160 protein-coding genes, 3 tRNA genes and 2 pseudogenes (1 of these 165 running past the window's edge) are annotated in these 174,924 nt (G+C 53.7%); 68 read left to right on the top strand and 97 right to left on the bottom strand.

Annotation, left to right across the window (positions count from 1 at the left end; genetic code table 11):
• Positions 1-188: pseudogene (locus CTZ24_RS09615) on the bottom strand (IS110 family RNA-guided transposase); the annotation flags it as partial.
• A gap of 290 nt (positions 189-478) precedes the next feature.
• Positions 479-1,108 carry an aspartate/glutamate racemase family protein gene (locus CTZ24_RS09610; protein WP_208725410.1) on the bottom strand — a complete coding sequence of 210 codons (630 nt, stop codon included), beginning with the start codon at positions 1,106-1,108 and terminating at the stop codon, positions 479-481.
• A gap of 129 nt (positions 1,109-1,237) precedes the next feature.
• Between CTZ24_RS09610 and CTZ24_RS09605 the strand changes: the two genes are divergently transcribed.
• A complete protein-coding gene (locus CTZ24_RS09605; RefSeq protein ID WP_208725409.1) occupies positions 1,238-1,870 on the top strand; it encodes a LysE family translocator in 633 nt (210 codons plus the stop codon).
• Positions 1,864-2,235, top strand: coding sequence for an AAA family ATPase (locus tag CTZ24_RS09600; protein WP_244634036.1), 372 nt, complete (start codon positions 1,864-1,866; stop codon positions 2,233-2,235). The genes CTZ24_RS09605 and CTZ24_RS09600 overlap by 7 nt, the downstream gene beginning before the upstream one ends.
• A gap of 128 nt (positions 2,236-2,363) precedes the next feature.
• Here the strand turns inward: CTZ24_RS09600 and CTZ24_RS09595 are convergent, their stop codons facing one another.
• Positions 2,364-4,724: a membrane-bound PQQ-dependent dehydrogenase, glucose/quinate/shikimate family gene (locus CTZ24_RS09595; protein ID WP_208725408.1), complete on the bottom strand. Its 2,361-nt coding sequence runs from the start codon at positions 4,722-4,724 to the stop codon at positions 2,364-2,366.
• A gap of 652 nt (positions 4,725-5,376) precedes the next feature.
• Between CTZ24_RS09595 and CTZ24_RS09590 the strand changes: the two genes are divergently transcribed.
• A complete protein-coding gene (locus tag CTZ24_RS09590) occupies positions 5,377-6,345 on the top strand; it encodes a GT-D fold domain-containing glycosyltransferase (RefSeq protein ID WP_208725407.1) in 969 nt (322 codons plus the stop codon).
• Between the two features lie 217 nt (positions 6,346-6,562).
• On the opposite strand, the gene CTZ24_RS09585 is transcribed toward CTZ24_RS09590, so the two are convergent.
• From CTZ24_RS09585 to CTZ24_RS09575, 3 genes are all read right to left on the bottom strand, one after another.
• Positions 6,563-7,198, bottom strand: a complete 636-nt coding sequence (locus tag CTZ24_RS09585; protein ID WP_208725406.1) for a DapH/DapD/GlmU-related protein — start codon at positions 7,196-7,198, stop codon at positions 6,563-6,565.
• Between the two features lie 121 nt (positions 7,199-7,319).
• Entirely contained in the window at positions 7,320-8,573 is a 1,254-nt protein-coding gene (locus CTZ24_RS09580; RefSeq protein ID WP_021183333.1) for an enolase C-terminal domain-like protein, read from the bottom strand.
• Between the two features lie 96 nt (positions 8,574-8,669).
• Positions 8,670-9,374, bottom strand: coding sequence for a FadR/GntR family transcriptional regulator (locus tag CTZ24_RS09575; RefSeq protein WP_021183334.1), 705 nt, complete (start codon positions 9,372-9,374; stop codon positions 8,670-8,672).
• A gap of 285 nt (positions 9,375-9,659) precedes the next feature.
• Here CTZ24_RS09575 and CTZ24_RS09570 point away from each other — a divergent pair, with 285 nt between their 5' ends.
• Genes CTZ24_RS09570 through idnD form a run of 3 tightly spaced genes read left to right on the top strand, consistent with a single transcriptional unit; the run spans position 9,660 to position 12,887 of the window.
• Positions 9,660-10,427: an SDR family oxidoreductase gene (locus CTZ24_RS09570; protein ID WP_208725405.1), complete on the top strand. Its 768-nt coding sequence runs from the start codon at positions 9,660-9,662 to the stop codon at positions 10,425-10,427.
• A gap of 49 nt (positions 10,428-10,476) precedes the next feature.
• Positions 10,477-11,847, top strand: a complete 1,371-nt coding sequence (locus CTZ24_RS09565) for an MFS transporter (protein WP_208725404.1) — start codon at positions 10,477-10,479, stop codon at positions 11,845-11,847.
• Positions 11,847-12,887: an L-idonate 5-dehydrogenase gene (gene idnD, locus CTZ24_RS09560; RefSeq protein WP_208725403.1), complete on the top strand. Its 1,041-nt coding sequence runs from the start codon at positions 11,847-11,849 to the stop codon at positions 12,885-12,887. Before CTZ24_RS09565 ends, idnD begins: the two co-directional genes overlap by 1 nt.
• An 81-nt stretch (positions 12,888-12,968) precedes the next feature.
• Here the strand turns inward: idnD and CTZ24_RS09555 are convergent, their stop codons facing one another.
• Entirely contained in the window at positions 12,969-14,384 is a 1,416-nt protein-coding gene (locus CTZ24_RS09555; RefSeq protein WP_208725402.1) for an MFS transporter, read from the bottom strand.
• A gap of 874 nt (positions 14,385-15,258) precedes the next feature.
• On the bottom strand, positions 15,259-16,374 hold the full coding sequence (locus tag CTZ24_RS09550; protein WP_036625282.1) for an ABC transporter substrate-binding protein: 1,116 nt from the start codon (positions 16,372-16,374) through the stop codon (positions 15,259-15,261).
• A gap of 313 nt (positions 16,375-16,687) precedes the next feature.
• Here CTZ24_RS09550 and CTZ24_RS09545 point away from each other — a divergent pair, with 313 nt between their 5' ends.
• From CTZ24_RS09545 to CTZ24_RS09520, 6 genes are read left to right on the top strand one after another with little or no spacing between them, the layout of a single operon-like run.
• Positions 16,688-17,842 (top strand): mandelate racemase family protein, encoded by a 1,155-nt coding sequence (locus tag CTZ24_RS09545; RefSeq protein ID WP_021183354.1) that lies wholly within the window; start codon positions 16,688-16,690, stop codon positions 17,840-17,842.
• 58 nt (positions 17,843-17,900) lie between these two features.
• The gene (locus CTZ24_RS09540; protein ID WP_036625285.1) at positions 17,901-19,532 is read left to right on the top strand and encodes an ABC transporter substrate-binding protein; all 1,632 of its coding nucleotides are present in this window, start codon (positions 17,901-17,903) and stop codon (positions 19,530-19,532) included.
• On the top strand, positions 19,529-20,554 hold the full coding sequence (locus CTZ24_RS09535; RefSeq protein ID WP_208725401.1) for an ABC transporter permease: 1,026 nt from the start codon (positions 19,529-19,531) through the stop codon (positions 20,552-20,554). The genes CTZ24_RS09540 and CTZ24_RS09535 overlap by 4 nt, the downstream gene beginning before the upstream one ends.
• Positions 20,551-21,456 carry an ABC transporter permease gene (locus CTZ24_RS09530; protein ID WP_208725400.1) on the top strand — a complete coding sequence of 302 codons (906 nt, stop codon included), beginning with the start codon at positions 20,551-20,553 and terminating at the stop codon, positions 21,454-21,456. The genes CTZ24_RS09535 and CTZ24_RS09530 overlap by 4 nt, the downstream gene beginning before the upstream one ends.
• Positions 21,428-22,294 carry an ABC transporter ATP-binding protein gene (locus CTZ24_RS09525; RefSeq protein ID WP_208725399.1) on the top strand — a complete coding sequence of 289 codons (867 nt, stop codon included), beginning with the start codon at positions 21,428-21,430 and terminating at the stop codon, positions 22,292-22,294. The genes CTZ24_RS09530 and CTZ24_RS09525 overlap by 29 nt, the downstream gene beginning before the upstream one ends.
• Positions 22,295-22,312: 18 nt before the next feature.
• Positions 22,313-23,068, top strand: a complete 756-nt coding sequence (locus CTZ24_RS09520) for an ABC transporter ATP-binding protein (protein WP_208725534.1) — start codon at positions 22,313-22,315, stop codon at positions 23,066-23,068.
• Positions 23,069-23,329: 261 nt separating this feature from the next.
• On the opposite strand, the gene CTZ24_RS09515 is transcribed toward CTZ24_RS09520, so the two are convergent.
• Positions 23,330-23,971, bottom strand: coding sequence for an RpiB/LacA/LacB family sugar-phosphate isomerase (locus CTZ24_RS09515; RefSeq protein WP_208725398.1), 642 nt, complete (start codon positions 23,969-23,971; stop codon positions 23,330-23,332).
• Between the two features lie 117 nt (positions 23,972-24,088).
• Here CTZ24_RS09515 and CTZ24_RS09510 point away from each other — a divergent pair, with 117 nt between their 5' ends.
• Positions 24,089-24,412 carry a cupin domain-containing protein gene (locus CTZ24_RS09510; RefSeq protein WP_208725397.1) on the top strand — a complete coding sequence of 108 codons (324 nt, stop codon included), beginning with the start codon at positions 24,089-24,091 and terminating at the stop codon, positions 24,410-24,412.
• An 82-nt stretch (positions 24,413-24,494) separates the two neighbouring features.
• Here CTZ24_RS09510 and CTZ24_RS09505 read toward each other — a convergent pair whose 3' ends face one another.
• Positions 24,495-25,289: an SDR family NAD(P)-dependent oxidoreductase gene (locus tag CTZ24_RS09505; protein ID WP_036625300.1), complete on the bottom strand. Its 795-nt coding sequence runs from the start codon at positions 25,287-25,289 to the stop codon at positions 24,495-24,497.
• 159 nt (positions 25,290-25,448) lie between these two features.
• On the opposite strand from CTZ24_RS09505, the gene CTZ24_RS09500 reads away from it, so the two are divergent.
• A complete protein-coding gene (locus CTZ24_RS09500) occupies positions 25,449-26,312 on the top strand; it encodes an NAD(P)-dependent oxidoreductase (RefSeq protein WP_208725396.1) in 864 nt (287 codons plus the stop codon).
• Here the strand turns inward: CTZ24_RS09500 and CTZ24_RS09495 are convergent.
• The 7 genes from CTZ24_RS09495 to CTZ24_RS09465 all read right to left on the bottom strand — a co-directional run bounded on the left by CTZ24_RS09495 (position 26,279) and on the right by CTZ24_RS09465 (position 31,127).
• Complete coding sequence (locus CTZ24_RS09495; RefSeq protein ID WP_208725395.1) at positions 26,279-26,857, bottom strand: P-loop nucleotide/nucleoside kinase family protein; 579 nt, start codon at positions 26,855-26,857, stop codon at positions 26,279-26,281. The two genes, CTZ24_RS09500 and CTZ24_RS09495, sit on opposite strands and share 34 nt — an antisense overlap.
• Positions 26,854-27,291 (bottom strand): PTS sugar transporter subunit IIA, encoded by a 438-nt coding sequence (locus CTZ24_RS09490; RefSeq protein ID WP_021183365.1) that lies wholly within the window; start codon positions 27,289-27,291, stop codon positions 26,854-26,856. Before CTZ24_RS09490 ends, CTZ24_RS09495 begins: the two co-directional genes overlap by 4 nt.
• Before the next feature lie 9 nt (positions 27,292-27,300).
• The gene (locus CTZ24_RS09485) at positions 27,301-27,570 is read right to left on the bottom strand and encodes a hypothetical protein (RefSeq protein WP_021183366.1); all 270 of its coding nucleotides are present in this window, start codon (positions 27,568-27,570) and stop codon (positions 27,301-27,303) included.
• 62 nt (positions 27,571-27,632) lie between these two features.
• On the bottom strand, positions 27,633-28,475 hold the full coding sequence (locus CTZ24_RS09480; protein WP_208725394.1) for a class II fructose-bisphosphate aldolase: 843 nt from the start codon (positions 28,473-28,475) through the stop codon (positions 27,633-27,635).
• A complete protein-coding gene (locus CTZ24_RS09475) occupies positions 28,462-29,829 on the bottom strand; it encodes a PTS sugar transporter subunit IIC (RefSeq protein WP_208725393.1) in 1,368 nt (455 codons plus the stop codon). The genes CTZ24_RS09480 and CTZ24_RS09475 overlap by 14 nt, the downstream gene beginning before the upstream one ends.
• Positions 29,822-30,136: a PTS sugar transporter subunit IIB gene (locus CTZ24_RS09470; RefSeq protein WP_013508968.1), complete on the bottom strand. Its 315-nt coding sequence runs from the start codon at positions 30,134-30,136 to the stop codon at positions 29,822-29,824. Before CTZ24_RS09470 ends, CTZ24_RS09475 begins: the two co-directional genes overlap by 8 nt.
• A 10-nt stretch (positions 30,137-30,146) precedes the next feature.
• Entirely contained in the window at positions 30,147-31,127 is a 981-nt protein-coding gene (locus CTZ24_RS09465) for a 6-phosphofructokinase (RefSeq protein ID WP_021183369.1), read from the bottom strand.
• A 435-nt stretch (positions 31,128-31,562) separates the two neighbouring features.
• On the opposite strand from CTZ24_RS09465, the gene dld reads away from it, so the two are divergent.
• Both dld and CTZ24_RS09455 read left to right on the top strand, forming a co-directional pair.
• Positions 31,563-33,260 carry a D-lactate dehydrogenase gene (gene dld, locus CTZ24_RS09460; RefSeq protein WP_021183370.1) on the top strand — a complete coding sequence of 566 codons (1,698 nt, stop codon included), beginning with the start codon at positions 31,563-31,565 and terminating at the stop codon, positions 33,258-33,260.
• 191 nt (positions 33,261-33,451) lie between these two features.
• Complete coding sequence (locus CTZ24_RS09455) at positions 33,452-34,291, top strand: hypothetical protein (protein ID WP_208725392.1); 840 nt, start codon at positions 33,452-33,454, stop codon at positions 34,289-34,291.
• Positions 34,292-34,331: 40 nt separating this feature from the next.
• On the opposite strand, the gene CTZ24_RS09450 is transcribed toward CTZ24_RS09455, so the two are convergent.
• The 8 genes from CTZ24_RS09450 to CTZ24_RS09415 all read right to left on the bottom strand — a co-directional run bounded on the left by CTZ24_RS09450 (position 34,332) and on the right by CTZ24_RS09415 (position 41,751).
• The gene (locus CTZ24_RS09450; protein ID WP_021183372.1) at positions 34,332-34,916 is read right to left on the bottom strand and encodes a YceI family protein; all 585 of its coding nucleotides are present in this window, start codon (positions 34,914-34,916) and stop codon (positions 34,332-34,334) included.
• A gap of 122 nt (positions 34,917-35,038) precedes the next feature.
• On the bottom strand, positions 35,039-37,357 hold the full coding sequence (pqqF, locus tag CTZ24_RS09445; protein WP_208725391.1) for a pyrroloquinoline quinone biosynthesis protein PqqF: 2,319 nt from the start codon (positions 37,355-37,357) through the stop codon (positions 35,039-35,041).
• Positions 37,357-38,499, bottom strand: a complete 1,143-nt coding sequence (pqqE, locus tag CTZ24_RS09440) for a pyrroloquinoline quinone biosynthesis protein PqqE (RefSeq protein WP_021183375.1) — start codon at positions 38,497-38,499, stop codon at positions 37,357-37,359. The genes pqqF and pqqE overlap by 1 nt, the downstream gene beginning before the upstream one ends.
• Positions 38,486-38,764: a pyrroloquinoline quinone biosynthesis peptide chaperone PqqD gene (gene pqqD / locus CTZ24_RS09435; protein WP_021183376.1), complete on the bottom strand. Its 279-nt coding sequence runs from the start codon at positions 38,762-38,764 to the stop codon at positions 38,486-38,488. The genes pqqE and pqqD overlap by 14 nt, the downstream gene beginning before the upstream one ends.
• Positions 38,765-38,768: 4 nt before the next feature.
• Entirely contained in the window at positions 38,769-39,524 is a 756-nt protein-coding gene (gene pqqC, locus CTZ24_RS09430) for a pyrroloquinoline-quinone synthase PqqC (protein WP_021183377.1), read from the bottom strand.
• Positions 39,521-40,447: a pyrroloquinoline quinone biosynthesis protein PqqB gene (gene pqqB, locus CTZ24_RS09425; RefSeq protein WP_208725390.1), complete on the bottom strand. Its 927-nt coding sequence runs from the start codon at positions 40,445-40,447 to the stop codon at positions 39,521-39,523. The genes pqqC and pqqB overlap by 4 nt, the downstream gene beginning before the upstream one ends.
• A gap of 55 nt (positions 40,448-40,502) precedes the next feature.
• Positions 40,503-40,574 (bottom strand): pyrroloquinoline quinone precursor peptide PqqA, encoded by a 72-nt coding sequence (gene pqqA / locus CTZ24_RS09420; RefSeq protein ID WP_010617686.1) that lies wholly within the window; start codon positions 40,572-40,574, stop codon positions 40,503-40,505.
• Between the two features lie 151 nt (positions 40,575-40,725).
• The gene (locus CTZ24_RS09415) at positions 40,726-41,751 is read right to left on the bottom strand and encodes a dipeptidase (protein ID WP_208725389.1); all 1,026 of its coding nucleotides are present in this window, start codon (positions 41,749-41,751) and stop codon (positions 40,726-40,728) included.
• 323 nt (positions 41,752-42,074) lie between these two features.
• Between CTZ24_RS09415 and leuA the strand changes: the two genes are divergently transcribed.
• Positions 42,075-43,760: a 2-isopropylmalate synthase gene (gene leuA, locus CTZ24_RS09410; protein ID WP_208725388.1), complete on the top strand. Its 1,686-nt coding sequence runs from the start codon at positions 42,075-42,077 to the stop codon at positions 43,758-43,760.
• Here leuA and CTZ24_RS09405 read toward each other — a convergent pair.
• The 3 genes from CTZ24_RS09405 to CTZ24_RS09395 form a co-directional block, all read right to left on the bottom strand.
• Positions 43,711-44,493, bottom strand: a complete 783-nt coding sequence (locus CTZ24_RS09405) for an AraC family transcriptional regulator (RefSeq protein ID WP_021186482.1) — start codon at positions 44,491-44,493, stop codon at positions 43,711-43,713. The genes leuA and CTZ24_RS09405 overlap by 50 nt on opposite strands.
• A gap of 4 nt (positions 44,494-44,497) precedes the next feature.
• Entirely contained in the window at positions 44,498-45,361 is an 864-nt protein-coding gene (locus CTZ24_RS09400; RefSeq protein WP_021186483.1) for an NAD(P)-dependent oxidoreductase, read from the bottom strand.
• Positions 45,362-45,451: 90 nt separating this feature from the next.
• A complete protein-coding gene (locus CTZ24_RS09395; RefSeq protein WP_208725387.1) occupies positions 45,452-46,348 on the bottom strand; it encodes a LysR family transcriptional regulator in 897 nt (298 codons plus the stop codon).
• A gap of 122 nt (positions 46,349-46,470) precedes the next feature.
• Here CTZ24_RS09395 and CTZ24_RS09390 point away from each other — a divergent pair, with 122 nt between their 5' ends.
• Both CTZ24_RS09390 and pqqU read left to right on the top strand, forming a co-directional pair.
• Positions 46,471-47,322 (top strand): Vmh family MBL fold metallo-hydrolase, encoded by an 852-nt coding sequence (locus tag CTZ24_RS09390; RefSeq protein ID WP_208725386.1) that lies wholly within the window; start codon positions 46,471-46,473, stop codon positions 47,320-47,322.
• A gap of 1,264 nt (positions 47,323-48,586) precedes the next feature.
• Positions 48,587-50,713: a TonB-dependent receptor PqqU gene (gene pqqU / locus CTZ24_RS09385; protein ID WP_208725385.1), complete on the top strand. Its 2,127-nt coding sequence runs from the start codon at positions 48,587-48,589 to the stop codon at positions 50,711-50,713.
• A 462-nt stretch (positions 50,714-51,175) separates the two neighbouring features.
• On the opposite strand, the gene CTZ24_RS09380 is transcribed toward pqqU, so the two are convergent.
• The 3 genes from CTZ24_RS09380 to CTZ24_RS09370 all read right to left on the bottom strand — a co-directional run bounded on the left by CTZ24_RS09380 (position 51,176) and on the right by CTZ24_RS09370 (position 52,797).
• Positions 51,176-51,727 carry an isochorismatase family protein gene (locus CTZ24_RS09380; RefSeq protein ID WP_021185156.1) on the bottom strand — a complete coding sequence of 184 codons (552 nt, stop codon included), beginning with the start codon at positions 51,725-51,727 and terminating at the stop codon, positions 51,176-51,178.
• Between the two features lie 17 nt (positions 51,728-51,744).
• The gene (locus CTZ24_RS09375; RefSeq protein WP_021185157.1) at positions 51,745-52,167 is read right to left on the bottom strand and encodes a MarR family winged helix-turn-helix transcriptional regulator; all 423 of its coding nucleotides are present in this window, start codon (positions 52,165-52,167) and stop codon (positions 51,745-51,747) included.
• An 84-nt stretch (positions 52,168-52,251) separates the two neighbouring features.
• Entirely contained in the window at positions 52,252-52,797 is a 546-nt protein-coding gene (locus CTZ24_RS09370) for a helix-turn-helix domain-containing protein (protein ID WP_021185158.1), read from the bottom strand.
• A gap of 96 nt (positions 52,798-52,893) precedes the next feature.
• Here CTZ24_RS09370 and CTZ24_RS09365 point away from each other — a divergent pair, with 96 nt between their 5' ends.
• The 4 genes from CTZ24_RS09365 to CTZ24_RS09350 all read left to right on the top strand — a co-directional run bounded on the left by CTZ24_RS09365 (position 52,894) and on the right by CTZ24_RS09350 (position 60,865).
• Entirely contained in the window at positions 52,894-54,072 is a 1,179-nt protein-coding gene (locus CTZ24_RS09365; protein ID WP_208725384.1) for a benzoate/H(+) symporter BenE family transporter, read from the top strand.
• A 141-nt stretch (positions 54,073-54,213) separates the two neighbouring features.
• Positions 54,214-55,530, top strand: coding sequence for an SrfA family protein (locus CTZ24_RS09360; protein ID WP_208725383.1), 1,317 nt, complete (start codon positions 54,214-54,216; stop codon positions 55,528-55,530).
• A gap of 2 nt (positions 55,531-55,532) precedes the next feature.
• A complete protein-coding gene (locus CTZ24_RS09355; protein ID WP_208725382.1) occupies positions 55,533-58,505 on the top strand; it encodes a virulence factor SrfB in 2,973 nt (990 codons plus the stop codon).
• Positions 58,502-60,865, top strand: a complete 2,364-nt coding sequence (locus CTZ24_RS09350; protein ID WP_208725381.1) for a virulence factor SrfC family protein — start codon at positions 58,502-58,504, stop codon at positions 60,863-60,865. Before CTZ24_RS09355 ends, CTZ24_RS09350 begins: the two co-directional genes overlap by 4 nt.
• Here CTZ24_RS09350 and CTZ24_RS09345 read toward each other — a convergent pair.
• The 3 genes from CTZ24_RS09345 to CTZ24_RS09335 all read right to left on the bottom strand — a co-directional run bounded on the left by CTZ24_RS09345 (position 60,862) and on the right by CTZ24_RS09335 (position 61,987).
• On the bottom strand, positions 60,862-61,125 hold the full coding sequence (locus tag CTZ24_RS09345) for a barstar family protein (protein WP_036626964.1): 264 nt from the start codon (positions 61,123-61,125) through the stop codon (positions 60,862-60,864). The genes CTZ24_RS09350 and CTZ24_RS09345 overlap by 4 nt on opposite strands.
• Positions 61,126-61,127: 2 nt before the next feature.
• Complete coding sequence (locus CTZ24_RS09340) at positions 61,128-61,553, bottom strand: ribonuclease domain-containing protein (protein WP_208725380.1); 426 nt, start codon at positions 61,551-61,553, stop codon at positions 61,128-61,130.
• Between the two features lie 86 nt (positions 61,554-61,639).
• Entirely contained in the window at positions 61,640-61,987 is a 348-nt protein-coding gene (locus CTZ24_RS09335; protein ID WP_013508941.1) for a helix-turn-helix domain-containing protein, read from the bottom strand.
• Between the two features lie 297 nt (positions 61,988-62,284).
• Between CTZ24_RS09335 and CTZ24_RS09330 the strand changes: the two genes are divergently transcribed.
• Together CTZ24_RS09330 and oqxB are read left to right on the top strand one after the other, a co-directional pair.
• A complete protein-coding gene (locus CTZ24_RS09330; protein ID WP_208725379.1) occupies positions 62,285-63,439 on the top strand; it encodes an efflux RND transporter periplasmic adaptor subunit in 1,155 nt (384 codons plus the stop codon).
• Positions 63,440-63,457: 18 nt separating this feature from the next.
• Entirely contained in the window at positions 63,458-66,610 is a 3,153-nt protein-coding gene (gene oqxB, locus CTZ24_RS09325) for a multidrug efflux RND transporter permease subunit OqxB (protein WP_208725378.1), read from the top strand.
• 79 nt (positions 66,611-66,689) lie between these two features.
• Here oqxB and CTZ24_RS09320 read toward each other — a convergent pair whose 3' ends face one another.
• The 3 genes from CTZ24_RS09320 to CTZ24_RS09310 form a co-directional block, all read right to left on the bottom strand.
• Positions 66,690-67,478 (bottom strand): hypothetical protein, encoded by a 789-nt coding sequence (locus CTZ24_RS09320; RefSeq protein WP_244634035.1) that lies wholly within the window; start codon positions 67,476-67,478, stop codon positions 66,690-66,692.
• A 78-nt stretch (positions 67,479-67,556) separates the two neighbouring features.
• The gene (locus CTZ24_RS09315; protein WP_021185167.1) at positions 67,557-68,042 is read right to left on the bottom strand and encodes an RrF2 family transcriptional regulator; all 486 of its coding nucleotides are present in this window, start codon (positions 68,040-68,042) and stop codon (positions 67,557-67,559) included.
• Positions 68,043-68,202: 160 nt separating this feature from the next.
• On the bottom strand, positions 68,203-69,402 hold the full coding sequence (locus CTZ24_RS09310; protein ID WP_208725377.1) for an MFS transporter: 1,200 nt from the start codon (positions 69,400-69,402) through the stop codon (positions 68,203-68,205).
• A 213-nt stretch (positions 69,403-69,615) separates the two neighbouring features.
• Here CTZ24_RS09310 and tus point away from each other — a divergent pair, with 213 nt between their 5' ends.
• Positions 69,616-70,545, top strand: coding sequence for a DNA replication terminus site-binding protein (tus, locus tag CTZ24_RS09305; protein WP_208725376.1), 930 nt, complete (start codon positions 69,616-69,618; stop codon positions 70,543-70,545).
• Between the two features lie 57 nt (positions 70,546-70,602).
• Here tus and fumC read toward each other — a convergent pair whose 3' ends face one another.
• Positions 70,603-72,000: a class II fumarate hydratase gene (fumC, locus tag CTZ24_RS09300; RefSeq protein ID WP_208725375.1), complete on the bottom strand. Its 1,398-nt coding sequence runs from the start codon at positions 71,998-72,000 to the stop codon at positions 70,603-70,605.
• Between the two features lie 198 nt (positions 72,001-72,198).
• On the opposite strand from fumC, the gene manA reads away from it, so the two are divergent.
• Both manA and CTZ24_RS09290 read left to right on the top strand, forming a co-directional pair.
• Entirely contained in the window at positions 72,199-73,374 is a 1,176-nt protein-coding gene (gene manA / locus CTZ24_RS09295; protein ID WP_208725532.1) for a mannose-6-phosphate isomerase, read from the top strand.
• Between the two features lie 128 nt (positions 73,375-73,502).
• The gene (locus CTZ24_RS09290) at positions 73,503-75,002 is read left to right on the top strand and encodes a YdgA family protein (protein ID WP_021185173.1); all 1,500 of its coding nucleotides are present in this window, start codon (positions 73,503-73,505) and stop codon (positions 75,000-75,002) included.
• Positions 75,003-75,047: 45 nt separating this feature from the next.
• Here CTZ24_RS09290 and CTZ24_RS26695 read toward each other — a convergent pair whose 3' ends face one another.
• From CTZ24_RS26695 to CTZ24_RS09280, 3 genes and pseudogenes are all read right to left on the bottom strand, one after another.
• Positions 75,048-75,197, bottom strand: a complete 150-nt coding sequence (locus tag CTZ24_RS26695; protein WP_244634034.1) for a hypothetical protein — start codon at positions 75,195-75,197, stop codon at positions 75,048-75,050.
• Positions 75,179-75,319: a hypothetical protein gene (locus CTZ24_RS26690; protein ID WP_244634033.1), complete on the bottom strand. Its 141-nt coding sequence runs from the start codon at positions 75,317-75,319 to the stop codon at positions 75,179-75,181. Before CTZ24_RS26690 ends, CTZ24_RS26695 begins: the two co-directional genes overlap by 19 nt.
• Before the next feature lie 50 nt (positions 75,320-75,369).
• A pseudogene (locus CTZ24_RS09280) lies at positions 75,370-75,827 on the bottom strand (transposase); the annotation flags it as partial.
• 580 nt (positions 75,828-76,407) lie between these two features.
• On the opposite strand from CTZ24_RS09280, the gene CTZ24_RS09275 reads away from it, so the two are divergent.
• From CTZ24_RS09275 to add, 3 genes are all read left to right on the top strand, one after another.
• Positions 76,408-76,788: a hypothetical protein gene (locus CTZ24_RS09275; protein WP_208725374.1), complete on the top strand. Its 381-nt coding sequence runs from the start codon at positions 76,408-76,410 to the stop codon at positions 76,786-76,788.
• A gap of 51 nt (positions 76,789-76,839) precedes the next feature.
• A complete protein-coding gene (locus CTZ24_RS09270) occupies positions 76,840-78,345 on the top strand; it encodes a hypothetical protein (protein WP_208725373.1) in 1,506 nt (501 codons plus the stop codon).
• Between the two features lie 189 nt (positions 78,346-78,534).
• Positions 78,535-79,533, top strand: a complete 999-nt coding sequence (add, locus tag CTZ24_RS09265) for an adenosine deaminase (protein WP_208725372.1) — start codon at positions 78,535-78,537, stop codon at positions 79,531-79,533.
• Between the two features lie 54 nt (positions 79,534-79,587).
• Here the strand turns inward: add and CTZ24_RS09260 are convergent, their stop codons facing one another.
• From CTZ24_RS09260 to CTZ24_RS09240, 5 genes are all read right to left on the bottom strand, one after another.
• Entirely contained in the window at positions 79,588-80,628 is a 1,041-nt protein-coding gene (locus CTZ24_RS09260) for an oxidoreductase (RefSeq protein WP_021185178.1), read from the bottom strand.
• 77 nt (positions 80,629-80,705) lie between these two features.
• Positions 80,706-81,623, bottom strand: a complete 918-nt coding sequence (araC, locus tag CTZ24_RS09255) for an arabinose operon transcriptional regulator AraC (RefSeq protein WP_013508925.1) — start codon at positions 81,621-81,623, stop codon at positions 80,706-80,708.
• 100 nt (positions 81,624-81,723) lie between these two features.
• Positions 81,724-82,710, bottom strand: coding sequence for an L-arabinose ABC transporter permease AraH (gene araH, locus CTZ24_RS09250; protein ID WP_021185179.1), 987 nt, complete (start codon positions 82,708-82,710; stop codon positions 81,724-81,726).
• A 17-nt stretch (positions 82,711-82,727) separates the two neighbouring features.
• The gene (gene araG, locus CTZ24_RS09245; protein WP_021185180.1) at positions 82,728-84,248 is read right to left on the bottom strand and encodes an L-arabinose ABC transporter ATP-binding protein AraG; all 1,521 of its coding nucleotides are present in this window, start codon (positions 84,246-84,248) and stop codon (positions 82,728-82,730) included.
• A gap of 113 nt (positions 84,249-84,361) precedes the next feature.
• Positions 84,362-85,345 carry an arabinose ABC transporter substrate-binding protein gene (locus tag CTZ24_RS09240; protein ID WP_013508922.1) on the bottom strand — a complete coding sequence of 328 codons (984 nt, stop codon included), beginning with the start codon at positions 85,343-85,345 and terminating at the stop codon, positions 84,362-84,364.
• A gap of 367 nt (positions 85,346-85,712) precedes the next feature.
• Here CTZ24_RS09240 and CTZ24_RS09235 point away from each other — a divergent pair, with 367 nt between their 5' ends.
• Together CTZ24_RS09235 and araA are read left to right on the top strand one after the other, a co-directional pair.
• Entirely contained in the window at positions 85,713-87,398 is a 1,686-nt protein-coding gene (locus CTZ24_RS09235; RefSeq protein ID WP_036626906.1) for a ribulokinase, read from the top strand.
• 12 nt (positions 87,399-87,410) lie between these two features.
• Entirely contained in the window at positions 87,411-88,913 is a 1,503-nt protein-coding gene (araA, locus tag CTZ24_RS09230; protein ID WP_036626909.1) for an L-arabinose isomerase, read from the top strand.
• Positions 88,914-89,001: 88 nt separating this feature from the next.
• Here the strand turns inward: araA and CTZ24_RS09225 are convergent, their stop codons facing one another.
• The 5 genes from CTZ24_RS09225 to ytfQ form a co-directional block, all read right to left on the bottom strand.
• A complete protein-coding gene (locus CTZ24_RS09225) occupies positions 89,002-89,931 on the bottom strand; it encodes an Rpn family recombination-promoting nuclease/putative transposase (RefSeq protein WP_208725371.1) in 930 nt (309 codons plus the stop codon).
• A gap of 219 nt (positions 89,932-90,150) precedes the next feature.
• Positions 90,151-91,137 (bottom strand): galactofuranose ABC transporter, permease protein YjfF, encoded by a 987-nt coding sequence (gene yjfF / locus CTZ24_RS09220; RefSeq protein ID WP_021185183.1) that lies wholly within the window; start codon positions 91,135-91,137, stop codon positions 90,151-90,153.
• Positions 91,134-92,150, bottom strand: coding sequence for a galactofuranose ABC transporter, ATP-binding protein YtfT (ytfT, locus tag CTZ24_RS09215; protein WP_021185184.1), 1,017 nt, complete (start codon positions 92,148-92,150; stop codon positions 91,134-91,136). Before ytfT ends, yjfF begins: the two co-directional genes overlap by 4 nt.
• The gene (locus tag CTZ24_RS09210) at positions 92,143-93,663 is read right to left on the bottom strand and encodes a sugar ABC transporter ATP-binding protein (protein WP_021185185.1); all 1,521 of its coding nucleotides are present in this window, start codon (positions 93,661-93,663) and stop codon (positions 92,143-92,145) included. Before CTZ24_RS09210 ends, ytfT begins: the two co-directional genes overlap by 8 nt.
• A 55-nt stretch (positions 93,664-93,718) precedes the next feature.
• Entirely contained in the window at positions 93,719-94,675 is a 957-nt protein-coding gene (gene ytfQ / locus CTZ24_RS09205) for a galactofuranose ABC transporter, galactofuranose-binding protein YtfQ (RefSeq protein ID WP_208725370.1), read from the bottom strand.
• 673 nt (positions 94,676-95,348) lie between these two features.
• On the opposite strand from ytfQ, the gene ydgT reads away from it, so the two are divergent.
• The 10 genes from ydgT (at position 95,349) to CTZ24_RS09155 (ending at position 103,612) form a co-directional block, all read left to right on the top strand.
• A complete protein-coding gene (gene ydgT / locus CTZ24_RS09200) occupies positions 95,349-95,564 on the top strand; it encodes a transcription modulator YdgT (RefSeq protein WP_021185188.1) in 216 nt (71 codons plus the stop codon).
• A 110-nt stretch (positions 95,565-95,674) separates the two neighbouring features.
• Positions 95,675-96,118, top strand: coding sequence for a DUF2569 domain-containing protein (locus tag CTZ24_RS09195; RefSeq protein WP_021185189.1), 444 nt, complete (start codon positions 95,675-95,677; stop codon positions 96,116-96,118).
• Between the two features lie 123 nt (positions 96,119-96,241).
• Positions 96,242-96,823 carry an electron transport complex subunit RsxA gene (rsxA, locus tag CTZ24_RS09190; protein ID WP_021185190.1) on the top strand — a complete coding sequence of 194 codons (582 nt, stop codon included), beginning with the start codon at positions 96,242-96,244 and terminating at the stop codon, positions 96,821-96,823.
• Complete coding sequence (gene rsxB, locus CTZ24_RS09185; RefSeq protein ID WP_013508911.1) at positions 96,823-97,401, top strand: electron transport complex subunit RsxB; 579 nt, start codon at positions 96,823-96,825, stop codon at positions 97,399-97,401. The genes rsxA and rsxB overlap by 1 nt, the downstream gene beginning before the upstream one ends.
• Positions 97,394-99,628, top strand: a complete 2,235-nt coding sequence (gene rsxC / locus CTZ24_RS09180) for an electron transport complex subunit RsxC (RefSeq protein ID WP_208725369.1) — start codon at positions 97,394-97,396, stop codon at positions 99,626-99,628. Before rsxB ends, rsxC begins: the two co-directional genes overlap by 8 nt.
• Positions 99,629-100,687: an electron transport complex subunit RsxD gene (gene rsxD / locus CTZ24_RS09175; RefSeq protein WP_021185193.1), complete on the top strand. Its 1,059-nt coding sequence runs from the start codon at positions 99,629-99,631 to the stop codon at positions 100,685-100,687.
• 3 nt (positions 100,688-100,690) lie between these two features.
• On the top strand, positions 100,691-101,320 hold the full coding sequence (gene rsxG / locus CTZ24_RS09170) for an electron transport complex subunit RsxG (protein WP_021185194.1): 630 nt from the start codon (positions 100,691-100,693) through the stop codon (positions 101,318-101,320).
• Entirely contained in the window at positions 101,317-102,018 is a 702-nt protein-coding gene (locus CTZ24_RS09165; RefSeq protein ID WP_208725368.1) for an electron transport complex subunit E, read from the top strand. The genes rsxG and CTZ24_RS09165 overlap by 4 nt, the downstream gene beginning before the upstream one ends.
• A complete protein-coding gene (nth, locus tag CTZ24_RS09160; RefSeq protein ID WP_021185196.1) occupies positions 102,015-102,647 on the top strand; it encodes an endonuclease III in 633 nt (210 codons plus the stop codon). The genes CTZ24_RS09165 and nth overlap by 4 nt, the downstream gene beginning before the upstream one ends.
• A gap of 11 nt (positions 102,648-102,658) precedes the next feature.
• Entirely contained in the window at positions 102,659-103,612 is a 954-nt protein-coding gene (locus tag CTZ24_RS09155; RefSeq protein WP_208725367.1) for a zinc-dependent alcohol dehydrogenase family protein, read from the top strand.
• Positions 103,613-103,659: 47 nt separating this feature from the next.
• Here CTZ24_RS09155 and CTZ24_RS09150 read toward each other — a convergent pair whose 3' ends face one another.
• The 4 genes from CTZ24_RS09150 to betI all read right to left on the bottom strand — a co-directional run bounded on the left by CTZ24_RS09150 (position 103,660) and on the right by betI (position 108,253).
• Positions 103,660-104,349, bottom strand: coding sequence for a CTP synthase C-terminal region-related (seleno)protein (locus CTZ24_RS09150; RefSeq protein ID WP_021185198.1), 690 nt, complete (start codon positions 104,347-104,349; stop codon positions 103,660-103,662).
• A gap of 133 nt (positions 104,350-104,482) precedes the next feature.
• Complete coding sequence (gene betA, locus CTZ24_RS09145) at positions 104,483-106,126, bottom strand: choline dehydrogenase (protein ID WP_208725366.1); 1,644 nt, start codon at positions 106,124-106,126, stop codon at positions 104,483-104,485.
• Between the two features lie 45 nt (positions 106,127-106,171).
• Positions 106,172-107,638: a betaine-aldehyde dehydrogenase gene (betB, locus tag CTZ24_RS09140; protein WP_208725365.1), complete on the bottom strand. Its 1,467-nt coding sequence runs from the start codon at positions 107,636-107,638 to the stop codon at positions 106,172-106,174.
• A 9-nt stretch (positions 107,639-107,647) separates the two neighbouring features.
• Positions 107,648-108,253 carry a transcriptional regulator BetI gene (gene betI / locus CTZ24_RS09135; RefSeq protein ID WP_208725364.1) on the bottom strand — a complete coding sequence of 202 codons (606 nt, stop codon included), beginning with the start codon at positions 108,251-108,253 and terminating at the stop codon, positions 107,648-107,650.
• A 672-nt stretch (positions 108,254-108,925) separates the two neighbouring features.
• On the opposite strand from betI, the gene dtpA reads away from it, so the two are divergent.
• Entirely contained in the window at positions 108,926-110,431 is a 1,506-nt protein-coding gene (dtpA, locus tag CTZ24_RS09130; protein WP_021185202.1) for a dipeptide/tripeptide permease DtpA, read from the top strand.
• Between the two features lie 58 nt (positions 110,432-110,489).
• Here the strand turns inward: dtpA and CTZ24_RS09125 are convergent, their stop codons facing one another.
• Entirely contained in the window at positions 110,490-111,338 is an 849-nt protein-coding gene (locus CTZ24_RS09125) for a pyridoxamine 5'-phosphate oxidase family protein (protein ID WP_208725363.1), read from the bottom strand.
• The gene (locus CTZ24_RS09120) at positions 111,322-111,948 is read right to left on the bottom strand and encodes a glutathione S-transferase family protein (RefSeq protein ID WP_208725362.1); all 627 of its coding nucleotides are present in this window, start codon (positions 111,946-111,948) and stop codon (positions 111,322-111,324) included. The genes CTZ24_RS09125 and CTZ24_RS09120 overlap by 17 nt, the downstream gene beginning before the upstream one ends.
• 91 nt (positions 111,949-112,039) lie before the next feature.
• Between CTZ24_RS09120 and CTZ24_RS09115 the strand changes: the two genes are divergently transcribed.
• Entirely contained in the window at positions 112,040-112,948 is a 909-nt protein-coding gene (locus CTZ24_RS09115; protein ID WP_208725531.1) for a LysR family transcriptional regulator, read from the top strand.
• Positions 112,949-113,019: 71 nt separating this feature from the next.
• On the top strand, positions 113,020-113,625 hold the full coding sequence (gene gstA, locus CTZ24_RS09110; protein WP_208725530.1) for a glutathione transferase GstA: 606 nt from the start codon (positions 113,020-113,022) through the stop codon (positions 113,623-113,625).
• Between the two features lie 37 nt (positions 113,626-113,662).
• Here the strand turns inward: gstA and pdxY are convergent, their stop codons facing one another.
• The 5 genes from pdxY to anmK all read right to left on the bottom strand — a co-directional run bounded on the left by pdxY (position 113,663) and on the right by anmK (position 118,131).
• A complete protein-coding gene (gene pdxY / locus CTZ24_RS09105) occupies positions 113,663-114,526 on the bottom strand; it encodes a pyridoxal kinase PdxY (RefSeq protein WP_200864673.1) in 864 nt (287 codons plus the stop codon).
• A gap of 53 nt (positions 114,527-114,579) precedes the next feature.
• Positions 114,580-115,854, bottom strand: coding sequence for a tyrosine--tRNA ligase (gene tyrS, locus CTZ24_RS09100; protein ID WP_208725361.1), 1,275 nt, complete (start codon positions 115,852-115,854; stop codon positions 114,580-114,582).
• A gap of 139 nt (positions 115,855-115,993) precedes the next feature.
• Positions 115,994-116,650 carry a pyridoxamine 5'-phosphate oxidase gene (pdxH, locus tag CTZ24_RS09095; protein ID WP_208725360.1) on the bottom strand — a complete coding sequence of 219 codons (657 nt, stop codon included), beginning with the start codon at positions 116,648-116,650 and terminating at the stop codon, positions 115,994-115,996.
• A gap of 23 nt (positions 116,651-116,673) precedes the next feature.
• A complete protein-coding gene (locus tag CTZ24_RS09090; protein WP_021185210.1) occupies positions 116,674-117,000 on the bottom strand; it encodes an MliC family protein in 327 nt (108 codons plus the stop codon).
• Positions 117,001-117,009: 9 nt separating this feature from the next.
• Positions 117,010-118,131: an anhydro-N-acetylmuramic acid kinase gene (anmK, locus tag CTZ24_RS09085; protein WP_208725359.1), complete on the bottom strand. Its 1,122-nt coding sequence runs from the start codon at positions 118,129-118,131 to the stop codon at positions 117,010-117,012.
• A 284-nt stretch (positions 118,132-118,415) separates the two neighbouring features.
• Here anmK and slyB point away from each other — a divergent pair, with 284 nt between their 5' ends.
• Positions 118,416-118,883: an outer membrane lipoprotein SlyB gene (gene slyB / locus CTZ24_RS09080; RefSeq protein ID WP_013508888.1), complete on the top strand. Its 468-nt coding sequence runs from the start codon at positions 118,416-118,418 to the stop codon at positions 118,881-118,883.
• Between the two features lie 84 nt (positions 118,884-118,967).
• Here slyB and CTZ24_RS09075 read toward each other — a convergent pair whose 3' ends face one another.
• The 18 genes from CTZ24_RS09075 to CTZ24_RS08990 all read right to left on the bottom strand — a co-directional run bounded on the left by CTZ24_RS09075 (position 118,968) and on the right by CTZ24_RS08990 (position 138,734).
• Positions 118,968-119,588, bottom strand: a complete 621-nt coding sequence (locus tag CTZ24_RS09075; protein WP_208725358.1) for a helix-turn-helix transcriptional regulator — start codon at positions 119,586-119,588, stop codon at positions 118,968-118,970.
• Between the two features lie 156 nt (positions 119,589-119,744).
• Positions 119,745-120,740 carry a YcdU family protein gene (locus CTZ24_RS09070; protein WP_208725357.1) on the bottom strand — a complete coding sequence of 332 codons (996 nt, stop codon included), beginning with the start codon at positions 120,738-120,740 and terminating at the stop codon, positions 119,745-119,747.
• On the bottom strand, positions 120,737-121,669 hold the full coding sequence (locus CTZ24_RS09065) for an ACP S-malonyltransferase (RefSeq protein ID WP_208725356.1): 933 nt from the start codon (positions 121,667-121,669) through the stop codon (positions 120,737-120,739). Before CTZ24_RS09065 ends, CTZ24_RS09070 begins: the two co-directional genes overlap by 4 nt.
• Before the next feature lie 9 nt (positions 121,670-121,678).
• Positions 121,679-123,046 carry a hypothetical protein gene (locus CTZ24_RS09060; protein WP_208725355.1) on the bottom strand — a complete coding sequence of 456 codons (1,368 nt, stop codon included), beginning with the start codon at positions 123,044-123,046 and terminating at the stop codon, positions 121,679-121,681.
• Positions 123,046-123,810 (bottom strand): outer membrane lipoprotein-sorting protein, encoded by a 765-nt coding sequence (locus CTZ24_RS09055; protein ID WP_208725354.1) that lies wholly within the window; start codon positions 123,808-123,810, stop codon positions 123,046-123,048. Before CTZ24_RS09055 ends, CTZ24_RS09060 begins: the two co-directional genes overlap by 1 nt.
• A gap of 4 nt (positions 123,811-123,814) precedes the next feature.
• Positions 123,815-125,134, bottom strand: a complete 1,320-nt coding sequence (locus CTZ24_RS09050) for an ABC transporter permease (protein ID WP_208725353.1) — start codon at positions 125,132-125,134, stop codon at positions 123,815-123,817.
• Positions 125,135-125,788, bottom strand: a complete 654-nt coding sequence (locus CTZ24_RS09045; RefSeq protein ID WP_208725352.1) for a hypothetical protein — start codon at positions 125,786-125,788, stop codon at positions 125,135-125,137.
• Positions 125,772-126,479: an ABC transporter ATP-binding protein gene (locus CTZ24_RS09040; protein WP_208725529.1), complete on the bottom strand. Its 708-nt coding sequence runs from the start codon at positions 126,477-126,479 to the stop codon at positions 125,772-125,774. Before CTZ24_RS09040 ends, CTZ24_RS09045 begins: the two co-directional genes overlap by 17 nt.
• A 22-nt stretch (positions 126,480-126,501) precedes the next feature.
• Positions 126,502-127,482, bottom strand: a complete 981-nt coding sequence (locus CTZ24_RS09035; RefSeq protein ID WP_208725351.1) for an ATP-binding protein — start codon at positions 127,480-127,482, stop codon at positions 126,502-126,504.
• An 18-nt stretch (positions 127,483-127,500) separates the two neighbouring features.
• On the bottom strand, positions 127,501-128,718 hold the full coding sequence (locus CTZ24_RS09030; protein ID WP_036626922.1) for a beta-ketoacyl synthase N-terminal-like domain-containing protein: 1,218 nt from the start codon (positions 128,716-128,718) through the stop codon (positions 127,501-127,503).
• A 4-nt stretch (positions 128,719-128,722) separates the two neighbouring features.
• Positions 128,723-131,242, bottom strand: coding sequence for a beta-ketoacyl-[acyl-carrier-protein] synthase family protein (locus CTZ24_RS09025; protein WP_208725528.1), 2,520 nt, complete (start codon positions 131,240-131,242; stop codon positions 128,723-128,725).
• A gap of 10 nt (positions 131,243-131,252) precedes the next feature.
• Positions 131,253-132,428 carry an aminomethyl transferase family protein gene (locus CTZ24_RS09020; protein ID WP_208725350.1) on the bottom strand — a complete coding sequence of 392 codons (1,176 nt, stop codon included), beginning with the start codon at positions 132,426-132,428 and terminating at the stop codon, positions 131,253-131,255.
• A gap of 30 nt (positions 132,429-132,458) precedes the next feature.
• Positions 132,459-132,743 (bottom strand): phosphopantetheine-binding protein, encoded by a 285-nt coding sequence (locus CTZ24_RS09015; protein ID WP_208725349.1) that lies wholly within the window; start codon positions 132,741-132,743, stop codon positions 132,459-132,461.
• A 19-nt stretch (positions 132,744-132,762) separates the two neighbouring features.
• Positions 132,763-133,311, bottom strand: a complete 549-nt coding sequence (locus CTZ24_RS09010; protein ID WP_208725348.1) for a 3-hydroxyacyl-ACP dehydratase FabZ family protein — start codon at positions 133,309-133,311, stop codon at positions 132,763-132,765.
• Between the two features lie 3 nt (positions 133,312-133,314).
• Positions 133,315-134,070, bottom strand: coding sequence for an SDR family oxidoreductase (locus tag CTZ24_RS09005; RefSeq protein WP_208725347.1), 756 nt, complete (start codon positions 134,068-134,070; stop codon positions 133,315-133,317).
• 21 nt (positions 134,071-134,091) lie between these two features.
• Positions 134,092-134,460 carry a holo-ACP synthase gene (gene acpS / locus CTZ24_RS09000; RefSeq protein WP_208725346.1) on the bottom strand — a complete coding sequence of 123 codons (369 nt, stop codon included), beginning with the start codon at positions 134,458-134,460 and terminating at the stop codon, positions 134,092-134,094.
• Positions 134,461-134,476: 16 nt separating this feature from the next.
• Positions 134,477-136,135: a ShlB/FhaC/HecB family hemolysin secretion/activation protein gene (locus tag CTZ24_RS08995; protein ID WP_208725345.1), complete on the bottom strand. Its 1,659-nt coding sequence runs from the start codon at positions 136,133-136,135 to the stop codon at positions 134,477-134,479.
• A 55-nt stretch (positions 136,136-136,190) separates the two neighbouring features.
• Complete coding sequence (locus tag CTZ24_RS08990) at positions 136,191-138,734, bottom strand: two-partner secretion domain-containing protein (protein ID WP_208725344.1); 2,544 nt, start codon at positions 138,732-138,734, stop codon at positions 136,191-136,193.
• Positions 138,735-139,709: 975 nt separating this feature from the next.
• Between CTZ24_RS08990 and CTZ24_RS08985 the strand changes: the two genes are divergently transcribed.
• Positions 139,710-140,342, top strand: a complete 633-nt coding sequence (locus tag CTZ24_RS08985) for a response regulator transcription factor (protein WP_208725343.1) — start codon at positions 139,710-139,712, stop codon at positions 140,340-140,342.
• Positions 140,343-140,387: 45 nt separating this feature from the next.
• Here the strand turns inward: CTZ24_RS08985 and slyA are convergent, their stop codons facing one another.
• Entirely contained in the window at positions 140,388-140,825 is a 438-nt protein-coding gene (gene slyA / locus CTZ24_RS08980) for a transcriptional regulator SlyA (RefSeq protein ID WP_021185231.1), read from the bottom strand.
• Positions 140,826-140,977: 152 nt separating this feature from the next.
• On the opposite strand from slyA, the gene CTZ24_RS08975 reads away from it, so the two are divergent.
• From CTZ24_RS08975 to CTZ24_RS08965, 3 genes are read left to right on the top strand one after another with little or no spacing between them, the layout of a single operon-like run.
• Positions 140,978-141,214, top strand: coding sequence for a DUF1656 domain-containing protein (locus tag CTZ24_RS08975; RefSeq protein ID WP_021185232.1), 237 nt, complete (start codon positions 140,978-140,980; stop codon positions 141,212-141,214).
• A gap of 6 nt (positions 141,215-141,220) precedes the next feature.
• Positions 141,221-142,078, top strand: coding sequence for an efflux RND transporter periplasmic adaptor subunit (locus CTZ24_RS08970; protein WP_208725342.1), 858 nt, complete (start codon positions 141,221-141,223; stop codon positions 142,076-142,078).
• Between the two features lie 8 nt (positions 142,079-142,086).
• A complete protein-coding gene (locus CTZ24_RS08965; protein ID WP_208725341.1) occupies positions 142,087-144,087 on the top strand; it encodes an FUSC family protein in 2,001 nt (666 codons plus the stop codon).
• Here the strand turns inward: CTZ24_RS08965 and CTZ24_RS08960 are convergent, their stop codons facing one another.
• The 4 genes from CTZ24_RS08960 to CTZ24_RS08945 form a co-directional block, all read right to left on the bottom strand.
• Entirely contained in the window at positions 144,088-144,555 is a 468-nt protein-coding gene (locus CTZ24_RS08960; RefSeq protein ID WP_036626931.1) for a hypothetical protein, read from the bottom strand.
• 128 nt (positions 144,556-144,683) lie between these two features.
• On the bottom strand, positions 144,684-145,202 hold the full coding sequence (sodC, locus tag CTZ24_RS08955; protein WP_208725340.1) for a superoxide dismutase family protein: 519 nt from the start codon (positions 145,200-145,202) through the stop codon (positions 144,684-144,686).
• A gap of 80 nt (positions 145,203-145,282) precedes the next feature.
• Positions 145,283-146,179, bottom strand: a complete 897-nt coding sequence (locus tag CTZ24_RS08950; protein WP_208725339.1) for an aldo/keto reductase — start codon at positions 146,177-146,179, stop codon at positions 145,283-145,285.
• Between the two features lie 72 nt (positions 146,180-146,251).
• Positions 146,252-146,521, bottom strand: coding sequence for a DUF1289 domain-containing protein (locus CTZ24_RS08945; RefSeq protein WP_021185238.1), 270 nt, complete (start codon positions 146,519-146,521; stop codon positions 146,252-146,254).
• A 201-nt stretch (positions 146,522-146,722) separates the two neighbouring features.
• Between CTZ24_RS08945 and eptA the strand changes: the two genes are divergently transcribed.
• The 5 genes from eptA (at position 146,723) to rnt (ending at position 151,425) form a co-directional block, all read left to right on the top strand.
• Positions 146,723-148,360, top strand: a complete 1,638-nt coding sequence (gene eptA, locus CTZ24_RS08940; protein ID WP_208725338.1) for a phosphoethanolamine transferase EptA — start codon at positions 146,723-146,725, stop codon at positions 148,358-148,360.
• Positions 148,361-148,399: 39 nt separating this feature from the next.
• Positions 148,400-148,996 (top strand): TetR/AcrR family transcriptional regulator, encoded by a 597-nt coding sequence (locus CTZ24_RS08935; RefSeq protein ID WP_208725337.1) that lies wholly within the window; start codon positions 148,400-148,402, stop codon positions 148,994-148,996.
• Between the two features lie 48 nt (positions 148,997-149,044).
• Positions 149,045-150,142, top strand: a complete 1,098-nt coding sequence (locus CTZ24_RS08930) for an alkene reductase (protein ID WP_021185241.1) — start codon at positions 149,045-149,047, stop codon at positions 150,140-150,142.
• Positions 150,143-150,237: 95 nt separating this feature from the next.
• The gene (gene gloA / locus CTZ24_RS08925) at positions 150,238-150,645 is read left to right on the top strand and encodes a lactoylglutathione lyase (protein WP_021185242.1); all 408 of its coding nucleotides are present in this window, start codon (positions 150,238-150,240) and stop codon (positions 150,643-150,645) included.
• Between the two features lie 111 nt (positions 150,646-150,756).
• Positions 150,757-151,425 (top strand): ribonuclease T, encoded by a 669-nt coding sequence (gene rnt / locus CTZ24_RS08920; protein WP_021185243.1) that lies wholly within the window; start codon positions 150,757-150,759, stop codon positions 151,423-151,425.
• 35 nt (positions 151,426-151,460) lie between these two features.
• Here rnt and CTZ24_RS08915 read toward each other — a convergent pair whose 3' ends face one another.
• Positions 151,461-151,793: a Grx4 family monothiol glutaredoxin gene (locus CTZ24_RS08915; RefSeq protein WP_021185244.1), complete on the bottom strand. Its 333-nt coding sequence runs from the start codon at positions 151,791-151,793 to the stop codon at positions 151,461-151,463.
• 363 nt (positions 151,794-152,156) lie between these two features.
• On the opposite strand from CTZ24_RS08915, the gene CTZ24_RS08910 reads away from it, so the two are divergent.
• Positions 152,157-152,942 (top strand): C40 family peptidase, encoded by a 786-nt coding sequence (locus CTZ24_RS08910; RefSeq protein ID WP_021185245.1) that lies wholly within the window; start codon positions 152,157-152,159, stop codon positions 152,940-152,942.
• Between the two features lie 62 nt (positions 152,943-153,004).
• Here the strand turns inward: CTZ24_RS08910 and cydH are convergent, their stop codons facing one another.
• Positions 153,005-153,094 carry a cytochrome bd-I oxidase subunit CydH gene (gene cydH, locus CTZ24_RS08905; protein ID WP_150105780.1) on the bottom strand — a complete coding sequence of 30 codons (90 nt, stop codon included), beginning with the start codon at positions 153,092-153,094 and terminating at the stop codon, positions 153,005-153,007.
• Between the two features lie 285 nt (positions 153,095-153,379).
• Here cydH and purR point away from each other — a divergent pair, with 285 nt between their 5' ends.
• Positions 153,380-154,405, top strand: coding sequence for an HTH-type transcriptional repressor PurR (gene purR / locus CTZ24_RS08900; protein WP_021185246.1), 1,026 nt, complete (start codon positions 153,380-153,382; stop codon positions 154,403-154,405).
• On the opposite strand, the gene punR is transcribed toward purR, so the two are convergent.
• Positions 154,402-155,313 carry a DNA-binding transcriptional activator PunR gene (gene punR / locus CTZ24_RS08895; protein ID WP_208725336.1) on the bottom strand — a complete coding sequence of 304 codons (912 nt, stop codon included), beginning with the start codon at positions 155,311-155,313 and terminating at the stop codon, positions 154,402-154,404. The two genes, purR and punR, sit on opposite strands and share 4 nt — an antisense overlap.
• 108 nt (positions 155,314-155,421) lie before the next feature.
• Between punR and punC the strand changes: the two genes are divergently transcribed.
• The gene (gene punC / locus CTZ24_RS08890) at positions 155,422-156,624 is read left to right on the top strand and encodes a purine nucleoside transporter PunC (RefSeq protein WP_208725335.1); all 1,203 of its coding nucleotides are present in this window, start codon (positions 155,422-155,424) and stop codon (positions 156,622-156,624) included.
• A gap of 308 nt (positions 156,625-156,932) precedes the next feature.
• Positions 156,933-158,081 carry a cyclopropane fatty acyl phospholipid synthase gene (gene cfa, locus CTZ24_RS08885; protein WP_021185249.1) on the top strand — a complete coding sequence of 383 codons (1,149 nt, stop codon included), beginning with the start codon at positions 156,933-156,935 and terminating at the stop codon, positions 158,079-158,081.
• 76 nt (positions 158,082-158,157) lie between these two features.
• On the opposite strand, the gene CTZ24_RS08880 is transcribed toward cfa, so the two are convergent.
• Entirely contained in the window at positions 158,158-158,808 is a 651-nt protein-coding gene (locus tag CTZ24_RS08880) for a riboflavin synthase (RefSeq protein ID WP_021185250.1), read from the bottom strand.
• Between the two features lie 202 nt (positions 158,809-159,010).
• On the opposite strand from CTZ24_RS08880, the gene CTZ24_RS08875 reads away from it, so the two are divergent.
• From CTZ24_RS08875 to CTZ24_RS08850, 6 genes are all read left to right on the top strand, one after another.
• Positions 159,011-160,384, top strand: coding sequence for an MATE family efflux transporter (locus CTZ24_RS08875; RefSeq protein ID WP_208725334.1), 1,374 nt, complete (start codon positions 159,011-159,013; stop codon positions 160,382-160,384).
• Between the two features lie 153 nt (positions 160,385-160,537).
• Positions 160,538-160,614 (top strand) — tRNA-Val (locus tag CTZ24_RS08870).
• Positions 160,615-160,617: 3 nt separating this feature from the next.
• Positions 160,618-160,694 (top strand) — tRNA-Val (locus CTZ24_RS08865).
• Between the two features lie 31 nt (positions 160,695-160,725).
• Positions 160,726-160,802: transfer RNA gene (locus tag CTZ24_RS08860), tRNA-Val, on the top strand.
• 342 nt (positions 160,803-161,144) lie between these two features.
• Complete coding sequence (pykF, locus tag CTZ24_RS08855) at positions 161,145-162,557, top strand: pyruvate kinase PykF (RefSeq protein ID WP_208725333.1); 1,413 nt, start codon at positions 161,145-161,147, stop codon at positions 162,555-162,557.
• A gap of 304 nt (positions 162,558-162,861) precedes the next feature.
• Positions 162,862-163,098, top strand: a complete 237-nt coding sequence (locus tag CTZ24_RS08850; protein WP_007374746.1) for a major outer membrane lipoprotein — start codon at positions 162,862-162,864, stop codon at positions 163,096-163,098.
• 60 nt (positions 163,099-163,158) lie between these two features.
• On the opposite strand, the gene CTZ24_RS08845 is transcribed toward CTZ24_RS08850, so the two are convergent.
• The 7 genes from CTZ24_RS08845 to sufA form a co-directional block, all read right to left on the bottom strand.
• On the bottom strand, positions 163,159-164,193 hold the full coding sequence (locus CTZ24_RS08845; protein ID WP_208725332.1) for a L,D-transpeptidase family protein: 1,035 nt from the start codon (positions 164,191-164,193) through the stop codon (positions 163,159-163,161).
• 65 nt (positions 164,194-164,258) lie between these two features.
• Positions 164,259-164,675, bottom strand: a complete 417-nt coding sequence (gene sufE / locus CTZ24_RS08840) for a cysteine desulfuration protein SufE (RefSeq protein WP_021185254.1) — start codon at positions 164,673-164,675, stop codon at positions 164,259-164,261.
• 19 nt (positions 164,676-164,694) lie between these two features.
• Positions 164,695-165,918 carry a cysteine desulfurase SufS gene (sufS, locus tag CTZ24_RS08835; RefSeq protein ID WP_021185255.1) on the bottom strand — a complete coding sequence of 408 codons (1,224 nt, stop codon included), beginning with the start codon at positions 165,916-165,918 and terminating at the stop codon, positions 164,695-164,697.
• Positions 165,915-167,192: a Fe-S cluster assembly protein SufD gene (gene sufD / locus CTZ24_RS08830; RefSeq protein ID WP_208725331.1), complete on the bottom strand. Its 1,278-nt coding sequence runs from the start codon at positions 167,190-167,192 to the stop codon at positions 165,915-165,917. The genes sufS and sufD overlap by 4 nt, the downstream gene beginning before the upstream one ends.
• Complete coding sequence (gene sufC, locus CTZ24_RS08825) at positions 167,167-167,913, bottom strand: Fe-S cluster assembly ATPase SufC (RefSeq protein WP_021185257.1); 747 nt, start codon at positions 167,911-167,913, stop codon at positions 167,167-167,169. The genes sufD and sufC overlap by 26 nt, the downstream gene beginning before the upstream one ends.
• A gap of 35 nt (positions 167,914-167,948) precedes the next feature.
• Positions 167,949-169,442 (bottom strand): Fe-S cluster assembly protein SufB, encoded by a 1,494-nt coding sequence (gene sufB / locus CTZ24_RS08820; RefSeq protein WP_013508841.1) that lies wholly within the window; start codon positions 169,440-169,442, stop codon positions 167,949-167,951.
• 7 nt (positions 169,443-169,449) lie between these two features.
• Positions 169,450-169,824: a Fe-S cluster assembly scaffold SufA gene (gene sufA, locus CTZ24_RS08815; protein ID WP_021185259.1), complete on the bottom strand. Its 375-nt coding sequence runs from the start codon at positions 169,822-169,824 to the stop codon at positions 169,450-169,452.
• Between the two features lie 389 nt (positions 169,825-170,213).
• Between sufA and CTZ24_RS08810 the strand changes: the two genes are divergently transcribed.
• Positions 170,214-170,618 carry a hypothetical protein gene (locus CTZ24_RS08810; protein WP_013508839.1) on the top strand — a complete coding sequence of 135 codons (405 nt, stop codon included), beginning with the start codon at positions 170,214-170,216 and terminating at the stop codon, positions 170,616-170,618.
• 41 nt (positions 170,619-170,659) lie between these two features.
• On the opposite strand, the gene ydiJ is transcribed toward CTZ24_RS08810, so the two are convergent.
• Positions 170,660-173,713, bottom strand: coding sequence for a D-2-hydroxyglutarate dehydrogenase YdiJ (gene ydiJ / locus CTZ24_RS08805; RefSeq protein ID WP_208725330.1), 3,054 nt, complete (start codon positions 173,711-173,713; stop codon positions 170,660-170,662).
• A 207-nt stretch (positions 173,714-173,920) separates the two neighbouring features.
• Here ydiJ and ydiK point away from each other — a divergent pair, with 207 nt between their 5' ends.
• Positions 173,921-174,924, top strand: partial view of an AI-2E family transporter YdiK gene (gene ydiK / locus CTZ24_RS08800; RefSeq protein ID WP_021185261.1) — the 5' portion only. It continues 109 nt past the right edge of the window; the window shows 1,004 of its 1,113 coding nt (coding positions 1-1,004); it begins with the start codon at positions 173,921-173,923; its stop codon lies beyond the right edge, outside the window.

Raw genomic sequence — 174,924 nt, 5'->3', positions numbered from 1 at the left:
TAAATGCCGGTCGCTTCGAGCACCACCATCACCTGTTCAGGATGGCATTTTTGCCTGATTAACCAGTCATTTATCTCCCGGCCGGCGTCGGGATGATTTTTGAGGGTTTTGGTTTTCTTTTTCCCGTTGCCGGGCAACAGGCAGAGGTCGAGTTTGTTTTTACTGACATCAATACCGAGATAAATCATAAGACAGCTCCCTTTCACATGAACCATCACGCCATCTTGCCTTGTACATACGAAGTCAGAGCTTCTGGTTACCGTTCAGAGTAGATGCTGGCGTGAAAGGAGAAACGGAGGGCTTTAAGCTACGGCACAAGATCGGGTCTTAAGCGGCGCGACAAGCTGCCTCCGTTTCGTGTAACGGGTAGCTAACCAGTTACAACTTCAAGATACAAGCGGCGCGATTNATCGCGCGCCTTTGATTTTGACGTTGCGGTTAAAATGCGCGATAAATCGCGCCGCTACAGGGATATTTATTACGCGAAACGCTGCAACGCCAGCAACGGGCTGGTCAACGGGCGTTGTTCCTCCGTGAAGTCCTGCGCCGCCACCGCCATCGAAACCTGGGCCAGCGCCACATGGTCAGCGCCTTGCTGACGGGCCTGATTGACGGCGTCTTTAATCAGTCGACGATAGCCCTGTTGATCCCCTGCTTTGAAGGTCGCCCAGGCATCGGGGATCAGGCGCACTTCCGGTGGCAATCCTGCCAGCGTTGATGGACAGAACAGCGCGGTGGTTGCCGCCAGCGTGGATTCTGCGGCACAGAGCACCAGCGATTTACCGCCGCGACGATGGACTTCATCAGCCAGCATGCGATCGGTACGATAAACCTGACAGTCATTTGCTGCATTGTGAAAACCATCCGCGACCGGCCCCAACGTCGAACAGGTGATCAGAATGGCATCAAACCACGGCGTCAGGCTGTGCAGCAGCGCCGTGATCTGCGCCTGTTGCTGGCTGGTCATGCCGCCACTCAATTCAGCTTCCGCCAACAGATGTGGCATCACCAGATGGCTTATGGTGGTCGGTGCGATACCCAGGCTGGCGGCAGCCTGATCAAAGATGGTGATATTACTGGCGGCGGTGTGTAAGCAGGCAATGGTCATAGGAAATCCTTTTGGCGTAATCAGCGATGTCGCTCACTATCCTGCTTAGCTGCGTTGCATTAGTCACGAAATTTCATCAGAATTATTTCACATTGCCATCAGTAGGTTATCGCTGACACGCGTAGCATCATGGACCTGAACCTTATTGCCTTTATTATCGCCATCCTGCCGGTCGCTTTGTCACCGGGGGCCAGTTTCACCCTGGCGATCAACAACACCCTGTCGGCAGGCAGTCGTGGTCTGGCGGCAATCATTGTTGGTACTGCGTTAGGCATTTATACCCACGCGCTGCTGATTGGTTCCGGTATCAGCGCCCTGCTACTGCATTCTCCCCGCGTTTTTACCCTGCTGAGTTTCGCCGGTAGCCTTTATCTGTTCTGGCTGGGGGTGCAATTGATCAAACGAGGCCGCAATGTCGCCTCACCCTACCTATCCGCACGCCCGCGCCAGACGACGATGAAAGAAGCCTGGCTGGCAAATGTGCTGAATCCCAAAGCGGTGATGCTCTACCTCACCGTGGTGTCACAGTTTGCCGGTAAACAAAGCGCATTCGCGCATTTTTTGCTGCTGGCGACCGTGCATATCCTGATTATGAGCCTGTGGCTGGTGCTGGTGTGCTTCGCCCTGCTGACCTCGGCCAAACTGATCAACATTCAGAAAATGGGTTTCTTTATTAACGTCATCGGCGGCGCGGTGCTGGTGATTTTCGCCATGCACAACTTTGCCCAGTTGCTGCTAAAACTGATGGGGCTGTCATGGTAATGCCCGCACTTTCTCTGGCCGAACTCGGCCCGCGCATCTGTATTCTTGGCCCGTCGAACAGCGGCAAATCCACGCTGGCACACGCCATTGCGCAAAAAACCTCGTTACCGTTAGTCCATCTCGACCAGCTTTATCATCTGCCCAATACCCACTGGCAGGCACGTAGTGAAGCCGAGTTTCTGCAACTGCATCAGGCGGCAGTCGCTGAACCCAACTGGGAGATGTTTCGCTACCTGTTGTTATATACGCGCAGTAAGCAACCGCGTAATCGTGAGATGTTCGCTTCGTGGCAGCAGCCAAAACTGTTGCTCTCTTCCGCGGCTGAATTGCAGGCTTGTTATCAGGCGTGGGGGTTAACACGCTAACCCCTGACCGTAGCGGCGCGATTTATCGCGCGTCTTTGTTTTTGATATTGCGGTCAAAATGCGCGATAAATCGCGCCGCTACGGGTAAAAATGCCCCGTCCGTGTTGCGACAAGGCATATTCTTCGGCTTACTTCAGGCGGAATGCCACCACGCTGTCACCTTGTTTGGTGCCAAGTGAACCGTGACCGCCCGCCGCAATCACCACATACTGCTTACCATCTTTACCCATAAAGGTGGAGGGTGTGGCTTGTGCGCCAGCACTCAGCTCGGTCTGCCACAGCAGTTCGCCGGTGGTGCTGTCGTAGGCACGGAAGAAGTTATCTGCCGTAGCGCCGTGGAACACCAGATCGCCCGCCGTCACCAGCGGACCACCATGTGCCACCATCCCCATCGGGAAACCAAGCGGGAAACGCCCCGGCAGGAAGCTGGTGTTAAGGTTTTTGGTGGTACCGACGCGACGCAACCATTCGGTTTTGCCGGTCTTCAGATCCACACCCACCATCCGGCCCCACGGTGGCGCGATGCACGGAATGCCGAGATCGGAAGCCAACTGCTGGATATGGATAGCGTAATCACCGTGGAAGTTTTCATTCCAGTATGGCTGACCATCTTTGGTGAACATGCGTTCGGTGGCCGTCTGCGGGGTACGCTTAATCAGGGTATATTTGTAAGCCAGACGCACCGGTGCCGCAATCAGTAGCTGACGCTGTGGATCGACCGCCACCGAACCCCAGTTGAACACCCCAATATTGCCAGGGAAGATCAGCGAGCCTTTCTCCGTCGCCGGAGTCCACGGATTGCCATCGTAACGCAGGGTACGAAAGTCGATACGGCATGACATCTGGTCAAACGGCGTAATGCCCCACATCGATTTTTCCGTCAACGGCTGCGGAATAAAGTTCAGGCTGGAGACCGGTTGTGTGGCGGCAAATTTCTCACCTGCTACACCACCCTCGGTGGAGACCTTCACCTGATTCACCGGATAGACCGGCTGGCCGGTGAGGCGGTTCAGCACAAACAGGTTGCCGGTTTTGGTCGGCAGAATGACGACCGGCTGACGATTCCCCTGATAATCGATATCCACCAGCGACGGCTGTGACGGATTATCGCGGTCCCACAGGTCGTGGTTAGAACTCTGATAACGCCATTTGAAGGCACCGGTGTGCAGATCCAGCGCCACCAGCGCATCGCGGAACTTCTCCGTGTTGCTGTTCGCATCACGTTCGATACCCACTTCATCCGGCGAGGCGTTGCCAAACGGCACATAGACCAGGCCATTTTTCAGATCGGCGCTCAGCGTGCCCCAGGCAACCGGAGTATCCTGCGGATAGGTTTTATCCGCCGCGACCGGCTGGGTGTTATCCGGGTTAGCCGGGTCGAAGTTCCACACCAGACGGCCAGTCAGCACATCAAAGGCACGGATCACACCCGACGGGTTGCCGCTGTTGAAGCCGTTGTCCATCACCGAACCGCCAACAATCACCAGATTGCCTGCCACCAGCGGCGCGGCGGTTTGCATCAGCGCATGTGGACGGACTTCGCCCATGTTGCTGTGCAGATCCACCACACCGTTGTTGCCAAAGTCAGCGCAGAGTTTGCCGGTGTCCGCATCCAGCGCAATCAGCTGCGCATCGGTGGTGGCATTGAAAATGCGCTTACGGCAGATAGCCGGATTGGCAGCTGTGCTCTCCGTCGCCACTGGCGTCTGCTGGTAATAACTGACGCCACGGCAGGTCTGGTGCTGCTGCAAATACGAGCGATCTTTGGCTGGCGTATATTTCCACTTCACCGCACCGGTTTCCGGGTCGAGCGCATGGACTTCATTGTGCGGCGTACAGAAATAAAGCATGCCGTTGGCTTTCAGCGGCGTTGCTTCAAAGGTGTATTCACTGGCGTCATCACCCTGACGCAGATCGCCAGTGTGATAAGTCCAGGCCACTTCAAGGTTTTTGACGTTATCTTTGGTGATCTGATTCAGTCCCGAGAAACGCAGACCATCCGTTGTGCCACCGTAGGCGGTCCAGTCGTCTTTCGCGCCCTGCTCGCCAGCCTGCGCGCGTTCATTACTGATGGTGCCTGCCTGCGGCAGGGGATCGTAGAAGCACAGCCCGATCACCAGCACAATCATTACGCTCACCGTACCACCCAGCAGCGGATGAAAACGGCGTTGCCCCTGATACAGCGGTTTCACCACCCACGGCATTGCCAGCCACAGGCCGATAACCCCAAAGACATCACCACGGGGAATCCATTGCCACTTATCAAAGCCCACTTCCCAGATAATCCACACCAGCGTAATCCACATCAGCACCGCATACAGCACCAGGGCACTACGTTGTTGTTTAAACAATAAAATGGCGGTAATCAGTAACCCAACCGCCATCAGTGCATAGAATGCACTTCCTCCCAGCATCAACAACTTACCGCCCATGTAGAGCAGCGCGATGCCCAGTATCGCCAGTACGATACTGGTGAGTTTGTTAACCATGCTTATCCCTCAAGCTTTGCAAAAGCACTTAAATTTTCTTAAAAGAAACCTACAGATGTTCAACATAATTTTAACTAACGTTAAGGAAATGCTAAACCACATGTCCAAACGTATCATAAGCAATGTTTATCAATTTAGCGCAGCTGATTTGAGACTGCCGTAGAGCACATCAATCCGTGATTGAAATCACGTTTCATTATTGGTGGGGAGAATTAATCATTAGTGAGGATAAATAGCATCTTTTGTTCATGCGATGAGCAGTAAATCACCATAACAGGTTAACCGTATGATTAATCGCCTAACCAAATTCGTAGCGGCGCGATTTATCGCGCAGTTTTCAGGATTATTTAAACACGCGCGATAAATCGCGCCGCTACGGGACCGTACATAACTGTGCATTAAATGAATTACTTTAATTGGTTAGTTTTTGTCTGGTGCGATTATTCCCATAACGACTTCCCTCGCTCATATCTATCTCGCCAATTTTATTCAGTTTTTAATTAATTCGGCATTTTCACATTATTTAATAATGATAAGTCATTGCACAGGGTGGTTATTTTGAGAGTTTTCTCAGCCTAAAAATATCAGGGGGGTGTGATATAAGTCACGCGACCGTTCTGGAGTAAGTCTGCTTATAACAAGAAGGTTAACGATGATCAGTGCCAATTCACTTTATCGCAAATTACGTTTCCCCTTTAAGCTCACCCATGCTGCGTTAAAATATCCCCGAGCCAGTGCCCGCGTCAGACAATATAAAGTGTTGTCACCGGAGCAGACCATTGACTTGCTACTGAACAACGATCACCTCTCAATCAGCCGCTACGGTGACGGTGAACTGGAGATGACGTTGTTTAAAAACATTGGTTTTCAGGCATTTGATGAGCGGCTTTCAATCCGTTTAAAAGAGATTTTGCGCCGGGGTGTGAATCATAATCCCAGTTGTTTATTGTGTTTGCCGGACGCCTTTCGCAGCACGCGACATATGCGTTTTGGCTCTGCCTTGTTCTGGTTTTTCCATAAAGCGTTTTGTTTTTTACGCTATGAGCCATTATTAAGTAAGAAATATTGTTACGGTAATACTTCGGTGACGCGGCCTTATCACGATTATAAAGACAAGACATCATCTGCGGTGATCTTTGCCAAGTTCCAGCAATTATTCAAAGACAAAAAGATTTTAATTGTGGAAGGCAGTGGCACACGTTTGGGAATGGGAAATGATTTGTTAGCTGGCGCGGGCGAAATCAAGCGTATAACCACCCTTAACCGTAACGCCTTTTCGGTTTACAACGAGTTATATAGTGCCGTACTGGCTCATGGTCGCTATTTTGACATGGTCCTGATTTCACTTGGCCCCACCGCCACGGTGCTGGCGTACGATCTCAGCCAGCAGGGTATTCGTTGCATCGACAGTGGACATATTGATATCGAATACGAGTGGATGCGCAGCGCCGCACGCGACAAAGTGCAAGTGGCCGGCAAGAACGTTAATGAAGTCGGCGTATTGTTAAGTGATGAGGTGATCGATCCCGATGAACACTATCGCAGCCAGATTCTGCAACATGTCGGAATGACACCGGAAGCGGTGCCAACCGCTTCACCGCTACGTCAGCCGATAGTGTAAAACGCCCCTCAGCCTGGACGTTGCGACGGATATCGCCGGGACAACGTCTCTTTATCTCAAGCAATCTCAAAAAATGGTTTTTTTGAGATTGCTTGAGATAACCGGAAAGAAACCACACGACGCCTGATGCACATGCCGTAGCGGCGCGATTTATCGCGCATCGCTATAACCGCGCGATAAATCGCGCCGCTACGACACACTGTGGATATCAGATACGCTACCGATGCTGATGACGCTGGCAAAACGCGGCGATATCACCGGACTGAAAATCACCGAGATGTGCCATCAGTTTCTCCAGCGGCCAGTGCCACCAGGCAATCGCCTGCAACTGTGCGGCGATCGCCGGGGTAAAGCGCATACGGATCGGTCTGGCCGGGACGCCACCGACAATGGTGTAAGCCGCGACATCTTTGCTCACCACCGCCCCGGCCGCCAGCACCGCGCCATCCCCTACCGTCACACCTGGCAGTACGATCACCCCATGACCGATCCACACGTCGTGCCCAATGATCACCCGGTCAGCACGCCGTTCGGCAAAAAACGTGCTGTCACGCTGCGCGTGGCTGTCGTAGTACTCCGGACAATAGGTAAATCGATGCTGCGAAGCACGATCCATTGGATGATTCGGCGCACCAATGCGCACCTGATTAGCGATAGCGGTAAAGCGACCTATCTGGCTGTCTGCGATGCAGCAGTGCTCACCGACATAAGAAAAGTCGCCTAATTCGCTGTATTCGAGATAGCTGTGGGCGAGGATTTCACACTGCTGACCAATGTGAGTCTCGCGCATACGCACGCTGGGATCGATGACGGTGTGTTGCAGTTTAGCCGGTTGCACAGCAGCGAGTGCCATAGCGAAAACTCCGTGGTGGTCAGATGTCTGGATAACTTAGCTGCGCCAGGGCAGCGACGAGACATCAACCTAACCGGGCAAGATGACAGCCAGATGGCAAAAGTACCATCCGGCGTAACCTTTATGGCCGGGCGGCAGTGCCGTCCGGTAAACGTGCATTGGTCCACTCCGGCAGACCACCGGAAACCGGGTATTTCGCCGCCAATTTCTCGTCAATATCCACCCCTAATCCCGGACGTTCACTCAGATAGGCGTATCCACGGTCAATTTCCGGGCAACCGGGGAACACCGCCTGAAGCGCTTCATTGACCGGCGTATATTCCTGAATCCCCAGGTTGGTAATGCTCATATCGATATGCAGGTTGGCCGCCACGCCAACCGGTGAGATATCACCCGGACCATGCCAGGCGGTACGTACGCCGTACAACTCCGCCAGCGTGGCCAGTTTCTTCGCTGGGGTGATGCCACCAATGGTGCTGACATGGCAGCGGATATAATCGATCAATTGCTGCTGGATCAGCGGTTTCCATTCGTTGATCTGGGTAAAGAGTTCCCCCATCGCTATCGGGGTGCTGCTCTGCGCACGCAGTTTGTTTAACCAGTCGATGTTCTCTGGCGCAACAGGGTCTTCAAGGAAAAATAGTTGATACGGCTCCAGTGATTTTGCCATCTGAATCGCGGCGATTGGCGTGATGCGCTCGTGCACGTCGTGGATAAATTCCACCCCAAATCCCAGCTTGTTACGCAGGTGATCGAACAAGCGCGGCACGGCTCGCGCATAGGCGTCAGGGTCAAAATAGATGCCGTGGGTCTGGCTGCGCGGCGATACTTTAGGCTGGATATTTTTCGCCCGCGCCAGCTTTCCGGCAATCAGGCGCAAATCATCGGTGCCAGCGCCGCCATACATCCCCACCTGACAACGGACATACTGGTAGCCTTCCTCCATCCGTGCCCGGATATTGTCCTCGACTTCGACTTCATCCGCCCCATCGCAGTGCCGGTAAAGCGCAATGCCATCCCGGCATTTGCCGCCTAACAGTTGATACACCGGCAAATTGGCGAGTTTGCCTTTGATATCCCACAACGCCATGTCCATACCGGAGAGCGCATTGTTCATTACCGGGCCATTGCGCCAGTAGCCGCTGACAGCGGCCGATTGCCACAGGTCTTCGATACGCGCCGGATCTTTGCCGATTAAAAAGGGTTTGATGTAATTTTCAATCGCGGCCGCTACCGCATAAATACGCTGGGTAAAGGTGGCGCAGCCCAGGCCGTACAGTCCCGGTTCACTGGTTTCGATCTTTACCACCACCAGATCAATCCCCCCTGGGGCGGTAAGAATGGTTTTGACGTCGGTAATTTTCAGTTCACTCATGAAATCCTCGCTTATCCTGTATGATGTCCTACATGTTATGCGTCAAAAAAAGCCCCTGATCTGATACCCGACGTAGCGGCGCATAGGGGCTTTTCGTTAACAATTGTGGCGCACGTCCTCGATGGCATGGACGTTGTGGGTCATGGCGCTGTTCAGCGTCTCGGTTGCCAGGGCCGCATCGCGGTTTTTCAGCGCCATAAACACCTTGATATGCGCTTCCACGCTTTCAAGGGTGATGCCCAACACCCGGTTCAACTCCTCAAGGTAATGCACGTAGATCCCTTTCAGGGATTCCATAACGTGAATAAACACCTTGTTGTGCGAGGCTTTGACGATTGCCAGATGAAAATCATAATCCGCCAGCGAATACTTTTTGTAGTCGTCACGACTCACCAGCATGCGGTTCAGCGCCTTTTCCAGCGCCTGAACATCTTCATCCGTGGCGTTCTGCACCGCCAGCTCCATGCAACGGAATTCGACCGTCTGGCGAAACACCCGCATATCATCGAACTCTTCCTGCGACAGATGCAGGATTGGCGCGTTGTCACTGAAGGCGTCGTAGCGGGCCAGGTCGCGGGTGACATAGGTCCCCTTCCCCTGGTGTGTCACCACCACGCCCAGATCACGCAGCTTCTGCACCGCACTGCGCACACTGACGCGACTCACCTGGAAGGTGGCGGTTAACTCCGCCTCCGAAGGCAGCTTGCAACCTGATTCCCAGACGCCGTTCTGAATGTTTTGTTTCATCTGTTCGTAGATAACATCGACGACATTATGCTTTTGGACGCTTTCCAGGCTCACCGGTTATTCTCACTTGTCCTACATGTATGAGGTTTTAACGCTTCACACTCCGCCTGACAAGGGAAAAATGATCACCCTGTCCGACAATGCCATCAGAATAGAATGATTATTCTATTAAATTCATTGATTTAAGACAGAAACCTTCAATGTACCCCGCGCAGAACGCTGCGCAAAACTGTGAGCTGACCGGCAATTACTGCGCCTGGTAATTGCTGTCAATATCGGCTTCACGTACAACGTCCCCATGCAACTTGTTAGTCATGTTACATCAAGGGATAAATTGCTATGCAAAACTTATTTAACCTTAGCGGCAAAACCGCGCTGATTACCGGTTCAACGCGGGGACTTGGTCTGGCTTATGCGCAGGGACTGGCTCAGGCTGGCGCTCGCGTGATCCTGAACGGCACCCGTGAAGAACATATGCAGCAGGCACTGGCAAGCCTCAAAGCCCAGGGCTGCGATGCACACGGGTTCCTGTTCAATGTGGCGGATGAAGCCGAAATCGAAGCGGTGTTCGCCCGACTGGACGCCGAGCAGATCGCGGTAGATATCGTGATCAATAACGCAGGGATCCAGTTTCGCAAACCGATGCTGGAACTGGCGCTGGCTGACTGGCAGCGCGTGCTGGACGTCAATCTGACCAGCGCCTTTCTGGTGGCACGCGCGGCGGCCCGTCGTATGGTGGCACGCAACAGCGGCGGCAAAATCATCAATATCGGCTCGCTGACCAGTGAGGCTGCCCGCGCCACGGTGGCCCCCTACACCGCCGCCAAAGGCGGCATCAAACTGCTGACCAAATCGATGGCGGCCGAATGGGCGCCGTTTAATATCCAGACCAATGGCATCGGGCCGGGCTACATCCTGACCGATATGAACGCAGCGTTAGTCGATAACGCAGAGTTCAATCAATGGGTGTGCAACAGCAACCCCTCCGGCCGCTGGGGTAAACCTGAAGAACTGATTGGCACCGCAGTTTATCTGGCTTCTGACGCCTCAAATTACGTCAACGGCCAGATGATCTATGTCGATGGCGGCTGGCTGGCCACCTTATAAATCCCTCGTCACTTCACCGATAAAAAACCATTCACGGTAAAGGCTGAATATGAAACCGACTCGTACCCGACTTTCTGTTCTGGCGATGCTGTTTGTTGTCACGGCAATTAACTATATGGACCGGGCCAACCTGTCCGTTGCTGGCTCTCACATCCAGGGAGAGTTCTTCCTCTCGGCAACCCAACTGGGGCTGCTGTTTTCGATGTTTACCTGGTTCTACGCCATGAGCCAGATCCCGGTCGGCTATCTGCTTGACCGAATTGGTTCACGCTGGCTGTACGGCAGCGCCATTGTACTGTGGAGCTTCTTTACCCTGTTGATGGGGCTGGCATCGCATCACTTTTTCACTACCGCCACCGCCTCATTTATGATGCTGCTGGTGTGTCGTGCGCTGATCGGCGTGGCGGAAGCGCCCTCCTTCCCCTCCAACACCAAGATCATCGCCACCTGGTTCCCCGACCATGAACGCGCTCGCGCCACGGCCACCTACTCCAGTGCGCAATATATTGGCCTGGCTCTGCTGACACCGGCGCTTTCATTTATTGTCAGCCAGTGGGGATGGGAGATGTCGTTTTACATCTCCGGCTTGATTGGCATTGTGTTCGGCGTCTACTGGTTGATTGCCTATCGCGACCCGCAGCACAGTTCCCGCGTCAACAGCGCGGAACTGGCGGTGATTCGCCAGGGGGGTGGCTACGGCTCCAGCAACCAGCAGAATCAAAACCCCGGTGTCAACTGGCCGTCCGTGCGTTACATCCTGCGCCAGCGTATTACCTGGGGGCTGTTTATTGCGCAGTTCGCGGCCTCCTCAACCCTCTACTTTTTCCTGACGTGGTTTATCGTCTACCTCGAGAAGGGATTGCATCTGTCGATTGATAAAGCCGGAATTGGTGCGATGTTCCCCTATCTGATGGCGATGGCGGGCGTACTGTGCGGCGGCACCCTGAGCGATATGCTGCTGAAACGCGGCCATAGCCGCACCTTCGCCCGTAAGCTGCCGGTCATGACGGGGATGTTGCTGACCTGCTCGATTGCGCTGGTGAATTTTTTCCAGGACAGCCCGGTGATTGCCATCGCCATCTTATCCATCGCCTTCTTTGCCAACGCCTTCTCCAACCTCGGCTGGGTGGTGTGCAGTGACGTGATCCCGCGCCATCTGATCGGCACCATTGGTGGCTTCCTGAATATTTTCGGCAATCTGTCCGGCATCGTCAGCCCGATCATTATCGGGGTGATTTTGCAGCGTACACAGAATTTCCAGTACGCGATGTGGTACATCGCCGCCGTCGCGCTGTGCGGATTCCTCGCTTATTTGTTACTGGTCGGAAAAATTGAGGTGCTGACGCCACCCAGCGAGGAACAGCCGGGAAATGCCAACTCACGTTTTGATACGCCCACTGATTTACAGAGAGAAGCATAATGCAAAAGAAAACCGTTAACGCCGTGGTGGTGAGCGCCGCCCATGATGTGCGCTGTGAATCCCGCGAGATTGAGTGGCAAGAACATCAGGTGCTGGTGCGCGTTGAGCGTGGAGGCATTTGCGGCTCCGATATTCATTATTACCAGCATGGCCGCGCAGGGATGTCGGTATTGAAAGCGCCGATGGTGTTGGGCCATGAGTTTGTCGGCATCGTCGATCAAGCTCCGGCGCAGAGTGGTTTACAGCCAGGGCAACGGGTGGCAATCAATCCGTCGCAACCGTGCCAGCAATGCGCGTTTTGTCTGGAGGGCAAACAAAATCTCTGCCGTTCCATGCGCTTTATGGGAAGCGCCCAGTTTTATCCCCACGTTAACGGCGGCTTTGCCGAGTACGTTGCCGTTAACCCGGTGCAGTGCGTGCCTTTTGCCGCCACATCTGATCCGAAGATCATCGCCTTTGCCGAGCCGCTGGCGGTGTGTATCCATGCGGTGCGTCAGGCAGGCGATTTAACCGGGAAACGCGTGCTGGTGACCGGAGCCGGGCCGATTGGTTGTCTGGTGATTGCCGCCGCGCTGGCCTCGGGTGCCACCGAAGTGATGGCGACTGATATCAGCGAACGTTGCCGTGATCTGGCGCAGCAAATGGGTGCCAGTCTGACGGCTGACCCACGCGACGGAGATGTCACGCAAGGCTGGACGGAAAATGGCGGTGCGTTTGATGTCTGCTTTGAAGCCTCCGGCGCATCCGCTGCCGTGGCCTCTGCCGTCAGTTTTACCCGCCCCGGCGGCATTATCGTGCAGTTGGGGATGGGGGCGCCCGAAGTGAACTATCCCGTTGGCCCACTGCTGGTCAAAGAAGTGCAACTGCGCGGCTCTTTCCGCTTTACCGGTGAGTTCACTACCGCGGTGCGCTGGCTGGAATCCGGCAAGATCAACCCCCTGCCGCTGCTTTCGGCTGAGATAGCGATGACCGAGGCAGTCAGTGCGCTGGAACTGGCCGCCGATAAAGAGCGTGCAGCCAAAGTGCAACTGGTGTTCTAACCTGACGTAGCGGCGCGATTTATCGCGCAGGTTTTTCCAAAATCGTGCACAGAACTGCGCGATAAATCGCGCCGCTACGGATCAACCGTTTCTTTGTTTCAGCAGTTGCTGTCCGGCGTTCTTCTCCAGTCGCCAGACATTGACCAGTGAACAGGCTACCAGCAGCGATATGCCGATAAAGGCCACATTCACATCCATCTGACCCGGAACGTTGCTGTCGCGCCATCCCATTGATATCCGCATCAGCAGCGCCGAAATCGCGATACCCGCACTCATGCTGAACTGGAAAAAGATACTGAAAATCACCGAGGCATCCGCCATCTTCTCCTGCGGCACGTCGGCAAAGCCGAGGCTGTTGTAGCAACTGAATTGCAGCGAACGCGTCAACCCACCAATAAACAGGATGGTGGCGATAGCAAAATAACTCAGGGATGGACTGAGTAGCACACAGCTCAGCACCGCCAGCAGACTGATCAAGCCATTCCACAGCAAAATGCGGCGAAAACCGAAGCGGTTCATCAGCCAGGTGGTGGCCGGTTTCATCGCCAGATTACCGGCAAAAACCCATAACACCATCGAACCGGCCTGCACCGCGCTCCAGCCGAAACTGAGCTGAAACAGCAGCGGCAACAGGAAGGGAATGGCGTTAATCGACGCCCTGAAATACGACCCGGCAATTGCCGTACTGCGGAAAGTGGGAATGGCAAGCGTCCCAAAGGGCAACAGCGGAGCCGGATGACGCAGGCTATGGCGATAGCTCAGTACCGCGCTGGCGATCCCCACCACCAGCAACAACAATCCGCTGGTCAGTTCGCTGTGTCCCAGCAGTTCCAGCCCGCTGACCAGCGTCACACAGGCCAGGGCGGTATAGACAAACCCCAGACCATCGAATGGCCGCAGCGCGTGGTTGCGGCTTTGCGGCACCAGCCACCAGGTGGCAACCAGCGCCAGGATACCTAACGGAATATTCAACCAGAAGATCCACGACCAGTGTCCGTAAGTCACGATCAAACCGCCCAGCGGCGGCCCCAGCACCGGCGCAATCAGTCCCGGCCAGGTGATTACCGCGATGGTTTTCACCATCTGCTTTTTCGCCGTCACCCCCAGCACCACCATGCGTCCAACCGGCACCATTAGCGCGCCGCCGATGCCCTGCAATACCCGGCTAAAGGTGAACAGTGGCAGGTTGTCGCTGACGCCACACAACACCGATGCGAGGGTAAACAACAGAATCGCGGCGGCGAACAGGTTGCGCGCGCCAAAGCGTCCGGCCAGCCAACCGCTGATTGGGATAAAGATCGCCACCGCTAATAAATAGGCACTGATACCGACATTCAGCGCCACTGGCCCGACGACAAACTCACGCGCCATTTGTGGGATGGCGGTGACGATCACCGTGGCATCAAGGTTTTCCATAAAGAAAGTCAGCGCCACCAGCAGCGCCAACCAGAGCGTGCTGCCAGCCGGGGCGGTGGGTTGTGACGAAGGATGAGGCATTCCTTTGGCGTCCTGTTCAGGTGAGAGAAAACGGGCAGAATTCCACACCTTAACATGTTGCGGCGCGATTTTTCGCGCAGGTTTGAGCCGCGGCACGAAAAGAATGCGCGATAAATCGCGCCGCTACGAACAAAAGATGAATCAAGCCGTGACGAACGAAAAAAGGCGGAGTGGTCAGCTCCGCCTTGATTCACGTTCCGGTCAGTGGGCCTGACCGGTCAGTTGCAAAAGGGCAACGATGATCTGGTAGCAGCGCGATTTATCGCGCGCCCTTCCGCTGGTGCACGAAAACCCGCGCGATAAATCGCGCCGCGACGAGCGAAAGATGAATCAAGCCGTGACCGACGAAAAAAGGCGGAGTGGTCAGCTCCGCCTTGATTCAAGTTCCGGTCAGTGGGCCTGACCGGTCAGTTGCAAAAGGGCAACGATGATCTGCAAGATAACCCGGACCAGGTCCAACAGTAATCTAATCAGTTCCATCACTTTCCTTCTCCCGTGACAGGAGCGCGCCTTGCGACATTCGGGACTTTGACTCCACCCGCCGAACGCCTTAGCACATCTGTGATGAGTGCTGAGCGGCGCTCATTGTGAAAGCCACAGGCCAGCACCACCTGGTACCTGCCGGGATTTTGACAATCCGCGCCCCTGGGAGTCATCAGTAAGCAATGAGATCACGCCCGGCACTCAACACCTGTATAACCATACAGTAATTTCCCTGAACTTGAAATCTTTCTCTGCACAATTTATGATTCGTTTTGTGATGAGTGCTGAGCACCCCGTTCACCACCCGGTTACCAGCCGTTACGTGAACAAAAATAAAGGATTTGGCGTTGCTGCCAAATCCTTTTTTATTGCCCGTCATTTGAGTCCTGTATCAGGACTTGTCAGCCGGTAATGTCACCCAATAACCCGGCTGATACGGCAACGGCAGGAATTTTTCGTGGAATTCACGGAAGGTCGCATCCGGGTCGAGATCGGCAAACAACTCGGGATGCAACCACTTCGCCAGCGCCTGAATAGCGACAAACTGATAAGGGCTGTCGTAGAACTGATGCCAGATCGCATGGGCATTGCCGTTATGTGCCACCGGCAAGGTTTTAAACGCATCGCGCATCATCAATGTGCGCAGACGCGCTTCCGCTTCTTTCGTGTCAGCCCCCGGCCCCACACCCACCCATTTACCCACGGTGTTGTAGTTCTTCCAGTTGGCGCCGGTCACCACCACCACATCCGGCTGGCTGGCGATAATCTGTTCAGGATTCAGGGTGCCAAAGGTGCCAGGAATCAGGTCTTTCGCGATATTGCTGCCGCCCGCCAGTTCCACCATCTGACCGAAGTTCTCGTTGCCAAATGACATACAGCATTCGTCGGTATAACCACCGGCACGGTCAATCATCACTTTCGGGCGTTTGCCGTCAAAGTTCTTCAGGCGATCGGTTACTTTGGCAATCGCTGCACGACGGAACGCGATAATTTCTTCCGCGCGCTGCGGTTTGTTGACCAGTTCACCCATGATACGGATGCTCTGCTCGGCGTGCTCCATCGGTTTCTCACGGAAATCGATAAACACCACCGGAATGCCTACCGCCTGCAACTTCTCGATCAGTTTGCCTTCGTCGGTCGCCGCTTTGGATTCGAGGTTCATCAACACCAAATCAGGTTTCAGCGTCAGCGCCTGTTCTACGTTGAAGGTGCCATCTTTTGCCCCGCCGAAAGTCGGTAACGTCTTGATTTGCGGATAACGTTTCTCATACGCCATGTAGCCATCGTAATCCGCCTTGTGGAAATCATCGCGCCAGCCTACCACGCGCTGAAAAGGGGTCGCCGTATCGAAGGCCGCCAGCAGGTACATCTGTCGCCCCTCCCCCAGAATGATACGTTTTGACTCCTGCGCCACCTCAACCTGGCGTCCGGCCACATCGGTAATAACTTTGGCAGACGAGCTTAAGGAAAACGTCAGTAACCCCAGCGCTAACATCCAATTCTTCATGTGATCTATCCATACAAATGATAATGATTATTATTAATGCATTTCGCGGCGTCACTATTACCTGGCGGAAAGAAAATGAAAAGCCTTCACGACACATTTTTTTACATCCCGCCGGCTGTGTCGCCGCTCACAAAACGTGCGTCTTTCGTGAAAACCCTCACAACACCCCATGCAATTGCCCAATTTATCGCCGCGATTTACCGCATTTTGGCTAATGCGCAAACAAAAGGTGAACGCTAGATTAAAAAATGAAACAACGTTTTAATTTTTCATTAACACCCAGGTATGGGTATGTATTCCCGGAGGAGTTGCCGTGAAGATCAGCGCCATTGATGTCACCCTGTTCAGTTACCCCACCCGCCGTGTATCGGATAGCGCCGGGCATTCGCATCCCGGTCCGGAAAGCGATGCACAACTGGCCATGCTCACCCTGACCAGCGAAGACGGCCACTGCGGCTATGCCTTCGCGCCGGCGGAAGTGATTCGCCCGCATGTGGTCAACGCCTTCTTCCGCAAAGTGTTGCTGGGGCAAAACGCTTTTGATCGTGAACGGTTATGGCAGGATTTGGTGCACTGGCAACGCGGCAGCGCCCATCAGTTAACGGAGCGCGCGCTGTCGGCGGTGGAACAGGCGTTGTGGGACTTGATTGGCCGAAAATTACAACTGCCGGTGCATAAACTGCTCGGCGGCTACCGCGACACCATCCCCGCCTATGGCAGCACCATGTGTGGCGATCAACTGGAAGGCGGCTTATCGACCCCCGATGAGTACGCACAGTTTGCCGAGCAACTGGTGGCGCGCGGTTATCGCGCGATTAAGCTGCATACCTGGATGCCGCCGGTGTCGTTTGCGCCCAGCCCGATCATGGACATCAAAGCCTGTGCGGCGGTGCGGGAAGCGGTTGGACCGGATATCGCCCTGATGCTGGACGGCTACCACTGGTACAGCCGCAGCGATGCCCTCACCATTGGTAAGGCGCTGGAAAAACTCAACTTCACCTGGTTTGAAGAACCGATGGAAGAAGAGAGCATGGCCTCTTATGCCTGGCTGGCAGATAACCTGAGCATTGATGTGCTTGGCCCGGAAAGCCTCGGCGGCAAACATCACAGCCGCGCTGACTGGGTGCGCGCCGGAGCCTGCGACATTCTGCGTGCCGGGGCCAACGGCGTAGGTGGGATCTCCGCCACCCTGAAAGTCGCCAGTCTGGCCGAAGCCTTTGGCATGGATTGTGAAGTCCACGGCAACGGTGCCGCCAGCCTGGCGGTGGTGGGCGCCATCCGCAACTGCCGCTGGTACGAACGAGGCTTACTGCATCCGTTCCTCGATTACGAGCAACCGCCTGCGTATCTCAACAGCCTGGTTGACCCGATGGATGACCAGGGTTTTGTGCATCTGCCAACCCGCCCCGGACTGGGCGAGGATATCAACTTTAGCTGGATTGAAACCCATACCCTGAATCGCTGGTAACCCCGACACAAGCAGTACGGCAAACAACAATAAACCTCTGACCTGCTGGACTTTGCTTATGAATCTTTTGCTTCGTTGCACAGCGTGCTGTATGGCGCTGCTGCTGATGGCGGCCAGCCCCGGTTTGCGGGCCGCCACGCCGGATGATCAGCTGATCGTCGGCATGAATATGAACAACCTGTTAACCCTCGATCCCGCCGCCATGACCGGTAATGAAGTGGTGGGCATCGTGGTGAATCTGTATGACGGGCTGGTGGAGCTGGACCCGCGCCAGCTCACCCATGTCCGTCCGGCGCTGGCGGAACGCTGGGAGATTAGCCCGGACAACCGCCAGCTCACCTTTCACTTACGTGACAATGTCACCTTTCATTCTGGTAATCCGCTCTCCAGTGAGGATGTGGTGTGGTCGATGCGCCGGGTGTTGCACCTGAATCTGGCCCAGGCGTCGGTGTGGAAATCCTATGGTTTCAGCAAAGACAATGTCGACCAGATGATAACCGCACCGGACGCTCGCACCGTCGTCCTGCGTCTGCCAAAAGCCAACGACCCGCTGCTGGTACTGTATTCCCTGGCTGCGCTCGGCAGCATGGTGGTATTGGACAGCAAAACCGTGCAGGCGCATGCCAGCAACGGGGACTGGGGCAACCGCTGGCTGACCACCCATGAAGCCGGTTCCGGCCCGTTTCGCCTCGATGTCTGGCAGGCGAAAGACGTGCTGCGTATGAATCGCGATCCTGACTACTGGCGGGGCGCACCGAAGCTGTCGCGCGTGGTGTTCCGCCATTTACAGGAGTCGCAGACGCTGCGCCTGATGATGGAAAAAGGCGATATCGATATTGCCAGCAATATGGCGATCCCTGATGTCAAAGCGCTGCGCCACGACCCGGATCTCACCGTCGATGCGGTGCCCAAAGGCACAATTTACTATCTGGCGATGAGCATGAAGGATAAGCATTTCGCCAGTGCCAAAGTGCGCGAGGCGGTACGCTATCTGGTGGATTATCAGGGCATCAACAAAAGCCTGATGGCGGGTTATGGCGAACTACATCAACGTCCGATTCAGGCCGGGATGCCCGCCACCCTTCCCGACCCTGGCTACAAACTGGATATCCCCCGAGCCAAAGCGTTGCTGGCGGAAGCCGGTTATCCCAATGGGTTTGACACCACCCTGCGCGTGCTGGCAGACCAACCGTTTCTGAATATCGCCATCGCCATTCAGTCCACGCTGATGCAGGGTGGCATTCGCGCCAAAATCGTCACCGGTACCGGTAACCAGATCTATGGCGCGATGCGTGAGCGCCAATTCAATCTGTTGGTCGGACGTGGCGGCAGCGGCGTGGAACCGCATCCCCACTCCAGCCTGCGTTCGCTGGTCTACAACCCGAACAACGCCGATAGCGCCAGACTGACCAATTTCCAGGGATGGCGTACCGGTTTCTACGATGCGCAACTCAACCAGATGATCGACCAGGCGCTGCTGGAACGCGACAGCGTCCGTCAACAGCAGGATTACTTCGCCATTCAACGTCGCTACGACCAGTTGATACCGGCGTTGATGCCCATCTCGCAAATGGTCGATTCCGTGGTGGTGAATAACCGGGTACAGGATTATATCCCGCATCCTTCGGCCACCACCTTTTTGCGCGACGTATGGAAAACCCCGGATAGCCTGGCAGGAGGTACGCCATGAAACTGACGCGAAGCCACTGGCGGCGCATTCGCAGCCGTGGGTGGCAGGTGCTGATCACCCTGATGGGCCTGCTGCTGTTGACCTTCTTTATCGGCCGCGTGATGCCGCTCGATCCGGTGTTGGCGATTGTCGGACCGGATGCCGATCACGCCACTTATCAGCAGGTTTATCATCAACTCGGCTTTGATAAACCCTTGTGGGTGCAGTTTGCCATCTACCTCAATGGCCTGCTGCACGGCAATCTTGGCATGGCGCTACTGACCGGCCAGCCGGTGATCAACGATATCCTGCGCGTCTTCCCGGCCACGGTGGAACTGGCGACGCTGGCGATTGTGATCGGCACCGGGCTGGGTGTACCGCTCGGCGTCTGGGCGGCGGCACGACGCAATGGCGTGGTGGATTATGTGGTGCGCATCATCAGCCTGGCGGGTTACTCGACACCGATTTTTTGGGTCGGGATGGTGGGCCTGCTGCTGTTCTACGCCCATCTTGGCTGGGTCGGTGGTGCCGGACGGGTGGACTTCAGCCTGGACGGTCTGGTGCCGCGCCGCACCGGGTTGCTGTTGGTCGATGCGTTGCTGGCCGGAAATGGCAGCGTGTTCGCCAGCGCGCTCAATCATCTGATCCTGCCCGCTTCTCTGCTCGGCTTTCACTCGCTGGCGTATATCAGCCGCATGACGCGCAGTTTTATGCTGGCGCAACTGACGCAGGAGTTCATTCTGACGGCGCGCGTGAAGGGGCTGACCGAGTGGCAGGTGATCTGGCAACACGCCTTTCGCAATATTCTGGTCCAGCTGTTGACGGTGGTGGCGCTGGCCTACGGTTCGTTGCTGGAAGGCGCGGTGCTGATCGAAACGGTGTTTTCCTGGCCGGGATTTGGTTCCTATCTCACCGGCAGCCTGATGCTGGGCGATATGAATGCGGTGATGGGCTGCGTGCTGGTGGTCGGCCTGATTTTTGTCCTGCTTAACCTGATTTCTGACCTGCTTTATCAGGTATTCGACCCGAGGACTAAAGTATGACGATTTCGCTGGATACCTCTTACACCAGCGCGGCGCAGGAGCGTCTGGCACGCTTCCGCCGTTTTGCGTCCCGTAGCGGCCAGTTTATCTGGCGTATGGCCTGCAATCCGCTGACCGCCATTGGCGGCGCGATCATTATGTTGTTGCTGGTAACGGCGTTGTTTGCGCCGTGGATCGCGCCATACCATCCGCTGATTCAGGATCTCAATAACGCCCTGAGTCCCCCCAGCGCGCAGCACTGGTTTGGCACCGACGAATTCGGTCGCGACATTTTCAGCCGCCTGGTATGGGGGGCGCGCATCACGCTGTATATCGTGCTGCTGGTGTCGGTCACGGTCGGCCCACTTGGCCTGCTGCTGGGCGTAACCGCCGGGTATTTTGGCGGCAAGGTGGATAGCGTGCTGATGCGCGTCACCGATATCTTTATCTCCTTCCCCAGTCTGGTGCTGGCACTGGCCTTTGTCGCCGCGCTTGGTCCTGGTCTGGAACATGTGGTGATCGCCATTACCCTTACCGCCTGGCCGCCGATCGCCCGTCTGGCGCGTGCCGAAGCGTTGTCGCTGCGGCAGGCGGATTTTATCTCTGCGGTGCGTTTACAGGGTGCTTCACCGCTGCGCGTGCTGTGGAAACATATTGTCCCGCTGTGCCTGCCGTCAGTGATTATCCGTATCACCATGAATATGGCGGGCATCATTCTTACCGCTGCCGGGCTGGGCTTTCTCGGCCTCGGCGCACAGCCGCCGGACCCGGAATGGGGTGCGATGATCGCCAGCGGTCGCAGCTATATGCTGGAGTGCTGGTGGGTGGTGACGGTGCCAGGTCTGGCGATTCTGGTGAACAGTCTGGCGTTTAATTTCTTAGGAGATGGCTTACGTGACATCCTCGATCCCCGTAGCGAGTAACGCCCCGCCGTTACTCGACGTAGCAGATTTACAGGTCAGTTTCGCGCAGGGACGCCAGCTTACCCCGGCGGTGCGTGGCGTCTCTTTCCAGCTTGGGCAGGAGAAACTGGCGATTGTCGGCGAATCCGGTTCAGGTAAATCCACCGTTGGCCGCGCCCTGTTGCAGTTACATCCGCGAAGCGCACAGATCAGCGCACAACGTATGCAATTTGGTGAGGTGGATCTGCTGCGTGCCACCCCGGCGGAGATGCGTGCTATCCGGGGGAAACGTATCTCAATGATTATGCAGGACCCGAAATACTCCCTCAATCCGGTAGTGCGAATCGGTGAACAGATCGCCGAAGCCTGGCGCAGCCATCACCCCGGCCAGCGCAATGAAGCCCGCCAGCGTGCGCTGGCGATGCTGGATGTGGTGCGCATCCGCGATCCTGAACGGGTGTATCAACTCTATCCACACGAAATCTCCGGTGGACAAGGGCAACGCGTGATGATCGCCATGATGCTGATCACCGACCCGGAGCTGGTGATCGCTGATGAACCCACCTCAGCGCTGGATATTTCCGTGCGCTTGCAGGTGCTGGGCCTGCTGGATGATCTGGTGAAGCAACGCGGGCTGGGGCTGATTTTTATCAGTCACGACATCAATCTGGTGCGCCATTTTTGCGACCGGGTGTTGGTGATGTATGCCGGGCGGGTGGTGGAGTCGCTAGCCGCCACCGACCTCGATCGGGCGCAGCATCCCTACACCCAGGGGTTACTGGCGGCGCTGCCCGATATCGACCAACGTCGTCCACGGCTGCCGGTGCTACAACGTCAGGCCAGCTGGCTGCAACCTTAAGGAGAACGCATGAAACCGATGATCGGGGTACAGAATCTTAACCTGAGTTTTGGCGAGGATGAACAGCGTCATCAGGTGCTGTTTGACGTTAACCTGGCAGTGCGGGAAGGTGAAATCTTCGGCCTGGTGGGCGAATCCGGTTCCGGCAAAACCACGGTGCTCAAATGCCTCGCCGGATTGTTTAACCACTGGCAAGGGGAGTTGACGATTGACGATCAACCGCTGGCGCACCGCATCACGCGCCCGCTGTGCCGCAAAGTACAAATGGTGTTTCAGGACCCTTACGGTTCGCTGCATCCACGCCATACCCTTGGCGATATTCTTGAGGAGCCGCTGCATATTCATGGCATCAGTCAGCGGCAACAGCGCGTGACGACCATGCTGGAAAAGGTCGGATTAAACCGCGCCTGGCAAACGCGTTACCCCCACCAGCTTTCCGGTGGTCAACGTCAGCGTGTGGCGATAGCCCGCGCCCTGATTCTGGAACCGCGCGTGTTGCTGCTGGATGAACCGACTTCCGCGTTGGATGTCTCGGTGCAGGCGGAGATTCTTAATTTGCTGAGTGACTTGCAGCAACAGGAAAATCTGACATACCTGATGGTCACCCACGATCTCGGCGTGGTGGCGCATCTGTGTCACCGCGTTGCGGTGATGCAGCACGGCAAAGTGCTTGAAACGCTGGATGTGGAGTCGCTGGTGGCAGGACAGGCGGCGGTGCCATATACGCAGATGCTGGTAGAGGCGAGTCGACATCCGGAGATAGCTGCGGTTTGATGCCCGGCGGTCTTCTGCCCTCACCCCGGCCCTCTCCCGCAAGCGGGAGAGGGAGATGTGCCATATGCTCGATCGGCCCCCTCTCACGCAAGCGGGAGAGGGAGATGTGCCATATGCTCGATCGGTCCCCTCTCACGCAAGCGGGAGAGGGAGATGTGCCATATGCTCGATCGGTCCCCTCTCACGCAAGCGGGAGAGAGAGATGTGCCATGTGCTCGATCGGTCCCCTCTCCCGCTTGCGGGAGAGGGTTAGGGTGAGGGTTAACGCGCCACCACCTCACGCACAAAACGCACAATCTCGTCATTCTGCCCATGCTCGAACAGGCAATGCTGAAAACGCGGGCCGCTCAGCGCGGTTTTCACCAGTTCAGGATCGATCGCACGCAAGGTATCGAGATAATGTTCTTTGACCACCGCCGCTTTCACCTGGTTAAGGATTCCGGCGTTGCGCACCTGTGGTTCTTTGCGTTCCGGCGGATAACCCAGCCCTTTCTCCCCGGTGAAGGCTTTCTCGAAGATAAAGCGCAGGTTGAGTTCTGCCCCCCAACCAAAACCTTTGGCAAAAGGCAGCGACAAGGCATTGCCGTTATTGATCTGGGCAAACAGATAAGCGTCAGCCGGGTCGATGCAGTAGCCACACACCACGCCGGGATGGATATTCAGCGACATCAATGCGCCCTGTCCGGTGCCGCATCCGGCGACCACGAAATCCACCGCTTTGCTGTTGAGCAGCACGCTGGCCATGATGCCAAGGTGAATATAAGTCAGATGATGATCCTGCTCGTCGCTCATGCCGACGTTAAACACCTGATGACCCAGCGGTTGTGCCACCGTCTCCAGTTGGGTTAATACGGTGGCGTTTTTTGCCGCCTGGCTGTTTTCCATCATTAACGCGATTTTCATGATCCATCCTTCATATTAAATTGAAACACCGTTTCATTTTAATCAAAGAACAGTAAAATGCAGCAGAGAAATGCCCTTTTGCTTGTGAGTTATGTCACACAACTGCGAGGAATGACGATGTTTATCTACCGCAATGCCACACAGGTTGAGGATTTGGGGAATGGCGTGACCCGCCGGGTGCTGGCGCACGGTGGCCGCATGATGGCGGTTGAGGTCAGCTTTGAAAAAGAGGCGATAGGTCCACTGCATCACCACCCGCATGAACAACTGACCTATGTGCTTTCCGGGCGCTTTGCGTTCACCATCAACGGTGTGACCAAAGAAGTGGGCGCCGGTGACACCTTGTATAAAGCACCAAATGTGGTGCACGGCTGTGTCTGCCTGGAAGCGGGCACGCTGCTGGATACTTTTACCCCGCAGCGTGAGGATTTTCTTGGGTAAGTATGCGCGATAAATCGCGTACAGATTTGCGCGATAAATCGCGCCGCTACGGACCGCACATAATCGCGCTTTTTCTGCCTGGTTAAACAATATCATCCACCACGCCGCCATCGACGCGCAGCGCAGCACCGGAGGTGGCCGACGCCTGAGTGGAGCAGACGTACACCACCATATTCGCCACTTCATCGACGGTAGCGGCCCGCTGGATCACCGAACTCGGGCGCTGGCTCATAACAAACTCTTTCCCCAGCGTCTCCAGCGATTTACCGGTGCGTTTCACTTCGTCGGCCATCATGGTGGCAAAACCATCCGAAATTGTTGGGCCGGGTAACACGCTATTCACCGTGACGCCGGAACCGGCTACCACTTTCGCCAGACCGCGTGCCAGAGAAAGCTGCGCGGTTTTACTCACGCCGTAATGCACCATATCGACCGGGATATTGCGCGCAGACTCGGAAGAGATAAACACCACGCGGCCCCAACCTTTCTTCACCATATCCGGCAGTAAGGCGCGTGATAGCCGCACGCCGGACATCACGTTAGTCTGCCAGTAGGCTTCCCAGGTCTCATCGTCGGTGGCAAAGAAATCTTTCGGACCAAAGATCCCGGCGTTATTCACCAGAATGTCGATGGCAGGCAATCCCTTCAGCAGCGTCTCAACGCCCTGTGCGCTGCTGAGATCGGCGATATGAGTATGGATTTTCGCCCCCACCACCGCAGCATTGAGTTTGTCTCGCGCCCGACTGACCGACGCCTCACTGCGCCCGTTCAACACTACTTCGGCCCCGCTCTCGGCCAGCCCCTGCGCAATGGCGAAACCAATGCCGCCGGTGGACGCGGTGATTAACGCTGTTTTGCCGTGTAGATCGATTTTCATCACATTCTCCATATTGGTTACGATACCTGCACACGATCGAAAAGCCTGGTAGATACTGCACGCACCGCATTAACGAAACATGCTTTGTAACCAAAGAGTTTGCCAATTGCGGACAAAACGCAGCCACACTCAATGCTTTCACTCCCGTGGGACCACATCATGAAAACCCTTGCCTTTGCCGCACCGGGTGCGATGGGCGCGGCAGTTGCGGCGGTGCTGAGCCAGCACGGCGCGCGCGTCATCAGCCCGTTAAGCCAACGCTCTGCCGACTCACAACAACGCGCGCACGCCGCGCACATTATCGATGCCCCTGAAGCTGCGCTGTGTGACGCCGACATTATTTTTTCTATTGTGCCGCCCGAATTCGCCCTGAGTTGGGCGCAGCAGATGGCTCCGCATTTACAGGCGGCGGCGCGCAAACCGCTGTACGTCGATTGCAACGCCATCAGCCCGGAAACGCTGCAACAGGTGGCAGCGGTGATTGAAGCCACCGGCACACCTTTTGTCGATGGCGCGATTATCGGGCTGCCGCCGGGCGAGCAGAATCCTGACGGGCCACGCTTTTGGTTTTCCGGCCCCCACGCCAGCCAGTTAGCGGAGTTGAGCGACCTGGGCCTGCGCGTGCGCATTATGTCGGCGGAAAACGGCGCGGCATCCGCGCTAAAAATGTCCTACGCCGGGATCAATAAAGGCATCACCTTGTTGGTGTCAGCGATGCTGATTAACGCCAGTCGGGTTGGCGCGGCGGAGGCGTTGCATGAGGAGATGACGGAGAGCCAGCCGCAGATCCTGAAAAGAATGAAAAAAGCCGCCCCGGATATGCTGCCAAAAGCCTGGCGCTGGGCGGCGGAGATGGATGAAATCGCGACGCTGAATCAGGGCGAGCTGGCAACCGATCGCCTGTATCAGGCGCTGGGCGAGGTGTGCCGCCAGCTGGCAGCCGACCGCAGAGGCGATCAACGACTCAGCGACCTGCTGGCGGCCTTCTTTCAACCCGATGCCGAAAGCGCCCGCGCTGACTGACGCTGAAGTTGCCGCTGCAACCACGCTTGTGCAGCGGCCACGTCCGGCGCGCGGGCATCCAGTTGCAACACCGGACCGAGCGCCATCGGCTGCGCCCGCTCCGCCAGTTGCCGCAGTTCGGGCAGATACTCAGCCCCCGGATGCCCCGGCATACGCTGTTCCAGCCGTGCCTGATAGCGCGCCACCACTTCATCCGGGGTGATCGCCATCCATAGTTCCAGCACCCGCGTCACGCCTGCGTGTTGCAATCCCTCCTCCAGTACCGCTTTGGGTTGAAAACCAAACCAGGCATCAATCAGGTAAACGCAACTGGCCGGTGCCTGGCCGACGATCTTCCATATCGCCTGATAGGCGGCACAGCCGAGCTGACGATTGCGCAGGCGATCCACCGGCGCAAAGCTGGCCATAAACGGCTCTTTCAGGCTATCCAGCGTCAAAACCGGCAGGCCAAATTGCTGCGCCAGCGCGCGCGCCAGTGTGCTTTTACCCGAGGCGGGAATGCCGTTGACCAGCACCACGCATTTTTCTTCAGTGGGGGTTGTCATAGGATGTCCATTACCTCCGCCACACTGCTGGCTTTGCGCAGTCGCACCAGCGTCTCCTCATCCTCCAGCATCGTGACAATCGCGCGGATGCCCTCCTCGATATGCGCATTGCTGTCACGCGCGCCAAACATGATGACGATATCCGCCTTGTCGCTGCCGTCGAACGACACCGGTTCCTCCAGCACAATCAGGCTGAAGCAATCCTTCAGTACTCCGGTTTCCGGTCGGGCATGAGGGATGGCAATCCCCTCTTCAAACACGTAATACGCACCGTGCGTCAGGGTGTTGGCAATCACCGCTTCGGGATAGGAGGCGTTGACATAGCCGCCCTGCACCAGTGGCCGGGCGGCAAGGCTGATCACTTCCCGCCAGTCACGGCTGGTAATCCCCACCTGAATCGCATTCGCTTCCTGCAACAGTTGTTTGATGCTCATACCGCCTCCTTAAATCGATTTGCGGATGGTATTACGCAGCTCATCGATTTTGACGAACAGCGGATCAATCTCCTGACGAAAACGGCGGCTTTTGGCAAATAAACTTAATGCGCGATTATATTCCAGCATTAATTGTTTTTGCGTGTCCCCCGCCCGTGGATTATTTGCCAGCTGCTGCTCCAGCGCGTTTATTTTCTCGCTGATACTTTCAGCCTGACGATCTATTTCCTGCTGATCCTGCCCGTTATTTTCCGGGACCTTTTTCCTGAATCCGAACATAGCGTCTCCTGCCCCGAATGGCGCCAGGGCACCTCAGGTTAATACGTCATGAAAGATGCGGTTTAGCGGAATAACTGAATTTTTTCGACTAACACATCGGTAACGGCATCATTCGCCGGTACCAGGAAATTGCGCACGCTGTCGTTTACTTTGCCCTTTTCGAACGTCTGTTTACAGCGCGCCACCCATTGCACGTTCATTTCTGTGCCGACGTTCACTTTTTCGATACCGCTGCGCACTGCCAGACGCATATCTTCATCGCTGACGCCAGTGCCGCCGTGCAGTACCAATGGCGTGTGCGTTGCTTGGGTAATATCCGCCAGCCGCTGATGCTGGATATGTGCTTTGCCGGTGTATAACCCATGTACCGTACCAATCGAGATCGCCAGCATATCGACACCGGTTTCATCCACGAAACGTTTCGCATCGTCCACGGTGGTGAAGGAAGTTTCGTTCATTTCCACCGACTTACCATCTTCTGAACCGCCGATCGCCCCCAGTTCCGCTTCAACCGAAACATGCAGCGGGCGTGCCATATCAATGACTTTCCGCGTGTTGGAGATGTTCTCTTCTATCGGCAGATGTGAACCGTCATACATCACCGAACTGAAACCGGCATCCAACGCCGTTTGAATGGCATCCAGGTCGGAGCAATGGTCCAGATGCAAACAGGTCGGTACATTGCGGCTTTCCGCCAGCGAACGAATCGCATCGACCAACAATTTATGACCGAGATATTTCGCCGTACCGGTAGAGATCTGAATCATTAAAGGACTATTGGTTTTTTCCGCCGCTTTAAAATAAGCCGGTAACATCTCCAGACAGTGTAAATTAAAGGAACCGAGCGCTTTAAATTCACGTTGTTTGGCCACCTGTAACAGATCGGTAAAGTTATAAAGTTTCATGAATATTTTCCTCGTGAGGCTTAGGGGATTTTCCGTTAACAAACCAGGCGATCAGGGTAATGAAGACAATAAACAGGGCGACGAACAGCCAGTTATTCTGGAAGGCATGGCCGAGTACCAGGCCAGTGCTGATAACGTCTGAATCACTGAAGGTCACGCCGGTGAAACCGTAGCTTTCCAGCATCGGTACCAAAATGGCCGGCAGCAGCGTAATGAACAGACCGTGGACAAAGCCGCCGATCATCGCGCCGCGACGACCACCAAGCGCGTTACCAAACACCCCAGCGGTGCCTCCGGCAAAGAAGTTGGTCAGCAGGCCCGGTAAAATCATCGCCAGACCGAACATCGGGAACACCAGCATGCCAACGACCGACCCAAGGGTGGTGGCGAGGAAGCCCACGATCACCGCATTCGGTGCATAGGGGAACATCACCGGGCAGTCGAGTGCCGGTTTAGCATCCGGTACGATGCGCATCGCGATACCCCGGAAGGCAGGTACCAACTCATTCAGCAGCAGACGCACGCCGCTATACAGCACAAACACCCCGCACACGAACTGAATCGATTGCATAAAGGCGTACATCAGGTAGTTCATACCGCTGCTGTACTGAGCGATAAACGCCGGGCCTGCCGCCAGCGCCGGGATCAGGTACATCGGCACCATCACCACCGCCATCGACAGATAGGTGTCTTGCAGGAATTTGAAGTTATCCGGCAGCTTCAGGTCTTCAGTGGAGCGCGAGCCTTTGCCGACCACCTTCGCCACTGCCGCCGTCACCAGGTAGCCAATGGTGCAGAAGTGGCCGAGCGCAACATCATCCGAGTCGGTGATGCGACGAACTACCGGTTGTGCCAGTGCCGGCATCACCACCGCCATCACACCACCAAAAATGCCGCCGGTAAGGATCAGAGGTAAGCCTGTCAGCCCCGCTTTGTAGCCGATCACCGCACCGATAGTCGCCATCCACAGCAGCGCCTGTCCGGTGAGGAAGATGTATTTGAACGGTGTCAGACGGGCAATGATGATGTTGACAATAAAGATCACCAACAGTGTCAACGCCACCTCTGAACCCAGCTCGCGGTTCGCTAACCCGGCGATGGCAGCAACATCGGTGATATAACCCTGCATGCCAAAGCCGTGGGTAAAGATGGTATTCAGGAAGGTCAGCGTACCGACAATGATGTTGATACCCGCCATCATAATTAAGAAACCGAGCAGGGTTTTAAAGGTGCCTTCCACCACCTTGCCTGCGGATTTTTTTTGCAGCAGCAGACCCACCAGGGCAATAAAGGCGATCAGAATCGATGCCTGCCCTAACAGATCTTTGACCAGGAAGTTAATAACACTATTCATGGCTGGCAACCTTCATGTTGTGTTCTTTCATAAACGCCACGATCTTTTGCTCAATTTCCGCCTTATCGGTCAGCTTGTTGAGAATAATCACGCGTTTCATTTGTTCCGGACTGGCATCGGCATTTAATACGTCGGCAAATGCCTTCTGCGTTAAAATCATGTCGGATTTAAACGCATTGGCTTCAGAAATGGTGGTGTGATCGATATCTGCATCAATTTCTAACTTTTTTAATACCGCTTTGGCGCTCATTTCGATGGCGAAACTGGACCCCAGACCACATCCGCACACACATAATATTTTCAGCATGGCTATCTCCTCACAGAATATGCAGTTGTTTAGCGAGTTTGTAATGATGCCCTTCGGTGTCAACCAGGCGTTTTTTCATGCTTATTAAATCAATGGGTATCGGTTTATTGCTGCCATTAATAATGACGGCTTTATTGCGCATTCCCGACTGAATACAACGCGCCACTTCGCTGGCCATAATGGTGCCCTGATAAATTTCTTCACAGGTGGGTTCGCCATTACGCAGGCCGTAACCGATGATGGTTTTACGGATACGCACACCAATCAAAGGTTCAAGTTGTTTAATTAAGGTATCGATCGCCCCCTGGAACCCCGGCGAATATTCGCGGGTATAGGCTTCAGAGCACAGAATAATCACGCTGTTTTGCTGCGCCAGACGTGCCGTGACCCGTTCCGCCAGCTCATGCGGCGGAATCTGGCACTCGGGGATCAAGGCAAAATCCGCATTGGATTTAATCGCTGATTGCAGGGTTAATTCGCCACAATAACCACCCAGCAACTCCACCATAAATACGCGCCCCGGCAATCCACGCCCGGTGTTACGTAATTTCGCCACTTCCTTCAGCACCTGTTCACAGGCGGTGGAAAAGCCAATAGTATAATCGCTGCCGAATACATCGTTATCGATGGTCATACCAACGCCAAAGCAATTGACACCAAATTCACTCAGGATATGGAGGAATTGCAGCGACCCATCGCCTCCGGCCATAATTAATACGTCAATGCGTAGCGATTTAAGTTGTTTCGCTATGGCTTCATATTCCGGTCGAATTAATTTTCTCGTTGGCCGTCCTGATTGCATCACCGGGATCGCCGCGATGGCATAATCCACAAGATCACGCTGCGATATTTCTTGATGTTTATTTTCCAGCAACCCTGGAATGCCGCCGTTAAATAACACCATATCCGCCTGGGTTAAGCGAGAAATCTGAAAGATAAAGTTATTTATGCCGGTAACATCACCACCGCTGATCACCATGCCAATTCTCATTATCCTGCTCCTTACGCTGCGCTTCTGACAGCCATTCTTCCGGTGAAGAGGATTTGTATTTGCAATGGAGATCACATTATTGCTACGAATTTATCCGTCGAGGTCATTGACAAAGATATTTACAGACCTAATTTTGTGATGTTAATCACATGGTAAATTTTTCCAAAGAGATGGAATTATTATAAAATTCATCACGTTATATATTTTTCACACCTCTGCCTGTCTGGCCCGATTTAACAATTTATTTGTCTTTTTGCTTTGCCTCTATTTTGTGATAACCCGCGCATTTTTATTGGTACGCCGCGGTTTTTCCGCGCGAGATAAAGGGATAATGCTTCAGTGCGTTATTTTAACTTTAGTGCCGATGAATGATTGACATAGCGCCGTATCCGCCTGTCCAATAACCCGGCAGACACATGACACAGAAGAGAAAACATGACATCCCCGCAGGAAATGTTGCGTCAACTGAGTGACGTGGTAGGTGAAAAACAGCTGTTAACCCATTCTGATGATAAGGCCTGGTACACCAAAGGATTTCGCGTTGGGCGCGGTGAGGCACTGGCCGTGGTGCTCCCCCAGACATTATTACAACTGTGGCAAACCCTTCAGGTATGCGTGGCGCACGACGCCATTATTCTGATGCAGGCATCAAACACCGGCGTAACCGGCGGCTCGACGCCGGACGGCAACGATTACGATCGTGAGGTGGTGATTGTCAGCACCCGCCAGTTACAGGGCGTGCAGGTCATTGATGAGGCGCGTCAGGTGATTGCCTTCCCCGGCACCACCCTGACGGAGCTGGAACAAACATTGCAACCGCTGGGGCGTGAGCCGCACTCGGTCATTGGTTCGTCCTGTATTGGTGCGTCGGTGGTCGGCGGCATCTGCAACAACTCCGGTGGCTCGCTGATTCGCCGTGGTCCGGCGTTTACCGAAAAATCGTTATTTGCCCGCATTCATGATGATGGTCGACTGGAGATGGTCAACCATCTCGGCATTGCGCTGGGTGACACGCCGGAAGCGATGCTGGAAAATCTCACCCGTCAGCAGTACCAAACCGGTGACCAACCCGACTGGCAGGGAAAGATCTGGGCGGATGACTACGCTGACCGTCTGCGCGACGTCAGCGCCGACAGCCCCGCGCGCTTTAATGGCGATCTGCGTTATCTGCATGACAGTTCGGGTAGCGCAGGTAAAGTGGTGGTGTTTGCGGTGCGTCTTCCTACCTTCGAAGCCAGTGCTGGCAGCGACACCTTCTATATCGGCACCAACGATGAGTTGGTGCTGGTGGAACTGCGCCGCTATCTGCTGACGCGGATGAGTGAATTGCCGGTGCAGGCGGAGTATATCCACCGTAACGCCTTTGACCTCACCGTGCGTTACGCCAAACATATGTATCTGGCAATTCGCAAACTCGGCCCGCAGGCGATACCGCGCCTGATGGCCGGCAAAGCCAGGTGGGATGTGCGCGTCAGCCACCTGAAATTTTTGCCACGCAATTTTGTTGATCGGGTGCTGCAATTCTTTAATCAGATCACTCCGCGCTTTGTCGCGCCACGCATCATGGATTATCGCAGCGCGTATGAACATCATCTGATGATTAAGGTGGAGTCAGCGCAAACCGCTGAATTGCAGGGGTTACTGGCAGATTTTTTTGCCAACCACAGCGGTGATTTCTTCCACTGCGATGCACGCGAAGCAGCAGATGCCTTCCTGGTGCGCTTTGGCGTGGGCGGCTGCACCATCTCCTACTGTGATGCGCTGGGCTACAACCCGAATGAGCGTCTGGTGGCGTTCGACGTGGCGTTGCGTCGTAATGATGATGCCTGGCGTTTAACGCTGCCAGATCACCTGGCAGCGCAGGTGCAGGTCGATTCCTGCTGCGGGCATTTCTTCTGCTACGTTAATCATCAGGATTATGTGCTGAAGGCGGGCGTGGATGCGAAGGCGTTTAAAGAGGCGGTGAAAGTCGTACTGGAGCAGCGTGGGGCGAAGTATCCGGCAGAACATAACGTCGGACATCTGTATCACGCATCCTGCGATCATGTGGCGCACTGGAAACAACTCGATCCGACCAACAGTTGCAATCCGGGGATTGGCAAAACCAGTAAGAAGAAATTCTGGGCGGAGTAACTCATGCCCGTGGCGGCGCAATATCCTGCGCCGCCACGCAAAAAGATTATGATTTAATTCTGATTAATTTCAGTAAGAAAACATCAAATCGGCACAGCAACCTGAAATTATTATAAATATAAATACATAGTGATGGAAATGCACCATAGTGGACAGTCAAGTATTGGTTATTGATTCCACCTGGGGGCTAAATGAACTTAATTACAGCAAATTTCACGTCAAGCACGCCTTACACGGAAAGCCATGATTACACTAAGGAAGAAACGGAAAAAATATATCCTCTTCTCTACCAGAATATATCTGATATTGCTAACTCGCCCAACAGCGCTGTCTCCGTTGCTCATTCCGTTGATGCCACAAATCCTCCTCTGATAGCAAATAACATACTTCCCCATTGGTCTTTTACGCCCGGACGTATGTGGTTCCCGAATAACTGGCTATTGCAGAGTTCCGACGCTTCGGTGATTCAACGTACTCAAGAAAAATTAATTTTCCAGCATAATAACGGCATACGAACACAACTGGATACAACAGACGAATTAAAGATTGACATGGGTAATAAGGATTATTTCTTTTATCATCCGGAGAGAAATTCAACCCTGAATGGTGTTCAGATACAACATAACGAAATGTGTGTAATCTGCACAACCAAAGGGGCTTCAGCTATCTATTCTCCCGACAGAGTCGCCGTGTTACGGGATTTCTTTTTTAGCTATGACATGTTTCTGCTGCTGCATGGGGATCTTAGTCAGAAAACGGTGACAGAAATAGCCAACAGACTGATTCCCGGTCAGATCGATGCCAGCAACCCGCTCTATACCATGATTATGGATTTGCGTGGCATCTGGCATGAGATCGACAAGAATGCTCCGGTCTATCAAGCACCTAAATCTATCAATGAGAAATCACATCCTGGTGAACTGCTTAAAATGGAAGGGGATAATAAAATCTTTATCCGGGGTCGCGACCAACAATGGCATCAACTCAAAGTTGAGCTACCTGAGCTTGCGCCGTTTGGATTTATGGCTTAATCCATAATGGCGCGATAAATCGCGCCATTATGGACCTTAATTACTTCGCGTACGCTTCGGTCGAAATGGTGAGCGTCACATCGTCGCTCACCGCCGGAACATATTTATCCAGCTTGAAGTCAGAACGCTTGATGGTGCCGGTGGCATCAAAACCAATCGCCTGCTTCTTCACCATCGGATGCTCACCCTGCTGGTTCAGAGTGGCGTGCAGAGTAATCGGTTTGGTGATGCCTTTCAGGGTCAGATTCCCTTCTACATCAAACTTATTATCGCCCTTCGCGACCACTTTGGTGCTGTGGAACACCGCTGACGGATATTTCGCGGTGTCGAAATACTCTTTGCCGAGAAACTCTTTGGTTAGCGCCGGGACATGGCTATCGATCTGGGTGATCGGCAGCGTGACGTCAACGCGTGACTGCTCCGGGTGGTCCTTATCAAACACCAGCGTACCTTTGCTGTTCGGGATGTCGGCGGTGGGATGGGAGAAACCGAAGTGGGTCCAGGTGACAATCACCGAGGTGTGTTCCGGGTTGAGATCGTAGTGCATGGCAGCCGCCTGTGACAGCGGAGCGTACAGGGTAGCGGCGGCCAGCAACGGCAGTGCGAAGCGAGTAACGTTTTTCACGGGTGTTCCTTTTTGCTCAGAATATGCCTTGAGTGTCGGGCATTATGCCGCGCAGGAACAGTGAAGAGTTTTGGCTGAATTTTTCAAAAAAATTCAGCAATATCAATACGAAACAGTTACTTTTAGGGACAATTCAGCGTCTGACTTAACGCCACCAGAACTCGCCAGTGACGACGACCGCGCAGCAAACGCTGATGGAGTTGTTGCAACTGTGTCAGGCAAAGAGCATCAATGGCGTCGGACGATAATTCCGCCAGTCCCTGTTGCTGCCGCAATGCCCTTAACGCCGCCGTCGCGTTATCCACGCTGGAAAGCGGGTTGCGCAATGTTGGCTGCAAGGCCGCGAGATCGACCTCAGCAACATCGAGGGCACGCAGGAAGCGTTTGCAATGACCGAGAAGCGTAGGCCAGGGGATATCAGGTGATTGCAACGCCAGCAGGATGCCATCCACATCCGCCACCCGCTGGTAGCGCGCCGACACCACATAACCAATTTGCTGTTCGACCCGCAGGCGCTGGAAAAAGCGTGGTTCATAAATCAGCGCCAGCATGCGCAACGCGGCCAGCGAGGCATCATCGGCGGCGATCAATGGCATAAACAGCAGCAGCGCCTGGTCACGACCTGAGCACGGAATGGCGGTCACGCCTGCGGTTAATGATGGCTCAGCCGCCGCTGCGGCCAACGGCAGGTCACTCAGCACCCGCGCGATGTCCTCAGCCAACGCCATGTCGCTACCACTCCAGGCCGCCTGCCAGCCTGGTGCCGCTGATGTTGTCAGCAATTGGTGCGGCAACGCTGCTAACAGCTGACGAATCACGATGCCATCAGCAGCATTCACCGGTTGAGGTTCAACCCCAATATGCAGCGCCTGCACCGTTTGTTGCACCGCAGCCAACGCCGCGTCCCGCTCTTTCGGCAGATGCAGGGTCAGTTGCCAGCTCCCCTGCACCTGCTGCCAACTCCCACGCCCGCCGCTATGGCGTAACGCAGCGAGAATGGGACGCAGCAATTGCTGGCGCGCCCCGGCAAGCTCATCACTTAACGGCTGGTAAAATGCCGGACGCAACAGCAAGGTCTGCTGTGGCTGAACCGGCGTTACCCGCAGCATGGGGAAACTCTGGTCAGGCAACGCCCGCAGACTCGGCGGCTGTGCCAGTGGATAAAACCAACATGGCAGTCCCGAGGCCGACACCTTCGCCGGTGCTGACCAGTCGGCAAGCGCGAGGTCGAATCCCTGGGTGTGGCGGGTTATCGCGTCAACCTGGACCTGGGTCAGCAATCGGCGTGGCTGGCATTGTTGCAGGAGCCGGAGCCAGTCACCAAAGTCGGCAGCAGTGCCCGGCGCAAAGCCAGTAGCACGGCCACGCAGTTGCTCCAGCGGTGTCAGTTGCCGGAAGTCTTCCTGCGCCAGCCGCTGATAATGGTGACGTTGTGGGGTTCCGGTGTGCATCAGGTCGCTGAGGTGCTGCCGGAACTGCGCTTCGATGCACAGAGCCTGGCGCGTGCTAAGGGTGCGCGCCGTAAATTTCAGCGCCAGCCAGCTGTGTTGGCTATCACGCCATAACCATTGCAGGCTGATATTTTCACACAACCCGGCAGCCCGCAGTTGTGCCAGCAAACTGCCGGGGGCCTCATCGAGCCAGAACTGACGGCACAAGGTGACGTTGTCACGTAATGTATCGGCGCTGTCCGGCAAGATAAAAGTCAGCCAGAAGGCTTCTTCGCCCGCCAGTTGGATCTGCCGGTGCGAGATGCCGCCTGAAGGGGATGGCAACGCGATGACCGGTGCGGTGCCCGGCCTGAGTTGCTGACCATAGCGTTGCGCCAGTTGTTCCAGCTCCACCAGGGGTTGTGGGCCTTGCAGCCACAACGTCATGCTCTCCGCCACATAATGCTGCTGATGAAACGCGCGTAACGCCTGCTGCAAGTCTGTGACGTTGTCACCGAAAACCACCTGACTGCCGACACGAAAACGCCGTAACCGCGCAGGGGCATCAGGCATATCCAGCAACGCCGCCTCGCTCAATGTGGCCGCGTGGCGTTGCAGCAAACGATACTCCGCGTCAATGACGGCACTTTCCTGGCGGATGGCCTCCTCAGTCAGACGCGGAGCCGCGAGCATATCCAGCAGACGCGCGACGCCTGCCTCCAACGCCCTGGCCGGAACCTGAAAGAAAAATGCGCTGTCGCTGAGTTGGGTAGTCGCGTTGACCTGGCCGCCCTGTTGCTGCACCCACGGCATCAGGCGCTGGTCATCAGCGATGCCTGTGCTACCGCAAAACACCAGATGTTCCAGCAAATGCGCCAGCCCTGGCCAGCGATCCGGCTCATGCAGGCTGCCCGCTGTCACCTGCACCAACGCGGCAGCATCGTGCGCATCAGGTTGCTGGTGGAGGTGACAGCGCAGGCCGTTCGCCAGTGTCAGGCTGCGCGTGGTCATCAGAGAATGCGCTGCTTGTAGATCAGCTGCGAGTTGGCGCGATTACGGAATTGCAGTTGTGCGATTTTGATATCGCTACAGCTGGCTTCACGCCGGGCTTCGAGGATTTTATCGTGGTGTGGCGATTTGCTGCATACCGGGTCGGTGTTGTCAGCATTGCCGGTCAGCATATAGGCCTGGCAACGACAGCCGCCGAAGTCCTTCTCTTTTTCGTCACAGGAACGGCACGGCTCCGGCATCCAGTCATAACCCCGGTAACGGTTAAAACCGAATGAGTTATACCAGATGTCGTCCAGACTCTGCTCCAGCACCGACGGGAACTCAACCGGTAACTGGCGGGCGCTGTGGCACGGCAATGCCGTACCTTCCGGCGTGACGCTGAGGAAGATCGATCCCCAGCCGCCCATGCAGGGCTTCGGACGTTCTTCGTAATAATCCGGCGTGACGAACAACAGGTTGGTCAGGTTGCCGCTGGCTTCCATGCGCTGGCGATACTCGGCCACCACGGCTTCGGCACGGGCGATTTGCTCGCGCGTCGGTAACAATCCCTGACGATTGATATGCGCCCAGCCGTAAAACTGGCAGGTTGCCAGTTCGACATCATCGGCTTCCAGCTCGATACACAGGTCGATAATTTTGTCGATCTGGTCGATGTTATGGCGATGCAACACGAAGTTCAGCACCATCGGATAACCGTGTGCTTTCACCGCTTTCGCCATCTCCAGTTTCTGCTGGAAGGCTTTCTTCGATCCGGCCAGCGCAGCGTTCAGCGTTTCGTCACTCGCCTGAAAGCTGATCTGAATATGGTCCAGTCCGGCATCGGCAAACGCATCCAGTTTGTTTTGCGTCAGGCCAATGCCTGAAGTGATCAGGTTAGTGTAGAAACCGAGATCGCGCGCCGCCTTGATCAGTTCCGGTAAATCTTTACGCGTCAGCGGTTCACCGCCGGAAAAACCGAGCTGCACGCTACCCATCGCGCGTGCCTGACGGAACACCTCAATCCACTGTTCGGTGGTCAGCTCTTTTTCCTGCTGGGCAAAATCGAGCGGGTTCGAGCAGTACGGACACTGCAACGGGCAGCGGTAAGTCAGCTCGGCCAGCAGCCACAGCGGCGGCGTCACGCCGTTTTTATTCGGGTTCACGACACTGGATCCATTTCTGTTCAATAGCAGACTGCAAAAATGCTTTTACGTCTTCATCCACACCACCCGCATCCGGGAAGCGCGCATTCAGCGTCGCGATAATCGCGGCGACATCTTGTTTGCCGGTCACCAGTTCGAGGATGGCGGTCGCGGTTTCATTCAGCTTCGCCATGCCTTCCGGGTAGAGCACAACGTGGCTCTCCTGCGCCGGTTCCCATTGCAGGCGATAGCCACGGCGGAACGCGGGGATCAGGTTATCTTTCATCTGTTTATACCAGTCGGGTGGTGTGCCAGGCCGCCTTATCGGTGACCGTGTGATAAGGGGGACGTTCTAACGCGTAAGCCATGGTCATGGCATCGAGCATGGTCCACAGGATGTCGAGCTTGAATTGCAGGATTTCCAGCATACGGTTCTGCTGTTCCGCCGTGGTGAAGATCTCCAGCGCCAGCGCCAGCCCGTGCTCAACATCGCGGTTCGCCTGGCTCAGACGGCTGCGGAAGTAGAAATAACCTTCCTCTTTGATCCACGGATAGTGCTGCGGCCAGCTATCGAGACGCGACTGATGGATCTGCGGCGCGAACAATTCGGTCAGCGAGCTACAGGCCGCCTCCTGCCAGTTGGCGCGACGGGCAAAGTTCACGTAGGCGTCGACCGCAAAGCGCACGCCCGGCAGCACATGCTGCTCAGACAGCAGTTCTTCACGCGTCAGCCCTACCGCTTCACCCAGTTGCAACCAGGCTTCGATACCGCCCTCGTGTCCGTTGCTACCATCGTGATCGAGAATACGCTGTACCCATTTGCGGCGTGTTGCCGGATCCGGGCAGTTCGCCATGATCGCCGCATCTTTCAACGGGATGTTGGTCTGGTAGTAGAAACGGTTGGCAACCCAGCCCTTGATCTGCTCCGGTGTCGCCGCGCCATTGTGCATGGCGATGTGGTACGGGTGATGGATATGGTAGTAGGCACCTTTGGCGCGCAGTGCCTGTTCAAAGGCGGCTGGCGTCAGGGCTTCAGTAATGATCACGATGAAGACTCCTGCAAATGGATCGCCATCCCATCCCAGCTCACTTCAATGCCCTGCTGTGTCAGGTACTGACGCTGTGGCGATTGCTCGTTGAGGATCGGATTGGTGTTATTAATATGAATCAAAATTTTGCGTTTCGCCGGTAAGGACGCCAGCAACGCCATCAGACCTTGTTCTTCAGCCAGCGCTAAATGGCCCATCGCTTTGCCGGTATTTTTACCAACGCCGGTGGTCAGCAGCTCATCATCCTGCCAGACGGTACCGTCTATCAGCAGGCAATCGGCCTTTTGCAGCCACGGCATGATCACCGCATCCGGCTCACCCAAGCCTGGTGCATACAGCAAGGTTTGGCCATTGGCGCGGTTGGTAATAAACAGCGCCACGTTATGTCCGGGCAGTGGACGATCGCGGAACGGCGAGTACGGCGGCGCGTTGCTGAGAATCGGGATGGCGGTGAACTCAAGATTGCGACAAACATCGACACTGAAAGGCTCCAGCGGCGTCAACGCATGATGCTGCAAACCGCCATTCCAGTGTTGCAACATGGTGAAAATCGGGAAGCCGCTGGTCAGGTCAGCATGGACTTCCGGGGTGCACCAGACCTGATGCGGGCAGCCTTCGCGCAGGCTTAATAAGCCGGTGGTGTGGTCGATCTGGCTGTCGGTAAGAATGATGCTGCCAATCGCGGTACCGCGCAGCACGCCCTTTTTATTGAGTTCTGGCGTGTGGGCAATTTGCTGGCTGATATCAGGTGAGGCATTACACAGCACCCAATCTTCACCGTTATCGCTGACAATAATCGAGGATTGCGTCCGTGCCTGTGCCTGGATGGTGCCGTTACGCAAGCCGCTACAATTGGCGCAGTTACAGTTCCACTGCGGAAAACCACCGCCCGCCGCTGAACCGAGAACTTTAATAAACATGAGAAATGACCGGAGAAAGAAAACAAAATGCCCGCGCGATTGGCGGGCAGAAGTCTTAGCGGTTGGAGATGTACAGAGTCACTTCCAGGCCCAGACGCAGGTCAACAAATTCAGGTTTTTTCCACATAATATTCTTCCTCTAAAGTCTCTTTACGCAGAGCATTCTCTGCATGGAATGTTTGCACCGAGAAACGTGATCCCGATCGCAATACACATCGCGGGCTGATGTTGCGCCAATGTGACGAACAGATCAACCCTGTTTCGGTAAGGGAATTGTGTTATTCCCGCCAAATCTGTTTCAGCACCCGCTGCCAGTTACCCCAGGCAAGCTGCTCCAGTAACGGCTGATCATAGCCAATCTCGCGCAATAGCGTGAAGATCCTGGGTAGCCCGGACACATCTTTTAAGGCGTCCGGCGTGCTGATGCCGTCAAAATCGGAACCAAAGCCCACATGATCACTCCCCATTATCTCCATTAAGTGATCAATATGTTTACCAATTTCGATCAGCGGCGTATCACTGTCGCGTTTACCATCGGGGCGTAAGAAGGCGTTACCAAAATTCACACCCACGATACCGCCGCTGTCGCGGATAGCCCGTAATTGCGCATCGGTGAGGTTACGTGGCTGTGGGCAAAGGGCATGCGCGTTGGAATGGGTGGCGACCAGCGGCGCGGTGGATAAGCGCGCGGTATCCCAGAACGCCTTTTCGTTCATGTGTGAAACATCAATCAGCATACGATGCCGATTGGCGGCGACAATCAGCGCCTCCCCGGCGGAGGTTAAACCGGGGCCGCTGTCCGGGGAACCGGGAAAATTACCGGTGACGCCCGCGCCGAAACGATTGGGCAGATTCCAGAACGGTCCGATACTGCGTACCCCCGCCTGATAAAACGCTGTCAACGCGTCCCCCTCACCATCAAAACCATCCGCGCCCTCGATATGCGCCACCATCGCCAGCACACCCTCAGCCCGACAGGCCGCGATATCCGCCGTGTTCAGGCACAGGCGGGCGCGCCCCTGTGATTCGGCCACCAGAGTTTTCAGGATGGCGAGTTGCTGCCACAGAATCTCCAGTGGCGCCACGCGCTCCTGCGCACGCTGCGGGGCAACCTGCTCGATATAACGCTGCGGTGGCACAAATAACGCAAACAGGCCACCCGCAAAACCGCCCTGCTGCATCCGCGGGTAATCAAGGTGACCGTTTGCAATGCCGGAGAAAAACACCTCAGCGGGATTATCACGATGATGCAGCCACAGGTTCAGCAGCAGATCGTTATGACCATCAAATGTGGGAAGTGACATAAGCGAGGAAAAAGAAGAAAACATGCGGCTATGCTACGCGCACGCCTGCTGCTGAGCAATGCAACGCGAGAAGGACTTTTCTGCCGCAGCCGCCGGGAAGCCGATGATGGCGCATAATGTTGCGCGATAAATCGCGCCACTACCGTTGGGTAACGGGTTGTCGGATGGGATTTGTCGCGCGTTGATACGCCAGGTACACGGTTGGTAGCGGCGTGATTTATCACGCAGGATTTGTCAGTTTTGCGCGGGTGGTTGTCAGCAATGGGCGAGCCTGCACCACCGGGTTTCGGCAACACTGACCGCAGAACATAAGGAGAATCCCAATGCTTACCCAACCCGCTGAAAAATATCGCCCTTACCCGGTTATCAACTTACCCGAACGTCAGTGGCCATCACGCCAGCTGACTCAGGCACCGCGCTGGCTGTCGACCGATCTGCGTGACGGTAATCAGGCGTTAGCCACGCCGATGGACAGCGCGCGCAAGCTGGAATTCTGGCAACTGCTGCTGCGCTGCGGCTTTAAAGAGATCGAAGTGGCGTTTCCGGCCGCCTCGCAAACCGACTTCGACTTTGTGCGCCTGCTGATTGAACAACGTCATATCCCTGACGATGTGGCCATTCAGGTGTTGACCCAGGCGCGTGCCGATTTGATTGATCGCACCTTTGAAGCGCTGCGTGGGGCGCCCCGCGCCATCATCCATCTGTACAACGCTACCGCCCCGCTGTTCCGTGAACGCGTGTTTCGCCAGAGCAAGGCCGAGATTATCGAGCTGGCCTGCGCGGCGGCTCGACAGATCCGCGCACGCTGCGCCAGCCAGGGCGATACTGCCTGGACCTTCCAGTACTCACCGGAAACGTTCTGCTTTACCGAACCGGAATTTGCGCTGGAGATTTGTGAAGCGGTGGCGGCAATCTGGCAACCCAATGCGCAAAGGCCGATGATCATTAACCTGCCTGCCACCGTGGAGGTGAACACCCCCAACGTGTATGCCGACCAGATTGAATATTTCTGCCGTCACTTTAGCCAGCGTTCACAGGTGAGCATCAGCGTCCATCCGCATAACGATCGCGGCACCGGTATCGCCTGTGCCGAGCTGGCGCTGCTGGCCGGAGCCGATCGTGTGGAGGGATGCCTGTTTGGCAATGGTGAGCGTACCGGTAACGTCGATTTGGTCACGCTGGCGCTGAACCTCTATACCCAGGGCGTCGCCCCGCAGCTCGATTTCAGTGATATTCAGCAGGTGCTGGAAGTGGTGACGCGCTGCAATCAGTTGCCGGTGCATCCACGTCATCCTTATGCCGGGGAGCTGGTGTTTACCGCGTTTTCCGGTTCGCATCAGGATGCGATTCGCAAAGGTTTTGCCGAGCGTGCACAGCGCGAGGAAATTTTCTGGCAGATGCCCTACCTGCCGCTCGATCCCGCCGATATCGGTTGCAGCTATGAGGCGGTGATTCGGGTGAACAGCCAATCTGGCAAAGGCGGTGCCGCCTGGCTGCTGGAACAGAATCACGGTCTGCAACTGCCGCGCGGTCTGCAACAGGATTTCAGCCGTATCGTGCAGCAACAGACCGATGCGCACGGTCAGGAGATGACCCATCACGCCCTGTGGCAATTGTTTTGTGAACACTACGGCTTGACCCACCCGGCGCGTCGCTTGCTGGAAGCAGAGAGCCACAGCGATGAATCCGGTGAAACGCGACTGAAAGCCCGTGTGCAGCAAGGCGCGCAGCAGATCAGTGTGGAGGGTAAAGGCAACGGTTTGCTGTCAGCGGCGGTGGCGGCACTGCGCCAGCGTTATGGCCTGACGCTGAGCATTGAGGATTATCACGAACATACGCTCGGCAAACGCAGCGACAGTCGTTCGGTCACCTATCTCAGCTGCCTCAACACGCGTGGCGAACGCGCCTGGGGGGTAGGTATCGATAATGACGTGGCGCGCGCCTCATTGCAGGCGTTGCTCAATGCCGCCCACGCTTTTCTGCCGCAGGAAAGTAGTTCGCTGGCGTAACACCCAGCAAACGGCGAAACATCGCGCTGAAGGCGCTCGGACTGTCGTAACCCAGATCGAGTGCCACCGCCAGCACCGAATCGCCCTGCGCCAGTCGTGTCAGGGCGACGCCAAGACGGGCGCGCCGCACCCAGTCGCTGAACTGTAAACCCGTTTCGCGACTGAAGTGGCGCGCCAGAGTGCGCTCCGCGACGCACAATTCCGCCGCCGCCCGCGCCAGCGTCCAGTTTTCACCGGGTTGCTGCTGGATCTGCTGGCACAGCGTTAACAAGCGTGCGCTCTCCGGCCACGGCAGGCCGAACGGCAGCACATCCATCACCCGAATTTCATCCAGAATTAACTCGTAGATGCGCTCGGCACGGCTGCCTGCTTGATAACTTTCGGGCAGATCGATGGCGCTGACAATCAGTTCACGCAGCAATGGCGAGATCTGCACCACCTGACAACTGGCGGGCAGGTCAGCACGCGCCAGCGGATCAACAAACACCGTGCGCGCCGCCACCTGACCGGTAATCTGCAACGCATGGCGCGTACCCGCAGGCAACCAGACGCCCCGGCTGGGCGGCACGATCCAACTGCCGTGCTGCGTCTCCACCTTCACCACGCCGCTCAGGGTATGAATCAATTGCGCGCAGTCGTGGTGATGCCACGGCTCCACCGCGCCGTGCGCATAATCATGGGCGTACGGCACCAGCGGACGGCTGGCAAAACTGAAGTTCAGCACCGCAGTCATCGGGTTAGCGCTTCAGGAACTGATAAACCGCCGCCAGATCCTGCTCGCCGTAACCCGCATCCACCGCTTGCTGCCAGACCTCGACGATATTTTCCAGCGCCGGCAATTTGGCTTCACCCGCCGCATCCAGCGCCAGACGGGCATCTTTCAGCGCCCAGATCAGGTGCATCTGCGGGGTGAAGTCCTGGCTGGCAATCATGCCGAGTTTCATTTTGGCGTAAGGCGCCGCCAGCGGGCCACCGTCCAGCACTTTCCACAGATCGTCGGTGGTGAAACCAAACTGCTCCGCCAGACGGGTACTCTCCGCCAGGCTCTGCATCAGACCAATCAACCAGCTGTTCACCACCAGCTTCATACGCGAACTGGCACCGGCCTCACCCAGCCATTGGGTGCCCTTGCCAATCGCCGCAAATACCTGTTCCGCTGCGGCGGCTTTGCTCTGGTCGCCGCTCGCCATCACCAGAATCTGCGCGTTTTCTGCCGGGGCCTTGGTGCCCGACACCGGGGCATCGATAAACACCACATCCGGGCGAGAGGCCGCCAGTTCCGCGATTAACGCATCTGTCGCTTCGACACCGATGGTGCCCATCTGGCACAGGGTAGCGCCCTGCTTCAATGCGCCCTGCGCGTCTTGTACCACCTGGCGAGTCGTCTCACCGTCAGACAGCATGGCGATCACCACATCTGCGCCGTCCACCGCCTGGATGGCACTGTCACCCAGCATCAGCCCGGCTGACAATAAATCTTCGCCACGGGCGCGGGTACGGTTCCAACCGCGTACCACAAAGCCTTTTTTCAGCAGGTTGGCAGCAAAAGCATGCCCCATTGCGCCCAGTCCTAACACCGCTACCACAGGTTGCTGACTCATCTTCTTTCCCTTCTCTGATTTGGCATAAACACGCTAGCCTGACAGGAATTGTGGTCCACAGCCAGGCCAGAGGTGCGATGAAAACATTTTTTAACTTGCCGCTGGCACATCCTCAGCCAGGCGCTGCTGCACCGCCGCCAGAAACAGGCGCAAGGCCGCAGGCTGGCGATCGCGTGACATATACAGACCATAGATACCCAGCGTTTTGGGCGTAAAGTCTGGCATCAAACGTTGTAACTGCCCGCTGTTGATCGCCGCGCGTGCCTCCATCTCCGGCACCATCGCCACACCACAACCGGCGCTGGCCGCATCGCACAACACCGAAGAGATGCCGGCACTGAAATTACCGCTGATGGTGGTGGTGATCACCTCACCGTTGCGGTCATTAAATTGCCAGCGTTGCCCGGCAAAACGGCTGTAGTGCAGGCAATTATGCTGTGTCAGGTCCTGCGGGGTTTGCGGGGTGCCGTACTGCTGCAAATACGCCGGTGATGCGCACACCACCGACACACATTCGCCGAGGCGACGCGCAATTGCGCCTGGTTCAGGATCGTTAGTGATGCGCACCGCCAGATCGATGCGCTCCCCGACCAGACTCACGGGCTGATTGTTAATCTCCAGTTCAATGCGCAGCGCCGGGTAGCGGGCCAAAAACGCCGGGATCATCGGCCCCAGAATATGGGTGGCAGTGGAGTGCGCACAGGCCACACGCAGGATGCCCTGCACGTCGCGTTGTGTGCCTTGATCGGCAATGTCCTCAGCGAGTCGCGCCAGTGCACGGCTTTTTTCGAGGATTTTTTCTCCGGCCGGGGTAATGGTCAGACGGCGCGAAGAACGATGCAGTAAACGCGCTCCGGCCCACTTCTCCATCTCATCCAGGTAGCGACTTACCATCGGCCGCGAAATATCCAGCGCCCGCGCCGCCGCACTCAGGCTCCCCAGTTCGCAGATACGATTAAATACCGTTGCCGCCGTCACTCTGTCCATATCCGCCCCATCTGATCGTTTTATGAAACTGACCATCTCTGATTGCGGGAATTCTAACAGACCCAGATTTCCCTACAATGAGGCTTTTAGTGACGGCAGGCTGCCGCTTAAAGGAATATGTGATGAAAATGAAGAAATTACCGTTATGTTTGCTGCTGACCGCAGGCCCGGTATTGGCCGCACCACTGCACCTTGAGGTCTACAACCCGCAGGAACAGGGGTTGTTCCCGGTGTCTTCAACCCTGGTGTCTGGCCCACATGAAGCAATATTGTTTGATGCGCAGTTCAGCCCGAAAGATGGCGAAAAACTGGTGGAGATGATTAAAGCCAGCGGCAAAAAGTTGACGCAGATTGTTATTACCTCGGGCGATCCTGACTTCTATTTTGGTCTGGAACCGATTGTTAAAGCCTTCCCACAGGTAAAAGTCGTGGCCTCGCCGCTGGTGGTGGAACATATCGACGCCACCAAACAGGCCAAGCTGCAATATTGGGGACCGAAAATGCCGGGTGGTGCCCCCACGCAATTAATTGTGCCACAGACAACTTATCAGACCGGTTTCAGCGTCGATGGCGAACGTATTGAATTACGTCACGCCGGGGATAAATCCGCTTATGTCTGGATTCCGGCAAACCGGGCGATTCTCGGCGGTACTGCGGTGGCGGCTGGCATTCACGTCTGGACGGCAGATACCCAAACCCCCGCCAGTCGCGAGCAGTGGCGGAGCGTACTGCGTGAAATACAGCAGTTAAAACCGAAAGTGGTGATTCCGGGTCATTATATTGGCCCCCGCCCGCGTGGCGACGAGGCGGTGACCTTCACGCTGAATTATCTGCAAAAATTTGAAGCCGCGCTGGCAGAGAAGAAAGGTTCGGTGGCAGTGATTGAGACGATGAAAGCCGCTTACCCCAATTTGCCGGACGAAAGCTCGCTGGCGTTGAGCGCGAAGGTGAATAGCGGCGAGATGAAGTGGTGATGAGGTTGGCTGCCTGCTCTGAGACATTGTCAGAAAGGCGGCCAACTTTGGCAGAACGCGCCGTATTTATGTCAGAAAAAACGCTGAAAAAAAGTATCAATCGGCTATTCTTGTTGCTGGAGTAAAAATGACCACTTGCTGTATACGTTAAGCAAGGTGAGAAATAACAGGAACTGAGAATCAATTAGCTAATGGAGGGCATTATGATAATTATTTCCGGTACAGGTATACTCAGTCAAAAAATTAAAAAAACCACTCACCTACTAAATTCTCACTGACAATAAACAACACAACCGACAAAACAATTTCCTCTAATTCCTGAATAATGGAAAACCATCTCAACGCTTCACATATTAATCCGGGTGATTCTTCAAAGAAGAAAGTGAGCTTCGATAAAAGTATAAATAAAATCTGGTACTACGATAAAACCATGCCTGTGGAGCACATGCATACGCAAACTGGATATCTTGCTTCCACCATCTCGTCGAGAGCTAACTCTGTTGCCAGAGAAACCTTGAAGACAGCCAATAAATCACCTTCTGCTGAATCTCAGTCATCGCTACGGAAATCATCCTTTTAAAGAAATCACGCACACTGATTTTCGTATCCCTATCGCGACACGTTCGTAATCTGAGATAAAATAGCCGCTCGGTTTAAAGCGGCTATTTATAAATGCCGGGCGAACCCCTTTCTTTTATTTCAACAGTACCCGCGTCGTGAGGTTAACCCAGTCTTAAAATGACCTCAGGATTGTCTTAGTTCCCATTGCAGAAAAAATACCGGGATATAATTATGATGCGGGGAGCCTCCCGTGCTTAATCAGGTTAAATAAATGGACGCTGACGTTGCTTTCTACGAAATATCTGACCCTGCGACCCTTTATCACGGCATCCTGACAGAAATACCCGGTAATGATGGATACCGTTCAATAATAATTAAAGATTTACGGATACGAATCGCTGAAGATAAGAAGAGAAAATTCAATTCCTTGCGTATACACGAGGCGGTTTTTCTCAACATAGCGGGAGAGCAGTTTAAATTTTATAAATCGATGTCCAACCAGATAGAACACGTCCTGACAACCTATCCATAGTACTCCCGCCCCCGCAGATGTGTTCACCGTCCCTGCTATTCCCCTGACGGTAACAGCCTTTTATTGGGCAAATAGCTTAAAATGTAATGCCAGCCTGGGTAAAAACTATTAACATATGTCTCATTATGTTCCAACCGGTTCATTTCCTTTCATTTATTACGGTCTTTCATAATGAAAATAGCTTTACTGCGCCAGGCGCTGTGGCTGGCGCTGCCTGCGGCGTTTCCGTTGCCACTGCTGGCCGCTGATGATGCCAGCAACACCTTGGTGGTCAGTGCCACTCCCGACAGTTCCGGTTTATCTGAACTCGATACGCCTGCGGCGGTCAGCGTCGTCTCCGGCGACGATATGCGTCACGCGGCCCCGCGCGTTAACCTGTCAGAAAATCTGATGGGCGTGCCGGGCATGCAAATTCAGAACCGTCAAAACTATGCTCAGGACCTGCAAATTTCGGTGCGCGGTTTTGGTTCGCGTTCCACCTATGGCCTGCGTGGCATCCGCATGTATGTCGACGGCATTCCCGCCACCATGCCAGACGGCCAGGGTCAGACCTCCAACGTTGATATCGGCTCGATTGACCATGTTGAAGTGCTGCGCGGTCCCTTCTCGGCGCTGTACGGTAACTCGTCCGGTGGGGTGATCAACGTAGACACCCAAACCGGGCAGCAGCCCACCACGCTGGAAGCCAGCACCTGGTACGGCAGCTATGGCAGTTGGCGCAACAGCGTCAAAGCCAGTGGCGCGACGGGCGATGGCACCCATGCCGGTGACGTCAACTACACCATTTCAGCCTCACGCTTTACCACCCACGGCTATCGCGATCACAGCTCAGCAGAAAAGAACCTCGGCAACGCCAAGCTCGGCGTACGCATTGATGATGTCAGCACCCTGACGCTGCTGTTCAACAGCGTGCATGTCGATGCACAGGATCCCGGCGGTTTAACCCAGGCGCAATGGGAGCAGAACCCGCGTCAGGTGGTCAGCAACGTCAGCCTGTACAATGCGCGTAAAACCGTCGATCAGACCCAGGGCGGCCTGCATTATCAGCGCCAGATGAGTGAAAACGACGACCTGAGCGTGATGATGTATGCCGGGGTACGCGAAACCACGCAGTATCAGTCGATTCCGGCAAGCTCGCAGACCAGCCCAGCCCATCCGGGCGGCGTAATCTCCCTGACCCGCCATTATCAGGGCATCGATACCCGCTGGACGCATCGCGATACGCTGTTCACCATCCCGGTAACGCTGACCGGCGGTCTTGATTATGAAACCATGACTGAACGCCGCAAAGGCTACGAGAACTTCACCACCAGTAACGGCGTCACCGATTACGGCGTGATGGGGGATATGCGTCGTAATGAACGCAATCTGATGTGGAACCTTGATCCTTACGTGCAAACCGCGTGGCAGCTAACCGATAAATGGTCGTTGGATGCCGGTGTGCGTTTCAGCACCGTCAATTTCGACTCCAACGATTTCTACATCACCTCCGGCAACGGCGACGACAGCGGCAACGCGCGTTACCACCGCTGGCTGCCTGCCGCGTCGTTGAAATACGCCATTGATGATAGCTGGAATGCTTATGTCTCTGCGGGGCGTGGTTTCGAAACCCCGACCATCAATGAGTTGTCCTACCGTTCTGACGGCCAGTCCGGCCTTAACCTCGGTCTGAAACCGGCCACCAGCGACACGATCGAACTGGGTAGCAAAAAACGCATTGGTTACGGCCTGCTCACTGCTGCCATTTTCCAGACCGATACGGATAACGAAATCGTTGCGGATAGCAGCAACAACGGGCGCACCAGCTACAAAAATGCCGGACAAACCCGTCGTCGTGGTCTTGAGCTGGGCCTTGATCAGCAATTTGGCGAAGACTGGCGTGTGAAGGCTGCCTGGACGCTGCTCGATGCACGCTACCGCAGCAACGCCTGTGGCACCGAGAGCTGTGACGGCAACCGCATTCCGGGGATCGCGCGCAGCATGGCGTATGCCGGTCTGTCTTATGCGCCGGATCTGGGCTGGTATGCCGGAGCCGATGTGCGTTATATGAGCGACATCGCCGCCGATGATGAAAACGATGTGAAAGCCCCGGCATACACCGTGGTGGGCCTGAACAGTGGTTATAAGTGGCTGATTAAAGAGAGCTGGACGCTGGATCTGTTTGGTCGCGTCGATAACCTGTTCGACCGCAACTACATCGGTTCGGTGATCGTTAACGAGAGTAATGGCCGCTATTACGAACCGGCGCCGGGTCGTAACTACAGCGTCGGCCTGACCGTGAGCTACGCGTTCCAGTAATTAAAAAAACAAAGCCCTGTCAGACATGATGTTTGGCAGGGCTTTTTTTATGCTTAGATATAGCCTCAATGCGGAGGATATGTGTATCTCCGCCCTCACGTTGATAGAAATTGAAAAAGGTATCCTTAAATTTGCGCGTAAAGATCCGACGCAGGCCCACCGTTTGCAGCGCTGGTATCAAGAACGGGTGCTGATTGAATTTGCCTGGAGGACGTTGGATATTGACAGCGCTGTCTGCCGCCTGTGCGCCCGGCGACGGATGCGTTAATTGCCGCTACGGCGATTCATCATGACATGGTTCTGGTAACGCGTAATGTGCGAGATTTTACCGGGAGGGGTTGATGCTGTTGAATCCGTGGGATTAGCGCGATAAATCGCGCCGCTACAAGCGTGTGTGGTAAATTGCGCCGCTACGAGCGGGGGTGGTAAATCGTAGCGGCGCGATTCATCGCGCAATGTTTATTAACCCAACAGCGCCAACACATCCTCGGTTGAACCGGTTTCGCCCAGGCGCGGGAAAATACGCTCCACGCTGTTCTGATGGGTATCCGCATTCAGGCAGGTCATGGCGTCTGTCGCCAGCGTGACGTTGTAACCGAGTTCATACGCCTGACGCGCGGTAGACTCCACACCGATGCTGGTCGCGATACCGCACACCACCACCTGAGTGACACCGCGTTGTTGCAGCTGCTCATGCAGACCGGTGTTGTGGAAGGCACCCCAGGTTTTCTTGGTCACGCTAATGTCGCCCGGTTGTGGCGTCATTTCCGGCACCAGTACCGCCCAGTCAGCCGGCAGTTCACCGCTATGACGCGCCTGCTCGTTACGGCCTGGCGCACCACCCGCCACATTCACCAGCACCACCGGCAGATCGTGCGCACGGAAGGCATCAGTAAGACGCTGACAACGCTCAATCACCACTTTCGGGTCGTGCACCACAGGCAGCGCCACGATCCCGTGTTGCAGGTCAATCACAATCAGGGCGGTTTTTGCATCTAAAGTTGTTACAGCCATCTCGGGTCCTCTCAGGATTATTGGTCGGCAAGTCGTTGCAGTAAGGGAATGGCCGCCAGCAGCGTCTGCTGTTCCTGCGGGTTGAGCGTCGCCATGCTGCGTACCAGCCAGTCATCACGCTGGGCACGATTGGCCGCCACCAGCGCGCGGCAGGCTTTCGTAGGATGGTAGCGCGTTTTGCGACCATCGTGCGGGTCAGCTTCGCCCAGCACCATCCCGGCCGTGACCAGGCTGGCAACGGTTGCGCCCATCGACTGGGTTCGCACCCCTTCTGCCGCCGCCAGTTCGGTTATCGTCATGGCACCATCACGCACCAGATAACCGAGTACTGCAACTTGCGACCAGGTGAGGTCACCCGGCGGGGCCGATTCGCGCAAACGGCGTCCCAGTTTGCCGTTGACGCTACGCAGCAACGCGGCGGCGCTGTTCAGATCGCTCATAGCGACGTCTCCCTTACAATGAAAAGCGAGTATATAAATACGAAGGCAAACTGTGTAGTTTACCTTCGTATCAATTTGTAAGCCTTACGCCCGATGCGGATAGTGGATCAGGCTATGAAAACGCAGCGGCGTGCTAAGAGGATTACGGTAGCTGTGCGGTTTATCACCGGCAAACTGGCTGGCTTGTCCGGGTTGCAGACGACGCCAGGTGCCCTCAACGCCCAGTAACAACTCGCCCTCCAGCACCACCACCTGCTCAATCACCCCTGTTTCGTGCGGTGAAGAATCACTTTGCGCGCCGGGGGCCAGCGTCACTTCCAGCAGGTCAAATCGCAGCTGCGCGTCATAGGGCAGCAGCGATTTTGCCAGCATTTGCGCATTGCTCTGGCTAAAGGTGGCAGCGGCGCCGGGTGGCTGCTCGCTCCCCTGAATAAAGAACGAAAACGGCACGTTGAAGCCAGTGGCAATTTTCCACAGGGTCGCCACGGTCGGGCTGGACTCGCCGCGTTCGATTTGGCCAAGCATCGCCTTGCTGACGCCGGTGCGTTCCGCCGCCAGCGTCAGACTCCAGCCATTGGCCTGGCGCAACTGTTTCAACGCCAGGCTCAGATGTTGATGCAGATTTTCCATAGGATCTCCAGACAAGCTCGCGCGCAGTGTATCACTTGTGCGCTATAGCGTCCCATGCCACAATGTGCGCTATAACGCACAACCGGAACACCTGCTATGATCACCACCGCCCCGCGCAGCACCTTTTCACTCCCCATACTGATTTCAGGGTTTATTGCCGTGCTGGTGGGTTACAGCAGTTCAGCTGCGATTATTTTTCAGGCGGCGCAGGCTGCCGGTGCCTCTCCGGCACAAATTGGCGGCTGGCTCTCAATGCTGGGTATTGGCATGGGCGTTGCCTCGCTCGGGTTATCGCTGTGGACCAGAATGCCTATTCTGGCCGCCTGGTCGACACCCGGCGCAGCGCTGCTGGCGACCAGTCTGCACGGCCTGACCCTTAATGAAGTGATTGGCGTGTTTGTCTTTACCAACGCCTTGATTGTGCTGAGTGGCGTCACTGGCCTGTTTGCGCGCCTGATGAACCATATTCCGCAGTCGCTGGCCGCCGCGATGCTGGCGGGGATCCTGCTGCGCTTCGGCCTGAATACCTTTACCGGTTTACAGGGTAATTTTGCGCTGTGCGGCAGCATGTGCCTGGTGTGGTTGCTGAGTCGTCGCTGGTTACCGCGTTATGCGATTATCCTCGCGTTGGTCACCGGGGTGCTGGTGGCGCTTGGGCAACACAGCATTCATTTCCCGCCGCAGTCACTGAGCCTCAGCGTGCCGCAGTGGATTACCCCCCACTTCTCGCTGACCGCCCTGATTGGCGTCGGCCTGCCCTATTTTCTGGTGACGATGGCGTCGCAAAATGCCCCCGGCATCGCCACCTTGCAGGCGCACGGTTATCAGCCGCCGATTTCGGCACTGACCAGTTGGACCGGGCTGCTGGCACTGGTGCTGTCGCCCTTTGGTGGCTTTTCCGTCTGTATTGCCGCCATCACCGCCGCCATCTGTATGGGTGAAGAGGTCGATCCCGATCCCAAACAACGCTGGATGGCCTCAGCGCTGGCCGGTTTCTTCTATCTGCTCACCGGGCTAACCGGCGCGCTGATTGCGGTGCTGTTCAGCGCGCTGCCGCAGGTGTTGATTGCCACGCTGGCCGGTCTGGCGCTGCTGGCGACGCTGTCCGGTAGCCTGCATCGCGCGCTGGCGGAACCGCAACTGCGTGATAGCGCGGTGGTGGCGTTTCTGATTACCGCCAGCGGCGTGTCGCTGCTGGGTATCGGCGCTGCCTTCTGGGGACTGGTCGGCGGGATGCTGACGCATCTGGTGCTGATGCCGCGCGCACGCGGTTAAATTTTCTACAACTCATCCTCCAGCCGGGGAAAACCGCCCTGTTTTCCCCCTTATTTCCGCCGTTTGATTTGCCCTTATTTGGCTTAAGATCACCAAAATCGATTTTTTCTGCCTCAGACATTCACCGATAAGGGCCAACGAGTGGCAAAAACTTTTCTGCGCAGCGGCAATCTTGACGCGGTTCTGGCACTGGGTGAGAACGGCCAGCCCGTCTGGGCTTCTGCTCTGCAAATTCGCGAAACCTTGCGGCTACGCCGCCAAACCACGCTGGCGAACTGTCTCGCCATCCCACAACCCAATGAACGCGGTGATCGCCTCGACTGGTACGCCCCCTTTAGCGGCAAAGTCCGTTCATGGCTGGCGGCCAGCGATCACGAACGTCGTCAGGCGCTGGAACAACTCACCCTCAATCAACAGGATTTGCAGGCGCTGAGCCTGCGCGCGCGTGAGGCAGAAAACCCGGCGATGCGGTTGTTTGGTGCGCTGCTGAGTAAAACCCTGCAATTCCCCGATCAGCAATACGTCTATCTGGTGGATGGCAAACCGGTGATTACCTTCTGGGGCTTTGTCGATCCGCAGGCCCGCTCGCGTGATGACGCACTGGCCTGTCTGCGTGACAGCCTTGACGAGCAACTGCCGTCGCTGTTGCCGGAACCGCCGCCGGTGGTGGACACACCGATTGTGCTGGCCGAACCGGAAGTCGAACCGGAGGAGCCGATCATTGAGCCTGAGCCGGAAGAGAGCGAACCCGAACCGGTAATCGCCGCCGTCCAGCCCCCTGCCGCCAGCAAATCCCTGCGCCCGTGGTTGCTGCTGCTCCCGGTAGCGCTGGCTGCCGCCGCAGGAACCGCCTGGTGGTTGCACAGCACCCCGCAAGCCGCGGCCCCCGTGGCGGCCGCTGCGCCCGCTCCGGTTGTCAGCCAGCCGATCGCGCCACCGCCGGTGTTTGCGCAGGCGGAAAAACTGGCTACCACCCTGCCGCAGGCCAGCGCCACCGTGACCGCGCCGCCGCCCGCAGCGCCCGTCGCGCCTGCGGTGGTTGAGGTTGCTGCGCCGGTGCCTACCGCGCCAGCCAAAGCCGATGATCTGGTGATCACCGCCGAAGACGTGCGCGTCGGTTCGGTACGTTTCCTGGATGGTCGCTGGCGCGTCACCCTGCGTCAGACCAACCTGCCAACCGGTAAACCGCCGAGTCTGCGTTATCAGATTAAAAACGGCAAAGGCACAGCGCTGATTACCCAGGGCGATGGCATTCGCTGCAAGGCCGATGTCACCGCCGCCATGACCAGCGCCGGCACCATGGTGGTTCGCAGCCGCTACACCGCCAGCTGTAGCGATAAATCACGCTACCGCATGCCGGAACTGGTGTGTAAACAAGGCGATGGTATCGCCAGCTGTGACGCGCAATATGGCGCGGATCAGGTTTTCCCGTTGACGATTAAGCGTGAGAGTAAGTAACCATGTTAGCGCCCCTCATCGATGACAAACAAAGAATCACGCTGATTGAAGATAGCGGTGTGCAATTTCTCGACTTCGGCCTGCGTCTGCCTTCATTACAGGCGCGCCGTCAGTTTGTACGCCAGACGGCAAACGGCCCGCTGCTGCGCCTTAACATTGACGGCAACAGCGGCAAGTTTCTGCTCTACCCCGAAGATGGCAGCGCACCGGAAGTGGTGCGCCCGGAATCGGATATCGCGCTGGCCGACTCCCTGACGTTGCTGGCGAATCAATGGTTACCGCTGCCGGTGTTGCGTTGCACCAGTGGTCGTCGCTTTATTGGTGGACCGGAAAACTGGGCGCGTCTGCGTCTGGCTCCCCTGTCCCAACCCGATGCGGCGGGCAATACCCACCGTATCACCCTCGCCTTCGATACCCGCCTGGTGGCGGAGAACGACGGTGGCGAGCAGCTTGGCCTGAGCCAGGCCGATGCGCAAAACGGCGTCAGCTTTGCCCTCGCCTGGCATAATTATGAACTGGGTGAATTTCTTGACCTGACCTGGGTTGATGGCTGGCTGCGTGAAACCTTCAGCCAGCAGGTTACCGCACTGGAATCACGCCGCGAGCAAGAGTTGGTGCAGGCGCTGCGCGAGTTTGAGTACCAGGCGCATTACCTCAATGTGCTGGAGTTGCTGGGCGAACAGCTTGATCTGGCGGAGATCGCCATTCAGGCCGCGTCGCTGCAATCTCCGGCGGTGAATGTCGATATCATTCTCGATGTTGGCAACTCACACACCTGCGGCATCCTGGTGGAAGATCACGCCGAGGAGAGCAACGGCCTGCGCCAGACTTATGAGCTGCAACTGCGTGACCTGTCTGAACCGCATCAGGTGTATAACGAATTGTTCGACAGCCGCCTGGAGTTTGCCGAACCCCGCTTCGGCAAGGCCAATTTCTCGCTGGAGAGTGGTCGCGAAAATGCCTTTATGTGGCCGTCGCTGACGCGTGTGGGCCGCGAGGCCAGCCGTCTGGCGCTGTTGCGTGCTGGTACCGAAGGCAGCACCGGCCTTTCCAGCCCGCGTCGTTATCTGTGGGATGAAGCCCGTTATCAGCCCGGCTGGCGTTTCAATGCCAACGGCAGCGGTGATGAAACCCAGGCGACCGCCTTGCCCTTTACCCTGCTGCTGAATGATGAAGGCCAGCCGCTGCACGCGCTGGCTGAGGATGAGCGCCTGCCGGTGTTCTCCGCCAGCTACAGCCGCAGTTCGCTAATGACCTTTATGCTGTGCGAACTGCTGGCACAGGCGATGATGCAGATGAACAGCGTCGCTCAACGTCAGCGCATGCCGCAAAGCCAGGCCCCGCGTCAACTGCGTCATGTGATCCTTACGCTGCCCTCGGCCATGCCAAAACCGGAACGGGAAATTTTCCGTCGTCGTATGCAGGAAGCCATCGCGCTGGTGTGGAAAGCGGAAGGCTGGCATCCGGCCGAAGACGCGTTTTCCGCCGCGACTCTGGCGAAAAGCCTGCGCCCGGTGCCGGATGTGCAGATGGAGTGGGACGAAGCCACCTGCGGCCAGATGGTGTGGTTGTTCAACGAAACGCAGGTCAACTTTGCCGGTCGCGCAGAGGATTTCTTCACCAGCATGGCCCGCCCGGATCGCCCGCGTGACGCTGATGAACTGCCGGGTAAGAGCCTGCGCATCGCCTCCATCGATATTGGCGGCGGCACCACCGACCTCGCGATTACCCAATATCGCCTCGACGACGGCCAGGGTAATAACGTCAAAATCACCCCACGCCTGTTGTTCCGCGAAGGCTTCAAGGTGGCCGGGGACGACATTCTGCTGGATGTGATTCAGCTATGGGTCCTGCCTGCGTTGCAGCAAAGCTTGCAGAAAGCCGGTCTGACCTTGCCGGAACCGCTGATGAATAAATTGTTCGGCCATGACAGCCGCATGGACGGACAAGCCACTCTGCGCCAGCAGGTGACGTTGCAGCTGTTTATCCCGCTGGCGCAGGCGGTGCTGGAACGTTATGAAAACTGGGACCCGCTCGACAGCTACAGCGAGATCAACGCGCTGTTTGGCGAACTGGTACCACAAAAGCCCAGCAATGCCGTGCTGGCATTTATCAACGGTGAAATCCAGCGCACCCTCGGCGGCGACAGCCGTTTCGATCTGCTGGAGGTGCCGCTGGTGGTCAGCCTCGCGCAATTGCATGGCGAGTTCCTGCAACACCGTATGGCGATCATCCCGGCGTTGCGCGCCATGTGCGAAGTGGTGTCGCTCTATCAATGCGACGTGCTGCTGCTGACCGGTCGCCCGTCACGCTTCCCTGGCATCCAGGCGCTGGTGCGTCATCTGCAACCGTTACCGGGCAGCCGCATTCTTTCGCTGGAGGGGTATCACACCAGCGACTGGTATCCGTTCAACAAACAGGGACGCATTGATAACCCGAAATCCACCGCAGCCGTCGGTGCCATGCTGTGTCTGCTGGCGCTCGATCTGCGTCTCAGCAGCTTCTGGTTCCGCGCCGGTGATTTTGAACCTTACTCCACCATTCGCTACCTCGGCGTGCTGGATGAAACGCAGGCGCTGAGCGATGACAACCTGTGCTACAGCGAGATCGATCTCGACAGCCACAGCTTTGCGCTGGACCGCAAAAGCAGCTTCCGCATTCGCGGCAACGTCTGCCTTGGCTTCCGCCAACTGGAGAACGATCGCTGGCCCGCATCGCCCCTTTACAGCCTGAGCATTATCGATCCACAACTGGCGCGTAAAGTCGCCGGGGAAAGCGTGCTGCGCATCAAGCTGGCGGTGCAACCTGGCCCGGATAACGCCGGACCGGAACGTCTGGTGCTGAGCGATGCGCGTCTCGACGACGGCAGCCGCGTGCCTCTGGAACAACTGAGCCTGAAACTGAATACGCTTTCCGCCACGGGCAATGCGAATGCGCAATACTGGATCGACAGCGGGAGCGTCTGCAAAAAATGAGAACCGCAAAAAAACAACCACTGGCCACGCTGGCCAAACGTCTCAGTCTGCTCCAGGAAACCCTTGATGGTGCTCTGAATTGGGTTGAAAACCAGCAGGCTCACTCCACGCGTCTGAGCATGGAAGGCGACACCCTGAGTCTGCAACTGCGCCGTGCCAGAGTGGAGAGCCACGCGCTGGCGCGCCAGCTCGCGCGCCCCGTGACGCTGGCGTTGTTTGGTCAGTCACAGGCGGGCAAAGCCTGGTTATTGAGCGAGATGGTGGGGGATGCCCAGGGACAGTTGATGACCACCCCTGGCGACAAAACCTTTAACTATTTCCAGCATATCAATCCCGGCAACCTCGATTTCGCCATCGCCACACGTTTTAGTCACCAGCGCGAAACGGCCTCCAACGCCTGGCCGCTGGAGATGACATTGCTGAGCGAGGTTGAGCTGATCCGTCTGATGTTGGCCTGCGCCACCCCGGAATTACAGCCGGACACCACGGCTCTCGACAGCGCGCTACAACGTTTACAGCGGCATCGCCAAAGTGACATCCAGCCAGGTCTGGAAAGCGATGCGTTGGTCACTTTATGGGCGTGGAGTCGCCGCCATCACCGTCACGCCGAGGTGCTGGATCGTCATTTCTGGCCGCAGGCCATCAGCCTCGCCCCGTGGCTGAATGTCGACGACCGCGTACAGTTGTTCGCCTTGCTGTGGCCGGGCCAAAACTCATTAAGCGAAAGCCTGCGCAGCCTGATGCATTTGCGCCATCAGTTACGTCATGCCCCACGGGTCATGGCCCCACTCAGCCTGTTGGTGGATGACACGTCACTGCCCGCCGAGAAGTTGATTGGCAGCGATGCCGACTTGCAGGAGATGATTGAGGTGTGCCCGGTGGTCGCGAACCGGGTGGGTAAAGCGCAGCAGGTGCCCCTGGGTCTGCTGGCGTTGCTGACACTGGAAATCACCATTCCGCTTAGCTCGACGCCACGCCAGGCGTTATATGATGAGGCCGATATGCTGGAGCTGCCCGCGCCGGGTACCCCAGCCGATCGCGGCCAGCAGGAGGAGCGCCACCGTCTGCAAACGCGAGATGCGCTGCGCGCCACCTTACTGGAACAGAAACGCGCCTTGCTGCCGGGTTGGTACGCTGCGCGTCAGGATATCGACCTGCTGTTGATCTGTACCGCCGCCAGCCAGCGTCAGGACGCCGATCTCGCCAGCCAGGCGCTGCGCGAGTGGCATCTGCATCAACCGGTACCGGCCAGCGGAGAGAAGCCGCGGCTGATCTGGGCCATCACCCCTTATGATGCACGTCATCAGCAGATCAACGTCGATGAAGCGGTACAACGCCAGATTGGTCAGCCGGGTCAGAGCTGGGGGTCGATGCTGGCGCTGGATCGCGCCGGAGTGGATCGGATGGGCAGTTGGTTGCAGGATGAAATGCAGCCGGATGCGCGCCGTGATCGTCTGGCGTCGCAACTGAGTACGCTGCAACAAACCCTGGTGGATCGTCTGCAACCCTGGACCGAAGCCAGCGCTACGCCAGAGCAAGCGGCGCGTAAGCAAAGCATTGCCGACACCTTACTGAAATGCCTGCAACATCGCACCGGCCTGCACGGCGAATTGCTGGAGCGTTTACAACCGTCGCGTGAGGCGGTGCGTCAATTGTGGCTGAGCCAGAGCAACAGCGGCACGCAGCATAAAGTCGCCAGCGCAGCCGCAGAGCAAAGCTATTTCGGCATCGGTTTTGAATTTGATCTGTTTAAAGATGAACCGGTGGCAGCGGCAGAACCGCGCAATCACGGCGGTCAGCGCGATCAGCAATTTCCGCACCTGGTCTTCGCCCTGTGGCTGGATCATCTGCGTCAGTTGCCGGAGAGCCGGAGTCTGCTGGCGCTGCTCAACGTCGATAAACCGACGCTGGAGTTGTTGGTGGAGGAGTTAATTACCGCCAGCTTCCGTCACAACATGCTGAACACCTTGCAGGCGGCGCTGAACGAACCGGAGGCGCAGGCCAGCGCGCATGAGGCGCGCACCGATCGTCAGGTGTCCCGCGCGATGACGGTGTTGGGGGACTTTGTTGCCTGGCTGGGCTTTTTGCAGCGCCCGGAGAGCGAACGTCCGGCCAGCCGCGTCAATCGTGGCCAGACGATCTTCGCCCGTCCACCCGCCCCGAGCGTCAATTTCTCGTCCGGCCAACGTCTGACGCGTCTCTCTGCCGCCCCGGCTAACCACACGGCCTACTATATCTACGACTGGCTGGTGGGGCTGAACAGCGTGATTGTGGAGAACAACGGCTATACCGGCGGCGGCGATTTACCTGCCGCCGCCCGCCAGACACTGGCGATGATGCTACTGGCGTTGCACGCTTAATCACGCACCAGGCGCAGTTCACCCTCGAGCTGCGCCACCGCCTCTTCCAGCAGCGCCAGCACGGGCGCGAATTCCACGTTGCTCTCATCAACATGGCGCAAATGCAGGGTTGCTGGCAGCGCCATACCGCCTGTCAGCCAATCCCACAACGCATCAAGATTGTTACCAAAGGCGAACGGGCAGTGGCTCTGCCGCACCAGCGCAGCATAAAACGCCTCGCGGTCGGGCAGTTGCCGGAAATCAAAGGTCAGGTTCAGCATCATCAGGGCACCGGCTTAAAGCTGCGATAGTGATCGGTAGTGAGAAAAATCAGGCCATCTGAAGAGTAAAGCAGACGATCGGCATCGCGGTGGCCGCAATCGTAATTGACGTCGGCTTCATACCATTGGCGTCCCGCCTGTTGTGGCAGCCGCTGCTCACGGTTAGCAAAACGGTCGCCGCCAATCGCCCTGCCGGGCAACACGTCGCACATGTTGCCTTTGCCGGGGTTCCAGCCCTGGCGCCGTGCTTCACCTTTAGTGAGGTAGAGATCCGGTAATTTATGATGTTGTTGCAGCCAGCGCGCGACGGTTTCGGCATCGGTCAATTGCGCAATATTGGTTTTGGGTGCAGCGGAGAAATGCGGTTTTAGTCCGGCCCATGAGGCGACCAGCGCGATAATTAATCCAATCCAGAGTTTCTTTGACATAGTGACTTCCTGAGTTTCAGGAGGCCGATAATAGCAGCTTTTCAGGCGGGAAAAACGCGGGCCAGCGATGCTGGCCCTGGCGGAGTTTACTGCATAACGCTCGGCTGGTGCCCGGCATGACGACGCCATGCACCCGGTGCCACACCATACTGACGTTTGAAGCTGCGGTTGAATGACTGCTGCGAGTCAAAGCCCAGCGAAATCGCCACGTTCAGAATCGGCTCGTTAGTGGTGGTCAGCCGGTCTGCCGATTTTTTCAGTTTCTTGGCACGAATGTACTCACCCAGCGGATAACCGGTGTGCTCTTTGAACATGCGTTGCAGGTGCCATTTCGAGTAACCGGCACGCCCTGCTACGGTGTCCAGATCCAGGCGTGCTTCAATGTTGTTATCAATCCAGTCGATCAGATCGTGAATAAATGCGTCGCTCATCATCCCATTTTCTCCCGTCGCCGTGGCGATCAGTATCAGTATCTGTTGCAGTTACACTTTAAGGGTGACTGACTATGCCATTTAGTGCAAGTTTTATTATTGCATTAAATGCCGCACTTCGCGTAGGGGTATTACCCTGCATGATCCGTTGCGATCAAAACCGCACTTAAAGTGTATCAGATATTCTTGCAGAAGCAGTTTGCACAAGCCTACACTCATCCCGTTTTAATGCAACCGTCAAAGTTGCAAAATTTTTTGTACATGACCTTTCAATTTTTTGACTAACGCGGAATAACTACAATGCATCTGCAGACATATGGGGTTCGTCTGGGCGTAAGCCTGTCAGGAATGGTGCTGCTGGGAAGCCTGCTGGCCGGCTGTGATAGCGGTGAGGCGAAAAACGCCCCACCGCCACCGCCTGAAGTGAGTGTGGCGCAGGTGGTACAGCAGAAAGTCAGCCAGTGGGACAGTTTTAATGGTCGTATCGAAGCGGTGCAAAGCGTGCAGCTGCGACCGCGCGTATCCGGCTATATCGATCAGGTGAATTATCGCGAAGGCGATGAAGTGAAAAAAGGCCAGGTGCTGTTCACCATTGATGATCGCACCTATCGCGCGGCGCTGGAGCAGGCGCAGGCCGAACTGGCGCAGGCCCGCAGTCAGGCGGCGCTGGCACGCAGTGAGTCGGCTCGTACCGAAAAACTGATTGGCACGCTGGCGGTATCGCGTGAAGAGGCAGAACAGCGCCGTTCAGCGGCCAGCCAGGCACAGGCTACCGTGCTGTCGGCCCAGGCGGCGGTGGATATGGCGCAGCTTAATCTCGATTTCACCCGCGTTACCGCGCCGATTGATGGTCGCGCCAGCCGCGCCATGATCACTATCGGTAACCTGGTAACCGCCGGTGACAGCGCCAGCGTCCTCACCACGCTGGTGTCGCAGGATCGCGTCTACGTCTATTTCGACGTCGATGAAGCTACCTATCTGCGTTATCAGGCGATGGCCCGTGAGGGACAAAACCGGGGTGCGCTGCCAGTGGAAATCGGCCTGACCGGCGAGCAAGGCTATCCGCATCCGGGCAAAGTCGATTTTCTCGATAACCAGTTGACCGCCAGCACCGGCACCATCCGCATGCGCGCCACGCTGGATAACCAGCAGCGTCAGTTCACGCCAGGTCTGTTTGCCCGCGTACGTCTGCCCGGTAGCGCCGATTTCACCGCGTTGCTGATTGACGATAAAGCGGTGCTGACCGATCAGGACCGTAAGTATGTCTACGTGGTCGATGCCAGCGGTAAGGCCCAGCGTCGTGACATCCAGCCAGGCGAGTTGGCAAATGGCCTGCGCGTGGTGCAGAACGGACTGAAACCCGGAGACAAGGTCATCGTTAACGGTTTGCAGAAAGTGTTTATGCCCGGCATGCCGGTCACTGCGCAAACGGTCGCGATGCGCGCCGCCCAATAATTATCGAGACTGCCTGTTATGGATTTCTCCCGCTTTTTTATCGACCGGCCAATTTTCGCGGCTGTGCTGTCGATTTTGATATTTGTTACCGGGCTGATCGCCATTCCGTTGCTGCCGATCAGTGAATATCCCGATGTGGTGCCCCCCAGCGTGCAGGTGCGCGCAGAATACCCCGGCGCCAACCCCAAAGTGATTGCCGACTCGGTGGCGACGCCACTGGAAGAGGCGATCAACGGGGTGGAAAACATGATGTATATGAAATCAGTGGCCGGTTCCGATGGTGTGCTGGTGACCACCGTCACCTTCCGTCCGGGTACTGACCCTGACCAGGCGCAGGTTCAGGTGCAGAACCGTGTGGCACAGGCGGAAGCGCGCCTGCCAGAGGCCGTGCGTCAACTGGGCCTGACCACACAGAAGCAGTCGCCGACCCTGACGCTGGTGGTGCACCTGTTTTCGCCGCAGGGTAAGTACGACTCGCTCTATCTGCGTAACTACGCCACCCTGAAGGTCAAAGACGAACTGGCCCGCCTGCCGGGCGTGGGACAGATTCAGATCTTCGGGGCCGGTGAGTATGCGATGCGCGTCTGGCTTGATCCTAATAAAGTGGCGGCGCGTGGCCTGACCGCCTCGGATGTGGTGACGGCGATGCAGGAGCAAAACGTGCAGGTTTCTGCCGGGCAGCTCGGCGCAGAACCGTTGAAGAAAGAGAGCGATTTCCTGCTGTCGATCAACACCCAGGGACGACTGGAGAGCGAGCAGCAGTTCGGCAATATCATCCTGAAAACCGCCGATGATGGTTCGTTGGTACGTCTGCGTGATGTCGCTCGAATTGAGATGGGTTCTGGCAGCTATGCGCTGCGTTCACAGCTTAATAATAAAGATGCGGTCGGTATCGGTATCTTCCAGGCTCCGGGGGCTAACGCCATCGATCTCTCCAACGCGGTGCGCGCCAAAATGGCTGAACTGGCGACCCGCTTCCCGGACGATGTGCAGTGGGCCGCGCCCTATGACCCGACGGTGTTCGTGCGGGATTCGATCAAGGCCGTGGTACAGACGCTGATGGAAGCGATTGTGCTGGTGGTACTGGTGGTGATTCTGTTCCTGCAAACCTGGCGTGCGTCGATCATTCCGTTGCTGGCGGTGCCGGTTTCAGTGGTGGGGACCTTCAGCGTCTTGTATTTGCTCGGCTTCTCACTTAACACCCTGAGCCTGTTTGGTCTGGTGCTCGCCATCGGTATCGTGGTGGATGACGCCATTGTGGTGGTAGAGAACGTCGAACGTAATATCGAGCAAGGATTATCGCCCACCGCGGCAGCGCATCAGGCGATGCGTGAAGTCTCCGGCCCGATTATCGCTATCGCGCTGGTGTTGTGTGCGGTGTTTGTGCCGATGGCGTTCCTGTCCGGCGTTACCGGTCAGTTCTATAAACAGTTCGCGGTTACCATCGCCATTTCGACGGTGATTTCGGCGATTAACTCGCTGACGCTTTCTCCGGCTCTGGCGGCGAAACTGCTGAAGGATCATCATGCGCCGAAAGATATGCCGTCGCGCCTGATTGACCGGTTGCTGGGCTGGTTGTTCCGTCCGTTCAACCGCTTTTTCCAGCGCAGCGCTGACGGTTATCAATCGATGGTCAGTAAAACCCTGCGGCGGCGCGGTGCGGTGTTTGGCGTCTATGTGCTGCTGCTGGCAGGCGCGGGCTGGATGTTCCACAGCGTACCGGGTGGCTTTATCCCAACCCAGGATAAGCTGTACCTGATTGGTGGCGTGAAGATGCCGGAAGGCTCGTCACTGGCGCGTACCGATGAAGTGATCCGTAAGATGAGCGAGATCGGTATGAATACCGAAGGCGTGGATTATGCGGTCGCCTTCCCCGGCCTGAACGCCTTGCAGTTTACCAATACCCCCAATACCGGGACGGTGTTCTTTGGCCTCAAGCCGTTTGACCAGCGTAAACGCAGTGCGGCGGAAATCAACGCTGAGCTGAATGCCAAAATCAGTAAAATTCAGGCGGGCTTTGGTTTCTCCATCATGCCACCGCCGATTTTGGGCCTCGGCCAGGGTTCAGGTTATTCCCTTTACGTGCAGGATCGTGCTGGCCTGGGTTATGGCGAGCTGCAAACGGCGATCAACACCCTCTCCGGTGCGGTGATGCAGACGCCTGGCATGATGTTCCCGATCTCCTCCTATCAAGCCAACGTTCCGCAGTTGGATGTGCAGGTTGATCGTGATAAAGCCAAAGCACAGGGCGTGTCGCTGACCGATTTGTTCAGCACCCTTCAGGTGTATCTCGGCTCCTCCTATGTCAATGACTTCAATAAGTTTGGTCGTACCTGGCGTGTGATGGCGCAAGCAGATGGCGATTTCCGCGACAGCGTGCAGGATATTGCTAACCTGCGCACCCGTAACGATCGCGGCGAGATGGTGCCAATCGGCAGCATGGTGAATATCACCACCACCTACGGCCCTGATCCGGTGATCCGTTATAACGGCTACCCGGCGGCGGATTTGATTGGTGACGCTGACCCTCGCGTGATGTCATCGGCGCAGGCCATGACCAAAGTGGAAGCACTCGCCAATCAGGTGTTGCCGAATGGAATGAACATTGAGTGGACCGATCTCAGTTATCAGCAATCCACCCAGGGTAATGCTGCGTTTATTGTGTTCCCGGTGTCGGTATTGCTGGCCTTCCTGGTACTGGCGGCATTGTACGAAAGCTGGACGTTACCGCTGGCGGTGATCCTGATTGTGCCGGTCACCATGCTGTCGGCGTTGGTTGGCGTGTGGCTGACCGGCGGTGATAACAACGTGTTTGTGCAGGTGGGGCTGGTGGTTCTGATGGGGCTGGCGTGTAAAAACGCGATTCTTATTGTCGAGTTTGCCCGCGAACTGGAGATGCAGGGTAAAGGGATTGTCGAGGCCGCGCTGGAAGCTTGTCGTCTGCGTCTGCGCCCCATCGTCATGACCTCCATCGCCTTTATCGCCGGGACCATCCCGTTGATTCTCGGAGAAGGTGCCGGTGCCGAAGTGCGTGGCGTTACCGGGATTACCGTGTTCTCCGGCATGCTGGGCGTGACTTTGTTCGGCCTGTTCCTGACGCCGGTGTTTTATGTGACGCTACGTAAACTGGTGACACGGAAACAGCCGGAAGGTGAAGTGCAGACGGTGTGATGTTAGGATTGATGTAAAAATCCGTTCACCAAATTCTAATGCCAGTCAGTAAAGCCTGACTGGCTTTTATCCAATCATTCTATTTCATGGAAAGTTGTTTCGGGTCACGCCAAACAGGATAGAGGTCAGGAAACCCTCTAATATGAAGTGGAAAATCAGCATCACGATATCCCCATCTCCTGATTAGCGTTCTGGTACTGAATCTTGTACATTCCGCGTAACATGGCAATTTATCTTTATCTATTATATCATGCAGCGTCCTGAATAAACTCTCCACCACTTCACCTCCACGGGCTGAACGTTGCACAGCTTGTAATGATATAAAATAATGGGGTGGGTTCAGGGGATGCAAACGGTCGAGTCCATTTATAAGTTCAGAAGCCGCCTTGTAACTTGAACCACATACTTTACGCAATTCCTCATCGGCTTGAGCATGAGTTTCTACGATCTCCGCAATGAATTCTGGCCGAATATAAACTAAAACGTCCGTATCATTTTCAGAAAGCAATGTACCTTTACGATAAATTTCTATATTTACGTAAATACGAAAATAGTCCCGCAGAATATTGACACGATCATCTCGACCAGAAAATAAAACTTTATATATCGGGTCATGACAGAATTCTTTTGCGAGGAGGTCACAAACCTTATCCAAGTCAGAATCTTTAGCATGCCTGCATTTCATTTCGAAATCCTTTTGAATTAATAAAATAGTTACCCTTTTATACCTTGATCTAAAGCGTCGAGAAGTGCAGGCAGGCAGGCAGGCAGGCAGGCAGGCAGGGATAGTAAGGCAGAAAATGAGAGGTGACTCAAACAAATGCACCACCGGCTTTCGTAGCGGCGCGATTTGTCGCGCGATTTTCACTATGGCATCAAGGTCAAAGGCGCGCGATAAATCGCGCCGCTACGGAGTTGGGAGCGCAGCAACGCGCTCCAGGAAATGTCAGCGGGATTTCTTGCAGAAGTCTTCGATTTCGAAGTCTGGCAGGGGTTCGCAGTTGCTGGTGTCACGTTTTTTCAGTTCAGCCAGCGCATCCGCCACGGTGCGTTTTTCCAGCACCTTCAGGGAGGCTTGTTCGGCTTCATCAGCAATCGATTTGAAGTACCAGCACAGGTTGGCGCTCACCAGACAACGCGGCGCGACATCCGGACGCGAGGCCCAAAGTTTTTTGTCTTCAATCACCGAGGTATAGATATCGCGCAAGGTGATCTCGCTGGCGGGACGGCCCAGATGTATCGAACCGGTACGGCCAAGCGTCGAGACAATGATGCCATCGCGTGTGAGCGGAACCATAAGTTTCCGAATGAAACTGGGGTTCGCCTCCAGGCCATAAGCCAGAATGGCACTGGTCGAGCGTTTACCCAATTGCTCCGCCATCGCTACGCTCAAAACCATCTGCAAAGCTGTCGGGAAGCGGTAATCAAGCATTTCTTTAATCCTGAGTTGCGGTCTATCTTGTTGTTTTCATGCCGCGGCAGTGAGTAATCATTGAGCAATAAATATAACAAACACTGTTGCTTTTTAGAAGCGAGCGACTGTGATCAAGGCACGTATTCATCATTTCCTCAGACACAAGCGCACAGGCTGCTTAGTTTATCACTCCCCTTTCTGACTGCGGGTTGGGCTGCGGCAATTTTTGCTTCAGCACCATCACCAACAGCACGTTAATCAATGCCAACAGGCAAAGCATCCACAGCGTGGCGTTCGCCCCCAACTGTTGAAAAACATAACCGCCCAGTAGTGGTGTCAATGCCTGACCAATCAGCGCCGGACGTGCCATGCGCCCCACCACTACCGCATAGGCTTCTGGTTTGACCATCACCAGCGGTAAAGTTCCCCGGACAATGGCACGCAAACCATTTCCGGCACCGTACAGCACCATACTCAGCAACGCAAACTGCGGAAAACAGGCCAGCAACAGCAAACCCACGGCAACCAGACCCACCGAGAAAAACGTGGTCCAGATAGGATGACCTCGTTTAAACGCGATATCGACGATACGCGAACCTACCTGACAGGGACCAAGAATGGCGCTGATCGCCAGTGCCGCCGTCAGAGAATGGCCGCTGGCCTGCAACAGCGTGATCAACTGCACCGAGATGGCGGTCATAATCACCGAAGCCAGCGTGAAGATGCTGCATAGCAACCAGAACAGACCGGGAGCCAAATCGCCAGTCGTGGCAGCCCTGACGGGCGTTGTCTCTTTCTTCTTTGCCGTCGGCGGCGGCAAAGCATAGAAATACGCGGGGAGCACCGCTACGCATAACAGCAGCGCAATGGCAAAACAGGCGCCACGCCACTCCAGCCAGTGAATGAGCAACGCCGTACCCGGCCACACCAGCGTGGTGCAAAAACCGGAAATCAGTGTGATGCCGGTGATCGCCCCGCGCGCTTGCCCGCCATACAGGGTTCCGAGCGTGGCAAACAAGGCATCGTACAACCCCATAGCCATGCCAATACCGATAATGACCCAGGCAAACAGGAATAACAGCAAACTGTGACTCAACCCCATCACCACCAGCCCAATCGCCATTACTGCGCCGCTTCCGGCCAGCAATGCGCGCCCACGCGCGCGCGCGATAAGCCTGCCGCTCAGCGGGGCCAGTAATCCTGAAACCAGAATGCCGAGCGATAACGCACCGTAAACCCACTGCTGCGACCAGCCAGTTTCTGCGACGATGGGATTGGCCATTACCGCCATCAGGTAAAATGAACCACCCCAGGAGAGGATCTGAACCAGCCCGAGAGTGATAATGGCGGGAACGCCGGGCTTTGCGTAATGCTCCACATGAATATTCCGATAGCAGGCGAAGCATTTGTTATAACACGTTCATCGATCACGAAAAATGCTTATGCCCGCTGGTTATCGCAATCCTTACAACGAGGCTGGCAAACCTGCTGTAAAAAAAACAAACTAAAAGTATGTTGTAATTATAAACCGTGCTTGCCATCACGCCGATCCCCTGCCACATTTGGTATGTTGTAACTATGGAGACATCCTATGGCTCGTTACGATTTGATCGCCGATCTGCATGCCTGCGTAAACGCGCTGGAGCAGCATCTGGGCGCATTGCGTCAACAAGTGGAGCAGCAACCTTTATTGATCGCGCGGGTTTTTGGTTTGCCGGATATCGAAAAAGGCCATGAACACGACGAGATATCTCGCATCAAAGTCACCCAGCATCTGGGGAGCGCCGCCCGTGAGATGGCCCTCACCCATTATTGTCGGCTGTTTATGCAGCACCAGTCAGAAAAACTCAGCACCAAAGCCGCGGTACGACTGCCCGGCGCAATCTGCATTGAAGCGGATGAGCACGCCAGCGACATCATTACCCGGCAGGTGGCGGAAATTAATACGCTGAAACAGCGGCTGGAGCAGTTGATCACCGTTGAGTCCGGCCTGCCCAGCGAAGCGCGCTTTGAGTTTGTTCACCAACATTTACGCGGGTTGATCACCCTGAATGCCTACCGCAATGTCACCCTGCTGGATTCCCCGGATAGCCTGCGTTTCGGTTGGGCGAATAAGAACATCATTAAAAACGTTAAACGCGATGAAATCATTGAGTTGCTGGAGCGCAGCCTGAAAGCCAATCGCGCTCAGGCCCCGTGGACCCGTGAGCAGTGGGCCGAGAAAGTGCAGCAGGAACTGGAAACGGTTCGCGATTTGCCGATCACGGCCCGCCTGAAAATCAAACGTCCGGTCAAAGTTCAACCGGTGGCCCGTGTCTGGCGTGCCGATGAAAAGAAGCAAACCCAACTGGCCTGCCCTTCTCCACTGCTGGTGCTATGCCGCGACCGCAGCCAGGTGCCGGTGCTGGGTGAGTTACTGGATTATGATGCTGACAATGTGGCGCATCGTTATAAGCCACAGGCTGAGCCCTTGCATCTGATTATTCCGCGCCTGCATCTGTGGTGCGATCGACTGGCCTGATGATGGCCGCAGCGGCAAGACTTATCGCGCGATAAATCGCGCCGCTACGGATTTTGCTTACGCCTTCATGCTGCCAACCATCTCTTCCGGGCGTACCCAGGCATCGAATTGTTCTTCGGTCAGATAGCCCAGCTTCAGCGCCGAACCTTTCAGGGTAAGCCCTTCTTTATGGGCTTTTTTGGCGATTTCCGCCGCTTTGTCATAGCCGATATGGGTATTGAGCGCAGTGACCAACATCAGCGACTCGTTCAGCAGTTGTTCGATACGGTCGCGGTTCGGTTCGATGCCGACGGCACAATGGTGGTTGAAACTGTCCATGCCATCAGCCAACAGACGAATCGATTGCAGGAAGTTATGGATCACCATCGGACGGAACACGTTCAGCTCGAAGTTACCGGATGCGCCCCCCACGTTGACCGCCACATCATTACCCAGCACCTGGCAGCTCAGCATCGTCAGCGCTTCGCACTGCGTCGGGTTCACTTTGCCCGGCATGATCGAACTACCCGGCTCATTTTCCGGGATGGAGAGCTCGCCAATGCCGCAACGTGGACCGGATGCCAGCCAGCGCACATCGTTGGCGATTTTCATCAATGACGCCGCCAGACCTTTCAGCGCGCCGTGCGCATGCACCAGCGCATCAACCGTTGCCAGCGCTTCGAATTTATTCGGTGCCGTTACAAACGGCTGATTGGTCAATTCCGCCAGCGCTTTAGCTACCCGTACCGCATACTCCGGGTGGGTGTTCAGACCGGTGCCTACCGCTGTGCCGCCCAACGCCAGTTCGGCCAGATGCGGGATGCTGTGTTCGATATGTTTGAGGTTATGTTCGAGCATCGCCACCCAGCCGGAGATCTCCTGGCCCAGGGTGAGCGGTGTCGCATCCTGCAAGTGGGTACGGCCAATTTTGACGATGTCTTTAAACGCTTCAGCTTTGTCGTTCAGCGTTTTTTTCAGCACCTGCAATTGCGGAACCAATTGTTCGCGTACGGCGATCACCGCCGCAACGTGCATCGCGGTAGGGAACACATCGTTGGAGCTTTGGCTTTTATTCACGTCATCATTCGGATGGACCAGACGCGCCATGCCGCGCTCACCACCCAGAATCTCGCTGGCACGGTTTGCCAGCACTTCATTCATGTTCATGTTGGTCTGCGTGCCGGAACCGGTCTGCCAGATTGCCAGCGGGAACTCATCGCTGTGCTTATCGGCCAGCACTTCGTCAGCCGCTTTCATAATCGCATCAGCACGTTCGGCCGGTAACAGACCAAGATCGCGGTTCACCTGGGCCGCCGCACGTTTAGTCAGCGCCAACGCATGCACCAACGCAACCGGCATTTTTTCTGTCGAGATACGGAAATGTTCCAGTGAACGCTGCGTTTGCGCGCCCCACAACTTATCTGCCGGTACTTCAATCGGTCCCATTGAGTCTTTTTCAATGCGATGGGCTGCCATGACTACGTCTCCTTAACTCAGATATTGAGGTTTAGGCTCAGCGTCACGTCATGCGCGATCGACTGAGCGGGCAAGATTGTCACTTTTCAGAATTTTACATTATGAGAGTCATTCGCATTTATTGCACTTATTGATGTATTTTCAATGGCTGTTTATGCCTTAAAATGCTTATAGCCTTATCGTTATCGGGGATGAATGATGCAAAAATTGAACAATTCGCTGCAAAATTACGCATGGGGCAGCACAACCGCACTGACCGAACTGTATGGCATCGCTAACCCGCAAGGATTACCGATGGCTGAACTCTGGATGGGAGCACATCCCAAAAGCCCTTCCACCGTCGAGATCAATGGAGAGACGCGGTCACTGCGTGATGTGATTGAGGGTGATAAAACCGCCATGCTGGGTGACGCTGTCGCGCAACGTTTTGGTGAGCTGCCGTTTCTGTTTAAAGTGCTGTGTGCCGATCAGGCGCTATCGATCCAGGTCCATCCAAGCAAAAGCGCCGCTGAAGTAGGCTTCGCGCGCGAGAATGCGGCCGGGATCCCTCTGAGCGCTGCCGAGCGCAACTACAAGGATGCTAACCACAAGCCGGAGCTGGTATACGCGCTGACCCCTTTTCAGGCGATGAATGGCTTTCGTGAGCTGCATGAAATTGTTTCGCTGTTCGAGCCGGTTGCGGGCGCACATCCGCAGATCGCCCACTTCCTTGAGCATGCCGATGAAGCCAATCTGGTCACCCTGTTTACCACCCTGCTGTCGCTGACCGAAGAGGCGAAATCACGGGCGCTCGGCGTGTTAAAAGCAGCGTTGAACGCCCACGAAGGCGAACCCTGGCAGACAATGAAAAGCATTGCGACAGATTATCCCGACGACAACGGCCTGTTCTCACCGTTGCTGTTGAACGTCATTACCCTGCAACCGGGTGAAGCGATGTTTTTGTTTGCGGAAACCCCGCATGCCTATCTGAAGGGGGTGGCGCTGGAGGTGATGGCCAACTCGGATAATGTGCTGCGCGCCGGTCTGACGCCGAAGTTTATTGATATCCCGGAACTGCTGGCGAACCTGAAATTCCACGCCAAACCCGCCGCGACTTTGCTGACACAACCACAGCAACAGGGCGACACGCTGAACTTCCCGATTCCAGTGGACGATTTTGCCTTCGCCATTCACACCCTGCATGACCAACCACAAGCGTTGGCACAACAAAGCGCCGCGTTGTTGTTCTGCATTGAAGGCCAGGCGGTGATCGAGAAATCAGGTCAGCAGCTGGTGCTGCAACCGGGTGAGTCCTGCTTTATTGCCGCCAGCGAGTCACCGGTGACGGCCGCAGGTCATGGTCGCCTGGCACGCGTCTTCAATACCCTCCCATAAGCGGCTGACGACCGTCCGGTTAACTGCTATCATTTTCAAACTATTAATTTAAAACGCCTGCGGGCGTTTTTCTTCACCCGCCGCACACACCAGGTGCCTGCGGACGCAAGGATAAGGACGACTCAGCGATGAAAAAGACCAAGGTTGCCGTAGGTGTGATTGTAGCCCTCGGGGTAATCTGGACCGGCGCCGCCTGGTTCACCGGCAAGCAACTGGAAAGCCATATTGATCAGATGGTGCAAAACGCCAATACGCAAATCAATGCGTATGCGCCCAACAGCCGCCTGACGCTCAGCTATCAGGATTACCAGCGCGGCCTGTTTAGCAGCAAGGCCAAACTGGTGCTGCAAGCCAGCTCGCAAACCGAAGACAACCCGCTGCTGAAGCCGGGTCAGAGCATTGTGCTGGACACCGTCATCGATCACGGCCCCTTCCCTTTTTCTCAGCTGAAGCACGGCGTGCTGATCCCCAGCATGGCCTCGGTACATAGCGAGCTGGAAAACACCGAAGCGGTGAAGAAATTGTTTGAGTTGACCAACGGCAAATCGCTGGTCAACGCCGATACCCGCATTGGCTACAGCGGCGCGACCGATACCGCGCTGACCCTGCTGCCAGCCGACTATCAGGATGTGAACAACGGTGTGCGCCTGGCGACCAACGGCGGCACCCTGAACGTCAGCGCCGATCAGCAAGGCAACAACGTGGGTGTACAGGGAGATTTCTCCAGCATTGCGTTTGCCAGCAAGAATGAAGTCAACCAGCCGGTGCTGTTTACGCTCAACGGTCTGAAGGTGAGCGGTGATACCCATCTCAGTCCGGAAGGGGTGCGCGTCGGCGATCAACAGATCACCCTGGACAAGCTGACCGCCAGCGTCAACGGCCAGGAAGGTCTGACGCTGGAAAAAATGAACGGCACCTCATCATTCGATAACAAAGACGGCAAAATTGGCGGCCAGATTGATTACCAGGTCGGTAATATCAGCCTGCAAAAACAGCCGTTTGGTGAGGCGAAAGTCACGATGAAACTGGCGCAGTTTGATGCCCAGGCAGTCAAAGCCTTCTCCGATACCTACAACACGCAAATTCAAAACCTGCTGAACCAGCCGGGCCTGATGGATGATCCCATCCGCTATCAGGAGGGTGTGCATACCATTCTGATGAACAACCTGCCAACCCTGTTGAAAGGTTCACCAACGCTCAGCATTGCGCCGCTCAGTTGGAAAAACGACAAAGGCGAAAGTACCTTTAACCTGAATGTCGGTTTCAACGATCCGGCGAGTGTGACCGGTGAAGCGCAAACTCTGGGAGCCGCAGTCGATCGCGTGCTGAAAACCCTTGATGGCAAGCTGGTGATCAATATGCCGATGGCGACCGAAGTGATGCGTCATGTCGGTCTGGCGGAAGGTTATCAAAGCGATGATGCGCAAAAGATGGCCGATCAGCAGGTAAAAGGTCTGGCGGCGATGGGACAGATGTTCCGCCTGACGCAGCAGCAGGATGACAACATCACCACCAGCCTGCAATACGCCAACGGTCAGGTGACCATGAATGGTGACAAGCTGTCGCTGGAGCAGTTCCTGTCGCGTTATATGCTGGGTAGCCAAACCAGCGAAGGTATGCCGGAGTAAGTGTTTAACACCTTGTAGCGGCGCGATAAATCGCGCCAATACGAATTATGCCTGTCCGGGAAGTAGCTGTGGCGGAACAATCAACGTCTGCACCTCGGCTGACGGCTGTGCCAGACGCTGCAACAAACGCTGGCCGGCGCGGCGTCCCACTTCCCGCGCACCACTGCTGACAAAGGTCAGCGCCGGATCGTACAACTCGCGCTGTGGATCATCATTAAACCAACCAACGCCAGTTGCTGGCTGTAGTAGCTGCCCACCGCCCCCTCCGTCAGCGTGCGCCCGCTATGCAGCGCACCAAAATAGCAGCCCAGCGTCACCGTGGCGTTGTGTGCCAGAATCGCCGTGATACCGGGATGCTGGCGCGCTTTCTGGCGGCCTCCACTGCTGCATTCAGCTCAGCCAGATATTCACTGACGCCATCCGGACGCTGCTCATTAATGGCTTTGCGCGGGTTCGCATCGGCTTTCAGGTGCGTGCTGTCGTTGAAGCGCCGGATGCGGTTCTGGCTGAGGGTGAAGGCGTCCGGGACTTTCTCCGTCAGCCCCATTTTCAGGAACCAGCGGTAAGCAACGTTCATCTGGATTTCCCTGACCACGGCGCTCACAAGGGACGCCGAAGAGATAGCCCAACAGCATTATCTTAAAGGCGAACGGGGTCGATGGCCGGTCGGCCATTGTCGGCGCAGTAGAGGTGTGCCACGGCGTCGCGGATAAATTCAAAGTCAATGGCGGCGTCGATTTTACGCACCAGATGGTCTTCGGGTACCAGTTCTTCAAGGGTGACCATTTCAAATTGATACTGCTGAGGGGTGGGTTCTCTGAGCATGGCAGTCAGTCCGTTAATTGCACTGACCTTATTAGATCAAAGTCCCGGCTTTACGACCAAGACTTTGTCAGCAGTCTGAAAGGTTTATCTTTATGATAAACCTTTTTTTATTATCGTGATTTATGCAAAAGAAATCATAAAGTTACATAATTGTTGCCAACCTAAATATTCCCACCTCATCCTTTGTTTTGAAAATACAAAATTTAACAATCCATTATTATTACACTCAGAGAATTGTGATATTTTCTTGAAATGAAAAGGATAGTTAGTTATCAATTTCATAATGTACCAAGCTTAATAAAGCCACCATTACCTTGCATTAACAAAATACGCGAAAAATACTACACCAAAGTCTTATCGAAACTATGCCTAAGCCCATGAAATCATCTTCTTATGATGATTACTTCATGTATTCTTTTCGGAAACCCTGAGTTTTCAATTAATATTTTATCTTTTGTCTACAGAAGTTAGAATCATAACTCCTATTTCTTACCTTAATAACAGCCACATTCACACGCATGAAATATGCCGCTCCGTGAATTGAGATAACAATAAATCCTCTCTGCAATGAAAGTTGAAGATGGAGAAAAGTGTGATTAGAGCAATAGAGCAAGGGCTACATGATTGGCTAAAATATCTGGACCTTTATGATGAGGTGAACAAAGATGAGTTACCGATCATTAGCGTAGATGAAAAATTCGATATTTATTGCTACCCTGTCGATGACAACAGCATCATCATGATGGCAATTGCAACACTTGAACATTTCCATTATGACCATCATGAAATTTTAGAAAGAAACCAGCCTAAGCCAGGTGAATATAATCCTGTGTTCACCTGTAATGGTGACATATTACAGCTTTGGGTTCGTATCACAGAAAATGACTGCACCCTCCCCATAATTTTGAACTATTTCAGCACATTAATTAGCCATATGGAAAACACATTGAGTGCCGAGTAGGGAATTTATCAATCCATAGAATGGTTACTCCTCATAACCAGGGAAATCCAAATGAAAATAGAAAATCACAACATTCACATCAACAATTTCGACCAAAATGAAAACCGTGTAAAAACCAGAGAGTTCAATGGAAGAAAGTTAATAATAAAGTCCTATGCAAAATCAGAGAATAAACATCAGCCGCAGAGTGAACACTTATTGAACACTGAAAGATTAAAGCTGGAGCTACATAGTTTCTTTGATAAATACAAATTCCTTAAACGCAACACCTCTTCTCAAACGGGTAATATAATAAAATTATCAAAAAACGATAAGGCACCTGACATACTTCAAAATTCAAACCATAGATTTCAATTTGAGAAAAACAAAGTTACTGACATCACATTCATACACTCCATAAAACAACATAAACTTGACATTAAAAAAATCAGTGATGAGATCACTCTAAATCTACCTGACAGGACGCAGATGCATAGTATCAATGTTAAAAAATATCTGGATAATAGATTATCCAGCCTCGTCGTTAATACGGCAAGATCTTACGGTTGTGAGTTCTTTTGTGGCGGTAATTATTCAGCACTCAGCCATCATTATCAGGGTCGCGGTTTTGATAGCATAAAAGAAATCTCGAGTAATACTTCAACCAAATCCTATTACGTCACTAATACCACAACCGGGAAAAATGTCCTTGTGCTATCTAATATGAACAGTGAAGCCAGAATAAAACATCAACTACTACAACTTCACTACGCCGACATTGATATAAGCAAAATAAATATATCAGGAAGTATAAAAATGCAAAAAGAGAATGCCATGATGCAATTATCCTCTGTTCTAAATACATTACCTGATGCAGATAAGAAAGTTTTATTCATTGGGGCTCGCTGGCAAATAATGGAGTTTTTAGGAAGGGAAATTTATCAGATCGATGAAAATCAACCTGAAGGAGTTGGTTATGATAAAATGAACACCACTCAGCATAAAGTTTCTGGTTTTATCTTCGACACTGCCATCGTCGAAAACCAAGAAAACAACGAGAGATATATTTTTTCCGGACTCAGAATGCCTAATGGTGATTTATCATACGATGCCACAAAAGCATTTATTGAAGCAGGATTTACGTATATTGTGATGTGTGGCGCTGGTGGCCGCTTATCAGGAAAGGCAAAGATAGGGGATTACACCCCCATAAACATCAGCATATACGAAAATGAAGCAATCAACTTAAAAATGGAAGATATGAAAATTCCTGACGGCACTTTTATAGAGGAGTTGTTATCAACCAATATCACTGTTAACTCACCACTTGAAGAAACACAAAAGTGGTTAGAGAATAATAAACATCATAGTAGCGTCGATGTCGAAACCGGCCATATTTTCCGTGCGGTATCTGAGGCGATAGATAACCAAAAAAGTGTCACTATTACTCCAGGATTGTTCATCTCTGATGTGGTTGGAGAACATCCTCTCGAAGGAAAAATAAGCACTGATGATGCATACAAAAACCTGAAAGGTTTTGTTGCTTCAATTTGGCATTCGGCCATTAAAACTAGTTGAAAAGAACCCCCTCTAAACACAACATCGGCACGATGCCCTTTATCATTTAATCAGCGCAAAAAGCCCGTCAGCCACCCGCAAATGCTGCTTTATCCAGCATCCACTGCACCATTTGCGCAAATCGCTGGCGTTGTTGCGCAAGATATTTTTATAATGCTCTGCACTTTACGATAACTTAGCGAGTGCGACATGATTGATGCAAAAATCCCTCTGACCGACATCCACCGCCACCTCGATGGCAACATCCGTGCCCAAACCATCCTCGATTTAGGTCGCCAGTTTAATCTTGCCCTGCCCGCTACCACCCTTGAGATGCTGCGCCCGCATGTGCAGGTCACCGCTAACGAACCGGACCTGGTGAGCTTTCTGCAAAAACTCGACTGGGGCGTTAAGGTGTTGGGCGATCTCGATGCCTGCCGTCGCATTGCGCTGGAAAACGTCGAGGATGCGGCGCGTGCCGGTATCCATTACGCGGAACTGCGCTTCTCGCCGGGTTATATGGCGATGACCCACCAGTTGCCGATTGCCGGTGTGGTGGAAGCGGTCATTGATGGCGTGCGGGCGGGTGTTCAGCAGTACGGTGTCGATGTTCGTTTAATCGGCATTATGAGCCGCACCTTTGGTGAGGAAGCCTGTCTGCGCGAACTGGAGGGTTTGCTGGCACATCGCGATGGCATTACTGCCGTCGATCTGGCCGGTGACGAACTCGGTTTCCCGGGTAGCGAATTCCTCAGCCACTTCAATCGCGCTCGCGATGCCGGCTTCCGTATTACGGTGCATGCCGGTGAAGCCGCTGGCCCGGAAAGCATCTGGCAGGCCATTCGCGAGTTGGGAGCTGAGCGTATCGGCCACGGTGTAAAAGCGATCGAAGATCGTGCGTTGATGGATTTCCTTGCCGAGCAGAAAATTGGTATCGAATCCTGCCTGACGTCAAATATTCAGACCAGTACCGTCGCCTCATTTGCCAGCCATCCACTGAAGGCGTTCCTCAACCACGGTATTCTCGCCACCATCAACACCGACGACCCGGCCGTGCAGGGCATTGAGCTGGCGCATGAGTATCAGGTAGCGGCACCACAGGCAGGACTGACTGCGGCTGAGATGCGTCAGGCGCAGGAAAATGGCGTGACCATTGCGTTTCTCAGTGACGCCGAAAAAGCCGCGTTGCGCGCACGCGTGGCAGGATAACGTTGACATGCCGTAACGGCGCGATAAATCGCGCCGTTACGATCATTACGAAAATTACTTCAATGACAATGTCTGGCGTTTTTCCGCCGATTGCAGACCCAGCTCGATTAACTCCATCACCTGGATAGCTTCCTCTGCCGTTACCGGATTCGCGCCGGTACCGGCAATGGCGTCACGCACTGCCGCATAATAGGCCGGATAGTTACCTGGCAGCGTCAGCAGTGCTTTTTCCACCATCACATCGCCTTCAGCCAGCGTTAGCACGCCATCACGCATATCGTAGCCCCACTCCTCTTTGGGCGGGCGTTCACCCGCCTTCAGGCGATCTTCCTGCGGGTCGAGGCCATATTTAACGTAGCTACCACGGGTGCCGTGCACAATAAAACGCGCTGACTCCGCCGCCACCAGCATGCTGGCATGCAGCACCACGCGGCGTTGTGGATAGGTCAGCGTGGCGTGGAAATAGTCGGTGGTTTGCGCGCCAGTGCGCAACTCCGCCATATCCACATTGATTGCCACTGGCGTACCAAACAGCTGCAACGCCTGGTCAAGTACATGCGGTCCGAGATCGAACCAGATGCCGCTGCCCGGCCCTTTCATCTCGCGCCAGCGCTGGCGGACTTCCGGGCGGAAGCGATCAAAGTGCGATTCCAGATAACGGATCTCGCCCAGCGTGCCATCCGCCAGCAGCGATTTCAGCGTCAGGAAGTCACTGTCCCAGCGGCGATTATGGAACACCGACAGCAGCAACCCTTTGGCCTTCGCCAGCGCATCCAGTTCGCGCGCCTGTGACAGGGTGACCGTAAAAGGTTTATCGACCACCACATGTTTACCGGCGTTCAGCGCCGCTTTCGCCAGAGGGAAGTGGGTATCGTTTGGGGTAGGAATTACAATCAGATGCAATGTCGGATCGTCCAGCAGCGTCTGGGGATCGCTCACCACCTGCACCGATGGCCAGTCAGCGTGCACTTTGGCTGCATCGCTGCTGGAGATCGCCGCCAGTTCAACATCCGGGGTCCCGGCGATCAACGGTGCATGGAAGGTTTTGCTGGCAAATCCGTAGCCTATCAGGCCGACACGAAGTTTATCGCTCATTCTCATTCCTCTTGTTCGTTACCTGACTGATTTAAGACGAATCAGCGCGTACGGACAAGCGGGAATCAGCCGAAAACTCAGGATATCGCACTCCGTGCCGGTTGCCAGCTCTCCTGAGCCACCAGCGCATCGTGTGCATCCTGGCTGCGACGACGAAAATCACTCGGACTGACCCCGACGCGTTTGCGGAACACACGCGAGAAATAGAGTTGGTCATCATAGCCGACTTCACGCCCCACCGAGGCGATCGGTTCCTGGGTGGTCTGCAACAATAATTTCGCACGGATCACGCGCTGATCCTCACGCCAGCGCAGCAGATTGATCCCCATCTGCTCGCGGAACAAATGGGCAAGACGGGAGGGTGACAGACAGACATGACGCGCCACTTCCTCAATCTTCACTTCACTGGCGAGATGGTTGGTCACGTACTGGCAGGCTTCAATCACACGCGGATCGCGGATTTGCTGATGGCTGCGCGGATCTTCCTCCACCGCACGCAGCAGCAGACGTTCCAGCAGGTTCATTGCCAGCTCCTCGGCGAAACGTCGTCCGGAGTTATGGGTTTGTTCGATACTGGCGAACAGGCGATCAAACTCCGCACGCTGCGCTTCCGGCAGACGCAAGCGCCCCACCCCCTGGGTTTCATCCTGCCATTGCAGCCAGTCGGTCCAGTAGGCACGCGGGCGGAAATAGACCCAGCGATGGAACCAGCATGGGCTGTCCGGCGCACGGCCATAGTAATGCGGGGTTTTCGGTTGAAACAGCAGCATATCACCCGGCAGACAGTCGAATGACTGCTCACCATCAAATACCCGACCTTCCCCCTTGATGGTCAGGTTGAGGATATAGCCTTTCATACCGAGTGGCCGGTCGATAAAAAAATCGAGCGGGCCATCGGCGGTAATCGGTGTCAGTCCGGCCACCAGCCAGGCATTAAAAGGGTAACCCGGCAATAATGGGTTTTGTTGTGCCACAGGGGGTTCACGGTGGTACATAATGCCCTCACTTTTCGCGTGATTGATTACCGTAGCGGCACGATTTATCGTGCGGTTGCCGAGGCGCGCGATAAATCGCGCCGCTACTGAATGGCTGCACTCAGGCGGCTTTATTTTTCTGTTTGTAGCGGTCAAAAATCACCGCTGCTAACAATATCAAACCGCGCACCACATACTGTGAGAAGGGCGAAATATTCAAGAGATTCATCGCATTCTCAACCGTACCAAGGATCAGTACCCCGGCAACCACGTAGGAAATCTTGCCAATGCCACCTTTCAGCGACACCCCACCCAACACGCAGGCAGAGATGACAATCAACTCGTATCCCAGCGAGGTCATCGGCTGGCCGCTGGTCATACGTGAAGCCAGAATGATCCCCGCCGCCGCTGACACCAGCCCGGAGAGGATAAAGATGATGATGCGGGTACGCACCACCGGCACACCGGCAAGACGCGCTGCTTCCTCGTTACCGCCAATCGCCAACGTGTTGCGGCCAAAGGTGGTTTTATTCAGCAGGAAACCGAAGATGATCATGGTAGCGATAGTCAGCCAGATGGGTGCTGGCAAACCGAACCAGTTGGCGTAGCCGAGGGTAAAGAAACGTTCATCTTCAATCCCTACCGCTTTACCGTCTGAGAAGATATAGGCCAGACCGCGCACAATCTGCATCGTCGCCAGCGTGGTGATCAACGCATTGATTTTTAGCCGCGCAATCACGAAACCGTTAACAAACCCGGTTGCCATGCCCAGCAACAACCCTGCCGCCACACCAATCCATAAACTTTCGGTCAGGTTAATCACCACCGCGGTCACTACGCCAGCACAAGCGATAACCGAAGCCACAGACAGGTCAAAATCCCCGGAGGCGAGGCAGAACAGCATGCCGCACGCCACCATACCGGACATCGACATTGCCAGCCCCAGCCCTTTCATATTGATAAAAGAGCCGAAGTTGGGGACAAAAATAGTACAGGCAATAAACAGTAGCGCGAACACCACCAGCATGCCGAAGTTATCCCAGATACGCCCCAGTTGCAGGCCGCTGCGCTGCGCGGGTGGCGTATTAGAAGTGGTTGATGAAGCCATAATTGCTCTCCTTTACATCAGGCCACGGCGGCCGCTTGAGTCGTTTTCGGCATCGCCAGGCCCAGCGTCAGCTGCTCCGTGGCACGGTCGTGTGGCAGTTCACCGGCAATTTCACCTTCGCGCATCACCACGATACGGTCGGCAAGGCCCATCACTTCAGGCAAATCGCTGGAAGCAAACAACACGGCAATACCTTTGTTTGCCAGTTGATAAATCAGGTTATAAATCTCGTGCTTGGCCCCGACATCAATACCGCGTGTCGGCTCATCCAGCAGGATCACGTTCATTTCCTCCGACAGCCAGCGGCCCAGAATCGCCTTCTGCTGGTTGCCGCCGGACAGGTTCATAATCAGCTGTTGCGCATGCGGGGTTTTGATATTGAGCGAGCGGATATGGCTGTCAGCGTTCTTCGCTTCCCAACCGGGTTTGATCAGACAACCGGCGGTGAGATTATGGCGGCGCGCGCTGATGTTGATGTTGTCACGCACCGAGTGCACCGGGATGATACCTTCGGCTTTGCGGTCTTCCGGGCAAAGCATAATTCCGGCACGGATCGCATCAATCGGTTGACGGATATTGAGTTTTTTACCGTCCAGCGACACGCTGCCGCCGCGCAGACGGGTTGCCCCAAACAATCCCTTCATCAGTTCACTGCGTCCGGCCCCGACCAGACCGAACAACCCGACGATTTCACCGGCCCGGACCTCTAGCGAAATGGGCATACGCACACCTTGCGCCTCCACCTGGTCCAACTGCAAACGCACGGGGCCCAAATCACGCGGTGCGTAACCATAGATATCCCCCAGATTGCGGCCCACCATCGCCTGAACCAGGTCTTCATGGTGGGTGTTGTTCATATCGGTGAAGGTGCGTACGTAGCGGCCATCTTTAAACACCGTGATGGCATCGCTCAGGGCAAAAATCTCCTCCATGCGATGCGATACGTACAGCACCACCCGGCCCTGCTCACGCAACTGACGGATGACGCGGAACAGATGCTCAATCTCGCGTGCCGACAGCGAGCTGGTAGGTTCATCAAACGCGATAATGCGCGCATTGCGCGCCAGCGCTTTGGCAATTTCCACCATCTGCCACTGTCCGAGCGACAGGTACTTCAACGGCATGTCCGGATCGATATCCATGCCGAGATTTTGCAGTTGTAAGCCCGCTTCATAACGCAGCAGCTTACGGTTCACCAGACCATGACGATGCGGGATCTGACCGAGGTAAATATTCTCTGCCACGCTCATTTCCGGTACCAGATGCAGTTCCTGGTAGATAATCGCCACGCCCGCGTCCAGCGCTTCGGTGGTGTGATTGAACCGCACCGGCTGGCCTTTGATGTGGATTTCGCCGGCAGTCGGCTGGTAGCTGCCGCTAAGAATTTTCAACAGCGTGGATTTACCCGCGCCGTTTTCGCCCATCAGCGCATGCACTTCACCGGCATGGCAGCTGAACGAGATGTCCTGTAACGCTTTAACGCCAGGGAAAGTTTTGCTGATGCCATGAAACGACAGAAAAGCAGGATCAGTGTTCATGGAGACTCCTCTATGCCTTCATACTTCGTGCGCAACTGCATAAGCAGCGCGCTTATCCCAGGTAACTCAGGCCATCAAGCGCCTGGGGATAAGCGCACTTGTGGTTTGGCGACTTACATCAGCCCTTTTTTCGCCAGCTCAGTTTTGAAGTTATCGCGGGTGATCAGCACCACATCGGTCACTTCAGTAAACTTCGCCGGTTCTTTCCCTTTGGTTACCCAGTCATACAGCATCTGGCTGCTTTTATAGCCGTGTACGTCCGGGCTGGGCAGCAGCGAACCATAGAAACCGGTTGGCTCCCCTTTCGACAGTTCACTGACAGCATCCACCCCGTTGATACCAATACCGATCACGTCGGGTGCTTTAAAGCCCTGACCTTCAGTGGCGCGCACACCGCCTAACACGGTGTTGTCATTCATGCCGATGATCAGCCAGTGTTTCACTTTCGGGTGCTGCACCAGCAGGGAGTTACCGGCGTCAAATGCGCCCGGGATATCATTGGATTTGGTCGGCACCTGGTAGATCTGCGCAGCCGGGAAACCTGCTGCTTTCAGCGCGTCCATCGAGCCAGAGGTACGGCGGCGGGCGGTATCCAACTCGTTAGCGGTGATCGCCATTACGCCGGTTTCTTTCACATCCCAGCCGCGTTTCTGCATCTCTTTATACAGTTCCTGGCCCTGACGCTCGCCGATTTTGGTCGCGGCCATCATCACCAGTGGCACGGTGTCCATCGGTTTGCCTTTGGCGTTGACGAACTGATCGTCAACCGCAATCACCTTCAGGTCGTAACTGCGGGCTTTCGCCATGATGGCCGACCCCAGTTTCGGATCCGGGGTACAGATGACGAAACCTTTCGCGCCACTGGCGGCCAGGCTATCAATGGCATTCAGGGTTTTTTCGCCATCCGGTACCGCAATTTTGATCACCTCAAAGCCGAGATCTTTGCCGGCTTTATCGGCGAAGCGCCACTCTGTCTGGAACCAGGGTTCCTCCGGTTGTTTAACAAGAAAACCGAGCTTCATCGTCTCGGCGATAGCGGAATGTGACATAACCGCGGCAAGACCAACTGCCGCCAGCGCTTTAGTGAATTTATGCATGATGCTCTCCGGCACAATGATGTTTTTAGCGTGCAATAAACGAATCGGTGTAAGCGCTACCACTCTGATTTCTCTTGCGGGTACAGCGAAAAATCAGCGCGTTAGAGCAAGGTTTGTACAAAGGCTGTGCAAACGCTGGGCTAGTTGTAGCGGGAAAAGCAGCAGAAAATGTAGAGCGGTATCACATCCCGGAACGACGACAAAATCATCCATATATTCAGCAAAATTAACCGGTCATTAACTTTTGCAGTGGATCACGAAATGGCTGCTGATGGCAGAAAAGTGCATATTCTCAGCCGGGGATGACTAACCGCTCCAGCCCACCCATTCCAGGATAACCACAGATAACTGACACAGGAGAATTTCAATGGGCGCTGGCGCTATCACCATCGGGCTGGATTTTGGCAGCGATTCTGTCCGAGCCCTGGCCGTGGACTGCCACAGTGGCAAAGAACTGGAAAAAGCGGTAGTCAACTATCCGCGCTGGGCCAAAGGATTGTTTTGCGATGCGCATGCCAACCGCTTTCGCCATCATCCTCAGGATTATATTGATGCGCTGGAGCAGGCGCTGGTCACGGTGGTGCAGGCTCTCAGCCCTGAACAGCGCGCAGCCGTCGTCGGCATTGGCGTGGACAGCACCGGTTCGACCCCGGCACCGATCGATCGTGAGGGCAAGGTACTGGCGTTACGTCCAGAGTTTGCCGACAACCCCAATGCGATGTTTGTGTTGTGGAAAGATCACACCGCTATAGAAGAAGCCGAAGAGATTAATCAGCTGTGCCACAGCGGTCGTTTCACCGATTACACCCGTTATATCGGCGGCATTTATTCGTCGGAGTGGTTCTGGGCCAAAATTTTGCATGTATCGCGTGAAGATGCTGCGGTACGTGATGCCGCCGTCTCCTGGGTCGAGCTGTGCGACTGGGTTCCGGCGTTGCTGAGTGGCACTACCGCGCCGCAGCAACTGCGCCGTGGTCGCTGCGCCGCCGGACATAAATCCCTCTGGCACCCGGACTGGCAAGGCCTGCCGCCCGCTGATTTCCTCAATGCGCTTGATCCCCTGTTAACCGAACAGCTCGACTATCCCTTATTTACCGACACCTGGACGGCAGATATCCCGGTCGGCACGTTAAGCGCCGAATGGTCGCAACGTCTTGGTCTGTCCCGGCAGGTGGTGCTGTCCGGCGGTGCTTTTGACTGTCATATGGGGGCGGTCGGTGCCGGTGCGCAACCTTATACCCTGGTGAAGGTGATTGGCACCTCGACCTGCGACATTCTGATTGCCGACAGTGAAAAAGTGGGTGATCGCGCGATTAAAGGCATCTGCGGCCAGGTGGATGGCAGCGTGGTGCCGGGTGCCATCGGCTGTGAAGCGGGACAATCCGCTTTCGGCGATATCTATGCCTGGTTCAGCCGCCTGCTTGGCTGGCCGCTGCAACAAGCGGCGCAACAACATCCTGAGTTGCGTCCCCAACTGGAAAGCCTGCAAAAAGATCTGATCCGTCAATTGACGGAAGCCTGGGCTGCCGATCCGCAACTCGACCATCTGCCGGTCGTGCTGGACTGGTTTAACGGACGCCGCACCCCGGATGCCAACCAGCGTCTGAAAGGGGTGATTACCGACCTCAATCTTGGCACCGATGCCCCGGCATTGTTCGGCGGGCTGATCGCCGCCACCGCCTTCGGCGCACGCGCCATTATGGAGTGCTTCGAGCAACAGCAAATCCCGGTGGAGAACGTGCTGACCCTCGGCGGCATCGCGCGCAAATCGCCAGCCATTATGCAAGCCTGTTGCGATGTGATGAACCGACCGCTGGATATTGTCGCCTCCGATGAATGTTGCGCCCTCGGGGCCGCCATTTTTGCCGCCGTTGCTGCGCAAGTCTATGCCGATGTTCCGGCTGCTCAGCAGGTGATGGCCAGCCCGATTGACGTCACGCTGCAACCAGACAGCCAGCGCGTGGCGCGCTATCAGCAACTTTATCAACGCTATCAACATTGGTGCCAGGCCGCTGAACCGCAGTATGCCGCACGCACCGTTTCCGCTAAGTGAAGGAGTGGTTTTATGGAACAGCACAACACACAACAGGTGTGGTTTGTCATTGGTACGCAACACCTCTACGGGGCGGAAACGTTACGCCAGGTGGAACAACACGCGCGTCAGGTGATGGATGGCCTTAACCAGGCGGGCACCCTGCCGCTGCAACTGGTGTTGAAGCCGTTGGTGAAGTCGCCGGATGAAGCGCTGGCGCTGTGCCGCGAGGCGAATCACGCCAATGAATGTATCGGCATCATTACCTGGCTGCACACCTTCTCACCCGCCAAAATGTGGATTGGCGGCCTGAGCATCCTGAATAAGCCGTTGCTGCAATTCCATACCCAGTTTAATGCCGAGATCCCGTGGGACAGCATGGATATGGATTTTATGAACCTGAACCAGACCGCACACGGCGGTCGCGAGTTTGGTTTTATCGGCGCGCGTATGGGCCTCCAGCACAGCGTGGTCACCGGCCACTGGCAGGATAAAGAGAGCCAGCAACGCATTGGTCGCTGGATCCGTGCCGCTCAGGCGCGTCAGGCCAGTCAGCAGCTTAAAGTTGCCCGCTTCGGCGACAATATGCGTGAAGTGGCCGTCACCGAGGGTGACAAAGTGGCCGCGCAAATTCAATTTGGCTATGCGGTGAATGGCTGGGGCGTGGGCGATTTGGTCGAGGTGGTGAACAGCGTCAGTGATGGCGACGTCAATGCGTTGATCGATGAATACGAAAGTCACTATCGCTTCAGCGAAGTTGCGGCAGTAAACGGTGAAAAACGTCAGAACGTTCTGGATGCAGCACGTATCGAACTGGGGTTGAAACGCTTCCTTGATGCCGAAGGTTGCAAAGCCTTTACCACCAATTTCCAGACGCTGCACGGTATGAAGCAGCTTCCCGGCCTGGCGGTACAACGTCTGATGGGCCAGGGCTACGGGTTTGCCGGTGAAGGTGACTGGAAAACGGCGGCGTTACTGCACATTCTGAAGGTGCAGGCGGGTAATCGTGCCGGCGGGACCTCATTTATGGAGGATTACACCTACCACTTCTCACCCGGCAATGACCTGGTGCTGGGCTCGCATATGCTGGAAGTGTGTCCGTCGATCGCCAAAGAAGAGAAACCGTTGATTGATGTGCAATTCCTCGGTATTGGCGGCAAAGCCGATCCAGCACGCCTGATTTTCTCTACTCCGGCTGGACGCGCGGTGAATGCCAGCGTGATCGATTTGGGTGACCGCTTCCGTCTGCTGGTGAACGTCGTGGATGCCATTGAGCAACCAAAACCGTTGCCAAAACTGCCGGTCGCGCGTGCCTTGTGGCGCGCACAGCCGTCACTGGCAACCGCCTCTGAGGCCTGGATTCTGGCCGGTGGCGCGCATCACACGGTGTTCAGCCAGGCGCTGGACCTCGACGACCTCTATCTCTACGGCGAACTGAACGGTATTGAGGTGCTGGTCATTGATGAGGAAACGCGTTTACCGGCGTTCAAAGATGCGCTGCGCTGGAATGAGGCGTATTACCGCTTAATGCGTTGATCGTTATCAGGTTAGCCATCGGGTCGCGATTTATCGCGACCCTTTTATTTGCAGTTATGACCAAACGGTCACGCCGCAAAAAAAACCTTCAGGAACACAGGTCTTGCAACTCACCAGCGCTTAAACCGGTTACCTTGCTGATGGTTTTAAAGTCTAATTTTTCGGCAAGCATGTTTCGCGCCATCTCCAGCCGACCTTCCTGAAGTCCTTCCACTCGTCCTTCCTGCCGTCCTTCCTGTCGTCCTTCCTGTCGTCCTTCCAGACGTGACTCCAGCCGCCACTGTTGTTCAATAGTCATAATCTGTTCCTTTAGTTGCGGTTTGCCCTGCATCAGTATCTCAATCACCTTTTCCCGATCATCCGTATCGCCATGCCGAAGCAGGTAGAAGATAACGTCGATTGACAGGTCATCATTGTAATCCACCGCCAGCAGGGTTGCCATTAAGTCGATATTTTCCAGCAGGTCGTGCATGCGTACGATCTTATGGGCCATTTCCAGCCTGGCCACACCGCGGTGTGTCATGATTTGCTCATCCGGGAGCACCGTGACATCAACCAGCGGAAACGGTTGGCAAAATATCTGCGTCGCCAGCTCCCGGTCACGAAAGGAGGATAGCCAGTCCATCGTATAAGGATAGGGACTGGTTTTACCGTGATAGAACAGTATCGGCACCACGATCGGCAGCTCAGTATGCCCCTCATCAATATGACGCTGCATAGCCGCGATGGTATAGCGCATCATCCTGAGGGTCATAAACTTGTCGGGAGAGCTTTGGTGCTCAATCAAGGCATAAATATATCCCTCTCCCCCCTCCATCTTCATTGACATGAGTACGTCTGAATAGAGTGCACTCAGATCCCGTTCTATAAACGTGGTTGGAATCAATTGCAATGTGCCGAGGTCACAGCGCTGAAGTATGCGTGGCGGCAAGTGAATTTCCAGGAACTGTCTGGCAATGCTTTGATGGCTGAGAAATCGTTTGAATAGCGCATCGTGTGGGGTGGGAGTTGCGGTCATTAAGGTCGTCCCTGCCAGGATGAACAACGTGGCCGGACGTTAGCATGGGAGCTATCTCACTGAAAGATAAGGATGATAAATGTCAGAGGGATATAAGGAATTCAGAATGGATTCAGGAATAAATCATATTGTACACATCGGTAGCGGCGCGATTTATCGCGTTTTTTTAACCACGAGGGTCAAAAGCGCGCGATAAATCGCGCCGCTACACCAACGCCATCAGGACGTTAGCCGTTTAACCGGCGCATTCTGCTGGCGATCCCACATCACCGTCAGCAAACGTTGCAGCGCGATAAACGCGAACAACAAAATGCCGATGGCGATTTTGGTCCACCAGGAGCTCAGGGTGCCGTCGAAATTAATCCACGTCTGAATCAGCCCCTGAATTAATACGCCAAACAGCGTACCGAGCACCGTTCCTACGCCACCGGAGAGCAGCGTGCCGCCAATCACCACCGAGGCAATGGCATCCAGCTCTACACCCAGTCCGGCCAACGCATAACCCGCTGAGGTATAGATGGAAAACACAATCCCTGCCAGCGTTGCCAGCGTGGTCGACAACATATAAATCTTAATGGTGGTGGCGCGCGTGGAGATCCCCATCAACTGCGCCGACGTGAGGTTGCCGCCAATGGCATACACCTGATTACCAAAACGCGTGCGGTGCGCCAGCAAAATGCCACCGACCACTACCACCAGCATAATCACCGCCAGCAAGCTTAACCGCCCACCGCCGGGAATTTTCCACGCCATACTCGACAGCGTGGCATACAACGGATGGTCAATCGGGATCGAGTTTTCCGATACCAGGTAGCTACACCCACGCAGGAAAAACATCCCGGCGAGGGTAATAATAAACGCCGGGATTTTTAACCCATCAATTAACCAGCCCATCATGGCGCCAAAGGCTGCCCCTAACGCCAGAATCAGCGCAAAGGCCAGCAACGGGTCCACATGGTAATCCCCAATCAAGCGGGCAAGGAACACGCCGGTAAAAGCAATCACCGCTCCGACCGATAAATCAATCCCTCCCGACAGGATCACAAACGTCATTCCCACGGCGATAATGCCAAGAAAGGCGTTATCGGTGAGGATATTACAAATTACCCTGGTGGAGGCAAAGCCGGGGAACTGGCTGAGGCAGAACAGATATCCGGCGACAAACACCAGCAAAGTAATCATCAAAGGCAGATGACGTTTAATCATGATGGACGCCTCCGTTTCAGCATGGCAAGAAAGCGCGGTGACTGAATCAGCAACACGCACATCACTACTATCGCCTTCACCACCTGGTTCAGTTCGGGTGGGAAACCAGACAGCAGAATCCCGGTATTCATCGACTGAATAATCAGCGCACCAATCAGCGACAGCACCAGATTAAAACGCCCGCCCATCAGTGATGCACCGCCAATTACCACCGCCAGGATCGCATCCAGCTCCAGCCACAATCCGGCGTTATTGGCATCCGCTCCGCGGATATCGGCGGCAACAATTAACCCGGCTACTGCGGCACATACGCCACTGATGGCGTAGGTTGACATCACGACCAGCCAGCCGGTAACGCCTGCATTGCGCGCCGCACGCAGGTTAATCCCGACCGCTTCAATAAACAGCCCCAGCGCCGTCTTGCGTGTTACCAGCCACACCGCCAGCGCCACCACTAACGTAATCCACACCGGCACCGGCAACAGCCACAACGAGCCGCTACCAAACCACGACAGGTTATCGTTATCAAAAGTCACGATTTGCCCCTGGGTGATGAGCTGCGCCACGCCGCGTCCGGCTACCATCAAAATCAAGGTGGCGACGAACGGTTGAATTCGCAGCAACGCCACCAGCACGCCGTTCCACAAACCACATGCCAGCCCGGTGCCCAGTGTCGCGAGAATGATAAACGGCAGACTATGCCCGGCCACGGTGAGCGTCGCCGCCGTAGCCCCGGCAATCGCCATCACCGCCCCTACTGACAAATCAATTCCCCCGGTGGCAATCACCAGCGTCATCCCCACCGCCAGCAGCGCTACCGGTGCGGCACGGTTGAGAATATCGATCGGGCTACCAAACAGGCGGCCATCCTGTAAATGCACGGCAAAGAAGTTATTTGCTACCAGGCTGTCCACCAGCAGCACCAGCACCAGCGCGGCAATTTGCGGCATACCGGGCGGCAGTTTCAGCTTACGCCGATTGGTTTTTTCAGACGTCATATCGGATTCAAGCATGTTGTTCTCCTCCGTGGGCGATAGCGTTGACAATCGACGCTACCGACAGCTGCTCAAGGGGGATCTCCGCCACCTGCTTCAAATCGCGCATAATCAACACGCGATCGGCGTACCCCACCAGTTCTTCGAGTTCAGAGGAGATAACCAGCAGCGCCAGTCCGTCGGCGCACAGGGATTCAATCAGACGAATAATCTCCGCGTGAGCACCGACATCGATACCCCGCGTGGGTTCGTCAAGAATGAGAAATTGCGGTTTGGTCACCAGCCAACGCGACAGCAGTACTTTCTGCTGATTGCCGCCCGACAATAACTCAACCGGTTGATCGGCATGCGGTGTACGAATGCCAAGACTTTTAATAAAACGCTCAGCAATCGCCTGTTGTTCGCGTTTTTTGATCGGACGCAGCCAGCCACGCTGCGCCTGCAACGCGAGGATAATGTTTTCCCGCACCGACGCCTTACCGATAATGCCATCGGTTTTACGGTCCTCCGGGCAAAACCCCATCCCCAGCTTCGAGGCTTTAGCCGGCGTACGAATCTGTTGCACCTTACCCTTAATGGTGGCGGTGCCGCGATCGGCTCGGCGGATGCCAAACAACACTTCGGCGGTTTCAGTGCGTCCCGAGCCCAACAGCCCGGCCAGACCCACCACTTCACCCGGACGCACCTGCAAACTGAACGGCTCGATGGTGCCCTTCTTACCGTAATCTTCAAACGCCACCACCGGCTGATTGCTGCGCAGGGTACTGCCCTGACGTTGTAGCGCCGTCTCCAGCAACTCACGCCCCAGCATCAGCTTGATTAGCTCGATACGCGGCAGCGATGCGGTGTCGCGAGTGGCGATAAACTGACCATTGCGCAGCACCGTAATGCGGTCAGTGATGCGATACACCTGATCGAGGAAGTGAGTGACAAAAATCAGGCTCATCCCTTTGGCTTTTAACTGCGCCATCAGGGTAAACAACATCTCGACCTCACTGGCGTCGAGGCTGGCGGTGGGTTCATCGAGGATCAACACCTGTGCCGACAGATCCACCGCGCGACAAATGGCGATAATCTGCTGCATCGCCACCGAATAATGGCCGAGCTGACGCGTCACATCGAGGGCAAAGCCGTATTTGCGCATCAGCGCATCGGCATCGCGCACCATACGTTTGCGATCGATGATGCCAAAACGTCGCGGCTCGCGACCGATATATAAATTATCCGCCACCGACATATTGGGCAGCAGGTTTACTTCCTGGTAAACGGTGCCGATACCCATTAATTGGGCATCGCCGGTGTTATGCGGTGTAATCGCTTTGCCATTCAGGGTGATCACCCCGGCATCACGGCTGTACACGCCGGTCAGCACTTTTATCAGCGTGGATTTACCTGCCCCGTTCTCTCCCAGCAGCGCCATGATTTCGCCTTTGCGGATACTGAACGACACGTTATCCAACGCTTTCACGCCGGGGAAACCTTTGCTGACGCCGCTGATGGTCAGCAGTGCCTCTTCTTGTGGTGTAGTCATACGGACCTGCCTCGCCTTACGTCATGAAAAACCGCCCCGGAGGGCGGTGCGGGGATCAGTAACCCATGTTCTTTTTCTTATCGAGTTCCGTCTGTGCATCCGCTGGCAGGAAGAGTTTCGACTGGGTGCGGATGATTTTTGGCGGCTGCGTGCCATCTTTTTTCAGTTTTTCCAACGCATCAAACGCCGGACCGGCCATATTCGGTGTCAGCTCGACGTTGGCATTGGCTTCGCCTGCCAGCATCGCTTTGTAGATATCCGGTACACCGTCAATCGAGCCAGTCAGGATATCTTTGCCCGGTTTCAGGCCCGCTTCTTTAATGGCCTGAATCGCACCAATCACCATGTCGTCATTGTGCGCGAAAACCATGCAGATGTTCTTGCCATTGTTCTCCGCTTTGATAAAGCTCTCCATCACCTCTTTACCCTTACTGCGGGTAAAGTCGCCGGATTGAGAACGGATAATTTTGATGTTGGGGTGTCCGGCAATGGCTTCGGCAAACCCTTTCTTACGGTCAATCGCCACGCTGGCACCCACGGTGCCCTGCAATTCCACGACGTTACACTGCTTGCCCGCGAGGGTTTTCACCAACCAGTCACCAATCAACTTGCCTTCCAGCACGTTATCCGCTGTCACCACCGACTCATACAGTGACTTGTCATTCACGACGATCGCGCGGTCGAGCAGGAACACCGGGATCTTGGCGTCTTTAGCTTCTTCCAGCACCGGTTCCCAGCCAGTCTGCACCACCGGGGCGATAAAGATGGCATCCACGCCCTGGGCGATGAATGAACGCACTGCCTTGATCTGGTTCTCCTGTTTCTGCTGACCATCCGCAATTTTCAGCGTGATGCCCCGCTTCTGCGCTTCGGTTTTTGCCACGTTAGTTTCCGCAGAACGCCAGCCGGATTCCGAGCCAACCTGCGAGAATCCAACTGTCATATCAGCCGCCAGGACCGGTGCGCTGATCGCCGCGCTCACCATGGCGGACAAGAGTAAACGTTTCCACATAATTTCATTCCTCTGAAGGGAGTGTGCTGTAGGGGGTACAAACGCGGTTTAAGCCTGGCGCAAAAGCCGCTCCCTGAGAGCGACATGCCTCACAAAACAGAATGAATTAAAGGGGTTACGATAAGTTTGCTGACAAAACGCCCATCACAGTTATGGACAAAACACCTGATATTTCTCGCCTCTGTCGTTAAATAAATGTAATAAAGAGAATCGCTTATGTCGCATAACGCTGGAAACGATTACAGGCACCGCGTAAAGAATGGTTATGAGGCTTTCATGAAAGGAATTGATCGATTTGTGACTGGACGCACACATTGCAATGTAAGGTTTCATAGCCTGTACAAAAAATTTCAGGCCAGTTGGGAATAAACCGGGAACTTTGATCGCCGCGTGAGGGAAAATAGCGCTATAAAACCGGGAAAATAACGCTGGCTCATTTGATGAGCTGGGGTGTGAATTTTTCTCACCACTGCCTGAATAACCGGCAGAGATTTGGCTTAGTTTCATCATGCTGATGCATAATAAAAGGAATAAAGGGTGAAAAAGTGTCTTTTGATGAGCGAATTAGCTCACTTTGTCTGATTTTTGAATTTTTTTACGGTTGACATATGGACTCTCGCTGCGTGCTCCCTATACTTGGCGCTTCCCTGTTCTTTATTTATTAATGGCAATCATGACTGCGCTCGATTACCTGCTGAAATTCCGTAAAGTGAATAATCTTGAGAGTCTGGAAAAACTCTACGACCATCTCAATTATTCACTGACAGATGATAATGAGATCATCAATATGTATCGCGCTGCCGATCATCGTCGTGCTGAACTCGCTTCTGGTGGTCGTTTATTCGATCTCGGTTGTGTGCCGAAATCAGTCTGGCGTTACGTGGTTTAACTCACCCCGGCTTCCTGCTTCTCGATAATATTGCGTTGTCCAGGTCGGGCGTGCCCCGTTTGGACATGATACGCTCTGCCACACCTTATCCTGGTAACTGGACTTATTCGATGACCGAACAGGTAAATCCCCCGCGCATTGCTGGCTGGCTGCTGCTGCCGCTCGCCTGGCTGATTATGACCATGCTCACCAGCGCCCTGGTGGTCGCCATGTATCTCAGCCCGCTGTTTAATCCTGAACTGCGCACCACGTTGTTTTCGCACGGAGGGCTGCTGCTGACGCAATGGTCGATTTCATTGCTGACCGCAGGCCTGGTCTGGGTATATAGCATTTGGGTATGCTGGATTTTCTGTAAACGATCACGCCGTCTGCCACGCCATTACATTCTCTGGCTGCTGATGACAGTGTTGCTGGCGATGAAAACCTTTGCTTTTACCCCGGTTTCTGACAGCAAAGCAATCCAGACGTTACTGCTGTCATTGCTGGCAGCGGCGGTTTTTGTTCCCTATTTCAAACGCTCCCAACGCGTAAAACAGACGTTTATCCAGCCGTAATGGCGCAAGAATCGTCAGGAATTTAATTCTGAGTGCTCTCAACCGGGCTGCAAACGCGGCTCGGGTTGAGATACAGCTCTCAATTCCGGATAATAGACGCCTTTCGGCTTCCCAGGTTTCATAATGACCGATTATTTACTGCTCTTTATTGGCACCGTGCTGGTGAACAACTTCGTTCTGGTAAAGTTCCTCGGACTTTGCCCGTTCATGGGTGTGTCAAAAAAACTGGAAACGGCCATTGGCATGGGACTTGCCACTACCTTCGTGATTACGCTGGCGTCTATTTGCGCCTGGCTGGTCAACCATTTGATCCTGGTGCCGCTGGACTTAGTCTATCTGCGTACCATGGCCTATATCCTGGTGATTGCCGTCGTGGTGCAGTTCACCGAAATGGTGGTGCGTAAAACCAGCCCGTCGCTCTATCGCCTGCTCGGCATCTTTCTGCCGCTGATCACCACCAACTGTGCGGTGCTGGGCGTGCCGCTGCTGAGCGTCAACCTTAACCATACCTTTCTGCAAGCTGCATTGTATGGCTTTAGTGCCTCGCTCGGTTTCTCACTGGTGATGGTGCTGTTTGCCGGGATCCGCGAACGCCTGGTGCTGGCTAATGTCCCGACCCCATTTAAAGGCAATTCAATCGCCCTGATCACCGCTGGCCTGATGGCGCTGGCGTTTATGGGCTTTAGTGGTCTGGTGAAATTCTGATGACCGCGATTTGGATTGCTATTGCCGTATTAAGCGCCCTGAGCCTGGTTTTTGGTGGCCTGCTCGGCTACGCTGCGCGCCGTTTTGAAGTTGAAGAAGACCCGATTGTTGAACAGATTGATGCCATTCTGCCGCAAAGCCAATGCGGTCAGTGCGGCTATCCGGGTTGCCGTCCCTATGCCGATGCCGTCGGCAACAATGGTGAGGCGATCAACAAATGCGCCCCCGGTGGCGAGCAGACCATGCTGAAACTGGCGGCGTTGCTGAACGTCGAGCCGCAACCGCTGGATGGCGGTGAAGAGGTGTTGGCACCGGTACGCACCGTGGCGTGGATCGACGAAGCCAACTGCATCGGTTGTACCAAATGTATCCAGGCCTGCCCGGTCGACGCGATTGTCGGCGCCACCCGCGCTATGCACACCGTGCTGAGCGATGTCTGCACCGGTTGCGATCTGTGCGTTGCGCCTTGTCCGACCGATTGCATCGAGATGCGTCCGGTTGCCACCACCACGGCCAACTGGAAGTGGGATCTTGAAACTATTCCTGTACGGGTGATCCCGGTAGAAAGCCATGCTTAATTTGCTCAACACCCTGTTCCGCAAAGAGAAACTGTGGGATTTTCAGGGCGGCATTCATCCGCCGGAAATGAAAACACAGTCGAACGGTACACCGCTCAGCCAACTCCCGCTGCCGGAACGTTTTATCATCCCGCTGAAGCAACATATTGGTCATGAAGGCGAGATTTGTGTCGCACCTGGTGAACATGTGCTGCGCGGCCAGCCGCTGACATTCGGTAATGGCCGAATGCTGCCGGTGCACGCTCCCACATCCGGCACCATTGAAGCGATTGCGCCGCATATGACCGCCCACCCGTCCGGGTTGTCTGAGCTGTGCATTTTCCTTGTCGCCGACGGTGAGGACCGCTGGACGGCGCTCGATCCGCAACCTGATTACCGTGCCCTGACGCGTGAAGACGTGGTTAAACGCATCCATGATGCCGGGATCGCAGGGCTGGGTGGCGCGGGCTTCCCCACAGCCACCAAATTGCGCGGTGGCCTGCGCGGCGTCAAAACCCTGATTATCAATGCCGCCGAATGTGAACCTTATATCACCGCCGATGACCGCCTGATGCAGGATTGCGCCGCAGAAGTGCTGGAAGGCTGCCGTATTCTTGCCTGGGTGTTACAGGCGGAACGCGTGTTGATCGGCGTCGAAGATAACAAACCGGAAGCGATTGCCGCGCTGAAACAGGCGCTGGCTGGCGAACGCGATCTGCAACTGCGGGTGATCCCCACGAAATACCCCTCCGGTGGGGCCAAGCAGCTGACCAAAATTCTGACCGGTCTGGAAGTGCCACATGGCGGGCGTTCTACCGATATCGGCGTGCTGATGCAAAACGTCGGCACTGCCTGGGCGGTGAAGCGTGCCATTGTCGATGGCGAACCAATCACCGAGCGCGTGGTGACGCTGACCGGCGAAGCCATTAGTCAGCCGCGTAACGTCTGGGGCCGTCTCGGTACCCCGGTGAGTCATCTGCTGCACCATGCCGGTTTTACCCCGGCATCACGCCAGATGGTGATAATGGGCGGCCCACTGATGGGCTTCACCCTGCCTTCGCTGGACGTGCCGGTGGTAAAAATTACCAACTGTATTCTGGCTCCCTCCGCCAGCGAGATGGGAAGCAACCCGGAAGAGCAATCCTGTATCCGTTGCAGCGCCTGTGCTGATGCCTGTCCGGCCAATCTGTTGCCGCAACAACTCTACTGGTACAGCCAGGGCGCCGACCACGATAAAGCGCGCGCCCATCATATTGATGACTGCATCGAATGCGGTGCCTGCGCTTATGTCTGCCCGAGCAACATCCCGTTGGTGCAATACTATCGCCAGGAGAAAGCCGAACTGCGTGCTATCGACCTGGAAGCAAAACGTACTGCCGAAGCCAAAGCACGCTTTGAGGCACGTCAGGCGCGGCTGGAGCGAGAAAAACTGGCGCGCGAAGCACGTCATGAACAGGCGAAACAGCGCGTGGCCCGTAGCGACCAGGGTGAACTGGATGCCGCGGTAGCTCGGGTGAAAGCGCGTCAGGCCAAAACCCCGGAACAGGAAGCGGCTGAAAGTGAAGCCCGCCATGCTCAGGCGCTGGCACGTCAGGCAGAAACCCAGGCTGAAACCCAGGCACTGAGCCGTCAGGCCGGTGACCCGCGCAAAGCGGCGGTCGAAGCCGCCATTGCCCGTGCCAAAGCGAAGAAAGCGGCAACGGTCGAACCGGTCGAAAGCGCACCGGCTGAAACGGTTGATCCGCGCAAAGCGGCAGTCGAAGCCGCCATTGCCCGCGCTAAAGCGAAGAAAGCGGCTGCCGCCGAACCGGCCGAAAGCGCACCGGCTGAAACAGTTGATCCGCGCAAAGCGGCAGTCGAAGCCGCCATTGCCCGCGCTAAAGCGAAGAAAGCGGCTGCTGCCGAACCGGTCGAAAGCGCACCGGCTGAAACAGTTGACCCGCGTAAAGCCGCTGTCGAAGCCGCCATTGCCCGCGCTAAAGCGAAGAAAGCGGCTGCCGCCCAACCGGCCGAAAGCGCACCGGTTGAAACGGTTGATCCGCGCAAAGCGGCAGTCGAAGCCGCCATTGCCCGTGCCAAAGCGAAAAAAGCGGCTGCCGCGCAACCGGCCGCTGCCGATATAAATGAACCGGAGGCCGCTGCGTCTCCTGACTCCGCCGACCCGCGTAAAGCAGCGATTGCCGCCGCGGTCGCCCGTGCCAAAGCGCGCAAAGCCGCGCAGCAGCAGCCTTCGACGTCTGAGGATTAAATGGCTTTTCGTATCGCAAGTTCCCCTTATACCCACAACCGCCGCAGCACCGGCAATATTATGCTGCTGGTGGTACTGGCGGCGCTGCCGGGCATGGCAGCGCAATGGTATTTTTTTGGTATTGGCTTTCTGATTCAGGTGATACTCGCGATTGCCACCGCATGGGCAACGGAAGGCGTGATTCTGCGTCTGCGCAAAACCCCGGTGGTCCCCACGCTGGCCGATAACTCCGCCCTGCTGACTGCACTGCTACTGGGCATCAGCCTGCCGCCGCTGGCCCCCTGGTGGCTGGTGGTGATTGGCACGGTGTTTGCCATTGTGATCGCCAAACAACTGTATGGTGGTCTGGGACAGAACCCCTTTAACCCTGCGATGGTCGGTTATGTGGTGCTGCTGATCTCCTTCCCGGTGCAGATGACCAGTTGGATGCCGCCGGACGCGTTGCAGTCGATCAAACCCGGCCTGCTTGATTCCCTCAGCATGATCTTTACCCATCACACGCTGGCGGGCGAAACCATGCAGCAGCTGCAACTTGGCGTGGATGGCGTGAGCCAGGCGACCCCGCTTGATACGTTTAAAACCGGGCTGCGCGCCGGTCACAGCGCGGAGCAACTGCTGGCCGCGCCGATTTATCATGGCGTGCTGGCCGGTCTTGGCTGGCAGTGGGTGAACGTCGGTTATCTGCTGGGCGGCATGCTGTTGCTGGCGAAAAACGCCATCCGCTGGCATATCCCGGTGAGCTTTCTGCTGTCGCTGGCATTCTGTGCCACCCTCGGCTGGCTGTTTTCACCGGAGTCGCTCAACTCGCCGCTGATACACCTGTTTTCTGGCGCAACCATGCTGGGCGCATTTTTTATCGCCACCGATCCGGTGACCGCTTCTACCACCAATCGCGGTCGCCTGATTTATGGCGCGTTGATTGGCCTGCTGGTGTGGTTGATTCGCAGTTATGGCGGCTACCCGGATGGCGTGGCCTTTGCCGTATTGCTGGCTAACATCTGTGTGCCGTTGATTGATTACTACACCCAGCCGCGCGTGTACGGCCATCGCAAGGATTAACCGATGTTCGAGACTATTCGTAAAAATGCGCTGACGCTGGCAATTTTCGCGGTGATCACCACCGGCGTGACGGCAATCGTTAACTTTGTTACCAAGCCAACGGTTGATCATCAGACCGCGCTGCAACAGAAAAACCTGCTGGATCAGGTGGTGCCGACCGATTTGTACGACAACCACATTCAACAGGAATGTTATCTGGTCACCGATCCGGCCCTCGGCAACGGTAAACCGCACCATCTTTATCTGGCGCGCAAAGGCGATACACCGGTGGCGGTGGCGCTTGAGACTACCGCACCAGACGGCTATTCTGGAGCGATTGAAATGCTGGTGGGCGCGGATTTCCACGGTAAAGTGCTGGGCGTGCGTGTCATCGAACATCATGAAACCCCCGGCCTTGGTGATAAAATCGAGCTGCGCGTCTCTGACTGGATCAACAGTTTCAACGGCAAAGTGGTGCACGGTGCCGATGACAAAAATTTTGCAGTGAAGAAAGATGGCGGTGAATTTGACCAGTTTACCGGTGCGACCATCACCCCACGCGCGGTGGTCAATGCCACCAAACGCGCCGCGTTACTGATTGAAACCCTGCCAGCGAAACTGTCATCGCTGCCCGAATGTGGAGAGGCAAAATGAGTGAAGCGAAAAACTTACTGATCGGCGGCCTGTGGAAAAACAACTCCGCGCTGGTGCAGTTGCTCGGACTCTGCCCGCTACTGGCGGTGACCTCCACCGCCACCAACGCCCTCGGCCTTGGTCTGGCGACCACCCTGGTACTGACCATCACCAACAGCGCAATTTCCGCCTCTCGCCGTTGGGTGCCAGCGGATATTCGTATCCCGATTTATGTGATGATCATTGCCTCAGTGGTGAGCTGCGTGCAGATGCTGATCAATGCCTATGCCCACGGTTTATATCAGTCACTCGGCATTTTTATCCCGTTGATTGTGACCAACTGCATCGTGGTAGGTCGTGCAGAAGCCGTCGCGTCAAAAAGCAGTATCCCGCTTTCCGCGCTGGATGGCTTTGCCATCGGCATGGGAGCGACCTGCGCGATGGTCACCCTCGGTTCGATTCGTGAAATTATCGGTAGCGGCACCCTGTTTAACGGCGCAGACCAGTTACTCGGCCCGTGGGCGAAAGTGCTGCGTATTGAAGTGGTGCATTTTGATTCTCCGATGCTGCTGGCGATGCTGCCGCCGGGAGCGTTTATTGGCCTTGGTATGCTGCTGGCGGCAAAATACCTTATTGACCAGAAGATGAAACAACGTGCGGCCAATCGTGCCGAGACGCCCGCCGCAGAGCCGCAGGGCCAGACAGGGAAAGCGGTGTGAATCAGGATAAACGCGTACAAATTCTCACGCGTCTGCGCGATGAGAATCCCCACCCTACCACCGAGCTGAACTTTAGCTCGCCGTTTGAATTATTGATTGCGGTACTGCTCTCGGCGCAGGCCACCGATGTCAGCGTCAATAAAGCCACGGCAAAGCTTTATCCGGTGGCCAACACCCCGGCCAGCATCCTGGCGCTCGGGGTCGAGGGTGTGAAGGAGTACATCAAAACCATCGGCCTGTTTAACAGCAAAGCGGAAAACGTCATCAAAACCTGCCGAATCCTGCTGGAGCAGCATGGCGGCGAGGTGCCGGAAGATCGTGCCGCGCTGGAAGCCCTGCCCGGTGTAGGCCGCAAAACCGCTAATGTGGTGCTGAACACCGCTTTTGGCTGGCCGACCATTGCCGTCGATACCCATATCTTTCGCGTCAGCAATCGCACCCGTTTTGCCCCCGGTAAAAATGTCGAAGAAGTGGAAGAGAAGCTGCTGAAGGTGGTACCGAAAGCCTTTAAGGTTGATTGCCACCACTGGCTGATTCTGCACGGTCGCTATACTTGCGTGGCGCGCAAACCTCGCTGCGGCTCCTGCTTAATTGAAGACCTGTGCGAGTTTGACGCCAAAACCGAATAACGAGGGATGCCATGACCACTGCTGAGAATGCAGCATTAATTTTCCGGCAGTTTGGCAACCCTTCTGACGTTCTGACCTTCGAACGCACTCCGCTTGCACCGCTGGCCCCTGCGCAACTGCGCGTGCAGATGCGGTTCGCGCCGGTCAATGCCTCTGATTTGATTCCGATTACCGGTGCCTATCGTCACCGTGTCACCCCGCCACGGGTCGCGGGTTACGAAGGCGTGGGTACGGTGGTTGCCGCTCCGGCTGATTTCAGCCACTTACTGGGTCAACGGGTACTGCCTTTGCGCGGCACGGGAACCTGGCAACGCTATGTCGATTGTGATGCCGCTCTCGCCATTCCGGTGCCGGACGATATCGACAGCACGCTGGCGGCCCGCGCGTATATCAATCCGCTGGCGGCACTGTTGATGTTGAAAAACTGGTCACCCGGCAATAAACACCTGCTGCTCACCGCTGGCGGCTCGGACTGTGCGCTGCTGCTGGCGCAATGGGCGTTGCGGTGGGGGGCGCAGAGCGTAACCGCTATCTATCGTGCGCCCCGACATGCGGAACGGTTAGAGCGTCTTGCTATCGGTGCGTTGCAGCAGGATCAACATGCAGACATCCGCCAGCGCGCCGCCGGGGCCGATTTGGTGTTTGATGCCACTGGTGGCGCGGTGAGCCAGCTCATCTGGCAAGCGCTACCCACTGATGCGCAATTTATCGCCTATGGCGTGCTGACCGGTCAGCCAGTGCGCGTTAACGCCGCGCGCCCCGCCCTGCACTGGTTTCATGTCCGTCATTATCTGGATGCGCTGACGCCTGCGGCATGGCAGCAGCTGTTTGCTGAACTCTGGCCGCTGTTGCGGAGCAGCGACTGCGGCGAAGTTGCCGTGTACCCGTTTGATCAGTGGCGCGAGGCAATTCACTTTTATCACCAGTCCGGCCGCAGCCAGAAACCGTTGCTGCAACTTTCATAACCGGCAACAGCGCGCGATAAATCGCGCCGCTACGATGGACGCAAGATTTATCGCGTGGCGGCCTGCAACCACGCCACCACCAGCGGTGATAAACGGTTTTGCAGCGCAGCACGCTCCGACTGGAACAGCGTCGCAATAAAGAACGGATGATCGGTCAGTTCTATACCACGCACATCCCCTGCCAGATCCCACGAGGTGATGTGCAGGTTGCGCGTCTCCAGTGCCTCGCTGAAATCAGGATTGACCCCAAAGTTGCAGTGATAACCCTCATCACTTTGCAGTGCGTCATACGCTATCGCGATACGTGAGCCGGGTTTAAAGGTCACTTCGCCCCGCTGTTCCACCAGCGAACAGCTCAGCGGTGCAATTACCCAGCGCCCCTCTTTATCCGTTTCTGCATGGGCGGCATCGTCCCAGCCCAGCACGTTGCGCGCATACTCAATCACCGCGTATTGAAAACCACCGCAGGAACCGAGAAACGGTTTGCCGTGTTCACGCGCCCATTGAATGGTGGCGAACACCCCGGCATCGTTTTGATAGGGGCTGCCTGGCACGACCCAGATGGCATCATAGTCGGCAAAAGCGGGGATATGGATTTCGGGGGTAGCAATCCAGTCGGCGGTAACGTTGAGGCTAAGATGTTGAGCGGCAAGCTGAACTGCGGGAGGAATGGCCTGGTGCGCGACGGCACTGGCACGGTAATCGCCTACAAGGGCGACACGAACTGACTGCGTCATGGGAACGTCCTTTCGGGGAAAAAAGGAGGTTACAGCAAAGAGGTTTGGCTGTCATGTAGCGGCGCGATTTTTCGCGCGATTCCGTGCACATTGCCAGAAAGAACCGCGCAATAAATCGTGTCGCTACGGGATGTTAACCCTGTACGTAATAATCCGCTGTAGAAGCGGTCAGCGGCGCTCGGCCACGGATCGCATCGGCAATCTTCTCGGCGATCATCACTGTCGGCGCATTCAGATTGCCGGTGGTAATTTGCGGCATAATCGAGGCATCCACAACGCGCAGTTGCTGCACACCGTGCACTCGCCCGACGCTGTCCACCACATCCATCTCGCCATAGCCCATAGCACAGCTGCCACAGGGATGATAGGCCGTCTCGGCGTGTGAACGGATAAAGGCGTCAATTTGCTCGTCACTCTGCACCGCCGGGCCGGGCTGAATTTCGGCTCCGCAATAGTCGGCCAGCGCCGGTTGCCGCATGATTTCGCGCGTCAGGCGCACAGCGGCGCGAAACTCCTGCCAGTCACGTTCCTGTGACATGTAATTGAAAAAGATCGAGGGGGCAGCATAAGGATCTTGCGATGTCAGTTTCACCCGCCCACGGCTCAGGGACCGCATCGGACCGACATGCGCCTGAAAACCGTGCTCCTTCACCGGGCTGCTGCCGTTGTAATTAATCGCCACCGGCAGGAAATGGTATTGCAGATCCGGCCAGTCTGGCTGGTCATCACTACAGATAAACCCGCCCGCCTCAAACTGGTTGCTGGCCCCCACGCCCGTCCCTTTCAGCAGCCATTCCGCACCAATCGCCGGTTGGTTCCACCACTGCAATGCCGGATAGAGACTCACCGGCTGCTTGCAGCGATATTGCATGTAAATCTCCAGATGATCCTGCAAATTGCGGCCAACGCCGGGCAACGCGTGCACCACCTCGATCTCCAGTTCACGCAGCCACTCCTCGGGGCCAACCCCGGAACGTTGCAGAATTTGTGGCGAACCGATGGCCCCGGCACATAACAATACCTCACGTCGTGCCTGCGCCTGCTGCGGCTCACCTTTGACCAGCCAGCGCACACCGGTAGCGGTTTTGCCGTCAAAGATAATCCGGTCGGTCTGTGCATGGGTGATGATGCTGAGATTTGGGCGCGCCTTCGCCACATCGAGGTAGCCGCGTGCGGTACTGGAACGGCGGCCCTGTGGCGTCACAGTACGATCCATCGGCCCAAACCCCTCCTGACGATAACCGTTGAGGTCATCGGTTTCTGCGTGTCCGGCCTGTCTGGCGGCATCAACAAAAGCGCGATACAGCGGGTTGTTGCCGGTTTTCGCCGTGGTCACGCTGAGATAGCCTTCTGCGCCATGATAATCGTTGGCACCGGCATCACGTTTTTCTGCCTTGCGAAAATAGGGCAGGCAGTTGCGATAGGCCCAGTTCGCCAGCCCGGTTTTCTTCGCCCAGTTATCGTAATCCAGCGCGTTGCCACGGATATAACACATGCCGTTGATCAACGATGAACCGCCCAGCCCCTTACCCCGCCCGCACTCCATACGGCGCTGATTCATCTGCGGTTCCGGGTCGGTTTCATACGCCCAGTTATAACGCTTACCCTGCAATGGATAAGCCAAAGCGGCTGGCATTTGGGTACGGAAGTCCCAGCGGTGATCGCGACCGCCCGCTTCCAGTAACAGTACCGATACGTCAGCATCCTCAGTTAAACGGGTGGCCAGCACATTGCCTGCGGAGCCTGCACCAATAATGATGTAATCAAATTTCTGCATTCAACCTCCTGTTCGCCCCGGCGGTACGCCGCCGGGGATGAAAACTCAAAATGCGCTCGGGTAGTCGCCCAGCTCAATCAACACAGATTTGGTGCGCGTATAGTTTTGCAACGTTACGATGCCGTTTTCACGCCCCAGCCCGGATTGCTTATATCCTCCCACCGGCATCGGTGCGGGTGATTCGCCCCAACTGTTGACCCAACAGATCCCTGCTTCGAGTTGATGGGTAACACGGTGGGCGCGATTAAGGTCGCGGGTGAAAATCCCGGCGGCCAGCCCCAGCTCGGTATCGTTAGCCCGGCGAATCACCTCTTCTTCGCTGTCGAACCTGAGGATGCTCATCACCGGGCCAAAAATCTCCTCACGCACAATGCGCATCTCATCGTGGCAATCGCTGAACACCGTTGGTTCGATATAACAACCCCGCGCCAACGGGCCGTCGATGATGCGATGACCACCCGCCAGCAGACGTGCACCCTGCTCCTTGCCGAGTTTCAGGTAGCTTTCGACTTTGCGGCAGTGCTGTTCGCTGACCAGCGGGCCGAAGTTCACCGAGGCATCCAGTGGATCGCCCATACGGATGCCCTGCATTTTCTCCAGCAGACGCTGCTCGAACCGGACCTGAATACTGTGATGGACAAACACCCGGGTGCCATTGGTACATACCTGGCCGCTGCTGTAGAAATTCGCCATTAGCGCGCCATCGACGGCACGTTCCAGGTCGGCATCGGCAAACACAATCAGCGGCGATTTGCCCCCCAGTTCCATGGTGACTTCTTTCAGATTGGCGAGCGCGGCATCCGCCATCACCCGTTTACCGGTATTCACTTCGCCGGTGAAGGAGACTTTGTCGATGCGCGGATGTTGACTCAGCGCCTGACCCACCTCACCCGCGCCCTGCACCACGTTAAATACCCCATCCGGCAATCCGGCTTCGCTGTAGATTTTTGCCAGCGCCAGGGCGCTCAGCGGCGTCACTTCGCTGGGTTTAAACACCATGGCATTGCCCGCTGCGAGGGCCGGGGCGCTTTTCCACAACGCGATTTGGATTGGGTAGTTCCATGCACCAATCCCGGCACAGACGCCCAGTGGTTCGCGCCGGGTGTACACCAGGGCGGTGTCACGCAGTGGGATCTGCTCGCCCTGCAATGCCGGAGCCAGACCGGCGTAATACTCCAGCACATCCGCTCCGGTGACGATATCAACCGCGGCAGTTTCGCTGATTGGCTTACCGGTATCCGCCGTTTCCAGTTCCGCCAGCGCCTGATTACGTTCGCGCAATAAAGCCACGGCTTTCAGCAACACGCGGCTGCGCTCCACTGGGGTATAGCTTCGCCAGATGCGCTGTCCTTCACAGGCAGAGGAAACTGCACGATCGACATCTTCCTGACTGGCGGCGGTGATCTCCGCCAGCACCTGGCCGTTAGCCGGGTTGACGCTGGTAAACAGCGGTCCGTAGCCCGGACACTCCTGACCATTGATATATAAGCCGCGGCGCGTGATCTCAGCCATATGTTCTCCTCAGGATGGGGTAGGCCCGGCGGTGGCCAGCCACAGGGCAAGATTCTGATAACAGAGTTGGCGCGCCTGCGCCAATCCCTGTGCCATTGGCTGCGGTGCTAATGTCATCCGTAGCCACAGTCCGTCAATTAACGCTGCCAGACTGCTGCCGGCCGCGCGGGCCTGCTCACGCGGCAAAACGCGGGCATATTGCGCGGTGATGTTCGACCACAGGCGTTTGTCATTAATACGCTGCAAACGTTGCAGGTTGTCGTGATGCAGGCTGCTGGTCCAGAACACCAGCCAGGTAGTGAGCACCGGCCCTTCGACCTGCGACGGGTCGAAATTGCCATCAATAATGGCGCGGATCTGCGCTTCCGGCGTGTCATCTGCCAGCCGTCTCTGCCGCTCCACCGCCAGATAAAGATCGGCGAGGATTTGCCGCATACAGGCGTCCAGCAGACCGTTTTTGTCGCCAAAGTAATGGCTGACGATGCCGGTCGACACCCCGGCTTGTTTGGCTATCAGCGCGATGCTGGCCTCAGCCAGCCCCACACGGTCAATCACCGTCAGGGTCGCCTGAATCAACTGCGCCTGCCGAATGGCTTTCATTCCTGTTTTTGGCATGGTGTTCATCGGTTGTGTATATGGAATGTGAAAAAGTGTAGTTATTTTATATTGAATGTTCAATCAATAAAAAACTCCTTCTCATCCTTTCCCGCTGCTATTAGCGGAATTTGCTTTTACTCCCTTAAAGCTGTTGCTTATGCCTGATACCGGCTTGAATGGCGTTTTTTATCTGCCTGAAAAGGGCTACGCAAACGTTTTCTTTTTTTACATGAGAAAATAAATCGTATTTTTGTGCGCAGGATCAACTAATTAGCGCGCTGGAATCTTTGCACTGGTTTTTTTGTTTAATTATCAACCTATCGTGCTTAACAATACGCCATTAACAGGTTTATTTATTGTTTATGTTTCATACAGCAGACATATCTCCTGAAATTAAGAATAATCGCAGTTTATATCATGAAAATGATCTTAACGATCTGCAAACCAACCGATTATCCTGATATAATGTCATCACTCGGGATTTAACACTGATTAACAACTTTTTATTATTGCTTTAACCCTACCCTTCACAGGTATTTCAGCGTGTAAAAAGTACTTGCCCTGCTGGCCTGATTCAGCCAAATTAGGCGCCGTTTTTCCTATCTAATAACAATGTTGCGCAGGATTTACCCAACCTGACGCAGACTTAATTCCTGTCAAAAAACAGGCTATGTATAAACTGAGGTACTCGTGTCAACTGCAAACAAACACACTGATGAGGCAGTCAGCCTCAACGCGTTCAAGCAACCGAAAGCGTTCTACCTGATCTTCTCGATCGAACTGTGGGAACGTTTTGGTTACTACGGCCTGCAAGCCATTATGGCGGTTTACCTGGTGAAACAGCTGGGGATGTCGGAAGCAGATTCCATCACCCTGTTCACCTCGTTTAGTGCGCTGGTTTACGGTTTGGTCGCCATTGGCGGCTGGCTGGGTGATAAAGTGCTGGGCACCAAACGTGTCATCGTCCTCGGGGTGATGGTTCTGGCGCTGGGTTATGCTTTTGTCGCCTTCTCCGGTCATGACACCACCATGGTGTATGTCGGTATGGCCACCATTGCGGTGGGTAGCGGCCTGTTTAAAGCCAACCCGTCTTCCCTGCTCTCCACCTGCTACGAGAAAGACGACCCGCGTATCGACGGCGCATTCACCATGTTCTACATGTCGATCAACATCGGTTCGCTGTTCTCCATGATGCTGACACCGTGGCTGGCGGCGAAGTATGGCTGGGGCGCGGCATTCTCGCTGTCGGTTGTTGGTCTGGTGATCACCCTGCTGAACTTCCTGTTCTGTCAGCGTCTGGTGAAGGGTTACGGTTCCAAACCTGATTTCGCTCCGCTGCAGATCAACAAATTGCTGATGACGCTGGTTGGCGTGGTGGCATTGATCGCCCTGGCGACCTGGCTGCTGCATCATCAGAGCATCGCGCGCATGGCGCTGGGTGTGATTGCGATTGGTATCGTGATGGTGTTTGCCAAAGAAGCCTTTGCTTTGCAGGGCGCGGCACGCCGTAAAATGATCGTCGCCTTCCTGCTGATGGTTGAAGCCATCGTGTTCTTCGTGCTGTACATGCAGATGCCGACCTCGCTGAACTTCTTCGCCATCCGTAACGTTGAGCATGCCATTCTCGGCATCACCTTCGAACCGGAGCAGTTCCAGGCGCTTAACCCGTTCTGGATCATGCTTGCCAGCCCGATTCTGGCAGCGGTGTACAACAAGATGGGCGACAAACTGCCAATGCCGCACAAGTTTGCCATCGGTATGGTGCTGTGTTCTGGTGCCTTCCTGGTGCTGCCATTTGGTGCCAAATTCGCGAACGAAGCGGGCATCGTGTCAGTCAACTGGCTGATTCTCAGCTATGCATTGCAGAGCGTGGGCGAGCTGATGATTTCTGGCCTTGGCCTGGCGATGGTGGCTCAGCTGGTTCCACAGCGTCTGATGGGCTTTATCATGGGTTCTTGGTTCCTGACCACCGCAGGTGCTGCGATGATCGCCGGTAAAGTGGCTAACCTGATGGCCGTGCCGAGTGATGTCACCGATCCGCACACGTCGCTGGCGGTGTACAGCCATGTGTTCCAGCAGATTGGTATCGCGACCGGGGTGATTGCTATCCTGATGCTGATCACCGCCCCGCTGCTGAACCGCATGACACAGGACGATACCCAGACTGAATTGCAGCGCGCCAACGCCAATTCCTGATTCTGCGGTTCAGTCCGGAAAAACGATCAAGCCGTCATCCCCTGGGATGGCGGTTTTTTTATGCGGCGGTGTCTGCTTGCCAGCAGGCACCCACGCCTAACCGCATCACCTGCTGCGGCGTAAACCACAAACGCCGGATAACCTTCCCTTCTGCGTTGCTCGCGGCCCAATCGATGGTCATCTCACCCTGCAAGTGCAGCGCGGTACCCAATTGCCAGTCCGGGATCAACAGCGCACAGCGCGCATCCAGCAACAAATTGCCCAGGGTATTCATATAACGGTTACCGGGAAAATCATCGAACGACAGTAACCCAGAGTCATGCCAGCGCAGAAAACCGGCAGGACCACCGCGATGTGAAATATCCATACTGCCGGACGGAGAACCGCTGGCGATAAAAAACGTTTGGCTGTGACTGAGATGCTGCCGGTCTTCAACACTTAAGGATGTGGCTTGTGCAATCTCGACCTGTTGCTCCGCCGGAAAATGCCACGGATATTGATGGATATATTGCGGACAGTTGCCAAAGCTCTCGTGAATTCGCATCACCAGATGTTCTGGCCCGATCGCCGCAACTTCCCCACTGGCGCGGTTGCGGCGCCGTGTGGCGAAATCAATGCCGAGGATGGCCAGCGCATCGCCTTCCGCCAACGGTTGTAATAGCGCTGCACGCTGGAGCGCGTGGGTGCTGATCGCCAGGTAGTGCTCATCCAGCGGCTGGATGAAACCGGGTTCAGCCATCAATAAATGCGCCAGCGGCCAGCCCTGGCTATCGCGTTGCGCCAGTAGCAGATAGGGCAATTGCGCAAAAAACATCTGGTGCTGCAACGGCATCTGATCGTAAATTGCGGCCCGTACCTGGCTAAAACCTGCCAGTTGCTGGGCGCGTTGTTCACCGGGATGAAACATTTTCGCTTTCCTCGGGAAGGGGTAATGGCGGTAGCGCCTCAAAGCCGGATAGCGCCTCGACCTGGGCCAGCCACTGACGAATGGCGGGCCACGGCTGTAATGAAATGCCGCCCTGGGGGGCACAAGCCACGTACGCGTAACAAGCCAGGTCGGCGATGGTCGGCAGCTCACCTGCCAGCCAGCGTTGCGTGCTTAAATGCGCTTCCATCTGTGGCAGAAAACGCGCCGCCACGCTGCACGCCGAGGCGTAGTCTTCCGGGGTGTGAAATTGTTTGATTAAACGCGCTGATCCAACGCCATAACGAATCTCTCCCGCTGCTTTCCCCAGCCACAACTGCACCTGGGCGGCAGCCACCGGCTCATCCGGCAGCCAGTGGCTGTCCGGTGCGTAGCGGCGCACCAGATACACCAGAATGGCGTTACTGTCGTAAATCACGACCTCGTCATCCACCAGCACCGGAATTTGCTGCCACGGATTCAACTGGCGAAATTCAGCTTGCTGGCGCAAAGCCGCCGCCGCTTCAATACATTGATAATCCAGTTGCAGCATATTCAGTAATAGTCGGACACGGTGCGCATGGCCAGATAACGGTGTGCTGTACAGTTTCATGATGATCTCCTTTTTTGCTTAGCTTACTCTTGTGGTTTACGTAATGAAGATCGGGTTACGACAAGAGACTGTTACAAAATCAGGAATAATGATGGACAGATTCGATGAGCTACAGGTGTTTGTCACCGTCATTCAACAAGGTAGCCTGGCGGCAGCCGCCCGTCGTTTGCAGCGTTCGCCGCCGGTCATCACCCGTACTCTGGCGGCGCTGGAGCAGCGCTTCGGCACCACCTTAATTGAACGCACCACGCGCCAACTGGCTCCTACCGAAGCCGGTTGGCAACTGTTTGAGCAGGCACGCCAGTTGCTGACCGATTATCAGGCCGCAATGGAGAGCGCCCACCATAGCGGATTGCAGGGGCTGCTGCGCGTCACTGCCCCGGTTCAGTTTGGCCGCCGCCATGTGATGCCGTTGGTGAACGCCTTCCTGGCGCTTCATCCGGAAATTCAGCTGGAGTTGGTACTCAGCGACAGCTATCAGGACTTGATCGATAACGGGCTGGATATCGCGCTACGCATCGGTGAACTTCAGGATTCCTCGATGGTGGCACGTCGGGTCGGCGAGGTACGCAGTATGCTGATTGCCAGCCCGGATTATCTACAACGCGCAGGTATTCCGCAGCATCCCTCCACACTGAGCGAACATGCGCTGATTGCCGGGATACGGCAGACACGAGAATGGCGATTTGCGCGTGATGTGCGGGTGCGTATTACCCCTCGACTGCGCGTGAATGAAGTGGAGAGTCAGCTGCTGGCATTGCGCAGCCACCAGGGGATTGGGCGTCTACTCTCCTATCAGGTGCTGGACGATCTGCACGCGGGAACATTGATCCGTTTATTACCGGAGTGGGAACCTGCCGCCTTGCCGGTACAGTTGGTGACGCAACGAGTAAGGAACATGACGCCGAAAGTCCGTCAGTTCTGGGATTTTGCACTGACGCGTTTGCCCGCACTCGCCTGCTTTCATGAAGAAAATTACGCTATCAGCCACGATTCCTGATCGGTATCACTGGCAAATCTTTTTCGCCGAATTATGCTGGTTTGATCACAACAAACCGAGGAGAGGCCATGATGAAACTCTATTGTAAGCCCGGTGCCTGCTCGCTATCGCCACACATCGTGATGCGCGAATGCGGGCTGGACTTCACACAGGTTAATGTCGACCTGCAACTGAAACGTACCGAGCGAGGAGAGGATTACTGGCAGATAAACCCGAAAGGACAGGTACCGGCTTTACAGTTTGATGATGGCACGTTACTGACGGAGGGTACGGCGATTGTGCAGTATCTGGCCGATCAAAAACCCGATCGCCACCTGCTGGCGCCGACCGGGAGTCTCACCCGTTATCACACACTGGAGTGGCTCAGTTTTATCGGTACTGAATTGCACAAAGGCTTCAGCCCCTTGTTCCGAAAGGACACCCCCGCAGAATACAAAGAGCTGGTGCGTGAACAGCTAATCAAAAAATTCGCCATCGCAAATCAGGCGTTACAGGATAAACAGTGGCTGATGGGGCTGCGTTTTACCGTGGCGGATGCCTACCTGTTTGTGGTGACGCGCTGGGCGCATGCGTTACAACTGGATTTGAGTGGGTTTACGGCGCTGAATAGCTGGTTTGATCGGGTGGCAGAACGCCCGGCGGTACAGGCGGCGCTGAAAGCGGAAGGTCTGGTCTGATGCGTCGCGGCGCGATTTATCGCGCCGCGACGGGCTGTTACAGTTTTTCCGCCGCGAAATGCTGCGTCGGTTGCGCAATGGCATCCTGTGCCGCCACCAGTTGCAGTTCGTACTCGCCCATTTCATGGGTTTTCAGCATAACTTCATACACCGCTGCCGTGACGTGCTCCAGCGCATCACGCAGCGACTTGCCGTGCAGCAGATCGACCAGCAGCAGCCCGCTGGTGAGATCACCGACGCCGACCGGCTGACGTACGCCAAAATCGACCAGTGGGCGGTCGATATGCCAGCATTCATCGGCAGTGACCAGCAACATCTCAAAACGGTCGCTGCGACGTCCGGCACGCGCCAGATGTTTCACCAGCACCACTTTTGGTCCCTGAGCAATCAGCTCACGAGCCGCAACCACCGCCTGTTCAACATTGGCAATGCTGTGCCCGCTCAGCATCTCCAGCTCCAGCAGGTTCGGTGCAATAATATCGCTGGCCGGGAGCGCCATTTTGCAATGAAACTCCGCCACACCCGGCGCAACAATGCAGCCTTTTTCCGGGTGCCCCATGACCGGATCACAGAAGTACCAGGCATTCGGGTTAGCGGCTTTTACCTGGCGCACAATCTCCAGAATCTGCTCACCCTGCTCGGCGGAACCCAGATAGCCACTCAGCACCGCATCACAAGTCTTCAATCGATCGATAGCGGCGATGCCCTGCACAATATCGGTCAGATGGGTGGCTGGCATCACGGTGCCGGTCCAGTGGCCATACTGCGTGTGGTTGGAGAACTGCACGGTATTCAGCGGCCAGACGTTGGCACCCATACGACGCATGGGAAACTCTGCCGCGCTGTTGCCAGCGTGGCCGTAAACAACATGAGACTGGATTGCGAGAATATTTTTCATTATTGCCCTGTACTGCCTTGCCATAAAAAAAGGGCCGGAAACCGGCCCTGAATTGCTTACTGCCAGTTAATCAGGCAGTAGTGTTTTTTGCCGCGACGCAGCAGCGTGAAGCGCCCAAACAGTTTGTCGCTGTCGCTGAAACGGTATTCGGCGTCAGATTGTTTTTCACCGTTCAGAGAAACCGCGTTCGAACCGATCATGGTACGTGCCTGGCCGCGTGAAGGCACCAGCTCCGCTTTGACCAGCGCCTGTTGCAGGTCATCTTCGGCGGTCAGGTTGATGGTCGGCATACCGTCCTGTGCCAGCTGCTCGAAATCCGCTTCGGTCATATCGCTCAGGCTGCCAGAGAACAGGCTCTCGGTAATGCGTTTGGCCGCAGTCAGGCCCGCATCGCCATGCACCAGTCGTGTTACCTGCTCTGCCAACACGTACTGCGCGCGAGGTGCGGTACCGCTGTTTTTGTCGGCTTCTTCCAGCGCATTGATCTCTTCAATGCTCATGAAGGTGAAGAATTTCAGGAAGCGATACACATCCGCATCTGCGGTGTTGATCCAGAACTGGTAGAACTTATACGGACTGGTTTTCTTCGCATCGAGCCACACCGCGCCACCTTCGGTTTTACCGAACTTGGTACCGTCAGACTTGGTGATCAACGGCACGGTCAGACCCCAGGTCTGCTGCTGGTGCAGGCGACGGGTTAAATCGATACCGGAGGTGATGTTGCCCCACTGGTCGGAACCGCCAATTTGCAGCACCACGCCATAACGCTTGTTCAACTCGGCAAAGTCATAACCCTGCAACAGGTTGTAGGAGAATTCGGTGTAGGAGATACCCTGATCTTCACGGTTAAGACGCTGTTTGACCGCTTCTTTGTTGATCATCTGGTTCACAGAGAAGTGTTTACCGATATCACGCAGGAAGGTCAGCACATTCATGCCACCAAACCAGTCATAGTTATTGGCGGCGATGGCGCTGTTGTCGCCACAATCGAAACTGAGGAATGGCGCGACCTGATGGCGGATTTTCTCCACCCACTCGCCCACGGTTTCAGTGGTATTCAGTTTACGTTCTGCTGCTTTAAAGCTGGGATCGCCAATCAGACCGGTGGCACCACCCACCAGCGCGACCGGTTTATGTCCGGCATCCTGAAAACGTTTCAGGCAGAGCAGCGGCACCAGATGGCCCAAGTGCAAGCTATCAGCGGTGGGATCAAAGCCGCAATAGAGTGCAATTGGCCCTTGCGCCAGTCGCTCTGCTAACGCTTCCTCGTCCGTTACCTGGGCAATCAAGCCCCTCTCTTGCAATTGTTGTATCAGGTTACTGCTGGTCATCACTGACTCCAAATTGATCAGACTGCACCTATGCTGGTACACAGCTTTCCGCTGATTTGCGGAAGTGAAAAAAATGAGGGCTATAGCATAAAGCGCTGACGCCAACTGCGCCAGCGTTGAAAGGGGTTAAAACGCAGTTTTACGGGGCGAGACGGTCGATTGACCAGCCATTGTCCTGACGTTGATAGAGGAAGCGATCGTGCAGCCGATGTTCTCCCCCTTGCCAGAACTCCATCGTGTGGAATTTAACCCGGAATCCGCCCCAGAAACTCGGCAGGGGCACTTCACCTTGCTGGAACTTCTGCTTCAATTCGAGGAACTTGCCTTCCAGCACGCCACGAGCGGAAATGCGGCTCGACTGCTTCGAAACCCAGGCACCAATCTGGCTGTCACGCGGACGGCTATGGAAATACTTCAACACCTCCAGTGCCGACAGTTTCTCAACTTCGCCCAGCACCATCACCTGACGTTCAAGATAGTGCCACGGGAAGTGCAGCGAGATGCGCGGATTGTCCGCCAGCTGCAACGCCTTACGACTACCGAGATTGGTGTAAAACACCATTCCTTTGTCATCGTAATGCTTGAGCAACACGATGCGCTGATAGGGTTGGCCGCTGCTGTCTACCGTCGCCACCGTCATGGCGGTGGGATCGGGCAGTTGCGCGGCACACGCCTGTTGTAGCCAATGTTCAAACAGCGCCAGAGGATCCTCTGGCAGATCTTTACGCCGCAAACCACCACGGGTGTATTCACGACGCAGGTGGGCAATATTTTGCAAACTGTCACTGTCGCTCATGCTGTTTACTCTTTCTTTAACGATTACTGGGCGGAACCATCCGCATTCTGCAATTCGCAGTCATTAATCACAATTTTATCGTTACGCTCGATAAAAGCGCCATTCCCTTTCGACCAGAAGACGTAAGTGCCGTCACTGTAGCGCGTACCGGAAGCGGCAACGGTTTGGGTCAAGGTCAGCGCTTTGCCATCAAGAATAAAACTGACCTGCTGACGCGGGTTATCCAGGGTTACGGTTAGCGGCAACGTACCGCAACGGTAATGTAACTTTTGCGGTGCTTCGGCGGGTTTATGCATTAAACCACAACCGCTCAGCAGCAGTACGCCGCCCACTAAAATCGCCTTTTTCATCCTGACTCCTTAACGTGTCTGCCGGGAATTGGCCGGATAGATGGCACCCAGCACGCTCATTTCGCGCGCGCCAGTCACCGCCGGTAAATTGCCCGGTAAGCCGGACAAGGTGCGGAACGCCAGCCAGGCAAAGGCCAGCGCTTCCATATCATCGCCGCTGATACCGGCCTGGTCAGTGGTGTTGACCTCCGTACCGGGCAGCATTGCCGCCAGACGGGCCATCAACAGCGGGTTACGGCTGCCGCCACCGCATACTAACAGGCGATCGCAGCCATCATTCAGTTGTACCTGCTGCGTAATGGTCAGCGCGGTGAGTTCGGTCAGTGTCGCCTGTACATCCTGCGCAGCCAGTGCCGGGAAGCGTTGTAATTGTTGCTCGACCCATCCGAGGTTGAAATATTCGCGTCCGGTGCTTTTTGGCGGCGGTAAGGCGAACCAGGGATCGGCCAGCATCTGATCAAGTAGCGCCGGGACCACCTGCCCACTGCGCGCCCAGGCGGCATCTTTGTCGTAGGGCTGGCCTTTGTGACGCCAAATCCACGCATCAATCAACATATTACCCGGCCCGGTATCAAAGCCGCGCACCGCATGGCCTGGCAGTAACAACGAGAGGTTGGCAATCCCGCCGATGTTCAACACCATGCGCCGCTCAACGCTGTCCATTAATAAAGCCTGGTGAAACGCCGGTACTAACGGAGCACCCTGCCCGCCCAACGCCATATCGCGGCGGCGAAAATCCCCGACCACGGTCACGCCGGTGGCAGCAACAATTTGGTTATTATCACCAATCTGTAAGGTGTTAGGCGCATCACTTAACGGCTCATGCCACACCGTTTGTCCGTGGCAACCTATTGCCATGATATCGCTGGCCTCCAGCGACTGCTGGCGCATCAGGGTTAATACCGCTTCTGCGAACAGCTTACCCAGACGGTTATCGAGCTGCCCCAATTGCGACAAGGTCAGAGATTGTCCCTGACAGATCGCCAGCACCTGCTGCCGCAAATCTTGTGGTATCGGATGACAGTAGCTCGCCTGCTGCGCCACCATATGTTCATCGATCGCCGCCAGCACCACATCGACACCGTCAAGACTGGTACCGGACATCACCCCGATATAGCGTCCTGATTTCATAACTTTTCCTTACTCGCCTACGAGCAAATGATTCATCTTTGAGTAGCCTGGCAAATTACGCAGGCTAATTCTATGATTAAATTCCGCTTTTTAAGCACATTGCGTAGCGCATTCCAGGTTAAAATATTTCGTGTTCAATTGAATTTTTGTTGAGATGCAATGGTCTATGCTTCGCCTCCAACCGCGTATTATCCGGACGAAGAGTCAATTGCCAGTTTTGTGTCTTATACTCTGTGCAGAACAGGATGAGAACACGGCACATTTTTGCATGAAGGAGCTTTCTGATGATTAAGCGTTTTCTGGTCGTCTCCCTTGCCGGCTTAACGCTGGCAGGTTGTGTGAGTAACGACACCCTTTCTGGTGATGTCTACAGTGCCAGTGAAGCGAAACAAGTACAGAGCGTTTCTTACGGTACGCTGGTTTCCGTTCGCCCGGTCAAGATTCAGGGCGGTGACGAAAACAATGTTATTGGTGCCATCGGTGGTGCCGTATTAGGTGGCTTCCTCGGTAACACCATCGGCGGCGGAAGCGGCCGTAGCCTGGCAACCGCAGGCGGTGCCGTGCTCGGCGGTGTAGCTGGCCAGGGCGTGCAGAGCACCCTGAATAAGAGTGACGGTGTCGAACTGGAAATCCGTAAAGATGACGGCAACACCATCATGGTGGTGCAGAAACAGGCCGCCACCCGTTTCTCTGTCGGCCAGCGTGTTGTGATGGCATCTAACGGCAGCCAGGTTACCGTGTCACCGCGCTAAACCCGCGCGTAGTCGATCAAGACACCCTGCCAGAATCCGGAAATGGACTTCATTTCCGGATTTTTTATGCCCGTAAGGTTGACACTAGTGCTGCTGCGGCAGCATATGAAAGATAATGTCACTACCCATTTTTTTCTTTAACGTCGATTTATGGATATAAACACTTTTCACGCTACAACCCAGTAAGGTGGCTATTTCGTTCACAGTACTGCCGTTGTATATCATCTTTAACACATGCATTTCTCGTTCAGTTGCTGCCGGAGCTTTAATCCGCTTAGTCCTGCTGCCACAGAGCCTGTTTTTCAAATCGGCCATAAAACAATCCAACCCCGCATCGGTAGGAATAACAGCTTTGATACTGGCTGATTTCCGCCACCAATAATGCGCAATCGCCATCATTCTTCTGTCAGGGATCAGAACAATTTCCATGCCACACGCAGAGAAAACCGTTAGCCACTCATCATTAATGAATAAACCGAGATGTCTCAGTGAGAAATCAACAATCAGAGTGTCCTCACTCAGCTCACAGCCATTACTTTTAAAAACTAACTCATGTAATGCCAGTTTTAAATAATCATTACCTTCAGGCCAAAGTACTAACTTTTTATCCGTACAAAACTCTACTTTAAATGTTTCGTCGTGATGCACACGACAACCAAGCCGACATCCCATGCAGCTCAGCGCGTCAACGATCCTATGTTCCAAAAAGGCTCACCTCATCCTTGTGTTACCGCCGCTCCTGTTCACCGGGGTAAATTACGCAGAGTGGTGACTGTTGAGAAATAAGATTCCTCTCAGAATATTTTTATTTACCTTTTTAAAGATTTCGCCGATAGAATTACCTACTTCTGCTGATCAAGATCAAAGATTACGTTTGTTAAACGCTTCATAGCGAAAGTACATATCACAAGCCATCATAAACTCATGATGGTATTGCCACCAGGTATGCAAAAAGCAATAACCCATACAAGGTAGAAAACAGAACAAAAAGTACCACTCAAAACGGATTTGCCACTGCAACAGGCTAAGTGCTGTGCTTACCGCAACAATCCATACCGCCAGAATGAACAACACTATAAGAATTCTGATGATTAATGGCCGCGAGGATAAACGACTGAACGGAACCGATTTTGAAAAGAAGAAGTCGATTTCTTTTAAGAAGATACGCCCCAAAAATACATATCTTTTGGATATACGAGCGAATGCTAAATTTATCGCCAGGACAATAGTACAAAGAATCAGCATAGCCACCATCAGTCTTATGGACAAGAAACCCTCCCGCAAGGAAAAGCCTTCCTGCTGTGCTAAAGGGCTAACTGAGATGACATTCAGTAACGTGACAGTGAAGAGACAGACACTAACATACTGATAAAGGTGTCGGTATTTCACACCTGGTGTAGCAGAAGTCAGCACCTGACGAATATACACTGGTCTGAGCCATCTGAATACCAGGTAAACAATGCAAGATGAAGTAATATAAAAACAAAGAACCGAATACATCGTTGCAGGCAATGACAGCCAGCCAGTTGCAATAATCCAGAACATCCATAGCATAAGCGTACTGATGATTACGGGACGGGAGACAACATTCAGCAACTTACCACAAGGCTTCTCAGAGAAAACATTTACATCGACACGACCAATAACACAGCTATACGCCCAAAAAGCCTTGAGGTCATAAATGAAATTAAACAGCACGATAGCCAATAATGCGCTGACCGGCCAAACATTGTGCTGCGTTAATTGATAATCATTATTCTTCCAGTAAAAACCCACAACGACCAGAATCACAGCGAAGAAAAATGGAATAACTCTCTTATCCTGAAAAGAGATAAATTTCTGATAATCTGGAATCATAAGGCACCAGTAATGGTTCGACAATGTTGCGTCATTTTCGATGTAAAACCGGGAAAATCCTTCAGCATATGGCCGAGGTAGGCCTTGTTACTGACCTCAATCAGCACCGGTGTTAATGGATGGCTTAATAAGCGCGCCATCGAATCGGTCCACTTTACGGTATGGGTTAAATGCAGCGCCAGATTGTGTTTAATCTTCTCCGGTTCGTATTCCGCACAACCCGTCACATTCATCAACATGTCGAAATCTGGGCGTTTAATCTCCACCGCCGCTAAAAAATTGCGCATTTGCTTTACCCCTTGCGCCATTAAACGGGTATGCCAGGCTCCACTCACGCCGGGTTTGAAAGCATCAAAGCCATGCCGGGCCAATAGCGGGACAAATGCCGTGAGCGCAGCGGATGTCCCGCCAATAACCTGTTGATGGGGACTGTTGTCGCAACTGACATCCAACTCAATATCCGAACGCGCAATCAGTTCAGTCATTGTGTGATAATCGATACCCTTCACGACATACATCGTCCCACTATTTTCTTTGCTTAATTCGTGCATCAACTGTGATCGGAAATGGATTATTTTAAACAAGTCCTCCAGGGAAACAGCCTTCGCGGCATATAACGCACTGTATTCGCCGACACTATGACCGCAGCAACCCACTGTTGTCTCGACATTGAGTTTATCAAGCAACAGAGTATACAGCGTTACATTTATCGCCGTGACCGCCACTTGCTGGCAAGGTGTTTGCACCAATTTATTCATTGGACCTTTTAAGCAAAGACGACGAATATCCATCTGCGAAATATCGCTCGCACAATCCCAAATCTGCCGTGCTTGCTGATTGATATGCCATAAATCAGCCCCCATCCCGATAACCGGATTGCCCTGCCCCGAAAACATAAGCGCGACAGCAGGCGCGTGTTTATCATCCATAATAAGACCTTAAAATGTATAATTAAAACCGATATACGTTGCGAGTGTCTCGCCAAACAGACCGAATTCGCTATTGTTTTTTCCAGCCATTATATAAACCCCGGTGTAAACCTCCATCTGGTTATTTAATGACTTAAGCTGTCTGATATAAGTTATTCCTGTCATCGAACTCTTATCCATCAGGTTAATGGCCGACCAGGGCTGTAGACGATCTTGCTCATTAAGAAGAATAGTGGCATAGCTGTTGATATAATGTTTCCCCAGGAGGTTACCGTTACTGCTGGCGTTATAGATCTCGGAAGCCATTAAATATTTATAGGCGTCAAATGCCCTCTCCAGTGAAGGATAGGGCGTTTTCTGACTAAGAAAATTGATCACATCGGTCTGTTTTTTCCATTGCCGTGCCGAATAGCCTTCGCTCTGAAAATAATAGCCAATGCCAAAGTGGTCAAAACGCTCCGTGGTATATTGGACTCCCAGCGCCAGCTCCCAACCTTGCTTTTCTCTGGTGTGATAAAGTACATCTGGAAAAACATAATTTTGTAACTGCTCAGCCTTTGCCTCATCCAGATGTCGCCATCGCTGTTTGCTGTGCAAAGCCAGTTCGCTATTGAAGGTGAGTTGTTGAGATAAATTATAACTGTTTGCCAATGCAATCATGTTTGCATCACCGAACATCAGGCTGGCCGACGATGTATGATCAGCAAAACGGTAATCGGTATAGGTCAACAAATAACGATCGCGGCTGTTTGAACGTTGGGTTGCTGACCAGTTAGCAGAAGACTCATACGTTTTACCCGCCTGCGCCAATTTTGGCGCGATGGTAAGTGACAGCGAATTATTTTCGTTCGTCTCAGACAGCTCAAATCCCCAGGATGATTCCGCCCAGACCTGATTCAATGCCGGATGGTATATTCGTGTCGATTTAAATCCACCACCGTAATTACTTAACAGATTCGCTGGAGATTTAAGGTAAAATAAGCCGCTTTTGTTACTTATTTTTCCCGCCTCCAGCCTGACGGTATCAGACAGGTTATAGGTCAGGCTTAATCGGTCAAACAGTAATCTCGCCCGTTGATCATCTTGCTCAAAGACCCCGCCATCCCTGACTGGATAATAAGTCAGCCCATACAGTGCGACATTCAGCCTTATTTGCTCATCCACGAATAAACAGCGATTGCTGTATTTCACCACCAGGTCGGTATAACCATTATCAGTGCGCCAGGGATCGTTCCCGCCAATCTGCCAGCTCGCGGGTCTTTTGCGCACCGCAGACATCTGACCGAATAACGCCATATCAGCGTCAGACAGACAGGCTGACACCCTTTCTCCAGGCAGCATCGCGAGAGGGAGCACCAACCAGCGCAGAGAAGACATCAAAGATCCCCTCGCTGAATAGACTCACGGGTGAACTCTGACGCTGGCAACGATTCGTACCTGAGATCGCTGTATTCCATAACCGAATAACCGTTGCCATGACGGGTATCAGTAACGACAATTTGTGCCGGCCGTACCTTGCCCAGCAACGGTTTATAGTCGCGGTACTCCACCTCTTTCATCAGTTTGTCATCAAGCGAGTAATAAGAGGCTTTATACGGACGATAGCTCCCCTTTTCGACCAGGTATTTCACTTTCGGCCAGGTCACTTGTGATGACTTACGTTGCAGATCCAATTGGTAGCAAATATGAACACCGCAAGGCTGTTCATCCAGCAGCCTTGCGTTATAAGCATCTTCAAAGTTAGTGACAATGACATCGCCATTTGCGATCTGCCCTAACAACCTTTGCTGTCGGGAGATCGGAACAGGACGACGCAATTCCGGCGTGTAGAACCATAGATCATACCAGTCCGACAGCATCACTTTGCCTTTATCGCGCGCTGGAAAGATAAAACGCACCAGCGACCGCGCTTCAGCCTGACGATTACCCTCAGGTTTCAGAAAGCGCATGGATATATCCAGAATCTGCTTATTTCTGGGTTCTGAGCTCCCTGAAGGGTATTCCAGTACCGTCACCGTGTAACGAAAGGGGTTATCCGGTGAACGGATAGCATCCGACAGCCGGATAATATCCTGTGCAGACTCTCCCCATGTGGCAGTCGATATAAAAAACAGCAGCGATAAAGCGGTACAACCTTTCATACAATCATCCTTGAGCTGATTTAAATGCATCAGCAATATTGAGTCGTGATGCTCTCAACGCCGGTAATAACGTTGCCAGTGATGCCGTCAATATTGGCAGCACCAACGTAATCCAGATCAACTCGACATTGTCGGTTTTAATAAAGGCGTTGTAGCCTTGCGTCTGACCCGGTGACGGAGGCATGGCAATCCCTTGTAGATTAATCATGCCCGCCAACGTAAACCCGATAAGCAGACTAAATATTGCCCCGATTCCACCCATAAAGGTTCCTTCCAGTAAGAACAAACGGGTGATATGAAATGGCCTGAGTCCCATCGCCCTTAAGGTGGTAATTTCCCGTGTTCTTTCGAGAATGTTCATAGTCATCGTATTGCTGATCATAAATATAACGATCAGGCCAACAATGACCTTGATAAAGAAATAAATAGCCGACAATAACCCTTCTACCTGCTGATAAAATAACGACAGCGATTTCCAGTCTTTAACAATCAACGGTAAATGATGATCATTAATGTATTTTTCCAGCTGACGACTGAACTCGACAAGGTGACGTTCATCTTTCAGGAGAATAACAATTTTGCTAACGCCATCCGTATCCATTAATCGTTGTGCTGTGGTTAGCGGTATTTTTAATGCGACATCATCATAATCTTTAATGCCCGAGGAGAATACGCCACGTACCTTAAGTGATAATGCCCCTTGCCCACCGTGGCTATTCACCGTCAACATATCCACCCAATCTGCGTAACCCGCATTAAGAGAGGTTGCCAGACCACTGCCCAGCGTAATCTCGTCATTTTTAATGCGTGAAAGATCGCTGCCGGAGATCAATGTATCAAAAGAACCCAGTTTTACGGCAGGGAGAGGTTCCAGGCCAAATGCAGAAAAGTAACTGGATGCCTGGTGTTCATATTGCGAGACGACACCGGAAAACTCCAGTTGACCGGCAATAGTCGCAATATACTTTGACAACTCATCATTCTGCATAATTCCAGCCTTCAACCCTTGATAATTTTCAATGATACTTTTGCTTTTGTTCGAAGAGGAAAAATATGTTCGATCGTAGAGCTGAACATGACCAATATTTGTACGCACCGTTTGCTGTTGTAAAATCCAGAAGGCGTAATCAATAAAACCACCATAAAGAAATATTGCTACGCCACCCAACGTGATAGCAAACAGCGTCGAGAATGACCGCCTTTTATGTCTTAAAAGATTTAAGAACGCGAATTTTGCATCTTGCAGGGTGAAAATAAGACTATATATGACAAAACTGAACACCATTAAAATAACCGTACTGGTCAAGATTATAGCCAAATTCATTTATTCACCTTTCACCAAAGGCATTAAAATCTGAGCCAGTTCATGAGCATCCCACTCCGGTGTGCTGTCAGTGCCCAGTGCCAATAACTTTCGCTCACTCAGGGTGCCATTCTGCATAGCGGTCAACAGCGCATTGGCGCGTGTATGATCGCGGCAACTGGATAATGCCCGATAACGCATAACATTAATTTGCGCCTGAATTGCGGCATCGAAGGCTTTCGCTTGCCGCAGTAGTATCTCTGTATCCTGTAATGTGACTACACAGCGCCCAAGTTTCGCTGGCAGATACGCATCAACTCGCGCTCTTAAATACCGCAGACGAAAGTTTGTTTCATGTGTGTCTACCGCTTCGTCGAGATAAAAAAAACCCAATTTGGCGTATTCAGAAGCATTAACATAATCGTTGACTGCTTCAAAATGATTTGCCAACCGCAGCAGGGCATAAGAGTGAAAAATCAGTGCGACCGCTTCGTGATGCTGCTGATAGTCATCGAACAAAGCACGGCTGACTTTTAATAATGCATCAGGCTGGTCGGGAAGGCCCTGTTGTATCACCTTCTCCACCGTGCGCACAGGCGCAGCTATTGCCCCTCCCGGTTGAGCCACTAATAAGCCGGCAAAAATTAGCGACATAACTTTAGCGAATAGAATCACTGACTAACTCCCCATCCTCGATTTCTATAACGCGTCTGGCCCGGTCTTTAAGTTGCGTTGAATGCGTTGAGATAATAAATGTGGTGCCCGTGTCCTGGTTAATCCTTAATAACAGATCAAGAATTGCATCGCCGGTTGCCATATCAAGATTTCCGGTTGGTTCATCGGCTACCACCACATCCGGCTGGTTTGCTAATGCTCTGGCAATGGCCACGCGTTGCTGCTGACCGCCAGAAAGTTGCCCCGGTTTACGATCGCCTAACGCGCGGATGCCTACGCTATCGAGATAATGCCATGCCAGTTCTTGCGCGGTTTTCCTGGGGAAATGGCCATTAAGAATTAATGGGTAATAGACATTATCAAATGCACTTAACACCGGAATCAGATTAAAAAATTGAAAGATGAATCCTAAATGCCTGCTTCTGACCGCAGAGAGTTGGTTTTCATGCAGTTCATTGAGCGATTTATTGAGAAATAGCGTTATTCCGGCATCAGGCTGGTCAATCCCCGACAGAACATTTAATAGCGAGCTCTTGCCGCTACCGGAAGGCCCACAAAGCGCCAGGAACTCCCCTTTTTTGATTTCAAGATTAACATTTTTTAGTGCATCAACTTTGTTTTCAGCAAATCCGTAGCTTTTACACACATCAATCAATTGTATTGCCGGCAAGGCTCTTATGTTATTTTTCATCATCATTCCCTGATGCTGTCGATTAGTAACGGGTGTCAAACCAGTTATAACCACCGAAATTATCGGGAACCAGGGTGCGCATTTTTCCGTGCTCCCTTGCCTGCTGCTCAAGATATATCCAGCTTAATGCGGGCGACAGGCAGCCGCTGCCGCCATAGGTATCGATAAGATTAATGACATCAAAAACCGAGCTGTTGCCATTTTTTAATAATTCCTGCTCCGCCGCCCCTTTCCTTAACCCAGAAAAAGAAAACAGGTTAATATCCTGATGATTTTCAACCAATTGCCTGATCAGTTTTCTGTTGTCATCAGGAATTGAGTACCCACCACAATTAACGCTCAATTCTGCTTCCCGACGACTAAAAATAAAGCATCCCACGCGCTCAACCGACAAATTCATTACACCGCTTTCCCGTCTGTTTTTTCCCTTTTCTGGGCAGCGAATATCTTCTTCAGAAAACACCAGCACCGGTACTGCCCGATAAGCCGCGCAGATCACCACATAATCAAACACCTGCCAGTTAAGATAATCCTCTGCAACCTGCATTGCTTGTACCAGAGACTGTTTTTCCCCTCTGATTTTGCAAGTGAAGTCCGTCACCGAAAACTTTTTCACTAAGTTCTTTGGTAATGTATCGATCGTTGCTGTATGTAATGCACTGGAAATATCCTCAAAGGGGGCCGATTCTCCCCAGCTATCGACATATATAAACGCCGTGCGTGACTTGAGTAATAACATGCGCTCCCGTGCCGTTAATTTCTGCAATGCTGCTTCAGAAACCTGCTCCATAGCATCGATATAAGCTTTGTAAGGCGGCGTTCTGATCATTTCTCTAATATAGGCATCTTTATGCGTACCAAAGCGTCTGAACCCCCATGCGTGTGAACCGGTTGATTTCAGCGCCTGTTTATACAGATGAGATTCCCATACGTTTAACCAGCAAGGATAGTAAATATATATACCGTCCTGTGGTTCCAGCATAGAGAAAGAAGATAAATACATACGACATCCCGTCTCTTATTACGCGTCCATATCACACATTGACATCACCAGCGCGATAATTGAACCATCGACACCCAGTCCCGTTTTCAGCAGATGATGTTTATTATGTTTTACCGTACCTTTATTCAGCCAAACATGTTGCACCATATTTTCGCGTATGACTGACTTACCAGTTGGTGAAATCAACTCGCCGCTGCATAAGCTATAGTGACCGATAATTAAATCGATAATGCCCGAACCGGTTGGGTTATAACCTATCTGTCCTTTATAGGCGAGGACAGGAAGCGCATGTTCCGCCAATAAAGTAGCGAGGGCCTGCGCTTCGGCTTTATCCGTCCCCTCCGAACCATTGCCGTGCGGCAGAATCGCGCATAACTGTTCGTAACGAATTCCGGCCTGTTCCATCACCTTATTCATGACTTTCATCAGGTTAACGCTGAGTTGCCCGGCGTCATTCCCTCTGCCTGAAGTGATTTGCGCGTAATCAGACGTCAAGCGAACACCTCCGGTCAGCCCACGCGCATGCCGGTGCCTGACGCTTTCCAGAACGATGCCGCTTTGCCCTTCCGCAAATAACACACTTTTGCTGGCTTCCCCAAAAGGTTGCGCTTCCTCACTTTCCAGCATCGACTGACCGGCAAGAAAAGCGATGTCCTGAGTCGTAATCTGCGAACTATTCACTACCACTACCAGGTCAATATCGCCACTCGCAATCGCCTGAATCGCCAGGTGCACCGCCGCCAGTGACGAGTTGCTGGTACACTGCAAATTGGGCGGGCTGAATTTAAGACGATATTTCTTTGCGATCTCATGCGCCAGTTTGTCCTGACAAATCTCAGCCACATGTAAATGTGTGATGGATTTATTGAGCGTCACGTCTTCAATATCGTTGTGATCATAAAAGGTTTTATAATCGATCACATCAACCCGCGGTCCCAGTCCAGTCAGATAGACTCTGACGTTATCCCCTGACAGACAATGCGTATCGAGCATGGCGTGTTCCAGTGCTTGCTCAATTAATTGACATAACTGCTCAGTCAGACTGAGAGGATTCGATGCCAGCCGGGCAACTGACTTATTTTCTTTTATTCCACATCTCATAGCAGCCTGCTGAGTCGCGAACCAATTTGTCTTAGCCGCACATTTTCCCTGCCTGAGCTTCTCAATTAATTCTTTGCTGTTCTCCGCAAATGCCAGCCTTGCACTATAGCCAGAGATAATGGTGGAATTATCCAAAATATTATCCCTTAATGATAAACGCTGTGAAGTTGCCACCTTCATTAGCACCTACCAGCAGCACCAAACCAATCTTTTGCTGCAACGGGGTACGAACAAAGTTAATACGCTCATCACAGAACGTTTCTGTATAGGGAATTGCCGGGACCGCTTGCTTTTTAATACAGTCGACAATCACCGCCAGATTCAATAATGCTGCACAAGACTCAACAAAACCAAAGAAAGCATTGTAGTTAACCACTGGCACCTGCGGTTTATCATGGCGGAAAATGCGTTCAATCGCGTTGAGTTCCACCTTAACGCTCTCCGCTGCGCCATTTGAGGTACCGCAAACCAGGTCAATCTCTCCCGCTGACACCCCGGCATCAGAAAATGCCTGTTGAATAGCCAGAGTCATTGCATCGGCCTTTTCATCTATCTGCTGCGGGTCAAAATAGCTGTTGCCGTTAGATTTCCCGTAGCCAATGATTTCTGCCTGAACGCCGACATGACGTGCCAAAGCCGCATCGAGATCTTCTAATAGCAGCATGCATGCCCCTTCTCCGGGGACAAAACCTTGCGGATTATCGCCGTAGATCTGGTATTCACAGGCTTCTGACTTCATCTGAATTTTCTCAGTCACCGCATCCATATAGAGCGACATAGAAGGGAAATATTCGTCAGCCCCACCGACCAGCACCTGTGCCTGCAACTGCTGACGGACCATCTCGTAGCCATACGCCAGGGCACCCAGCGCGGCGTTTTGTCCATTGGCCAACGTGGTGGTATAGCCCTTGATACCTTCGGAGATGCCACAGAAGGTGGTGATCGCATTCATCAACGATCCAGGGAACTCAGACGTGCGCACTTTACGAGGGTCCGGCTTCAGGCTCTGCAAATACTTGTAGGTTGTCTCCTGTGGACCACGCGACATTCCCATCACCAATCCCAACGCCTCACCGTCGCGTTTGATCTTGCGTTGTGCCTGATTCAACGCCTCAGTCAGAGCGATGAGCGCGAAAGTACCGGCGCGCGTCGCTTTGCGGGCATCGAAGCGGCGAAGATGCTTACGCGGTTCCAGGTTTTGTACCTGAAAGGTTTTAAAATTGGGTTCGTTATGCGGTGCGGTAAACTGGCCGGTTTCGTGAAGAACATCCAATAACTCTCTGGCTTCGGCCAGCGTATCGTCATAAAAAGCCACCGGGCTTAACTTGACGGCTTTTTCCTGCGTCCAGCAATGCTCAAGAATTTCGTTGATGCTATGGCCGATGGCTGAAACTGCACCGATGCCTGTAATAGCAACGCGTTTCGCCTGATATGAGGTCACCGGCGTCGTCCCCGCCCGAGTACTGACAATCATGCAGCAGTTATTACCACCGAAGGCATAATTGTTTTTCATGAAAATCGTCACGTCTTTTTCTCTGAATTCGTTCGGCACATAATCCAGATCACAGTTGGCTCGCGGTGCAGTGAAATTCAGGGTCGGTAACAGATTTCCTTGTGGCAACGTCACCAGACATGCGATCAATTCAACAATTCCGGCAGCCCCGATATTATGGCCAAGGAAAGATTTGGTCGAACTGACCGGTAGTTGCTCAATGCGCGGAAACACCTTCTTCATCGCCAGCGTTTCGATGCGATCGTTGGCTTCGGTCCCGGTACCGTGCAGGTTCACATAATCGATCTCATCGGCGGTGATACCGGCGTTCTGCAACGCTTTGTTCATCACCTGAACTGCTCCGCTGGCGCGCGGGTCCGGGCCGGTTTCGTGGTAAGCGTCGCAAGAGGTGGCATAAGAGAGAATTTCACCGTAGATAGTGGCCCCTCGGGCCAGCGCGTGCTCATACTCCTCAAGGACAATGGCTCCCGCGCCCTCTCCGATCGACATACCCGAACGGCCTGAAAAAGGCGAACACGACTCAGGATGCATGACGTTCAGAGCATAAAATCCGGCAAACGTTGGCAGATAAATCGGCTCAGTACCCACTGCCAACATGGTTTTATTTTTGCCATTTTGAATAAGATCAAAGGCGATACCAATGGCATTAGGGCTAGCCGTGCAAGCGGTGGCAACCAGTTCCGTGCCCCCTTTCAGGCCAAGCAGCGTTGCCACGCTGGCGCAGCATGAAGAGAAACCACCGGAGTAAATGGCTTTCTTCAGCGAGAAATCATGCATGCGCTGTTCAAACAGCGGTAAAAACGCCTCGGTTCCGGCGGAGGAGACACCAATCACTAATCCGGTGTTGTCCAGGTGGGTTTGATCATTAACCAGCCCGGCTTGCGTTAATGCATCTTTGCTGACCTTCCACGCCCACAATGAAGCGTTATCCTGTGTTTCCAGGATATCGCCCGGGATCGCGGAATAATCGATGGCATGAAGAATTTCCGCCGCGCGGGCGTTTTCAAACCATTGCGCAAAACGCAGACTGTCAGTAACGCCACATTGCTTATTCAGCAATGCCTGCCTGAAATCAGCAATATTATCGGCCAGGGATGACAATATGCCCATCCCGGTGATGACCACTCTTTTTCTGTTTGTCTTCATCATGAATTCACTAAACTTTTATGCCTGACAGTGCGCTCTTGGGCTTGGTTGTGTCGATAAAACTGTGTTCGGTTGGATTAACCAACATACTGAAGTTATATAAGAAAGGGAGATTATGCGTAGCGGCATTAATATCACCATGCGCCGTGCGAATAGCAAAGCCGGCAATATCTGACCAGGCATAATCGCTATCAATCAAAGCCAGTGCAATATAAGATTTTCTTGCTGGTGAATAACCCCCTTTTATAATTACACCAACTACTACACCATCGGCCAGCACCTTATCGTCAGCCGTGATATCACCACCCTCAACGAGCGGCACCATACCCACTAATTTCCGTTCTGCCCCCCTACGGGAAAATTCTTCAACAGCCGATTTACCAATGAAATTTTCTTTATCGTATTGAATCGCCCACTGCATCTGTAATTCCAGTGGGTTGCAGCTATAGTTTTGATAAATGGATGCATCCCAACAAGGATTTTCAATCCGCACCAGCTCTTGATAGTCCAGACCAGCAGCCTTCAGTTGGTACTTGTCACCTTTATCAAGCAATTGTTGCCAGACTCCAACCAGTTGCTGTTGCTCACCGACCAGCAGATAACCATACTCACCGTGTCTGCCACAGCGAAAAGTGATTAAGCCATCATCAGTGCTCATATATTCGTGGTACGGCAAACCAATAATATCAAAGCCATAGATTTCAGCGAGCAGTTCCCAGGCGTAGGGTCCTTCCAACAAAACAGCGCCCCACTCTTGAGTGTCCATCGCAGTGATTTCTGGCACGTCCTGAATATCCAGATCGACTCTGTATTCTAAAATTACATTGAGCCGTTCAATGATATCGTTAACAGAAAGTGACTCAGAGAGAATATAGTACCCTTCATCAGTACAAAGAATGTAAGCGTCGCCCCAAACAGTGCCATCTTCATTCAACAGCAAGGAATAAATACCCTGTTCATCGCGTATGACGGAGACATCTGCCGAGGCCAGATGGTTGACCAGTGACCATGCATCATCACCCATGACACGCACAATCGACATATGTGAATAATCTACCAGTAAGGCGTTTTCTCGTACTGCTTTATAAGCCTCCACCTGGGAGGTGTAAGACAATGGCACTGATTTACCATTGTAAACGCCCATTACTGCGTTCTTCGCCAAATGCATTTTATAAAGAGCGCTCATAAAATAACCCGTATTAATTAAGTAAGAAAATTAGTGATGCTGGTTCTGCTGCAATACAAATGAAGCCAGACTGTTAATGCTACGCATATAAGACGGGTCTTCACCTTCACCTGGTCGAATGCCAAAGTTCTTATCCAATAACACCAAAATTTCGGTAGCGTCGACTGAGTCCAGTTTTAGTCCGTTGCCGAATAAAGGGGTGTCATCATCAATTTGCGCCACATTTTTCTGTATATGCAGACGTTGAATGATCTCGGTCTTAATGGTGAGTAAAACGGCTTTACGCTCTTCAATATTTTCTTGCATCGTATTCATCTGTGTTCACCGTAATGAGTTATTTTACTTCCCGATAGTTAATAATTACGCCCTTGCTTATCAGTTTCTTGCCAACATGAGCAGAAACCGCATAGTGTCTGAAGCCATTGCTGTCTGAAAATGAAAGTTTACTGCTGACCTCAATCGTATCCCCAGGCCGGGCAATATCTTTAAATTTCAAATTTTGTGCAGCGAGCACACCACGCACCTGACAACGCCGTGTCCGGATGATTGAACGCAAATTTTCGTCTGTAATTTTTGCATGAATATCCCGTAACGTTCTCATTTCTTGCTGATATCTCTCTTGCCAGATATCGCAAATGTCGGTCAAAAAAGAGAAGTACTCACTGGCCTGGCCGAATATCTCTGCAATAAGTACCCCTGGCATAATAGGGTCTTCCGGGAAGTGCCCTGCGATATAAGGTTCATTAAAGGTCACATGTTTTATTATTTTTATGTAACCACTTTCACCATGCTTGTAATCATCGATCCTGTCGACCATGATAAGTGGCTGACGCCAGCCACCCATCTCGAGAAATATCTGTGAAGGAATAGTATATTTCGACATAAGTCACCGCATCACCAGGCCACCATCGATAACGATGGTCTGGCCAACAATATAACTGGATGCTGAGGAGCTTAAGTAGATAATGGTATTTGCCACCTCCTCACACTTCCCCAGCCGCCTCAGGGGGACGGAGGCCGTGACATCACGCACCACAGTACGTGATACTTTTTTCACCATTTTAGATTCAATCATACCTGGCGCTACTGCGTTGACTCTGACCCCTCTGGGTGCCAGCTCCGCAGCCAACGTACGGGTAAAGCCAAGCAGTGCAGCTTTTGATGCACTGTAATTGCTCTGTCCGACGCTCGGAATAAGTCCAGCAATAGAAGCAACATTGATTATTGTCGCAGTCTCAGCAGCTCTTAATAACAAAAGCGCTTCTTTCGTCAGAACAAAAGTATTGATTAAATTGGTATCAATCACCGTATTAAAATCATCATTATCCATTGCTGCGAAAAGTACGTCTCGCACAATACCGGCGTTATTCACCAGCACATCCAGCTTGCTGATTTGTGCGCTCAGATACAGGCATAACTGCTTCACTGCTTCCTGATTCGCAAGGTCACACTGGAGAATATGCAGGCGTTCTCCCTGTGGATGCGTATCTTTGAGCTGCTGTAGATCTGCTGCGTTGGATTTATACAACGCATAGACATGGCATTGCTGCTGCAAAAAACCGGCGCAAATGCTCAAACCGATATCACCGCTGGCACCGGTTATTAAGACGTTCTTGTTGATAAGATCATGATATTTATACATAGCTGGAATTCGGTTTATAAATTAAGTCAAAATTGTCACGGCAATCGCGTACAAGCGACAATGCGAAATACTCAAGGTTATGTTTGTAAATCCTTTTTCAGGAATAACTTCCTTTAATCGGCCATGCAGCTTGAAGTAAGGCGCGCCATTTTCATCGTGACTAATTTCGGCATCATGAAAACAAACTCCATTGCGAAAACCTAACCCCGTCGCTTTGACAATGGATTCTTTTGCGGCCCAAAACCCTGATGCTCTTTCATAATCAGGATACTCAACGCCGATTTGTGCAATTTCCTCATCAGTAAAAACACGTTTCAGAAAAGCCATTTCTGTACGTAAAATAGCATTCTTAATCCGTTCAACTTCAACGATATCCGTACCAACAGACATGATCATTCCTTGATAATTAAAATTGATAAGAAATATTAAGATTAAAATTTACTTTGTCGGCATTGACAGACTGTGGATAGAGTAAAGGTTTAGATAATGACACATCATAACCCAACGCTTTAATACTGCCTTTCAAGCCGACTGTCGCACCCAATAACTGTTGATAATCAATCCCGTCACGTTGGTTGTTTCCTTTGAAAATAGCACCAAAGTCCGTACCCAGATACCATTCCAGGTTTGAGAATCCCGTAATAAAGTTGAGCGTATTTTGGCTATAGATACCCTTATCGCTGTAAAGCCCGGCACTATTTTCGAATCCGCGCACATTCCAACGGTCGCCAATGCTAAACTGGTCCTGCAAAGTTAATGCATCTGGAGAATACTGTGCACCTAACCGAAGTTCATAATAGGCGTCAGTCCATAACACATTAACTAACCGCGTATAATTAATATCCAGGTTTAGAACATTGCTTTGTTTACTGACATCACCGGATTGCATATCAGGCGTTTCCTCGGCGCCCAACCACGGGAAAAACCGCTGATAAGACAAGGTGGTGTCAAGTATCGCACCTGGCATATTTCTCTTAAAATTAATCCCTAAACGCAGGTTAGTCATATTGCGCTTTTGCAACGCCAACTCAACATCTTCTAACTTATAAGCCACGTTCCTGCGCAATAGTTCAGCGCTCAGCGCCACCTTCTTATCCCGATCACGGTAAACGGTTCGTGCGGCCTTTAAACTCAGGCTCTCGCTATCGCCAATATAATTGAATCCATATGGACCAATATTAATCAGTTGCCGGGAATGGCTGTTGCTGTAAAAGATTTCATAATCCCAATAACCATAAGGTATTGAGTAATATGAACTGATGCTGTTATATCGCCCCGATTTACGATCCGCATTTGTGGTGCCTGACAACCAGAACACATCATTCATCTTGCTGAGGTTGTAAAGATAACCTGCACCACCGAGCAAATATTTTCCTGTTGCCTTATCACCCCAGTTATTTATCCAGGTTCGTGCGTTCCAGTTTGTCAAGCGCCCGGTGCTCATCACCACATTACTGTAACCTGCCTTACTACCAGGTTCGATATTGATTTCGATGTTTAACCCAGGAACTTTTTGCAGAACTTCCACACCCTGTTCGATGTCCCTGACATTAAGGATCTGCCCCGATGTAAAGGGTAATATCCATTTTCTGATATCGTTATCTTTTATCAGGATGTTTTCAATCCTTCCGGGCACAACATCGACGACTAACTTCCTGGTTGCCAGATCCTGGCTGGGAATCTGTATACGTGTAGTCACATAGCCCGCGTTAATATAATAATCCTGCAATGTATTTGCCAGCGTCTCAATCCCTGCTGTTCCCAGGCAACGCCCTGCAATCTGCGATTTTATTTTTTTAATGTTGGCGTCATTGAGAAAATCATTATTTATAATTAAAGCATCCAGTTCTACACAGTTTTCCTCCGCAGGAAAATCTATACTATTGATGACAGAACCTTCCACTTTTGAATAAACGTCTTTCTTTACCAGCTTGTTCTCCTGACGGGTGCTATTTTCAAGATCTTGCTGCGCTTTAACCAGGCGATTTAAATCCACTTCTGCTGCCACCTGCTCGCTCACGCCCAAAATAAGAGACGTCAGTAATGGTCTGAGGGTATTTTTCATAACATTTTTTTCGGGATAAAAGCAGCATTCCTGCTGCTTTTATCCGGCTTAATGATTACAGCCCTACGACTTTCCCGCTGTTAATAAGAGTGTCCGTTTCCAGTTCCAGTCCCTGACGACCACCCATGACTGCTGAATTGCCTTCATTATAAACGCGTTTACCTGTAATGCTGGCATGGCCTTCAGTAAACATATTACCGGAGTTATAAACCGTTTCGGTAGCACTAACCGTTAGTTTTAACCCAGCCACCATGTCTTTAAAGTTGTATACGGCGGATTTAGCGTAAACCTGGGTTTCGTTATCTGAATAAATGGTATTCCTGTTGTACAACACACCCGCAGTGTTAACGCTGACTTTCTGCTTACCGGTGATCCAACCGTAATTGGTAAAATTATTGGCTACATTCAACGTCAGTGCGCCATCCGCAGCAATGATACCGGTTGCATCATTATCGATGATGCTACCGCTGCTGGCTAAAGACAGACTACGGGTATCGATAGATAAATCGCCTGTTGAATGGATGGTCGAGTAATTGCTGCTCAGACTTCCAGCTTTAATGCTTGATGCACCCGCGCCAATCAGCATACTGCGGTCATTATACAGCGCACCGGTTATCGCCAGTGTCAGAGGGGCATGCTGCGCAATAATACGGCTGTTGTTATTGTTTAAAGTATTGGCAGTGATTTCTACACCACCATTACCGATCATCCCACCTTTCTGGTTTGGCATGCCAAAATAGAGCCCCCAGACGTCACCAAAATTGTTGCCGTTCTGATTGGCAACAGTGCCACCCGCGTTTATGGTCAGTTTCTTTTGCGCCACGATAAGTGAAGTATCATTGTTCACATCATGAACCGCATCCAGACTGATATTCTGTCCCAACAGCAAGCCGCCACTGTTATTCACATGCCGTGCCCGGATATTCACATCACCATATTCAGATGAAATGATACCAATGTGGTTAGTAACATCGCCGGTCAAATCAATATCAACCCCTGTCTGACCAACAATGCTGGATTGTGCATTGCTAAGAGAAGCCGCCTTAATTGACACACTTTTCTTAGTCGCAATCTTACCATTAACATTGTTAACATTAGACTTTGTCAGGAAACCAATATCCCCTGCTGAAGCAATCTGACCATTACTGTTATTAAGGGCAGCAACCGAAATCTGAATGCCCCCCTCACCCGCAATAATCCCCAGTGAATCTGAGCTTGCGGCATCCGCAGATTTGGTGCCACTGTTAGTGAGTGTGCCCTTTGAGGCATCAATTTTGACATGGCCGTTCGCACCACGAATCAAACCCGACGTGTTATTTACCGAGCCACTGGTAGAAATATCCACATCGCTGTATGACTCAATCATACCGTTATTATTACTAAGATTGGATGATTCGGAACCGACGTAAAAGCCTTTAATTTGGCCATTATTGTTATTTAATGCACCGGTTTGCAATACGACAACACCCGCTTCGATCCCAACGCTATTACCTTTACCATAGTTGGTCAGGGTCGCATTATTGGTGTTCATTGCCAGGGTTCCAGCCGCCGCGACCTTACCATTAACATTGTTAAACTCACCGCTACTGATATATATATCAGCACCAGACATAATATTGCCCGCCCGGCTGTTGTTAATCCCGTTTTTATTGGTATCTATCGATATCGTTTTATCACTGACGATTTTACCGGTAACATTTTCAAGCGCACCTTTGGTTTTTACCGCGATGGCTCCTGTTGATTTAATCTGAGCTGAGTTGTTGATCAGACGGCCATTCGTATCAATCTGAATGCCGCCACTCCCCGCAGCCAGCACACCTGCGTTACGCACACCGATACCATTTTCGGTGCTGATTAAGTTAATCTTATTGGCGTACATACCACCAAGTTTAGCGACATCAATACCATAACTATTTCTTCCACCGCTGGCATTCACTGTGCCCGTCACCTTATTTGACGTATCGACGTAGTTATTACCCGCAATCAATGTGAGTTCCTGGCCTGATGCATTAATATCACCATTAACTACGATGGAACGCGCCAGTATCGCCGTTGGCGAATCACTGGTTAAACCGTTTGTCGTAATAAGACCACCATTGACAGAGTATCCGTGTAATTCACCGTTATTAAGGTCTGCTTTGCCGGTTGTCATGGTGACTTTATCGGTATTGATAAAACCGCAGCTATCACAACTGATACCATTTGGGTTAGCAATGATCAAATGGGCTTTATCTCCGGCAACTTCCATCTGGCCATTCAGATTACTTTTATTCTTTGATGTGACTTCATTCAGAATGACTTTTGCTGTTCCTGAGGCTAAGTTGCTGTTCCCGGCAATCTGACCTGCCAGAGAAGTGTTCGCACCATTCTGGCTATTGTTGAAAATCAAACCTTCTTTGCCAACATTCAACTTGTCATAAATGTTATGCGATATGCCATTGCCGTTAGCCCCATTGATATTGACTACCGGCACCCCATTAGCCATGTTGATGTTACCATTGGGCATGCTGAGGTCGGCAGCATTCACCATAACTGGCAGGGCCAGCAAAATCGCTGAGGCCAATGGGCTGAACTTCATTAAGCCTGTCTGAATCTTCATTTTTACCTACTGTATAAGTGAGTGTGACTATTAACGTCAAAGAGGTGTATGCGTGTGGATTGCTCATATTATTGAGCAAGCAAAAACATGCCTCTGAAATTAATTATCAGATTACATCCTGGTGTTGTAAGAGTATTACTAAATTCTCACTGACATTCAGCCAATGGGTTTATCCTATTCTCTAGTAAGATTTATATGCTTTATGGTTTTATTACTTACAAAGTTACTCGGTCTTGGCGTTACTTTTCATCTTTTAAAAAAGAATGTCAAGCGAAGGGTAACTGAAAATTTCAAGATGTAAAATAAGTATATGACACAACGGGAACTTATTTAAAATTATAAATTATTCGTTGCAATCTCAGATATTGCGAGATAATTGAGATAATTACCACTTCCTTTAAGAAAACCTTTACCCATTTAGCTCTGATTTAAATCGTTACACAACATATTAATGAAAAATGCTTCTTCACGAACAACAACATCACTGGCATTGATAAGATAAAAACAGTCCACTATCTTAGTATCTACTTTGTATAATCTTAAAACTCTTTATCGTCTGAAAATTAAGTTCTGGAATGGAAAGAGAAAAGAACCTCCCTGGCTGGCCAGGACCGCTGAGGTGATGATAGTTACCGTTATCAATTAGCATAAAGGAAACATATAAGTAACACTGCCTTTTGCCACATTCGACCACTCTTGGTACATTTAGCTTTTCGTGCTAATTTTACGTGTTTTATTCGCAAGAATCATCATGGCAAACACTTAAACCCAGGATATATTCTTATTTTCCTGACTGCCCCATAACTTTAGACAAGTCATTATCCTGTGGAAAACAATACGTATCCTTTCCCTCATCTTTATTACATCATCCATCACCATTAGGATTTTATCCAGTGAAAGAAATTTTCGATATCATACTTCTGTCTTGCTGTATTTTTTCATGATTTGTATCATGCCCCCTGGTTAGACTTCACAATGGAAATGAAACAGGGATTGTTGATTCCAATGCAAAATGAACAGAATAAAAACTTCAAGGATGATGGTGAGGTGATAACGATCTCCGACCAGTTGTTGGAAATGCAGAATTCACCTGGCATTAAATACAGCATTTGGCCTGACAGAAATTATTATCTACGCGTTGGGATTCAGGCTGCGCTGCTCGATAAACAACATAATCATCTGAATTTCAATTTCATCTTTGTTGATTTTTCACACTACAACATCAAACTGTTTTCTGATCCACACTGGATCTCCCACTTAGTCAAAAGCGGAAGTGGGTTGATATTGTTATCTGATTACAGGATGGATAATCTCGCGTCCTGGTGGTGGAAGAACAACCAACGCATTGCCACCGTGATCTACTCCAGTGATTGCAAACAGTCCATCACAAAAAAAATTAAAGATGTTCTCATTGGCCGGTGGGGTAACGGTGTCAAACCTGGCAGTCTGACAACCCTGGAGGTCGAAGTCTTGAATCTGCTGTCGCGGGAATACACCCTGAAGGATATCGCCGACTCGTTGGGAATCGACAGGAAAAAGCTTTATAACATCCGATTTTCTTTGCAGAGAAAATTGAACGGTGAAATCAACAAACTTTTTCTGTTTTAAGGCTGCCTGACTTCAAAATGACACCGCCCCAAAAGGGGCGGGTTTTTATTTCTCGCGATTTTGTAACTCGAGAATATTCTTCTCCAGCCGGGCAATCAGCGTCACCATCTGGTTTACCTCTTCCAGGCTGATACCGCTAAGAATGTCATCACGGGTCGCATCAATCACATTCTCGACCTGCTCGATGATAGGCTCAGCCTGCCGGGTTAGCTTGATGCGTTTTGCACGGCGGTCATTTGCACAGGTTGAACGGGTGATTAATCCCTTTTCTTCCAGTTGATCGAGCGTGCGTACCAGAGAGGGTTGCTCAATACCAATAGCTTTCGCCAGCTGAATCTGCGACTGCTCTGGCGGGAGTTGATGAATATTATGCAACGTCACCCAATGTGTTTGCGTCAACTCAAGCGGCTTCAGACGCTGATCGATCAAGGCACGCCAGATGCGCACCAGTCGAGACAGATCTGTTCCGAGTGTCGTATCCATTTCATCTCCTTATAATTAGCTTGCTAGCTATCAAGCCAGATTTTACACTATTCTGCGAGTTTACAGGACAAAAAACAAATCCCAGGCCAGCTGACACACGCACTCATCTACGCTTCATTGAGAGAATCTGGGTTTACTAAGGATGATGACAAGTGTCTGTTTTCCCCTTGACCGCTAACGCGCCACTCACTGATCTGGTCTTTGGTGCATCTCTGTTCTTCCCACCGCTGTTCAAAGCGGTACTGCTGGGTTTCTTTTTCTGGCTACTGATCCATCCGTTGCTGCGTGGCTGGATGTATTCCGGTGATATCTGGCATCCCACATTAATGGATCTTTCCTTGTTTGTGCTGTGCGTCAGCGCCGCACTCTGGTTACTGAGCCTCGGATAAATCGCCATGAAATTCAATCCCTTTAAATATTTTTCCACACTGGTGGTGTTTGCCCTGGCTTTATTGGCGGGCTGGTGGATGTGGAATTACTACATGCAATCGCCCTGGACGCGTGATGGCAAGGTCCGTGCCGAACTGGTTGATATCACCCCCCAGGTTTCTGGCCGCATTGTTGCGTTGGCGGTGCGAGATAATCAGTTTGTACACAAAGGCGATACGTTGTTGACGCTCGACCCGGTACCCTGGCAGATCGGCCTGGATAATGCTGAGGCACAGCTGGCAAAAGCACAGTCGGATGAGCAGAAAGCCCAGCATGAATTGAACCGGCGCAGCAATCTGCCCCGTAATGTGATTTCAGCGGAGGATCTTGATGCAGCGCATCTGACCGCTAATGCTGCCGCAGCGAGTACCAAAGCAGCCCAGGCGACACTTGATCAGGCACGCTGGAATCTGGAACAGACCAAAATCAGCGCCCCCACGGATGGTTGGATTAGTAATCTGGCGCTGCGCCCAGGTAATTACGCCACAGCGGGCACACCGTTGTTCTCACTGGTGGACAGTCATTCATGGTATGTGATGGGGTATTTCGAAGAAACCAAACTGCGTCACATCCAGCCCGGTGCCAGCGCGAATATTGTGCTGTACAGCAACGGTCAACGCCTGCAAGGCAGAGTGGAAAGCATCGGGCGAGCGATTTATGACCAGAGTGTCGACAGTGACAGCGGCCTGGTGCCGGATATCAAACCCAATGTCCCCTGGGTGCGACTGGCGCAACGGGTTCCGGTGCGTATTCATTTGGATACCATTCCACAGGATATTCCACTGGTGGCGGGCACCACCTGTACCATTTCGATTGTGCGCTGAGGCCACGGATGAATTTACAGTGGTTGGCGTGGCGCAATCTGCCGTGGATCAAAGCCACCCAGAGTGAATGGCGCTATGCCTTGCGCAATGCAATCGCCATGTGCCTGGCGCTAACGATGGCCTACGCCTTGCAACTGGATCAGCCTTACTGGGCCATGACTTCCGCCGCCGTGGTCAGTTTTCCTACCGTCGGGGGGGCCATCAGCAAAAGTCTGGGACGTATCGTCGGCAGTTTACTGGGTGCCACTGCCGCGTTACTGATTGCCGGGCACACGCTGAATGAACCCTGGCTGTTTGCCTTTTTTATGGCAGGCTGGCTGGCGTTATGTACCTGGATTGCCAACCACTATCAAAACAATGTGGCCTATGCTTTTTCGCTTGCCGGTTATACCGCAGCGATTATTGCCTTCAGCAGCGTCAATATCACCGATATCAGTGAGTTATGGACTATTACCCAGGCACGCGTTTGTGAAGTAATTTCCGGTATTTTATGTGCCGGATTAATGATGATGGTTCTGCCCAGTACTTCAGATGGGCATACGCTGATGAAGTCGCTGCGCCAGATGCATGCCAGATTGCTCGAACACGCCGTGCTGCTGTTGCAGCAAGGCAGCACCGACAATGTTCGTAGTGCGCATGAGACGGTGATCAGTCAGATCCTGACCATGAATCTGCTACGTATTCAGGCGTTCTGGAGCCACTACCGCTTTCGGCGGCAAAATAACGTCCTGAACTATGTGTTACATCAACAGTTGCGCCTGACCAGCGTGCTCTCCAGCCTGCGACGCATGTTACTGAACTGGCCAGAGGCACCGCAGTCGCTGTTTGATGCCATGCAAAAACTGTTGCACGAACTGGCACAGCCGGAATGCGATAAATATCAGTTGGCGTTGATTCTGCGCGGCATTATCCCAGCCGCAGCGGGCGATTACCGCCAACGCGCCTTTGTGCAGCGCCTGCGCTACTTTTGCTGGGTGTACCTTAATGTCCAGCGCTGGATCAGGTTGATCGAACGAGCAGATGCGGATACCCGATTTCAGCCCCCACGCGTTCCGTCACTGGCACGCGAAAGCGATAGCGCCGAAGCAGGATGGAGCGCACTTCGCACCTTCAGCGTGATTATGTTGGGATGTGCGTTCTGGATTGCTACGCAATGGGATTCCGGTGCAGCGGCTTTGACACTGACCGCAATCGCCTGTGTGCTTTACTCTTCCGCCCCCTCGCCAACGGGCAGCATCTCGCTGCTGCTGAAAACCCTGCTGTGGCTGTCGGTGTTTAGCTTTATGTTGCAGTTTGGCCTGATGGTCCAAATCAGCGCACTGTGGCAATTTTTGCTGGTGCTGTTCCCTTTGCTGACTACCCTTCAACTGTTCAAGTTGCAGCAGAAAACCCGCGCGGGTATGTGGGGGCAATTTATCGTGTTTATGGGATCCTTTATTGCGGTCAGCAACCCGCCAGACTGGGATTATCAGAGTTTCCTCAACGATAATCTGGCCAAGGTCTGCGGCGTGATGCTGGCATGGCTGGCCTTTCAGGTACTGCGTCCCAGTTCCGATGCCCGGCGTAGCCGTCGCCATATCCGCGCCCTGCGTCATGCCTTTCTTGATCAACTGCGACGTCATCCCCAACTGAGCGAAAGCCGTTTCGAGTCACAGATTTATCATCATATCAGCCAGTTAAGTAATAGCCGTGATGAGCAGGCACGCGCGTGGCTGCTACGCTGGGGCGTGGTGCTGCTCAATTGTTCGCATATTGTCTGGCAGTTGCGTGAGTGGCAGCCTGGCTCTCAGACGCTGGCAGCGATGCGCGACAGCAGTCTGGAAGATTTACAACGCATCATGAGTATACGGGGTGTGCATCATATGCCCTTGCAGGCAACGCTGGATGAACTGGAGGCGATGATTGCGCAGCTTCCGGTTGAACAGGATAGCGAGGCCAACACGCTGGCTGGCATTCTGTGGCGTTTGCGTTGCTCGCTGGCACAATTGAAACAAGCGCTGCCGGGGTGATTACTGGCAATATTGCTGCTGCTGGCGATTGAAATCAGCCTGCAATTGTTGCAGGGTTTTTCGCCCTTCGAAACGGGTTTTATCCTGCTCCGACATGGGTTCAACCACCAGCGCTTTCTCCTCGGGCGAATAGATAAAGCGCCGCGTCAGTTCCGTGCCGGTAAAACTTTTGCCCTCAATCGCGCCGCATACCATCGTCAGATTGTGGTGGAAAGTCTCAGCGTGGATGAAATCCGTCTCGGTCGCACTACGCAACACCTCCTGGCAGCCTTTTTCTTCCAGCTTTTCCAGCGTTCGTTGTGTCAGCCATTCGCGCCCACGGGCAATATTCTCACAACTGGCACGTAATGGGTTGCGGTCAATCACACGTTGCAATTGTCGACTGGCATCGAGCCGCAATTGCGTATCATTAGGCTGGTCACAGCCGACCAGCAACGCACATAACAACATGATCCCACTGGTTTTCATTCCTGCCCCTGCGCTTTTTTCCCTGTTATGTATCATAGGCGGGAAAAAACCACGGGAACAATACAAAAATCAATGAAGAAACGTCTGGTTACGCAAATCAGGGCGGCAGGGAAATTGCCGCCACCGTGTTAAATCACACCGCAGGCAAAACGCGCGCCACCGCCACCCAGCGGCAGGGGATGATCGGCGTGATTATCGCCTCCAACATGCACCATCAATGCCTTCCCTTTGATTTCATTCAGGGATTTGATGCGCGGAGCCAATACCGGATAGTCAGCGTTGCCATTATCGGTGACGAATAATGCCGGCAGATCGCCGAGATGACCGTTGGCATAGGGTCCGAGGTGTTTCCCGGTGTTGCCCGGGTCAAAATGCCCACCTGCTGCACCCGCCGCTACCGTTTTACCTCCCGACTCTCCCGGTTCACAACTGCCTTTTGCGTGGATGTGGAAACCATGCACACCCGGCGCCAGGCCCGTCAGTTCGGGGGTAAACTCCAGCCCCCAGGGCGTTTCACTGAGGGTGACTTTCCCTATAGCCGCACCAATACCGTGCTCGGTAACCGTATGCAGCGTCACCTGTTCCGACGCTGCTTGCGCAACGCCGCTCGTTAACAGCGCCAGAACAGCAATCAGGATTCTATTCATAACATCTCCTTATGGTTAGCTTCCCTGTAAGCCTGGACGCTTTTTGTTCTGGCTGCCGGATTTTGACGCTTTTTTACGCTTCAGGGCACATCGTAACCCAACGCCGCCTTGCGAATGCGGAACCACTGCTGGCGATCGAGCGTAAGTTGACAGGCGGCGACCGCATCACTGACACGGGCCGTTTTGCCGGAACCAATAATGGGCAAGGGGTGACTTGGCAGTTTCATGACCCAGGCATAAACCACCTGTTCAATATTGCTGGCACCGATTTCCTGCTGTATCTGATGAAGCTCATCCCGCAGCGGCTGGTAATGCGGATCGTTAAAGAGACGACCGCCGCCAAGACACGACCAGGCCATCGGTCGCATGCGTAACTGCTGGCATTGATCCAGGGTTCCATCCAGCAAGGTCGACTGCTCCAGAGGCGAAATTTCCAGTTGGTTCGTCGCCAGAGTAAAAGGGAGCCGCGACTGCAACAGCGTAAACTGTGTCGGTGTGAAATTGGAGACGCCAAAGTGACGTACCTTGCCGCTCTGATGTAAAGCAAGAAAGGCTTCAGCCACTTCATCCGCATCCATCAAAGGGTCAGGACGGTGAATCAACAACAGATCAAGGTGATCAGTACCGAAGTGCCGCAGCGAGTTTTCCGCACTTTGCAAAATATGCCGCGCTTCGGTGATGTAATGACCAATCTGATGTTCCGCTTTGGCACGCGTAGCGATGCCACACTTGGTGACGATTTGCAGTTTTTCGCGCAAACCTGGCGCCAGTTTCAGTGCTTCACCAAACGTGGCTTCACAACGGTAATCACCATAAATATCAGCGTGGTCAACGGTGGTGATCCCCAGCGACAAATGGTGCTCAATAAATTGTACGCATTGCTGGGCCGTCATACCCCACTCCATTAAACGCCAGTAACCCATGATCAGCGGTGAAAACGTCGGTCCCTGCGGGGCAATCTGTTGCGGTTGTAGCATCAAGGTTCTCCCTTAAAACACAATTCCGAATGATGAATCGGCAGTATAACGGAAAGTAACCTGGTGAGATGCTCAGAACAGTGAGGGTTGTTGCGGTTCGTCAGGTTGTTCACTCTTCTGGCTACGTTGTAAGCGCAACCAACGCTGGCGGCACAAACGCAGCACATCACGTTTCTGCGCATCGCTGTATTGCATCCAGTTAAACCGCTCTTCACGACTGCGCAGGCAACCACGACAATAGCCGCGTTCATCGCTCTGGCAAATGCCGCGGCAGGGACTGGGGACGGGAAAAAACTCAAGTTGCTCGGCCACTTCAACTCCGACGTCATGGGTTTGCAGCATATTGATAACAGCTTAGTGGCATTGTGCAAAGAGTAAACGCCCCTGGTCTACATTCCACGCAATTAATTATCCTTACCCAGATTGGGTAACTCCTGTTTACCAAACAGGTCGTACCGCCGGTAACTGCATTGAGCTTTCGTTAAGGTTTTCCTCATATTTTGTCTCTACTCTGGCGACATTCCGTTTTCTGATAGAGTTTCCATGAAATTCCCGAATAAGTTACAGTGTCACTCGACCTGGTTTAATTTTGGTGCTGCTCTCTTCTTTGCCATCGTCTTAAATGGCCTGTTTGTCTTCCGCGCCTGGCAAATTATCACCTACGATCGACTGCATGATTATCTGTTTGCCGCCAGTATCCCTGTGGTACTGATTTCGGCGTTCTACTTTATTTTTAGCCTGATCGCCTGGCCATTTATCCGTAAACCCCTGTTGATCGTACTGGTACTGACCAGTGCCGCTGCCAACTACTTTATGCATAGCTTTGGCACGGTCATTGACACCAACATGATCGAAAACGTGTTTGAGTCGAATGCACAAGAAGCCGGTGCATTAATCAGCCGAACCTGGGTGGTCTGGATGCTGTTGATGGGCATTCTGCCAGTCGCCGTTATCAGCAGCATTCGTATTCAGAATGGGCAACGTTGGTGGTGGAGTTTGTTGCAACGTTTGGCGGGTGCACTTGGCGCACTGCTGATCATTTTGCTGATGGCCGTGCTGTTTTATAAAGACTATGCCTCGTTGATCCGCAACAACAAAGGCCTGGTTAAAATGATCACTCCGGCGAATATCGTTAGCGGCACCGGCCACTACGTCGATCAACGTTGGTTACAGGGTAGCCAGCAACTGGTCAAAATTGGCCAGGATGCACACAAAGGCCCGTTAATCGCGGCCGAACAGAAAAAAACCCTGGTCGTGCTGGTGGTGGGTGAAACCGGCCGTGCGGAAGACTTTTCCCTCGGCGGTTATCAACGCGACACCAACCCGCAGTTAAAACAACAGCAAGTTATTTATTATCCGCACGCTACTTCTTGTGGCACTGAAACCGCCGTTTCCGTACCTTGCATGTTTTCCAACATGCCGCGCGAACAATACGACGCCAATCTGGCACACCATCAGGAAGGCCTACTCGATGTGCTGGCGCATGCCGGGGTGAGCGTGCTGTGGCGCGAAAACGACGGCGGATGTAAAGGTGCCTGCGACCGTGTGCCCCATACCGACATGACAATGTGGAATCTGACACAATATTGTCACGACGGTTTTTGTCTCGACGATGTGTTGCTGCATAACCTCGATAACTATACCGCCAGTTTGCAGAACGACGGGATTATCGTGCTCCATCAAATGGGTAGCCACGGTCCGGCTTATTATCAGCGCTATCCCAGCCAATTCCGCCGCTTTACGCCAACCTGCGACAGCAATCAGATTCAGGATTGCGATCATCAGGCCCTGGTCAATACCTATGATAATTCGCTGCTCTACACCGACGACATGCTGAGTCGTACTATCGACAAACTGAAAGCGTTAAGTGACCGTTTCAACGTGGCGATGGTTTATCTCTCCGATCATGGTGAATCGCTGGGTGAACACGGCATGTATCTGCACGGTGCACCCTATATGTTTGCTCCTTCACAGCAAACACATATCCCATTGTTGATGTGGATGTCACCCGGTTACGCCGCCGCGTATCACGTTAATCAGGGGTGTTTACGTCAACAGGCAGCGGAGACTCCGGTATCACAGGATAACCTGTTCCATACCCTGCTGGGCATGTTCAACATCCAGACCGGCGAATATCAACCCAGGCTGGACATGATCAGATCGTGCCAGACGTTGAGTTAAAGATTGCATTAGACTGACTGGTCTACTACTCTGCGACACATGAACAAGACTCAACAACGCAACGAAACCCGAGAACACCTGCTCGCGACCGGCGAGCAGGTTTGTCTGCAACGTGGTTTCACCGGCATGGGCCTCAGCGAGATGCTGACGCTGGCGGAAGTACCGAAAGGCTCGTTTTATCATTACTTCCGCTCAAAGGAAGCCTTTGGCGTTGCCCTGCTGGAGCGTTATTTTGTCCACCATTTGCAAATGATTGAGCGCCAACTGAATCAACCAGGCACAACAGCACGAGAGCGCTTCCTGCAACACTTCCGTAGCGCTGAACACGGATTTATCGAGCAGGGCCATATTATGGGTTGCCTGGGCGTGAAACTCTCTGCCGAAGTGTGCGATCTCTCTGAGCCGATGCGCGATGCACTGCAACAGGGCGCGAATGCTGTAATTGGCGCTTACGCTCGCTGCCTGCAAGAAGTGGCTACAGAGCAGGCGCTGCCTTATGGTCAGAGCCCGCAACAGTTGGCCCAGCGTTGTTATTTGCTCTGGCTGGGTGCCAGCCTGCAAAGCAAAATATCACGAGAACCTGGCCCCATCAGCCTGGCGCTCGAAACCATTGAGCAGTGGCTGAGTAGCCACTGATTTTAAAAACCGCAATTTCTAGACGACCGGTCTAATACAGGAGTCAACATGGCGAGTAAACAGCTGTTCTCCCCACTGAAAGTGGGTGCGATTACCGTACCTAACCGCGTTTTCATGGCCCCGCTGACGCGTCTGCGTAGCATTGAGCCAGGCGACATTCCGACTCCGCTCATGGCTGAGTATTATCAGCAACGCGCCAGCGCGGGTCTGATTATCACCGAAGCAACGCAAATTTCTTTCCAGGCGAAAGGTTATGCAGGTGCGCCGGGGCTGCATACGCAGCAGCAAATCGCCGCGTGGAAAGCAATTAACGAAGCCATTCATGGCGCAGGGGGTCACAGTGCTGTCCAGCTGTGGCACACCGGCCGCATCTCTCATCATAGTGTGCAGCCAAACGGTCTGGCACCCGTCGCTCCTTCCGCCCTGGCCGCCGGTACGCGTACGTCGTTACGCCACGCTGATGGCAGCGTCTATCGTGAAGATACCTCGCTGCCGCGCGAACTGAGCGTGGCAGAAATTAAGCAGATTGTGGCAGATTTTGGTCAGGCAGCAGCCAATGCGCGCGAAGCCGATTTTGATCTGCTGGAATTGCACTCTGCGCACGGTTATTTGATGCACCAGTTCCTCGCCCCTGGTTCGAACCAACGTACTGATGAATACGGCGGTTCGATTGCGAAGCGTGGTCGGTTCGCGCTGGAAGTGGTGGATGCGGCTATTGCCAACTGGTCAGCCGACCGTATTGGTATCCGCATTTCGCCGATTGGTGCCTTCCAGAACCTGGAAAACGGTCCGGATGAAGAAGCCGCTGCGCTGTGGTACATCTCGGAACTGGGTAAACGCAAGCTGGCGTATCTGCATCTGTCAGAACCGGACTGGGCTGGCGGTCAGCCCTACAGCGATGCTTTCCGCGAGAAAGTTCGCGCCCTGTTCCCAGGGGTGATCATTGGTGCCGGTGCCTATAGCGTTGAGAAAGCAGATGACCTGATTCAGCGTGGTCTGATCGATGCCGTCGCGTTTGGCCGTGATTTTATCGCCAACCCGGACCTGGTTGCGCGCCTGCAACACGATGCGCCGCTTAACCCACAACGCCCGGAGAGTTTCTACGGCGGTGGTGCGGAAGGCTATACCGACTACCCTACTCTGTAAAATCTCCCCGCTGCCGCCCCAATGTGCGGCAGCGCTGTTTTTTCGTAGCGTTAACTCGCTATACTTAGCTTTTGTGCTTTTTAAAAGAGGATGTTATGCGTTTACTTCACACCATGTTACGCGTTGGCGATCTGGAACGTTCAATCGAGTTTTATACCCAAGTGCTGGGTATGCGTCTGCTGCGCAAGAGCGAGAACACGGAATACAAATACACGCTGGCATTTGTCGGTTACACCGAAGAGAGCGAAGGTGCGGTGATTGAACTGACCTACAACTGGGGCGTGGATAGCTATGACCTTGGTAACGCCTACGGTCATATTGCGCTGGGCGTTGATGATGTTGCTGCCACCTGTGACCAAATCCGTCATGCCGGTGGCAAAGTGACGCGTGAAGCCGGTCCGGTTAAAGGCGGCACCACGGTTATTGCGTTTGTTGAAGATCCCGATGGTTATAAAATCGAGCTGATCGAAAACAAACATGCCGGACACGGCATCGGCAACTAACCTGTTGCAAGGTCAGCCTGTACTTTTACCGGCTGACCCACCTCTCCTGCTGCACCCTCCCGCAATTTTTGCCATAATGCGCGCTGCCCCATTTATTGCTATGAGATCCTGATGTCTGAATCGAACGCCTTAAACGCTCTCCATCAACGCTTTCGCGGCTTTTATCCCGTGGTGATCGACGTCGAAACTGCCGGTTTTAATGCCAAAACCGATGCCCTGTTAGAAATTGCCGCCACTACTCTGAAGATGGATGATGACGGCTGGCTGCATTGTGATGAGACGCTTCATTTCAACGTTGAACCTTTTGAAGGCGCGATTCTTAACCCGGAAGCACTGGCATTTACCGGGATTGATCCCAGCAACCCGTTGCGTGGCGCAGTGAGCGAGTATGATGCGCTGCATGCCATTTTTAAGATGGTGCGCAAAGGGATGAAAGACAGCCATTGTAATCGTGCGATTATCGTGGCGCACAATGCCACCTTTGATCACAACTTCCTGATGGCGGCTGCGGAACGCGTGAGTCTGAAGCGTAATCCATTCCATCCGTTTGCCACTTTCGACACTGCGGCATTAAGTGGATTGGTATTGGGTCAGACGGTGCTGGCAAAAGCCTGTAAAGCGGCAGGGATGGATTTTGATAGCACCCAGGCGCATTCCGCCCTGTACGATACCGAACAAACCGCCATCCTGTTTTGCGAGTTAGTGAACCGTTGGAAACGTCTGGGGGGCTGGCCACTGGCGTTCAGTGACGAACTGTCGGAAGAAGACTCCGCCGAGTGACCAAAAGAAAGGCCGACGACTGTCGGCCTTAACGCTTATTCTGCTTCTTTATACTTCTCAGCAGTTTCTTTAATCAGCGGCTGAAGTTCACCACGCTGGAACATCTCGACGATGATGTCGCAACCACCGACCAGCTCGCCATCAACCCACAACTGTGGGAAGGTCGGCCAGTTGGCATATTTTGGCAACTCGGCACGAATATCCGGGTTTTGCAGGATATCAACATACGCGAAGCGCTCACCACAGGCAGACAGAGCCTGTACCGCTTGTGCAGAGAAACCGCAGCTTGGCAGTTTCGGCGAACCTTTCATGTACAGCAGGATCGGGTTTTCTGCGATCTGGCGCTGGATTTTCTCAACAGTACTCATTTTTGCCTTCCTTAATTCCTCACTTCGTGTTTGTTTATTGTAGCGATTTCACCCCCGCACTAAAACGGGATTTTGCGGTTCAGGCACATCAATCGCCATGTTTGTTAAGTTCCGGTGCCATAAATAACATTTTCATATCATGATTAAGCATGAACCGATTAATAATTAGCAATATATCTGCTGGGTTAACCAGCTGAAATCGCTCATTTTTGCCCCATATCAACTCTGCTAACACATTAATAGAAAAATGCCTTACCTTTTAGAAAAAAACTGGATTAGAATCATCTCGGTGCTGATCGTTGATCAGATTTTTCTAACATAGCTGCGGGCTGTTTCTTCAGACTGCTTAACCTGTACCGGACTATGCGTTTACTCATTACGCTTTTTATGCTGGCTTTCGCCCAACTGTTTTTTAATGTGGCTTCTGCGTCACCGCATGCGCCCATCAATGCCAGTTTGCATAACGCTGAGAAAAAAAGTGCGCGCGAAGATGAGCGTCGCAAGCGACGTCCGGTAAAAACCAGCACCAAAAAATCCCGTCTTGCTACCAGTGTTCAGAAGCTAAAGCTGAAAAAACAGCCGAAAATGGAAACGGCGCTGCATAAAACCCGCAGCAAGAAAGCCCTGCTGAAATCACCGTCAAAAAAATATGGTCACCAACGTCTGGCAAAGAGAAGCGCGAAGCAGGACGATGACCGCGATTTGACCACCATCAAGATGAGCAATTCTCACCGTCAGCGCTATCAGAAAGCACGCGAAACCGCGATGAACAAGCTGATGGGGCAGATTGGTAAACCATACCAATGGGGTGGCACTTCACCGCATACCGGTTTCGATTGCAGCGGTCTGGTGTGGTACGCCTACAAAGACCTGGTCAAATATAAATTCCCGCGCACCGCCAACGAAATGTATCACCTGCGGGATGCGGCACCGATTAAGCGCGATATGCTGGAGAAAGGGGATTTGGTGTTCTTCCGCATCAATAATCGCGGCACTGCCGATCATGTCGGTGTTTATCTTGGTAATGGCAAATTTATCCAGTCGCCTCGTACCGGTAAAGATATTCAAATCAGTGCATTGGGTGAGGATTACTGGCTGAAACACTACGTCGGGGCACGCCGTATGATGACCCCCAAAACTATCCGCTAAAAAACGCCCGATACCCGATAAAACAACAAGCCGGACCCTGATTTTCAGGTCCGGCTTTTTTATTAATGAAGGATCGCGGTGAAGCTGAACACGATAATCATTAGTAGCGCGCCCACAGTGGTAAACAGCGCCAGTTTCAGGTCTGTACTCATCACAACTCCTTAGTCACAATAAATGAAGGGTTATCGTAATTTTCTCACAGCCTCCGGCAAAAATCTCGTCTTATCCGCGCCAGCTTGCTAGAATCGCCGCCTTTCGTTGCGCAACAGATTTTGCGCACGCTGTGTTTGCGGCAAGTTAAAGCGTTATTGACCAGGTGTTAATGTCTTTTTCTTCGCCATTCGCCCCGAAAATCGGGGCGCAAAACCATTAGCAGACGCAAACGTTTAACAATATACTTATCAGTTAGTTGCGATAAGCCCGGGAGTACCATTTTCATGGCAACAATTAAAGATGTGGCGAAACGCGCCGGTGTCTCCACCACCACGGTTTCGCATGTCATCAACAAAACGCGTTTTGTCGCGGAAGAGACGCGTAACGCCGTATGGGAAGCGATCAAAGAGCTGCATTACTCGCCCAGCGCCGTGGCGCGCAGCCTGAAAGTCAACCACACCAAAACGCTGGGGCTGCTGGCCACCTCCAGTGAAGCCCCCTATTTTGCCGAGATTATCGAGGCGGTGGAAAATCACTGTTTCGATCGCGGCTACACGCTGATCCTGGGCAATGCGCATAACGACCTGCAAAAACAGCGCGCATATCTGTCGATGATGGCGCAGAAGCGTGTCGATGGCCTGTTGGTGATGTGTTCAGAATACCCTGACGACCTGCTGACCATGCTGGAAGAGAACCGTAATATCCCGATGGTGGTGATGGACTGGGGCGCATCGCGTGGCGATTTTACCGATACGGTGCAGGACAATGCGTTTCAGGGCGGCTATCTCGCCGGGCGTTACCTGATTGAACGCGGTCATCGTGACATTGGTGCCATCCCCGGACAAATGGAGCGCAACACCGGCGGTGGCCGCCATGCCGGTTTCATGCAGGCGCTAAATGAGGCAGGCATCACCGTGCGGCCCGAGTGGATTGTGCAGGGCGATTTTGAACCGGAATCCGGTTATCAGGCGATGCAGCAGATCCTCAATCAGAAGCAACGCCCGACTGCTGTGTTCTGCGGTGGCGATATCATGGCGATGGGCGCGATCTGTGCTGCGGATGAAATGGGTCTGCGGGTCCCGCAGGATATCTCAGTGATCGGCTATGACAACGTGCGCAACGCACGTTATTTCACGCCGGCGCTGACCACCGTTCATCAACCCAAAGCTCAGTTAGGTGAAAAAGCGTTGGAAATGCTGCTGGATCGTATCACCAGCAAACGTGAAGAACCGCAAACCATTGAAGTTCAGCCAACGCTAATTGAACGCCGTTCAGTCGCTGACGGCCCGTTCCGCGACTACCGCCGCTAGGTTTCCGTTTCGCTCAACCATTCATAGTTGAGCGTTTCGGCATCGCCGAGATAACTCAGCAACCAACCCAGAGCTGGCGAGTTCCGTTGTTCCGACCAACTGACGCAGCATGGGCTATCCGGGAACGGCGTGGGTAACGGTAACTCGGTTAATGCTCCGCTATCCAGTAATGGCCGGGCTAAATGGCCCGGCACCATCCCCACGCAAAGTCCCGCCAGCAGGCAGTCGACGCCGGTTTCCCATTCCGGCACCACCAGCCGGCGTTGATTATCCAACGTCCAGGTCATGCGCCGCGGCAACGCCCGCGAAGTGTCTTCCAGCACCAGAGAAGGCCAGGCCCGCAACGTCTCGTCATCCAACAAGGTACTTTTTGCCAACGGATGATCGGGGCTGACCACGCAGCGCCAGTTCAACGCGCCCATATCCTGAAAGGCAAAACGCCCACCGACCGGGATCGCCTGAGTGGCCCCAATCGCTACATCGACCCGCCCATCGGCCAGTGCATCCCAGACACCATTAAACACTTCATAACTGATAATCAGCTCCATGTCGGGAAAGTGGCGGTAGAAATCCTTCACCAGTTGTCGGGTGCGATGAGGTTTAACGATGCAATCCACCGCGATACTCAGCTGACCACGCCAGCCATTTGCCAACTGCTGGCACTGCCGCCGCGTCGCCAGCATTTTTTTGATAACACTACGCCCTTCCCGGACAAAATGCTCCCCGGCTGCCGTCAGCACCACTTCCCGATGCTGACGTTCGAACAACGGCACCGCCAGCCAGGTTTCGAGCTGCCGTACCGTGTAGCTGATGGCAGAAGGCACCCGATGTAACTCTTGTGCTGCCGCACTAAAACTACCGCTGCGGGCCACCGCATCTACCACTTCAAGCGCATATTCAGACCACATATTTTTGCCTGCAAATTTTTTGATAGCACCGCGCAAATATTAGCGTTTCACAAAACCTGGTGCACGCTTTTACACTCCTCCGCGTTTTCCTGTCTAAAGAGAATTACCATGTTGTCATCAAAAGGATTTCTGCCTTATCTTGCTTTACTCAGCATGCTGGGCTTTCTTGCTACGGATATGTACCTGCCGGCATTCGGTGCCATGCAGCAGGATTTTGCTACCGCCCCCGGTACCATCAGCGCCAGTCTGAGTCTGTTCCTTGGTGGTTTTGCCTGTGCGCAGGTCTTCTGGGGACCGCTGTCAGATCGCTTCGGACGTAAACCGGTTCTGCTGGCGGGATTAGCGATTTTTGCCCTGGGTTGTCTGGGCATGCTGTGGGTGAGCGACGTCCGTTTGATGCTGGCGCTGCGCTTTGTGCAGGCGCTGGGTGTTTGCGCTGCCGCTGTTAGCTGGCAGGCGCTGGTGGTGGATCGTTATCCGCAAAACCAGGCCAACAAAGTTTTTGCAACCATTATGCCGCTGGTCGCCTTGTCTCCGGCGCTCGCCCCGTTACTCGGTGCCTGGCTGATGGGCCATTTTCACTGGCGTAGTATCTTTCTGCTGCTGACACTGATAACCCTGGTGTTGCTTATTGGCACCCTGCGTCTGGCGAATCCCGTACGAGCCGACACCATGCGAGCGCCGCAGCCTGGCTGGCTGACGCTGCTGGTATCGCGTACTTATAGCGGCAACGTATTGATCTACTCTGCCTGTTCCGCCAGCTTTTTTGCCTGGTTGACCGGCTCGCCCTTTATCCTCGCCGATGCCGGTTTATCACCGGCAGATATTGGCCTGAGTTATGTGCCGCAAACTATCGCCTTCCTGATCGGTGGATTTGGCTGCCGCGCGCTGCTGAATCGTTTTCAGGGGAAACAACTGCTGCCGTGGTTACTGGTGATCTACAGCCTGAGCATTCTTAGCCTGTTTGCGGTTACGCAGCTTTCCGCCCCCGCGCTGTGGGCATTGCTGTTGCCGTTCTGTGGTATGGCGCTGGCAAATGGGGCTATCTATCCGATTGTGGTCGCCAGTGCCCTGCTGCCCTTCCCCCAGGCAACAGGCAAAGCTGCTTCATTGCAAAATTTGCTACAACTCGGATTATGTTTTGTCGCCAGCCTGGTCGTTTCCGCTGGATTACAACAAGCGCTGCATAGCACCAGCCTCGTGATGCTCGCTACCGTTGCACTCGCCTGGGCCGGTTTCGGTTGGCAACGTACGGCAAACGCACAAAGTGATGTTGCTCACAACTCCTTAGCCTGCGAAGATAATCACTGACGCAACAACTTTAGTTAGCATCCTAACGATAAGTCGTTGAATATTGACCCACGTAAGCATATACTGCGTGGGTCAGCAATTCTGTAACAAATCAATAACATGAATGTATTACTATTAAGCGACTCTGTCGCTGGGATGGCGTCTGCACGATATTCTCCCCTGTGTTGTGCCAGACATTTCTATTCAGATTCATACCTCTGTAAAACGTCGGATATCTGGCGCACGGATTTTCCGTGAGTTCTCTCACAAGCCTGGAGAAATTGACTATTCTTTTCTCAGGTTGAAATCGGAAAGGTGATGGAGAAGCTATGAGTTCATCGTGTATAGAAGAAGTGAGCCTTGAAGAAAACCACTGGTTTCGTATCGCCCATGAATTACTGGAACGGGCTGATATTGCCATTAATGGCACTCGCCCCTGGGATATTCAGGTTAAGCATCCGGATTTTTTTAAACGGGTCCTGCAAGAAGGTTCATTGGGCTTAGGTGAAAGCTATATGGACGGTTGGTGGGACTGTGAAAATCTCGACATGTTTTTCCACCGCGTACTGAAGCACCACCTGGATCAACAATTACCGCATCATTTTAAAGACACGTTGCGTATCGCAGCCGCGCGTCTGACCAATTTACAATCGAAAAAACGCGCCTGGATTGTCGGTAAAGAGCATTACGATCTTGGAAACGACCTGTTTTCTCTGATGCTTGATCCCTTTATGCAGTACTCCTGTGGTTACTGGAAAGAGGCCGAGACGCTGGAACAGGCGCAACAAGACAAACTCGATATGATTTGCCGCAAGCTGCAACTGAAACCCGGCATGACATTGCTTGATATTGGTTGTGGTTGGGGTGGACTGGCAGAGTTTGCCGCACGCAATTATGGCGTGAAAGTGCATGGTGTCACCATTTCGGCAGAGCAACAGAAGATGGCACAGGAGCGTTGTGCCGGTCTGGACGTCACCATTCTGTTGCAGGATTATCGCGACCTGAATCTGCAAGTTGACCGTATCGTTTCAGTCGGCATGTTCGAACATGTCGGTCCCAAAAATTACGCGACCTATTTTGAGGTGGCCGATCGTAATTTGAAGCCGGACGGTATTTTCCTGCTGCATACCATTGGGGCAATTAAAACCGATATGAATGTTGACCCCTGGATCGATAAATATATCTTCCCGAATGGTTGCCTGCCCTCCGTACGCCAGATTGCTAATGCCAGTGAGTCACATTTTGTGATGGAAGATTGGCACAATTTCGGCGCGGATTATGACACCACGCTAATGGCCTGGCATGCGCGTTTTCTTGACGCCTGGCCGCAGCTGGCAGAAAAATACGGTGATCGTTTTAAACGCATGTTCAGCTATTATCTCAATGCCTGCGCTGGTGCATTCCGCGCGCGTGATATTCAGCTGTGGCAAGTGGTTTTCAGCCGTGGGGCTGAGGGCGGCCTGCGCGTCGCGCGTTAACCTCCCTTTTGTAGCGGCGTGACTAATCACGCGCTTTTAAAACAGCGCGATAAATCGCGCCGCTACGAATGCCAGGTTATTCACTCTCGTCGGACTGCTGCTGCGCCAGAGCGGCTGCTTCACGTTGTGCCAACACGCGCTCAACGGTTTCGACAATAGCCTGGGTATGCGGATCAATCTCGATATTCACCTTGTGACCTAACTTCTTCGCGCCAAGCGTGGTGCGCTCCAGCGTTTCCGGGATCAGGTGCACACAGAATTTACTCCTGGTCACATCACCCACCGTCAGGCTGATACCATCAATACCGACAAACCCTTTATGCAGAATATATTTCATCTGCGCCGGGTCCTGTAATTTAAACCACACCTCACGGTTGTTTTCTGACTGAATAATTTTGCAGATTTCTGCGGTGGTCATAATATGGCCGGACATTAAATGACCGCCAATTTCGTCGCTGAATTTTGCAGCGCGCTCAATATTCACCACATCACCCACCTGCAATTCACCCAGGTTGGTAATCCGTAAGGTTTCTTTGATTAAGTCAAAGCTCACCTGGTCACCGTCAATCGCTGTTACCGTCAGGCAGCAGCCGTTATTCGCCACTGATGCGCCCAGCGCCAGCCCCGGCAATAACTCTTCCGGCAGTTTCACGACATGGGTGCGAAACAACTCTTTTTCTTCGATTGCAACAATCTCTGCCGTACCTTGTACAATTCCAGTAAACATAATCTCAGCCTCTGCGAAGTTTGCGCTAGTTTATCACAGCTGCCCCGTTCGGGTTTAATTTGGCGGCGCGTGAAATTTACACAATCGTTTTAACAAAATGCGAACAAAGTTTGGCTAAGCGTCAACAGACCGGTACACTAGGCCGCGCATTCTTTGGGGATTTCTCCCCGTTCTCTTCTTATTATTAAAATGCAGGTGATACGTGCAGAAGTATTTAACAGAAGCGCGTCAATTGCTGGCCCTTGCGATCCCGGTCATCCTTGCTCAGGTTGCTCAGACCGCAATGGGTTTCGTGGATACCATTATGGCCGGTGCGGTAAGCGCCACGGATATGGCCGCCGTTGCGGTGGGCACATCTATCTGGCTCCCCGCCATTCTTTTTGGTCATGGTTTGCTGCTGGCATTGACGCCTACCGTTGCGCAACTCAATGGGTCGGGACGACGTGAGCGCATCGCGGAACAAGTCCGTCAGGGTTACTGGCTGGCGTTTTTTGTCGCGCTGCTGATCATGGTGGTACTGTGGAACGCAGGCTATCTGATTCATGCCATGCATGATATTGATCCACTGCTGGCCGCCAAAGCCGAAGGCTATCTCCATGCCCTGCTGTTCGGTGCGCCTGGCTACCTGTTTTTTCAGGTGGCGCGTAACCAGTGTGAAGGTTTGTCGAAAACCAAACCCGGTATGGTGCTGGGTTTCCTCGGTTTGTTGACCAATATTCCACTCAACTATGTGTTCATTTATGGTCATTTCGGCATGCCAGCGCTGGGTGGCGTGGGCTGTGGCGTCGCCACCGCCAGCGTCTATTGGGTAATGTTTATCGTAATGCGCTTCTGGCTTAAACGTATGGGCAGCATGCGCGATATCCGTATGAATACCGCCTTCTCCACCCCGTCGCGGGTCATTCTGTCACGCCTGTTTGGCCTTGGTCTGCCGGTCGCACTGGCGCTGTTTTTTGAGGTCACATTGTTTGCCGTGGTCGCGCTGCTGGTTTCGCCACTCGGTATTGTCAAAGTCGCCGGGCATCAGATCGCGTTGAATTTCAGCTCACTGATGTTTGTCCTGCCGCTGTCGCTCGGGGTAGCCACCACCATTCGCGTCGGTTATCGCCTGGGTCAGGGTTCCACAGAACAGGCGCGGGTCGCGGCCTGGACCGCGCAAGGGGTCGGCATCAGTATGGCAGCTCTCACCGCGTTGTTTACCGTGACCTTCCGCCATCATATCGCGGCGCTGTATACCGCGAACCCGGAAGTGATCACCCTGGCGGCGCAACTGATGCTGTTGGCAGCCATCTACCAGTTCTCTGATTCGATTCAGGTGATTGGCAGCGGTATCCTGCGTGGTTATAAAGATACGCGTTCTATCTTCTTTATTACCCTCGTCGCTTACTGGGTACTGGGGCTGCCGGTGGGTTATATTCTGGCGTTGACTGATCTGGTCGTACCAAGACTTGGCCCTGCCGGTTTTTGGTGTGGCTTTATTGTCGGACTGACTTCGGCGGCAGTGATGATGCTATGGCGCATTCGCCGTTTGCAACGCCTCCCTGCGCAGGTGATTCTTACGCGAGCAGCACGCTAAGTCGCTGAGCGGGCCGGAAAAGGCCCGCAACGCCTAAAAAAACGACGCATAGCACAGATGCTGGTCAGTCATGATGAAAAATCGCTTTTTCCCCTTGCCAGCTCATCTGCCTGCCGTTAATATTCGTCCCCGCTGTCGCCCTGACAGCGTGTTGCGCTCTTAGCTCAGTTGGTTAGAGCACCACCTTGACATGGTGGGGGTCGATGGTTCGAGTCCATTAGAGCGCACCAAGTGCGTCCGTAGCTCAGTTGGTTAGAGCACCACCTTGACATGGTGGGGGTCGGTGGTTCGAGTCCACTCGGACGCACCATTTCTTCACCCTGAAGTATCACGGGTACAATGCGCTCTTAGCTCAGTTGGTTAGAGCACCACCTTGACATGGTGGGGGTCGATGGTTCGAGTCCATTAGAGCGCACCACTCTTTTTCAGTTTCCTGTTGCGCAACTCTCTCTTCCTTGATCTGTATCGTTTTATCTTACTGCTTTCATATTGGTTTTCGCATACTTAGCGACTATACTATGCCGCGTTGTCCCACTTGAAAGGTTTCAGCGCTAACGTGTTAATGGCGAGAACTCAAATTATTTGCGCAACACCGCCTGGTCGGTTCTCTCGCGAACCGCATAACTTCCCTGCACGCTTAGCTATCGTCTCCTATTCTTACTCTGTATTGCCCTTATCAACACCAAACGAATTTCCACTTCGGTGCCTGCGCATCGAATCCCAACCTTTATCATCCATCACAACTTACAGATAAGCTGACATGAAAAAGACCAAGATCGTTTGTACTATCGGTCCGAAAACCGAATCGGAAGAGATGCTGACTCAACTGCTGGAAGCAGGCATGAATGTCATGCGCCTGAACTTCTCTCACGGGGATTATGCCGAACATGGTCAGCGCATTACCAACATGCGTGCTGTCATGGAAAAAACCGGTCGTCAGGCTGCGATTCTGCTGGACACCAAAGGTCCTGAAATCCGCACCATGAAACTGGAAGGCGGCAATGATGCCCCATTAAAAGCAGGCCAGACCTTTACCTTCACCACTGACCAGTCCGTCATTGGCAACAGCGAGCGCGTCGCCGTCACCTATGCGGGTTTCACTGAAGATCTGAAAATCGGCAACACCGTGCTGGTTGATGATGGCCTGATTGGCATGGAAGTTATCGAAGTCACTGAAAATACTGTGGTATGTAAAGTGCTGAACAACGGTGACCTCGGCGAGAATAAAGGCGTTAACCTGCCAGGTGTCTCCATTCAGCTGCCGGCTCTGGCGGAAAAAGACAAGCGTGACCTGATTTTCGGTTGCGAGCAGGGTGTCGATTTCGTTGCCGCGTCCTTTATCCGTAAACGTTCTGATGTGCTGGAAATTCGCGAGCATCTGAAACAACACGGCGGCGAACACATTCAAATCATCTCTAAAATCGAGAATCAGGAAGGTTTGAACAACTTCGACGAAATTCTCGAAGCGTCTGACGGCATCATGGTGGCCCGTGGCGACCTCGGCGTAGAGATCCCGGTTGAAGAAGTGATCTTCGCGCAGAAGATGATGATCAAGAAGTGCAACAAAGCACGCAAAGTGGTGATTACCGCCACTCAGATGCTGGATTCCATGATCAAAAACCCACGTCCAACCCGTGCTGAAGCTGGCGACGTGGCAAACGCCATCCTCGATGGTACCGATGCGGTGATGCTGTCTGGTGAAAGCGCCAAAGGTAAGTATCCGCTGGAATCGGTCACTATTATGGCGACCATCTGTGAACGTACCGACCGTGTGATGAAATCACGCATTGATTCGCTCCAGGACTCACGCAAACTGCGTATCACGGAAGCCGTGTGCCGTGGTGCCGTTGAGACCGCTGAAAAGCTGGAAGCTCCGCTGATCGTCGTCGCCACTGAAGGCGGCAAATCAGCCAAAGCCATCAGAAAATACTTCCCGGATGCGACCATCCTGGCCTTGACGACCAATGCCACCACCGCACGCCAGTTGATTCTGAGCAAAGGCGTTGAAACCCACCTGGTTAAAGAAATTGCCTCAACTGACGATTTCTATCGTATTGGCAAAGAAATGGCGCTCGAGAGCGGTTATGCGCAAAAAGGCGACGTGGTAGTGATGGTTTCTGGTGCACTGGTTCCAAGTGGCACCACCAACACGGCATCTGTACACGTACTCTGATTTTCGCTTGAATGTTTATTAAAAAGCGCCCTTTTCGGGCGCTTTTTTTATTCCGGGTCTAATACAAAAGCACGAAATTACCAATCGATAATAACTATTCAAAAACCCGGAAAATTAAGGCTAATCCGATTAAATATCTCTGTTTTAGCTAAATATTTTTATCATCTTCTGCTAAACGATGCTTCTTTGAGCGAACGATCAAGTTTAAGCGTGTTCTCAGCAAAAATTTATTCTCAACTCAAAAAGCTTTGTGTAATACTTGTAACGCTACATGGAGATTAACTCAATCTAGAGGGTATTAATAATGAATCGTACTAAACTGGTACTGGGCGCGGTAATCCTGGGTTCAACTCTGCTGGCTGGTTGCTCAAGCAACGCTAAAATCGACCAGCTGTCTTCAGACGTTCAGACTCTGAACGCTAAAGTTGACCAGCTGAGCAACGACGTGAACGCAATCCGTTCTGACGTTCAGGCTGCTAAAGATGACGCAGCTCGTGCTAACCAGCGTCTGGACAACCAGGCTCACTCTTACCGTAAGTAAGAGTTCTGGTACTAAAAATGGCGCCATTATGGCGCCATTTTTTTTGTACTGAATTCACCGTCAGGGTTTGGTCACTGTCGTTCCGCTGGCCTCACTGATAGTCGCACGCCCCGCTTCATTCCCCTGCTGAGACTGCACCACCTGCGGCATCGCCGTATCCTGCGTCACCGGTTCACCACTGCTTACCAGCACCGGCATCCCTGAACGTCGTTCCAGCGCAGCCTTAATCAACGCAGTATCGCTTTGCGGGCTATTCATGAAGGTCTTCATCGGCGCAGTTAAGGCAATCGGCATAGTCTGCGGATCGTCTTTATCGGTGCGAGAGAGCGGCTGATGCACTTCGATATAGCGCTTACCATCCGGTTCGATGGCATATTTCACCGGCTGATTGATCACCTGCACACGCGTCCCCTTCGGCACGCTGGCGAACAACGCTTCAATATCTTCCGGACGTAAGCGGATACAGCCGGAGCTAACGCGCATACCAATACCGAAATCCGCATTGGTACCGTGAATCAGATATTGCCCGGTACCGCGTGCCAGACGCATGGCAAACAGCCCCATAGGGTTATCAGGGCCGGCAGGGACCACGCCCGGCAAGGTGATGCCTTCTTTGGCGTAGCGTTTGCGGATATTGGGTGTGGGTGTCCAGGTCGGATTGGGGATCTTTTGGCTGATGCTGGTTACCATTACCGGCGTCGCTGCGCCGAGCTGACCAATGCCAATCGGATAGACAATGACCCGGTCTTCCCCTTTGGGATAGTAATAAAGACGTAACTCAGCAAGGTTTATCACAATCCCTTCATGCGGCGTGTCTGGCAACAGCATCTGCAAAGGGACGGTGAGCTGAGTCCCGGCTTTCGGCAACCAGGGATCAACGCCAGGGTTTGCTTCCAGCATCCCCAGCAAACCAATCTTGTAGTGGCTGGCAATGCTTTCCAGTGGCCGCTTATCATCCGGCACCACAGTCAGGGTATTTTCACCAATTAAGCGGCTGCCCGCCTCGGGCAGAGGGTATTCCGTGGCAAGCGCAGGTGCAGAGAGTCCCCAGCAGGACAACAGCAATGCACCGGCCAAACGTAAAGCTGGTCTCATGCAATTTTCTCTTTGTCGGAAGAAACAGACCCCGGTCAGGTTGGCCGGGGTCTGGAGAGTGTATCTTAGCTGAGGGTCTGAGCGTTATGACGGATAGCGCGAATCATCGCTTCCAGCCCCTGCGAACGTGAGGGGGTAAGGTGTTGGGTGAGTGCTAATTGTTCAAACCAGTAGCGCACATCAAGGTCCAGGATTTCTGCCGCTTTCAGCCCCTGATACAGGCTAAATACCACGGCGATCAAGCCCTTAACAATGGCGGCATCGCTGTCGCCCTCAAAAGCAATAGTACCATCCGTTTGTGGAGTCATGGTGATCCACACCTGGCTTTGACACCCGGAAATCACGTTTTCCGGCTGATATAAGCTTTCGGACGATTCTGGTAATTTTGCCCCGAGTTCAATGATGTAGAGGTACTTCTCTTCCCAGTTAGCGCAACGGTTGAAGTTGCGCACCAGTCTCTCTTTATCTGGCAAATTTGCCATTTGATACTCCTGAATCTGCTCAACCGCCCAGCAGACGATGAATTCGCGTCAGACCTGCCGCCAGACGGTCGGCTTCTTCTTCGCTGTTATACAGCGCAAAAGAGGCACGGCACATGGCGGGTACCGCATAATGACGCATCAGCGGCATTGCGCAATGGTGGCCAGTGCGGATGGCGATGCCGTACTGGTCAAGGAAGCTTCCCACATCAAATGCATGGTGCTTACCAAGATTAAACGCCACCACGCCGCTGCGTTCGACCGGACCATAAATGGTCAGATCCGGCACCGAGGCCAGCTTATCCAGCGCATAACGCATCAGCATCGACTCACGCTGCTGAATGGTGTCCAGCCCGAGATCGGTGATCCATTTCAGGGCTGCACCCAGACCAATGATCCCACCCGTATTGGGAGTCCCCGCCTCAAAACGCCAGGGCGCGGTATTCCAGGTGGTGCCGGTGGGCAACAGCACCTGATCGATCATTGAACCGCCACCTTCCCACGGAGGCATGATATCGAGCAGCGCTTTGCGGCCATACAGCACGCCAATCCCGGTCGGACCGTAGATCTTATGCCCTGAGAAGACGTAGAAATCGCAACCGATATCCTGCACGTCAACCGCATGATGCATCACCGCCTGGGCACCATCCACCAACGTCACCACACCCGCCGCTTTCGCCTGGGCAACAATGGCTTTCACCGGGTTGACCGTGCCCAATACGTTAGAAACGTGGGTCACCGCCAGCAAACGGGTACGGCTGTCGATCAGCCCTGCCAGTTGTTCCAGCGCCAGCTCACCTTGCTCATTGAGGGGCAGCACACGGATTTCCGCACCGGTACGCGCAGCAACCATCTGCCAGGGCACGATGTTGGCGTGATGCTCCATCTCGGTAATGATGATGTTGTCGCCCGGTTGCAGCTGACTGCCACCCCAGCTGTTAGCCACCAGGTTGATCCCCTCAGTGGTGCCTTTGACGAAAACAATCTCTTCCGGGGAGGAGGCATTAAGAAAACGCGCGGCCTGAGTGCGCACGTTTTCCATATCGGTAGTGGCCTGGGCACTCAGCGAGTGAATGCCGCGGTGCACGGCCGCATAGCCGTGCTGGTAGAAATGACTTTCCGCATTAATGACGGCCAGCGGACGCTGTGCGCTGGCCGCACTATCCAGATAAGCCAGCGGATGACCGTTGACCTCGCGTTTCAGAATCGGAAATTCCGCTCTGATTCGTTCGAGATCGAAACTCATGACTCAACTCCCGGGATGCGCGCAGCAATGCGCTGCAACACCGCCTGACGTAGAACCGGATTCTCTAACTTTTCAGTCAACTCAGCGGCAAAGGCATGGATAATCATACGCTGAGCCGCAGACTCTTCAATACCACGCGAACGCAGGTAGAACATCTGCTCATCATCAATACGGCCTACGGTAGCACCGTGGCTGCACTTGACGTCATCAGCATAGATTTCCAGTTGCGGCTTGGTGTCCACTTCCGCCAGACGCCCCATCAACAGGTTGTTGTTGGTCATCTGTCCGTCAGTTTTCAGCGCATGCTGAGCCACTTTAATCATGCCGTTGAACACCGCACGGCCTTTGTCACGCACGATGGTTTTGTGCATCTGACGGCTCATGCAGTAGCCTTTGTTGTGTTCCAGGTAGCTGCGCGTATCGCACACTTCCTGGTTAATCGGCAACGCCAGGCTATTCATAGCAAGGTTGGTGTTCTCACCGTTCAACTGTGCGCTGGTGTTGTGACGTGACAACCCGGCACCCAGCAGGAAGCTGGTAGTACTGACCTGCGCATCACGGCCGATCACCACGTCGTTATGCGCGAAGTGGTAGCTCTTATCGCTCTCAAACGACAGTTTGATATGCGACAGTTTGGCATTCTCAGCCACGTCAAAGGTGAAACGTGCGCCAGTGAAATGGGCGACATCATTCAGGGTGACGTAATGCTCAATCACTTCCGCCTCTGCGCTGGCTTCCAGTTGCAGATGGTGGCGGTGATGTACGGTATTCATACCCGCGTCCTGGCCGCTGGTAATGTGCAGCAAATACAACGGCAATGCCGCCGCTTTACCACGCGCCAGACGGATGCTGGTCGCTTCTTCTGCCAGGCTTTCCGTCAGGTGCAGGAACACTTCCGGCTGAATCGGGGCCGGCAACGGACGACGTTCAGCGGCCTGCGAATGCTGGATCTCAAACAGGCCAGTGTCACGGCTGCTGAGCGAAGCCTGGAAACGACCATCCACATACACCAGACGTACCGCTTCGATCGGCAGCGCCAGGGCTTCCACCTGCTCCGCCGTCACTTCCTGCGGTTGCGGCAGCACAAACTGCTGCCCCAGCAGACCTTCCAGCGGGGTGTATTTCCAGTTTTCATGCTTGCGCGTCGGCAAGCCGAGACGCATCAGTTGCTGCCAGTGCTGCTGTGCCTGCAAAGAACGCACGTCACCGCGCGACTCAAACAGGTGATGCCACTGTTGCAGCGCGTTATCACTCTTCGTCGGTAAGCCAGCCATAGCCTTGCTCCTCCAGCTGTTTCACCAGCGTAAAGTCACCAGACTTCACAATTTTGCCCTGATACAGAACGTGCACATGATCAGGCTTGATGTAGTCGAGGATGCGCTGGTAGTGGGTGACGATAATGAATGAACGCTTGCCGTCACGCAGGCTGTTGACGCCGTTTGCCACAATTTTCAATGCATCGATATCCAGACCGGAGTCGGTTTCATCGAGAATGCACAGATCCGGCTCCAGTGCCGCCATTTGCAGAATATCGTTACGCTTTTTCTCACCACCGGAGAAGCCCACGTTAACTGAACGGGTCAGCAAATCTTCCGGCATCTTCAGCAGATGGATTTTATCTTCGATAAAGTCCTGGAAATCGAAACGATCCAGTTCTTCCTGCTCACGGTATTTACGCACCGCGTTCACAGAGGTCTGGAGGAAAAATTGGTTGCTGACGCCCGGAATTTCAACCGGATACTGGAACGCCATAAAGATGCCTTCGCCCGCACGCTCTTCCGGCTCCAGCTCCAGCAGATCTTTGCCTTTGAAAGTTACGGAACCGCCGGTGATTTCATAATCTTCACGGCCAGCCAGGGTTGCAGACAGGGTACTTTTACCGGAACCGTTCGGTCCCATAATGGCGTGCACTTCACCCGGCTTCACTTCGAGGTTCAGGCCGCGCAAAATTTCTTTGTCTTCAACACTAACCTGTAAATCTTTGATGCTTAACATACTCTTTCCTTCACATTGCTTCCGGCAACGGGCCATCAGCCCACGCTGTGCTCAAGGCTGATTGCTAACAATTTTTGCGCTTCCACGGCGAATTCCAGTGGCAGCTCGGAGAAAACATCTTTACAGAAGCCGTTAACGATCATCGAGATCGCATCTTCTTCACTGATGCCACGTTGCAGACAGTAGAACATCTGATCTTCACCGATACGCGATGTCGTGGCTTCATGCTCCAGCTGCGCGGTATTGTTACGCGCTTCCACATACGGGAAGGTATGCGCACCGCAATCCGGGCCAATCAGCATCGAATCACACTGGGTAAAGTTACGCGCGTTAGTGGCGGTCGGCATGATTTTCACCAGACCGCGATAGGTATTCTGGCTCTTACCGGCCGAGATGCCTTTCGAAATAATGGTCGATTTGGTGTTCTTACCGATGTGGATCATCTTGGTGCCGGTATCGGCCTGCTGATGACCACTGGTCAGCGCCACGGAGTAAAACTCACCGATGGAGTAATCACCGCGCAGAATGCAGCTCGGGTATTTCCAGGTGATGGCTGAACCGGTTTCTGACTGCGTCCACGACATTTTGCTGTGGTCGCCTTCACACAGGGCGCGTTTGGTGACGAAGTTGAGGATACCGCCCTCACCTTCTCCGCCCGGGAACCAGTTCTGCACTGTGGAATATTTTACTTCGGCGTTCTTGTGGATAATCACTTCCACCACCGCCGCATGCAGCTGATAGGTATCACGCACGGGTGCAGAACAGCCTTCGATGTAGCTCACGTAGCTGTCTTCATCCGCCACCAGAATGGTACGTTCAAACTGCCCGGTTTTTGCCGCGTTGATGCGGAAATAGGTCGACAGCTCCATCGGACAGCGCACGCCTTTAGGGATGTAGACGAAAGTGCCGTCCGACGCTACCGCAGAGTTCAGCGCTGCAAAGAAGTTATCGTTGGCCGGAACCACGGTACCAAGATACTTTTTCACCAGCTCAGGGTGTTCCTGAATCGCTTCACCGAAGGAGCAGAAAATGATGCCCTGTTCCGCCAGTTTGCCACGATAGGTGGTAGCAACCGAAACGGAGTCGAAAATCGCATCAACCGCCACTTCTTTACCTTCACGTACCGGTACACCCAACTGGTTAAAGGCATTTTCCACTTCCTGCGTCAGATACTCACTGGCAGGGGCGCTGCCGGAAGCCTGAGTCGCACCTGGCTCAGAAGCACAGGTGTCATCGCAGTTGCCACAGGAGGGCGCGGAGTAATAGCTGTAATCCTGGTAGTCGAGTTTCTCATAATGCGCTTTCAACCAGTGCGGCTCTTCCATTTCCAGCCAGGCACGAAAGGCTTTTAGACGAAACTCCAGCATCCACTCTGGCTCGTTACGCTTAGCCGAAATTGCCCGTACCACGTCCTCATTGAGGCCATGAGCAAATTCTTCGGTTTGCAGTTGGGTAAAGAAGCCCTCTTTGTAGTTGAGCTTGCCTTCCCACATTTGTACATCGTCAGATGTTTCGCTGTGTCGTGACATATTTCACTTACTCGACGCCAAAGCTTTCACCGCACCCGCAGGCGTGCTGAGCTTTAGGGTTGTTAAATTTAAAGATCTGGTTCAGGCCTTCACGGACGTAGTCGACTTCGGTGCCATCGACAAACGGCATGGCCTGTAGCGGCACATACAGGGTTGCGCCGAAGTATGGGAACTGCAGGTCGTCAGCGGCAGGTTCTTTCACCAGGTCCATGACATAACCAAAACCGGCACAGCCGGACTGTTTCACTCCTACCCGCAGACCCTTGACTTCAGGATCCTGTGCGACCAGGTTAAGAATCTGTTTTGCTGCCGATTCGGTCAGCGTCAGCCCCTTCCAGACGAAATCATCGGGTGAAAAAGAAGCTGCATTTACTGATGACATAGTGCTACCTCGTAAGTCTGGGCCTTTTCAGGCTATCCCCCCTATGGTAGTGATATCAGATATCACTTCAACCTCTTGTTTTGCAGGGATAATCATCTCGTGCTATTTTTTACTGTTGCTTTGTTAAGCATAGTCGCTTCACACTGCTTTGCGGCGGGGAAAACTGCCGCGCCGATACAATTGTAACCTGTTAAAAAATCGCAAAATTTCATTTTGTCACTTTACGATTTTCCGCTGATTGATAGGTTACGCCTTTCCTTAATGTGAAGAAATTGTTATTGCCGATTTGAGTAACAGGCAAAGTAAATCAATAAAATTTCTCTAGGGAATTGCATTCCTGACGTGGTTGAATATGATAATGATTATCATTAACCCATTAAGGTGGCGACATGACGCTTTCCGTCTCAGCCTGGTTACAACACAAAATCGATGAATATAAGTTTTCGGTACGTGATATCACCGTTGACTTCTATATGGCTCAGGCAAAGCTCAACCGCACCGATTGTACAATCGAACAACTGCGTCGTTTTAATGACACCTGTCTCGATATGGCGGAAATCTGCCAATTGAATGGCGATGACCAAAGCTATCTACACGCCATGGGCAAACTCCATCACCGCTTAGTGCAGGAGATGGGCAATGCCGATCGCGACCGTTTGTTCCGTATTCAGGCCTATCAACTGGCGCGCCTGTCGCTGACTCGCTTGTGTCATCAACTGGCGCTGAGCGGCGAGTGGGATCAAGCCACCAGCCTGCAAAGTGATTTCGTCCGTCACGCAGGCTGGATATTCTAATCCAGCTGCGTCCTGACGTCTCCTGGAATTCTACAATTTGTTTACAATAGTTCCAGCAATGCCTGAAGCGGGTGACGCATGCCATTGCCTTCCGCGCGTTTCACCTGACTACGGCACGAGAAACCGGTGGCGAGACAGCGTTGACGCGGCAGTTGTTGCATCTGCGGATGCCAGGACAACGCGTAAATCCCCAGCGAGTTCTCCAGATTTTTGCTTTCGTGTCCATAGGTGCCCGCCATACCACAGCAGCCGACATTAATGTTTTCCAGCTTCGCACCAAAGCGGGCAAAGATGTCCTGCCACTGGTTGGGTGTTGAGGGTAGCGCGGTCACTTCAGTGCAATGGGCAAACAGATACCAGGCCTCGCCCCCGGTGTTTTGCACGGCACGTTCCGCCACCGCAGTCTGCAACCATTCATGGACCAACAACACATTAAAATCACCGCGCTTCTCGCCCAGTACCTGGTTGTACTCATCCCGGTAGCACAACACGGTAGCCGGATCGACACCGACCATCGGCATGCCTAACTGCGCCACACGATTGAGGAAGTCCGCGGTTTTTTCCGCCGTGCGGGCAAAACGTTGCAGGAAGCCTTTGACATGTTGCGCCTTGCCGTTCGGTGAAAATGGCAGCAGCACCGGGCGGTAACCGAGTTTCTCAATCAGTTTGACAAAGTCAGTCACCAGTTGGGCTTCGTAATAGCTGGTAAACGGATCCTGTACTACCAGCACACAATCCTTGCGCGCGTTGCTCTCGAGCGCTTCCAGTTGCTCCAGCGTCAGGTTCATCGCCGGATGGCCACTCAGCTGCTGCTTCAGACTCGGTGAGGAGAGCAACGGCAAATCGACCATGCCGATATGGCTTTTGCTGAGCTCGCGCATCCACGGCTGTTTCAGGAAAAAGTTAAATACCTTTGGCGCTTTCGCCATCAGCGGCGCGTAGCTTTCAACCGTGGCAACCAGATGATCGCTCATCGGGCGCAGATAACGCGTGTGATACAGTTGTAGGAAGCGAGAGCGGAAGTTCGGTACGTCAATTTTAATCGGACACTGGGTCGAACAGGCTTTACAGGCGAGGCAGCCCGCCATCGCTTCTTTTACTTCATGAGAGAAATCATACTCGCCTTGCTTCGCATGCCATGAGTTACGGGTACGCTGAATCAAGGTACGCAGGCTGGCGCGTTGCTCTGGCAGGGATTTCTCCAGCAGCACCGGATCCACCCCCTGCTCGGACAGCAGGCGCAACCATTCACGCGTCAGCGTGGCACGGCCTTTGGGGGAGTGGATGCGGTTACGGGTGATTTTCATCGACGGGCACATCGGGCTGCGCGTATCAAAGTTAAAGCACAGACCGTTACCATTGCACTCCATCGCGCCGCGCCAGTCATTGCGCACTGTGAGCGGGATCTGGCGATCATATGTACCGCGCTTCACCGCATCGACCTGCATCATCGGTTCGTTGCTACCCAGCGGCGTACAGATTTTGCCGGGGTTCATGCGGTTATCGGGGTCAAACGCCGCTTTGATGCGACGCAATTCGTTAAACAGGGTTTCACCGAAAAACGCCGGACTGTATTGCGCGCGGAAACCTTTGCCATGCTCGCCCCACAGCAGGCCGCCATAACGTGCGGTCAAAGCCACCACTTCATCGGAGATCTGTTTCATCAGCATCTCTTGCTGCGGATCGCACATATCCAGCGCCGGACGGACGTGCAGCACACCGGCGTCGACATGACCAAACATGCCATAGCTCAGGCCGTGGCTATCAAGCAGAGCGCGGAAATCGACGATATAATCCGCCAGATGCTCCGGCGGCACAGCGGTATCCTCAACAAACGGAATTGGCTTGGCGCGCCCTTTGGCATTTCCGAGCAGACCTACCGCTTTCTTGCGCATATTATAGATCCGCTCGATGCCGCCTAAGTCGTTACACAGCTGATAACCGATCACTCCACCCTGCTGCTGCGTCATCAGTTCATCCAGACGCGCGCACAAGGTCGATACCTGCTGCTCAATCAGTTCACCGTCATCTCCGGCGAACTCGACGATGTTCAGTCCCAGCATCTCTTTATCCGGCACATCGGTAATCAACTCTTTAACCGAATGCCAGACGATATCTTCACGCGCCAGATTCAATACTTTTGAGTCGACGGTTTCCACCGATAACGCTTTTGCTTCGACCATAAAGGGGGCGTTGCGCAGTGCAGAGTCGAAGGAGTCATATTTGATATTTACCAGCCGGCGCACTTTCGGGATCGGCGTGATATCGAGTCGCGCTTCGCTGATAAACGCCAGAGTGCCCTCGGCACCGCACAGCAGGCGCGTCAGATCAAAGGTGTGCAGATCGTCACTGAACACATGGCGTAAATCATAACCGGTGAGAAAACGGTTCAGTTTCGGGAATTTTTCCAGAATCAACGCACGTTGTTCACGACAACGCGTCATCACCTGCTGATAAATGCGCCCTTCTTTGGTTGGCGTTTGCGCCAGTTTCTCCGCTAAATCGGTCGGCATCGCGCGGGTATCAAGAATATCGCCGCCCAGCAGCACCGCGCGCAGACCCAGAACATGGTCGGAGGTTTTGCCATACACCAGCGACCCTTGCCCGGAAGCATCGGTGTTGATCATCCCGCCCAGGGTGGCGCGGTTACTGGTCGATAACTCAGGGGAGAAAAAGAAACCGTAGGGTTTCAGCCAGGCGTTTAACTGATCTTTCACTACCCCGGCTTCGACGCGAACCCAGCGTTGCTCGGTGTTGATTTCGAGGATGCGGTTCATGTAGCGCGACATATCAACCACAATCCCCTGATTCAGGGACTGCCCGTTGGTGCCCGTGCCGCCGCCGCGTGGGGTAAACACCAGGCTGGCAAAACGTTCTTCCCCTGCCAGACGCGCAATCAGCGCGACATCCGCGGTGGAACGGGGAAAGAGCGCCGCATCCGGCAGCAATTGATAAATGCTGTTATCGGTTGAAAGTGAGAGACGATCAGCGTAACTGGTGGCGGTATCGCCAGTAAATCCTTGCTCTTTTAAGGACGCCAGGAATGTCAGCACCAGTTGAACGAGGCCCGGTGCCTGGGAAATCTGTGGGATCATTATTGAGTGACCGAGATGTTGTAAACGTTTGCGTAGTCGATTCTTATGAATTATTCGTTTTATCACATTTTTCAGTCGCTCGCTGTTTTTTCAGGAAACGTAAAAAGCGGCCTGCATTTCTCTGTTTAATCCTTCTGAAATAGGTAATCATTGATTGGGGACAGTAAACCCCACTGTGAAGGATTCAATTGAGGTCAAAAGGCTGTTATGAAAAACCTGCAAGGCGGTTTGGACTTACCGCAAATGCTGTTCTCACTGATGTTCATCCTGCTGATGATCATCGCCTGCCTCTGGGTAGTTCAACCTTTTATTCTGGGTTTCGCCTGGGCCAGTATGGTGGTAATCGCCACCTGGCCGCTGATGATTAAGTTGCAGCACCTGTTATGGGGACGCCGCTCGCTGGCGGTAATCGCCATGACCATCCTGTTGCTGCTGCTGTTTATCATCCCCATCGCCGTGCTGGTAAATAGCCTGATCGACAATAGCGCGCCGGTTATTGCCTGGGCCACACAGGGCCATATGACGGTGCCACAGCTTGACTGGCTGAAAGAAGTGCCGATGGTCGGTGACAAACTGTTTGTCAGCTACCACAAGTTGGTTGATGGCGGTGGCTCAGCAATTATGAGCAAGTTGCAGCCCTATATTGGTCGCACCACCGGCTTCTTTGTCGCCCAGGCGGGTCATTTTGGCCGCTTTATGCTGCATCTGGGATTAATGCTGCTATTCAGCGTGCTGCTGTACTGGCGTGGTGAGCAGGTCGGGCTGGGTATTCGGCATTTTGCTTACCGTATGGGTGGACGCCGTGGCGATGCCGCGGTGTTACTGGCTGGTCAGGCCATCCGCGCCGTCGCGCTGGGGGTAGTGGTGACAGCGCTGGTGCAGGGCGTATTAGGCGGTATCGGTTTAGCCATCTCGGGTATCCCGTATGCCACCCTGCTTACCGTGGTAATGATTCTTTCCTGCCTGGTACAACTCGGCCCCTTGATTGTGTTGGTTCCGGCGATTATCTGGCTCTACTGGAGTGGTGATACTACCTGGGGCACCGTGCTGCTGGTGTGGAGTTGCGTGGTCGGGACACTCGACAACGTACTGCGCCCGATGCTGATCCGCATGGGTGCCGATTTGCCGATGATTTTGATCCTCTCCGGCGTGATCGGTGGTCTGGTGGCTTTTGGCATGATTGGCCTGTTTATCGGACCGGTGGTGTTGGC

The sequence above is a fragment of the Pantoea phytobeneficialis genome (genome assembly GCF_009728735.1).
Lineage (GTDB): Bacteria > Pseudomonadota > Gammaproteobacteria > Enterobacterales > Enterobacteriaceae > Pantoea > Pantoea phytobeneficialis.
Note: the sequence above shows the minus strand (reverse complement) of the source record. Positions and strands in the feature narration are given on the sequence as shown.

Bases quoted from the DNA above. Each gene is read 5' to 3' on its own strand.
- CTZ24_RS09480 (WP_208725394.1), bottom strand. From the start codon at position 28,475: ATGAAACTTTATAACTTTACCGATCTGTTACAGGTGGCCAAACAACGT.
- CTZ24_RS09165 (WP_208725368.1), top strand. From the start codon at position 101,317: ATGAGTGAAGCGAAAAACTTACTGATCGGCGGCCTGTGGAAAAACAAC.
- CTZ24_RS09610 (WP_208725410.1), bottom strand. From the start codon at position 1,108: ATGACCATTGCCTGCTTACACACCGCCGCCAGTAATATCACCATCTTT.
- CTZ24_RS08930 (WP_021185241.1), top strand. From the start codon at position 149,045: ATGGCGAGTAAACAGCTGTTCTCCCCACTGAAAGTGGGTGCGATTACC.
- manA (WP_208725532.1), top strand. From the start codon at position 72,199: ATGCAAAAATTGAACAATTCGCTGCAAAATTACGCATGGGGCAGCACA.
- CTZ24_RS09150 (WP_021185198.1), bottom strand. From the start codon at position 104,349: ATGACGCAGTCAGTTCGTGTCGCCCTTGTAGGCGATTACCGTGCCAGT.
- CTZ24_RS08810 (WP_013508839.1), top strand. From the start codon at position 170,214: ATGACGCTTTCCGTCTCAGCCTGGTTACAACACAAAATCGATGAATAT.
- rsxD (WP_021185193.1), top strand. From the start codon at position 99,629: ATGGCTTTTCGTATCGCAAGTTCCCCTTATACCCACAACCGCCGCAGC.
- yjfF (WP_021185183.1), bottom strand. From the start codon at position 91,137: ATGATTAAACGTCATCTGCCTTTGATGATTACTTTGCTGGTGTTTGTC.
- CTZ24_RS09010 (WP_208725348.1), bottom strand. From the start codon at position 133,311: ATGTCGAAATATACTATTCCTTCACAGATATTTCTCGAGATGGGTGGC.
- CTZ24_RS09505 (WP_036625300.1), bottom strand. From the start codon at position 25,289: ATGAAAATCGATCTACACGGCAAAACAGCGTTAATCACCGCGTCCACC.
- tyrS (WP_208725361.1), bottom strand. From the start codon at position 115,854: ATGACCAGCAGTAACCTGATACAACAATTGCAAGAGAGGGGCTTGATT.
- purR (WP_021185246.1), top strand. From the start codon at position 153,380: ATGGCAACAATTAAAGATGTGGCGAAACGCGCCGGTGTCTCCACCACC.
- rsxA (WP_021185190.1), top strand. From the start codon at position 96,242: ATGACCGATTATTTACTGCTCTTTATTGGCACCGTGCTGGTGAACAAC.
- CTZ24_RS09275 (WP_208725374.1), top strand. From the start codon at position 76,408: ATGGAGAAAAGTGTGATTAGAGCAATAGAGCAAGGGCTACATGATTGG.
- CTZ24_RS09235 (WP_036626906.1), top strand. From the start codon at position 85,713: ATGGGCGCTGGCGCTATCACCATCGGGCTGGATTTTGGCAGCGATTCT.
- CTZ24_RS09495 (WP_208725395.1), bottom strand. From the start codon at position 26,857: ATGACAACCCCCACTGAAGAAAAATGCGTGGTGCTGGTCAACGGCATT.
- CTZ24_RS09090 (WP_021185210.1), bottom strand. From the start codon at position 117,000: ATGAAAAAGGCGATTTTAGTGGGCGGCGTACTGCTGCTGAGCGGTTGT.
- CTZ24_RS08945 (WP_021185238.1), bottom strand. From the start codon at position 146,521: ATGCTGCAAACCCATGACGTCGGAGTTGAAGTGGCCGAGCAACTTGAG.
- CTZ24_RS09415 (WP_208725389.1), bottom strand. From the start codon at position 41,751: ATGTCACTTCCCACATTTGATGGTCATAACGATCTGCTGCTGAACCTG.
- CTZ24_RS09555 (WP_208725402.1), bottom strand. From the start codon at position 14,384: ATGCCTCATCCTTCGTCACAACCCACCGCCCCGGCTGGCAGCACGCTC.
- rnt (WP_021185243.1), top strand. From the start codon at position 150,757: ATGTCTGAATCGAACGCCTTAAACGCTCTCCATCAACGCTTTCGCGGC.
- CTZ24_RS09565 (WP_208725404.1), top strand. From the start codon at position 10,477: ATGAAACCGACTCGTACCCGACTTTCTGTTCTGGCGATGCTGTTTGTT.
- CTZ24_RS09340 (WP_208725380.1), bottom strand. From the start codon at position 61,553: ATGTCAAAGAAACTCTGGATTGGATTAATTATCGCGCTGGTCGCCTCA.
- CTZ24_RS09530 (WP_208725400.1), top strand. From the start codon at position 20,551: ATGACGATTTCGCTGGATACCTCTTACACCAGCGCGGCGCAGGAGCGT.
- CTZ24_RS09055 (WP_208725354.1), bottom strand. From the start codon at position 123,810: ATGAAAGGTTGTACCGCTTTATCGCTGCTGTTTTTTATATCGACTGCC.
- CTZ24_RS09260 (WP_021185178.1), bottom strand. From the start codon at position 80,628: ATGAGCGATAAACTTCGTGTCGGCCTGATAGGCTACGGATTTGCCAGC.
- CTZ24_RS08970 (WP_208725342.1), top strand. From the start codon at position 141,221: ATGAAATTCAATCCCTTTAAATATTTTTCCACACTGGTGGTGTTTGCC.
- CTZ24_RS09210 (WP_021185185.1), bottom strand. From the start codon at position 93,663: ATGACTACACCACAAGAAGAGGCACTGCTGACCATCAGCGGCGTCAGC.
- CTZ24_RS08990 (WP_208725344.1), bottom strand. From the start codon at position 138,734: ATGAAGATTCAGACAGGCTTAATGAAGTTCAGCCCATTGGCCTCAGCG.
- oqxB (WP_208725378.1), top strand. From the start codon at position 63,458: ATGGATTTCTCCCGCTTTTTTATCGACCGGCCAATTTTCGCGGCTGTG.
- araA (WP_036626909.1), top strand. From the start codon at position 87,411: ATGGAACAGCACAACACACAACAGGTGTGGTTTGTCATTGGTACGCAA.
- sufC (WP_021185257.1), bottom strand. From the start codon at position 167,913: ATGTTAAGCATCAAAGATTTACAGGTTAGTGTTGAAGACAAAGAAATT.
- CTZ24_RS09590 (WP_208725407.1), top strand. From the start codon at position 5,377: ATGATCAGTGCCAATTCACTTTATCGCAAATTACGTTTCCCCTTTAAG.
- CTZ24_RS09040 (WP_208725529.1), bottom strand. From the start codon at position 126,479: ATGAAAAATAACATAAGAGCCTTGCCGGCAATACAATTGATTGATGTG.
- slyA (WP_021185231.1), bottom strand. From the start codon at position 140,825: ATGGATACGACACTCGGAACAGATCTGTCTCGACTGGTGCGCATCTGG.
- eptA (WP_208725338.1), top strand. From the start codon at position 146,723: ATGAAATTCCCGAATAAGTTACAGTGTCACTCGACCTGGTTTAATTTT.
- CTZ24_RS09580 (WP_021183333.1), bottom strand. From the start codon at position 8,573: ATGAGTGAACTGAAAATTACCGACGTCAAAACCATTCTTACCGCCCCA.
- CTZ24_RS09270 (WP_208725373.1), top strand. From the start codon at position 76,840: ATGAAAATAGAAAATCACAACATTCACATCAACAATTTCGACCAAAAT.
- CTZ24_RS09400 (WP_021186483.1), bottom strand. From the start codon at position 45,361: ATGAGTCAGCAACCTGTGGTAGCGGTGTTAGGACTGGGCGCAATGGGG.
- CTZ24_RS09600 (WP_244634036.1), top strand. From the start codon at position 1,864: ATGGTAATGCCCGCACTTTCTCTGGCCGAACTCGGCCCGCGCATCTGT.
- CTZ24_RS09370 (WP_021185158.1), bottom strand. From the start codon at position 52,797: ATGGAAAATCTGCATCAACATCTGAGCCTGGCGTTGAAACAGTTGCGC.
- CTZ24_RS08850 (WP_007374746.1), top strand. From the start codon at position 162,862: ATGAATCGTACTAAACTGGTACTGGGCGCGGTAATCCTGGGTTCAACT.
- sufB (WP_013508841.1), bottom strand. From the start codon at position 169,442: ATGTCACGACACAGCGAAACATCTGACGATGTACAAATGTGGGAAGGC.
- CTZ24_RS09405 (WP_021186482.1), bottom strand. From the start codon at position 44,493: ATGACTGCGGTGCTGAACTTCAGTTTTGCCAGCCGTCCGCTGGTGCCG.
- CTZ24_RS09115 (WP_208725531.1), top strand. From the start codon at position 112,040: ATGGACAGATTCGATGAGCTACAGGTGTTTGTCACCGTCATTCAACAA.
- leuA (WP_208725388.1), top strand. From the start codon at position 42,075: ATGCTTACCCAACCCGCTGAAAAATATCGCCCTTACCCGGTTATCAAC.
- ydgT (WP_021185188.1), top strand. From the start codon at position 95,349: ATGACTGCGCTCGATTACCTGCTGAAATTCCGTAAAGTGAATAATCTT.
- tus (WP_208725376.1), top strand. From the start codon at position 69,616: ATGGCTCGTTACGATTTGATCGCCGATCTGCATGCCTGCGTAAACGCG.
- CTZ24_RS09350 (WP_208725381.1), top strand. From the start codon at position 58,502: ATGAGAACCGCAAAAAAACAACCACTGGCCACGCTGGCCAAACGTCTC.
- acpS (WP_208725346.1), bottom strand. From the start codon at position 134,460: ATGTCTGTTGGTACGGATATCGTTGAAGTTGAACGGATTAAGAATGCT.
- CTZ24_RS09605 (WP_208725409.1), top strand. From the start codon at position 1,238: ATGGACCTGAACCTTATTGCCTTTATTATCGCCATCCTGCCGGTCGCT.
- CTZ24_RS09345 (WP_036626964.1), bottom strand. From the start codon at position 61,125: ATGCTGAACCTGACCTTTGATTTCCGGCAACTGCCCGACCGCGAGGCG.
- ytfQ (WP_208725370.1), bottom strand. From the start codon at position 94,675: ATGTGGAAACGTTTACTCTTGTCCGCCATGGTGAGCGCGGCGATCAGC.
- CTZ24_RS09535 (WP_208725401.1), top strand. From the start codon at position 19,529: ATGAAACTGACGCGAAGCCACTGGCGGCGCATTCGCAGCCGTGGGTGG.
- CTZ24_RS09125 (WP_208725363.1), bottom strand. From the start codon at position 111,338: ATGTTTCATCCCGGTGAACAACGCGCCCAGCAACTGGCAGGTTTTAGC.
- CTZ24_RS08985 (WP_208725343.1), top strand. From the start codon at position 139,710: ATGGAAATGAAACAGGGATTGTTGATTCCAATGCAAAATGAACAGAAT.
- sufS (WP_021185255.1), bottom strand. From the start codon at position 165,918: ATGAGTTTCGATCTCGAACGAATCAGAGCGGAATTTCCGATTCTGAAA.
- CTZ24_RS09390 (WP_208725386.1), top strand. From the start codon at position 46,471: ATGAAAATGAAGAAATTACCGTTATGTTTGCTGCTGACCGCAGGCCCG.
- gloA (WP_021185242.1), top strand. From the start codon at position 150,238: ATGCGTTTACTTCACACCATGTTACGCGTTGGCGATCTGGAACGTTCA.
- CTZ24_RS09355 (WP_208725382.1), top strand. From the start codon at position 55,533: ATGTTAGCGCCCCTCATCGATGACAAACAAAGAATCACGCTGATTGAA.
- CTZ24_RS09225 (WP_208725371.1), bottom strand. From the start codon at position 89,931: ATGACCGCAACTCCCACCCCACACGATGCGCTATTCAAACGATTTCTC.
- CTZ24_RS09510 (WP_208725397.1), top strand. From the start codon at position 24,089: ATGTTTATCTACCGCAATGCCACACAGGTTGAGGATTTGGGGAATGGC.
- pqqB (WP_208725390.1), bottom strand. From the start codon at position 40,447: ATGTTTATTAAAGTTCTCGGTTCAGCGGCGGGCGGTGGTTTTCCGCAG.
- slyB (WP_013508888.1), top strand. From the start codon at position 118,416: ATGATTAAGCGTTTTCTGGTCGTCTCCCTTGCCGGCTTAACGCTGGCA.
- CTZ24_RS09240 (WP_013508922.1), bottom strand. From the start codon at position 85,345: ATGCATAAATTCACTAAAGCGCTGGCGGCAGTTGGTCTTGCCGCGGTT.
- CTZ24_RS08845 (WP_208725332.1), bottom strand. From the start codon at position 164,193: ATGAGACCAGCTTTACGTTTGGCCGGTGCATTGCTGTTGTCCTGCTGG.
- ytfT (WP_021185184.1), bottom strand. From the start codon at position 92,150: ATGCTTGAATCCGATATGACGTCTGAAAAAACCAATCGGCGTAAGCTG.
- cfa (WP_021185249.1), top strand. From the start codon at position 156,933: ATGAGTTCATCGTGTATAGAAGAAGTGAGCCTTGAAGAAAACCACTGG.
- CTZ24_RS09050 (WP_208725353.1), bottom strand. From the start codon at position 125,134: ATGAATTTGGCTATAATCTTGACCAGTACGGTTATTTTAATGGTGTTC.
- pdxH (WP_208725360.1), bottom strand. From the start codon at position 116,650: ATGAGCGACAGTGACAGTTTGCAAAATATTGCCCACCTGCGTCGTGAA.
- CTZ24_RS09500 (WP_208725396.1), top strand. From the start codon at position 25,449: ATGAAAACCCTTGCCTTTGCCGCACCGGGTGCGATGGGCGCGGCAGTT.
- cydH (WP_150105780.1), bottom strand. From the start codon at position 153,094: ATGAGTACAGACCTGAAACTGGCGCTGTTTACCACTGTGGGCGCGCTA.
- punR (WP_208725336.1), bottom strand. From the start codon at position 155,313: ATGTGGTCTGAATATGCGCTTGAAGTGGTAGATGCGGTGGCCCGCAGC.
- CTZ24_RS08915 (WP_021185244.1), bottom strand. From the start codon at position 151,793: ATGAGTACTGTTGAGAAAATCCAGCGCCAGATCGCAGAAAACCCGATC.
- pykF (WP_208725333.1), top strand. From the start codon at position 161,145: ATGAAAAAGACCAAGATCGTTTGTACTATCGGTCCGAAAACCGAATCG.
- pqqU (WP_208725385.1), top strand. From the start codon at position 48,587: ATGAAAATAGCTTTACTGCGCCAGGCGCTGTGGCTGGCGCTGCCTGCG.
- idnD (WP_208725403.1), top strand. From the start codon at position 11,847: ATGCAAAAGAAAACCGTTAACGCCGTGGTGGTGAGCGCCGCCCATGAT.
- betA (WP_208725366.1), bottom strand. From the start codon at position 106,126: ATGCAGAAATTTGATTACATCATTATTGGTGCAGGCTCCGCAGGCAAT.
- punC (WP_208725335.1), top strand. From the start codon at position 155,422: ATGTTGTCATCAAAAGGATTTCTGCCTTATCTTGCTTTACTCAGCATG.
- CTZ24_RS09155 (WP_208725367.1), top strand. From the start codon at position 102,659: ATGACCACTGCTGAGAATGCAGCATTAATTTTCCGGCAGTTTGGCAAC.
- CTZ24_RS09005 (WP_208725347.1), bottom strand. From the start codon at position 134,070: ATGTATAAATATCATGATCTTATCAACAAGAACGTCTTAATAACCGGT.
- betI (WP_208725364.1), bottom strand. From the start codon at position 108,253: ATGCCAAAAACAGGAATGAAAGCCATTCGGCAGGCGCAGTTGATTCAG.
- CTZ24_RS09585 (WP_208725406.1), bottom strand. From the start codon at position 7,198: ATGGCACTCGCTGCTGTGCAACCGGCTAAACTGCAACACACCGTCATC.
- CTZ24_RS09380 (WP_021185156.1), bottom strand. From the start codon at position 51,727: ATGGCTGTAACAACTTTAGATGCAAAAACCGCCCTGATTGTGATTGAC.
- CTZ24_RS09515 (WP_208725398.1), bottom strand. From the start codon at position 23,971: ATGAAAATCGCGTTAATGATGGAAAACAGCCAGGCGGCAAAAAACGCC.
- CTZ24_RS09375 (WP_021185157.1), bottom strand. From the start codon at position 52,167: ATGAGCGATCTGAACAGCGCCGCCGCGTTGCTGCGTAGCGTCAACGGC.
- CTZ24_RS09315 (WP_021185167.1), bottom strand. From the start codon at position 68,042: ATGCTTGATTACCGCTTCCCGACAGCTTTGCAGATGGTTTTGAGCGTA.
- CTZ24_RS09465 (WP_021183369.1), bottom strand. From the start codon at position 31,127: ATGAGAATTGGCATGGTGATCAGCGGTGGTGATGTTACCGGCATAAAT.
- CTZ24_RS09120 (WP_208725362.1), bottom strand. From the start codon at position 111,948: ATGAAACTGTACAGCACACCGTTATCTGGCCATGCGCACCGTGTCCGA.
- CTZ24_RS09470 (WP_013508968.1), bottom strand. From the start codon at position 30,136: ATGCTGAAAATATTATGTGTGTGCGGATGTGGTCTGGGGTCCAGTTTC.
- betB (WP_208725365.1), bottom strand. From the start codon at position 107,638: ATGGCTGAGATCACGCGCCGCGGCTTATATATCAATGGTCAGGAGTGT.
- CTZ24_RS08880 (WP_021185250.1), bottom strand. From the start codon at position 158,808: ATGTTTACTGGAATTGTACAAGGTACGGCAGAGATTGTTGCAATCGAA.
- CTZ24_RS08935 (WP_208725337.1), top strand. From the start codon at position 148,400: ATGAACAAGACTCAACAACGCAACGAAACCCGAGAACACCTGCTCGCG.
- CTZ24_RS09490 (WP_021183365.1), bottom strand. From the start codon at position 27,291: ATGAGCATCAAACAACTGTTGCAGGAAGCGAATGCGATTCAGGTGGGG.
- sufA (WP_021185259.1), bottom strand. From the start codon at position 169,824: ATGTCATCAGTAAATGCAGCTTCTTTTTCACCCGATGATTTCGTCTGG.
- CTZ24_RS08950 (WP_208725339.1), bottom strand. From the start codon at position 146,179: ATGCTACAACCGCAACAGATTGCCCCGCAGGGACCGACGTTTTCACCG.
- CTZ24_RS09065 (WP_208725356.1), bottom strand. From the start codon at position 121,669: ATGGATGATAAACACGCGCCTGCTGTCGCGCTTATGTTTTCGGGGCAG.
- gstA (WP_208725530.1), top strand. From the start codon at position 113,020: ATGAAACTCTATTGTAAGCCCGGTGCCTGCTCGCTATCGCCACACATC.
- add (WP_208725372.1), top strand. From the start codon at position 78,535: ATGATTGATGCAAAAATCCCTCTGACCGACATCCACCGCCACCTCGAT.
- sufD (WP_208725331.1), bottom strand. From the start codon at position 167,192: ATGGCTGGCTTACCGACGAAGAGTGATAACGCGCTGCAACAGTGGCAT.
- CTZ24_RS09020 (WP_208725350.1), bottom strand. From the start codon at position 132,428: ATGAGCGCTCTTTATAAAATGCATTTGGCGAAGAACGCAGTAATGGGC.
- dld (WP_021183370.1), top strand. From the start codon at position 31,563: ATGACATCCCCGCAGGAAATGTTGCGTCAACTGAGTGACGTGGTAGGT.
- CTZ24_RS09570 (WP_208725405.1), top strand. From the start codon at position 9,660: ATGCAAAACTTATTTAACCTTAGCGGCAAAACCGCGCTGATTACCGGT.
- CTZ24_RS09025 (WP_208725528.1), bottom strand. From the start codon at position 131,242: ATGAAGACAAACAGAAAAAGAGTGGTCATCACCGGGATGGGCATATTG.
- CTZ24_RS09330 (WP_208725379.1), top strand. From the start codon at position 62,285: ATGCATCTGCAGACATATGGGGTTCGTCTGGGCGTAAGCCTGTCAGGA.
- ydiJ (WP_208725330.1), bottom strand. From the start codon at position 173,713: ATGATCCCACAGATTTCCCAGGCACCGGGCCTCGTTCAACTGGTGCTG.
- CTZ24_RS09335 (WP_013508941.1), bottom strand. From the start codon at position 61,987: ATGATGAGCGACGCATTTATTCACGATCTGATCGACTGGATTGATAAC.
- CTZ24_RS08965 (WP_208725341.1), top strand. From the start codon at position 142,087: ATGAATTTACAGTGGTTGGCGTGGCGCAATCTGCCGTGGATCAAAGCC.
- CTZ24_RS09595 (WP_208725408.1), bottom strand. From the start codon at position 4,724: ATGGTTAACAAACTCACCAGTATCGTACTGGCGATACTGGGCATCGCG.
- anmK (WP_208725359.1), bottom strand. From the start codon at position 118,131: ATGAAATCAGGACGCTATATCGGGGTGATGTCCGGTACCAGTCTTGAC.
- sodC (WP_208725340.1), bottom strand. From the start codon at position 145,202: ATGAATAGAATCCTGATTGCTGTTCTGGCGCTGTTAACGAGCGGCGTT.
- CTZ24_RS09365 (WP_208725384.1), top strand. From the start codon at position 52,894: ATGATCACCACCGCCCCGCGCAGCACCTTTTCACTCCCCATACTGATT.
- CTZ24_RS09475 (WP_208725393.1), bottom strand. From the start codon at position 29,829: ATGAATAGTGTTATTAACTTCCTGGTCAAAGATCTGTTAGGGCAGGCA.
- pqqF (WP_208725391.1), bottom strand. From the start codon at position 37,357: ATGACCACGCGCAGCCTGACACTGGCGAACGGCCTGCGCTGTCACCTC.
- araH (WP_021185179.1), bottom strand. From the start codon at position 82,710: ATGGCTTCATCAACCACTTCTAATACGCCACCCGCGCAGCGCAGCGGC.
- rsxC (WP_208725369.1), top strand. From the start codon at position 97,394: ATGCTTAATTTGCTCAACACCCTGTTCCGCAAAGAGAAACTGTGGGAT.
- CTZ24_RS08910 (WP_021185245.1), top strand. From the start codon at position 152,157: ATGCGTTTACTCATTACGCTTTTTATGCTGGCTTTCGCCCAACTGTTT.
- sufE (WP_021185254.1), bottom strand. From the start codon at position 164,675: ATGGCAAATTTGCCAGATAAAGAGAGACTGGTGCGCAACTTCAACCGT.
- CTZ24_RS09195 (WP_021185189.1), top strand. From the start codon at position 95,675: ATGACCGAACAGGTAAATCCCCCGCGCATTGCTGGCTGGCTGCTGCTG.
- fumC (WP_208725375.1), bottom strand. From the start codon at position 72,000: ATGGCAGCCCATCGCATTGAAAAAGACTCAATGGGACCGATTGAAGTA.
- araG (WP_021185180.1), bottom strand. From the start codon at position 84,248: ATGAACACTGATCCTGCTTTTCTGTCGTTTCATGGCATCAGCAAAACT.
- rsxB (WP_013508911.1), top strand. From the start codon at position 96,823: ATGACCGCGATTTGGATTGCTATTGCCGTATTAAGCGCCCTGAGCCTG.
- CTZ24_RS09520 (WP_208725534.1), top strand. From the start codon at position 22,313: ATGATCGGGGTACAGAATCTTAACCTGAGTTTTGGCGAGGATGAACAG.
- CTZ24_RS09540 (WP_036625285.1), top strand. From the start codon at position 17,901: ATGAATCTTTTGCTTCGTTGCACAGCGTGCTGTATGGCGCTGCTGCTG.
- CTZ24_RS09550 (WP_036625282.1), bottom strand. From the start codon at position 16,374: ATGAAGAATTGGATGTTAGCGCTGGGGTTACTGACGTTTTCCTTAAGC.
- CTZ24_RS09485 (WP_021183366.1), bottom strand. From the start codon at position 27,570: ATGTTCGGATTCAGGAAAAAGGTCCCGGAAAATAACGGGCAGGATCAG.
- CTZ24_RS09015 (WP_208725349.1), bottom strand. From the start codon at position 132,743: ATGAATACGATGCAAGAAAATATTGAAGAGCGTAAAGCCGTTTTACTC.
- CTZ24_RS09395 (WP_208725387.1), bottom strand. From the start codon at position 46,348: ATGGACAGAGTGACGGCGGCAACGGTATTTAATCGTATCTGCGAACTG.
- rsxG (WP_021185194.1), top strand. From the start codon at position 100,691: ATGTTCGAGACTATTCGTAAAAATGCGCTGACGCTGGCAATTTTCGCG.
- araC (WP_013508925.1), bottom strand. From the start codon at position 81,623: ATGTACCACCGTGAACCCCCTGTGGCACAACAAAACCCATTATTGCCG.
- CTZ24_RS09455 (WP_208725392.1), top strand. From the start codon at position 33,452: ATGAACTTAATTACAGCAAATTTCACGTCAAGCACGCCTTACACGGAA.
- pqqD (WP_021183376.1), bottom strand. From the start codon at position 38,764: ATGAAAGATAACCTGATCCCCGCGTTCCGCCGTGGCTATCGCCTGCAA.
- CTZ24_RS09060 (WP_208725355.1), bottom strand. From the start codon at position 123,046: ATGTCTTCTCTGCGCTGGTTGGTGCTCCCTCTCGCGATGCTGCCTGGA.
- CTZ24_RS09290 (WP_021185173.1), top strand. From the start codon at position 73,503: ATGAAAAAGACCAAGGTTGCCGTAGGTGTGATTGTAGCCCTCGGGGTA.
- CTZ24_RS08960 (WP_036626931.1), bottom strand. From the start codon at position 144,555: ATGAAAACCAGTGGGATCATGTTGTTATGTGCGTTGCTGGTCGGCTGT.
- CTZ24_RS09035 (WP_208725351.1), bottom strand. From the start codon at position 127,482: ATGTATTTATCTTCTTTCTCTATGCTGGAACCACAGGACGGTATATAT.
- CTZ24_RS08995 (WP_208725345.1), bottom strand. From the start codon at position 136,135: ATGAAAAATACCCTCAGACCATTACTGACGTCTCTTATTTTGGGCGTG.
- CTZ24_RS09070 (WP_208725357.1), bottom strand. From the start codon at position 120,740: ATGATTCCAGATTATCAGAAATTTATCTCTTTTCAGGATAAGAGAGTT.